Raw genomic sequence first — 227286 nt, forward strand, 5'->3', positions numbered from 1 at the left:
TGTACCGGCCGAACGCGCTGTGGTCCGACGGCGCGGAACACCGCAGACTGCGCGGCGCGATCACCGACAGCCTGGCCCGGGTCGATCCCGCCACCCTGCGCGGCTACGTCGAGGCGAGCGCGGACACGCTCATCGACCGCATCGCCCCGGCCGGGCAGGCCGATCTGCTCGGCGAATACGCCCAGGTGCTTCCCCTGCTGGTCTTCAACCGCCTGTTCGGCTGCCCGGACGACTACGGTGAGCGGCTGGTGCGCGGGATGTCCGGGATCTTCGACGGAGTGGACGCCGAGAAGGCGAACGAACTCCTCGCGACGACGCTGCTCGACCTCGTCACGCTGAAGCGCCGGCGACCCGGGCCGGATGTGACGTCCTGGCTCATGGACCACGCCGCAGGGCTCACCGACGAGGAGATGGTGCACACCCTCGTCCTGCTGATGGGCGCGGGCACCGAGCCGCAGCAGAACCTGATCGCCAACAGCCTGCGACTGCTGCTGTCCGACGACCGGTTCGCGGGCAGCCTCTCGGGCGGCAGCCTGCCGGTGGAGGACGCCCTCGACGAGGTGCTGTGGACCGACCCGCCCATGGCCAACTACGCCGTGCACTACCCGGTCCACGACGTCGTCTACGAAGGGCTGGTGCTGCGCGCGGGGCATCCGCTGGTGGTCAGTCTCGCCGCGGCGAACACCGACCCGTCGCTGACGGTGGATCAGCGTGCGGGAAACCGCGCCCACTTGGCGTGGAGCGCGGGCCCGCACAACTGCCCGGCGCAGAGTCCGGCCCGGCTGATCGCGGCGGTGGCCGTGGAGAAGCTGCTCGACCGGCTTCCCGACGTCGAACTCGCCGTACCGGCCGGGGAATTGGCCTGGCGGCCGGGCCCCTTCCACCGTGCGCTGGCCGCACTGCCCGTGACGTTCCCGGCGGCCACCGTCACTCCGTCGGCCGCCGGTGACGAGCCGCCGACGGAGCGCACCCCGCCGACGCCGCCCCCACCCGCGGTGTCCGAGGCCGGCCCCGAGCGGCGCGGATGGGCCGCTCGGCTGCTGGCGTGGTGGCGCGGCGAGTGATCAGGACAGGCGCACCGGAAGGGAGCGGTGGCCGTTTGAGATGAAGGAGTCGACCGGCTCCGACTCGTCCTGGGACACCGCGAGTCGGAGGCCGGGGAAGCGGTCGAAGAGTGCCCGCAGCGCGATGCGGGCCTCGAGCCGCCCCAGCGGGGCGCCCAGGCAGAAGTGCACGCCGTGGCCGAAGGCCAGGTGCTCCTTGTCGACGCGGGTGACGTCGAAGCGGTCGGCGTCCTCGCCGTACTTCCCGGGGTGACGCCCGGCGGCCGCGTACGCGGCGAGGATGGCCTCGCCCTTGCCGATCACCATCCCGTCCGGGCCGCCGAACTCGCTCATCACGAGGTCCTCGACGGCGTACCGCAGCGGCAGGCTGGCGACGGGTGCCTCCACGCGCAGCGCCTCCTCGACCACGTCGTCCCAGGAGACGCGGCCGGAGCGGACGTGGGCGAGCTGGTCCGGATGCGTGAGCAGGAGGTGGCTGGCGTTGTCGATCAGGTTGACCGTGGTCTCGTGGCCGGCGCTGACCATCAGCACCAGGGTGTCGAGCAGCTCCTGCTCGCTCAGCCCGGAGTCGCCGTCGTCGCGCGCCGCGATGAGCGCCGAGGCCAGGTCGTCGCCCGGCGACCGTCGCTTGAGTGCCACGAGTTCGCCCAGCGCCGCGTAGAACCGTGCGTAGATGTCGGTGACTTCCTCCGGGGTGGCGGAGGTGTGGAAGACGCCGTCCACGACGGCCCGTAGCTCCGCCCCCTGCTCCTCGGGCAGGCCGAAGAGTTCGCTGATCACCTGAATCGGCAGCGGATAGCAGAACTCCTCGCGCAGATCGACGACTTGGCCGTGCCGTCCGGCCTGCTCCATACGGTCCAACAGCGCCGCGGCGATCTCCTCGATACGCGGCCGGAGCGCCGCGGTGCGGCGTGCGGTGAAAGCCTTGGAGACGAGAGCACGCAGCCGTTTGTGCTCGCCTCCGTAGGCGGTGAACATGTTCTGCACCGCGACCCAGGTGAACAGCGGCCATTCCGGGGCGATCTCGCCGTTGATCCACCGAGTCCAGTGCCGGCGCGGGTCCTTGGACACGCGTGGGTCGGTGAGCAGGCGCTTGAGGAGGTCGGGACTGCTGACGGCCCAGGCCTGGACGCCGTCGGGCAGTTCGACGAGGGTCACCGGTCCACGCTCGCGGATGCGGGCGGCCTCGCCGTGGATGTCGCGGCCGGTCGGGTCGATCACTAAGGGGCGGGGGTGTCCCATGGAAGTCTCCCTGGAGCTCGCACATCGATACGACCGGTAAAGCTACTTGGACGTAGCGTGTCCGGGCGAGAGCGGTGGGCGCACGCTGCGCACGGGGACAACTTCTTTGCGCCCGGGGGCAATTCGGCGGTGCGCTTGCGCCCTACGGTCGGGGTGTCGGATCGGAGAGCCGGTGAGTGGGATGACAGTCCGCAGGTCCCCGTGGTGGATGCAACCGGGAAGTGTCGAGGTGCGGATCGTGCCCGCGGGTGGGTGGTGGGACGCCGTACGCGTGCCGATCGCCCTCGGAGCCGACGCACTCCGGCACCTCGGCGACGAGACGGGAGCAGTGATCAGGGACGGCTTCAGCGGGCGCCTGTACTGGCTGGTTCCTCCCGGCTCCGCAGCCGACTGGGACCTCCCGCAGGTGCGCGTCCTCGGCCGGGGCTCCCACGTGGCGATCCCCCCGTTACACCGCGTCATGAGCCCCGGTCTGTGCTGGCAGATCCCTCCGACGCGGGACCGCGAGTGGACGAACACGCCCCGCCTGCACTCCGCCCTCCGCACGGCCCTCCTCGCCGAGAAGTCCCCCACCCTCCGAACACCCGCCCCGGCCGATCCTGAGCCCGGTCGGGGTGGGGCCCCCGGGTGACACCGCCGGGTGGTGCGGGGGCTGTCGTACGACAGCAGCGTCAACGGCAGTTCGGCGAGCCAGGACCGTGCGCATGCCGTGGCCGCGGGCGTCCCCACCCGCATGGCCGGCATCGCCCGGCAGGCCGGGGTGGACCGCACGTTCCTCTACCGCCACCGCGTCCTGCTCGCCCTGCTCCGTTCCGCTGAACTCGAGCCCGCCGCGCAGGATCCCGCGGGCGCCACGCCCGTCAGCCGGGCCTCACCCCAGGCACCGACGCGCAGGCACGCCCCCCCGGCCCGTCGCCCGCCTCCGGCAGTTGGAGAAGCGTCTGTCCAAGGCACTGGGGGAGTGGGTATGGCTCGAGTCGGGCCTCGTTGCCCTGCCGATGTCGAGGAATTCCAGCGGACGATCACGCGACTGGAACAGCAGACCGTTGACCTGACGGCGTCCCTGGAGGAGCGGGATGCCGAACTGGAGGCTGCCCGGGAAGCCAACCGGAAGTTGACCAGGGCCTTGAACCCGCGCGAGTGGCCGGGCCCTCAGCCGGGTGCCACTTCCGAGATCAGCGCCCGGACGCGGGTCTCGATCGCGTCGCGGATGGGGCGTACGGCCTCAACACCCTGCCCGGCCGGGTCGTCGAGATGCCAGTCGAGGTACCGCTTGCCGCGGAAGACGGGGCAGGTGTCGCCGCACCCCATGGTGATCACGACGTCGGATGCCTGGACGGCCTCCACCGTGAGGATCTTCGGGGTCTCGGCGGAAATGTCGATGCCGACCTCGCTCATCGCTTCGACCACGGCCGGGTTGACGGTGTCCGCGGGAGCCGAGCCGGCGGAGCGGACCTCAATGCGGTCGCCCGCGAAGTGCGTGAGGAAGGCGGCGGCCATCTGGGAGCGGCCGGCGTTGTGGACGCAGACGAACAGCACCGACGGACGCGGCGTGGCGGAAGAGCTCATGTGCAGGGGCTTTCTTGGGAGAACGGATCGGTCAGGAGACGGCGGGTTCCGGCTCGCCGTGCGGGACGACGACCTCATCCCGGACGGGAGCAGGGCGGCCGTAGACCACAACGACGGCCCCCAACCCGAGCACGGCTCCCAGCAACTGGGCAGCGATGAACGGGGCCACGGAGGCAGGGGCGATGCCGGCGAAGGTGTCGGTGAACGCCCGGCCGATGGTCACCGCCGGGTTCGCGAAGGACGTGGAGGAGGTGAACCAGTACGCGGCCCCGATGTAGGAGGCCACCGCAGCCGGGGCGAGCGCGGCGCGGCCGATCCGGTTGAGGCCGAAGATCAGCAGGATCAGCCCGGCCGTCGCGACGACCTCGCCCAGCAGCAGGTGACCGGCGGACCGGTCGTGGGCGGAGAACTTGACCAGCGGCTTGGCGAACATCGCGTCGGCCAGGATCGCCCCGCCGATGGCGCCGATGATCTGGGCGGGCGCGTACGCGGCGACGTCCCGCAGGGCCGGCCCATCCGGATCGCGGCGGCTGGTGAACCAGGCGGCGAGCGTGACGACCGGGTTGAAGTGCGCACCGGAGACCGGCCCGAAGAGCAGGATGAGCACGCCCAGGCCGAAGACCGTGGCGAGGGAGTTGGCGAGCAGCTGTACACCGACGTCGTTCGACAGCTCGGTGGCCTGGATGCCGGAGCCGACCACCACCGCCACCAGAAGCCCGGTCCCAACGGCTTCGGCGGCGACCCGGCGGGCGAGAGAGGCGCTCACGCGCCGGCTCCGGCGGGCTGCGCGGTGGACAGGAACGCGGCGAGCTTGTGCAGGACGCCGGGCAGCACCCAGTAGTAGACCCAGGTCCCGCGCCGCTCGCAGTCGATGAGCCCGGCCTGCCGCAGCAGCTTGAGGTGGTGGGAGATGGTGGGCTGGGACAGGTCGAAGGCCGGGGTCAGCTCGCACACGCAGACCTCGCCGCCCTCACCGCGCGCGGCGATCAACGACATCAGGCGCAGCCGGACCGGGTCGCCCAGGGCCTTGAAGACCTTCGCCAGGTCGGCCGCCTGGTCCTCGTCCAGCGGCGCCGCGGACAGGCCCGGGCAGCAGGCGGCGTCCTGGCCGATCACCTCAAGCTCTTGTTTCGACATGCCTCTATGTTGACGTTTTTCGATTCAAGGCGCAAGGTTGCATCAATGAACGTCAATACAGGCCGTTCCGGGCCAGTGCAGTAGCCCGTCACCTGGGAGTGAGTCATGAGCAAGCAGTCCACTGACCTGCGAGAGACCGTCCGTCGGCGGTACGCGGCGGCGGCCGTGAAGGTCACCGAGGGCGCCACAGCCTGTTGCGGGCCCGAGCCGGTCGAGGTCGACGAGAACTTCGGCTCCACGCTCTACGCTGCGGACGAGCGCGACGCGCTGCCCGCCGAGGCAGTCGCCGCCTCCCTCGGCTGCGGGAACCCCACAGCCGTCGCCGAACTGCGTGACGGCGAGCGTGTTCTCGACCTCGGCTCCGGGGGAGGTATCGACGTCCTGTTGTCGGGCCGCCGCGTCGGCCCTACCGGCAAGGCGTACGGGTTGGACATGACCGACGAGATGCTCGAACTCGCCCTGTCCAACGCAGAGAAGGCGGGCGCCACGAACGTCGAGTTCCTCAAGGGAACCATCGAGGCCGTCCCTCTGCCCGCGAACACCATCGACGTCGTGATCTCCAACTGTGTGATCAACCTGTCCACGGACAAGCCCGCCGTGTTTGCCGAGATGTTCCGGGTGCTGAAGCCCGGCGGCCGGATCGGCGTCTCCGACGTCGTCGCCGACGACACTCTTACCCCCGCCCAACGGGGCGAGCGCGGCGACCATGTCGGCTGCATAGCGGGCGCGCTGTCCTTCGCCGAGTACCGAGAGGGCCTTCAGGCCGCGGGGTTCGCCGACGTCGAGATCACCCCGACGCACACCGTCGCCGACGGAATGCACTCCGCCATCGTTCGCGCCGTCAAGCCGGTGGCCACTGACACCCTTCCCGGGGTGACGGAGTCGGCCGATGCCTGCTGTGGTGTGAAGGCCTGCTGTACCCCGGCCGAGGCGTCCGCCGATCCTGCCCTGACCGTCACCGAGGCCAAGAGCGCCTCCGGGTGCGGCTGTCAGGACTGACACGCGAGTGGCTGCCGGACCGCCCACGTCGGTGTCCGGCAGTCGGCCGGCTGGAGGCTATCGGGGCAGGCTCTGGGTGATGCGCCACAGACGGCGCGGGAGGTCGCCCTCTTCGAAGGCGTGCACCTCCTCCAGTGTCCAGCCGTCGGCGAGGGCGTCGACCAGGGCGCGGTCGAAGAAGTGCACCGCGAAGCCACCGTGTTCGAAGATGTCGTCCCCGTGTGCGGTGCCCGCGCCGTAGTGGGCGTCGCCGGTGTGGCGGACGGTGTAGACGAAGACACCGCCGGGCCGCAGCACGCGGCGTACCTCGCCGACCAGTGCGTGGATCTCCTTCGTGGACAGGGCCATGCACAGCAGCATGTGCGCGAAGACCGCGTCGACGGAGGCGTCCGGCAGTCGCAGCGGGTCCCGCACGTCGTGCACGACGGTGGTCACGTGTTCCGCCATCCCCAGCTGCCGGGCCGCGTCGCGCAGCTGTTCCAGGCCCGTGACGGAGAAGTCGGTGGCCTGGACGGTGAAGCCCTCGCGGGAGAAGTGCAGCGTGTCCTGGCCGTGCCCGGCGCCGAGCTCGAGTACATCCCGGGCGCCGGCGGCGCGGAAGACCGCGGCGGCATGGACGGCCGGGGCAGACGGCTCAGCTCCGTACATGCCGGGGTGGGCGGTGTAGGTGTCCTGCCAGTGCTCCCGCTGGGCATCGGCCAGGTCCTGCCCATCGTCCGTCACAGACGTCGTCCTCTCGTGCTGGTGAAGCGAAGCGTAGGCCGAAAGCCCGGCCTCACCATAGTTCATGATTTCCTGAATTCAGAGTTCTGTGTACTGTCGTGCGTGTGCTGACAGTTGCCTCCGACATCGACGTGCTGGCCCGCTTCGGCCGCGCCCTCGCCGACCCGATCCGCTGCCGAATCCTGCTCGCCCTGCGCCAGGCCCCCGCCTATCCGGCAGACCTCGCCGACGCCCTCGGCGTCTCCCGCACCCGCCTGTCCAACCACCTGGCATGTCTGCGGGACTGCGGACTGGTCGTCACGGTGCCCGACGGCCGCCGCACCCGCTACGAACTCGCCGACGAACGCCTCGGCCACGCCCTCGACGACCTGCGCACCGCCGTGGTGGCCGTGGAGACCGACCGCACGTGCGCCGACGCCGACGACAAGGGGTGCTGCTGATGGCCGCGATATCCCTCGGGCCCTCACCGGCCCGCCGTGACGTCCTCGCCAAGCGCATACGGCTGTTGGTGGCGGCCACGATCACCTACAACGTCATCGAGGCGGTCGTCGCCATCACCGCCGGCACCCTCGCCTCCTCCACCGCTCTGATCGGCTTCGGCCTGGACTCCGTCATCGAGGTCTCCTCCGCCGCCGCGGTCGCCTGGCAGTTCTCCGCAGCCGACCACGCCGTACGGGAAGCGCGCGAGCAGCGCACCCTGCGGATCATCGCGATCTCGTTCTTCGCCCTCGCCGCCTACGTCACCGTCGATGCCGTCCGCGCCCTGACGGGCACCGGCGAAGCCGAACGGTCCGTCCCCGGCATCGTGCTCGCCGCCCTGTCGCTGGCGGTCATGCCCTTCCTGTCCGCTGCCCAGCGCAAGGCCGGCCGCGAACTCGGCTCCGCATCCGCCGTCGCCGACTCCAAGCAGACCCTGCTGTGCACGTACCTGTCCGCCGTACTCCTGGCCGGCCTGGTCCTCAACGCCACCCTCGGCTGGTCCTGGGCCGACCCGATCGCAGCCCTCGTCATCGCCGCCATCGCCGTCAATGAAGGCCGCGACGCCTGGCAGGGCAAGGGCTGCTGCGCACCGTCCACAGCCGCGGTTGCACCGAAGGCCGGCGCCGAGGCCGATGCATGCGGCTGCCGACCGGGCTGCGACTGCTGCTGAGCGAACCGGGGAGCCGGACTTGCAACCGGTACCCAGGTACAGGTTCACCGTCGAAGACGTCCCCGCCCGTGCCGGGTGTGACACGACGACGGCAGTGGTCACCATGACAACCTGGGTACCGCGGTCCTGCACGCTGCCCACCACCGAGCAGCCGCTGCGGGTCGCGGAATTCGATGCGCTGTTCGCCGAACGGCCCACCGGTGCCTCCCGGCCCGAGAGGCTGCGGCTGGAGCTGATGCTCACCGGCGGCGAGGGCCTGGAGGCACGGGTGCGCGACCTGGTGGCCCGCGAGAGCGGATGCTGCTCGTTCTTCACCTTCAACGACCGCCCCGGCCCGCAGCACATCGAGCTGGACGTCGAGGTCGACGGCGCGCACGAGGCCGTGCTGGACGCCCTCCACAAGCGAGCCACCGCCATCGCAGTCCGGGACGCGCCGTGAACGGCAGCGGCCTGCGCAGCGGGGCAGGTCGCGGGACGCGGCCGGAGTGAACATCCAGAGCCTGCGCTACCACGAGCGACGCGGCCTGCTCGCCGAACCCGACCGCAGCCCCGGCGGCCACCGCCTGTACGGCGAGGACGCGGTCACCGTACTGCGGGAGATCAAGGCCGCCCAACGGCTGGGCTTCACGCTGGAAGAGGTCGCCGAGCTGCTCGAGGCCGGCCGCCACCGCCACGGCCGCCCCGTGCCGGGGCTCCAGGAGCGCGCCGCGGCCAAGCTCGCCGAGGTCGACGCGGAGATCGCCGACCTGACCACGATCCGCGCCGCCCTGCTCACCGCCGTCGACGCCGGATGTGACGACCTGACCGCGTGCGCGTCGATGCCCGGCTGCCCCATCCCCTTCACCGACCTCGCCGAGGAGAACCGCCATGCCGGCCCCTGCTGCTGACCACGGCCCCGGCCGCGCGCGAGAAGCTGACGGTCCGGCAGGGCATCTCCCGGCTCGGCGGCGCATCCGATACGAGTACGAGGGCACGACCCTGCGCGAGCATTACGGGCTCCCGGTCCCGGCGAACCAGTTCCACACCTGACCCGATCACCACTCCCGCCGCTCACCGAAGCGCCGCTCACCGAAGCGGCGGGAGTGACGGAATGCCGAACACCCCCACCTCCGGCATTGGCCAGAAAGCCAAAGCACCCGGCACTGTCTTGGCCACCACGCCCACCCCTCCCCACCTCGCCCTTCCGCATCATCAAGGGCCGGAACGGGAGCTGTGAGAGGAGTGGCGCGTGGACACTGTGCAGACGAGACCGCCGAGAGCCGCGGGTGACGTCAGGACTGCGAGCAGGCTGACGAGGCGGCGGGACGTCGCCGATCTGGTGGCCGAGGCCCATGGCGGTGAGCTGCGGCGGACGATGGGGCTCACCCAGCTCACGCTGCTCAGCGTGGGCGCCACCCTCGGCACCGGCATCTTCGTCGTCCTCGGCCAGGCGGTGCCCGAGGCGGGCCCCGCCGTCGTGGTCTCCTTCGTGCTCGCCGGGATCACCGCGCTGTTCTCCGCCTTGTCCTACGCCGAGCTGGCGGGCATGATCCCTGGCGCCGGATCCTCGTACAGCTATGCCTACGCCACGCTCGGCGAGCTCGTCGCGTGGGTCTGCGGCTGGTGTCTGGTGCTGGAGTACGGCGTCTCGGTCGCCGCCGTCGCGGTCGGCTGGGGCCAATACGTGAACGAGCTGCTGGAGCTCACCGTCGGCTGGACGCTGCCCGAGTCGCTGGCCGCCCCGCCCGGCGCCGGCGGTGTGCTGAACGTTCCGGCCGCCGCGATCGTCGTCCTGGCCATGGTGGTGCTGCTGCGCGGGGCCCGCGAGAGCGCCGTCGTCAACACGATCATGGTGGCGGTGAAGGTGGCCGCCCTGGTGCTGTTCTGCGCCGTCGCCTTCACGGCGTTCCGCGCCGGGAACTTCCAGCCGCTGTTCCCGCTCGGTATGGCGGGGGTGAGCGCGGGCGCCGCCTCGCTGTTCTTCTCGTACATCGGCTTCGACGCCGCGTCGACGGCCGGTGAGGAGGCGAAGAACCCGCAGCGTGACCTGCCGCGCGCCATCCTGCTCTCCCTCGGGCTGATCACCGCGCTGTACTGCCTGGTGGCGATCGCGGCGGTCGGCGCCATGCCGTGGCAGAAGTTCGCCGGTACCGAGGCCACGCTCAGCGAGGTACTGGTGCGCTCGGTCGGCGGCGGCAACCTGTGGCCGATCCTGCTGTCCGTCGGCGCGGTCGTCGCCACCACGAGTGTCGTGCTCGCCGTGCAATACGGGCAGACCCGCATCCTGTTCTCGATGGCGCGCGACGGGCTCGTGCCGCCCCTGTTCGCCGCGGTCCACCCGAGGAGCGGGGTGCCCCGCGCCAACACGGTCATCGTGTCCGCGTTCGTCATGGTGCTCGCCGCGCTCGTGCCGTTGGGCGCGCTCGCCGACGCCACCAGCATCGGCACCCTGTTCGCGTTCGCGCTGGTCAACTGCGCCGTGCTGATCCTGCGCCGACGCAGCCCCGAGGCACCGCGCAGCTTCCGGGTACCGCTCGCGCCGGTGACGTGCGTGCTGGGCGTGCTGTGCTGCGGCTATGTGATGTGGGGGCTCGGCACCGACACCTGGATCGCGTTCGGCCTGTGGATGGCGGTCGGGTTCGCGATCTACGCGCTCTACGGCATCAAGCACTCCCGGCTGAACCGGCCCGCCTCGCAGGGCTCGCAGGACTCGCACGAGGGGACCGTCGTATGACGTCGCTGAACCCGACCGGCGACCTGGTGGATCTGGCCCGGGCCCTGGTGGACACGCCGTCCGAGAGCGGAGACGAGGCCGCTCTCGCGGATGCCGTGGAGTCCGCCCTGCGCGGCTGCGCGCACCTGACGGTCGAACGCATCGGCAACTCCGTCGTGGCCCGCACTGACGCGGGCCGAGCCGAGCGGGTGGTCATCGGCGGCCACCTGGACACGGTCCCGGCCGCCGGGAACCTGCCGTCCCGGCTGGACGGAGAGCTGCTCCACGGCCTCGGGGCGTGCGACATGAAGGGCGGCGTAGCAGTCGCCCTGCGCCTCGCGGCCACCCTCACCGCACCGGTACGCGACGTCACGTACGTCTTCTACGAGTGCGAGGAGGTCTCCGGCGACCGCAACGGCCTGCACCGCATCGCCACCGAACGCCCCGACCTGCTCAAGGCGGACCTTGCCATCCTCATGGAACCGTCCGACGCCGGCGTCGAGGCGGGCTGCCAGGGCGTGCTGAACGCGGACATCACGGTGCGCGGCGAGCGCGCGCACACCGCCCGCTCCTGGAGGGGAGTCAACGCCGCGCACCGGGCGGCCGCCGTGCTCCGGCGCCTCGACGACCACACCGCCGAGCGGATCGTCATCGACGGCCTGGAGTACCGCGAAGGGCTCAACGCGGTCGCCGTCCGCGCGGGCATCGCCGAGAACGTCGTCCCCGACACCTGTGTGATCACGGTCAACCTCCGCTTCGCGCCCAGCCGTTCGGCCGAGCAGGCCGAGGCGTATCTGCGCGGGCTCTTCCCCGAGTACGAGGTCGAGGTCACCGAGGTCGTGGCGGGAGCCCTGCCGGGGCTCGGACAGGGCGGCCCGGTCGCCTCGCTCGTCGAGGCCCTGGGTGCGACCCCTCGCCCCAAGCTGGGCTGGACCGACGTCGCCCGCTTCGCCGCGCTCGGCACACCCGCGCTCAACTACGGCCCCGGCGACCCGACCCTCGCGCACACCGCCGGGGAGTACGTGCCGGTAGCGCAGTTGCGGGAGTGCGAGGCCCGGCTCTCGGCCTGGCTGAGCGGCTGAACCCCACGGATGCGCATGGCGCCGGCGGGTGGACCGCACGTGCCACCGGCCGTCGCATTCCATGACGCCGACCGGTGAGCCTCGCCCACGGACTTCCGCAGGCGGAGTTCACCGGTCGGCGCCCCGCAAGCCCCCGAGCGTCCGCAGCTGCAGCCACAGCACCAGCCGCTCGTCCGGGTCGTCCAGATCGATGCCGAGGTGCTGCTGCGCCTGCCGGAGGCGGTACCGACAGGTGTTGGGGTGCACGGCGAGCAGCTTCGCCGCCCGCGCCATGTCGCATCCGGCGTCCAGCCAGCACACCAGAGTTCTGGCGTAGTCGGTGCCCTGCTCGGCGTCGTACGCCAGCACCTCCCGCCAGGCACCTGCCATCAACTCCCGCTGCTCGCCCATGAGTTCACGCAACCGGAGCAGGGTGACACGGGGGCGTACGTCGGCCACGGCGGCGACGTCCTCGTCCGGCCCGAGCACCCGCAGGACGAGGTCGGCGTCGTCCCGTGAGCCGCGTACGGCCGCCAGGTCCGTGACCACGTCACCGAGCCCCGCCCGCACCGGCACCCGCAGTGCCTGACCCGCCCGCCGCACGATGTCCTCGACGAGCCGCTTGTGCCGCTCCCCACCGCGCTCGCCGGCCACCGGCAGCAGCGCGTACACCCTCCCGTCCACCAGCACGCACGCGTGCCGCCCGTAGCGCGCCTCGCACTGGAGCCGTACGAGGTCCAGCAGCCGCAGCGCGGTCTGTTCCCCGTCCGGCGCGGACACCGAACCGTCGAGGGCGAAGGCCGCGACACGGACCGGGGCGTCCGCGGCGAGGCCGAGGCGGTGCGCGGCGCCGGCGGGATCGGCGGTGCCGTCCAGGAGACGGCGCAGCAGGTCGCTCGTCAGATGCCGGGACAGTTCCTCGCCGGCCCGGGCCCGCAGCAGGAGCAGGGCGGCCGTGGACGCGCCCTGGGTGAGCGCCTCCTCGGCATCGGGGCCGAGGTGCCCGTCGTCGACGGCCCACAGCGACCCCAGCGTCTCGCCGCCCGCGCGGATCGCGACAGCAAGGCGTGGCAGCTCGTCGCCGTCGAGCGCGGCGAGCCGTACGGGGCCGGGGGCGGCGAACAGGACGCGGTACTGCTCGGTGTTCTCGGGGCTGCTCGGCACCTGGCGGCCCAGGATGCCCTGCCGCCGGGCCTCGTCGACGGCCTGCCCGGGGACGGTGGAGTAGGCCAGGATCCGCTGGCGGGCGTCCTCGACGACGACCGCACCGCCGACGGCCGCGGCCACCGCGTTGGCGAGCGCGAACAGATCCCCGAAGGCGGCCCCGCCGCCCGCCGGGCCGGGCCGGGAACCGATCGCGGACGCCAGCAGCAGATGGACGTGATGCCAGGCGGCCTCCTCGTCGACGGCGAGCAGCGCGAGGCCGTGGGCCTTCGCCGCCGCCACCGCGTCGGGCCGCCCGTCCCTGTCCCGTACGACGACCCCGGCCATCCCGGCCGCCGCGGCATCGCCGACCAGCGCCACGGCCTCGCCTGCTCGCGCCCCGACCGCCAGCAGCAGGGCGCCGGGCGCGCTGCGCGGAAACGGTGCCCCGGCGTCGTACAGAAGGACCTCCGAGACGGGCGCGGTGAGGCCGGCCGGGGCGGTGAGCACGCGGAACATGGGCTCGCCGAGGGTGTCGAGAAGCTCCTCGAGGGTGCAGGCGTCCATGGGCGGGGCGAGTCTCTCCGGTGGGGGATGGTCCTGGTCACGTTGAGGGATGGGCATGGTCACATGGGGACGATTGGCGTTTTTTATCGGACGGTGACCGCTGAGGGCCTTGGCCGATCGCAACAGGGATGGGGACTCTCATTGTGCCCGACGACAATGGCCGACAGGTCGTGGCCTTGGAGACTCGGGGCATGACACCTGTGACGAGCTCCGCCGCCGGGTCCGGTGCGGTGGACGGTACGCCGAATGTGGGCGCCCTGGCCCGAGACGCGGCCCGTAGCGCCGGGGACGCGGCCCGTACCGCCGGGGTCACGGTCCGTACCGTGCACGACGTGGACGGGATCCGTGCCGTGGCCGACTTCTTCGCCGATGTGTGGCAGACACCGCGCGCCACCCCGCCCTACCCCTCGGAGGTGCTGCACAGCCTGGTGCACGCCGGTGGCGCGGTGCACGCGGCGTACGCCGCGGGGCCGTCGGGCGAGCGGCTCGCCGGCGCGGCGGTGGCGGTGTTCGGGCCGCCCGCCGAGCGGGACGTGTACTCGTTCGTGGCCGCCGCGACCGCGTCCGGCCGGGGCGTCGGCTTCGCGGTCAAGCAGGCCCAGCGGCTGTGGGCGCTGGAGCGGGGCGCCACCACCATGCGCTGGACCTTCGACCCGCTGGTCAGCCGCAACGCCCGCTTCAACCTGGTCAAGCTGGGCGCCGTCGGCAGCGAGTACCTGGTCGACTTCTACGGCCCGATGAGCGACGGCGTGAACGACGGCGACGAGAGCGACCGGCTCACCGTCGAGTGGGACCTGGCGACCGGGATGACGCGGAAGGACGACCCCGCCGAGGCCCGCTCGGCCGCCGACGTCGTGCGCCGGGCACCGGACGGCGGCCCGCTCGCCCTGCGCGACGCGGACAGGCTGTGGTGCCGTGTGCCCGACGACATCGTCGCGCTGCGCGCCGCCGACCCGGCGCTCGCGCTCGACTGGCGGCACGCCGTGCGCGAGGTCTTCACCGAGGCGTACGCCGAAGGCCTGCGCGCGACGGCCATGTCCCGCGACGGCTGGTACCTGCTGACCCGCCGCCCGTCCTCCGACCTCTCCGAACCCGCTTCCCAATCCGCTGCCAAGGAGCAGGAATGAAGCTCGAACGCGTTGAACTGCTCCACGTCGCCATCCCGCTCGTCTCCCCGTTCCGTACCTCCTTCGGGACGATGACCGGCAAGGACACCTTCCTGCTGCACGTGGTGACCGACGAGGCCGAGGGCTGGTCCGAGTTCGCCGCCGACCCGCAGCCGCTGTACTGCTCGGAGTTCGTCGCCGGCGCCGAGATCGTCATCCGGGACTTCCTGCTGCCGCGCGTCGCGGCCCTGCCCGAGCCGACGACCGCGGTCGTCGCCCCCGCCATGGCCGCCGTCAAGGGCCACGAACTCGCCAAGGCCGCCCTGGAAACCGCCCTTCTGGACGCGGAACTGCGCGCGTACGGGATGTCGTTCGCGACCTTCCTCGGCTCGGTCCACGAACGGGTGCCCGCCGGGGTCTCCGTCGGCATCAAGAACTCCGTGCCCGAACTGCTCGACGACGTCGAGCGGTACCTCGCCGAGGGCTACCTCCGCATCAAGCTGAAGATCGAGCCGGGCTGGGACGTCGAGCCGGTGCGCGCCGTACGCGAACGCTTCGGCGACGCACTCCCGCTCCAGGTCGACGCCAACACCGCCTACACGCTCGCCGACGCCGAACAGCTGCGCAGGCTCGACGACTTCGGGCTGCTGCTGATCGAGGAACCGCTGGAGGAGAACAACCTCCACGCCCATGCCCAGCTCCAGAAGCGCCTGGCCACACCGGTCTGCCTCGACGAGTCGATCCACTCCGCGCGCGACGCGGCGTCCGCGATCGCGATGGACGCCTGCCGGGTCGTCAACGTCAAACCGGCTCGCGTCGGCGGCTACCCGGAAGCCCGTCGCATCCACGACGTGGCCGCCGCCCACGGCGTACCCGTGTGGTGCGGCGGAATGCTGGAGACGGGCATCGGCCGCGCCCCCAACCTGGCGCTCGCCGCCCTCCCCGGCTTCACCCTCCCCGGCGACACCTCCGCCTCCAGCCGCTACTTCGCCGAGGACATCACCGAACCGTTCGTCCTCCAGGACGGCCACCTGCCCGTACCGACCGCCCCCGGCATCGGCGTAGACCCCCTGCCGGACGTGCTCGCCCGGTTCACGACGGCGACTCGGGTGTTGTACGCGGGACGGAAGTGATCAGGCGGCGCTTCATGCGTGAGCGATGAGTTCGGGCGGCGGATCGGGTCTGCCCTGGTATGACTCGAATCATCGCTGACATCTCGGTCTCTCTCGACGGCTTCGTCACCGGGCCCGACCCCAGCCCGGACAACGGTCTGGGCACCGGCGGCGAGGCCCTGCACACGTGGGCGTTCTCCGACGACCCCGACGACCGCCGGGTCCTGCGCGAGGCAACCGCCCGCTCGGGCGCCGTCGTCCTCGGCCGCCACCTCTTCGACGTGGTGGACGGGCCGAAAGGCTGGGACGACACGTCCGGCTACGGCGCCGGCGAGGTCGGCAAGCCCGCGTTCGTCGTCGTGACGAGCTCGCCGCCGGAGTCGGTGCGGACAACCGACCTCGACTGGACGTTCGTCACCACCGGTCTGCCCGACGCAGTCACCGCCGCGCGCGAGCGAGCCGAGGCGGCGTCGTCGGACAGCGGCAAGGACCTCGACGTCATCGTCATGGGCGGTGGCGCCACGGTCGGCTCGGCGTTGGAGGCCGGGTTGGTCGACGCGCTGACGCTGCACCTCGCGCCCGTCGTGCTGGGCGCCGGGACACCACTGTTCACCGGCGGAGCGCCGCGCACGCTGGTGCAGCGGAGCGTGATCTCGACATCGACCGTGACGCACCTGACCTACGACGTCTGCCGGTGATCCCGATGACCACTGTCAACGCCGATGAGATCGCTCTGGGCATCGAGTCGTTCGGTGACGACGACGCGCCACTCGTCCTGCTCGCGGGCGGGACGACGATGCTCTCCTGGCCCGACGCGCTGTGCGAGCGCCTCGCCGCCGGCGGGCGCCGTGTGGTGCGCTACGACCTGCGAGACAGCGGGGAGTCGACGACGAGGGATCCGGAGGCGCCCGCCTACACCCTGCGCGACCTCGCCGCCGACGCGGCGGCCCTTGCTGACGCGCTCGGCGGCAGGCCTGCGCACCTCGCGGGGATCGGCGTCGGCGGGATGGTCGCCCAGGTGGCCGTGCTCGACCATCCGGGCGCGTTCTCGGAGCTCACCCTGGTCGGCACCCGCGCGGTTGCCCCTGGCCCGCCCGACGATGACCTCCCCGACCACGACCAGGCGACGATGAGCCGGCTGTTCGCGCGTCCGATGCCCGATTGGACCGACCGCGGGGCGGTTGCGGAGTTCGCCGCCGCCGGCGCGGAGATCCTCGGCGACGACCCCGTCGCCGCGCGAGCAATCGCTGCGCGCATCTGGGACCGCACGCCCGGCACCGCACCACCGGTCCAGATGGCCAACCAGATGGGCATGGTGTTCGCGAGGCTCGACTGCAAACCCCGCTGGCGCGAGCGCCTGCCCGAGATCAAGATCCCCACGCTCGTCGTCCACGGCCGCCGCAACCGGTTCTTCCCCGTCGGCAACGGCGAGGCGATCGCGCGCGAGATCCCCGGCGCACGGCTGCTCGTCCTCGAGGAGGCCGCCACTGCGATCCCCGATGCGGCGGTTGGCGAGGTCACAGCGGCGATGCTCAGTCTCGGTCAGAGGACGGCGGGCGCCGCGGGCCCGGCCTCCACACAGCAGCGGACGTCGGAAGCCCGATCCCGCCGCGCGCCCGCGATCGGCACGATTCCAACCCGACGTGGTCCAGGATGCTGCTAGCGATCGGGTGGTGCGGGGGTGGATGTGGAGGCGTGCGGGCTGACCGAGGCCGCGGCCCCGCGAGTTGCACGGCGAAGCCGCCGACGCCGCGCCCGCAGTGGCGGGATCGTCAGCCGGGCCACCTCCGCTTCACGAGAACCCCGTCGAGACGGCTCGCCGGCACCGCTGACCAGTAGGAATCAGGATCGCGGGGCCCCTTTGCCCGGCGTGACCCCGAGCGGCTAGGGTCCCACCACGAGTGATCACATAGTCGTCGAAGCGTGCCGCCCCACAGTGGGCCCGCGTCGACACGGGGGGAAGTTGTGAGTACAGAGCCCGATTCCGTGGCACCCATATCCGCGCCGAACACCGGCCTGGATCCCCGGACCAGCTACCGCCTGGACGTGCCCGCGCCCGACGCAGGCCCTAACTCCCGCACCGGCCCTGACGCCCGCACCTCCCAACCGGCGGACGAGACGCACCAGATGCCCGCCCCGGACGGCCCCACCGACGTCCGCGACCGGAATCCCGCGCCCGGGACGAACCCTGACCCCGGCTTCCACCACAACGGCATCCAGACCATGTCGGCCGGCGCCGGCCCGGCAGGCGCCACCGGCCCGAGCACCACCCCCGCTACCCAGGCGGGCGGCGCCGACGACAACGGTTACGGCGTGAGCAACGCCGAACTCGGCAAGATGGCAGACGAGTTGGACCTGGCCGCACAGATCCTCGAGAAGGCGGACAAGGGCCTGGCGGAATCCGACACCACAGCGCGTATCCACGACATGCTCACCAGCGGACGCATGCTCAAATCGACAACGGGCGACTGGGACGACGAAATCACCCGCCTCGCCAAGCAATGCCGCTCACTGGCCGACAAGATGCGCCAGACGCACACGAATTACACGACTCAGGAACAGCGTACGGGGCGGGATTTCCAGGCGATCCTCGCTTCGCTCGAGGGGGATGCGTAATGGCAACGCTCACTGACCGGCCGGAGGGCCAGGACCACGAGCATGCCGATGCGGTCGAGCGGCAGGACATCACGGTCGGGGAACTGGAAGACGTACGTCCGCAGGCCTGGTCGCGGGCGGCCGGCGAGTGGGCCGACCTGGCCGCGGCGGCCACCGAGGCCCGGGACCACGTCCAGAACGTCCTGCTCAAGCTGCCCTTCGTCTGGGCGGGCCCGGCCGCCATGATGGCGCGCGTCCAACTGTCCGCACTGCACGAAGAACTGACCATCGCGCACCGCGAGTCGAAGGCTGCCGCAACCACTCTCGAAGCGGCGAGGAGCGGGTTCGAGCTCGCCCGCACCTGGCTCGCCGAGGCCCAGGAGATGGCCCGGGCGAAGGACCTGACCCTGCACGACAGCGGGGGCGTCACCATCCCCGCGCGGGACTACCCGCCCAACGACCCGGACAGCGCGGGGGCGGCCCGGCAGGATCAGGAGAACGCGGACAGCCTCCTCACGCGCGTGACCGCCGCCCTCAGCTATGCCGCCGACGTCAACGAGCACACCGGCTACGAACTCGAACGCATCAAGAAGGCGGCGGAGTACACCGTCCTGGACGACCGGACCGAGGCCGCCGTCAAGGCCGACACCCAGGGCGCCAAGGATCTGAACCGCGTCTTCTCCGGTGGGGGCGGAGTGCTGCTCCCGCCGCCCGCGCCCGACAAGGGTTCCGGCGATTACAACACCCGCGAGGCCACCGACGAGGACCGTGCCATCAAGAACAAGATGGGCTTCTTCGCCATGGGTTCCCCCGCGGTGCTCGGCGGCCCTCAGTCGGCCAAGCACATGCTGCACTACCTCTCCAACACCGGGGAACCGCTGGACATCGACGTGGACGCGTTGATGACCGATCTCCCGGACATGAATCGCAACGTAGAAGCCCAGATGGCGGAGAACGCCCCCAACTGGGAGGCGCAGGCCCTCGCCGAATACGAGCGCACCGGGAAGCCCGTGAAGTTGGTCCAGCAGACCGGCTGGCAGGGCTGGACCGCGGAGAAGGACCCCGACTGGTATCACGCGGTCGGCTCCTTCCACTACAACACGGTCGCCCAGGTCGAGGTCGTCCCGGGCCCGGACGGCGAGCCCAAGACCACGATCCGCTACCAGACCCACGTGTACGACCGCTACAACTGGGACGCGAACAAGGCGACTCCGGTACCCGCGATGGGCAACGTGTCGGACGCCCAAATGGCCAGGCTCCACCAGTCGGGTCAGGCCAAGGAGTACGACATGGGCGGGCAGAGCGAAGTGCGCACATGGAACGGCTGAGTACGCGTACGGACCCCACGAGGCCGCGCCGGCGCAGGTGGCTGGTGTGGTTCCTGGCCTTGTGCGTCGTGTGGACGCTCGGCGTGATCGCCTGGGCGGCCGTCGCCCTGCTCACGCCGGCCGGTGACGGTCCGGAGGAGGCAGTGGAGCGCAAGGCGGGGATGCACCACGATCAGCATCAACCCGCGGGGCGCTACTACATACCGACGTACGCCAAGGTGGAGAAGGACGGCACCGCGGTGCTCCGCTACGAGGTGGGCAACAGCCAGGACTCCAGCGTCAAGGACTTCCTTCGTACGTACGACGTCACCGCCGAGCCGAAGCGCACCAGCCCGTCCGAGGTGACGTACTCCGACCGCTTCGGCGACGTACGGCGCACGTTCACCGTCACCTACAACCCGTCGCCTGAGCCCGGTGGGTACGACTACGCGCGGATCACCGTCAGAGCCAGGGGCACTGACTCAAGCTGAAGGGCGGAAGCAGGCCAGGAGATCCGGAGCCGCCGGCCCCGAACTCTCGGCCTCGCGGCGAGGCCGACCGTGTGCCCCGCCACGACCAGCGCTGGTACGTCCTCCTCGGCACCGCCGCAGCAGCAGCGCTGGGCATCTGGCTGCGAACCTGATCGCCCGGACCCTAGCCGTACCAGGAGTCCGTGGTCACGTGGCTTTCGTCCGTGCCGTTCATGAAGAGGAACGTGGTGAGCTTGATCTTGTTCGTGCCCTCAACGGTGATCCCGAAGCAACCGCGGGTGAAGCCGGGATTGAGCGTCGACTTCAGGCACTCGAAGCCGTACGAACGAGACCAGCCGTCTCGGTACTGTATTCCGTCGGCTTCGCCACGGATCTCAGCCGCCTTCGTCCCGATGTTCCTCACGACCAGCACACCCTGGGCATCGTCGTTCGCGTTGCGCACGATGCAGGTCTTGAACTCGATGTTGAAGGACAGCCGGTGCGGCTTGTACGGCGAGCATGTCCAGTTCGAGTCGGTGTCCACCACCTGCCAGTAGGGGGCCGCCTCTGCGGGCGCGGCGGTGGCGAGGGATGTGCCCATCACCGCCGCACGGGTGGACTTTCTGGCTGCGGTACGAACTCAAGGGCGGGCACAGGGCGGCCGATGGCGGTGGGATGGAAACACGTTCCCCCATCGCTGCACGCCGTCCTGTGTACCGCCGCCTGCTCGTGGCGGCCGCCGGGCTGTTCGCTGTCCTGTGGGCGGTGTCGCCCGGGCCCTCATCCCTGACGGCCGAGGCCTTCTCCCCGCGCCCGGCCGGGGCTGCGGACGAGGAGGGCCTGCGGGCGCTGTTCGGGTCGGAGAACCGTGTGATCCGTACGCGCGAGCGCTTGGTCGCGGTGACGTTCAACGCGGCCTGGAACGACGCGGGTCTGGACCGCATCCTCGATGAGCTCGCCCGCCGGCACACGCCTGCCACGTTCTTCCTGACCGGCGACTTCGCCGACCGGTACCCCAACGTGGTCAAGAGGCTTGCGGGGGAGGGGCACGGGCTGGGCAACCACTCCTACAGCCACCCCTACTTCAAGGACCTGACCGCCTCGGGGAGGACCCGGGAGGTCCGGACAGCGGACCGGGCCCTGCGGGCGGCCGGGGCAGGCGATGCCATGACTCCGTTCTTCCGGTTTCCCTACAGCGAGACTCACCCGGACCACATCGGCGAGGTCAACGCGCTCGGATACGCGGACATCGAATTCACCACCGACACCAATGGATGGATGGGCGCCGAGGGCGGCATGACCGTGGACCGCGCGGTGCGCCGGGCGTTGGACGCCCTGCGCCCGGGAGCGATCCTGCAGATGCACCTCGGCGCGTCCGAAGGCCGCAGCGAGGTGATCGACGCCCAGGCCCTGCCACGGATCCTCGACGCGATCACCTCACGCGGTTACCGCGTCATCGACCTGCGCACCCTCCTCACACATAAGGCGATCGCTCATTCGCCGAAGGCCTGGGGGCCGATGGTGGTGGCTCCTGCGCTGTAGCGGTTCGTGGTCCGGCTCCAGTCGAGGTTGCCGGGCATGGACGAAGTGCCGGGCGAAGTAGTCCGAGAAGCCCCGCTTGTACAGGAAGCCGGCCATGGTGGTGTCCGGCTCAGTGCGCGCGGCCTCCCGCATCTGTGGCACGTACCGGTCGACATTTTGCACATACCGGCTCCGGACATCCCGGCTCACGCGGGGCGGCCGTTGCGGCAGCCCGCCCAACCCGAGCGCTCGATCACCGACCCGGCTGGCAACGTCGACGCCTTCGGATACCGAGGGGCAGCCTCATGGGACGGAATTGCCGTGCCCGCCACACGATGCAGGCAAGCGCGCCGAGTGGAGAGCGTGCCTCGACGTCGACAAGGCTCTCTGCGAAGGGAGAACTCCGCCGGCGCGGGCGGGGTGGTCGCGCCCCTCGCCCCGTACTCCTCGCGAACATGCGACCCTTCATGGTCGGTCACTTCTCGTTAGGGCGCGCCGCTGCCGGAATCAGTCCCGCGGCATCCGCAGCGCGTTCGTCCAGAGCCGGGTCACGGTCTGGACCAGCGTGTCGAAGGGCACCGATTCGCCCAGGGTGAAGGTCACGTACGCAAGCCGGCTGACCATCGCGTTCAGGGCTCGGGCGGTGATCTCCGGGTCGAGGTCCGGGTCCGCGAGGCCCGACTGCTGGAGGCGGGCGACGGCGGCGGCGCTGCGGTCGATGAACACACGCGACCGTTCCAGCCGTACTCGCACGAACTGCGGGTCGACGGCGGCGGCCTGTTCCATGGCGGCCATCAGGCCGGCGTTGCGGCGATAGGACTCCAGGTAGGCGCGGTTGGCGTCCTCGACTCCTCGCCACGGGTCCTTGCGCTGTCCGTCGCTGTCGCCGTCGTCACTGCCGTCGCCGCCCTCGTCACCGCCGTCGCTGACTCCCGCGTGCAGCATCTCGTCCTGCAGTCGCGCGAGGACGGCGCCGAACACGTCCTCCTTGGACGCGAAGTGCGTGTAGAAGCTGCCGGTGGCCACTCCGGCTTCGGCTGCGATGTCGACGATGCGGGCGTCCAGATAGCCGTCCCGCTCGAAGATCCGCCGGGCCGCGGCCACCAGGGCGTCACGGGTGCGCATGCCGCGCCGGGTACGCGTTCCGGCCGGCTGTCGCCGCGCGGGCGGTTCGGGTTCAGGGGCTGGGGTGAGCATGTGTGCAGCCTAGCCCAGTATTGAATCCGAATCCGGATTCAAGTACGTTCCAGGGCATGGACATCACCACCGCTGCCACGCCCTGGAATCTGCTTGTCCGCCGCGACGACCTGTCTACCGCCGAGCTGGACGACGTCCCCGTCCCGCAGCTCCGGGACGGCGAGGCGCTGCTGCGCGTCGACCGCGTCGGCCTGACCGCCAACAACGTCACCTACGCCGCGCTCGGAGACTCGTTCCGCTACTGGGAGTTCTTCCCCGCGTCCCGGGCCGGCTGGGGCATCGTCCCGCTCTGGGGCTTCGCCGACGTCGTCGCCTCCCGGGTCGAGGGCATCGAGACCGGCAGCCGCTACTACGGCTACTACCCGTCCGCGAGCCACCTGCTGGTCCGCCCCGACCGGGTCGACGAGCGGGGCTTCCGCGAGGCCAGCCCTCATCGCGTGCCGCTGCCCCGCCCCTACAACGCCTACGCCCTCACCACCGGCGACCTCGCCTACGAGGCCGGCCGGGAGGACCTGCACGTTCTGTACCGCCCGCTGTTCTGGACCTCGTTCATGCTGGCCGACTGGCTCGTCGACAACGCCTGGCTGGGCGCGAAGACCGTCGTCCTGTCGTCTGCCTCGAGCAAGACCGCCTACGGCGCCGCCCACCTGCTCCAGGGGCAGGGCTGCGAGGTGGTCGGCCTCACCTCGCCGCGCAACCTGGCCTTCACCGAGGGCCTCGGCTGCTACGACCGGGTGCTGACCTACGAGGACGTCTCCCGCCTCCCTCGCACCCAGACGCTGTACGCCGACTTCGCGGGCGACGAGCAGTTGTCCGCCCGGCTGAGCGCCCACCTGGGCGACTCGCTGGTGCACGAGGTCGTCGTCGGCATCACCAACCAGGCACCCGCGCCCGCCGGCACCCTTGCGGAGACGGGGCCGGGCATGTTCTTCGCCCCCGACCAGATGCGCAAGCGCATCGGCGACTGGGGGCGGGAAGGGCTGGACCAGCGTTTCGCCGAGGCGTGGAAGGAGTTCCTGCCCGTGGCCGAGGGGTGGGTCGACATCGTGCACAGCAACGGCCCGCAGAGCCTCGAGCGGGTCTGGCACGAAGTCCAGTCGGGTCGGACCTCGCCGCGCACCGGCCACATCATCACCCCGTAGCCGTAGCCGTAGCCGTAGCCGTAGCCGTAGCCGTAGCCGTAGCCGTAGCCGTAGCCGTAGCCGTAGCCGTAGCCGTAGCCGTCCCGCTCGGCGTGCGCCCCGTCGCGCCCGGCTGCCTTCCGCCACCCCCCGAAAGGTCCCCATGCCGGTCATCCACCTCGTACGGCACGGCCAGGCGTCGTTCGGTTCACCGACGTACGACGTGCTCTCGGAACTCGGGCGGCAGCAAGCGGCCGTCGTGGGTGCCGAGTTGGCACGGCGCGGGCTGCGTGATCCGCTCGTCGTCTGCGGCACGCTGCACCGCCAGTACGACACGGCCGAGCTGCTGATGAAGGCGGCCGGACTCGGCGGTGCCCCCGCCAGAGACCCGCGCTGGAACGAGTACGACCACCTCCGCCTCCTCGATCGCCATGGCCCGCCCGCGCCCGGAGTGCTCGCGGATTCCCGTCGTACGCAGCAGCTGCTGGACCGGGCGCTGGAGGAGTGGATGAACGACCCGGACGACGACGGCTGGGCGGCCTTCTCGCAGGGAGCCTTCGCGGCTCTGGGCGACCTGGTCGCCTCCCTCGGTCCCGGCCGCGACGCCGTGGTGGCCACGTCCGGGGGAGTGGTGGCCGCGCTGTGCGGAAGGCTGCTCGGCGCGTCGGCCGCGGGGACGGTCGGCCTCAACCGGGTCGCGGTCAACGCCGCCGTCACCACGCTGGTGGCGGGCGGATCCGGGATCAGCCTGCTGGCCTTCAACGACCACGCCCACTTCGCCGGAGAGCGCCGGGACCTGCTCACCTACCGCTGACCCGCAGGGCCCGCTCGCGACGTGTGATACACGTCACTACCCATGACATACCTACCGGTCGGTACCCTCGCTGGGGAGCCGTGAACGACAGGAGACGAGATGTCTGCGACCAACCGCCAGATTCGTCTGGCCGCCCGCCCCGTCGGCGAAGTCAAACCCGAGGACTGGGAGCACCGTTCCGTACCCGTCGAGGAACCGGGACCGGGCCTCTTCGCGGGCCGGACGCGCGTCATCTCCCTCGACCCGGCCATGCGCGGCTGGCTGGACGACCGCCCCTCCTACCTCCCGCCCGTCGGCATCGGCGAAGTGATGCGCGCGGGGTCGGTCATCGAGGTCACCGCCTCGAACCACCCCGACTACCGGCCGGGCGATCATGTGGTCGGCACGTTCGGCGTCCAGGAATACGTGGTCTCCGACGGCAAGGGAGCGATGAAGATCGACACCTCCCTCGCACCGCCCTCCACGTATCTCGGCGCACTGGGCATGCCCGGCATGACCGCCTACTTCGGCCTCCTCGACGTCGGGGCGCTGAAGGACGGCGAGACCGTCGTGGTGTCCGGCGCGGCCGGCGCGGTCGGCACCATGGTGGGGCAGATCGCGAAGGCCAAGGGCTGCCGGGTCGTGGGCATCGCCGGTGGTCCGGAGAAGTGCGCGCTGCTCACCGGCGAACTGGGCTTCGACGCGGCGATCGACTACCGCGCCGAGGATGTGCGCAAGGCGCTGCGCCGGGAGGCTCCCGACGGCATCGACGTCTACTTCGACAACGTCGGAGGGGAGATCCTCGACGCCGCCCTGACCCGGCTGGCGATGCACGCGCGCGTGGTGGTGTGCGGCGCGATCAGCCAGTACAACAACGCCACCCCGGTCAAGGGCCCCTCCAACTACCTGACGCTGCTGGTGCGTCGGGCCCGGATGGAGGGCTTCGTCGTCTTCGACTACGCCAAGCAGTACGCCAAGGCCGCGCAGGAGATCTCCGCCTGGATCGGGGACGGCCGCATCAAGGTCAAGGAACACGTGGTGAGGGGCACCGTGGACGACTTCCCCGAGACGCTGCAGATGCTCTTCCGCGGCGAGAACGTCGGCAAGCTCGTGCTGGAGCTGTCATGACCGCCGCCGAGGCCCTCCGGGGAGGGCGGACGGACGGCGCCGCGCTGGCGGGCAAGGTGGCGATCGTCACCGGCGGTGCCAGTGGACTCGGCCGGGCCATGGCACTCGCGCTGGCGGAGGCCGGGGCACGGGTGGTCGTGGCGGATCTCGACGCGCGGGCCGGCCGCGAGGTGGCGGACCAGATCGACGGCGCCTTCCGCGCCTGCGACGTGTCCGACCTCGAGGCCAACCACGCTCTGGTCGACTTCGCCCAGGAGCAGTACGGCGGGGTCGACATCGCGCTGCTCAACGCGGGCGTGGCGACCGGATGCGGCGTCGGCGACGACTTCGATCCGGCGCGTTACCGCCGGGCGATGGGCGCCAACCTCGACGGCGTCGTCTACGGCACCCACGCTGTGCTGCCCGCGCTGCGGGCCCGCGGCGGAGGGGCGATCGTGGCGACCGCCTCCCTCGCGGGACTGGCGGCCGTACCGCTCGACCCCCTGTACGCGGCCAACAAGCACGCGGTCGTCGGACTCGCACGCTCCCTCGGACCGGCTCTCGCGCCGGACAACGTGCGCTTCAACGCGATCTGCCCGGGGTTCGCCGAATCGCGGATCATCGACCCGCTGCGCGACATGCTCTCCGAGCAGGGCCTGCCCGTCATCCCGGCCGAGGTCGTGGCGGACACGGTGCTGCGGATCGTCACCGGCGACGGTGCGGGGGAGTGCTGGTTCGTCCAGGCGGGCCGCGAACCGGAACCGTTCCGCTTCCGCACCGTCCCCGGCCCGGGGAAGCCCGCCGCCGTCTGAGGGCATGAAGGCCGGCGCAGCAGGCGGCAGACACTCCCTGAGGGTGAACGACGACCTCCGATCATGACGAGCGGTTACGGGACACCGCTCAGGGAGTGCTGCTGGGGATCACGCAGTTCCTCGGCTGTTCCCGGCCGGTGGGCCAGCCCAGGCCGACGAACTTCAGCTTGCCGTGGCCTTCCCGGCCCGGATCCAGCTCGACGACCGCGGCCGGCTTGTCGTACGGATTGCCGCCGCTCGTCAGGCAGATGAGGCCGCTCGTGCCCTGCACCCGGTGCCGGGACTGGAGCAGCGACCACTGGCGGCCGACATCCTCACGGCCGGGCACCGCCGCGGCGCTGCCCTGCTGGGCCTGGTGCAGTGCCTTGCCGATGGTGACGAGGCCGTCGTACACGAGCATCGTGCGGGAGTCCTCCAGGTTCGGGACGGAGCCGAGCCGCACCCCCTCGCTGCGCGTGGTCTCGATCCGCTTCTCCAAGGCGGCCAGGGCCGCCTCGGGCTCGGTGAGGTACTGGGGGAGCTCCTCCTTGGTGGGCTCGCGGTCGTGCTCCGCGTCCCACTTCTCGTTCCAGCGGGCCAACTCGGTACTCCAGGCGTCCGGATGCGCGGGGGCGGCGTACTGCACCGTCACCTTCGCGTGGCCGTCCTCACCGCGCAGCTGTTCCCAGTCCTTGGCCGTCATGGCCTGGCGCAGAGAGGCGGCGTCGGAACCGCTGACGATGGTGTAGTGCCGGTCCTTGCAGCCCACCTGAGCGAGCTTGAGCGCGAAGATCCGCAGATGCAGCGTGCGCCCGGCGAAGTAGACGGTGTCGGCCTCGGAGTCGCAGATGTTGTTGGCGATCTGAGTGAACTGGTTGCCGGTCGAGCCCGGCTCGTCTATCGCCGGGGACTCGAAGGACATCGCGGCGGGACCGGGCGGACCCTTCTCCTCGATCCCGCTGAACGCCTTCGCCAGCGACTCGTTGTAGGCGTCGGAGCGCTTGTCGTAGACCAGCACCGTCTTGAGGTTCTGGCGGCCCCGCTCGCCGTTGAAGTTGGCCAGCGCCTGGGCGGCGTCGTGGTTGGTGGGGAGGATCCGGGCCAGGCCGGGGAACCGCAGCTTCGCCATCCCGTCGGCACTGTCCTTGTTGGCGATCCTGTCCCCGCTGATCCGGGATGCGAGCACAGGGACCTGGTGGTCCGTCAGACGCTCGACGGCGTCCTCCGTGGCGTCGAGGCTGAGGTTGAAGCCCGTGACGGCACGCAGCCGCTCCTCGGGCGAGTCGGCCATCCGCAGCAGGGTGTCCACGATGTGCTCCTGCTGCCCGTAGTTCCGTCCGGGGTTCGCCAGCACCAGCCGGATCTTCGGCGGTTCCCCCTCGCCCTCGTTGGCCTGCCGCTGCCCCAGGTAGGCGCCCTGGAGGTCGCTGCGCATCTGCCGACGCAGTTCCGCACGCTCCGACTGGAGCGGCAGCATCAGCGCCACCGTGACGTACGGCTGGCCCTCGATCCTCTTGTTCTCGCGTGCGATGGCCCGTGCCACGTCGCGGATCTCCGGTGTGCCGAAGTCGTAGCCTTCGCCGTCGACGCCGACGCACTCGCCGTCGATCCGCTCGATCCCGTCGGCGCAGGTGTCAGGTTTGCGGAAGGCGGACCAGGCGAACACGGCGCACGCGGTGACCGACCCCGCGATCAGCAGCGCATAGAGGATCTTCCTCCACCGTGGCATTCCCCTCCATCGGGGTACGACCCTCCACCTCGGCATCCCCGTCACCTCCTTCGCCCGAGCCGGCCGGTACAGGTACAGCGCAGCAACGGCTGCTCGTTCTTCGCCAAGCCGCTCCACTCCGTGGCCGTCCTGCGGAGCTGTCTCGCGCCGTCGAACTCCATGATCGAAAGCAGTCTCAGCAACGTGGCCAGCGTGTCCGCCATCTCGCTTCCGGTCGGCCTGGTCCGCTCCTCGCACAGCCACACCGCGTGCAGCAACTGATCGACGGTGCGGCGCAGCGCGGGTCCGTCCACCGCCACCAGGCCCTGGGCGCGCCCCCGCCGGGCGTCCGCTCCGCCCGGATACGGCGCCTGGGCGATCTCGAGCAGCTCAGCGCACCACTCCTGGGGGCGGCCGGGCAGTGTGGCGGCCAGATGGCCGACCACATCGTCCACACCGCCGGACACCAGGTGGTGGTTCATCCGGTGCGCCGTGACCGAACGGAACGCCCCGCCGTTCTGCGCCTGTTCGCCCGCCTGCGCGCGTGCCGTGTAGTGGTCCCGCAGCAAGTGGTGGTCGGCGTGCCAGGCGCTGCCGCCGGAGCTCAGTCCGTACAGCCGGTGCACCAGCAGCTGGCGCAGCCCGAAGTCCCCTATGAAGTGCCGCTCGCAACCGGGCCATCCGGTGTCGGTGAGCAGCTCCGCGACATCATGAGCCGTCAACTCGTGGACCCGGCCGGCCTGATGGTGGCGCAGCAGGACGTCCGCGCACTCCTCGTCGTGCGCCACCGACAGATGAGTGAGCAGGTCGAGCCACTGGTCACGGTGCTCGGCCGGCAGTCGCACCGGCAGCTGATCCAGGATCAGCTCCTGCAACAGCACATCGGCCACCGACCGCTCGTGGTCGCCGTTGCCGGCCAGTCGTAACGGGGCGTCCAGTATGTCCCGGTCATTGGCGTCCTCCGGCATCCGGAAGGCAGCCGTGGCGGCGGCCAGCCGGATCACGGTGTGCGGTCGTCCGCCGCTCAGCCGTGCCACGGCGGCATCGATACGGCGGCGGTTCATGCCGCCCTCCGGTTCCGTGCGCTGCTGTCTGCGCGAGGTCTCCTCGCCGAGCTGGTCACCGGTGAGTAGAGGCATACGCAGCAGGAGCACCCCGTCGGCCAGTGGTGCCAGGTTCGCTCCTCTGCCCGTGCGCCGGGACCACTCGGGAGGGCCACCGTCGGCAGGGTGGAACTCCACGGGGGCCGCGACCTGCTGCCCCGGCCCGCCGTCGTACAGGAAGGCACCGCCGTCGTCCCGGCGTGCCGTGCCCACGATCACCACGCGGTCCCGCTGCCCGCCCCGGCGATCGGTGAGCACCGCGCGCAGCAGCTGCTCACCCAGCGGCGACTCGGCGTGGTCCAGCAACAGCCCCGGACGACCGACCCGGCTCAGCCAGCCGACCGCCGAGGCGTACGCCGCCTCCAGGTCCTCGCGCAGCGCCCGGAAGAGGAAGCTTTCTGCAAGCTCCCGCCCCTCACCGCCGGCCTTGAAGTCGGCGGCCAGGTTGCGCAGGCCGTGGCCGGGCTGACCGCCCGCCGCGGGATAGGCGCCGTAGATCCGCTCCAGTTCCGCCATGCCCCGGGGCCCCAAGCGCGCAAAGAGTGCGTCCAGCAACGCGTTGGCCACGGCCGCCGGGTACGGGCCGAGCAGCTGCCCACCCAGGGCCGTCAGCAGGTTCTGGATGACTCCGCCGAGCACGCCCCGCCAGAAGTCACCTGCCCCCAGGCCGCGCAAGCGCTGCCTCTGGGGCAGCCTCTCGTACCGCTGGATCTCCGTCGCGACCGCGGTGGGGCTGCCGTCCGCGGCGCCGGTCGCGATCATCGCGAGGCCTGTGAAGAGACGGGGGAAGGTGAACGAGCCACCCGGACCCTGCCAGGTGCACAGCCGTTGGGCGGCCTCGACCAGGGCCTCGGTCGCGGCCGAGCGGGCGTCCGGCTCGGGGGCCGCCCGGTTCGCGTACAGCTGCGAGGCGCAGTCGAGATAGATCACCGGCACCTTGGTGGCGAAACGATCATGCACCGCACGCAGCAGCCGCCTCTTGCCCATGCCCGGGCCGCCGGTCAGCAGGACCACGGGAAGGTCGGGGCCGTACAGCAGCTTCCGGTCGCCGGCCGACAGCGACGGCCCGAGCAGACACGCGAAGAAGCCCTCGTCATCGAGGAGTTCTGCAAACCCGAGGTCTTCACACATGGATCCCCCCCACGGAGCGCACTCCCGCCTGGGAGCGGACGACCGGTAACCGATGTGCCCGAAAACGACCAGTGGAAAACGAACTCCTCCGATAGGTCAACGGTGCGTAGCCGAAAGGGAGTTGACGGAGTGGCCGGACCGGCCGGTGCCGGTCCGGAACAGACTCGCACCTGTGACGCGGGACCGGTCCCGTGCCGCTCGAAGCAGTTGAACCGCCGGAGGGCGTCGGCTCGGCTCTTACCTGGGCCGGCGACATGGCTGAGGGTGTCCCTGGAGGCGTTGGACAAGTGGGTCGGCCGTCCCTCGGGTGGAGGGACGGCCGACGGCGGGCTCAGCGCGTTGTGCTCAGTGGTGCTCTACGGGTAGTTCGTCACGATGCCGCTGCCGTGGTCGGCGCGCCAGATCCACATGTGGTCGCCGATGACGTTGTCGCTGTTGACGACCAGGCTGGTGGTCGCCTTGCCGACGGCCGCGCCGCCGACGCGGAAGTGCACGTCCCGGTCAGTCCAGCTTGAGGAGCCCGGCGTCGACGACGGCGCGGCCGAACGGGCGGGCGAGTTCGGCCAGGCGTTCGCAGTCGCTGTCACCCAGGGCGGCGTAGGCGGGAAGGGCCAGCAGGTCGGTGCGGTCCTCGATGTGCCGGCGCAGGCGTACGCCTTCGGCGCTGAGGGAGTCACCGTCGAGAAGGCCGCGCGTGCGCAGGCGTTCCTCGGTCTCGGCCCACTCTTCCTCGGGCCACGCGCGGCTCGCCTTGAGGAAGTCGACGGGAACCTCACCGGTGGCAGCGTGCAGGATCAGGGATTCCAAGCCTCCGACGCCCTCGCTCAGCAGGCACGCGACGTGGCCGTCCCCTCGGAACTCCCGGAGCAGCGTCTGGGCGTGCCACAGCTGCAGCACCGGTTCCTCCGGCCAAGGCAGGGCGGCATGCGCGGCGAACAGCGGGCGGCCCGGCGCGTGTTCGCAGGCGGCCTCGGCGGCCCTGCGGGTCAGCGCCAGGACCTCGTCCAGGGCGGGGAACTCGTGGATGCCCGCCCGGCGCAGGGCCTCGCCCGCGGCGGCGTACCGCGCTTCCAGCACCTGCTGTGGCGTCGTCGCGTCCCAGGCCCCGGCCACCGCCTGCCGTACGAGACCGGGGTTGAAGTTGTAGAAGGTCGAGATGACCAGCTCGGCGGACGCCCGGCCGAACGCGGCGCTCCGGGAGGTGAAGTACCCGGCGCGTCCGCTCAGTCCGAGGTCCGCGTACCGTCGCTTGGCCTCGGGGACGAAGTAGATCATCCCGTGCAGGGGCTCCAGGCGGCGCCAGGCCGCGCGCGCTGACTTCATGGGGTCACCTCTCCGGGGACTCGACGAATGAGGGGGCTTCGCTGCGATTCAGTGCGCGCCGTGCGTGCGCAGATGGTCGAGCAGAAGGCGGCTCAGCGTTTCGGGCGCCTCCTCCGGGACCCAGTGGCTGACTCCCTGGAGGGTCTCGAACCGGTACGGCCCCTTCACCCATCGCCCGGTCTCCTGTGCCGCCGCCGCGCCGAACGCGCTGTCCTGCGTGCTCCAGACGTACAGCGTGGGTACGTCGACGACGCCGATCGGGCGGTCGGGGCGGCCGGCCCGGTACCAGTTCAGTGCGGCGGTGAGAGCGCCCGGCTGGGACAGGTGCCGCACGTAGGCCTCGGCGCTGTCGTGCGGGATCTTCCCGGCGTAGAAGGTGCGCAGCTGCTGGGCATCGTGGGCGAGCATGCGATCTTCGGTCGCGGGTGCTTCGCGCCAGTCGATCATGTAGCGCGAGCGCTCACGCTGATCCTCATCGGTGCGCAGAGCGGTGGCCAGCGCACCGGGGTGCGGGGTGGAGACAACCGTCAGGGTGCGTACGCGGCCGGGGTGGGCGTCAGCGGTCCACCAGGCCACCGCGCCGCCCCAGTCGTGGCCGACCAGGTCGAACGTCGCCCAGCCCAGTTCCTCGGTGATCGCGACCACGTCGTCGACGAGAAGGTTCATGCGATAGTCCTCGGGCCGCTGGGGGCGGGCGCCGGGGGAGTAACCACGCTGGTCCGGTGCCACCACCCGGTAGCCGTGGGTGGCCAGTGCCGCGATCTGCCGCTTCCACACCAGCCCCGTCTGCGGGAAGCCGTGCAGCAGCAGCACCGGGCGGCCCCCGGGAGGACCCGCCACGATCGCGTCGAACACGCCCGCATCAGTGGAGATGCTCAGCTCGGTCACGACCCACCCCTTCATACCGACTGGTCGGTAGCCTTCAGGTGGAGGGGGCGGCTGTCAAGCCCTGAGGTGTGAGATGAGCTTGATTGAACATGACGTCGAATTCAACTATAACGAAGCCCGGCACTCGAAGCTCCCGGAAGAACCAGACCGAACAGAAAGCAGTGAGGTGACATGAGGGAAGCAGTCATCGTCTCGACGGCACGGACCCCGATCGGAAAGGCCTACCGCGGCGCGTTCAACGACACCCAGGCACAGGAACTAGCCGCCCACGCCCTCTCGCACGCGGTGCAGCGCGCCGGACTCGAGGGAGGGGAGGTCGAGGACGTCGTCTTCGGCTGCGCCGTCCAGCAGGGGTCGTCCGGTTTCAACGTCGCGCGTCAGGCCGCTCTGCGCGCCGGACTTCCGGACGCCGTGTCGGGGATGACGATCGACCGGCAGTGCTCGTCGGGCCTGATGGCCATCGCGACGGCCGCCAAGCAGATCGTCACGGACGGCATGCAGGTCACCGTCGGCGGCGGCGTCGAGTCGATCTCCCTGGTGCAGAACGACCACATGAACACCCACCGCATGACGGACCCCTGGCTGGTCGAGCACAAGCCGAGCATCTACCTGCCGATGCTGCAGACGGCGGAGATCGTCGCCGAACGCTACCGCGTGAGCCGGGAACGCCAGGACGAGTTCGCGCTGCTGTCGCAGCAGCGCACCGCGGCGGCGCAGGAGGCCGGCCGGTTCGACCGGGAGATCGTCGCGCTGAGCAGCGTCAAGAAGGTGCTCGACAAGCAGTCCGGGGAGGTGCGGGACGAGGAGGTCACCCTGACCCGGGACGAGGGCAACCGCGCCTCGACCACGCTCGAAGGCCTGACCGGGCTGGCGCCGGTGCTGCCGGACGGCCAGGTGAGCGCGCACTCCAGCGTGACGGCCGGGAACTCCTCGCAGTTGTCGGACGGGGCCTCGGCCTCGGTCTTGATGGAGGCGAAGGAGGCCGAGCGCCGCGGACTGGAACCGCTGGGCGTCTACCGGGGGATGACCGTCGCCGGCTGCGCGCCGGACGAGATGGGCATCGGCCCGGTGTTCGCCATTCCGAAGCTGCTGAAGCAGCACAACCTCACGATCGACGACATCGGCCTGTGGGAACTCAACGAGGCGTTCGCCTCCCAGGCGCTGTACTGCCGCGATGAACTGCACATCGACCCGGAGCGGTTCAACGTCAACGGCGGCGCGATCTCGGTCGGTCATCCCTACGGCATGACGGGCGCCCGCCTGGTGGGGCATGCCCTCATCGAGGGCAAGCGCCGAGGGGTCCGGTACGTGGTGATCTCGATGTGCGTCGGCGGCGGGATGGGCGCGGCCGGACTGTTCGAGGTCGTCTGATGGGGAAGGGCCGAACCGCGGTCCTGGTGGACTTCGGCGGGGTCCTCACCTCCAGCGTGTTGCAGGCCTTCAGGGACTTCGGCGCCTCGCTCGGTGGCGACCCGGGCCTGCCGCTGGAACTCCTCGCCCGGGACCAGCCCTCACGCACCCTCCTGGCCGACCACGAATGCGGCCGCATCGACGCCGAAGCCTTCGAGCGGGGGTTCGCCGAGCGCCTGCGCGCCCACGGCGCCGACGTACCGGCCGAGGGGCTCACGGCCAGGATGCAAGCGGGAATGTCCATCGACCAGGACATGCTCGCGCTGCTCGGTGAGCTCCGAGCTGCCGGCTTTCCCGTGGCGCTGGTGTCGAATTCGTTCGGTACCGGCACCTACGACGGCGTCGACCTCGCCGCCGTGGCCGACGTCGTCGTCATCTCCTCCTACGTCGGGATCCGCAAGCCCTCCCGGCGGATCTACGCGATCGCATGTGAACGCCTCGGCGTCGACCCTGAGGAGGCGGTCATGATCGACGATCTGCAGCAGAACCTCGACGGAGCGGCACGGATCGGAATCGCCGGCGTACTCCACACCAGCGCCGCCGACACCCGCCGCCAACTCGCCGAACGCTTCCGTATCACCACATGACCGAGCGACCGGGACCCCCCTTCGGGGTTTGTGACTATGGCGTCGGATTCAAGTAAAGTCCCCGGGATGGACACCAGCGCGCCCGAGGAGACCGACAGCGAGCAGGCACCACCCGTGGCGCCCTTCTCGCAGCTCCGTGAGCCGCCCACGACGCAGCGCGGAGCGCGGACGCGGGCCGCTTTGGTGAAGGCCGCGCGGAAGGTGTTCGAACGGGACGGCTATCTCGACGCCCGCCTGACCGACATCACCAAAGAGGCCCGCTGCGCGGCCGGATCGTTCTACACCTACTTCTCCAACAAGGAAGAGGTGCTTGCGGCCGTCCTCCTGGAAGCGCAGGAGGACATGCTGCACCCCGGCATGACCCGGGTGCAGGACACCGACGACCCCCATGCGGTACTCGAGGCGAGCAACCGCGCATACCTCGCGGCATACCGGCGGAACGCGAAGCTGATGGCGCTGCTCGAGCAGGTGGCCCAAGTGGAGCCGGAGTTCCGTGAGTTCCGAAGGCTGCGCGGGGAGGCGTTCATCCGCCGCAATGCCCGTGGCATCGCCGAACTGCAGGCGCGCGGTGTCGCGGACCGTGAGGTCGATCCGATGATGGCGTCCCGTGCGCTGTCGGGCATGGTCAGCGTCATGGCGTACAACGCCTTCGTGCTCAGTGAAGGGCAAGAAGAAGGTACGGCGGTGGACTTCGAGGAGCTTGTGTCCACGGTCACCCGGCTCTGGGCGAACGCCCTGAGGTTTCCCGGCCACCGCTGATCCGTCCGCCTGACAGCCGCTCATCCCTCGGGGGATCGGGCGGCTTTCTTCGTGTGGCCCCGCGCGAGCAGGTATTGAACCTGACGTCGGATTCAACTATACAGGTGGGGCGCATCGCACACCTTCGACGGAGAGGGCCCGCCGTGAACGTCGCAGAAAGAGTCGCCATCGTCACCGGGGGAGGTGGCGGCATCGGCAGCGCGCTGGTCGCACGACTCGCCCGCGAGGGTGCCCGGGTCGTCGTCGCCGACCTCGACGCGGAGGCCGCGCGGGCGGTGTCGGAGGGAGTCAATGCCGACCATCCGGGCAGCACGGTCAGCGCCGGCGCAGACTTGTCGGACACCACCCGGATCCAGGAGCTGATCGCCCTGGCCGAGAGCACGTACGGCCCGGTCGATCTCTACTTCGCCAACGCGGGCATCGCCGGGGCACCCGGCCTCGACGCCACCGAACAGGACTGGGACCTCTCGATCGACGTGAACCTGCGCGCCCACATCCGTGCGGCCAGGCTGCTGGTGCCGCGCTGGCTCGAGCGCGGTGAGGGCTACTTCGTCAGCACCGCCTCGGCGGCCGGGCTGCTCACCCAGATCGGTTCCGCCACCTACGCCGTCACCAAGCACGCGGCCGTCGCCTTCGCCGAGTGGCTGAGTGTCACCTACGGCGATCGCGGGGTCCGGGTCAGCTGTCTGTGCCCGATGGGCGTGAACACCAGGATGCTGTCCTCCGGGGAGGACTCCGGCGACGCGCTCGGCCGAGCGGCGACGCGGGCCGTAACGTCAGCTGGTGACGTCCTGGAGCCGGCTGACGTCGCCGACGCCGTCCTCGCCGCGCTCGAGGACGAGCGCTTCCTGATCCTGCCGCACGAGGACGTTCTCGAGATGTACCGGCAGAAGGGCTCGGACTACGACCGGTGGCTGCGCGGTATGCGCCGCTACCAGAGCTCCCTGCTGGCGCAGCCATGACCGGTGCGCCGTGAAGGCTCTTCCGCGCCCGCCCTGCTTCCCCTTCCTGACTTTCCCTTCTTCCATCAGGAGTTCGCATGTCCTTGTTTGAGATATCGGACCGCGCCAAGAAGTACCAGGCCGACCTGCTCGAGTTCATGGATACGCACATCTACCCCGCCGAGGCGGTGTACCACGAGCAGATGCGCGCCTCGGGTGACCCGCACTTCCACCCTCCGATCATCGAGGAACTCAAGGCGGAGGCGCGCAAGCGCGGACTGTGGAACCTCTTCCATCCGCACCCGGAGTGGGGTCCGGGGCTGACGAACCTCGAATACGCGCCGCTGGCCGAGATCATGGGGCGCAGCCACATCGCCTCCGAGGCGTGCAACTGCAACGCTCCCGACACCGGCAACATGGAGGTGCTCACGCTGTTCGGCAGCGACGAGCACAAGGAGAAGTACCTCAAGCCCCTCCTCGACGGAACGATGGCCTCGGCCTTCGCCATGACCGAGCCGCGTGTCGCCAGCTCCGACGCCACCAACATCGAGCTGCGGATGGAGCGCGACGGCGACGAGTACGTGCTGAACGGCCGCAAGTGGTTCGCGTCCAACGCCCTGCACCGCAACTGCAAGGTGCTCATCGTCATGGGCAAGACGGACCCCACCGCCGCCCCGCACCGGCAGCAGTCGATGATGGTCGTCCCGATCGACGCCCCCGGGATCACGGTGCTGCGTGGTCTGCCGGTGTTCGGCTACCAGGACCGGGAGGGCCACGCCGAGATCGACTTCCATGACGTACGGGTGCCGGCCAAGGACGTCCTCAAGGGCGAGGGCGAGGGCTTCGCGATCAGCCAGGCCCGGCTCGGGCCCGGTCGTATCCACCACTGCATGCGGGCGATCGGCGCGGCCGAGCGGGCGCTGGAGCTGATGTGCCGGCGCGCGCAGTCACGGGTGACCTTCGGCAGCCCCATCGCCGAACGCTCCAACATCCAGGACTGGATCGCGGAAGCGCGGATCGACATCGAGATGATCCGCCTGCTCACGCTGAAGGCCGCGTATCTGATGGACACGGTCGGGAACAAGGAAGCGCGCACCGAGATCGCCGCCATCAAGGTGGCAGCCCCGAACATCGCGCTCAAGATCGTCGACCGCGCGATCCAGGTGCACGGGGGAGCGGGAGTGACCGACGACTTCCCGTTGGCGTTTATGTACGCCGGTCTGCGGACGCTGCGGCTGGCGGACGGTCCCGACGAGGTCCACAAGCGGGCCATCGCCAGACAGGAACTGCGGCAGTACCGCGACACGGCCACGACGGCGGTGAACTGAGATGGCAGGACTCGATCTCACCGGTCGCACCGCCGTCGTCACCGGCGCCTCGCGCGGTATCGGGCTGGCGATCGCGCAGGCCATCGCCGCCGCGGGCGGAAACGTCGTGCTCACCTCCCGCTCCCAGGAGGCGGCAGACGCCGCCGCGGCCCAGGTCGGGGGCACCGCGATCGGCGTCGGCGCGCACGCGGTCGACGAAGATGCGGCCCGGCGCTGTGTGGAGCTGACGCTGGAGCGCTTCGGAAGCCTGGACATCCTCGTCAACAACGCGGGGACCAACCCGGCCTTCGGGTCGGTCATCGACCAGGACCACGGCCGGTTCGCCAAGACCTTCGACGTCAACCTGTGGGCTCCCGTCCTGTGGACGGGTCTGGCCACCCGCGCCTGGATGGGCGAGCACGGCGGTGCCGTCGTCAACACCGCGTCGGTCGGCGGCATGGCCTTCGAGGCGAACATCGGTTTGTACAACGCGTCCAAGGCCGCACTGATCCACCTCACGAAGCAACTGGCCCTGGAGCTCTCGCCGAAGGTCCGCGTCAACGCGGTGGCACCGGGAGTGGTGCGCACCAAGCTGGCCGAGGCGCTGTGGAAGGAGCACGAGGAGGCCGTGTCCGCCTCGACGGCGCTCGGGCGCATCGGGGAGCCGGCCGACATCGCCTCGGCGGTCGCCTTCCTCGTCTCCGACGCCGCGAGCTGGATCACCGGCGAGACCATGGTGATCGACGGCGGGCAACTGCTCGGTGACGCACTCCCGTTCAGGCAAGGAGCCACCATCGGGATCTGAGGCGGGGGAGCGGGCGTCCGGTGTGCAGAAGCGCCGGACGCTCCCTCGTCGGGCGTCCCGCCGAGCCACGCGTCCGGGGTTTCAACCCGGCGGTGTCGAAAGGTGGATCAGGATGCCGCACACCTCGTCCACGATCTCCCGCGCCTCCGTCTCGTCCCCGCAGTCGCCCAGTTCGCGTGCCGCCCCTCCGATCACGGTGGTCAGCACGCTCACCCGCACGCGGCCGGCGCGCCGCCGCTCGTCCACCTTCAACAGCCGGGCGTTGCGCCGTACCCACGCGCGGTCCCACTGGCGGCGCAGCCTGTCGAAGCCCGCGGGGCCGTCGTCCTCCGCGAGGAGCTTGGCGAGCCGCCGGTTGTCCCAGGCGCCGCCCAGGTATGCCCTGGCTCCCGCCACGAAGAGGGCGATGGGGTCGTCCACGCCACGACCGCGCTCGGCGGCCAGCGTGGCCGCGGTCCTGCGCTCCTGCTCCTCCCGGAACTCCTCCCAGAGGGCCAGATAGAGCCCCCGCTTTCCGCCGTAGTGCTGGAACAGGCTGCCCACCGGGATGCCGGAGCGTGCCGCGATCTCACTGAGACCGGCGTCGGTGTAACCGCGCTCGGTGAACACCGACAGCGCGGCGTCCAGCAGCGCGCGCCGCACTGTCCGGTCCTGGCCGCCGTCGCCCTCCGACAGGCCCATGTGCCCCTGTTCCTCCGGCAGTTGACGTCCCGCCTCGGTCCCAGTGGATTCAACGATGCCGCTCACCGGCCGTCCTCACTTTCCCCGGCCCCGTCGCGGATGGCGAGGGCGACCAGCAGTTCCAGGAGGTCGGCGATCCGGCGCGGATTGCGGCCGGTGCGTTCCTCGATCCGGCGCAACCGGTAGTGCGCCGTGTTGTGGTGGATGCGCAGCCGGTCGGCGGCCAGCCGCAGATTGAGATCCGCCTCCGCGAAGGCCCGAATGGTGGCGGCCAGCGTGTCGCCGCGTCTTCGGTCCTCCTCCAGCAGCGCCCGCACCCGGCAGTCCACCAGCTGGCGGGCGAGGTCGTCGGCGCGCAGCGCCAGGTAGTCGAACGGGGACAGCCGCGGCAGCGCCGCCACCCCGCCCCCGCTCGGCACCAGGTCGAGGGCGGCCCGCGCCTCCGCATAGGCGCGCGGCAGCTCGGAAGCGCCCTGTGCGACGGTGCTGATGCCCATGGAGAGCATCGTCCCCGCCCGCGCGAGCCGCCGCTGCACGGCCTCGAAGTGGGCGCAGATGTCCTCCGCGTTCATGCCGGCCCGGACCACGGGCACGGTCACCACCTCTCCGTGGCGTACGACGACCAGGGTGCGGCCGGCCCAGGGCCCGGCGACGCTGATCGACGCGCTGGTGGCGTACCCGTGCTCGGCCGAGGTGAGGTCCCCGCTGCCGGTGTTGTCGACGCACACCGCCACGACCGCCATCATCGGCGAGCGCGGTCCGATGCCGTACGCCTGCGCCGCCGCGAACAGCGGACCGCGCGTCGGAGCCACGCCCGCCAGGAGCTGGTCCAGCAGATCCCGGCGCTCGCGGTCCGCGTCCGCCACCACGTGCTGCTGGTACTCGACGTAGGCCTGCGCGGCATGGGTGCTGGCGAAGTCGACGTACCGCATCAGCGGGGTGACCAGGGACAGCGCGGCCTGCTGGGCCTCGGCCGCCGTGCCCGCGCAGTCCAGCAGCGCGTCCCACAGCACCTGCCGGCCGACCCGGAAGGCGCTGATCCAGTCCTCCAGGGCGAACCCCGCCCGGGCTCTGCGCATCGCCGCCGCTCGGCTGAACACCAGGTCCTCGGGGGCGATGGCCCGGTCGCCGGCGAGTGCCGCCAACTGCATCCGGTAGTGCTCGAGCACCTGCTCCCGTACGTCGTCGAAGAACCGCTCGTCCTGCAGGGCGTACGACGGGATCTCCGTGCGCATCACCTCGACGGCGGTCTCCGCCACCTCCTCGATCCGCTCGTGGACGGTGTGCAGGATCCGCCGCCGCTCCCGGCGGAGCGGTTCGGAGAGTTCGGGGGCGCCCGGAGCGGGACCACGAGGCATGGCGCCGATCGTCGCCGCCCGACTCGTGCTCCGTCAACAGCCCCGGGGTGAGACATCCGCGGCGACCTGTGCGCGGCGCACAGTCCGGCGACCGGGAAGTTGGGTGCTCACACCCAATGTGCGCCCCGAACACCCCCACCTACTGTGACGCTCGCCCACCCCCCAGCACGTCGGAAAGGGCGTCACTCATGCTCGCGGTCGACGGTATCAGCGTGCGTTTCGGCGGGATCACGGCCTTGGACGGTGTCGCGTTCACCGTCGAGCAGGGCACCGCCGTAGGGCTCATCGGACCGAACGGAGCCGGCAAGACCACCTTGTTCAACTGCCTCACCAGGCGCTGCACCCCCGATGCGGGAACCGTGCGGTTCGAGGGTGAGGACCTGCTCGCCCTTCCGCCGCACACCGTGGCCGGGCGCGGCATCGCCCGCACCTTCCAGAACCTCGGCCTGTTCCCGCGGCTCACGGTCCGGGAGAACGTCATGGTCGGCGCCCACAGCCGGGGGCGCACCGGACACCTCGCCGCGGCGCTCCGGCTGCCCCGCGTCCGGCGGGAGGAGAGGGAACTACGTGACCGGGCAGATGACCTGCTACGGCGACTCGGCCTGGCGGACGTCGCCGACCACTCCGCCTCCGGGCTGCCGTTCGGCACGCTCAAACGCGTCGAACTGGCCCGGGCGCTCGCGGTACGGCCGCGGCTGCTGCTGCTCGACGAACCCGTCAACGGGCTCAGCCACGGCGAGGTCGGCCACTTCGCGGAGCTGGTCCGGTCGGTGCGCCAGGACTTCGACCTCACCCTCGTGGTCGTCGAACACCACATGGGGTTCGTGATGGGCCTGTGCGACAAGGTGGTCTGCCTCGACTTCGGCCGCAAGATCGCCGAGGGCTCGCCCGAGGACATCCAGCGCGACGCGGCGGTCATCGAGGCGTACCTGGGGGTGGCCGCATGAGCGAGCCCACCACCGAAGCCACCGAAGCCACCGAAGCCACCGAAGCCACCGAAGCCACCGAAGCCCCGGAGGCTGCGGAGGCCGTGGAGCCCGCGGAGCAGCCGGACTTCCTGAAGGTCACCGATCTGCACGCCGGATACGGCCAGGCCCGCGTGCTCCAGGGCCTCGACTTCTCCGTCGCCCGCGGCGAGGTGTGCGCGATCCTCGGGCCCAACGGCGCGGGCAAGACCACGACGCTGCGGGCACTGTGCGGCATGGTCCGCGGCCGGGGCTCGATCACCCTGAACGGCACGCAGCTGCTGGGCCGCTCGCCCGAGCAGGCCGCCCGGCTCGGGGTGGCGCACGTGCCCGAGGGCCGGGGCACCTTCAACGAGCTGAACGTCGAGGAGAACCTGCGCATCGGCGCCCACCTGCGCACGCGGCGCCGGGCCGAGCGCGCGGCCGTGGCGGCCGACCTGGAGCGGATCTACGGCTACTTCCCCAAGCTGCGCCAGCGCTCCCGCCAGGCCGCGGGCAGCCTCAGCGGCGGGGAACAGCAGATGCTCGCCATCGGCAGGGCGCTGATGCTGCGGCCCTCGCTGCTGCTCCTGGACGAGCCGTCCCTGGGCCTCGCCCCGCTCGTCACCCGCGAACTGTTCGAGATCGTCCGTGCCGTCAACGAGGAGGAACGCACCACCGTGGTCGTCGTCGAGCAGAACGCCCAGCTCGCGCTGGACATCGCGCACCGGGCGCACGTACTGGAGGCCGGCCGCCTGGTGCTGTCCGGACCGGCCGCACAGATCCGCGAGGACGGGCAGGTCGCCGAGGTGTACCTCGGTGTCTCCGTCAGCGCCCGGAAGGGCGGGTGAGCGCCGTGACCGAACTTCTCCAGCAAGTGGTGGAAGGACTGGGCTCCGGCGCGGTGTACGCCAGCCTGGCGCTGGCCCTCGTGCTGATCTACCGGTTCACGGGGATCGTCAACTTCGCGCAGGGCGAGCTGGCCATGCTCTCCACCTACGTGGCCTGGCAGCTGGTGGCGTCCGGGATGCCGTTCTGGCTGGCGCTGCCGGTCACCCTCGCGGTGTCCTTCGCCGGCGGCATGCTCGTCGAGCGGATCGTCATCCGCCCCGTGCAGGGCGCACCCGAGCTGACCATCGTCATCGTCACGGTCGGCCTGTTCATCTTCGTCAACGCGCTGGCCGGCCTGATCTGGTCGTTCACCGTGAAGGACTTCCCGCAGCCGTTCCCCGACGGCGGGCTCGACCTGGCCGGGGTGCGCGTGGACTGGTCGACGCTCGGGATCATCGGCGTGGTGGCCGCCGTGATGGGCCTGCTGTATGTGCTGTTCCAGCACACCTCCATCGGCCTGGTGATGCGGGCGGTCGCCTGCAACCCGGCCTCCGCCCGGCTGTCGGGCATCCGGGTGAGCCGGGTGCTGATGCTCGGCTGGGGGCTGGCCGCGACGGTCGGCGCGCTGTCCGGTGTGCTCGTCGCCCCGCTGCTGTTCCTGGAGCCCAACATGATGGGCGGCGTCCTGATCTACGCCTTCGCCGCGGCCACGCTCGGAGGCTTCGACAGCCCGGTCGGCGCGGTCGTCGGCGGCCTGTTCGTGGGCCTCGCCGAGACGCTGACCGGGGCGTACGTCGACTTCGTCGGCGCCGATCTGAAGGTGGGCGTCCCCCTGGTGATCATCCTGGCGGTGCTGCTGGTACGGCCCCAGGGCCTGTTCGGGCGAGCGGCGGTGGAACGCGCATGAGCACGATCATCGCCACCCTCGGCACGGACCGGGCCCGGCGCCTGCGGGCCGCCCTCACCGTCCTGCTCGCGGCGGCACTCGCCGTCGGAGCACCGTTCTACTTCGCCCCCTTCCAGGTCTTCCAGCTGACCATGGTGCTCCTGTACGCCGTGGCCCTGGCCGGACTGAACCTCCTGGTCGGCTTCGGCGGGCAGATCTCGCTCGGGCACGGCGCGTTCTTCGCGGCCGGTGCCTACACCGCGGCCGTCATGCTCGACCGGTACGACACCGGCCACCTGGCCACCCTGCCGGTCGCGGCCGCCGGATGCTTCCTGCTGGGCCTCGGGTTCGGAGTGCCAGCGCTGCGGCTGCGCGGTCTGTATCTGGCCCTGGTCACCCTCGCCTTCGCGGTGTTCCTGCCCCCTCTGCTCAAGCGGCTCGAACCGGTGACCGGCGGCTCCATGGGCCTGACCGTGGACAAGCTCCAGCCACCCGCCTGGAGCGGGCTGGCCGAGGACCAGTGGCTGTACCTCGTCGTCCTCGCCGTCACCGCGGTCGCCCTGCTGCTCGCCCGCAACCTGCTGCGCTCCCGGGTCGGCCGGGCCCTGCTCGCCGTGCGGGACAACGAGAGCGCCGCCGAGGTCATGGGCGTACAGCTGTCGCTGCACAAGACCCTCGCCTTCGCCTGGAGCGCGATGTTCGCGGGCGTCGCCGGGTGTCTGTACACCTGGGTGATCGGCTTCGTCTCGCCGGACTCCTTCAGCTTCGTTCTGTCCATCACGCTGCTGGCCGGCCTGGTGGTCGGCGGGCTCGGCTCGCTGTACGGGCCCCTGCTGGGGGCGGCGTTCGTGATGTACGTGCCGAGCGTCTCCCAGGACGTCAGCGAGGCGGCACCCGGAGTGGTCTTCGGCCTGCTGATCATCACGGTGATGTTCGTGGCCCCGACGGGACTGGCCGGTCTGCCGGGCCGGGTCCGGGCCGTTGCCGCCCGTCGTCTGCCCCGCCCCGCGGCCACCCCGGACCGCACGCCCGAGGCCGGCTCCGCGCCTGACGTGGAGCCGGAGTCCCCGGCCGAATCCGGGCCCGATGCACGGCCCGAGTCCCCGGCCGCATCCGAATCCTCCGCGACGGACAACCCCGCGGACCCCGCAGTTGCCGATGCCGAACCCGTGGGCGCACCGCCCCGCACGGAAAAGGAATGACTCACATGCGCAAGACCACCGCTGTGCGGGCGGCCGCGGCCGCTGCCGCCGCCCTGCTCACCGCGACCGCCTGCAGCAGCCAGCGCGGGCAGGACTCCCAGGACACCGCCGCCGATGGCGCCTGCAAGGGCCAGCAGACCACCGGCATCACCGACAAGACCATCAAGCTGGGCGGCATCTACCCGCTGTCGGGACCCGCCTCCGCCTACGGCACCATCAGCAAGGGCGTGACCGCCTACTTCGACCACGTCAACGACAACGGCGGCATAGACGGCCGCAAGGTCGAGTTCGTCGTCCGTGACGACGGCTACCAGCCGCCCAAGGCGGTCGAGGAGGCCCGCAGACTGGTCGAGCGGGAGAAGGTCTTCGCCGTCTTCCAGAGCCTGGGCACCCCGTCCACGGCAGCCGTCTGGGACTACCTCAACCAGCGCAAGGTGCCGCAGCCCTTCGTCGCCACGGGCGCCTCCGTCTGGGGCACGGACGACAAGCACCCGTGGACCATCGGCTGGCAGCCCAACTACGTCTCCGAGGCGCGGGTGTACGCCAAGTACCTCAAGGACGAGAAGCCGAAGGCCAAGGTCGCGGTCCTGTTCCAGAACGACGACTTCGGCAAGGACCTGCTCGGCGGGTTCAAGGAGGCCGTCGCCGACAGCGGTATCAAGGTCGTCGCCGAGGAGAGCTACGAGGTCACCGACCCCTCCGTCTCGGCGCAGATGACGAGCCTCGCCCGCTCGAAGGCGGACGTGCTGCTCAACATCACCACGCCCAAGTTCGGCAGCCAGGCCCTCGCCGCCGACGCGAAGAACACCAAGTGGAACCCGCTGCACATCGTCAACAACGTGTCCTCGTCCGCCGCCGTACTCAAGCCCGTCGGGTTCAAGAACGTCCAGGGCGTGGTCTCGGCGACGTACTTCAAGGACCCCGCCGACCCGCAGTGGGCCGACGACCCGGAGATGAAGACGTACACGGACGCGCTCCACAAGTACGCGCCCGACTCCGACCCGGCCAACCAGTTCAACGCCTACGGCTGGGCCGCCGCCTCCAGCCTGCACAAGGCGCTCGACGCGATGAAGTGCCCGACCAGGGAGGGCCTGCGGGACGCGGTGCGCGACCTGAACGACGTCAAGGTGGACATGCTGCTGCCCGGGGTCACCCTCTCCACCGGGGCCGACGACGCCTTCCCGATCGAGACGATGCAGCTGATGCGGTTCAAGGGCGAGCGGTGGCAGGTGTTCGGCAAGCCGGTGGACACCCGAAAGGAGTTCGGCCCGGTGGCCAAGTGAGCCGGCGGGGGCGGTCCCGGTCGATGCCCGACCCGTGGGGACCGCCCCCGCCCTGTCAGCACACGTGCCTTCGTACTCAGACGGCGTTCAACCCTCCGTCCACCACCAGGCTCTGCCCGGTGATGTAGGAGGCGCGGTCGGAGAGCAGGAAGGTGACGGCGTCGGCCACCTCCCAGGCGGTGCCCTGGCGGCCGAGCGGTATGCGGGTGAACGAGGTGGAACGCGACGCCCGCCGGGCCGAGGCCTCGCGGCCCATCGGGGTGTCGATCAGGCCCGGGACGACCAGGTTGGCGCGGATCCCGCGCGGCCCGCCCTCCTTGGCGACATGCCGGGTGAGACCGAACAGGCCCGCCTTGGAACTGTCGTAGGCGGGCGAGTCGGTCGCCGCGCGCAGCCCGGCCACCGAACCGACGAAGACGATCGATCCTCCGTCGGCGATCACGGGCAACGCGTACTTGGCGGCGAGGAAGGGGGCGCCCAGATTGAGCGAGAGCACGCGTTCCCACTGCTGCGGTGAGGTCTCCGCCAGGCCCGCGCCGAGGCCGATGCCGACGTTGACCACGAGCGCGTCGAGCGAGCCCAGTTCACGGAGGGCTTCGGCGACCATGGCCGAGGACTGGCCGGGAGCCGTGGCGTCACCGACCACGGGCAGGCCACGGGCGCCCTCCTCACCGACCAGGGCGGCGGTGGCCGCGGCGGCGGAGGGGGAGACGTCGGCGCAGGCCACGGAGGCTCCCTCGCGGGCGGCGAGCACGGCCACCGCCCGCCCGTTGCCCACCGGGGCCTTCGGATCGTCGCTGGGGCGGGTGCCCGCTCCGATGACCAGGACGTTGCGGCCGGTCAGCAGGCCGGCCGGGTGGGTCGCGGGGTGCCGGAGCTCAGGCATCGCCGTCCGCCCCCTCCGCCGCGTCCGCGCCGGACCCGGTGGGCGCGGGAAGGGTTTCCGACGCGAAGTCGGGCTCGAGCCGGGTACCGGCGGAGTTCAGGAAGAACGCGACCATGTGGTACTGACCGACGAGCATGGTGATCTCGATCAGCTGTGCCTCGTCGTGGTCGGCGGCGAGTGCGGACCAGGTGGCCGCGGAAAGCCGTGCGTCTCGGTGGAGTTCGTCGGCGGCGCGCAGCAGACGGGCGTCGGCCGGCGTCCAGCCCTGTGCGTCCGGGCCCGCGCCGACCCGCCGGATCTCCTCGTCGGTGACCCCGGCAGCCCGGGCCAGCGGTACATGCCGTCCCCATTCGTAAGCGGCCCGGGTGTTGTACGCGGTGCGCAGGATGAGCAGTTCCCGGGTCCGGTGCGGGAGACGGCCGTCGCGCAGCAGATGGCTGCCGAACGGCAGGAAGTGCCGGAAGAGGGCGGGGTGGCGTACCAAGGTGGTGAAGATGTTGGCGAGGTGGCCGTCGGCGTCCCGGGGAATCAGGGCGAGCAGTTCCCGGGTGGACGGATCCCCGCCGTCCTCGGGCAGCGGCGCGAGGCGCGGGCCGGTGGCCGGGGCTGCGTGGTGGGGGCGGTGATGGAGCTCGTCGGTCATGGCGGTCTCCGCACGGTTCGTCGGGATGGGGCGGTGGCGCGAGTCGTCGGGGTGGGGCGGCGGCGCGAGGGCGGCTCTGCAAACGGCCGATCGGCGCCTGGTCGCGTGCGCGTCGATGCGGGCGCCTTTTGCCGCCGTGCCACTGTGCTTTCGGCGGCCGCGGCTTGTCGACGGCTCCCCGGCCAAGGCGGCAGGGCCGCATATTGTTCACTCGCACAACGGCCGGTGCCGGAAGGGTGGGGTCAGGCCCATGCGCGGAGAGCCGGGCGCGGCGGCGCCCCTCGAACGGGTCATCGCCGCGATGGCCGCGCAGCAGAGCCATGTGGGCGGGCGGTTGCACGCGGATCTGGCCGAGCACATCCCGTCCTACCGCGCCGTCCCGCGCGAACTCCTGGACCAGATCTGGCATCGGCACTTCCAGCGGGCTCTCACGGTGCTGCGCGAGGGAACGGTGCCCGCTCCGGAGGACTTCGACGAAGCCGACGTGGCCCGGGACCGGGCCGCGCGAGGCGTGCCGCTCAGCGACGGGCTCCGGGCCTTTCGCCGGGCGTTGAGCGCGATACGGGATCTGTTCCTCGCCGAGGCGAGCGAACGCGGTCTGGACCGCGGCCTCGTCATCGACCGCACCACGTGCCTGTGGGAGCTCGCGGACGTCGCGAGCGTGCGGATCGCCGCCGTACACCGGCAGGCGGAGGTCGCCTCGGCCCTGTCCGACGCCCGCCGCCGCGCCGACTTCCTGCGGGGACTGCTCTACGGGACGCTGAGCGCCGCGCAGATCCACAGCGGTGCGGCGATCTACGGACTCGACCTTTCGCGGCCGTACCGGGCCATCAGAGCCGTGCCCCACGGCAACGTCGGTCCGGACGTCCTGGAACGCTCGCTGGCATCCCACGGCCGGGGGAGCGGTCGAGGCGCGCTGCTCACCGTGCTGGACGAGGCCGTCGCCGGGGTCGTCGAGGCGAAGCCGGAGACCGGCGACCTGGAGGTGACGGCGGGGCTCGGCCCGCCGACGGACCTCGCCGCGGCGCACCACTCCTTCCGTGCCGCCGGCAGGCTGCTGGACGCCGCCCGCGCCTACGGTCTGCGCGGCGTGTACGACCTGGGCGACCTGTCCTGGCGGGTGGCCGTCGTCGCCGAACCCGAACTCGCCGAGTTGCTGCTCGACCGCTGTCTGCGCCCCCTGGAGGCGGAGGGCGAGTTCGGAGCACTCATCGAGGACTCGGTGCGGGGATACCTGGAGAAGGGACGGCACATCCGCGAGGTCGCCCGCAGCGCGCACGTCCACGTCAACACCGTCCGCTACCGGCTGCGCCGTTTCGAGGAGCTGACCGGCATGAGCCTGGACGCTCCGGACACCCTGGTGGAGCTCAGCTGGGCCTTGGCGGCACGCGAGCTGAGGACACCTCACCGAGGCCCGGCAGCACCTGCTCCATGAGCGGGCACGGTGCCTGCCGTGACGAGCGTGTCCGCCACCCGCGTCACGTCGCGGGCGAGGCCGCGGTCTCACGGGTTCAATAGGCTTACAAGGCATCAGCAGGTGAGCGCGTGGTGCGGAACGTCCAGCCACCGGCCTGGAACGTCGGCGACCGGGGACAAGGTGGTGTCCAGCGGTGGAGAAGCGGATGACGGAGCTCAGCGACCACGACGATCCGTTCGCCCTGCATCTCGCCGCCTTGGCGGTGCTCGACGACCGGGGAACCGTGGTCGGATGGAACCGGCGGGCCCAGGAACTGCTCGGCCATCCGGACACAGCCGTGATCGGTCGCCCGGCGTTCGAGGTCCTCGTCGATCCCAGCGATCTGCCGGCGGTCAGGGATGCCGCGGCGAGTTGCAGGAGCGCCGGCGGCTGGTTCGGGGTGCTCAACGTGCGGCACCGCGACGGGCGGCTGGTGGAGCTGGGGCTCAGGGCCCATGCGCTCTCGCGTGACGGCCACATCCGTGAGTGGTTTCTCGCGGGTGCACCCGTGGTCGACGTCCTGGAGTGGCAAAGGGACCGCGCCGTGCTCGAGGGGTTGTACCGCCGGTGCCCGATCGGTCTGGTCGTCCACGGCCCCGATCTGAGGCTTCTGCGGGTCAACCGGGCCATCGAACGCTTCAGCGGCGTCCCGGCGGCACAGTTCCGGGGGCTGCCCACCGGCTGTTTCCTCGTCCCCGACGACGCCCGCAGGGCCGTGGACCGGGTGCGCCAGGTGATGGAGACCGGAAGGCCGGCGGTCTACTCCGAACAGTTCGTCCGCCTGGAGTGGGATCCGGCACGGGAGCGGGTCGCGATGGTCTCGTCCTTCCCCATGGAGGATGCCTCGGGCCGCATCCTTGGTGTGGCCGAGATGATCGAGGACATCACCGAGCGCCATCGGGCCCAGCGCCGGCTCGCGCTCCTCGACCAGGCCGGCAGCCGTATCGGCACCACCCTCGACGTGGCGGAGACCGCCCGGGAGCTGGCCGAGGTGATGGTGCCCCACCTCGCCGACCATGCGTCGGTGGACCTGCTGCAGTCGGTGACGCGCGGTGAGGAGCTGGCGCAGGCGCTGGCAGAGCCGGTGGTACGCGTGGGCGTCTACGGCGTCGGCGCCCAGCAGACCGGCCCGCCCCATCCGCACGGCGTACCGGTGGAGTTCGGGCCTGACACACCCCAGGCCAGATGCCTGGCCGAGGGCGAGCCCGTCCTGGAACCGGTTCTGCCACCCGAGTGGTTCTCGACGCACGGCCGCCAGGGAGCCCACGCTCCGGAGCTCAGCGCCCACTCATTGATCGTCGTCCCTGTTTCCGCGCGGGGCCTGGTGCTGGGCGTGATGACCCTGTGGCGTTCGCGCCGCCCCGATCCCTTCGAGGCGGACGATCTCACCCTGGCCCAGGAACTCGCCTCGCGCGCCGCCGTCGCCATCGACAACGCCCGGCGCTTCACCCAGCAGCAGCAGACCGCGTTCGCCCTGCAGAGCAGCCTGCTGCCCCGGACGGTTCCGGACCAGTCGGCCGTCGAGGTGGCCCTGCGCTATCTGCCGGCCAGCGCGGCCCCGGGCCTGGGCGGGGACTGGTTCGATGTCATTCCCCTGTCCGGGGCCCGGGTCGCCCTCGTCGTCGGCGACGTGGTGGGACGCGGCATCCACGCGGCCGCCACGATGGGCCGGCTGCGGACCGCCGTACACACACTCGCCAGTCTCGATCTGGAACCGGACGAGGTCCTCTCCCGCCTGGACGATCTGGTCCTGCTGCTGGCGGCCGAACAGGAAGCGGCCGGCGAACGGCCGGTGGGGGAGCAGGTCGTCGGCGCCACCTGTCTGTACGCCGTGTACGACCCGGTCTCCGGGCGGTGCTCCGTGGCCCGCGCCGGCCACCCGCCGCCGGTGGTCACCGCCCCGGACGGACAGGTGGCCGCGCTGGACCTGCCCGCCGGCCCACCGCTCGGCCTGGGCGGCCTGCCGTTCGAGGCCCGCGACGTCGAACTGGCCGAGGGAAGCCTGCTGTGCCTGTACACCAACGGACTCATCGGCGAACGCCACATCGACGCCGATGTCGGCCTGACCAAGCTGTGCGCGGCGCTCACCCGCCCCGCGGACGCGCTGGAACGCACCTGCCAGGCGGTGGTCGACTCGCTCGTGCCCGCGCGCCCCGGCGACGACGTCGCGTTGCTGATCGCCCGCACCCGCATGCTGCCACCGGACGATGTCGCTTCCTGGAGTCTGCCGCTGGAGCCCGCCAGCGCCGCCCGCGCCCGCGCACTGACCTCGGCCAAGCTGAGCGAATGGGGCCTGGAACACCTGGCGTTCACGACCGAGTTGATCGCCAGCGAACTGGTCACCAACGTCTACCGCTACGCCGGCGGCCCCGCCACGCTGCGGCTGATCCGGGAACGGCATCTGGTCTGCGAGGTCAGCGACACCAGCCACACCTCACCCCATCTGCGCCACGCCCGCACCACCGACGAGGGCGGGCGCGGCCTGTTCCTGGTGGCCCAGATGGCCGAACGCTGGGGCGCCCGCTACACCCGCGAGGGCAAGACCGTCTGGACCGAGCAGTCACTGGCCGGCACGTTCACCTGACCGCCCCAGGCCCTGCTACTCCTGGTCGGCAACCGCCATCTCGCCCAGCAGCGACCAGTCGTGCTGCGGAACGGTCGCGTTGACGATGCGCGGCGTCTCGACCAGATGGGGCGGCAGCGTCTGCTGCGCGGCCTTGAAATGCGCGGACTGCACGTGCGCGGCCCCGGCCTCGTCGTCGCGGAAGGCCTCGACCAGGACGTACTCCGTCGGGTCCGCCACACTGCGCGACCAGTCGAACCACAGGCAGCCGGGTTCGGCGCGCGTGGCCCGGGTGAAGTCAGCCGTGATCTCGGGCCAGCGGTCGGCGTGCTCGGGACGGACTCGGAACTTGGCGGTGATGAAGATCATCGGGATTCCTTTGATGAAGGTCATTACGACTGGAGTACCAACTGACCGTCCGCGTAAGGAAGGACCTTGGCGCGCGGCAGATGGACCAGGACCTCCTCGCACGCCGGGACTCCCTCCTCCCGAGGCGTCTTGGTCCTCAAGAGCTGCCCGGCCACCTCCACCTCGAGCACGCGGTGCGCGCCATGATCCGTGACGCCCCGCAGCCTGCCGGGGAAGGTGTTGGGACCGGGATCCGTGACGATCTTGACATACTCGGGCCGGACGCCCACCTGGACTTCGCTCGTGCCGTGCGGGATGTCCCAGGCGGCGGACAGCGTCCGGCCACCCAGCGCGAGGGATCCGTCGCCGTGGCCCACGACCAGGAAGTTCATCGCCGGTGAGCCGATGAAGTAGCCGACGTAGCTGGACGAGGGAGCTTCGAAGAGCTGCTCCGGCGTGCCCTGCTGCACGGCACGGCCGTCCTTCATCACCAGCACTTCCTGCGCGAAGCTCATCGCCTCGTACTGATCGTGCGTCACATAGATCACGGTAGGCCTGAACTGCTCGGTGATCTCCCGGACCTTGCGCCGCAGCAGGTGCTTCAGCTGCGGGTCGATGACGGTGAGCGGCTCGTCCATCAGTACGGCCGCGACGTCGTCCCGGACCAGGCCGCGGCCGAGGGAGATCAGCTGCTTGTCGTCGGCGGTGAGCCCGCGGGCGGGCTGCCTCAGCCGGCCGTGCAGGTCCAGTGCCTCGGCGACCTGCCGGACCTTGGCGTCGATCCTCGCCCGGTCCCAGCCTCGGCACTGCAGCGGGAAGGCGAGGTTGTCGTAGACCGTCATCGACCTGTAGATGACGGGGAACTGGAAGACCTGGGCGATGTTGCGGGCCTTCGTGGGCAGGGCGGTGACGTCGGCCCCGTCGAACAGCACCCGCCCCTGGGACGGCCTGACCAGACCGGACAAGATGTTCAGCAGCGTCGTCTTGCCGCAGCCCGAGGGGCCGACCAGCGCGTACGTCCTGCCGGACTCGAAGGTCAGGTTCAGCGGCTTGAGAGCCCACCGCTCCTCTTCGACCCCCGGCGCGTAGGCGTGCCCGACGTCGACGATGTCCAACTGCGCCATGTCAACGCCCTTCCACTGAAGCGAGATCGTACGAGGGTGTCCGCACGAGCGTTCCGTGCTCGTCGAAGGCGAACAGCCGGTCTGGACGGAGCCGTAGTTCGACCAGGTCGCCGAGGGCGAGGTCGTGGATGCCCTCGATCTGTACGACGAAGGGGCTCTCGCCGACGACCACGTGGACGAAGGTCTCGGAACCGGAGATCTCCACGAAGGTGACCTCGCCCTCGACTCCGCCGGAGGCCAGGCCGACGTCCGTGGCGCGCAGTCCGAACTGGTAGGCCCCGTCGGGCAGATCGGCCAGGTGCGCGGAGACATGTGTGGCCTGGAAGCCGGCCACCGTCACCTGCCCGCCCTCGATCCGGCCCGCGAAGATGTTCATGGGCGGGTCGTTGATGATGGACGCCACCGTGGTGGTCGCCGGGCGTTCGAAGACCTCCTGCGGGGTGCCGGTCTGGAGGATCCGCCCCTCGTGCATGACCAGCACGACATCCCCGAGCATCATCGCCTCGGCGGGTTCGGTGGTCGTGTAGATGACGATCGTGTCCCCCCGGTCCGAGAAGAGGGTCTTGAATTCGTCGCGCAGTTGTTCCCGCAACTTGTAGTCCAGGTTCGCCAGCGGCTCGTCGAGCAGCAGCACGCCGGTACCGCGCGCCAGAGCGCGGGCCATCGCGACGCGCTGCTGCTGGCCGCCGGAGAGCTGGGACGGCTTGCGCCTCTCGAAGTCCGCGAGCCCGACACGCGCCAGGCTCTGCCGGACCCGTTGCTCGATCTCCTCCCGCGACAGCCCGGCCCGCTTCAGCGGAAAGGCCACATTGCGGAACACGTCGAGATGCGGGTAGTTGATGAACTGCTGGTAGACCATGGCGGTGTCGCGCCGCCAGACCGGTGTCTTCAGGAAGTCCGCGCCCGCCCTCGTCAGGGAGCCGGAATCCACCTTCTGCAAGCCGGCCAGGACCCGCAGCAGCGTCGTCTTTCCGGCCATGGTCCGGCCGATGACGGTGTGGAGCCGCCCCGGTCGGAAGGTGGCGGTCACGTTCTTGAGGTGGTCGACGCCGTCGACGCTCAGGCACAGATCAGTGGCGGTCAGGTTCATCGGACGGCTCCCGACAGGTTCCCCTTGGACAGATAGCGCTCCACCCAGATGGCGAGCAGGACCAGCGGTGTCACACCGAAGAGCGCGGCGGCGGACAGCGTCCACCACGGCGGAATGGAGGAGTTGAGGGCGACGACCGCCTGGGGCAGGGTCTGGACCTCGGTGAAGGTCAGCCGGAAGGCGAAGAAGAAGTCGTTCCAGCCGAACACGGCGCAGAACATCGCCGCCACAGTCAGCCCGGGCAGGGAGTTCGGCAGGATCGCCCGGACGAAGGTCTGGAACGGGCCGCAGCCGTCCAGCATCGCCATCTCGTCGATCTCCCGCGGGATGCCGTTGAAGAAGTCCACCATCACCCAGACCGCGATGGGCAGCAGCAGGGCGACCGTCACGATGACCAGGCCGGGGATGCTGTCCAGGAGGCCGCCCCACTGCAGCAGGTAGAAGAAGGGGATCACCAGCACGACCGGCGGCATGATCCGTTGGGAGACGAAGAAGAAGACGATGTCGCTGTTCTTGATGAAGCCCAGCCTGAAGCGGTAGCGGGACAGTGCGTAGGCGGCCAGAGATCCCAGGGCCAGGCTGATGGCGGATGCGGCGATGGTGACGATCGCGCTGTTGACGAAGGGACGGATCACATCGACACCGCCGGCTCCGCCGAAGATGTTGCGCCAGCCGGTGAGGGTGGGCTCGTACTGCGCCCAGGGGAGGTAAGTGGGACCGCCCTGGACCGCGTTGGCGTTCTTGAAGCTGGTCGTCATCGCCCAGAAGAACGGTCCCGCGACGAAGCAGGCCCACAGTGCGATCACGGTGTACTTGAACACGGGATAAAGGCGTGACCTCATGAGGCCCCCTTCAGCTTGAAGGCCCTGGTGAGCAGGGCGGCGACGACCGTGAGCGTCACGCTCATCAGCACCAGGTAGAGCAGGGACATCGCGCCGCTGTATCCGGTCTGCTGGTCCCTGAGCCCCTGGATGTAGAGGTAGTAGCCCGGGGTTTCCGTGGAGGAGCCCGGCCCGCCGGAGGTCAGTACATAGACGCTGTCGGAGAGCTTGGACGCCTCGATCAGCCGGATGACGACCGCCGCGACCGAGACCGGCGCCATCAGCGGGAAGGTCACCTTCCAGAAGGTGCGCCAGATGCCCGCGCCGTCGATCGCGGCGGCCATGAACGGCTCCTTCGGCAGGCTCAGCAGACCAGCGAGCAGCAACAGGAACATGAAGGGCGTCCACTGCCAGACCTCGACCGTCATCAGCGCGATCAGCGCAGGCCCGGACTCGGTGAGCCAGGGGATCCGGGTCAGGCCCAGCACGTCCAGCAGATCGTTCGCCGGCCCCAGCGACTCATGGAAGATCGTCTGCCAGATGGCGGCCATCACCACGGGCGTGGTCATCATGGGGACGAGGAACAGCACCCGCCAGAATCTGCGGCCGCGTACCTCGCGCCAGACCAGCAGGGCCATGCCGAACCCGATGACGTACTGGATCAGGACCGTGCCGCCCGCCAGCAGGACCAGCCGGGTGATGGACGCCCAGAAGCGTCTGTCGTGCAGCACGGCGGTGTAGTTGGCCCCTCCGATGAAGTCCATGGAGGGGTTGCTGACGTTCCAGCCCGAGAAGCTGACGCGGATGGTGAACAGAAGCGGGAAAATGATGATCAGAAAGAGAGTGAGCAGTCCCGGCAGAAGGAACATGCTCTTGTGCCGGCGCAGGCCGTCCATGGTTCTCCTTGCGGAAGGGGGCGGGCGCCCCCGGGTGGCCGGCCGGTCCGGTCCGGCCACCCGAGGCGTCCTGCGGTCGGATCAGGAGTTGTCCTCGAGCGCGACCACGTCGCGATAGGCGCGCTGGACCTTGTCCTTGCCTATCTGGCCGGTGATCTTGGACCACTCCCGGGCCACGCCGTCCAGCGCCCGCTGCGGCGACTCCTGACCGGCCACGGCCGACGCGACGCCGTTGGCCAACGCGGACATGTACTGGTTGACACCGGGAACGCGCAGGTCGAAGACGCGGTTGCGGCTCTTCTCCATGCCGGAGAGCGTCAGCACGTACGACTCGGCGACCTCCTTGTCCCAGCCCTGCTCCTGCCAGAACATCGGGTCGAAGTGGGCGTAGCGGTACGGGTTGACCCCGAACCGGCCGATGGTCAGGTCGAGGGCGGTGTTGGCCTCGTTGCTGAAGAAGCACAGGTAGTCGAAGGCCATCTGCTGGTGGCTGGAAGCCTTGGCCACCGCCGAGGTCCATCCCCACGTGAAGTAGGGCGCCTGGTTGGCCTTCTTGTCCCACGACTTCGTGGTGCGGTTGTAGACCTCCGAGGAACCCGGCAGCGGCGCCGCCTGAACCTGGTTGCGGATCCTGCTGTCCGGCTGCTGGGCCTGGATGAAAGCGTCGTCCCACGAGTACGACATCAGTGTCTGCCCGCCTCCGAAGGAGAAGATCTCGTCTCCCAGGCCGAAGTTGGCGCCGCCCGGTGCCCAGGTGGACTTGGCCTTCACCATGTCGTCCAGGGCGCGGACGAAGCCGGGCGTGTTGATCAGCGGCTCCATGGTCTCGACGTCGAAGAAGACACCGCCCTTGACGTCCGGGTTCTTCACGTACGGCGCGGCCCGGCTGATGAACGCGGAGAACGTCAGGTCGTCGCGCTTGGTCACCTCGGCACTGCCGTAGTTGCGCTTGCCGTCACCGTCGAGGTCCTTGCCGCTGAAGAACTCGGCTGTCTGCTGGTATTCGGCCCAGGTCTTGGGGACTTGCAGGTCCTTGCCCGTGGCCTGCTGGTAGGCCGCCTTCCACTTCGGGTCCTTCAGCACATCGGTGCGGACCTTGAGGTAGTGCCGGTCACCGTCCACCGGGTACTGCACGACCTCCCCGTTCCAGGTCGCCACGTCCATGTAGGCCTGGGTGACGTCCTTCATGCCGGGCGTGTCGAGGTACTCCTGCGGTACCGGTGCCAGATACGGGGCCATGTCGCCGATCCACAGGGACGGGTAGAACATGACGTCGTACGCCGGCTGGCCCGCCTGAAGGGGCGTCAGGATTTTCTGGTGCAGCTCGCCGAAGGGGACGTTGACGACCTCGACCTTCCCGCCGGTGATGTCCTCGAACTGCTTGGCGTGCAGCTGGGTCGGCTCGCCGATGACGGGAACGGCGTGGCTGATGATCTTGAGTGTCTGGCCGGAGTAGTCCTTGCGGCTGATCGATTCGTAGCTGCAGGGCCCGGGGACGTCCTTGACCTTCGTGGCGGGGTAGTCCTTGCCGTACTTCTGGTAGCTGATCACCGAGCCGGGCTGGAAGAGCCCGGCCTTCTCCTTGGGCTTCTGCTGCGCCTGGTTCTGGGCGGTGCACGCGGTGGCGGTCAGGGCCGCGACGGCCGCGACGGCGACCAGGGCCCGGTACGGTCTGCTGCGCATGGGGCTTCTCCTGCGGTGTCAGGGGACCAAGATCGCTCGGCCGCGTACGGCCCCGGCGTCCAGGTCGTCGAGGGCCTGCTGGAAGGAGGCGAGGGGGTAGCGCTGGGTGTGCAGGGTGACCTTGTCCTGGGCCGCCAGGACCATCAGCTCGGAGAGGTCGTTGTAGGAGCCCACGAGGTTCCCGATGAAGTTGATCTCCGTGGAGATGACGTCGATCGTCGGCACGTGGAGGTGGCCGCCGTAGCCGATGACGTAGTAGTTGCCGTTGCGGCGCAGGCAGGCCACGCCCGTCTCGACGGCACCTCCCTCACCGACGAAGTCCAGGACGGCCTCCGCCCCGTGCCCCGAGGTGAGGTCCCGTACGCGGTCGGCTTCGGTTCCGTCGGCGACGAGCGTGTGGTCGGCGCCCAGCTCCTTGGCCAGCGCCAGGGCATCCGTGCTGCGGTCGATGACGATCATCTCGGCCGGCGACAGGGCCCGCAGCACCTGAATTCCGATGTGTCCGAGGCCGCCGGCGCCGATGACCACGGCCCGGTCGCCCGGCCGCAGCACGCGGGCCGCCTTGGCGACGGCGTGGTACGCCGTCAGCCCGGCGTCGGCCAGGGCCGCCACCGAGGCCGGCTCCAGGGACGGGGCGAGGGGCACCACCGAGCGGGCGCTGGTCTTGAGGTACTCGGCGTAACCCCCGTCGGCGTCGATGCCGGGGAAGGCCGAGTTCATGCAGTGCACGTCGTCCCCGGCCCGGCAGGCGCGGCACAGACCGCACGTCGACAGCGGGTGCAGGATGACCGGGTCACCGACCTGGACATGAGTGACGGACCGGCCGACCTCCGCGACCCAGCCGGCGTTCTCGTGGCCGATCGTGTACGGCAGGCTGACCCCGCTCTTGTCCTTCCACTGTCCTTCGAGGATGTGCAGATCGGTCCGGCACACTCCGGCGCCCCCGATCTTCACGATCACATCGAGCGGGCCGGTGATCTGCGGATCGGGCACGTCCACGAGCACGGGCGGCTCGTCGTACTCGATGACCTGCACGGCTTTCATGGCGGCTCCCTGCGAGTCGGCGGGTGGGTGGTGCGCCGATTACACAGGCCGCCGTTCGCAGGCCGATGTCTCAGAAATCGTCCGTGGATGTCTCAATGTGATACACGCCGTAGGCGCCACGCCGTCGGGCTGGTCCAATCACTGCATTGAGGGAACATGACGAGCGCAGTACGGGAGTGTTAATGCCCCGCCACCAGCCAGGAAGCTCGCTGAGAGCCGCCAGAGAGCTCTACCTCGAAGTCACCAAGGACCCCAGCGCCCGGCCGCTCGTGGTGGCCTCGTGGCAGCGCTCGTTGGAGCACAAGGTGAAGTCGGGCAGCCTCGACGCTCCGTACCTCGACAACCCCAATCTCGACAGCCCACTCGCCAGGGCGGCGCTGCCGATCCTGGACCGGCTGCACGAGCAGCTCGCCGACGACCCGGTGTCCATGATGATCACGGACCGCAACGGGGTGGTGCTCTCCCGGAAGGTCTCCCACGAGGGGCTGACGACGAACCTCAACCGCGTGCGGCTGGCCCCGGGCCATGTGTTCGCCGAGCGCTACGTGGGCACCAACGGCATCGGGACCGCGCTGGCCAGCGGCCGACCGGTCATGATCGCCGGAATGGAGCACTACGTCGAGGCGTTGCGCGACTTCCACTGCGCGGCCGTACCGATCCTGCATCCCACCCGGCGCACGCTGCTGGGGGCCTTCAACCTCACCACCATCCGTCAGGGCTCCGACGGCATGCTGATGGCCTTCGCCCGCTCGGTCGCGGCCCAGATCGAGGGTGAGATCGAGGCGATCACCTCCCGGCGCGAGCGGGCCCTGTTCCATGACTACATGGAGGCGTGCTCCTCGGTGCGTCCGGGCCCTGTGCTGGCCCTGAACCGCGATGTCGTCATGATGAACGAGCAGCTCAGCATGGCGGTGACCGGGCCGGATCACTACGCGCTGCTCGATCACGCCCGCGAGATCGCCGACAGCCCCCGCACGGAGGGGACGCGCAGCCTCGCCCTTCCCTCCGGACGGGTCGCCGAACTCAGGATCAGTCGCTGTCGGCGCGAGGACAGCGACGCGGGCGCCGTCTTCAGAGTCCGGCTGATCGGACGCCCGCAGCCGGGACCCGCGGTTTCCGCCGTGCCCGCCCGGTCCGGTCTGGCCCTGGTGGGCTCGTCCCCGAACTGGCTGCGCGCGGTCGCCGACAGCCAGGCGGCGTTCGTCGCGGGGACGTCGCTGCACCTCCTGGGCGAGGCCGGTGTCGGCAAGAGGACGCTGGTCGAGGCCCTGCACCGGGCCCACGGCGCCGGACGCCGACTGGAGATGACGCAGCCGCCGCTGTCCGATGCGCCGGCCGTCACCGAGGGCTGGCTGCACGACATCGGAGAGCTGCTCGCCGTGCCGTCCAACGTTCTTGTCGTGCGCGACGTCCACCTGCTGGGCGACGGGCTGCGGCAGCGGCTGAGGAACCTGCTGACGGACCTGGACGGCACCGGCACCGGGCAACTGGTCCTGACCGGCCAGCCCTCGATGGTCAGCACCGATGACCAGCTCTGCGGTGCCCTGGTGGAGGTGCCGCCCCTGCGCCATCGCCCCGGGGACATCGAGCACCTGGCGCGGTTCTTCCTGCGCAAGTACCGGCCGAGCGGTGAAAGCGGGTTCGCCCCGGACGCCCTGACCATGCTGCAGCGATGCCCCTGGCCGGAGAACGTCCGGCAGCTCGAGTCGGTGATGCGCGGGCTGGCGCGGCGGCCCTCCGGCCCGATGATCCATGCCGAAGACCTCCCGCCGGAATGCCGGGTGTCCTCGCACAAGGTCCTGACCACCATCGAGGCGCTGGAACGCGACGCCATCCTGCGCGGATTGATGGACCACAACTTCAACGTCCAGCGCACCGCGCAGGACCTCGGTATCTCCCGGGCCACGATGTACCGCAAGATGCGCCGTTACGGCATCGTCCCGTCGACCCTGACCTGACGGGCTGTCTTTGGGGCGTCGGGCGGCCCTGAGGTGCGGCGCTCTCGATGTCGCCGTCGGGGGCGTGCAGACCGCGTGGAGATGACGGCACCTGGGCCACGGGGCGGGCTACGGCTGCGGCAGCGAAGCCGCCCGCGTAGCCCGCCCGCGCAGCCGTCGTCATTCGGCTGCGGCGAGCAGCCGTGCTTCGCTCTCCTCGTACAGCCGCCGGCTCTCAAGGCTTTCGGCGGTGCGGTGCCGGCGGTCCAGGCGGCTGCCCAGCCAGCCCATCAGGTAGCCGAACGGGACGGAGACCAGTCCGGTGGACTGCATCGGGAACAGGGCGAAGTCGGCGTCGGGGAAGAGGGCGGACGGCGTGCCCGAAACGGCCTCGGAGAGGACCAGCAGCACCAGTGCGCAGGCCGCGCCGCCGTAAAGGGTCGCGAGCAGGCCGGTGCGCGTGAATCCCCGCCAGAACAGGGAGTAGGTGAGCGCGGGTGCCACCGCCGATGCCCCGATGCAGATGGCCAGCGTGGTGAGCACGCCGACATTCCAGTTCTGGACGAGGGTGGCGAGGCCGATGGCGACGGTTCCCACGACCACGCTCGTCCACACCGCCACCGTCATCTCCGTACGCGGCTCCGCCTGCCCCCGCCGTGCCACATGGGCGAACAGGTCGTGGGCGAGCGACGACGCCGCGGCCAGGGTCATTCCCGCGACCGACGACAGCAGGGTGATGAAGACCATGCCCGCCACGGCCGAGTAGAGAATCGTCGTGCCCGTGGATCCGGACGCCCCGCCGAGTGCCTGCGACAGCATGAGCACCGACGTCCTGCCGTGCGGGTCGGCCGCGACGATGGACTGCGAGCCGACCAGAGCCGCCGCGCCCGTACCCATGATGATCACGAGCAGGCAGAACGTGGTGACCGTGCCGACCGCCCACGACATGGAGCGGCGCACGGCCGGCACGTCCTGCGCGGAGAAGAGACGCATCGTGATGTGGGGCAGGCAGGCGACGCCGAGGACCACGGTGAGCTGGAACCCGATGAAGTCCAGCCGCTCACCGGCCGAGGCGCCCAGCTGAAGGCCCTGCTGGAGGAAGGCGGGGCCGGCGCCGCTGCCCTGCTGGGCGGCCCTGAGCATGTCGCCGAAGCTCCAGTCGAAGCGGTTCAGCACCAGGACGGCGACGACAGCGCTGGTGGCGAGCAGGAACACGATCTTGACCATCTGAACGAGCGCGGTGCCTCGCATACCGCCGAGCGCCGCGTAGATGATCATCAGGCTGCCGACCATGACGATGCTGCCCGTCCTGGCGCCCGCCACGTGCGGGAGGTCCAGGATGAAGGTGAGCAGCGACCCGGCCCCGGACAGCTGGACGATCAGAAAGGGCACGGTCGCCGAGAGCGTCACCACGCAGGCCGCCACCCGTACGGCCCGTCCGGGCATGTTGCGGGCCAGAACGTCACCCATGGTGAACTGCCCGGCGTTGCGCAGCGGTTCGGCCAGCAGGAACATCAGCAGCACCAGCGACAAGGCGGTGCTGACGGCGAGGACATAGCCGTCGTATCCGGTGAGCGCGACGATGCCGGTCGTGCTCAGCACGGTGGCCGCGGAGATGTAGTCGCCCGCGATGGCCAGGCCGTTCTTGAACGGGGTGAGCGAGCGGTAGCCGGTGTAGAAGTTCGTCAGGTCGTCGCGGTCCGGCCCCGCCATCACGCACATGAGCAGCGTGAGGGTGACCAGAACGGTGAACAGGAGAAGGACGCCGGCCTGCGTCCCGGCGCTGAAGTCGTTCATCTCGCCACCCCGGCGTTTCTGCCGGCGCTGACCGCCTGCTCCCTGACGGCGCGGGCCAGCGGATCCACAGAGCGTCGTGCGCTGCGTCCGTACCAGAAGACCGCGAGGAAGGTGACGACGAGTTGGAGGACCCCGAGCGCCATGCCCAGGCTCAGCTCGCCGGCGATCTTGGACCCCATCATGTCCGGGGCGCCGCAGGACAGCACGACGTACACCACGAAGGAGCCGAGCGCGGTGAGCGTGGAGACTCGGCGGAGCAGGCGGTATGCCGAGCGGAGGGCGGCGAGGTCGGCGCTGTGCCGAGGAGCCTCCTGCGCGTACGGCTCGTCCCAAGTGGCCTGCCCGTACGGGTCGTAGCGAGGGACGTCGTAGCGCGGGACGTCGTGGCGAGGGGCGCCGTACCCGTACGACTGGGGATCGGTGTGCGGCCGGTGCCATCCCGGGGACGCTGATGGCGGATACCGGTTCTCGTCGGGGTATGTCATCGCCTTGCCTTCCACTGCAGCTCGGATCCGTGGAGGTGAACGGGGAGAAATGGCTCAGCGGCGCACCATACCGACTGGTTGGGATGCCTGTAAGTAGGCGGCGGATCACGTTTCGGGGTCGATGAGGATGCGGCGGTGATCGCTTCGTGAGGGTGAAGGCGGACGACCATCCGGTCGTGGCCCGCGTGGCGTGCGTTCGACGCCGGTGCGTGTGGTGTGCCCTGAGAGCTTGGGACGGCTCACCCGTGAAGGAGACACACGGCATGTTCGGACAGTCGCAGGCGTTCAGTGGCTTCGCGGTCGACGACCTCGACAAGGCCCGCCGGTTCTACGGTGAGACCCTCGGTCTCCAGGTGGAGGAGCAGGGGCAGGGGGACATGCGGATGCTGACCCTCACCCTCGGCAGCGGTGCGCGTGTGTTCGTCTACCCGAAGGAGACGCACACCCCCGCGACGTTCACGATCCTCAACTTCCCCGTGGACGACATCGAGGCCGCCGTCGGCGAACTGGAGCGGCGCGGCGTGGACCTTGAGCGCTATCCCGGATTCGACCACGACGAGAAGGGCATCGTCCGGGTCGGCAACGGCGGCCCTGCGGCGATCGCGTGGTTCACCGACCCCGCCGGGAACGTGCTCGCCGTGCTCCAGGAGAGCTGACGGGCGGCGCCAGAGGGCGCCCTGGGCGGCGGGCACGCGTGCCGTGGGTGAGGGCGCGTGCCCACCGGGGGAGTGCCGCGGGGCCTGTGAGCGATCCGCGGCACCGTCCCGACCGGGGCATCGGGTTCAGGAGAGGTCGAACCGATCGAGGTTCATCACCTTGTTCCACGCGGCCACGAAGTCACGTACGAACTTCTCTCCCGCGTCCTGGGACGCGTAGACTTCCGAGACGGCTCGGAGCTGGGAGTGCGAACCGAAGATGAGGTCGACCGCGGTGGCGCTCCACTTGAGCTCGCCCGTGGCACGATCCCGGCCTTCGAAGACGTTCTCGTCCGAAGTCGACGCCTTCCACTCCGTGCCCATGTCGAGCAGGTTGACGAAGAAGTCGGTGGTCAATGTCTCCGGCCGGTGCGTGAAGACCCCGTGGGCGGATCCCTTGAAGCCGGTGTTCAGCACTCGCATGCCGCCGATCAGCACCGTCATCTCGGGAGCGGTCAGCGTCAACAGGTTGGCGCGGTCCAGCAGGAGGGTCTCCGGCGACAGCTTCTCTCCCGCCCGCAGGTAGTTGCGGAAGCCGTCGGCCCTGGGTTCGAGCACGGCGAACGACTCCACGTCGGTCTGCTCCTGCGACGCGTCCGTGCGCCCCGGCGCGAACGGGACCGTGATGTCGTACCCGGCGTTCTTCGCGGCTTGCTCGACGGCCGCGCATCCGCCCAGGACGATCAGGTCGGCGAGCGAGACCTGCGTTCCGCCGGCATGGGAGAGGTTGAAGTCCTGCTGGATCTGCTCCAGCTTCTGCAACGCCTCGGCCACCTCGGGCAGGTGGTTGACCTCCCAGTCCCTTTGCGGCGCGAGCCGGATCCGTGCCCCGTTGGCCCCGCCGCGCTTGTCGGTGCCGCGGAAGCTCGCCGCCGACGCCCAGGCGGTGGTGACCAGCTGGGAGACGGACAGTCCCGAGGCGACGATCCGGCTCTTGAGGGCGGCGATGTCCGCGTCCCCGACGAGTTCGTGATCGGCCTCGGGGACGGGGTCCTGCCACAGCTGCGGCTCGGGCACCCACGGGCCGAGGTAGCGCGTGACGGGTCCCATGTCGCGGTGCAACAGCTTGTACCACGCCTTGGCGAACGCTTCCGCGAGCCGGTCCGGGTTCTCGTGGAAGCTCTTCGTGATCGGGCCGTAGACCGGATCCAGCTTCAGCGCGAGATCCGTCGTGAGCATCATGGGAGCGTGCCGCTTCGACGGATCATGGGCATCGGGCACCGTGTCCTTGGCCGACGGATCCGTGGGCGTCCACTGTTTGGCGCCGGCGGGGCTCGTCGTCAGCTCCCAGTCGTACCGGTACAGGTTGTCCAGGTACCCGTTGTCCCACCTGGTCGGTTCGGTGGTCCATGCGCCCTCGAGCCCACTGGTGAGCGTGTCGGCGCCCTTGCCGCTGCCGTAGGTGTTCCGCCAGCCGATGCCCTGCTGCTCGATGGGGGCGGCCTCGGGTTCCGGACCGATGTACGCGGGATCGACGGCGCCGTGGCACTTGCCGAATGTGTGGCCGCCGACGATGAGCGCGACCGTCTCCTCGTCGTTCATCGCCATGCGCCCGAATGTCTCGCGAATGTCCCGCGCGGCGGCCATCGGGTCCGGGTTGCCGTTGGGCCCCTCCGGATTGACGTAGATCAGTCCCATCTGCACGGCGCCGAAGGGAGTGGCGAGTTCCCTGTCGCCGCTGTAGCGCTCATCTCCGAGCCAGGTGTCCTCCGGCCCCCAGAAGATTTCCTCGGGTTCCCAGATGTCCTCTCGCCCGAAGCCGAACCCGAACGTCTTGAACCCCATTGATTCCATGGCACAGTTGCCGGCGAAGACCAGAAGGTCGGCCCAGGAGATTTTCTGGCCGTACTTCTGCTTGACCGGCCACAGCAAACGGCGCGCCTTGTCCAGGCTCGCGTTGTCCGGCCAGCTGTTGAGGGGGGCGAAGCGCTGAGCGCCGCTGCCGCCACCGCCGCGGCCGTCGGCGACCCGGTACGTGCCCGCGGCGTGCCAGCTCATCCGGATGAACAGCGGCCCGTAGTGGCCGTAGTCGGCAGGCCACCAGTCCTGCGACGCCGTCATCACCTCGAAGACGTCCCGCTTCAGCGCGTCGAGGTCGAGGGTCGCGAACTCTCTCGCGTAGTCGAAGTCCTCGTCCATCGGATTCGAGCGGGACGAGTGCTGGTGGAGAATCTGAAGGTCCAGCTGATTCGGCCACCAGTCCCGGTTTGTCTTGGGCCGAGTCGACGTGGGGGTCGGAGAGGCGATTGCTGGGTTTTCGCTTTCGCTGCCGGACACGTACGTCCTTCTTTCTGTCTCGGTGTTTCCACGCAGAATGCCGATGTTGGTGATGTGTCGGCGTCCGTATGGTCGCGCACCGCACACCGCACCGCTACGAAACACGCAGAGCGCCCCCGCATAACAAAGGCGCGAGAGGGAGGACGCTTTTCTGTTCCCGTGTTCCTCTGTCGACTTCCGCCACAAGCCGAAACCGCGGCCCGGGTATTCGATCGTCCACCGGCCTGCCCGCGGCGGCTCTTCGCCGACAGCCCGGCTCACTTCCGTGCTGGAGGCCGGGACGGGTCCCGGCCCACCATCGCTCTGTACGGGCGTGCGGCCTGGCTCTCGCACGCGTCCGGCGTGACGGTGTACAGCCTGGGCACGGACGGTGAGCATGGCCGGTGCACCGCCGATCCGCACGGGGACGGCGGGGTGAGCGTCACCTGGACGGAGGACGGCTACCCGACGGGCACCTTCGCCGTCTCCCTGGACCAGGAGCCCCGCCTGCTGTGGCAGCATGCCGGCTTCTGGAAGGCCGGCGGATCCGGCCACGCCGTCCTGGGCTTCCGAGAGGAGCCGGACGAGGACTACTCGCTGGCCGGTGTCGCCGTGACCGACGGGCGTGACCTGTGGGTGAAGGAGGTGCCGGACGGTGCCGTCTGGGCGATCGCGTCGGGCGGCGCACCCTTGGCCAAACTCGACGACGGCCGTTCGTCGTCCACGGCCGTACCGGACGAACGGTCAGGGCCGAGGCGGGAGTTGTCCCCGATCGCGTCAACTCCTACGCCGCGCTGGTCCACATCGACGCCGGAACAGAGGTCCACCACGCCGAACGCTGACTTGGGCTGCCTGACGGCGGACGCCGTCCGATCCAGGCCAGTGATTCCCGCACGCCCGACCGTAGTTGGGACACTTGGTGCGATGGCGAGGCGGGGAAGGAACCGCCCGGCAAGGCGAGAGGGACCTCATGACGCAGACGCCGTCGGAACTGGACCGGGTACTCGCCCTGGTGGCGCAGCGGCGGGCCGAGTTCGAGGAGAAGCGGTACATACCGCGCGATGTCGTCGCCGCGTTCAAGAAGGCGGGCATCTATCGCGCGAGCACCCCGAAGCAATTCGGCGGCGAGGCGCTGCCCCCGGCGGAATTCCTCCGTGTCATCGAGCGGATATCGGTCGTCGACGGCTCGGCCGGTTGGGTAGCCAGCTTCGCCTCATCCCTCATCTATCTCGCGGCGTTGCCACTCGCCACACAGGCCGAGCTCTACGCCGCCGGACCCGACGTGGTCTTCGCGGGCGGCCTGTTCCCCGTCCAGCCGGCCGAACGCCTGGACGGCGGCTACCGCGTCTCGGGGAGGTGGAGGTTCGCCAGCGGCTGCAAGGGCGCCGACGTCCTCGGCGTCGGCATCAAGGCGGGCGAGGACCGGGCCGGCCGGCCCCTCACGGCCGTACTGCGGCCCGACCAGGTGGAGATCGCCGAGAACTGGGACGTCATCGGTCTGCGCGGCACCGGCAGCCATGACCTGGTGGTCAACGGGGCGGTCGTACCGCAGGAGTGGACGTTCGTGCGGGGTGGCGCGCCCACCGTGGACGAGCCGCTCTACCGGTACCCGAGCGTCCCGTACGCCGCCCAGGTCCTGGCCGTCGTCGGCCTCGGAATCGCTCGAGCCGCCCTCGACCACGTCATCGCCCAGGGCGGCCGCTCCGGCTACACCGGCGCCCCCAAGCCCGCCGAACGCGCCACCTACCGCATCGCCCTCGGCCAGACCGAGGCCCAACTCCGGTCCGTCCGCGCCTTCTTCTACGAGATCACCGAAGAGGTCTGGTCGACGGTCGAACGGGGAGGCTCCGCGACCGCCGAACAGGCGAGTCTGCTCAGGCTCGCCTCCGCGCACGTCGCCAGGACCTCCTTCGAGGTGGTGCGGGTCGCGTACCAACTCGCGGGCATCCCCGCCATCGAGGACGGCGACCCCATGCAGCGCTACCTGCGGGACGCCTCGGTGGTGCCGCAGCACGCCTTCCTCCAGGAGAGCGTGTACGACGGCGCCGGTGCGGTCCTGACGGGCGTGCAGCCCTTCCCCGGCTACCCCTGAACCGACCGGAACCCCACGCCTACGGCCGTGCTGCCCAGCACGGCTCCGGTGCTCGGCTCGACCGGGCAGGGGCGTGCGCCGTGCATCAGTGAGCCCTGTGTGCGCCTCCATAGGGGTGGGTGAAAATGCGCCATGTCTCGGTCGGGTGGCCGAGACGTCGAGCACTGAGCACCAACTCGTCGAGAAAGCAGGTCCGCCCGTGCTGTTGCGTCTGCCCGAGTCCGTGTCCGAAGCGCAGGAATGCATACGTGAGGGAGCGGTGCCCGTCGGCGGGGCGACGCTCGTGTGGGCCGGCTGGCAACGGGACGGGTTCCCCGAGCAGGCGATGTCACTGCGCAACGTGCCGGAAGCCAACGTGATCGGGCACGGGACGCTGGGCGCGGCCGTGGTGCTGAACCGGATCGACGGCCGCGTGCCCGAGGTCCTCCAGCAGGCCGCCGCCAACGTGGGCACCGGCGCGGTACGCCGTACCGCCACCGTCGGCGGCAACATCGTCGGCAGCACACTGCGCTGCCTGCTGCCCGCCGCCCTGGTGCTGGGCGCCCGCGCGACGGTGCTGCAGTACGACAGGGCCGTGGAGACCGACCTCGCCGAACTCCTCGCCAAGCAGCACCTGTTGCTCAGCCTGCACTGGCGTGACCCGGTCGCCAGCAGCTACCGCAAGCTGGCCGCGGAAGCGGGCGGCGCGCCGCCCCTCGTCGTCGCGGCCGCCCTTCACTCCGACACCGACGGAACCGACCGCCTGCACGTCGCCGTGCGTGACGGCTATGACGTGCTCAACGACAGCGTCCCCTGCGACACAGGCACCGACGAGGCGATCGACACGCTGCGCGGTTCGACCGTCGGCACACTGCACGCCACGGCCTGGGAGATCGTCCGGCAACACGTCGGCGAACTGCTGGCCCGCCCACGCGGTCGTTGAGCCGACTCCAGTGCCGTAGCCGCAGCTTCGGCCGGTACCTGTGGCGAGCGTCTTTTGCACCGCGAGGGACAGTTCTCTGCCTGAGACAGGCACTCCTCCTCTTCATCGGCGCTGGGTCGGCTGGTTGTGCTGGCGTCTGAGACGGCAAGTCGGGAGTCGCCGTCGATGGTGTCGCCCAGCGCCGTGATTCACAGGGGTCGGATTTCCTCCACGGCTGGCCCGACGTGTGGATAGGGCGGTTGGTTGTAGATCCGGCCTAGGCCGTCGGCGCCGACGAAGCCGTACTCCAGGCGCCGTGCCTGGGGCTTGATTCAGGTCGCCAACAACATGGCGTAGTGCTGGACGGTGGCTGTGACGTCGGGCGGAGTCCTGGCGGCTCTGGCGTCAAGCTGGGCAGCGACTTGGACCCTGTTGGAGTAGGCCCCGCGCCCGGGTGGGGCGTGGGTGGCGGGTTCATCGAGGAGGCCACCGGCTCACACCCCGCCCTCCGGTCACATCCCGTCCCACTGGCCAAGGGCCGTGTGGCGCTGACTGAAGTGCTTGTGCTGGACTGCGTGTTCTGATCCAGCAACGTCGTGCGTACAGCGGCCAGGGTGGAGGTCTGCCCTACATCCAGTACGCGCCAGGTGCGGCCGGCGGCCGCGGGGTCGGCCCCGGTGATGACGCTGACGGTGTTCCGCGTAACGCCACCGGGGCGCTCAGCGGCGTGATGAGTTTTGCATTTCGAGGTGGAGTCGTTGGCGTACGAGGCGACCGTGCGCGCATGAGGCCCAGCGGCGGCCTTGATTCAGGAGGCAGCTCTGGGATCGATCCACAACGCCTCGGAGACGGCGCACACTTCGCCCTCGGCCGTGGCGAGTGCCACGCCCATCATGTGTTTGCGGCCGGATTCCGACAGCAGCCACGCGTACGAGATGTACGGCTCACCCGTGGCGACCGGCCGCAGAATCGTGCCCGTGAGGGACGCGGTGACCGCGCCCGGGCGCTGGGTGCCGAGGAAGCGGCCCGCCCAGTGCCCCGGGCAGTCCAAAGCGCCCCAGACCAGCCGGGGTGGGAGCAGACCGTCCGGGTCGGCGAAAGCGCGGGACGGGAACCAGGCGGAGGCCACGAGGCCGGCATCCGGCACCGGGGCGCAGTACACACGCAGACCGCGATCGGGAGTGCGCAGTCCGCAGCCGAAGCAGTCGACCACACCCGACGGCGGCGCCGCCCGGAACCGCTCGGCCGCGGCGGCCGCCTCGTCCCAGGTGGGAGCGGCCGGCGGGTCGAGCGGCAACTCGGCGGGGCGCGCCGCGGCGAGGGGCTGCTCAGCCTCGCCCAACTCCACGCCCCCGCCCGCCGTTTCGGCGATCCGCACGGGGGCCCCGACGGGCACCGGCCCACGGAAGTCCACCCGTACCGTCTGCGCCCCGGCCCTCTCCGCCAGCACGCCGGCGACGTAGCCGCCGAAAGCCACCCCTGGGTAGCCGGAGTACAGCTCCGGCACCACGATCGCGTCACTCGTCGTCATGATCCCCACTTCACCACACCCCACGCGACAAGCCCGTCCACGCAAGAGGAGGGATAGGGTGACCCGCATGGAAAACAAACGTTCGACAGGGTCGACGGGCTTCAGGTAGCCCGCCAGGAGATACCTGGCGGTTGCCGCGAACGGAGTCCCGTGACACGCACCGCCCACCACCTTCGCCCTTCACACAGCCGGAGCGTCCACAGCTGCTCCCCGGGAAAGCCCTGGCGTTCCGTGGTTCTCTACGACCTCAGGTACAGCGCACGCAGCTTCACCGACGCGGCACGAGAGTCCAGAAGGCCCCAACCTCGCCTGGTCCGCCGCACGGTGGACGTCTACTCGTTCGCTCGGCACCAGTGGGACCGCTCCGTCGCCGAGTGGTCCGCGGTGGAGGAACGCCGCGCGCGACAGCGGCTACGAACCCAAGCAGGGATTCTTCTGAGGGTGGTGAACACCAACACCGGCGAACTCGCACTCGATGCCGCGGACACCGTGGACGTACCGCCGGCACGTCATCGGCGCAACTCACTCTGGCTGGCGTAGCCGCCACCGGGGAACTGCCCGAGCTCGGCGGCTACGGCCGATGAGATCGTCGGCCTGCCCCTGCGACCACCGGCCCGAGTCCCGTTCCGAGACGGGCGTTGAGCCTCACCCAGGCGACTGACGGACGTCCGCAGATCACCGTGGAGGCACCCGACGATGTTCCCGTACTGCCGGAACGGGTCGAGACCGCGGCATTGCGGATCGTGGACGAGGCCCTCACCAATGTGGTCAAGCACGCCAGGGCCACGCACTGTCGGATCTGTGTGTCGGTCGGCGAGGTGCTGAAACTCGAGGTCCTCGACGACGGCAGCGCCCTGCCCAGGGCACAGGTGCGTGAGGGCAGCGTAGGGCTGGTGTCCATGCGCCGCCGCGCCGAGGAACTCGGTGGCAGCTTCCGGATCGTCCGTGACGGGAGGGGGCACGCCGTGGTTGTCGAACTGCCCCTGGACCCGTGAAGCCGGACATCGTGCGCACGGGTCAGTCGTTCGCGCGGGCGCTGTCGTCCGGGTCGTCCACCGGGCCCTGACTCGCCAGACCGGCGTCGCGGGCGCGGGCGACGGTTGCTGCGCGGTTGGCGGTGCCGAGTTTGTTCATGATGGTCGACACATGGTTGCGGACGGTCTTCTCGGCGAGGAAGAGGCGTCGGGCGATGGCATGGTTGCTGTGTCCTTCGGCGACGAACCCGAGGATTTCCCGCTCCCGATCGGTCAGGTCGGGGAAGACCCGCGCCGCGTGCCGGCTCTGCGGCTGGGTGAAGAAGGCGCTGATGCGGCGGGCCACGGCTTCGCCGTAGACGGCGCTGCCGGAGGCCACGGCCAGCACCGCGCGCACGATCTCGGTACGGTCGGCGCCCTTGAGGAGATAGCCGCGGGCGCCCGCTCGCAGTGCTCCGACCAGGGCCTCGTCGTCCTCGTGCATCGTCAGTACGAGTACGGCCGTACGGCCATGATCGGCCTGGAGTTGTCTGATGGCCGCGGTGCCGTCGAGGTTCGGCATGGCGAGGTCGGTGAGCACCACGTCGGGCTCGGTCCGTGCCACCACGGCGAGCAGTTCGCTGCCGTCGTTCGCCTCGCCGACGATCTCGATGCCGTCGGCGCTCTCCAGAGCGGCACGCAGGCCGAAGCGGAACATGGGATGGTCGTCGGCGAAGACCACGCGCACGGGCTTGTCCGTACTCATCGGTGGGGCTCCAGAGGCAGGGTGGCGGAGACGAGGGTGCCGCAGGCCGCGGGGGTGATCACGAGAGAGCCGCCCATGGCCCGGGCGCGGCGGTGCATCGAGGCCAGCCCCACGCCGGGGGACGCGTCGGGTGGGATGCCTTGTCCGTCGTCGGCCACGGCGATGCGGAGCGCGTGCGCGTCCGCGGTCAGGACGATGCCGGCGTTGCGGGCGCCGGAATGCCGGGCGACATTCGTGAGAGCCTCGCCGATGATGCGGTAGGCCGCGCCCTCCACCTCGGGCGACAGCAGGGGCAGCCCGCGAGCACGAACCTCGACCGTCACCGCGGGCGCCAGAGAACGGGCATGCCGCACCACAGCCTCCACCAGCCCGAAACGGTCCAGGGCCGCCGGGCGCAAGCCGTCGATGATGCGCCGGATCTCCGCGACAGCGCCGGCCACCGCCTCGCGGGTCCGGTCCACCAACTGGGCCGCGGAGTCTGCCTCGCCTCTCGCCAGTCCGTCCGCCGCGGCCTGCAGACCCAGGCCGATGCCGGCCAGCGACGGGCCCAGTCCGTCGTGCAGATCCCTGCGCAGACGATCGCGTTCGGTGCGGGTGGCCTCGACGACCCGGTCGCGTTCGCGGGCGACGTCGTCGGTCAACTGCCGCGCACGGACGACCACGCCGACCTGGTGGGCCAGCGCCGTCAGCAGGCGTCTGTCATCGCTGCCGAAGCGCTCACCGGGTGTCCGCTCCGCAACCGTCATGCTGCCCAAGGTCCGCCCGGCGACCCGCAGTTGGACCGTGGAGCCGGGCGCCGCCGCGGCGCCCACGGCCGCGAGCACGTTGCCCTCGGCCCCGATGACCGAGACGCCCGGGGCACGGAGTGCTTGCCGGACGGCCTCGAGCGCGACGGGGAGGAGATCGTGGTCGTCGGCGTCGGCCACTCGGTCTCCGAGACCGGCCAACGCCCGGAGCGGATCGCGCCGCCCACCGTAGATCCACCAGTCCACGGCCCGCTGCAGACGCTCCCGCGCGGGCGTGAGCCCGATCGCCACCACGCCGGCCGCCAGGACTCCGGGCAGCGGGCCACGACTCCACACCGCCCCCACGCCAACGGTGGCCAGCAGATAGACGGCGATGACGACCACCGTGAGCGCTCCGTAGACGAGTCCTCGGCGCATGACGGCTTCGATGCCCAGCATCCGGTAACGCAGGATGCCGACGGCCACCGCGACCGGTACCAAGCCGATGAGACATGCTCGCACCACGGGCCCGGCGAAGAACTGGCATATCAGCAGGAGTCCCAGGACGCACGTCATCCACGCGAGCTGCTGTCGTTCAGGCGGCTCGGAACGGACGAGCCGGGCCAGTGTGTGTCCGACGAGGACCAGGGAACACAGCCCGATCACCACCAGACAGACCCCGTTCACCATGCCGGTCACAAACGGCGTCAAAGAGACCGGTGGCGTCCCCGCGGGCACGATGTCGTCGTACGCCTCGGCGTCGAAGGGAGCGGCCAGCGTCAGTACGGCGATGGCGGTCGCCGCCGTGGCGACGGGCCAGCGGAGCCATTTCCGTTCCAGTCGGCCCAGTGGGTACAGGGCCATGACGATCGTGGGCAGGGAGAACACCACGAGGTAGTGCGCCCCGCTGGCCACTGCGACGGCCGCCGCAGCGCCGGGCCAGTCCGCGCCGGCGACGAAAACCCCGTAGCCGCCGTACGCGGCCAGCCCGATCTGCCAGCTGCCCACCGTGCCGAGGGCGAGGAACAGCCACCCGAGCGCATTGCGTGGGCGCAACGACGCCACGGCAGCACCGGTGACGGACCAGGTCAACACCGCAACACCCAGGCCGATTTCGCCGGCGTTGCCCCCCTCCGGCTCAGGCAGGCCGTCGGGCAACGTCATCACCCAGATGGCGAACGCGACCGCCACCGTGCCGGACAGCACCACCGACCACACGATCCCGCGCACGGCCACGCCCCCATCTTCCTGCCGTCACCGCCCAACAGCCAGCCGTTCCACGCGGGTTGTCCCCTCCTTGCGCCGATCCGGCTGATACGCGGCGCCGTCACTCACCGAGGAACCACTCGACGACGCTGTCGAACCATCCGCCGTCATCGGTGTCCGTGCCGGTGTTATCCGCGTCGGTGTCGACCGCGCCCGAGGCCACCTGTTGAGACATCTCGTGCCGTTCCACCGCCGCCGCGTGACGGTTCGCCAGATCCAACCGCTCGACCAAATCACCGGCCGTCGGCCCCCATACGCGGCGCGCGACTCCTGCTCCGCCACGGATCGCCGCCCTGATCAGAAACGACATGTCGCCCCCTTGCCCCTCGCTGTCGTTGCAGCAGGGACACTGCGCCGCCCGGGCGCGGCAGCGCATGGGGCAGGAGTCCCGCTCCCGTCGGGCTTCGTGCCCGGACGTCCGCCCATGTCCCGAAGGCGGAGCGCCCGTCAGGCCGGGACACGGGCCCCGTGTCCCCGGGCTCCTGGGCAGCCGACAGTGGGTCCGCCTCGGCCGGGGGGTCGAGGCGCCGAACACAGCACTGACAGCGGAGTTCGGCTGCGACAGGAGGAGGAAGATGTGTTGAACAACCGAGGTACGCGGAGGATCGCGACGGCCGCCGTCGCCACGGCTGCCGCAGCAGCGATCTGGGCGCCGACGCCGGCATCGGCCGCCGTGAGCGACCCGGTGCTGCACGCGAGCACGGAGAGCGAGTACACCGCGGCATGCTCCTACACCGCGAACGTGCAATGGGACAGGGCGACTTCCCGCCTCATCGGCAACGCCACCGTGCAGAACCACCTGTGGTACGTGGCCTGCCGCAAGACGCTGGTCGTGAGGTTCGTGGACGACGAAGGCCTCACGGCGGCCAGCACCGACCTCGTGCTCGAAACGGCCTGCGGCACGTGGGACCCCACCTGCCCGAGCAGGATCGACAAGCCGATCAATCAGATCGTGCCGGTCAGCCGGTACGCACGGCCGTACATCGACCACATCGACGCGGTCGTCGTCGACCGACCGCAGTAACGGGCGGCAACCGAAGAATCACCGACCAAGGGCGGCGCGAAGCACACACCCGCTTCGCGCCGTTGTGGCCCGAGGCGGGGGTGCGAGATCGGAAAAGCTGCGCCAGGCTGAGCGGACACCGGCTTCTCGCCTACAGTCGGCTGCATGACGCAGGCACCGGCCCAGGACCGCGGCGCGCGGTCGCGTGATGCGATTCTCGACACCGCCGGCGGACTGATGTCGCGGTACGGCTTTGCCGCCACGTCCATCTCCATGATCTCGGCCGAGTGCGGACTGCCGCCCAGCTCGATCTACTGGCACTTCGGCAGCAAGGACGGAATCTACGTCGCGGTGCTGGAGCGCGCCAGGACTGTGCTGCTCGCGGCCCTGCCCCCGGCCGAGGTGGCGGGCGCCGGCGTCGCACAGCGGCTGGACGCCTTCCTCGCGCAGGTCGAGGACGCCTTCCAGCGCCATCCGCACGGGCTGAAGCTGCTGCTGGGGCTGGGCATGGTGCAGCAGGACGCCAGCGCGGCGGCGGTGGCCGAGGTGCACCACTACCGCGACGCGCTGGTGGCCTGGGCGCAGGATGCGCTGAGCGCCGTCTTCGGGCTGGACGACCGGCCGGAAGTCGCGGAGGAACTGGCCCGCTTCACACTCAGAATGGCGAGCGGCACCGCCGTGGCCCGCTGGTTCGAACCGGGCGCCGTCCTGGAGACCGGCCCCTTGCGCGTCGCCCTTCTGGCGCTTGCGGATCACCACAAGGTCCTGGGACGCGAAGCCTCCGGCGAGGGCGCCCTGTCACGTGGCGTCACGGACGGGGAATGACGGCCGCAGGTGTGCCGGTGTCATCGCACGGCTCCCCGAGAAGCGGGGGAGGGGAGCCAGAACGCGCAGTGGTGGTCGGTCGCGAACCCGGCTGTGGGTGCGACCCGGTCGGGCGCCAGCACCTGAATGCGGTCCCGTTCCGCCGTGTAGCGAGGCCAGGCGGGGACACCGGGCATGTTCGGGTCACCAGTGGCGGCGAACCGGGCCCAGTAGGCCGTCATCGTGGCGGACAGCCGGCGTTGGGCGGGCGTCAGGCGCAGGGAGTCCAGGGGAAAGAGATAGGCCAGTTCCGAGGCGTGGAACGCGCCCTGTGGTGTGTGCGGTGCCGGGATGAACGGTGGTGCCTGCGGGTCGTGGAACTCGTATGCGTAGACGGGCACCCGGGTGCCGTACAGGCCGCTGTCGGCCCGTGCGGGGCAGGCGAACCGCTGGTCGGTGTTGACGGCGGAGTAGGCCAGGTTGGGGGACGGGTACGCCGCGGCCGGATACGTCGCCAGGACCGCCGCAGCGCGGTCGCCGTGCTGGAGCGCGATCAGGGCGGCGTACGACGCGGCGGTGAGGGGGCCGCCGCCGAGCAGGTCCATGTACAGGGCGGTGAAGTACCGGTACTCGTCATGGGTGTTGCCGGCCAGGGTCGGAACGGCGTTCACTCGTCCCTCGGACCACGCCTGGTGCGGAGCACGCGGGAGGATGCGTGGCCCGGTGTTCGGGCCCCACAAGGAGGCCGGCCCGGTCCCGGTGCCGCGCAGGAGCTCGGGGGTGGGCAGGGCCCGCAGACAGGTCGCCGCGGTCGCGGGGTCCGCGCAGCCCACCGAGGCCGCGAAGCCGGCTCCCCTCTGCTCGGCCGCGCCGAGCGTGAGCGGTGTCAGACCGCCGTCCGAGGCGCAGCTCCCGCTCTGCTGGATCGCCCGCTGGAACAGGCCCTTCGCGGTCGGGGAGGCGATATGGGCGCAGGTGTCCACCGACCCGGCGGACTGGCCGGCGAGGGTCACCCGGTCGCGGTCGCCGCCGAAGGCGCCGATGTTGTGACGGACCCAGCGCAGCGCGGCCTGCTGATCCATCAGGCCGTAGTCGCCGGAGGCGCGGTCCTGGCTCTCCGACGACAGGGCGGGGTGGGCGAGGAACCCCAGTGCTCCGAGGCGGTAGTTCACGGTCACCACGACCACGCCGCGCGCGGCCAGCGCCGAGCCGTCGTAGTCGCTGCCCGCGCCGTAGGCGTTGCCGCCGCCGTGCAGCCACACCAGCACCGGCAGGGGCCGGCCGCCGGTGCGGGCCGGCGTCCACACATTGAGGTACAGGCAGTCCTCCGTTGTGCTGCCGGTGCGGTTGGACTCACCGGGCAGGACGGGGCCGCCGTCGGGCAGCAGCGTCAGCGGCAGCTGGGGGCACGGGTCGGCCGGCTCGGTGGCGTCGCGTACGCCGGACCAGCGCTCGGCCGGCCGTGGGGGCCGCCAGCGCAGCCCGCCCGTCGGCGGGGCGGCGAAGGGGATGCCCTGGAAGCCCCGGCCGCCGTCGCGGTGGGCCGCGCCGCGCACCCAGCCGTGGTCGGTGCGCACGACGAGGGGTTCGTGAGTGACGTCGGCCCGGGCCGTGGGCGGGGGAGTGGTGAGGGAGGACAGCAGTAGGGCCACGAGCACGGTCATGGTTCGGGCCAGGGTGTTGCGCAGGCTCGGCGATCTCCTCGCATCTCCTGATGCCGGTGCGCGTCGCGTCTCCTCATGCGGTGCGAGCGGCGTGGTCACGGCGTCTGCTCGTAGGCGCCGATGTCGCAGGCCGCGCCCTGGGGGCGGGCGACACCGCGCTGATCGGTGGCCGGACAGTCGACCGCCGCGTCCAGGGCGGGGCTTCCCGGCAGCAGCGCGGCGGTGTCCGTGGGGCCGCCGTTGTCGGCGAGGGGGCCGATCAGCGGTGGACGGCTGGGCAGGTCGCCCGAGGCGGTGAGTCGGCAACTTCCGTCACCGTCGATGTTGTGGCCTTCCGAGGCGATGGCGGCGAAGGCCCTCTTGCAGTCGCCGGCCTTGCCGTCGACGGTGTTGCCGGCGACGACGGAGTTGCGCAACGTCAGCCGCCCCAGCGGCAGATCCACGACGTCGGGGATCGGGGAGGGCAGGCTGTCGAGGTAGGCGGGGGCGATGTTGATTCCGCCTCCGCCGTCGCTGGAACTGTTGCCGGTGATGGTCGAGTTGAGGATCTCCACGGTTCCCAGTCCGCGGATGTCGATCCCGCCGCCGTAACCGGCGAGGCTGCCGGGGCGGTCGCCCGGGTTCGTCACATGGTTGTCGGCGACCGTCGAGTTGGTGATGCTGCCGGTGTCGTCGAACCTGATGCCTCCGGCCTCTCCCGCCACGTTCCCGCTGACGGTGCTCTCGATCAGATCCAGGTGCGAGTCGGGGACGTTGAAGATGCCACCGCCGTAGCCCGCGGAGTTCCCGGTCACGGCGACTCGTCTCAGCGTCATGCGGTGTCCGTTGGCGATGCCGCCGCCACCGGTGTCGGTGATGGGTAGTTCGCGCTGCTTGGTGACGCCGCCGGTGATCGTCAGGTTCGACAGGTCCGTGTCCGCCCGCATGCGGAAGACGCGGTCCAGACGGTCGGCGTCGACGACGGTGGTGCGTGCGCCCGAGCCACGGATCGTGGTGGGCGCGTCGACGTTCAGGTCGCCCGTGGTCGGGTCGGGGTGGTCTCCGATGATCAGGCGGGGATCGGGTGGAATGGTCAGCCTGTAGTGGCCCGGAGGCAGTGTGATGGTGCTGCCCGGGCGGGAGTTGGCGGCCATCACCGCGGCGCGCAGGGTGCAGACGCCCGACGCGGTGCGGCACAGGCCGTCCGACGGATCGGCATCGACCGCGTCGGCCGTGGTGTCCACGATGAACTCGGTCGGTCCGGTGACGGGGGGTGCCGCGGCCCTGGCGGTGGGGGTGGCGAGTGCTGCCGCCGTGGCGAGGACGAGGGGCAGGGCCGCCGGGCTGGTTCGGAAGTGCATCAGGTGAACTCCTCTCGGTGAGGAAGGGGAGGACTCGGCAGATGCGAGACCGGGGGAAGGGCTCGGCTGATGCGAGAAGCGGGGAAGGGCTCGGCTGATACGAGAAGGGGAGAAGAACTCGGGCTGATACGAGGACTTCCTGGTGGTGCGAGATGCGGCTCGTGGAAGAACGCGGCCGTGCGCCCGGTGGTGTGGCGCCGGAGCGGCGAAGCGGGCCTGAGCAGAGGACGGCGGAGTGCCAACGGCGCCTGCACGACGGGGTTGCCGCCACAGGCGTCCGTGAACCGTCCGCGCTCTGTAGGGAGCGTTCCATTCAAGGAATTCCATGTCCACCGAGCGGCAGGGGAATGACCGGATAGAGACGGCACTCGCCTGGGGCCGAAGCCGCAGTCGGCGCAGCCCCGCAGCGTCACCGCGACGGGGCGCGAGCGTCCGGGCGAAAAACTCGCCGCACACCTCTTGACCGCTCATACCTACTGGTCAGTACGCTCACGCCACCCTCAACGACACCCCGGTGTCCTCCCCATGCCGCCGCGGCGAACCGCCCCCTCGGCACGCCCCCGCACGCCCGCAGGCAGAGCTCCCGTGACCCGGGACATGGCCCACGCGGCCCCTCAGAACACGCCATCGAGCGCTGTCCCGAACCCCACCTTGAGAGTCCTTCGTGAAGAGACCCCGCATGACCGCCGCCGTCGCCGTGGCCGGCGCCCTTCTCGCCGTGCAGGCCTCAGTCCCCGCCCAGGCGGCGTCGAACTCCACCTTCAGCTCGGCCGGCAACCCCATCCTGTTCGTGCACGGCTACACCGGCGACGCGAGCAACTGGAACACCATGGCCAACCGATTCAGAGCCGACGGCTGGCCGTCCACGCACCTCGACCAGTGGTCCTACGACTGGCGACAGTCGAACACCACGACAGCCCAGCAACTGTCGACCGAGGTCGACCGACTGCTCGCGGCCACCGGCGCCACCAAGGTCGACATCGTCAGCCACTCCATGGGAGGGCTCTCCTCGCGCTATTACCTGAAAAACCTCGGAGGGACCTCCAAGGTCGACGCCTGGGTGTCACTGGGCGGCCCGAACCACGGGACCGACAGCGCCAACAGCTGCTTCGACACCTCCTGCACCGAGATGCGCATCGGCTCCAGCTTCCTGACTGCCCTCAACTCCGGTGACGAGACGCCTGGTTCACCGCGTTATGCGACCTGGTGGTCACCCTGTGACGCGGTGATCAACCCGGACAGTTCCGTCCCCCTGTCCGGCGCGACGAACACCAAGACCGCCTGTCTCAGTCACACCGACCTGTTCCTCGACGCGACGGTCTACGCCCAGACCCGGGACACGATCAATCCCTGACTTCAACGCCGACGGCTTCGCTGCCCTCTACGCCAGGTACAAGGCCCGGGGCAGCGTGCCGCACCATTGCCGCTGTCACAGTGTCACAAACGTGTTCGCAGACGGCTCCCTCTTGGTGCGCGCGGGCGCAGACGTCGCTCCCGTGAGGCATGATCACCGGGACATTCCGATCACGGGGGGCTTCTCATGGCTTACACAGCTCGTTCACGCCGTACCACCGCCGTACTCGCCGCTGTCTCGCTGGGCGTCCTGGCACTGAGCGCATGCAACGGCGACGCCGACAAGGACGCGACTGCCACGCCCAGCGCGGCAGCGAGCTCGTCCGCCGCGGGTGCGGACACGGGCACCGACGCGCCCTCGACGGCCGGCTCCGACGACGGTGGCGGCGACAGTGGGAACTCCTCCGACAGCCAGGGCAGCACCCCGTCGTCGCAGCCCGCGTCCGACGACGGTCAGGACGGAGGTGTGGGCATGTGCGAGACGACCGACCTGAGCTACAACGTCACCGTCGCGTCCAAGCCCGTCAACCATGTCCTGCTGAAGGCGACCAACAAGGGCAGCGACCCCTGCCTGCTGCCGGCGAACGAGCTGGTGATCACCATTCCGGGGCTCGACGGCGCCTCCGAGCACATGGGACCCGCCGGCAAGGACTGGATTCTCAAGGCCGGCGAGAGCGCCTACGCCGGGATCATGTTCTCGCGCGCCGACACCGCGGGGGGCAAGAGCGCCGACAAGGTGGAGATTGCGCTCACCTCTTCCGAGAGCCCCGCGACGGTGCCGATCGACGGCGGCCCCGTCACGGTCAACGACGGCCAGGTCACCAGCTTCTTCGGCACTGCCGAGGACGCACTCACGTACTGATCGCGCCGCGCTGCGCACCCACGTCGACCGAGCCAGGGGCATCTGCCGGGCAGCGGCCGAGCGCTGCGTCCCGAACAAGCACAGACGGATTCCGATGCCCTTGGCTAGGGTGAGGGACAGGCTGGCCGGCAATCTTCAAGAGGGCCTGCTGCAGGGGAAACAGGAAGGAAGCGGCTGATTCATGGCTGTCGGCCGGTCGGCGCCCGCGGTGCTGCCCCCGTCACTACGCGCGTGGCTCGGGGTGATCGCGGCCCTCGCCGCGCTGGTGGTCGTCGTGCTCGGTGTCCTGTACGCCGGCCACAGCGAGCCCGGCAGGGTGGACAGGTGGATCGTCCAGCCGACGGCGGACAGTGTGGGGCCGCCGTGGCGGCGCGTCGCTCTGGCCGTCGACTTCTTGGGGGAACCCGTGGGAGCGGCGACGCTGATCCTGGCCACCGTGCTGGGCTGCCTGCTGCTTCGACGTCCTCGGGCGGCGGTGCTCATCGTTGCCGGCGCCGTCTTGGCCGTGGGTACGACGACACTGCTCAAGTCCCTGGTGGGACGGACCATCCACGGCTACGGCAACCTGTCCTATCCGAGCGGCCACACCGCCTTCCTCACCGCGCTCGCCCTCATGGTGGCGCTGCTCGCGACCGGCCGGCTCGGCCTCGGCAGGACGGCCGGCACGTCACTCGTGCTCGCCGCGGCGCTGGTGGCCGGCGCCGCCATGGGCTGGGCCCAGGTCGCCCTGAGCGCGCACTACCCGACCGACGTCCTCGGCGGCTGGTGCACCGCGCTGGCGGTGACACCGGCGACGGCGTGGCTGGTCGACCGCACGGCCGACCGGCTGGTCGACCGGATGGCCGGCGCCGGTCGACCGGAGCGCCGCTGACGTCACGTCACGCCAAGCGGCGGAACACAGGCTTCACCGGTCGTCCGCCCAGCCAGGGAGTGGGGTCGGCGGCATCCAGTGCCTTCCGGTACACCGCACACGCCTGGGCCACCACGTCGACGGTGTGCTCGATGTCGGCGTCGCTGAGCGCGCTGCTCACCACGAACGACGGGGCCAGCACGCCGCCCGCGAGGAGCCGGCGCAGGAACAGGGTGCGGTACTGCTGCGACGGCTGCCCCTTCTCGTCGAGGGTGGCGAAGACCAGGTTGCTGGCCCGGCCCCGGACGACGACGTGGTCGCCGACGCCCATGCTCGCCGCGGCGTCGCGGACACCGGCGGCCAACCGCTCGCCGAGGGTGTGCAGCCGCGCGGTGACGCCCTCCTCGACGTAGGTGGTCTGCACGGCCATCGCGGCGGCCAGGGAGTGCGTTTCCGCCCCGTGCGTCGTGGACAGCAGGAACACCCGGTCGCCGGAGTGACGCAGCCCGCCCCGCTCCATCAGCTCGCGGCGCCCGGCCAGCGCGGAGACGGCGAACCCGTTGCCCAGCGCCTTGCCGAACGTGGAGAGGTCGGGGACGACGCCGTACAGGCCCTGGGCGCCCGCCTCGGACCAGCGGAAGCCGGTGATCATCTCGTCGAAGACCAGCACGCAGCCGTGCCGGTCGGCCAGCTCGCGCAGGCCGGCGAGGTACCCGGGCGGCGGCTCGGTGTGGGTGGCGGGTTCGAGGATGAGGCAGGCGATCTCGTCCTGGTGGCGGGTGAGCAGCTCCTCCGTGGCGTCCAGATCCCCGTAGGGGAACGACACGGTGAGCTCGTTGGTCGCCGCCGGAATGCCCGCGGACATCGGCGTCGTACCGATGAACCAGTCGTCGACGGAGAAGAACGGATGGTCGGCGCAGATGGCCACCCGCGGGCGCCCGGTGGCGGCGCGGGCGAGGCGCACCGCGGCGGTGGTGGCGTCGGAGCCGTTCTTCGCGAACTTCACCATCTCCGCGGTCGGCACCGTGGCCAGAAAGCGTTCCGCGGCCTCCAGCTCCACGATGGACGGCCGGACGAAGTTGCTGCCGCGCTCGAGTTCGCGCCGCACCGCCTCGGTCACGCGCGGGTGGGCGTGGCCGAGGCTGACCGACCGCAGGCCGGAGCCGTACTCGATGTAGCGGTTGCCGTCGACGTCCCACACGTGGGCACCGCGGCCGTGGCTGATGACCGGGGCCAGGTCCTCGGGGTACTGGTCGTCGCCCTTGGCGTAGGTGTGCGCGCCCCCGGGGATCAGGGCGTGCAGCCGCTCGTTCGCCGTCCGCGACCGGGGCAGGGTGAACTCCTCGGTCTCCGCTGTGATTTCGGTGTCCACGCCGACCTCAGTTCTCTCTTTGCTTCAGGACCTCGGTGAGGCTCGGTGCCTCCCGGTCCCGCTGGGACATCGATGTGACCGGCAGCGGCCAGGGGATGGCGAGCTCCGGGTCGTCGAAGGCGATCGTCACGTCCTCGGACGGATCGTGCGGGCGGTCGATCCGGTACGAGGTGTCGGCGGTTTCGGTCAGCGCCTGGAAGCCGTGTGCGCACCCCGCCGGGATGTACAGGGTCGTCTGCGTCTCGCCGGACAGCTCGAAGAAGGCCCGGCCCAGGTAGGTCGGCGAGTCCGGCCGCAGGTCCACGACGACGTCGAAGATCTTCCCGTACGAGCACCGCACCAGCTTGGCCTCGCCGGCGCCGGAGCGCAGGTGCAGGCCGCGCAGCACGCCCCGGACCGAGCGGGACAGGCTGTCCTGGACGAAGGCGTGCGGGTCGAGGCCCACCGAGCGGACCACGTCGGCGTCGAAGGTGCGGCAGAAGAAGCCGCGTTCGTCGGCGTACGGCGTCGGCTCGAACAGGTACGCGCCGGCGATCTCCGGGACTTCGGTCGCTTTCATGAAGCCTTCCGCAGGGGGTGAGTGTGGTCGGTCGCTGGGAACAAGGCCGCGGTCAAGGCCGTGAACTGCTGCTTCAGTTGCCGTGCGGCGACCTGGTTCCGCTCGGTGAGGGTCTGCCGCAGCTCCGCCGAGTGCTTCTCCAGGTCCCGGAACTGTTCGAGCAGCCGGTCGGCGTCGACCTCGCGTGCCGGATGGCAGTACGCGCCGAGGCCCATCCGGTCCATGAGCGCGTCGCTCTTCGTCGCATAGGTGACGGCGAGCGTCGGCGTCCCCGTCTTCAACGCGCAGATCAGATTGTGGTAGCGGATCGCCACCACGGTGTCGGCAGCCGCCATCTCGTTCATCAGGTCGGCCAGCGAGGCCGTCTCGGCAGCGGTGACCAGCGGCGAGTCCACCGCGTCGAGGATCGCGGCGACCACCGGCGCGTCGCACTCGTCGCCGGTGAGCAGCCGGACCGGCCTGCCCTCCTCGACCAGCGCGCGGACGAACCGGATCGTCCCGTCGAGGTAGCGCCCGTATATCTCGTCGGCCCGGGCGCGGTCGTCGTTGCCGCCGTGGAAGTCCATGACGCCGACGCAGACCGGGCCCGGCGAGCCCGAAGGCGCGCTCGTCGGCGGCGTCGGCAGGGCGAACGCGAGGTCCGGGTAGGCCTCGTCGCGCCCGGTGTCCACGCCCATCGCCCGCATCGCGTCGCGGGACAGGTCGTCCCGGTACGACCGGTACGCGGCCAGCCGCGCCGACCAGCGCACCAGGGCCCGGGTCGGCCGGTTGCCGATCGGGGCCGCGCCGACACCGACCAGCGCGACCCGGGTACGCGTCAGCCGGCCGGACGCGCAGAGCAGGAACAGGGAGTACGGAAAGCCCCACGGCCGCAGCGGCAGCGTGGCCTCCAGGACGCCCATGCCCGGCACGATCACCACGTCGTGCCGGCGCACCCAGGCGGCGGTGCGGAAGGCGTCGACGAGTTTGCCCAGGCCCTTCCCCGCGACCGCGCCCGCACGCGACGCGGTCCGGTACTCCCCGCGGTACCAGTGCAGCCGCGTCGCGGGGATCCCGTACCGGGCCGCGACGACCTCGGGTCCGCCGCACAGCGCGTCCACGACCGCCTCCGGGTGCTCGGCGCGCAGGTACCCGAGCACGGCCTCCAGCGACCCGTCGTTGCCGAGGTTGCCGGAGCCGAGCAGGCCGAACACCCCGACGCGTGGCGCGGTCTTCATGCCCGCCGCCCCTCACGGCCGGCGACGAGCGCGTCGACCGAGACGGAGAGCTTGGCCGGGTCGACGGGGGCGCGGTCCTCGACCCGCTCACCGGCGCCCGGGCGGGCCCGGCTGGTCATCCACGCGGCCAAGTGGCGGTAGCACGCGCGGCGTTCGGCCGAGGACAGCGGCGCCCGCCGGATCGCCGAGACGAAGCCCCACACGTACTCGGCCAGCAGCCGCGGCGTCGGATGCAGCGGACCCGCCCGGCGCGGGTCCAGGTTGACGCACCGGGAGCGCTTGGACGGGTTCGCCCGCTCGGCGCGGGTGGGGTGGTCGCGGCGGAAGTACAGCAGCTCCGGCACCTGGTGGAAGGGCCCGTGCAGGCCGATCTCGGCGACGAACGTGCGGTCCGCGTGGTGGTAGCTGTCGTGCGGCTTCACCCGGCGCAGTACGTCGGCCCGCATCACCCCGTAGAAGTCGTCGCCGCCCGGTTCGAACAGCATGCTCCGGAAGCGTTCGGGCGCGTACGGCGAGGCGGTGGCGAGCGTGTACTCGTACGGGACCTTCACCTTCCCGTCTTCGTCGATGACTGCCTGGTCGGCGTGCGCGAGGATCACCTCGGGCCGCTCGTCCAGCGCCTCCACGCAGCGCCGCAGCAGGTCGCGGGCGTACAGGTCGTCGTGCGAGGCCCACTTGAACAGCTCGCCGCGGCACTCGGTGAACACGTAGTTGTGGTTCGGTGCGGCGCCGATGTTCCGGGTCAGCCGGATGTACCGGATGCGGGAGTCCTGCGCGGCGTACTTGCGGCAGATGCCCTCGGTCCCGTCGGTCGAGGCGTTGTCCGAGATGACCAGCTCGAAGTCCTCGTAGGTCTGGCCGAGCAGGGCGTCGAGCGACTCGGCCAGGTACTCCTCGCCGTTGTACACGGGCAGGCCGATGCTCAGCCGGGGGTGCGCAGTCATGGCGTCCTCACTTCGCGAAGGGTGTTCCGGTGGTGCTCACGCAGGGCGGACCGCAGCTGCAGCCACCACAGAGCCGAGCCGCAGAGGGTCGCCGCGGCGACGCCCCAGGCCGAGCCGACCGTGCCGGCCACGGCCGCTCCGCCGAGTCCGCCGCCGACGTAGCAGGCGGAGGCGAACAGTTGGGCCCGCAGGCTGCGCCGGGCCGCGCCGAGCGCGCGCAGCCCGGCCGCCGCGCCGGTGCCGAGGCCGGCGCCCGCGACGCCGAGCGTGACCGGGACGATGAGCTCGGAGGCGGAGCTCCACACGCCGCCGAGCACGAGTTCGCCGAGCCGGTCCGGCACCAGCAGCAGCGCGCCGCCCCAGAGCAGCGCGGCGACGGCCTGCCCGCCGCCCAGCAGGAGGCAGAACGCGCCGAGGCGGTGCGGGGCCCGCCGCAGCACGCGCGCCGCCTCCGCGACGGTGACCAGCGACAGGCCCATCAGCACGGCCATGAAAGGGCCGAGCAGCAGCTCGGCGCCCCGGACCACGCCCACCGCGCCGACCCCGACGATCACGCCGAGCCCGTACGCCCGCAGCTGGCTCGCGCCGCTGTTGCTGACGTTCTCGACCAGGTACCGGGTACCGAGGTCACGGTGCGCGCGAAGCCACTCGCGCGCTCCGGCCGGCCGGGGCCGGATGCCGGACTGGAAGCAGCCGTACACCGCGGCCACCGCGGCGGATCCGCCCCAGGCGAGCACGAAGGCGGACACGCTGCCCACGCGGGCCGCCACCACCATGGCGGGGACGAGCGCGACGCCCCACACGAGGTCGTTGACGAACGCCTTCCGCCCGGCGCCGGCGGCGAAGAACGAGAACCGCCACGCGTCCTGCAGCAGCAGCCCGGGCAGGACGACGCCGAGGCAGGCGAAGGCGGGCCCCACACGGCCGCTCACGCCGAGGCCGACCACCAGACACGCCGCGCCGAGGGCGGCGCCGACGTTGAGCGCGGCACCCGACGACCGGGCCACTGCCCCGCGCCAGGACGCGTCCGGCACACCGCTGAAGCGCACCACGAGCGGGTCGGTGGCCAGGCCCCGGGAGACGTTGAGCACCACGCCGTAGGTCACCCAGGCGAGGCTGAACACGCCGAAGGCGGTCACGCCCAGCGAGCGGGCCACGTAGATGCCCACCGCGAAGTTGGACATGCTGGAGGCCGCCTGGTCGGCCAGTCCCCAGGACAGCCGGCCGGCGAGGGCCCGCCGGGTGGACCCGGCCGGTGCCGTCGTCTTCTCCCCCCGGGCGGTCATCAGCATCATGCCTTGATCAGCCCGGCGCCGTGCAGGGCGTCGGCCGCGGCGGCGACGGTGCCGAACGGCAGCCCGGAGCGCTCGGCGACGTCCAGCAGACTGTGCTCGCCGTCGGAGAGGTTGAGCACCCAGAGCATGGCCATCTGCGCCTGCTTGGTGTCGCTGCGCCCGCCGAGCGCGTCGTACAACCCACGCCTCCCCAACTGCGGTTCGCCGTAAGGGCTGAGGTTGACGTACTGGCGGTTGCGGTCGAGCACGGCGAACGCCTCGCGGCAGACGGCGAGCGTGTCCGCCATCGCCTCGGGCGAGACGAAGTCCAGGTTGTCCGCCGAGGTGTGGTACTCGGGATAGCCCGCGTACGGGGTCCGGGTGAGCGAGCCCACGCCCAGGTTGAAACCGGGCGAGCAGAACTGCCGCTCGTCGTAGCCGTACGGCGTGAACTCGGCGACACGGTGCGGGCGTTCGGACGCGGTCAGCACATGCTGCATCACCCGGTCGATCTCCGCGTCGCCGCGCCTGCTCTGCTTGTACGTCAGCTGCCCCGGGTCCCCGGCGCAGGCCAGCACGACGCCGTGCTTGACCCGCTCCACCCGCTCGGCGTTCCGGGCCAGCCAGGTGATCGCCCCGATGGTGCCGGGCGCGAAGAGGAACCGGTAGGTGTAGTACGGCGTCCGCTCCGCGAGCGCCCGGGCCAGGAACGTCGCCACCGCGATGCCCGCCAGGTTGTCGTTGGCCAGCGACGGGTGGCAGACGTGGCAGGAGACGATCACCTCGTCGGGGACCTGCCCGGGGACGACGTGCTCCGCGTAGGTGAGGTGGCCGTCGGCGAGGGTGGAGTCGATGCGGACCTCGTAGTCGCCGTCCGGCATCGCGTCCAGGGTCTCCTGGGCCAGGCAGAACCCCCATTCCGGCTTGTAGTAACTGGTGCGGTACGGCACCCAGTTCGGGTGCTCGGGCAAGGTGTGCAGATGTCCGCGCAGTTCGGCCAGCGGCAGGGTCGCCGACACCGGCACGCTGTAGCCGAGCACGTGCAGGCTGGAAGCGGCGAAGTCGACGACCCGGTTCCCGGCGGCGTCGGCGATGTACGCGTCGCGGATGTTCCACTCCTGCGGCACCGTCCAGTCGAGCACCTGCGTGCCGGTCGGCACCTCGTGCCTCTGGAGCGGGATGTACTGCCCGACGATGTCCAAGGTGGCGCGCACACCGTCGCCGGTGATGCTCCGGCACAGCGGGTACATCCGCTCCACCAGCGCGTACATCTCCTCGCCGATCTCGGTCACGGGCGCCACCGCAGGGTGTCGTCGACGGCGCCGGACTCGGACGCCGCGCGCAGCACGGCGAGGCGGGTGAAGCGCTGCTCGAAGCCCTCCCGGGTCAGCCCGTGTGCGCGGTAGGCGTCGGCGAGTTGGAGCGCGCCACGCTTCACCGTCCACTCGCAGTCGAAGCCGGGGATCGCGCCCCGGAACCGGGAGAAGTCCACCCGGTAGGAGCGCGGGTCGGCCCCGTTCTCCCCGGTGATCCTCACCTTGGAGCCGGGCACCGCCTCGGCGACCTGGTCGGCGATCTCGGCGACCGTGACGTTGTTGGTCTCGCTGCCGATGTTGAACGCCTGGTCGTGCACCGCTTCCCGCGGCGCGGTCAGCGCGGCCGTGAAGGCCCGTGCGATGTCGGCGGCGTGCACCAGTGGCCGCCAGGGCGTGCCGTCGGACATCACCAGCACCTCGCCGGACAGCAGCGCGTGGCCCACCAGGTTGTTCAGCACGATGTCGGCGCGCAGCCGGGGCGAGTAGCCGAAGGCGGTGGCGTTGCGCATGTACACCGGGGTGAAGTCGCCGTCGGCCAGCTCGTGCAGGTCGTCCTCGACCCGCACCTTGGACTCCGCGTACGGCGTCACCGGGCGCAGCGGGGCGTCCTCGCCCACCAGGTCGTCGCCGCCGGCGGCGCCGTAGACCGAGCAGGTGGACGCGTACAGGAAGCGCCGCACTCCGGCGTCGCGGGCCAGCCGGGCCAGCCGTACGGACGCGTGGTGGTTGATGTCGTAGGTGAGCTCCGGCGCCAGCGATCCCAGCGGGTCGTTGGACAGCGCGGCCAGGTGGATCACGGCGTCCACCCCGGCCACGTGCTCGGCCGTGACGTCGCGCAGGTCCACCCGGTGCCCCTGCGGGTCGGCGGGTGTCGGGCCGAGGACGCAGTCGGCGAACAGGCCGGAGTCGAGGCCGACGACTTCGTGTCCGGCGGCCTTGAGGACCGGGGCCATGACGGTGCCCAGGTAGCCCTGGTGTCCGGTCAGTAGTACGCGCATGGTTCAACCCCCCAGGTTGAGCGTGAGTTTGGTGACGGCGAACGCCTCGGCGTATCGCTCGTGGCATTCGATGCCGCGGATCCGTGCCAGCCCGAGGAAGGCTTCGCGGTCGTACCAGGGCCGGTGCCGCTGCGAGGGGTAGTGCTCCTGCAGCAGCCGTACCTTTTCTTCGGCGATCTCCGACGACAGCGGCTGGTACGCGGCCATACGGCCGAGGTCGCCGTCCCACTTGACGATCTCGTAGCCGAGGACCAGGTGGTCGCGGAACGCGGTGGGTATCAGCTGCGCCAGGCCGCGGTGGTCCTGGTGGGCGTCGTCGGTGCGCGGGGCCAGGATCAGGTCCGGGTCGGTCTGCGCGCGCAGTTCCTCGACCGCGGCCTTGGCCTCGTCCCAGTGCACGGGCATCCGGCCGTCCGGCAGCTTGTGCACGGTCAGCCGCAGGTCGGCGCCCGGGCAGAAGGCGGCGAGCGCGGCCTGCTCCTCCTGCTCCCGCTCGGTGCCGCCGCCGGAGAGCACCAGCGCGTCGACACGGAGACCGGGCCGTGCATGGCACAGCGTCAGCAGTGTGCCGCCGGCGCCGATGGCGATGTCGTCGCAGTGCGCGCCCACCGCGACGATCCGGTCCGGGCGCCGCCCGGCCCCGAGGCGGATCACGCGCTCACCGCCGCGCTGTCCTGCTCCCACACGGCCCACGGGCGGTCGCCCCGGGCGTAGGCCTCGTCGAGCGCGGCCCGCTCCTTCACCGTGTCGGTCGGCTTCCAGAAACCGCGGTGCTGGTGCGCCACCAGGCGGCCGCGCTTGGCCAGTTGGGCGCATCCGTCGGCGACCAGGTCCCCGTTCTCCGGTATGTGGTCGAAGACCTCCTGGCGGAGCACGAAGTAGCCGCCGTTCTCCCACAGCGGCATGTCGCTCACCGCGGTGATGCCCCCGACCAGGCCGTCCTCGCCCAGGTCCACGCAGTGGAACGACGACTGCGGCGGCACCACCATCATCGACGCCCCGGCGTCACGCCGGGCGAAGTTCTCGATCATCTCGGGCAACGGAGCGTCGGTGAGGACGTCGGCGTAGTTGGCGAGGAACATCTCGTCGCCGTCCAGGTGGTGCCGCACCCGGCGCAGCCGCTCCCCGATCGGTGACTCGATGCCGGTCTGCGCGAACGTGATCGTCCAGTCCGCGATGTCGGTGGACAGCAGCTCTGTCTGCCCCTTGCGCAGCACGAAGTCGTTGGACGTCGTCTCCTCGTAGTTGAGGAAGAAGTCCTTGATGTGGTGCGCCCCGTACCCGAGGCACAGGATGAACTCCTTGTGCCCGAAGTGCGCGTAGTAGCGCATGACGTGCCAGATCAGCGGGCGCGGGCCGACCATCGCCATCGGCTTGGGCACGTCGTCCGCGGCGCCGCTCCGCATCCGCATCCCGTAACCGCCGCAGAACAGTACGACCTTCATCGCTTGACCTCGACAATGCTCAGTTCCGGGATGGGGAAGACCAGGCGGCCGCCCCATTCGTGCACGAAGGAGAGCTGTTCGGTCAGCTCGGCCCGCAGGTTCCACGGGAGGACGAGGACGTAGTCCGGCTTGTCGGTGGCGATCTGCTCGGGCGGCAGGATCGGGATGCGGGTGCCAGGGGTGAACCTGCCGTGCTTGTAGGGGTTGCGGTCGACCGTGTACGCGAGCAGGTCGGGGCGGATACCGCAGTGGTTGAGCAGGGTGTTGCCCTTGCCCGGGGCGCCGTAGCCGACGACCGTCTCACCGCGCTCGGCCGCCTCGATGAGGAACTTGAGCAGGTCCCGGCGCACCTTGGCGACCCGCGCGGAGAACTCGGTGTACCCGGACAGCTCCTGCAGCCCGGCGGCCTTCTCCCGGGCCAGTACGTCGGCCACCCGCCGGCTCGGCTCGCCGGCCACCTCGGACGGCCGGGCCCACAGCCGGATGGAGCCGCCGTGCGTGGGCAGCAACTCGACGTCCACGAGTGTGAGTCCGCCGCTCGCGAGGGCCCGGATCGCGGAGGCGACCGTGTAGTACTGGAAGTGCTCGTGGTAGATCGTGTCGTACTGGTTCTCCTCGATCAGCGTCAGCAGATGCTGCACCTCGATGGAGACCCAGCCGTCGTCGGCGACCAGGGCGCGCAGCCCCTGGGTGAACCCGATCACGTCGGGGATGTGCGCGTACACGTTGTTGGCCACGACCAGGTTCGCCGGGCCGTGCTCCTTGCGTACGGCCGAGCCGGTCTCCGGGCTCAGGAACTCCGTGAGCGTGGGCACACCCGCCTCGCGCGCCGCCGCGCCGACGTTCACCGACGGCTCGATGCCCAGGCAGCGGATGCCCCGCTCCACCACGTGCCTGAGCAGGTATCCGTCGTTGCTCGCGACCTCGACCACGAAGGCGTCGGAGCCGTCGGAGCCTTCGGTGTCGAGTCCCACCCGCTGTACTGCGTCGGCGACGAACCGGCGCGCGTGCTCCACCCAGGACGTCGAGTACGAGGAGAAGTACGCGTACTCCTTGAACGTCTCCTCCGGCGTGATCAGCGGCGGGATCTGCGCCAGCCAGCAGTCGGTGCAGACCCGCAGGTGCAGCGGGTACGCGGGCTCCGGCTGATCCAGTTGGTCCGCGGCGAGAAAGCTCTCGCACGGCGGCGTCGCCCCCAGGTCGACGACGCTCGCCAGCGTCGCCGAACCGCAGAGTCGGCATCGTGTCATCTAGTGCCCCCCATTGATTCCGTCCCCCATTGATTGCGCCCGCCCCGCGATCGCGGCGCGGTACTCCTCCTCCAGGCGCTCGAGCCCGACGTCCGGGCTGAAGCACTTCTCGTAACGGAGCCGGGCCGCCTGGCCCATCTCCCGGTTGCGGTCCGGCCCGGCCGCGATCCGGCGTATGCAGGACGCGAGCGAGGCGGGCTCGCCCGGCCGGTGCAGCAGCCCCGTCACCCCGTCCTCGACGAGTTCGACGAAGGCGCCGTGACCGGCGGCGACAGCCGGCACCCCGGCCGCCATCGCCTCCGCGACCACGAGGCCGAACGTCTCCTGGGCCACCGAGGGAGCCACCACGGCGACCGACCGCGCGACGGCCTGCCGGACCTGGGCCGGGTCGAGCAGACCGGCGTACCGCACGTCGTCCCGGCCCGCCGCCCAGGCGGTCACCTCCCGCTCCAGCGGCCCCGCGCCGGCGAGCACGAGCGGCACGCCGACACCGCCGTCCGCCGCGACCTCGTCCCATGCGGCCATGAGCAGCCGCACCCCCTTGGCCTCCGCGAGCCGGCCGAGAAAGAGCAGCTGCTCTCCGTCGCCCACCCGGCAGGCGCCGGGGTCGGGTACGAAGTTGTGCTTCACCGTCAGCAACTCGGCCGGCATGCCGGACCGCACCAGGACGTCGCGCTGCGCCGCGGAGATGCAGAAGAACCGCTCCACGCCCGACCACCACCGCCGCCGGTTGACCGACAGGCTCACCGCGAGCGGCACCGTCGCAAGGCGCGAGCCCCGGTAGCAGCCGTGCCGGACGGCGGGCAGCGGCGCCGCCGAACCGACGCACTCGGTGCACAGCCGGCCGTCCCGTTGCAGCGTGCCCGGCGGGCAGACCTGGGTGTAGTTGTGCAGCGTGGCGACTGCGGGCACGCCGGCGTCGGCACAGGCGGCGAGGACCGCGGGCGACAGGAGCGGGAAGACGTTGTGGATGTGCACCACGTCCGGCCGCTCGGCGCGGAGCTTGGCGGTGAGCTCCGTGCGGACCGCCGGGTTCCACGGCACGAGCAGCGGCACCGCGACCTTGCCGAGCAGGGACCGGCCGGCGATGTCGTCGCTGCGCCGCTCGAACACCTCGACCCGGTGGCCGGCCGCGCGCAGCAGCGCCACCTCCTCGTCGACGACCCGGTTCTCGCCGCTCGGCTGCGCCGAGGAGTAGCGGTTGTGCACCACGATGACGTGCATGGTCAGCTCACCTCCCGATCCCGGGCCCAGCGCGGGATACCTGGTCGTGGGACTGGGGGTGTCGAGAGCGGTGTGGCCGCGGCGGGTGCCGCCAGCAGCGAGGCGGCCAGGGCCAGATGCAGCAGATACGGCGAGGCGTCGCCGAGCCCGGCCTCGGTGTACGACGAGAGCGCGACGTAGCTGATCAGGAAGATCGCGCAAGCCCTCGGCAGCGACGGCGGCCGCAGCAGCGCGACGCCGCCGAGCACGAGGATGACGGCCGCCACGATGGTGACACCGATCAGACCCTGCTCGTTGTAGACGGCCAGCCAGCTGTTGTCGATCGGCAGCCCGCCGAACGACTTGTCGCCCAGGCCCACGCCGAAGAACTGCTCCGCGCTCGTCCGGGGCGCGGCCAGCAGGGCGTCCCAGACCTTGGCCCGACCGGTGAGGCTGGTGAAGTACTCCTTGGTCTGGCCGCGCAGGAACCACGCCTGGAGCGCGGAGGCGAACCCCACCGCGGCCACCGTGACCACCAGCACCGACCACGCGAAGAACCGGCGGGCGGCGGGGCTGGTCAGCAGCAGCGAGCCGATCGCCAGCGCCAGCCCGACGAGCAGACCGACGGTCGCCGTCCGGGTGTGGGTGAGCGCGAGCAGGACGAGTGACGGGACGATGACCACCGCCGCACTGGCCTTGTCGACCTGGCGGCCCAGGAGAAGCAGCACGGTCAGCCCGATGATCACCGCGGTGTACTGCCCGATCTGCGGCGGGGTGAGCGGCCACAGCGCGCCGACGAGGCGTCCGCCGTAGAGCTCGGGCATGGCCGCGCCCGGTGAGATGGCCAGGCCTGCGGCCACCGACACGAGCACCGCGAAGTACATACGGATGTGGTAGCGGACGAACGTCAGGCTGCCGTCCCACCAGCGGCTGACCAGCCACAGTGTGCCGACGAAGAGGGTCAGCCGGGCGCAGCGGAACAGCGCGCCGAACCCGGACTCCAGGTGCACGCTGGAGATCACGCTCGGCACCAGCAGCAGGGTGAGCAGGAACACGAAGGCGCTGGGCCTGATGCGCAGCCGTGTATTGAGCGCGAGCGCCAGCGCGAACGCGACGGCCAGCGAGCCCATGGTGACCAGCTGGATGAGGGAGCGGGGCAGCGGGACGATGGTCTTCGCCCCGGCGGAGCCGAGCGTGTTGAGGCCCAGCAGCAGCCAGACGATCCCGACGGCCTTCGGTGTGGTGGCGGGGTCACGGTCCATCTCAACCACCGGCCCGTTTCGCGAAGGTGCTGCCCGCGTCCTGCCGGTACGGCGGACCCTGCCACTCGGCCGAGTCGAGCACCTGGCTCGGGTCCTGGACGACGAACTGCCACGAGCCGCGGTAGACGTTGTCGTGCCAGCGGTTGTGCTGCTTGCGGGTGATCGCCTCGGCCACCCGCTTGCCCTTGTACGGTGACCAGTCCGGATAGGTGCCGTAGTTGGAGAGCACCGCCATGCGGTCGCACTTCTCCGTGCACTTGACGACGGACTTGTCCAGGACGAAGCGGTTGTCGTGGATGTCCACCCGCTGGGTCTTCCACCGGCAGTCGGCGTACAGCGGTGCGCGGGCGATCGCGGGTTTCGCGCAGCGGTCCTTGTCCTTCACCAGCAGCGTGCAGTCACCGGAGGAGGTGTTGGCCGGGCTGTTGCAGAACCGGTCGGCGTTCTCCCACAGGGTGATCCCGTTCCAGTTGTTCTCCAGTACGTTCCGGTAGACGTCGATCTTGTCCGTGCGGGCTTCGACGCGCGGCTCGCCGCCGGCCTCGGACAGGTAGACGGTCCCGAACGGGAAGTCGTCGCCGCGCCCGGCGGACCTGCGGCCCTCGACCCAGTTGTTCCGCCGGATCGTGTTGTTCCGGATGACCGCGTTGTAGCTGATCTCGTAGATCAGCGCGGCGCCGTCGTTCTCCTCGATCAGGTTGTGCTCGATGCGGAAGTCGTTGTTGTTGGTGTCCGCCCACAATCCGGCTCCGCGGTTGTCGTGCACCCAATTGCCGCGGATCTCGGCGCCGTTGACGGCCCAGAACTTGATGCCTCCGGTGCAGCCGCAGCCGGGCTTGCGCCGCTCCCAGTCGCCGGTGTTGTTGCCGACGACCTCGTTGCCCTCGACCACCAGGTCGCGGATGGTGTTGCCGGTCTTGTACGCGTTCATTCCGTACTGGCCGTTGTCGCGCAGGCAGTTGGCGCGGACCTGCTGGCGGGCACCGGCCATCAGCCCGGCGCCGTCGTTGTCCTGGATCGTGCTGTGCTCGATCACCCAACCGTCGGCCATGTCGTGGTTGACCACGCCCTCGTCGGTCGGTGCCACGAAGCGCTGCACGGTCAGGTAGCGGATGGTGACGTCGTCGGCGGTGCCGCTGAACGCGTACGCGTTCTTCTTCCGGCCGTCGAGAACCGCGCCCGGCGCGCCCAGGTAGCGGTTCCCCTTCTTGGGCATGACCTGGGCGTAGCGGTCCGGCTCGAGCCGGTGCGTGCCCGGTCGCAGCCAGAACGTGGTGCCCGGCGGGTTGCTCTTCGTCTTCTCGGCCAGGTCACCGACCACATCGGGGTCAACCGTCACCGCATCCGTCGGCGCCTTCGCGGGCCCGGCCTCGGGCTTGGCGCACACCCGGGCCACGGCAGACGCGGCCCCGGACCCGGACGGCGAAGCGGCCGGTTTCGCCGGTGTGTCCGGCGAGCTCGTACAGCCGGCCGCCGCCAGCAGGGCCAGCGCCAGCGGTGCCGCGGGCAGCGCCCGACGCCACTTGATCCCCACGGGTCCCCTCCCCCCTAACCGCGGAACGTCAGCACAGTGGTGAACCCCTGCACGCCGTCAGCGAAACCGGTGCCGACCAGCGTGGTAGCGGGTTCCTTGCGCCCGAATCCTGCGGAGTACCAGCCCAGCGGCGGCTCGGTCTCACCGCGATGCGCCCGCCAGGACAGCTGCCCGGGCAGGGCGAGCACCGCGGAACGGTCCTCGCCGTCCCGGGTCCAGGTGAGCTGTGCCCGGTTCCCCACCAGGTCCGCGGTGATCGCGGGGCCGAGGTGGAACGCCAGCCGCACGGCCCGGCGCGGGCCGCGCACCTCGTCGACCACCCGCAACTCCTGCTTCGCGGCCGTCAGTTCCACCCGGCGGCGGTGCACGGAGGGCTGGTAACCGTCGTGCTCGGCACACCAGCGGGCCACAGCCTCGCCGGAGGTGTCCACGGCCAGGACGCGGCTCTCGGCGTGCCGGGTCCACAGGAACGGGCCGCCGGAGACGGACTGGTCGCCGCCGTCCAGCTCCAGGGTGTTGTGGCCGAGGGTCGACCGGAAGTACTGCCGCCACTCGGGCTGCCCGTGGTAGCAGTACGTCCCCGGGTCGGCTAGCACGTCGACCCCGTCGTGCCGGACCTCCACGGACAGCGCGTCCGCGTGACCGTGCGCGGCGATGGACAGGAAGCCGTGCGGCCCGCCGTCGCAGCGGCACCAGATCTCTCCGGTCTCCCCGGCCCTCCCCGGACTGCGCAGGATGGTCATGCCCGCATCGGCGAAATGGGCCGGACGGCTCGCCGGGCGGGACACGGCCGGTCCGGTTCCGTTTTTCGCGTACGGCCGTACGAGCGCGGCCAGCAGAGGCGTGCGTACGTCGGTGCCGGTCACCGTCGGCCACCAGTCGAGCCGGCCGAACACCGCGTCGCCGGTGGCCAGCAGCGAGGCCCAGCGGTCGGTGCCCGCGCCGTCCACGATCAGACCGTGACCGTCGTCCGCGTCGCCCTGGCGCGGCGGCCGCAGCCGGTTGTCCACGACGGCCGCGAGCGCGTCGGTCATCCGCAGCAGCACCAGCCGGACGGTCGCGGGGACCGGTACGTCGGCGGCATCGGCCTCGGCCACCGCGGCCAGTCCGAGTTCCAGCACCAGGCCGTGGTACTCGCTGGCCAGCTCGCGGTTCAGGCCGGAAAGGAAGGTGTTGCTGCGCAGATGCCGATCCAGCGAGCGCAGCGCGTCGGCCCGCCAGCGCGCCGAGGAGGGGAACCAACCGAACGCGCAGGCCGCCGCCAACTGCCCGGCGGCCTCGGCGATGACGTGGTTGTTCGCCGAAGACCCCCGGCTGGGGAAAGCTGCCAGCCAGCGCTGGTGGTGCCAGATCTGGTTCAGCGCCACCGGGTTGTTCTCGAACAGCTCGGCCGCGCCCGGCCAGCCGTCGAGCAGCCGGCGGATCCACACCCACGACAGCAGCCGGATCCCCAGCTCGATGCCGCTGATCCAGTGCACCCCGCGCAGGGGCGGGTTGGCCGCCCACCACGACCGCAGATGGTCGGCCACGCGCTCGGCGTACCGCTCGTCCCCGGTGATCGCGTAGGCGGCGGCGAGCTGGGTGAGGTACTGGTGCCGGGACGGCTCCCAGATCTGCTTGATGTCCCCGACCACGTCCTCGCTGCGGTACGGCACGTCGAAGGCGTAGCCCTCCGGCGCCCGGCGCCCGGTCTTCGGGTCGCGCCACCAGTCCGGGTCGACGAGGTCGTCGCGGGCCACCCCGAAGTACTCGGCGTGCCCGTCCATCAGCAGGTCCGCCTCGGCGATGAGGCGCTTCGCGGCGTCCGGCGGCACCGCGGCGATCGTTCCGGCGGGCAGCACGGCGGTGAACCGGGCGCCGGTCACGCTCGGGCCGTCGGGCTGCGCCGACCGCCACCGCCGCCTGCGCACCGCGTCGCTCACCCGGCCCGCGACCTCCTGCGGTCCCATCCGGGACAGCCGCCGCAGGTACCAGCCCGCACTCATCGTCATCGCGCCCGCTCCAACGTCACCGGCGCGCCGCCCGCCAGGCCGGCCTGCACGGCGAGGGTCGCCGCCGTGGTGGCGACCAGCGACTCCAGCGGCACCGGCATCGGCCCGCCCGTCCGCACGGCCTTGACGAACGCGGCCAGTTCGGCGTTCTGGCCCTTGTCCCGGGCCTTGGGCAGCCGCGAACTGACCCACTTCTTACGGCCGGCTGTGCTGTTTTCGAAATACACCGAGGCACGGACGAAGTCGTCGAGCCGCAGCGCCTTGCCGTCCGCGACCAGGTCCAGCGTCTCCTTGGGGAGGCCGGCCGGGCCGGTGGTGACGTAGCTGATGGTGGCGGTGGACCCGTCCGGGTAGCGCAGTACGACCTGCAGGTCCTCGTTGCCGGACGGGGCGACCGCGTAGAGGGAGACCGGGTCGGCATCGAGCAGCCAGCTCGCCGTGTCGATGAAGTGCCCGCCCTCGCCGGCGAACCGCGAGCCCTCGCTGCCCTGTTGGAGGTACCAGCTGCCGTGCTGCAGCCGGCCTGCGTTCACCAGGTAGCGGAGGTTCGCCGGACCGGTCCGGGCGCCGAAACGCTGCTTGGCCTCCCGCAGCATCGGCGCGAACCGGCGGTTGAAGCCCACCTGCAGCCGGTCGTTGCCGGACTCCTCCACCGCCGCGAGCACGCTCGACAGCTCGTCCTCGGTGAGGGCCAGGGGCTTCTCCACGAAGACCGTCTTGCCAGCCAGCAGTGCCTTGCGGGTCAGGTCGGCGTGGGAACTGTGCCGGGTGACCACGAACACCGCGTCGATGGACTTGTCGCCGAGCACGGCGTCGAGGTCGGTGGTCGCCTCGGCGAAGCCGAACTTCCGCTGCGCGTTGGCCGCGGAGAGCGCCGTCGTGGTGACGACGGTCGACAGCTCGACGCCGTCGCGCTGTGCCAGGTGCGGCAGCAGCATCGACGTCGCGTAGTTCCCCGCGCCGACGAACGCGAGGCGCACTGGCGTCCTGGCGGCTCGGGCCGGAGCCCGCTTGACGTTCACCGCGGGTACGGCCACCGCCGGGGCGGCCGTTTCCTCCGCTTCCCCCGCCTGCTGGGGGTACCGGAACAACACAGCCACGGCCTTCAACTCGCCGTCCTTCAGGCGCTGGTACGTCTCGACCGCGTCGTCGAAGTCGGCGACGTGGGAGATCAGGGGCTCCACGTCGACACTGCCCCGGGCGACGAGGTCGAGGAAGCACGCCAGGTTGCGGCGCTCGGTCCAGCGGACGTAGCCGATCGGGTAGTCGCGTCCTTCGAGCTCGTACTCCGGGTCGTAGCGACCGGGGCCGTACGAGCGGGAGAACCGGACGTCGAGTTCCTTCTCGTAGTACGCGTTCCACGGCAGGTTCAGGCTGCACTTGCCGATGTCGACGACCCGGCCGCGGTCCCGGCTGAGCTTGGCGGCCAGCTCGACGGGCTGGTTGCTGCCGCCGCCGGCGGCCAGGTACACCTGGTCCACGCCGTGACCGCCGGTGAGTTCGGCGACGGCGGTCTCCACGGCCGCGGACGCGGGATCGCCGCAGGCCGCCGCGCCCAGGCGCTCGGCCAGCTCGCAGCGCACCGGGTCGGGGTCGGCGCCGACGACGCGGACTCCCGAGGCTGTGAGGAGCTGAACCACCAGCTGCCCGATCAGCCCGAGGCCGATGACCAGTGCCACTTCGCCGAGCTGCGGCTCGCCCTGGCGGACGCCCTGCAGCGCGATCGACCCGACGGTGCCGAACGCCGCGTGCCGCGGCGCGAGGCCGTCCGGCACCGGGGTGTAGAGGTTCTTCGGCACCCAGTTCAGCTCGGCGTGAAGGGCGTGCTCGTTGCCGGCGCAGGCCACGAGGTCGCCCACCTTCACATCGTCGATCCCGGCGCCGACCTGCTCGACCACCCCGCACAGCGAGTAGCCCAGCGGCGTGTAGGAATCCAGCTTGCCCATCACCTTGCGGTAGGTGGCGGGCACCCCGTTGGTGGCCACGCTCTGCATGACCTTGGCCACCTGGTCCGGGCGGGAGCGGGCCTTGCCCAGCATCGACATGCCGGCCTCGGACACCTTCATCAGCTCGGTCCCGGTGGAGATCAGCGAGAAGGCGCTGCGGACCAGCACACCGCCCGGCTTGCACCCCGGCACCGGCACGTCGAGCACCGCCAGCTCGCCGCTCTTGTAGTTCTGTACAACCTGCTTCACTCAAACTCCCCTGATTCCTGAGCCGTTTGCCGAGTGCTCTGGCCGGACCCAGAGGTCGCGTCGCGATACCAGTACTCGAGGGTCAGCACATGCCACAGATGCTTGGAGAAGTCCCGCTGCCCGGCGGCGTCCTCGGCGACCATGCGCGCTAGTGCGTCACGGCGCAGGAGCCCGGAACGAACGAGCTCGCCGTCGTTGACCACCTCGCGCACCAGCGGGGCCAGATCCCGGCTCATCCAGGCCCGCAGCGGGGCGCTGAACAGGCCCTTGGGCCGGTACACGATCTCCCGGGGCAGGACCGAGGTGGCCGCCTCCTTGAGGACGGCCTTGCCCTGCCGCCCGACGATCTTGCGATCCCCGGGGACCGCGAACGCCGCCTTCACCACCTCGACGTCCACGTACGGCACCCGCACCTCGGTCGACGCGGCCATGCTGGAGCGGTCCGTGTACGTGAGGTTCAGGCCCGGCAGGAACATCCGGGCGTCGGTCAGGCACATGCGGTTGACGAAGTCGTCGAGGTCGTTGTCCTGGTAGACGTCCGCGTGCTCGGTGAGCACGTCGTCGACCGTCCCGGCCAGGTCCGGGTCGAGCAGGGCGAGCAGCTCCTCCTGGTCGTACATGGTGTAGCTGCGCCGGAACGCGGTCTCCTCCGGCAGATCGGCGAAAGAGAGGAACCGCTTCGCGAAGCGCACCGACCGGTACCCCCGGCGCGCCGTGGCCACCGGCAGCCGGTCCACGGCTGCGGACACCCCGCGCCGCAGGGGCCGGGGCACGCGCTGGTAGCGCAGCGCGATCAGGTTGGCCAGGTGCTTGCGGTACCCGGCGAACAGCTCGTCGGCGCCCATCCCCGAGAGCATCACCTTGACCCCGGCCTCCCGGGCAGCCGTACAGATCAGGAACGTGTTGATCGCGGCGGGGTCGCCGATCGGCTCGTCCAGGTGGTACGTCATCTGCGGCAGCAGGTCGAGCACGTTCGGAGCGATCTCGATCTCGTGCAGGTCGACGCCGAACCGCCCGGCCACCTGCCGGGCATAGCGCAGGTCGTCCGGCATCGCCTCGAACTTGGCGTCCTCGGCGCGGAACCCGATCGTGTAAGCGGAGATCCCGGGCTGGTGACGGGCCGCCAGCGCGGTCAGGTAGCTGGAGTCGAGGCCGCCGGAGAGGAAGGTCGCCACGGGTACGTCGGAAAGCAGGTGGCGCCGCGTCGACTCCTCGACGATGGCGGCCAGGTCCGGCCGCTCGCCGGCCCGGGCCCGCTCGCGGCCCTCGGCGGCGACGTCCTTGAGGTTCCAGAACCGGCCGCGTTCCACCCGGCCGTCGGGCCGGCATCTCAGCCAGCTTCCCGGCGGCAGCTTCTCCGCCTCGCGGAACGCGCACCGTGAGTCCGGCACCCAGTAATAGAGGAGCGAGGCCACCAGTGCCGCGTGGTCCACCTCCAGCGCTCCGCCCGTGCCCGTCGCGGCGGCAAGAGCCTTGAGCTCGGAGGCGAACACCAGGCCCTCGCCGCGCCGGAGCAGGAACAGCGGCTTGATGCCCAACTGGTCCCGGACCAGTACCAGTTCACCGGTCCGCTCGTCGAAGACGCCGAACGCGAACATGCCGCGCAGCCGGGGCAGGCAGTCGGTGCCCCAGCGCCGCCAGGCCTCGAGGAGCACCTCGGTGTCGGAGGTCCCGCGGAAGCGCACCCCGGCGGCTGCCAGCTCGGCGCGCAGCTCGGGCGCGTTGTACAGCTCGCCGTTGTACGTCAGGGCGAGGCCGTCCTTGACCATCGGCTGGGCGCCGGTCTCGGACAGGTCGATGATGGACAGCCGGCGGTGCCCGAGGTGCACTTCGCCGTCACCGACGGAGTGGCCGTACCGGCCCGCCCCGTCCGGACCGCGGTGGGCGAGGGTCTCGGTGAGCCGGTCGGTCACGATCTTGCCGTCCGGCCAGCGGTAAGTACCTGCGATGCCACACATGTCCTACCGCGCCTCCTGGTCGTTGTCCGCGCCCCGTGCGGCCCACATCGGCTGCCGCTCCGTCCGCAGCCGTCCCGTCCCGTTCTGCAGGGCCGTCCGCTCGCTACGGCCGCGCAGCGCGGTGTGCAGCCCGTCCCACAGCGTGCCGTCGGTCCGGTCCCGCGGATCGGGGTCGATCAGCACCACACCGATCACCGCGATGCGCTGGTCCGCGAGCTGCCGCGCCACGGTGTGCAGCCATGCGGCGCTGCCGTGCCCGGCCCGCACGACGAGCACGGTCTGCGTGCCGAGGTACTGGAGGTCGGTCCACGCCGTGCCGGGCGCCACCGAGCCGACGCCGATGCGGCGCTCCTGAGGCGACACGTCCGCGGCACGCTCGCCGCCGACCACGGTCGGGTCCCCGGGCCTCGGGCGGCGACCCGCGAGCTGCGGGCCGGGCAGACCGTCGATGACGGTCACCGCCCCCTCCGCCGCCATCGCCCTGGCAAGGTCGAGGGCGAGCACGCTCGTGCTACGGGCACAGCCGAGTTCCAGCAGCGACACCGGTTCCGTGGAGCCGCGCACGGTGCGGGCAAGGTGCGCGGTGAGCCGTTCGCGTGTGACCCGGGTCCGCCGGCGCTGCCAGGGCCTGCCCGACCGGCGGGGCAGCTCCGCGATGACGGAGGCGCCGAGGTTCGCCGCGATGTCCCGGCGCAGCACGGGGCGGTCCGCGACCACCACGCCGACCGCGGCTAGGGCGAGCCCGAGGACGAGGCCGAGGACGAGCCCGATCGCGGCGTCGGTGGCGGCGGCCTTGGGCAGGGAGTGCTTCACCGGGCGCGGGGCGTCCACGATCTCCGTGCCGGCGATGACCTGGGGCGTGCCGACCCGCGCCTCCTCGGCGCGCTGGTTGAAGTCGGCGATCCGCGAGGTGAGTTCGGCCCGGCGGGCGAAGAGCGACTCGATGCTCGCCGACTCCTTCGGGTCGGTCTCCGTCTCCGGCGACCGGTTGCCGATGTCCTTGTTGACCTGGGCGAGTTCGTCCTTCATACGGTCACGCTGGTCGAGCAGGGCCTTGGCCTCGGCGTTCGCGGTCGCCCGCATCCTGCGCACGTGGTCCGCGACGAACGCGTCGGCCAGCGCCTTGGCCCGGGCCAGCGCTTCCGCGTCGCTGTCGCCTGTCACAGTGATCTGCAGCAGGTTGTTGGTGACGCCGAGGCCCCGGTAGTCCCGCATGAAGTCTTCGGGGTCTTCCGATGAGTTGAGTGCCCGCAGGGCCTTTTCGGCGATCCGTGTGGTCCCCAGCACCTCGACGTCGGTGCGGATCAGCGTTCCGGTGTCGTTCGGCTGGTCCTCCTTGTGCGCGACCAGCACCTTGGTGACCGCGGTCGGCGGCGGTGGCATCAGGACCGCCACGGCCGCGCCGACCAGCAGTCCGAGGAGCGCCATGGCGCCCCAGAGGCGGCGGCGTCTGCGGACCGCGACCACCAGCGCCTGCAGGTCGAGGAGCGGGGCGGTGGCCGACGACTCCGATGTCTTTCCCGTCGTCATGCTGAACCTCCCGTCGCGTGGCCGCGCACCGCGAGCGCCAAAGTGGCCTCGTCGGAAGGACGGCCGGCCGTCCCCGTCGGACGGGTCCGTACCAGTCCGGCGACGACGATGCCGACGACCTCGTGCCGGCCGTCCGCGCACGCCTCGGCGATGCCGGTGAGCTCCTCCGCGGTCCAGCTCCCCGCGCTGAGGACGACCAGGGCGCCGGACTCGGTGTCGCGGTCCGGCACGATCGGCCGGTCCACCGAGACCTGCACCACCCGCAGCTGCGGGTCGCTCTTGGCCTCGGCGGCGAGCTGTTCGGCGGCCCGGCGGGCGATCTCGTCGCCGTCCGGTACGACCGCCAACAGCGGTCGCTGAGAGGGCAGTTGGGCCCGGATTCGGGCGCACACCCGCCGGTAGCGGATCCGTCGGCCGGCCTCGTCGCCGGATGCCTGCGGGGCCGGGAGGTCCCACCGGGTGTCGATGTCGAGGAGCCGGCGCGTCCGGGCCCACGCGCCGCGGTCCTCCGGCCGGTGCGCGCCGCGCCGTTCGTCGGGCACGTCGACGGTGCCGAGGAGCGCCGAGCCCAGCGCCGCGGCGATCTCCGGTTCGGTGCGCAGCCGGCGATTCGCCCGTGCGGCGACGAGATGGCCGATGACCGTGAGCAGGAAGAACAGCAGCGCCCCGGCTACGACGAGCTGGATCCTGGTCGGCGGCGCCTCGCCGGTCGGGCGGGCCGCGGGCCCCATGACGACCATGCCGGCCACGGAGTTCGCCGGGTCGGCCTGCTCCAGCTTCGTCATGGCCTCCTCGAGCGACGTGCGCAGCTTCTCGAGGGCGGTGCGGGCCTGCACGCTCTCCACGGTCTGTCCCGGATCGGCCGCGTCGGCCAGTTCGCTGATGCGGCGGTTGGTCTCCTCGACCTTCTTCCGCAGCGCCTCGGGCCCCGTGGCCGCTGCGGAGTCGGTGGTGCCGCCGCCCGCGATGCGCGCCGCGAACCTGACGAACTCGTCGGCCACCTGGTCGGAGAGCCGCTGCGCGCGCGCCGGGGTGTCGGCCGTACCCGAGATCTTGATGATGTTCCCGTCGGCGGCCTTGGCGGTCACTTGGTCCCGCAGCTCTGCGCCGCTGACGCCCGGCCAGTCGAGCGCGGCCGCGGCGCGGTCGACCACCGCCGAACTGGTCGCGATGTCCACCTGAGTGAGCAGTTCGCGCTCTTCCCACTGCCCGGGCAGCAGGACCGAGGCCGACGTGGTGTACCGCGGCGGGAACACCACCGAGGTGCCATAGCCGACGAGTGCGCCCACGACGGCGAGGACGGCGAGAAGCCGCCAACGCCGGCGGAAAATCCGCCCGATGGTGACCAGGCGTATGGTGTCCTCGCTCAACTGCGCTGCCTCTTCCCTGTGCGGACCGATTCGTCCGCCGACGCCGGAGTGTGGTCCCGGCACGCGGCGGCGTAGGCGGCGAGCAGCGACGCCTGCGAGTTCCGCCAGGAGAGCGGCCCGCTGATCCGCTCCTGGCCGATCTCGCCCATCCGGGCCCGCTTCTCCGGATCGTCGAGGAGCAGCGCGATGAGCTTGGCGAATTCGGCCTCGTCGTTGGCGGGCGCGTAGACGGCGGCGTCACCGGCGGAGACCCGCGCCTCCTTCAGGTCGAACGAGACGATCGGCCGGCCCATCGCCATGTACTCCAGGACCTTGTTCATGGTCGACACGTCGTTGAGCGGATTGCGCGGGTCGGGGGAGAGGCACACGTCCGCGGCGGACAGATAGCGCACCAGGTCGGCGTCCGGAATGCGCCCGGTGAACTGCACCTGCTCGGAGAGCCCGAGCCGCCGGGACAGCTCCACCATCGCGTCGAACGCGTCGCCGGCGCCGACGAACACCGCATGCCAGTCGGTCCGCCCGAACTCGTCGCGCAGCTTCGCGAGGGCGCGCAAGGCGTAGTCGACACCGTCCTGCGGGCCCATGACGCCGAGGTAGCACAGCAGATGAGGCTTGCCGCGCTTCAACTCCGGCTCGGGCGGCACCGGTTGGAACCGGTCGACCTGGGGCGCGCTGCGCACCACGAACACGTCCTCCGGCCGCCGGCCACCGCGGCGGATCGCGACATCGCGGTAGCTCTCGTTGGTGGCGAGCACGACGTCCGCGGCCCGGTAGGTCCGCCGTTCCAGCGCGCACACGGCGCGGTAGAGCATGTCCTTGCCGCGGTCGAACCGGGAGAGGTACAGCTCGGGCACCAGGTCGTGCTGGTCGAAGACGAACCGCGCCCCGTGCCGCTTCAGCCACAGTGCCGGCAGGAACAGCAGGTCGGGCGGGTTGCAGGCGTGGACCACGTCCACGGGGCCGACCTTGCGGGCCAGCCGGGCCGTGTGCCACAGCGCCGATCCGTACTCCCGCAGGTAGCCCGCCGGCCCTCCGGTGGCCGCGCGCAACGGGTAGCGGTGGATCCGCACCCCGTCGATGACCGCCTCCGGTTCCCGGTCCCGCTTCTCCCCCCGGGGACAGATGACGTGCACCTCCCAGCCCGCGTCGCGCAGCGTCGTGCACTCCTGCCACACCCGCCGGTCGAACGGCACCGACAGGTTCTCCACCAGGATCAGCGCGCGCCGGCCCGACCCGTCGCCACTGGTTGTGTCATCGAACGATGTGTTACCAAGCAAGGCCCATGTACCCCGGTTCGGTCCGGCGCGCCTCGGCGTCGGGAAGGCGGATGAGATCGACGATCACCGGGCCGTCCCCATGGGGCAGCGCCGACAGCACGGCCGGGTCCCTGGTCCCGACCAGGCACACCTCGGCGTGTTCGAGCACCTCGTCGACGGAGTCCGCGAGCAGTTGTGCGAGGTGCGGCAGCCGGGACTCGATGTACTCGCGGTTCGCGCCGAGCAGCCGGGAGAGGCTCACATTGGCGTCGTAGATCTTGAGGTCGTAGCCCTTGCCGAAGAGCCGCTCCGCCAGCTCGACGAGCGGGCTCTCGCGCAGGTCGTCGGTGCCGGGTTTGAAGGACAGCCCGAACATTCCCACCCGGCGCTTTCCGGCCCGCTCGACCAGGTCCACCGCGCGCTGCAGATGGTCGGAGTTGGAGGGCAGCACGTGGGAGAGGATGGGCACCGAGACGTCGGCCCGCTGCGCCGCGTGGACCAGGCTGCGCAGGTCCTTGGGCAGGCAGGAGCCGCCGAAGGCGAAGCCGGGCCGCAGGTAGGCGGGGCTGATGTTCAGCTTGCGGTCGGCCAGGAACACGTCGATCACCTGGTGCGAGTCCACCCCGAGGGCCTGGCACACCGCGCCCAGCTCGTTCGCGAAGCCGATCTTGAGGCCGTGGAACGCGTTGTCCGCGTACTTGATCGCCTCGGCGGTCGGGACCGGCACCCGGAACACCTCGCCGGGCAGGCCGTCGTACAGCGCCAACACCGCGTCGCCGCTTGCCTGGTCGAGTTCGCCGACGACGGTCTTGGGCGGGTCGAAGAAGTCCTTCACGCTCGTGCCCTCGCGCAGGAACTCGGGGTTGACCGCGACCCCGACGTCCACCCCGGCCGTGCCGCCGACGTACTTCTCCAGGATCGGCACCAGCAGGTTCAGGCAGGTGCCCGGGAGCATGGTGCTGCGGAACACGACGGTGTGCCGTCCGCCCCGCTCGGCGAGCGCGGCACCGATCTCTTCGGTGACCCGCTCCAAGTAGGTGGTGCACAGGCTGCCGTTGGGCTCCGACGGCGTGCCCACGCAGACCAGCGATATCTCGCTGTCCATGATCGCCTCGCGGACGTCGACGGTGGCGCGGAGCGCTCCGGTCCGTACGACCTCGGCTATGAGCTCGCCGATCCGCTCCTCGACCACCGGGGCCTTGCCGTCGTTGACCAGGTCGACCTTCACCTGGTTCACGTCGACGCCGATGACCTCGTGCCCCATGCTGGCCAGGCACGCGGCCGACACGCAGCCCACGTAGCCGAGTCCGAAAACGCTGACTCTCATAACGCGTTCCTCCCCCCAAGCAGACCCCTGTGGCCTGCGGTCCCCCCGGACAGGCCCTTGCGGCCTGCGGTTCCCCCGGACAGGCCCTTGCGGCCTGCGGTTCCCCCGGACAGGCCCTTGCGGCCTGTGTTCCGCGCGTCGGCCGGACGCCGGCCCCCGCGCATCAGTACGCCCCTTGCCCGTGGAGCACCGCACGCAACGTCTTCCACAAGATCACTGTGTCCAGGGCCAGCGACCAGTCCTCCACGTATCGCAGGTCGAGGCGGACCGCCTCCTCCCACGGCAGATCGCTGCGTCCGCTGATCTGCCACAGTCCGGTGAGCCCGGGCTTGACCAGCAGCCGCCGCCGGATGTCCGGGTCGTACTTGGCGCACTCCTCCGGTAGCGGAGGCCGCGGGCCGACGAGCGACATCGATCCGGTGAGCACGTTGAACAGCTGCGGGAGCTCGTCGAGCGAGTACCGGCGCAGCACCGCTCCGACCCGGGTCACCCGCGGATCCCGGCGGACCTTGAACAGCAGCCCGGCACCCTCGTTGCGGTCGGCGAGCTCCGCTCGGGCGCCGTGAGCGCCGGTGACCATGGTGCGGAACTTGAGAATGGTGAACTCGCGGCCGTCCTTGCCGACCCTGCGCTGGCGGTAGAACACCCCACCCCGGCTGTCCAGCGCCACGAGCAGCCCGACGAGCACCATCAGCGGCGCGAACACCACCAGCAGAAACGTTGCGCCTACCCGGTCCACGACCCCCTTGATCGCCCGGCGGCCCCCGGTGAAGGTCGGCATGCTGACCCTCAGCAGCGGTATCCCGAGCACCGCGTCGACGTGCAGCCGCGGGCCGGCCACCTCCATCAGCACGGGCGCCACGACCATCTCGGCATCGCTGCCTTCGAGGTTCCAGGCCAGCCGCTGCAGCCGGTCCGGTGACCAGTGCGGGTCCGGTGTGACGGCGACGACGCGGTAGCCGTCGTGGCGGACGTGCTTGGCGACGTCCGCGAGCTGACCGACGACCGGCACTCCGTCGAGTTGGTCACCGTCGAGCCCGCGACCGTCCGGCGTGCACACCGCCTCCACACGCCAGCCGATGTGCGGGAACTTGCGGGTCCGGGTGATCAGATCGCGCACGGTGGCCGGGCTCCCGGCAGCGAGCACCGGTCTCAGGCACCGTCCTTCCTTCCGCTGTTTGTGCAGCCAGAGACGGAGCACATACCGCGCGGTCATGGTGACGAGCGCGATCGCGGGGATCGCGACGAAGATCCAGAGCTTGATGTTGCGCGAGGTGAGGGCTATCCCGCCGAGCGCCAGCACGACGGTGGCCGCGAACAGCGAGCGTCCGAGCCGGCGGAATTCCTCGGCGCCCTGGCCGAGCACGGCCGGAGCCCACGCCCGGCCCACCGCAAGCGCCCCCAGCACCAGCAGCTCGGTGCCGAAAGCGAGAATTCCCCACTTCTCATGCCAGTTGGCCGCGTCACGGGCCCCGAAGAACTCGCCGATCGCCGCCACCACGAAGGCGGTGGCCACGGTATCGCTGGTCATCACGGTACGGCGGTACCGCTGCTCCCAGTCGTTCACGGGCTGGCTGATTGCCCCGTTCGCCAGACGCCCGCGCGCCGACGAAAAAGGGTCGACTAATCCCCCCTGCCGCACAGAACCCCCCACGGTCCCCAGTGGTACGACGTGTCGCCCAACACCGTTTGTCGCCCGGGAGGCACCCCCGCCCCCCGTGCCGTGCTGTTCCTCCCCTCGGGAGGCCCCCGCCCCCCCCCGCGCATGACTTCCCCGCTGTCTCAGCGCTACTTGAACAACTCACCCTGGCGGCAGCGGACTCGCACGCCCTGCCAGATTCTCGAGATGCGCGGGAGCCCGTCGAATCCTCGGGCGCTCCCCGTACCCAAGGCGGCCCTTGAGGGCTCCAAAATATTGCGTTCGCTTCGTGTCCCAACAGCTGAAGCACGGTCAATCTAGACCATCGCGGCCCAGTGTGTAGAGGGGATGTGTGTAATTTGTGTTCAAGCTTTGAGGTCGGGTCCACCGGTCGCTGACCGCCCAGGGGCGCCTTCGCGCCACCCGCACTCCAGCAGCTCGCCCGCCCACTGGGCGCGGCCTCTACGCGGTGGCGATCGGCGAGCCGCAGCGGCCCTTCCACGGCGCCAGTGACGAGCATGCCCTGGTCGTTCACGTTCGTTTGACGCTCCGTCGGCCGGCCGGGCACCCCTCGTACCCTGTTCCCCGTGCCAGCCACCCGCCTTCACCGCGTCGCCGTCCTCGTGCTCGAGGGTGCGAAGCCGCTCGATGTCGGCATTCCCGCGCAGGTGTTCACGACCCGGGCGAGCATGCCGTACGAGGTGCGGGTGTGCGGTGCGGAAACCGGTCTCGTGACCGGTGGCGACGGCCTGTCGTACCACGTCGCCCACGGCCTCGACGCGCTTGCGTGGGCCGACATCGTCTTCATCCCCGGTTACCGGTCTCCGGACCGCGACGATCCACCGCGGGCCGTCGTCGACGCGCTGCTCGCCGCCCACGCTCGGGGCGCGCGGCTCGCGGCCATCTCCACGGGCGCCTTCGCGCTCGCCGCCACGGGTCTGCTCGACGGCAGGCGCGCCACGACGCACTGGCATTACTCGCGGGCGCTCAAGGCGAAGCATCCACTCGTCCGAGTCGACGAGAACGTCCTGTTCGTCGACGAGGGCAGCGTGCTGACGTCGGCCGGCGCCGCTTCCGGCATCGACCTGTGTCTGCACGTTCTGCGCGGAGACCTCGGGGTGGCCGCGTCGAATCACGCGGCCCGGCGGCTGGTCGCGGCCCCCTACCGCAGCGGCGGTCAGGCCCAGTATGTGCCGCGCAGCGTGCCCGAGCCGCTCGGCGAGCGGTTCGCCACCACCCGCGAGTGGGCCCTGCACCGGCTCGGCGAGCCTCTCACTCTGGATGTGCTCGCCCGGCACGCGGCGGTCTCGCCGCGCACCTTCTCGAGGCGCTTCGTCGAGGACACCGGGTACACGCCGATGCAGTGGGTCATGCGCGCCCGCATCGACATGGCCCGTGAGCTGCTGGAGCGCTCGGAGCGGAGCGTCGAACAGATCGCCGCCGACGTCGGTCTGGGCACCGGCACGAATCTGCGGCTGCACTTCCACCGCATCCTCGGTACGACCCCGAGCGAGTACCGGCGCACGTTCGCCCAGGGCGAGTAGCCGGCCGCCTGGCGAGATCCTTTCGAACCGTGGCGCTCACGCCGCGGTCATGGGCGAAGGCCGTACGCGAGGCTGGTGGCGAACCGAAGGGAGACCTCTCATGACCCGTATCGCCGTCAACGGATTCGGCCGCATCGGACGCAATGTGCTGCGCGCGCTGCTCGAACGCACCAGCGACCTCGAGGTCGTCGCCGTCAACGACCTCACGGAGCCCGCCACCCTGGCGCGGCTGCTCGCCTACGACTCGACGGCCGGCCGGCTCGGTCGCCCGGTGACGGTCGACGGGGACGCCCTCGTCGTCGACGGACGCCGCATCAGGGTCCTGGCCGAGCGCGAGCCGGGGCAGCTGCCGTGGGCCGAACTCGGCGTGGACATCGTGCTGGAGGCGACCGGCCGCTTCACCTCGGCCAAGGCCGCCCGGGCCCACCTCGACGCGGGCGCGAAGAAGGTGCTCGTCAGCGCCCCGTCGGACGGCGCCGACGTCACGCTCGCGTTCGGCGTCAACACCGACGCCTACGACCCGGTCACGCACGCGATCGTCTCGAACGCCTCGTGCACGACCAACGCGCTCGCGCCGCTGGCCGCGGTACTGGACGAACTCGCCGGCATCGAGCACGGCTTCATGACGACGGTGCACGCCTACACCCAGGAGCAGAACCTGCAGGACGGTCCGCACCGCGACGCCCGCCGAGCCCGTGCCGCTGCCGTCAACATCGTGCCGACCACTACGGGCGCCGCCAAGGCGATCGGCCTCGTGCTGCCGAACCTCGACGGAAAACTGTCGGGCGACTCGATCCGCGTGCCGGTCCCGGTGGGCTCGATCGTCGAACTCAACACGACCGTCGCACGCGACGTGACCCGCGACGACGTGCTGGCGGCGTACCGCGCCGCTGCCCAGGGGCCGCTCGCCGGCATCCTCGAGTACTCGGACGACCCGCTCGTGTCGTCCGACATCACGGGCAATGCGGCCTCCTCCATCTTCGACTCGGCCCTCACCCGCGTCGACGGACGTCACGTCAAGGTGGTCGCCTGGTACGACAACGAGTGGGGCTTCTCGAACCGCGTGATCGACACGCTCGAACTCCTCGCCACCGGTTGACCGGACGCAGCTGCCACGCCCCTGGTGGCCCCGACGGACGTCGCGGCAGGTACCGATGGCGGCTTCCTCCGTAACTCGGGCTGTCAGCGGGGCAGCCACCCATGCCCTGACGGCGGTGGGGGAGCACGCCGAAAGGCGGTCGGTCTGAGGGGACCGGCGCCCGAAACTCACGGACGCCGGGCACCGCCACGCGGCCATCGAGGACGCCGGAACGGATCGTGGGCCGGTCCTCTGTCCCCGTACGGCCCCTCCGGACTCATTGACAGGTCTGGACCAAGGCGCGACGCTGAGAGCGCTCTCAGAAGCTGCCCGAATCGGCCATCGTCGAACGGAGACAGAGCATGTTACGGAGACTCAGATGTCGAGCCCGAGCCGCAGGGCTGGCCCTCGCCGCGGTCCTCACCGGCTCCCTGCTCGTGACCGGAGCGGAGACGCCGGCCCACGCCGCCGTCCCGGCGACGATCCCCCTGAAGATCACCAACAACTCGGCCCGCGGCGAGCAGGTGTACATCTACAACCTCGGCACCGAACTGTCGACCGGGCGGCAGGGCTGGGCCGACGCAGGCGGGGCGTTCCACCCCTGGCCGGCGGGCGGGAACCCGCCGACCCCTGCGCCCGACGCCGCGATCCCGGGCCCGGCAGCAGGGCAGTCGGCAACCATCCGCATGCCCAAGCTCTCCGGCCGCGTGTACTTCTCCTACGGCCAGAAACTGGTGTTCAAGCTCACCACCGGCGGCCTCGTCCAGCCCGCCGTGCAGAATCCGACCGACCCCAACCGGAACATCCTGTTCAACTGGTCGGAGTACACCCTGAACGACTCGGGCCTGTGGATCAACAGCACACAGGTCGACATGTTCTCCGCGCCCTACGCGGTCGGGGTGCAGCGAGCGGACGGCAGCACCGCGAGCACCGGCCGGCTCAAGCCCGGCGGATACAACGGCTTCTTCAACGCCCTCAGGGGCCAACCCGGAGGCTGGGCCAACCTGATCCAGACGCGCCCTGACGGCACAGTGCTGCGCGCCCTGTCACCGCTGTACGGATTGGAGAGCGGCGCACTGCCGGCCACGGTCATGGACGACTACATCAACCGTGTCTGGCAGAAGTACGCCACGTCGACCCTGACGGTCACGCCGTTCGCCGACCAGCCGGGCACCAAGTACTACGGCCGGGTCTCCGGCGGCGTCATGCGCTTCACCAACGGTGCCGGTGCCGTCGTCACCAGCTTCGAAAAGCCGGACGCTTCCTCCGTCTTCGGCTGCCACAGGAGGCTCGACGCACCGAACGACCTCGTACGCGGCCCGATCTCGCGCACGTTGTGCGCCGGGTTCAACCGCTCGACGCTGCTCGTCAACTCCCAGCAGCCCGACTCCAATGCCGACGCCTTCTACAAGGACGCCGTCACCAACCATTACGCCCGCAAGATCCACGCTCAGATGTCCGACGGGAAGGCGTACGCGTTCGCCTTCGACGACGTGGGCCATCACGAGTCACTCCTGCACGACGGCAACCCGCGCCAGGCCTACCTGACACTCGACCCGTTCAGCTGATTGGTCAGCGCGTCATCGGGGGAGTCATGGTGCAGGGCCGCGACTCCGACGGCCCACGACTGTGACTCCTCCTTCGCACGCCGCTTGGCAGCGGCCCAACTGCCGACCGGCATCCCGGCATCCGCCCGAACACCCTGTCCCACGGCCGGCCAGGCGCTAGAGTCCAGATGTGCGTTGATCTTCCGGGCGGCGGCAATGTGCAACCGCAGACGGTGCAGGGCGCCCCCCTCAACAGGGGCCGCCCCAGCAGGCATACCCGTCACCACTCCAACGGAGATCCACACAATGACTGCTCAGCAGGCCCTCACCTATGACGCGTTCGTAGAACTCGCCGCCGCTGACCCAGCCGTCGTGGGCCTCGTCCTCAAAGGCTCCCGAGCTCACGACGGCATGATCACCCGGCACTCCGATCATGACCTGTACGTGATCCTCGCCGATGACACGACACCGGGTCTCACCCGGTTCGCGGGCCACCGTACCCCTGAACTCGACCTCGTCATCGTCTCTCTCACCCAGTTCCGTGCGGCCGGGATGCCCGGTTCCGAGCGCTACGCCCTCGCCCGTGCCCAGATCGTGCTCGACCGGCTCGACGGAGGCATCGCCCGGATCCTTGCCGACAAGGCCCGTCTGGGTGCCGATGAGGCGTTCCACGACTGCGGCGGCTGGCTCGACGCCTACGCCAACTCCCACTACCGCTCCGTCAAGAACCACCGGGACGGCCAGGCTCTCGCCGCTCGCCTCGACGCCGCCGACAGCATTCGGTTTCTGCTGGAGCTGCTCTTCGCTCTCGACCGTCGCCCCCGCCCCTACAACAAGTACCTGCAGTGGGAGCTCGCCCGACACCCACTGCCCGGGTGGGACACCGACATGCTGCTCCGTGCCGTGGACCGCATCCTGGCAACAGGCGACGTCTCCGTGCAACGGCACCTCTTCACCCTGGTCGAGGCGGCGGCACGGCGAGCCGGACACGGCGAGGCACTGGACGCATGGGGCGAGGACCTCGACCTCATGCGACCGCATTAGCGCACGGGGTCAGAGGGGCTGGAGCCGGGTGCGCAGGAGGCAGAACTCGTTGCCTTCGGGGTCGGCCAGGACGTGCCAGCTCTCGGTGCCGGTCTGGCCGACGTCGGCGGGCCTGGCGCCGAGAGCGAGCAGCCGCTCCAACTCGGCGTCCTGGTCGCGGTCGGTGGCGTTGACGTCGATGTGCAGTCGGAGCTTCCCGGCCCGCGGGTCGCTGCTGGGGCTGAGGACGAGGGTGGGCTGCGGGCCGCCGAAACCGGCGTCGGGCGGCCCGATCTCGATGCTCCCGTCGTCCTCCCGGCCGAGTTCGACGTAGCCGAGGACCTCGCTCCAGAAGGCGGCGAGCCGTTCGGGGTCGGCGCAGTCGATGACCAGCTCACTGATGCGGCATGCCATGCCCGTCAGCGTACGTGGACCACCGGCGAGCCGGCCGTCGGCCGCGCCCAGGAGAGCCACGCGCCGGCCTGGACAGCGGTACCGGCCTTCCCGACGACTGACGCAGCGGGGTCCGTCCGGCTGTCCCGAGCCGCACGGACCCCGCTGGTTTCCCACGCCCGCCGTCAGCCGCTCCGCTGCAGTCTGCGCAACGACGCGACGAGCTGGTCCACCTCCTCCGACGTGTTGTAGAGCGCGAGCGAGGCGCGGGCCGCCGACTCCAACCCGTAGTGGGCGAGGGCCGGTTGGGCGCAGTGGTGGCCGGCCCGGACGGCGATACCGTCGCGGTCGAGCCAGTCGGCGACGGTGGCCGGGTCCTGCCCCGCGAGCGTGAAGGTGAGCACCCCGATACGGTCGGGTGCCGAGCCGATCAGCTCCAGCCCGGGGACCATGGCAAGGGCCTGCTGCGCATACGACATGAGCGCTTCCTCGTATGTGGCGACGGCCTCCCGGTCGAGGGACGTCAGCCAGTTCAGAGCCGCGAGCAGGCCGATGACTCCGGAGATGTGCCCGGTACCGGCCTCCATCCTGTGCGGGACGGCCGCGAACGTCGTCTCCGCGAAGCCGACGGACTCGATCATGTTGCCGCCGCCCTGCCACGGTGCCATCTCCGCGAGCAGTTCCGGCTTCGCGTACAGGGCACCGATCCCGGTAGGCGCGAAGAGCTTGTGGCCGGAGAAGGCGTAGAAGTCCGCGTCCAAGTCCTGTACGTCCACGGGGAAATGAGCGACGGCCTGGGCGCCGTCGACCAGCACTTTGGCGCCGTAGCGGTGGGCGAGTGCCGTCATCTCCCTGACGGGCGGGACCGTGCCGAGGACGTTCGAGGCGTGGCTGACCGCGACGAGCTGGGTGCGCGAGGACAGCAGGTCCGCGTACGCGTCCTGGTCGATCTCCCCGTCCGGCGTGAGCGGGACCGGCACGAGCCGGGCCCGGGTCTCCTTGGCGATCATCTGCCAGGGCACGATGTCCGAGTGGTGCTCGAGGACCGGCACGAGGATGTCGTCCCCGGGCCCCAGGTTGGCCCGGCCCCAGCTCTGCGCGACGAGGTTGACGGCCTCGGTGGTGCCGCGCACGAAGACGATGCCGTCCGGGCCCGGGGCTCCGAGGAAGTCGGCGACGGCCGCCCGGCCCGCCTCGTACGCCTCGGTCGCCTCCCGCGCCATGGTGTGGGCGCCGCGGTGGATGTTGGAGTTGGCGGCGCCGTAGTAGGCGGCGAGCGCTTCGATGACCTGACGCGGCTTCTGGGTGGTGGCCGCGTTGTCGAGCCAGATGAGGGGCCGGCCGTTGACGGTCCGGTGCAGGACCGGGAAGTCGTGCCGCACCGACTCGGCGGTGAAGACGCCGGTTCGGCGCGGAGTCGCCGCACCCGTGAGAGCCGTACCCGACTCGGCGACAGCCCTCGGTTCCGCTGCTGTCGGCGTCGGCCACGCCGTGACCTCAGGCGTAGTCATGGTACTTGGACACCTCGACGTTCTGGAGTACGGCGATGGCGTCGTCCACCAGCACGGCCGTGTTGAAGTACGCCGTCATCAGGTAGGACGTGATGCCCTTCTGGTCCATGCCCATGTTCCGCATGGACAGGCCCGGTTCGACCTCGTCCGGCACGGCCGCGGGGCGCAGGCCCACCACGCCCTGCTCGGCCTCGCCGGTCCGGACCAGCAGGATCTCGGTGGTCCCGGCGGCATCGCCCGAGCCGCCCGGGCAGGGCACCTTGTCGGAGGGCAGCAGCGGCACGCCCCGCCAGGTCAGCAGCGGGCTGCCGAACCGGCTGTCCGTCACCGGGGGCACCCCCCGCCGCGTACACTCCCGGCCGAACGCGGCGATCGCCCGCGGGTGCGCGATGAAGTAGGCGGGCTGCTTCCACACCCTCGCGAGGAGTTCGTCCAGGTCGTCGGGGGTGGGAGCACCGGTGCGCGCCTGCACGCGCTGGCCGGCCGGGACGTTGTGGAAGAGACCGAAGTCGGGGTGGTTGAGCATCAGGTTCTCCTGCCGCTCGCGCAGGGCCTGGATGGTCAGGTTGGCCTGTGTGCGCGTCTGGTCCATCGGCCCGTTGTAAAGGTCGGCGACACGGGAGTGCACCATCATCCGCGTCTGGGCGAGCGTCATGTGGTACTCGCGCGGCGCGTCCTCGTAGTCGACGTAGGTGCTCGGCAGGTCGACCTCCCCCACATGACCGCCGCTCAGGTCGATGGGCGCCTCGCTGCCGGGTGCGGGCATGTCGCCCGCCGCGTACGAGTCCACCGCCCTGCGCAGCGCCTCGTCGCGCTCGGTGAGACCGGCGAGGGCGGATCGCTCGGCGCGCAGGGCGACGCCGGGAGTGACGGCCTTGACCGTGTACGGCAGAGGCTCCTCCTTGGTCCATGCCTCCAGGTCGAAGTACTGCCCGTCGCCGATGACCTGGATCAGTGCCTCGTCGCCGTACCGCCCGGCGGTCCGCTTCTCGGCGCGGCCCCGGATGATCACCCACAGGTGCTCGGCGGTGTCGCCCTCCTGGACGAGCACCTGGCCGGCCTCGAAGCTCACCTCGGTGAAGGAGTCGGCCAGGTGGCCGAGGAGTGCGTCGTCGGTCTCGCGCAGGTATGGGATCTCGCGTAAGTCGCCCGGAACGACGCGCGGACTTCCCTCGTCGGTGTGAGTGCTGATGCGGTCGTCGCCCAGGACGTAGGTGCGGCGCCGGTTGACGCGGTAGACACCCGCTTCGACGTCGACCCAAGGAAGGGCGCGCAGGAGATAGCGCGGGGTGATACCGCGCATCTGCGGGGTCGTCTTCGTGGTCGTCGCGAGTTGCCGGGCGGCCTCGGGGCTGAGGCTGATGCGGTCGGTCGACACAGGGGCCTCCTCAGGCGGATTGCTCCGGGAGCGGACTTCTGTACGAGCGACGCCGATCGTGCAGCCGGCATCAGACCCTCACAAGATGTGCAGGACACCGTTCGGCGGAGCCCGGGCCGAAAACGCTCCACGGGAGGCGGGGCGGGCACGGCGCACCGCGCACGTCGGCGGGCCGGTGGCACCAAGGGCGAGGGGCGACGGGAGGATGTTCCGGACGCGGGGCCGACGAGTGGTCCGGCGCTCCGTGAATTGCCTGCGGACGACTTGATCTGGCCCCGTATCGCTGCTTTTGATCCCCTAAAGGTGTGCTTATATGACCCCACTTCGGGGCGTACTTGTATGAACCCGCAATCACTCGCTCGCGGCTTGGGAGGGAGGGCGCACCTCGCCCGTGCCCAGGATGATCACGGCCCGGGGCTGCATGGGTTCCTCGCCGCGCCGGGCGAGCAGGACGACCTCTTCGACCGGCGCCGACAGAGTGCCCAGCCGTGCGGCGCACTCGGCGGCCAGGCGCTTGGGGTCCTGGGTGCGGCCGAGGGACAGATGCGGGGTGAACCGGCCGTGGCGCTCGCGGCAGAGCGGGAAGCGGCGTTGCAGCTCCCGGTGGAGGCGAGCCCATGGCGCGGGGTCCGCCGCGGCCGGATCGAGCCACACCGTCGCAGAGTGCCGGTGCCGGAAGTACCGCACACCGGCCAGGCGCGCCGTGAACGCCGTGCTCTCCGTGGTCGCGGCGCAGAGCAGCGGCATGGCCCGCGCGAAATCCTCCTCCGGCACGAAACCGAAGAGCAGATTCACATGCGGCGGCCACCGCCGAACCTGCGGATCGTGCTCCCGGCGGATGTCCTGAATGGCAGGCCAGAGCTCTTGCGGAGGCAACCACGCCACCGCCGTCCGGGCCGTCGGCGCCACCTCGAGCGCATCCACGGGCTCGGCCCCGCCGAAGACCGTGCTTCCGTCCACATGACCATGGTCCCAAATCGGGCGGCGGAGCTCGAACGCCTGCTGAAGCTCGGGGCGCGTCGGGTCGTGGACCCGCGCCGTGCGCCCGAGGGCGTGCCGGGTACTCCGTGGGGGCGTAACGTCCCCATAGGGGCGAGGGTCCTGTTCGTCCTGCGGCGTGCACCGTGCCGGGAGGGAGCACATGCCGGCCGTGGCCGTCCGGGAGCCGCCCCGCCACGCTGGAGGTGCCTCGTGACCAGCACCGGTGATCGGGCTGCCGCCACCGCCGAGCTGGACGCCGCGTTCGGGGAGACGGTACGCCGGACCGGCGCGGCCATCGGCGCTCTGTACCTGCTCACACCGGATGAGCAGGTACTGCGCCTGGACGTGCTGTGCGGCGCCCCGGCCGAGTTCGCCGCCCCGTGGGCGAGGGTTCCGGTGACCGCCCCCGCCCCGGTCGCCGACGCCGTCCGCGAGGAGCGCACGGTGTGGGTGGGCAGCCAGGAGGAGATGGCCCACTCCTATCCGCGCACCGCGATGGCGCTCCCGTACCCGTTGGCGCTGCTCGCCGCTCCTGTCACCGGCGTCCGGCGGTGGGGCGCCCTGCTCCTGATGTGGCCGGCCACCCGTCCGCCGCACATGACCCGGCGGGAACAGGGCCACATCGCTGCCGGCTGCCGGCGGCTGGCCCGGCTGCTCGAAGAAGCCGAGCAGCTCGGCACCTCCCCGGCCCCCGGGGACAAGCCCCGCGTCCTTCCCGTCCCCACCGGCCGCCCGCCCGCCTACCCGGCGCTGGCGGTCGCCGACTTCGTCGAGCGTCTGCCCGGCGGCAGCTGCGCACTGGACCTGGAAGGACGCCTCACCTACCTCAGCTCCGGGGCCTGCGATCTACTGGGCCGGGACGCCGACCAGCTGCTGGGCACGCTGCCCTGGCAGTCCCTGCGCTGGCTCGACGATCCCACCTACGAGGACCGCTACCGTGCCGCGGTGATCAGCCGCGAGCCGGTCTCCTTCACCGCGTGCCGCCCGCCGGACCAGTGGCTGGACTTCCACCTCTACCCGGACTCCAGCGGCATCAGCGTCCGCATCGTTCCCAGCGGCGCGCAGGCCCTGCCCTCCCCGGCGCCCCGACGGACCACGCGCACCACGACACCCGCCCGCGCGGGACAGCTCTACCAGCTCATGCACCTGGCCGCCGGGCTCACCGAGGTCGTCGGCGTCCAGGACGTCATCGATCTGGTCGCCGACCAGATCATGCCCGCCTTCGGCGCCCAGGGTCTGGTCCTGTCCACCGCCGACGCCGGCCGGCTGCGGATCATCGGGCACCGCGGGTACGCCGCCCACACCATCGAGCGCCTCGACGGCCTGCCCCTCGACACCGGGTTCACCCCGGCCGGGCGCGCCCTCAGCAGCGGCATCCCCGCGTTCTTCCGCGACCCGGAGGAGATGAGGCGGATCTATCCCGAGGCCCCGCAGGTCAGCGGCAAGCAGGCCTGGGCCTTCCTCCCACTGATCATTTCCGGTCGTCCCGTCGGCATCTGCGTTCTGAGCTACCAGCAGCCCCACCGCTTCCCGGCCGAGGAACGCGCTGTGATGACCTCGCTCGCCGGGCTCATCGCCCAGGCCCTCGACCGCGCGCGCCTGTACGACACCAAACACGAGCTCGCCCACGGCCTCCAGCAGGCACTGCTGCCCCACACCCTGCCCACGGTCACCGGCCTGCGGGTCGCCGCCCGCTATCTGCCCGCCACCTGGGGCATGGACATCGGCGGCGACTTCTACGACCTGATCCGGCTCGGCGACACCGCCGCCGCGGCCGTCATCGGCGATGTCCAGGGCCACAACGTCGAGGCCGCCGCGCTCATGGGGCAGCTCCGCAGCGCCGTGCACGCACACGCGACCCTCGGCACGCCCCCCGACGAGATCCTCTCCAGGACCAACCGCCTCCTCATCGACCTCGGCGCCGACCTGTTCACCAGCTGCCTCTACGCCCACCTCGACCTCGTCCACCGACGCGTGTGCCTGGCCGGCGCCGGCCATCCGCCGCCCCTCCTGCGCCTCCCCGGCCGCGACCCCCGGCCCCTCGAGGTCACGCCCGGCCCACTCCTCGGCATCGACCCCGACGCCGCCTTCCCCGTCACCGAGATACCGCTCACCGAAGGGCTGCTGCTCGCGTTCTACACCGACGGCCTCGTCGAACGGCCCGGAGTCGACCTGGACGACTCCATAGCCGACCTCGCACACCGGCTCGCCCGCGCGGACGACCACGACCTGGACTCGGTCGTCGACGACCTACTGAGCCACGCCGGCTCCGCGGTGGCGCGCAGGGACGACGTCGCGCTGCTCTTGCTGAGCGTCGGAGCTACCGGCTGATCGGGTCTGCCGCGTGTGCCGCGTACGCCGCCGGAACACGCCGCCCGGCTCCGCTGCCGTCAAGGGTTGGGAATCGCCGCAGGGCGGCACCGCGCCGTCTGTCGTGACCGGCGCGGTGCCGCCCTGCGGGAAATGGTGGGGTTACTTGATGTAGACGAGGCCGTCGGTGGTGATGGTGGGTCGGCCGCTGGTGCCCACCACGACGATCTTGACGGTGTGCTTGGCGTTGGCGGCCCAGGTCCTGGTCCAGATGGCCTGCCGGTAGAGGGTGGTGGACGACTTCAGGTCGACGGTCGAGACCTTGACGCCGTCGACGTAGACGTACGCCTGGCCGGAGCTCGAGGCGCGGGAGACCACCCAGGCCGCGGAGCGACCGGTGAAGGTCCAGGTGAGCGCGGCGCCCTTGGAACCGCTGGAGTAGGACTTGCCCCCGAGGTAGCTGGTGGAGGAACGGCTCGTCCAGCTGCCGGACTTGACCGCGGAGGTCTCCTGAAGGATCACCGGTGTGTAGGAGGGGGAGGAGGCGCGGTAGTTGCCGGCGAAGTCGTAGGCCCGCATCGACCAGGTGGTCGCCGTGCCGGACTTGGCGGTGCGGCTGGAGCTGGTGGTCGTCGGGCCGAACGTGGCGGTGGTGGGAGCCAGCAGCTTCACGGAGCTCAGCGCGGCGTTGTCGGTGGCCTTCCAGCCGAGGGTGACCGGGACGGCGGTGGTGTTGACGGTGCCGGTGCGCAGGGAGAGCTTCGGGGCGGTGGTGAAGGTCGGCGCGGTCGTCTCCGCGACGGCGTTCAGCGCTGAGGTGGTCACGGTCTTGCCGGACTGGTGCACGGCCCGCACCGCGACGGTGTGGCTGCCCAGGGCCAGGGTGGTGTTCGCGGAGGTGGCGGTGCCGGAGGTCGTGGCGACCGTCTTGCCGTCGACCAGCAGCTGGAAGCTCTTGATGAGCGAGGACGGTGTGGTGGCCGTCCAGTGCACGGTGACGGCGCCCTTGGTGTAGTACGTCGAGCCCGACAGGCCCGCGCCCGCCACCGAGGTGACCTTCAGGCCCTGCACCGGGCCGGCCGCCAGCGTGCGGATGGTCGGCAGTTGGGCGTACAGGGAGTTGCCGGGGCACTGGGTGTTGTAGCCGTCGCGGTGACCGGAGATCCGGTTGAAGGTGTACTTGGTTCCCGCGGTGAAGCCGGTGGCGAAGTAGTTCTTCTGGGTCGCGCCCGCGGTGAGCTGGACGGTTCCGGCCGGGTCGGCGCCGTACTGGCCGAGCTTCCACGCGGCCACGCGGGCGACCGAGGTCAGCGCGGCGTTGGACGCGCCGGTGGAGGTGTACTCACCGAGCACCGCGATGCCCGCGGACTCCCGGTTCCAGCCGTAGGTGTGCGCACCCAGCACCGGCAGGTCGATGCCGCCCTTGCGGCCCTCGAAGACGGTGCCGCACTTGTCGACCAGGAAGTTGTAGCCGATGTCGTTCCAGCCGTTGACCTGCGTGTGGTACGCGTAGATGCCGCGCACGATCGACGCCGAGTCGGCGCAGGAGTAGTCGTTGCTGCCGTCGGTGTGGTGGACGAAGACGGCCTTGACGTCGGCGTTGTACTCCGACGGGTCCGGGCTCATCGACTCGTCCGCTCCCCAGTCGGCGCGCGAGGTGACCGGCGGCTGGGGCACGGTGGACGGCGGCGCGGACGGCGTGGTGGCCGTCGGGCTGGGCGTGGTCGACGGGGACGTGGAAGCCGAGCCGGTCGGCGTCGGCGACGCGGAGGTCGGAGTGTCCGTCGGCGTGGCGGTGGTGCCGTCCGTCGGTGTCGCGGAGTCGGCGGGCGCGCTGGTCGTGGCGCCGGGCGTCTCCTCGGCGACGAACGCGGCGGGCTCCGCACCGGTACCGCCGGCCTTGGCCTCGGCGTCGGTCACCACACCCGGGTCGACCAGATTGACCTCGAGCCCCTTGGGCAGCGCACCGGTCGTGCCGTCCTTGCGGGCGACCTGTACCTGAACGCCGTCGGAGGGGCCGACCCACAGCGGCTCGGACGCGCCGCGCACGCCGGGCTCGGGCTTCTCCAGCGGGTCGACGTTCACTTCCAGGTCCTGCCAGGCGCTCCACTCACCGCTCTCCCGGCCGCGGGTACGCACCTGCACCGTGCCGTCGAGCCGCTTGGCGGCGCCCGTCCAGGAGACGCCGAGCAGCGAGAACTGCTCGGTGCCCGTCCGCGGCAGCTCCCGCCGGTCGCTCCGAGTGCCTTTCAGCGCCAGGTCGAAGACCTTCACCGGCCGCTTGGCCCGGCCCACCGCGCCCGGATCGGCGGACGGACTCGCCACGGCGTACGTCACCACGCCCCCGCCCCCCAGGACCACCGCACCCAGTGTCAACCACGCCCGCCGCTTCAGACTCAACGGTCTGTATGCGCGCGACCCACGACGACTCACGTCGAACCCCACCCCAGTAGAAGGCCTCAGAAAAAGCTCACAGGAGCCACACCGGTCACAGTGCGGCCCAACGTGTCCAGCGCCGCGCCGCCGACGAACATCACTGCGAAGAGAGCGCTTGTGATCGATGTCACCACGGCATGGTGAGTGTCACCGCAAGGGGGTGGTCTCCAGCAGTTCGCGGGCCAACTGCCGTGCCGGCTGCGCCGTCTGTTCGGCGATGCGTCGGAAGGTCTCCTGGGCGGGGCGGGCCGGCCAGTCCGGGGGAAGGTGCCGGGCGGGCAGCCGGGGGTCCGTGCGGATGGTCGAGAGCCATTCGCTGACGAGCAGCAGCCGGGTGCCGATGGGGTCGTCCCCGGATCCGGCGTTCAGGTGGGCGGTCCAGCGCTTGTCGAAGGTGACGTAGCGGGCGGCGACGCTCTCCAGGTCCCAGGTGTCGCGGATCATCAGCTCGATGTCGGTGGCCTCGTCCGCCCGGGCGTGGAAGGTCTTGACATGGGCGCCGAGGCCGAGCTCCGAGACGATCCCGGCGACGTCGACGTTCCCCGGGGCGATCCACAACCCGCTGTACAGGGCGCCGAACCCGGACCAGGTGAGCCGGGAGCGCAGGTCGTGCCGCTGGCGTTTCCAGGAGTCGGGCAGGGAGAAGCCGAGCAGGGTCCAGGAGCCGTCCCAGTCGTCGTTGACCGCGCCCTGCTGCCAGATGCGGGTGCGGCCGTCCTCAAGGACGCGCAGGGCCTGCGGGGTCAGTCCGAAGAACATCTTGCGACCCTCGCGCCGGCGCCGCAGCAGGCCGCGGTTGACCATGCGGGTGAGGGTGGAGCGTACGGCCTGTTCCCCGACCCCGACGCGGCCGAGCACGTCGATGATGCTGCCCGAGTAGACGCAGAGGTCGCCTTCGTCCAGGACGTGGTTGCCGAAGAAGGCGAGCATGAGCGACTGGGGGCGCGGCTGCGGGCCCTCCGGGGTGTCCCGGGTGTCCGGGATGTCGTCGTCCTCCACGGTGCAGAGCGTACGACCGCCCACCGACAGCGCGGCGGGCGGTCGTACGGCGTCACTGTCGGTCGGCGGGGTGGGCAAGGTCGTACGGACGCGGGTACGGGGTCGGGCGGTAGGACACGTAGCGGGCGGGCGTGGTCGGATCGGCCGCCGTGGCACGGGAGTTGAGGGCGTGCGGGGCGGTGCCGGCCCACTTGCCCGTGTGGAGGCGGTCCTCCAGGGCGTGCAGGGCGGCGAGCTGTTCGGCCGGGCTGAAGGTGCAGTGACCGGCATGGTCGACGTACGCCTGACGGAGCAGGGCCGAGGAGCCCGCGGCGGTGACCGCCCGCTTCAGCGCGCTCTCCGCCTGAACGGGGACGAGGGCGTCGCCGGTGGTGTGGACGGACAGCTGCGGCTTGGCCGGCCTGCCCGTGAAGGAGCTCGTGCTGCTCATCCAGGCCACGGCGGCCGGGTCGGCGCTGATGCGCGGGGCGCGGTTGAGTGCGGCGAGGTCGGCGCGCAGGGACAGGCCGGCCTTCCGGTACAGCTCGGTGACCTCCTTGCGGACGGAGGACCGGCCGAGCAGCTTCGCGTAGTCGACGCCGGTGTTCCACGACATGTTGCCGCCCGCCCGGGCCTCGGCCTCCTGCCGCCAGCTGAAGGCGGGGAACTTCACCAGGCCCTTGACGGCCGTGTACTGGTTGGCCTGCTGCGCGTCCCAGTCGGTGGCGGCGGGCCGCGGCTGCGCCGGATCGTTCCAGCCCGGGATGTTGTGCAGGGCGGCGGCCAGGGCGATCCGGGCGCGTCCGGCGGGCGTCGACTGCGCCGAGTCCACCGCGACCGTCAGGGTGTTCGCCGCGTCGGCGGCGGTCTGCTGGTCCGGGAGGTCCACCAGTGGAACGTCGGCGTGGGGCGCGAGAAGAGTCTTGAGGGCGAAGACCGGGTCGAGGGTGCTGTTCCAGTTGGCGACTCCGCCGTGCACCAGGCCGCACATCGCCAGCGAGCCGTCGATCCGCGCCGGGTGGCGCTCGGCGATGGCGGTGGTGACCAGCCCGCCGTACGACTGGCCCCAGGCGATGGTCCGTCGTGCCGTGCCGAAGCGGTCGGTGAAGGCGGACAGGGTGGCGAGTTGGTCGGGGACGGCGTCCGTCACGGCCCAGCCCGTGGTGGCGTACGAAGAGCCGATCAGCGCGTAACCCAGGTCGAGGAGCCGGGACTTGGTGGTGTCGTCGGGAGCGTTCTGGGCGGGGTTGGGTGCGCCGGACGGTTGGTAGCCGTGGCTGAAGAGGAGGACGGTGCCGTTCCAGGAGGCGGGGACATCCATCACGTACGTGGCGCCGGAGGCGAGTCGGCCCTCGACGTGGCTGGGCGTCGTGGCTGACGCCGTCGCGGTGGGCAGGGTGGTGACGGCGAGCAGGAGGGCTGCCACGAAGGCGGTGCGGGTGGCGCTCGTCATGCGGTGATCTCCTCCGTGTGGGGGGTGGTGGGGAGTTCGGCCGCGGTGTCCGAGAGGGACGTACGACTCGTCTCGTGTACGAACCAGACGGTCAGGCCGGTGATGAGCGAGCCGCCGCACAGCAGCAGGGCGACGGGGGTGCTGTCGCCACTGCCGGCGACCAGGCTTCCGGCGATCATGGGGGAGAAGCCGGCGCCCACGAGGGTGGCGCCCTGGTAGCCGAGGGAGGCGCCGGTGTAGCGGACCCGGGTGCCGAACATCTCGCTGAACAGGGCGCCCAGCGGGCCGTACATCAGGGACTGGGCGATGCCGTGGCCGAGGACGACGGCGAGGACCAGTGCGCCCGGCGACTTCGAGTCGACCAGCGCGAGCACCGGGAAGGCGGTAGCGGCCGACAGGACGGCTCCGGTGAGGACGACCGGGCGGCGGCCGATCCGGTCGGAGAGCGCGGAGGCGCAGGGCAGCACGACCAGGGCGACGGCGGCGGACACCGTGAGCGCGGTGAGCACCTGCGGGCGGGGGTAGCCGATGCCGGTGGCGTACGCGATGAGGTAACTGGTCAGCAGCGACTGGGCGGTGAAGGCGCCGATGCCGACACAGCAGGCCAGCAGCACGGGACGCGGGCGCCGCAGGACGTCGAGGATCGGCAGCCGCGCCTCGGTACGGTCGTTCTTCACCTCGGCGAAGAGCGGGCTCTCCACCACCTTGAGGCGCACGAAGAGCCCGACGCCGAGCAGGACCACGCTCAGCAGGAACGGCACGCGCCAGCCCCACGCCGCGAACTGGTCCTTGGGGAGGGTCGAGACGAGGGCGACGACGGCGGCGGAAATCAGGGAGCCGAGCGGGGCTCCCATCTGCGTGAAGCTGGACCACAGGCCGCGGCGCCGCTCCCCGGCGTGCTCGACGACCATCAGGGTGGCGCCGCCCCATTCACCGCCGATGGCGATGCCCTGGACGACCCGCAGGGCGATCAGCAGGACCGGCGCCCACACGCCGATCGTGTCGTACGTCGGCAGCAGACCGATGAGGAAACTGGCGCCGCCCATCAGGCCCATGGTGAGCAGCAGCATGTTCTTGCGGCCGAGCCGGTCGCCGAAGTGCCCGAAGACGACGCCGCCGAGCGGCCGGGCGACATAGCCGGCGGCGAAGGTGCCGAACGCGGCGATGGTGCCCACGGCGGGGTCGGCGCCGGGGAAGAACAACTCGCCGAAGACGAGGGCGGCGACGGTGCCGTAGACGAGGAAGTCGTAGAACTCCACGGCGGTACCGAGCAGCCCGGAGAGGGCGACGCGGCGCAGCTGCCGGGTGCGTTCGGGGCTGGTGGACGGTGACGGTGATGCGACGGGGGACGGGGGCATCGCGGTCTCCCTTGACCGGGGGAAGGACACCGTGAAGGTAGGCTCTGTGCTTACTGCCGTCAAGAAAGTGCACAACATTGATGGCTGCATAGGATCACCGCCATGATCCGCAGCAGACTGGGCGAGCTGATCGCCGCCGGTTCCACCGATCACCTCGACGCGCGTGACAGGGCACTCCTGGAACGCCGTGCCCGCCTCAAGTCCGTTGGTGACAGGCCCTCTCCGCTGGACACCCGCGGCTGGTGGTATGCGGTGCCCGGTGCGACGTACGAAGGGCTCTTCGAGGCGCTGGGTCTGCACGACCGGTTCCCGGTCACGCTGGACGAGGGCGCCGAGGTCGAGGACCTGCCGTTCCGCGAGGATGCGCTCCCCACCTTCGTCACTCCCGAACTGGACGGCTGGCGGCTGGTCTTCGGCAACCTGCCCGACCTGGTGGGCCTCGACTGGGACGAGTGGATGGGTGCGGTGGAACGGCTGAGCGCTCACTGCGGCCAGGCGCAGATGTTCCTCGATGACTCGGCCGGGGGATCCGATGTCTGGGTGGTCGCCGAGAAGGGCCGCATCCGTCGGCTTTGCGCGGCTGAGAGCGGCGCGGAGCCGATCGGCGACCCGCTGCCCTGGGAAGAACTCGACGCCGACGACGAGAGCATGACGGGCGTGGCCGACGCCTGCGGGCGGCTGTCCGTCGATCCCGGTGCCGTGGGCAACGCCACGCGCATGCGCGGCCACGGCTGGCTCGCGCTCCACCGGCCGGGTGTCGGCCACGAGAACCTGGACGCTCTGGTGAGGCTCTGATCCGGCACGGCGATCCGGCGGTCGACCTCGCCCATACCGGCCTCTGCTGCCGGAGTGGGGGTGCCTCGAAACGGTCGCGTGGTGCAGGGCGGAGACGCCGGCCCAGGTCATTGAACGTTGCACATCCTGCCCGCCGTATCAGCTTCGGCCGTGTTCCGGCGCGACGGCAGAGGCGGGCCGGGAATCGGCGCCCCGGCGCGCTGGTTGTCGTACGGCATGACGACGAATGAGCCGGACGCCGATGTGCTGCACTACACCGCCTTCTCGTCCCACCCGGACGGCGGCAATCCGGCGGGCGTGGTGCTGGACGCCTCCGGGCTCGACGATGCCGCGATGCTGGCGATCGCCGCCCGGCTGGGATACAGCGAGTCCGCGTTCCTGACCGGCCCGCCCGAGGAATTGGGCGGGGAACCCGGGCGGACCTTCACGATTCGGTACTTCAGCCCTCGGGCGGAGGTGCCCTTCTGCGGCCATGCCACCATCGCCACCGCCGTGGCCTTGGCCGAGCGGATCGGTCCGGGGGACCTGGTCTTCGCCACGCGTGCGGGCACCGTGCCGGTGACCGTCACCGGCGACGCCGACGGCACGCTCCGCGCGACCCTGACGAGCGTGGAGCCCCGGATCGAAGAGGTCGCCCCGGAGGAACTGACCGAGGCGCTGGCGGCGTTGGGCTGGCCGTCGGACGACCTCGACCCGCGGCTGCCGCCCCGCATCGCCTTCGCCGGCGCCCGGCATCTGGTGCTGGGCGCCGGAAGCCGGGAACGGCTCGCGGACCTGTCGTACGACTTCGAGCGGCTCGCCACCCTGATGCGGAAGCTGGACCTGACGACCGTTCAGCTGGTGTGGCGCGCCGCGGACACCGTCTTCCACGTCCGCGACCCCTTCCCGGTCGGCGGTGTCGTGGAGGACCCGGCCACCGGCGCCGCAGCCGCCGCCTTCGGCGCCTACGCGCGTGAACTGGCCCTGGTGCCCCCGGAGTCGGTCCTCACCCTGCATCAGGGCGAGGACATGGGCAGGCCGGGCGTGCTGACCGTGACCCTGCACGCCGGTGACCCGAAGGTCCGGGTCAGCGGCACGGGTACGCGCATGCCCCGCTGACGGGCCCCTCGGCTCACAGGCCGTCGCGCACCATCGCGGCGACGATCTGGACGTGGCGGTCGGCCGCGGTGTTCGAGAACTCGTTCTCGTAGTTGAGCCCGTAGGGCCAGAAGTGACCGCCGCCCGTGGATATCTTGGCGCTCGCACCGTCGAACTGCCTGACGAGCGCCGTGGCCTGCCCGCCCGCCCAGGTGCCGCTCCCGCCGAGCCTCGACCAGCCCGCGCTCGTGCCCACGCCGATGGTGTGGGCGATCTCGTGCAGCGCGGTCCGCTCGGTCATGTAGCTGCGGTTGCTGCCGAAGCGGATGGTTCCGTTGATGTTGCCGTCGGCGGTGGGCGCACCCGGCTCGTAGCGGACGGTGATGGTCTTGCCCAGGTCGCTGAGGTTGTTGTACCGGGCCAGGGCGGCGTTCATGGCCCTCGTGATGAGGTCGTAGGCGCTCTGCTGGTCCTGGGTGGGGTTGGCCGCCCGCTCCAGGCTCCAGGTGATGCTTGCCGCCGCCACCCGTTCCTGGGATGCCGATGCGGTGGTCTGCGGGTCGGCCGCCTGCGCGATGCCGGGTGCGGCCAGCAGGGCGGCCGCCAGCGCGGCCACGACCGCCTTGTTGCGCCAGGGTGTGCTCATGGGAGGGCTCCTCGTGTGGGGGTGAGCGAGGGGCAAGGCGTGCGGAAAGCGCTTTCTCGAGTGGCCCGGAATGCTAATGACATGTTTTGAACATGTCAACGCAATCTCCGGCGCCGCCGCGACCCCATGCGATGATCGCCCCATGGCACGGGACGCACAGGACACTTCCGGCAAGGGATACCTCCTGGACAATCGGCAGGCCGAGGCGGGGCTGCGGTTCACCGCCCTGTCGGTGCTCTTCGACCCGTCGACCTTCCGCCACTTCGAGACGGTCGGTGTGGGCGAGGGGTGGCGATGCTGGGAGGCCGGCGCCGGTGGGCCCACCGTGCCGGCGTGGCTGGCCGCGCGCGTCGGCCCGACCGGGCATGTCGTGGCCACCGACATCAACACCTCCTGGACGCGGGAGGCCGCAGGCTTCGATGTGCTGCGCCACGACGTGGCGGCCGAGGTGCCCCCGGCCGGGGGACCCTTCGACCTGATCCACGCCCGGCTCGTGCTGGTCCATGTCGCCGGGCGCGACCAGGCCCTGCGGTCCATGGTCGAGGCGCTGCGTCCCGGCGGGTGGCTGGTGCTGGAGGACGCCGACCCGGCCTTGCAGCCCCTGATCTGCCCCGACGAGTACGGCCCCGAGCAGGAGCTGGCCAACAGGCTGCGCCGCGGCTTCCGCGAGCTGCTGCGGCAGCGTGGCGCGGATCTGGCGTACGGCCGCAAGCTGCCGCGGCTGCTGCGCGAGGCGGGACTGGTCGACGTCGAGGCCGATGCCTACTTCCCGATCACCTCACCCGCGTGCACCGTGCTGGAGGAGGCCACCGTCCACCAGGTCCGCGACCAGCTCGTGGGCGCCGGGTTGGCCACCGACGAGGAGATCGACCGGCATCTGGCGAACATCGCCGCGGGCGGTCTCGACCTGGCCACCTCGCCGATGATCTCCGCGTGGGGGCGCCGCCCGGTGGACTGAGGCCCGGAAACTCCACGATCAGGAGCAGGTCCCGGGCTGGGAAGGACCTGACGTGCTCAGGCGGACTCCGAGCTCCCGAGCGCCCCCAGAATGCGCTCGGCCGCCAGGGTGGGCGTCAACTCGCCGGCCCTGACCTGCTGTTCCAGGAGCGGGGCGACGGCCTTGACGGCAGGGTCGGCGTGCAGGCGGCCGAGGAGTTCGTCGCGGACCATGCTCCACGTCCAGTCGACCTGCTGGTCGCGGCGCTTGGTGGTGAGGCGGCCGGTGGAGTCAAGGAGAGTGCGGTGCTGTTCGAGGCGTTCCCACACGGTGTCCAGGCCGGTCGACTCGCGGGCGCTGCAACTCAGCACGGGTGGCGTCCAGTACGCGTCCTTGCCGTGCATCAGCCGTAGCGCGCCCGCCAGTTCGCGGGAGGCCGCGCGGGCGTCGCGCTCGTGCGGGCCGTCCGCCTTGTTGACGGCGATGACGTCGGCCAGTTCCAGGACGCCCTTCTTGATGCCCTGGAGTTGGTCGCCGGTGCGGGCCAGGGTGAGGAGGAGGAAGGAGTCGACCATGTTCGCGACCGTGGTCTCCGACTGGCCGACGCCGACCGTCTCCACCAGGATCACGTCGTAGCCCGCCGCCTCCATGACGATCATGGATTCCCTGGTGGCCTTGGCGACCCCGCCCAGCGTGCCGGCGCTGGGGGAGGGGCGTACGAAGGCCGCCGGGTCCACGGCCAGGCGCTCCATGCGGGTCTTGTCGCCCAGGATCGATCCACCCGTCCGGGTGGAGGACGGGTCCACGGCGAGCACGGCGACCCGGTGACCGAGCGAGGTCAGCATGGTGCCGAACGCGTCGATGAACGTGGACTTGCCCACGCCGGGTACGCCGCTGATGCCGATCCGCCGGGCCCGGCCGCTGTGCGGCAGCAGCTCCGTCAGCAACTGCTGTGCCAGCACCCGGTGTTGCGGGCGGGTGGACTCGACGAGGGTGATGGCGCGGGCCACCAGGGCCCGCTTCCCGTCGAGTACGCCCTTCACATACGCGTCGACATCGATCACAGGTCGTGCCCGAGGTCGCCCGCCAGTCGCCGCACCAGGTCGTACGCCGCGTCCGGGATCACCGTGCCGGGCGGGAAGACGGCCGCGGCGCCCATCTCCAGGAGCGTGGGCACGTCCTGGGGCGGGATCACGCCGCCGACCACGATCATGATGTCCTCGCGGCCCTCCTCGGCCAACGCCTCCTTGAGCGCCGGTACGAGGGTGAGGTGACCGGCCGCCAGCGACGAGACGCCGACGATGTGCACGTCCGCCTCGACGGCCTGGCGGGCCACCTCGGCCGGGGTCTGGAACAGCGGGCCGACGTCCACGTCGAAGCCGAGGTCGGCGAAGGCGGTGGCGATCACCTTCTGCCCGCGGTCGTGGCCGTCCTGGCCCATCTTGGCGACCAGGATGCGCGGACGGCGGCCCTCGGCCTCCTCGAAGGCGTCCACGAGGGTGCGGGTGCGGTCCACGTTCGGGGACTCTCCTGCTTCGTTGCGGTACACGCCGGAGATCGTACGGATCTGGCTCGCGTGCCGGCCGTACACCTTCTCCAGGGCGTCGGAGATCTCCCCGACGGTCGCCTTCGCGCGGGCCGCGTTCACCGCCAGCTCCAGCAGGTTGCCGTCGCCGCCGGCGGCCCGGGTCAGCGCGTCCAGCGCGTCCTGGCAGGCCCCCTCGTCCCGCTCCGCGCGCAGCCGCCGCAGCTTCTCGATCTGCTGGGCGCGGACGGAGGAGTTGTCGACCTTGAGCACCTCGATCTGCTCGTCGGACTCCACGCGGTACTTGTTGACGCCGATGACCGGCTGGCGTCCGGAGTCGATGCGGGCCTGGGTGCGCGCCGCGGCCTCCTCGATGCGCAGCTTGGGGATGCCGGCGTCGATCGCCTTCGCCATGCCGCCCGCCGCCTCCACCTCCTGGATGTGCTGCCAGGCCCGGCGCGCGAGGTCGTACGTCAGCTTCTCCACGTAGGCGCTGCCGCCCCACGGGTCGATGACCCGGGTGGTGCCGGACTCCTGCTGGATCAGCAGCTGCGTGTTACGGGCGATGCGTGCCGAGAAGTCGGTCGGCAGCGCGAGCGCCTCGTCGAGGGCGTTGGTGTGCAGCGACTGGGTGTGGCCCTGGGTGGCCGCCATCGCCTCGACGCAGGTGCGCGTGACGTTGTTGAACACGTCCTGCGCGGTCAGCGACCAGCCGGAGGTCTGCGAATGGGTCCGCAGCGAAAGGGACTTGGAGTTCTTCGGGTCGAACTGCTTCACCAGCTTCGCCCACAGCAGGCGCGCCGCCCGCAGCTTGGCGATCTCCATGAAGAAGTTCATGCCGATCGCCCAGAAGAAGGACAGCCGGGGCGCGAACGCGTCCACGTCCAGGCCCGCTTCACGGCCCGCCCGGATGTACTCCACGCCGTCCGCGAGCGTGTAGGCCAGCTCCAGGTCGGCCGTCGCGCCCGCCTCCTGGATGTGGTAGCCGGAGATGGAGATGGAGTTGTAGCGGGGCATCCGCTGCGAGGTGAAGGCGAAGATGTCGGAGATGATCCGCATCGACGGCTTCGGCGGATAGATGTACGTGTTGCGGACCATGAACTCCTTGAGGATGTCGTTCTGGATGGTCCCGGCCAGCTTCTCGGGCGGTACGCCCTGTTCCTCGGCGGCGACGATGTACAGCGCGAGCACCGGCAGCACGGCGCCGTTCATCGTCATCGACACGGTCATCTTGTCCAGCGGGATGCCGTCGAAGAGCTGCCGCATGTCGTAGATCGAGTCGATCGCCACGCCCGCCATGCCGACGTCACCGGTCACCCGCGGGTGGTCGCTGTCGTAGCCGCGGTGCGTGGGCAGGTCGAAGGCGACCGAGAGGCCCTTCTGGCCGGCGGCGAGGTTGCGCCGGTAGAAGGCGTTCGACTCCTCGGCCGTGGAGAAGCCCGCGTACTGACGGATCGTCCACGGCTGGTTGACGTACATCGTGGAGTACGGGCCCCGCAGATACGGGGCGGCACCCGGGTAGGTGCCCAGGAAGTCCAGGCCCTCCAGGTCCTGCCCGGTGTACAGCGGCTTGACCGGGATGCCCTCCGGGGTCTCCCACAGCAGGTCGTCCCCACCGGCCGCCCGCTTGACGGCCGTACGCCACTCGTCGGCGCCGCCGTCGGCAGCGGGCGTCCCCAGCTCGATCCCGGAGAAGTCGGGGATGGAGGGGCCAGAAGGGGCGGTCATCAGGACACTCCCATGCGGTCAAGGGTGGCGGACAGGACGGCGACGGCGTCACAGCCCGCGAAGACGTACGCGTCGACACCGGCGTACTCGCCGGGACGGCCCGCCAGGAACACGTGCGAGGCACCGGCGGCCTTCAGCTCGGCGGCCACGGTCGCCGCCTGCTCCTCGTACAGGGCGTCACTGGAGCACAGGCAGACCTCCGTGGCACCGCTGTCCTCGAACGTGCCCTCGGTGACGGGCTCGATGCCACCCGCCTGGAAGAGGTTCGAGGCGAAGGTGAGGCGTGCGGTGTGGGCGGCCGCCGGTCCCAGGGCGGCCAGGAAGATCCGCGGGCGGGAGCCCGTCGCGGCGAGGTGCGCGTCGGAGCGGGCGCGCAGCTCCTCGTACGCCTCGTCGCGGCGCACACGCGGCAGCCCGCCGGACGGGGGCTCGGGCGCGGGCTGCCGCTCCACGGGCTTCTCCGCCAGGTGCGGGAACTCGCTGACCCCGGTGACGGGTTCGCGCCGCTTGGCCAGCTTGGTGCAGCGGGCCTTCCAGGTGTCGGCGAGGTCCTGCCCGAGCTGCCCCGAGCGAAGGGCGCTCGCGAGGCCGCCGCCGCGCTCGATCCGCTGGAAGAACTCCCAGCCGGCCTGTGCGAGTTCGTCGGTGAGACGCTCCACGTACCAGGAGCCGCCCGCGGGGTCGATGACCCGGGCCAGATGCGACTCCTCGATGAGGATCGTGGAGGTGTTGCGGGCGATCCGCCGGGCGAACCCGTCCGGCAGACCGAGGGCGTGGTCGAAGGGCAGCACGGTGACCGACTCTGCGCCACCCGCCCCGGCGGCCAGCGTGGCGATGGTCGTGCGCAGCATGTTCACCCACGGGTCGCGGCGCGTCATCATCACCGGCGAGGTCACGGCGTGCTGGAGCTGCGCCCCCGCCTGTGCGGCACCGCAGACCTCGGCGACTCGGGCCCACAGCCTGCGCGCGGCCCGCAGCTTGGCGATCGTCAGGAACTGGTCGGCGGTCGCCGCGTACCGGAACTCCAGCTGCCCACAGGCCTGTTCGACGCTCAGCCCCGCCTGGGTGAGCTCCCGCAGATACGCGACTCCGGTCGCCAGCGAGCAGCCCAGCTCCTGTGCGGCCGAGCCACCGGCCTCGTGGTACGGCAGCGCGTCCACGGTCAGCGCCCGCAGTCCCGGGTACTCCTCGGCGCACAGCCGCGCGAGACCGGCCACCGCCGGGAAGCCGTACGACTGCCCGGTCCGGGCCTCGTGGCCGAGCGGATCGGCGCCCAGGTTGCCGCGCGCCGCGTCCTTGGCGACGCCGCGCTCCTCGTACAGCCGCAGCAACTCGCGTGCGGCGGGCTCGACATCGCGGCCGGCGTCGAGGACGACGGGCGCCAGGTCGAGGTAGACGCCCTCCAGGGTCGGGCCGAGCGACGACACCGGGATGCCGCCCTCGCCGACGGCCAGCCACAGCGAGGTGACGCCGTTCTCCAGGTCCCCCAGGACCGCGGCGCCGTCGGCCGTGGTGTGCCGTTGGCGTACGTCCCAGCCGCCGACCGTGTTCCCCTCGGCGCGGCTGCCGCGTACGAAGGGGGCGAATCCGGGCAGGCCGGGGTCGGGCGCGGCATCGTGCGCTGTGTACAGAGGCCGGGTGCGCAGCCCGTCCTCCAGCGCGGTGGACAGGGCTTCCTCGGCCTGGGCTCCCTCGACGTCCTTGCCCGACTTGCGCAGCACGCCCGCAACAAGGCGCTGCCACTGCTCGTGGGACACGTCAGGGAACTCGGCGGCCAGCTCAAGCCCGTCGTCAGGCAGGACCGTCATGCTCGGATGCTAGGCCAGAGGCGCAAAGGAGCAGCAGGGGGGACGGCTGTGACCTTGCCCTCTCCGTGGCTGTGACCTCGGCCTCTTTGTGTTCCGAAACCCTGAATTGCGCTGTGCGGCGCGGTGTTCCGGGCGGTCGCCACCCGTCAGGATCCGGCCAGAGGTCCGGCGAGTTCGCCCAGGAGCCGGGCCGCCGGTGCCGGGTCGGTCAGCCACTTCAGATGGCTGCCCTCGAGAGTGCGCACGTCGTACGGGTTGTCCGGGGTCAGCGTGTCGCCCTCGCGGATCAGCCGGTCCTGGAGGGCGAGCGGCAGGCTCATGTCGTCGGTCAGACGCACATAGGTCTTCGGGACGCGGCCCCAGGTCGCGGCCTGCGCCCGGTCGGCGGAGGAACCGACGTCCAGGTTCTCGTCGGGCTGGAAGGTGCTGAGGAAGGCCAGGAGCTCGTCGTCGGTGCCGTCGGCGAGGAGGGCCGCCTTGAAGGCCGCGAGGGCGTCCGGATCGGAGGTGCGGAAGTTGACGCGGAGCAGGCCCAGTTCGGCCGGGTTCCCGGCCATTGCCCGGGCCAGGGAGGCGGCGTCGACCGTGGCCATCTCCGGCTCGGCGTAGTAGTCGCCGACGTCGAGGTCGACCGGGCACCAAGATGCGACGTAGACGATGCGGTCGATGAGGTCCGGGCGTGCGTTGGCCGCGGCGGTGGCGGTGATGCCGCCGCGACTGTGCGAGACGAGGATCACGGGGCCGTTCCGCCTGGCCCGCTCCAGGATCCCGATCAGGTGCGCGGCGTTGTCGGCGAGCGTGACGCCCTTGATCGCGCCGGGCGCGGTGGCGAGCCCTTCGGGGTCCTGGGGCGCCTGATAGGCGCGCGGGTAGGTGGCGCCGAATCCGTGGCCGGGCAGGTCCACCGCGACCGAACGGTGCCCGAAGAGGCCGAGTTCGGCCTGGAGCGGTGCGAAGGAGAAGGAGTTCGCGAAGGAGCCGTGGACCAGGACGAACGTCGGATGCATGTGCCCCCTCTCAGGACCAGCCGAAACGACGGTCCACGACCGCCGCGAACTCCTCCAGGGTCAGCACCTCGTCCCCGTTCTGGTCGGCGGCGTCGAACAGTGCCGAGGAGGCGTCGTCGTCGCCCACGCCCCAGAACGGCAGATCTCCCGACGCGGCCAGAGACGGGCCCTTCGTCCGCAGGGCGGTGATCACCTCTATGCGGGTCAGTGTCCCGTTGTGGTCGAGGTCGAGCGCCTCGAACAGTTTGCGGGCCTTGTCACTCATCGTGTCACCTTCGTTCCTGTCGGCAGGCGAACCCGCCCACCCCCGTTACCGGACAAGAACGCCTCCGAGCCCCCTCAGGTTCCCTCGCCGCCCGGATCACCCGAATCATCCGCATCGGGCGAAGCGGCATCAGCGGCGGCTGACCTTCGAGACCGGCCGGAGAGCTGCGGGCGACGGTCTGGATCAGCGCTCCGGAGACGCCGAAAGCGGCGCCGACCAGCAGGCCCGTCACCTCTGTGCGACTGACGACGTGCGCTGCCTTGACGCCCTGAGCCGACAGGACGCCAAGGAGACGCATCGCGTGGGCCGTTCAGCTCTACGAGCAGGTGGAGCCGTTCAGCGTGAAGGCCGCGGGGTTCGGATTCGTGCTGCCCTTGGTGGCCGTGAAACCCAGGGTGACGGAGCCCGCCGGGGCGATCGTCGCGGTGTACGAGGCAGCGGCGACCGAGACGTCCGAGCCGCTCTGGGTCGCGGTGCCGCCCCACAGGTTGCTGATGCGCTGGCTGTCGGGGAAGGTCCAGCGCAGCGTCCAGCCGTTGATGGCCGAGCTGCCGGTGTTGCTGATGACGATCTCGCCCTGGAAGCCGCCGGGCCACTCGTTCGTCACGCGGTAGGCCACACCGCAGGTCGCCGGTGTACCGCCGGAGGCCGTCGTGACCGTCACCGTGCCGGAGCGCTGCGAGCGGTTGCCGGCGGCGTCACGGGCGTAGACGGCGAAGGTGTACGAGGTGGCCGGGGCGAGGCCGGTGACGGTGGCGGACGTACCGGCCGTGGAGGTGACGGCGCTTTCGGTGCCGCCGCTGACCCGCACCACGTCATAGCCGGTGACGCCGGTCCCGTCACTGGCGGCGCCCCAGGCCAGCTTCGCCGACGACGAGGTCACCTCCGCGGCGGTCGGTGTCCCGGGCGCGGTCGGGGGAGTGGTGTCGCCCCCGCCCGAGGCGTAGACCGTGGCCTCCTTCGAGGTGGCGGCGATGCCGTTGGCGCCGTTGAAGACCCGCTGGCCCCAGGAGCTGAGCCGCGCGGGGTCGAAGTCGATCGCCAGGTCGAGGATCGGGTCGGTGTTGCCGCTCCAGGACCAGGCCAGGTAGCCGAGCTCGAGCTGCTGCGCGGCGGCCATCATGGTGTCCTCGTCCGGGTCGCCGTACTGGTCGGGCGGGCCTCCGAACTCGCCGATGAGAATGGGCAGTTTCGCGCCCACGAAGGCGTTCAGGTAGTCGGTGATCTCCTGGGCGGTGTCGTAGACGCTGTACATGTGGATCGAGAAGATCAGGTTGCCGGTCGGGTCGGCGTTGTGGACGGACTGGGCGTTGGCGCGCATGACGCCCTGCCAGTCCTGACCCCAGTTGGGCGCGTCCACCATGATCGTGTGCGTGAATCCGGCGCCCCGCAGCTTCTTCACGGCCGCGATCGTGGGATCGGTCCAGCCGGCGGGGTTGGTGTTGCCCCAGGGCTCGTTGCCGATGTTGATGATGACGTAGTTCTCCTGGCCGGTGAGCACGTCCTTCAGGCCGATCCAGTAGTCGGCCGCGTGGTCGAGGGTCCCGGCCGCGGCCTCCTCCCCGTAGCCGGTGGTGTCGTGCACCTCCAGCACGCAGATGAGCCGGTTGGCCTTGCACCGGTCGATGACGGCCGCCACGTCCTCGGCACTGTTCTTCGTCCAGCGGTGGCCGTCGGAGAGGACGACGCGGACGGTGTTGGCGCCGAGCGCCTTGACGTCGGCCAGCGACTGCGTCTCGCCCGGGTACCAGGTGTGGGCGTGGTTGACGCCACGCATCACGAAGTGGTTGCCGTTCGCCTCCAGCAGCCGGCCGTTCTGGATGTGGAGGCCGGTGGCCGCCGCCTGGGCGGGCGTCGCGAAGGAGAGCAAGGGGACGAGCAGGCCCAGGAGGGCGGCCACGACGGCGGCCAGTCGTGGGGCGGTGCGGGTGTGCGATCTCATGGCGGCTCCGCAGGGTGGGATGGATGGGTGACGGTGCGTCAGGGCGAGGCGGTGCGTGCCGTGCAGGTGACAGTCGCCGACGGGGCGCCGGCCGTTGCCGGGTCACTGGCGATGAAGCCGAAGGCGGCGCTCGCGCCGGGAACGAGGGTGCCGTTCCAGGCGGCGTGGGAGACGGTGGCCGTGCCGTCCGACGCCGTGGCGAGGATGCCGTTCCAGACCTGGGTGAGGCGGGCGCCGGCCGCCCGTGCGACCGTCGCGGTCCAGCCCGAGACGGGGGAAGCGGACGTGTTGGTCACCGTCACCTCGCCCTGGTACCCCCCTTGCCAGGCGGACACGGCACGGAAGGATGCGGTGCAGGCTGGCGGGTCGCCCGGATCACCGGGATCGCCGGGATCACCAGGATCACCGGGGTCTCCGGGATTCCCCGGGTCCGCGTCGAGCAGCGCGGTCAGGGCGGGATACCAGCGGGCGGCGATCTTCTCGTCGCCGGAGGCGCTGGGATGCACGCCGTCATAGGTGTCGGTGGCCGTGTCGAAGCCCGTCCACATGGGTGAGGATGCCGACGAAGTCGATGTCCGTGTGTCCGGTGGCCTGCAGCCGGTTCCACAACAGCGCACGCCGGCAGCCGGGCGAGCCGGTGATCGAATCGCCCAGCGGCATGATGCGCACGGCGTCCGCCGCCGCTGTCGCGGCTGCGGCGGGCGGGGCGAGGGTCACCCCGACGGGCAGGAGCAGGGTCGTCAGCAGGGCGAGAAGCGGAATGATCCGCAAGGGTAAGAGGCGGGTGCTGCGCATGGTGGTCCCTTCCCTGGATGAGGTGGGAGCGCTCCCATGCGACATCAAGCCATCCTTGTCATTGACGCGTCAAGGTGTCGGCGGGGATGCGTCGGCCTTGGCTAGGTGCTCGGCCCTCCGGCTCGGCGTCGGTACTCGGCGTCCCGCTCAGCGTCGGTACTCGGCGTCCCGCTCAGCGTCGGTACTCGGCGTCCCGCTCGGCGTAGGGACTCGGCGTCCCGCCCGGCCGGCCAGGGCGCGGTAGGAACTCGGTCGTTTCGCTCGGCGCCGGAACTCGGGCGTCCTCCTCGCCGTAGGGGCTCGTCCCCTCGGCGTGATGATGAGGGGGAATCCTTCTGGGCACAGGTGGCACTTGGCTTGGGATGCGAGGGATTCGAGGGGCAGTGCTGGGTGCCCGGCGCCGTGGCAGGGCGGCGGGAGAGACGGTACGGCGGGCATGGGAGGAGCCGGGCCGTGAGCGGGATCTGGCGGTGCAGGCGGTCAAGGCGGCTCTGGCGGCGTGTGTGGCGTGGGCCGTGGCGGGCTGGTGGCTCGAGGCGCCGATGGCGTTCGTCGCGCCCTGGGTGGCCGTCGTGCTGGTGGAGTCGACGGTGTACCGGTCGATCGCGCACGGGCTGCAGCAGCTGGCGGCCATCGCCACCGGGACGGTGGTGGCGACAGGCGTCGTGCTGATGGTGGATTCTCCGTTGGGGGCGATGGGCCTGGTGCTGCCCGCGGCGGTGCTCCTCGGGAACTGGCGGCGCCTGGGCAGCCAAGGGATCTACGCGGCCACGGGCGCCTTGTTCGTCCTGACCGGCGGCCCGGTCACGGTCGCTGGGTCGGCGGCCCGGATCGCGGAGGCGGTCTTCGGCGCGGTGGTGGGCATCGCGGTCAATGCGCTGATCCGGCCTCCGGTGTATCTGCGCAGCACCCGCGCCGCGCTGGAGGACGCGGCCTGCGAGGCGCGGGAGATCCTGGACGCGGTGGCCGACCGGCTGGCTGCGGACGAGTGGGATGCCCATGCGGCCGGTTCCCTGCACGAGCGTGCGCTGCGCCTCTGCCGTCTGGTGGACCAGGCGCGCGCCGCGGTCGGCTGGAGCCGGGAGAGCCTGTGGGCAAACCCCCGCCGCGGTCGCGTGATATCGCCGCCGGGGCAGGACTACGACGACGCGATCACCGTCCTCGACTACGTGGCCGTCCACACCACGGGCGTGACCCGGCTGGTGCTGGAGGCCTGTGACGGCGACGGGAAGAAACCCCAGCCGGGCACGCACGTCACCAAGCCGTACGCGGAGTTCCTCCGCTGCAGCGCCCGCGCCATACGGCTCTACACCCGGAGCCGGTTCGCCCCGAGCGGGCAGGACGAGCAGGCGGACCAGGAACTGCGCGAGGTCGTCGAAGACCTGGTGCGCAACCTGGACGACCTGCGGCAACGGCTGCACGGCGCGATGCCCGCCGATCCCGATGTGCTGGCGACCTACGGCACGTTGCTCACCCAGGCGCGCCGGCTGGCCGACCAGCTGGTCAGCCACTGACCGTGCGATGCATGGGGGGGGCGCCCGCCGGCGTTGACCCCTGCGGCGAGCGGTGCGCGTGTATGACGTGCCAGAACGGGCCGGAACGGGTGCTCGCAGGGCGGCCCGTGTCCGTCGATGCAGGGCTCGCAGCCATGGACGGACAGTGATACGCCGCGCCGGGTGGCGTGTCTTCTGCTCGGCTCGCGGCGTGCCCGCTAGGGGCGCGGATCGGTCCGCTGCCAGCCCCGGCGGGCGCCCCGGCCGCGCGGTCCCGCGGCGGCGGCACAGCGAGGGCACACCCGCCGGACGGCGTCGGCCGCACCGCCTGAGTCGGGCAGGATGTCGGCCCGTTCGACGGCGTGGAACCGGGCCAGCTGCGATCGGTGCAGGGCCAGGCCGCACGCGGTCTGGTTCATGCCGGGTTCCCAGGCGTGCACTTCTCCGGCAGGCAGCCATCGCCCGTCGTCCTCGTCCCACCAGCGGTTGGAGGCGGCCACCGCATAGCGCCGTTTTCCTGCCGCGATTCCCCAGGCGCCCTTCTGGATCGAGGTCGTACGACGGGAGGACGCGCAGGGCAGGGGCTGCGGGTCCCGCCCGCCCCGCGGATACCGCACGGCGGTCGGCAAGCAGCCCCCTCTCCGCGCCCGCTCAGCTCTCCGTGCCCGTTCAGCCCTCGTCGGAGCCCTGAGCCTTGCTGACCTCCTGGGCCAGTTCCTCCTTGGTCATCGAGGACCGGCCCTCGACGCCGAGTTCGCGCGCCTTCTCGTACAGCTCGGCTCGGGTCTCGCCTTCCGTCCCCTGCTGCGCCGCGTCAGTGCCGCCCCCGGCGGCCTTGAGCGGCTGGCCCGCCAGCTTCCGGGACCGCCGGGTGGCGAACTGCATGCCCAGTTCCCGCAGCCGCTCGGAGCCGACCGCTTCGCTCAGGGCGGGCAGGATCTCGTTCTCCTCCTCCTCGATGTGGTGCACCACGGCGCCGACCCACTCCTCCAGAGCCCGGTCGAACTCCTCGCTCTCCCAGTCCATCTCCAGCAGATGCTTGCCGAGGCTCTCCGCCTGGTGGTGCTCCTCGGCGGCGTGCTCGGCCTCGTCCTTCTCGCCGGCCTCGCGGGCCACCGCCGGGTAGACCCGGTCCTCCTCGGCCTCGCTGTGCGCCTCCAGCATGGCCACGGCCAGTGGCAGTGCCAGGGGCCGGGAGCTCCTGTCCGTCTTCATCATGTCGAACAGGCGCTGCAGCTCTCGGTGGTCGGTGGTGACCATGGTGATGAGGTCGTCAGCCATGGCGGGCCCCTCTTCTCGTCTTTCGCCTGAGTATTCGGCCCCCCTGTTCATCCACCGGGTTTCCGGGGCGGACCGGCTGATGCATGGAGAGGCGGCGGAAGATTCCGCCTTTTCGAGGGAGGCCACGACCCGGGCTCGACCGTTTCCCGGCGCCTGCTCCAGGGAACCCGGCGAAGCCCCGACCCGATGGGAGGGACGGACATGACCGGCCACAGTGAGCGCCGCGGGGACCGCTACGACCGCGCGCGCAGCCAGGACGAGCCCGGGTCGCACTCGGGCGCGGAGAGCCAGGCACAGGAGCGATCCGTACCGGGTACGGCCGGCGCGAAGGAGGGCTACCAGCCGGAGCGCGGCACGACGGCGGGCAAGCCCCTGGAGGGTGTCGAGCGAGAGAAGCGCGCCCCGCAGGAGCCGGACGACGAAGGCGGCGGGGAGTCCGCCGGCCGCTAGGCCTGTCCGGCGGATCATGCCGGCGTCGCGGGGCCTGGCACGCCCATCTGCGGCGTTGTCGTCGGTTGCCGACGCCCCGCGTCGGCGCCCTCCTCCGCCTTGCAGCTGGACGCACCAGGCCCCGCTCACCAGCGTTGATGAGGTGCCGTTCCGTGCAGCCGGCCTGATCCGCCGGACAGGCCCTGGCGCCGACACGATCGACCCCGGTACTCCAGCATTTCCCGGCGGCCACATGCCCTCCCGTACCTGCTTGCGGGCGCCGGTGCAACCGACCACGTGGCGGTGAGTCCCGCACTGCCACGTGGTCACGCTGTCCCAACGCGGAGCGGTCGGCTTTCCCGTACGGCGTGTGGAGCGGTCGGCTTTCCCGTACGGCGTGTGGAGCGGTCGGCTTTCCCGTACGGCGCGTGGCAGGTTGCGCGGTCGACCGCGGCCAGCACCGCCGCACCGGTCAACGCGCGCACGGCCAGTGAACCGGCGCGGTTGAAGACGGCCGTCGCACGGAGCCGACGGCGGCGCGCTCCTCATCACGCGGTGCTTTCCTGACGGGGGCCGGGCGGGGGAGGCGTGCGCTGTCCCCGGCGCCGAGCTTTTGGGGCGAACCCCCCTATTTCTGGGCTGAAGTGTGTGTCTAGGCCTCATCGCGACGTTTCGAATCGCTGCGCCCTGCCGATGTGACATCCCCCATTGCGCAGCCGCGCAGATCCCGTGAGTCTCTCGTGGAACTGGCGTCCGAATAACTGTTATGCGAGGCCCATCGAGCGATCTCCCATGTATCGGACAGCACCGTTCGGCGTCGAGGACAGGGAAGCTTGGGATGAGTACAGAGCGCGCGAGGGAGTCGGCGGCACTGGTGACCGCCGCCCGAGGAGGCGACCCGGAGGCTCAGGACGCCCTGGTCAGTACGTACCTCCCGCTCGTCTACAACATCGTGGGACGGGCGCTGAACGGCTCGGTCGATGTCGACGACGTGGTGCAGGAGACCATGCTCCGTGCCCTGGACGGGCTCGCGGGTCTGCGCACACCCGAAAGCTTCCGCTCCTGGCTCGTGGCGATCGCGATGAACCAGGTCCGGGCGCACTGGCAGGACCGGCAGTCGGCCCCGGGCGCCGTGGAGGAGACCGCGGATTTCGCCGACCCGGGCGCCGACTTCGTGGATCTGACCATGATGCAGCTCCAGTTGTCCGGCCAGCGCCAGGAGACCGCACGCGCCACCCGCTGGCTGGAGCCGGACGACCGGGGGCTGTTGTCGCTGTGGTGGCTGGAGTGCGCGGGTGAGCTGACCCGGACGGAGGTCGCCGCGGCCCTGGAGCTGTCGCCGCAGCACACGGCGGTCCGGGTGCAGCGGATGAAGGCGCAGCTGGAGGCGGCCCGGGTCGTCGTGCGGGCGCTCGACTCGCGGCCGTTGTGCGAGGAACTGCGGGGCCTGCTGGCCTCCTGGGACGGCCGGCCCTCGGCGCTGTGGCGCAAGCGGATAGCCCGGCATGCCCGCGGGTGCGTGCGCTGCTCGGGGCTGTGGAGCGGATTGATGCCCGCGGAGGGGCTGCTGGCCGGCCTGGCACTGGTCGCGGCGACGCCCGCGCTGCTTGACAGGGTGCTGTCCGCCTCCGGTGGGATGGCCGCGGTCGGGTCGGCGTCCAGGCTGGAGGCGTCCGGAGGCCATGGAGGGTCGGGTTCGCGGGCCGGGCAGCGTGCCGGGCGCGGCCGTTCGGCCTCCCGCACCGAGGCCCGTCGACGTCGCCGCAACCGGCGCCGGGCCGTCGGCGGCGCCGTCGTGGCTGCCTGCGTCGCGGGTGGCGGACTCTGGTACTTCGACACGGATTCCGGGACGGGGACCGGCACCGAAGAGGCGACCGCCGCGCGGACCGCCGGAGCCCCGGCGGTGGACCTCGCGGAACCCAGCCCCGTGGAGACCTCCCCGTCGCCGTCCAGATCTGCGTCGCCGTCCGCGTCGCCGTCCAAGAAGGCGAGCCCTTCCAAGAGCCCGCGCCCCGCCACGAAGAGCCCGACTCCCCGGCAGTCCCCTCGTCCGGCCCGGACCGCGTCCAGTACCCCGCAGTCGCAGCCGGCACCGACGGACACCGTCGGGCAGGTGGTCGCGCTGGTGAACAAGGAGCGGGCGGACGCCGGCTGCGGGCCGCTCACGGAGGACCCACTGCTGAACAAGGCCGCGCAGGGCCACTCCGAGGACATGGCCGCCCGCAACTTCTTCGACCACACCAACCCGGACGGAGAGGACCCCGGGCAGCGCATCACCGAGGCGGGCTACCGCTGGTCCACCTACGGGGAGAACATCGCCCAGGGCCAGCAGACCCCGGAGGCCGTGATGGAGTCCTGGATGAACAGCTCCGGCCACCGGGCCAACATCCTCAACTGCTCGTTCAAGGACATCGGCGTCGGTATCCACAACGGCCCCGGCGGCCCCTGGTGGACGCAGAACTTCGGCGCCAAGCTGTGAGCCGTGCACCGGCTCGCACCCGTCACAGCATGACGTGCTTGACCTGCGTGTAGTCGAGCAGTCCGGTGAGGGAGAGGTCGCTGCCGTAGCCCGAGTGCCGCACGCCGCCGTGCGGCATCTCCGACACCGTCGTGCCGTGGGTGTTGACCCAGACGATGCCGGTCCGCAGCGCACGGCTCGCGCGCATGGCGCGGTCGTGGTCGCGGGTCCAGACGCTCGCGGCGAGCCCCTGCGGTACGCCGTTGGCCATCAGCACGGCTTCGGACTCGTCGGCGAACGGCTGGACGGTGACGACCGGACCGAACACCTCGCCCTGCACGATCTCGTCCTCCTGCCGCGCCCCGGCGACCACCGTGGCCTGATGGAAGTAGCCGGGACGGTCCAACACCGCGCCACCCGTGACGACCTCGGCATGCTCCGGAAGCCGCTCCAACGCCCCCCGTACGGCGGCGAGTTGGGCGGCGTTCGCGAGTGGCCCGAAGTCGGCGTGCTCCTCGTCCGGCGCCCCGGGCCGGCGCCGGGCGGCACGCTCGGCGAAGAGGGCGAGGAAGGTGTCGTGGATCCGCCGGTCGACCAGGATCCTGGTCGCGGCCGTGCAGTCCTGCCCGGCGTTGTAGAAGGCCAGTGACGACAACTGCTCGACCGCGTCGTCGAGATCGGCGTCCGCGTGGACCAGCACCGGTGCGTTGCCGCCGAGTTCGAGATGAAGGCGCTTGAGGTCCGCGGCTGCCGCGGCGGCGATCTCCTGCCCCGCACGGACACTGCCGGTGACGGCCACCAGCCGGACCTGCGGGTGGGCGACGAGGGAGCGTCCGGTGTCACGGTCGCCGCACACCACGTTCAGCACACCGGGCGGCAGGTGCTCGGCGGCCAGCCGGGCGAGGAGCACCGCCGAAGACGGCGTGGTCTCGGACGGCTTCAGAACGACGGTGTTGCCCGCGGCGAGCGCGGGCGCGATCTTCCATACGGCCATCATCAGCGGGTAGTTCCACGGGACGATCTGGGCGCAGACGCCTACCGGCTCGCGCCGCAGGACGGAGGTGCGACCCGGCGTGTACTCCGCCGCGGCTGCGCCCGGCAGGTTCCGGGCTGCTCCGGCGAAGTACCGCAACACGTCCACGACCGCGGGCAGTTCGTCGCCCAGGAACAGGGCTCGGGGCTTGCCCGTGTCGGTCACCTCGGCGCTCGCCACCGCGTCGGCCTGCCGTTCCAGCGCGTCCGCGATGCGCAGCAGCGCGCTCTGCCGCTGGGCCGGAGTCGTGACCGACCAGATGAGGAAGGCGTCCTCGGCGGCCCGGCAGGCCGCGTCCACGTCCTCGGGGCCGGAGAGCGGGGCCGTGCCGTGGGGTAGTCCGGTGGCGGGGTCGATCAGCCGCAGGGTGGCGCCGGAGGCGGCCGGTACCTCCTTGCCGCCGATGTGATTGAGGCGGTCGGTGTCAGCCACGGCGCAGTGCCTCCTCGGCGGCGGCCCGGCCGGTGCGCACGGCGCCCTCCATGTAGCCGGCGACCCACTGGTCGGAGCCGCAGACGTAGAACGGCGGCTCGTGGGTGCCGTGCAGTGGCCCGACCGCCATGACCTCGCCCGGCGGCCACTGGGTGACGTAGCCCCGGGTCCACGGGTCGGTGCCCCACAGCCGCAGGTGGCAGGCGCTCGGCCGCAGGGCTTCGTCGCCGAACATGCCGGCGATCTCGGCGAGCAGTTCGGGGGTGCGCCGCTGGGGCGGGGTGCCGAGCAGGACGCCGTACCGCTCGGGCGGTACCAGTGCCGACAGGACGCCCTCGCCCTGCGGCCAGGTGCTGCCCAGCACTCCCTCGGCTTCGGACAGGCCGTTCAGCGCGGCGTCCCGCCAGAAGGGGCGGTCGTAGACGGCGGCGAACTTCGCGGCCACCGCCTGGCGTTGCCGGTGCAGGGAGGCCAGCCGGGCCTCGCTCACGCCGCTGACGGCGACGTCCCGCAGCGGTCCGACGGGCAGGGCGCTCACCACGGCCGTCGCGGTGAGGACCTCGCCGGCGGCCAGGCGTACCGCGCAGCGGCCGGGGCGTATGTCCACGGCGGCCACGGGTGAGCCGAGCCGGACGCGGGGGCCCAGCCCTCGGCCCATGACCTCGGCGACCGTCGCGGACCCTTCCGCCGACCGCAGTCCCTCCCAGTCGTCGTAGTCGTAGTCGCCCGTCCCCGAGCCGGGGACTGCCGCGCTCTTGCGCAGCGCGGCCAGCAGCGAGATCCGCTCGTAGGAGCCGCCGGCCAGGGCGAGTTGGCCGATGTCCCACAGGCGTGTCACGGCAGGCGAGGCGTGCCGGGAGCGCAGCCAGTCGGCCACGGAGAGGCGGTCAAGGGCGATGGCGTCCGGATGCGACCAGGGGGCGTCGGGGTCGACGGTGGCGGCCAGGGCGCTGAACTCGGCGCTCAGGCGCTCGTGCACGGCCGCGTCGCCGGGGCCGAACCAGTGCGGTGGATCACCGGCCGAGCGGCCTTCCGGTGTGGCGCGGGTGATGCGGCCGGGTTCGGCGACATAGCTGGGGACCAGCTCCAGGCCGAGTTCCTTGGCGAGTTGAAGATAGGCGGTGTGCCCGTGGCCGACGACTTCGCCGCCCAGCTGGACAGTGCGGCCGTCGGGAGTGCGGGCCTGTTCGACCCGCCCGCCGACCCGGTCCCGGGCCTCCAGGACGAGGACATCGGTGCCGGCGGCGGCCAGGTCGCGGGCGGCGGCGAGCCCGGCCAGGCCGGCGCCGAGCACGATCACGTCGTGATGCATCAGCTTCGCTTTCGTCTGCAAGAAGGGTTCTCAGGCCAGCACCAGGCAGTGCTCCGGCCGCCAGCCGAACTCCACCGTCTCGCCGCCGCTCCAGCGGTCCTCCATGCGCGCGCGGGCCGTGTTCTGCTCCAGCACCGACAGGGTGACGCCCGGGGCCAGTTCGATCAGGTAGGTCGTGGTGGGGCCGCTGTAGACGGTTTCGCGGATGACGCCGCTGAGCATCTGCATGCCGGGTTCGAAGTCCGACAGCCAGATCTTCTCGGGGCGCACGGACACGCTGACGGCGGTGCCGTCCGCGATGCCGGAACGGGGGCCGACGGGCAGTGCGGGACCCTTCTCCAGCGTCACCTCACCGCCCCGGTAGGTGCCGGTCATCAGGTTGGACGTGCCCATGAAGGAGGCGACGAAGCGGCCGGCGGGGTGCTCGTAGATGTCCTCTGGGGTGCCGCACTGCTCGATGCGGCCCTCGTTCATGACGGCGATCCGGTCGGACATGGTCAGCGCCTCGTCCTGGTCGTGGGTGACGAAGACGAAGGTGATGCCGACCTCGCGCTGGATCTGCTTGAGCTCCACCTGCATCTGCCGGCGCAGTTTCAGATCGAGGGCGGCCAGCGGCTCGTCGAGGAGCAGCACGGCCGGACGGTTGACCAGCGCGCGAGCGAGGGCGACGCGCTGGCGCTGGCCGCCGGAGAGGGTACGGGGCCTCCGGTCGGCGAGCCCGGCCAGCTGGACCAGCTCCAGCATCTCGCCGACGCGCCGCCGAATCTCGGTCCTGGCGACACCCTTGCGCTTGAGGCCGAAGGCCACGTTGTCGGCGACGCTGAGGTGATCGAAGAGGGCGTAACTCTGAAAGACCGTGTTGACGTTGCGCTTGTTCGGCGGCAGCGCGGTCACGTCCTCACCGGCCAGCAGCACGGAACCCTCGGTGGGATCGCTGAAACCGCCGATCATGCGCAGGGTGGTGGTCTTGCCGCAGCCGGAGGGGCCCAGCAGGGAGAAGAAGTGTCCGGCCTCGATGTCGAGGTCGAGACGGTGCACGGCGTAGGAGTCGGCGAACTGCTTGGAGACGCCGTCGAGCCGGACGGCGGGGGTCGTGTCCATGAACGTCACTTCCCGGAGAGGAGGTCGAGGCCGCCGCGGCGGCCGAAGAGGCGCGGGATGAACAGGGCGAGGGCGATCAGGGCGATGGATCCCGCGAGCATGAGCGTGCCGACCGCGTTGATGGTGGGCTGCACACCGAACCGGATCGCCGAGTAGATCCGCACGGACAGCGGCTGGGGGTCGACGCCGGTGGTGAAGTAGGCGAGGACGAAGTCGTCGAAGACCAGCGCGAAGATCAGTACGGCGGAGGCGAGCACTGCGGGCAGCAGGGCCCGCAGGGTCACCAGCCGGACCGCCTGCCGACGGGTGGCGCCGAGGTCCATGGCCGCCTCCTCGACCTCCGGGTTCAGCGCGGCGACCCGCGAGCGGAGGATGACCGTGACGTAGGAGATCGAGAAGGTGATTTCGGCGAGCATCACTGTGCCGGTGGACAGGGCCACACCCAGGCCCTTGAACAGCAGCATCGAGGCCACGCCCGTGACGATCTCCGGGGTGATCAGCGGCACCAGCATGATCAGACCGGCCAGTGAGCCGAGCCGGGTGCGGCAGCGGACCAGGCCGAGCGCGAGCGCCACCCCGAGGACGACCGAACCGGCCATCGCCACCAGGGAGATGCGCAGGCTGGTGCCCAGGGAGGCGATCAGGACGTCGTCGTGGACGAAGGCGCGGTACCAGCGCAGGCTGAACCCGTCGAACACGGTCAGCGACTTCTGGGAGTTGAAGGAGAACAGGGCCACCACGGCGATCGGCAGGTAGAGCAGGGCGAAGAACAGTCCGGTGATCGCGACGAGGATGCGGGGCTTGCGGTGGGTGCGGCCGCGCCGTGTGCGGGTTCTGTCGGTCGGACGGGTCCGGGCGGTGGGGGAGGGCAGTCGCAGCAAGGTCATCGTCGGGCCTCCGCCTCGTCTTTGCGGGTACGCCGCAGATAGCCGAGCATCCCGATCAGCAGGACCAGCATCAGCAGCATGGTGAGCGCGGATCCCAGCGGCCAGTTCTGGCCCTGGAAGAACTTGTCCTGGATCAGGTTGCCGATCATGATCTGGTCCGGCCCTCCCATGAGCTGTGCGCTGACGAAGTCGCCCATGGCGGGCAGGAAGACCAGGACGAGCCCGGCCGCCGCGCCCTGCCGGGTGGCGGGCAGGGTGACGTGGAAGAAGGTGCGGACCGGGCCGCCGTACAGGTCGCGGCCGGCCTCGATGAGGGAGACGTCCAGCCGTTCCAGGGCCGCGTACACCGGGATGATCATGAAGACGACGAAGCCGTAGACGAGTCCGGCGACCACGCCGAAGCCGCTGTTGAGGATCTTCGTGCCCGCGTCGGCCAGACCGACCCCGCGCAGGGCGCGGAGCACGGGCCCGTCGTCGGAGAGGACCACCGACCAGCCGTACATACGCACCAGGTAGTTGGCGAAGAACGGCACCACGATCGCGGCGATCAGCGCGTGCTTGTACCGTCCGCCGTACAGAGCGATGGTGTACGCCACCGGGTAGGCGATCAGCAGGCAGATCGCGCAGGTCAGCAGGGCGTAGCCGAGCGAGCGGGCCAGGACCTCGGTGTAGGCGGGGTCGGCGAGGGCACGGATGCCGGACAGGTCGAAGCCGAAGCGCGGGTTGCCGAGTGCGTCGATGGTGCCGACCGCGAGGACGGCGACGAGCCCCAGCGAGGCGATCAGGAAGCCGGTCATCCACAGGGTGCCGGGCAGCATGAACCAGAGCCACATCCGGTTGCCGGTGGTGTCCCGGCGGCGGGTGCGCGAGGAGGAGCGGAGCAGTGCCATGTCTCAGCCCGCCTTCACATGGGTCCAGGCGGTGTCGCGGGCGTCCTCCGCCGTGCGGTCGCCGTTGCGGAAGAACAGGCCGGCCTTGAGGTCGTCCTGGGTGACCAGGCACTCGGGGAAGGGCGCGACCAGGTCGGCGTAGACCTTCTCGGAGCCCGCGACCGGCATCGGGTAGCCGATGTACTCGATGTTCTTCTTCACGTTCTCCGGCCGCAGCATGTAGTCGATGAACAGCATGGCCGTGCCCGGGTGGGGGGCGTTCCAGGGGATGGCGTAGCAGTCGGAGTTGATCGGCGTGCCCTCCTCGGGCGCCTGGAAGCCGAACACCGAGGGGTCCTCGGCCTGGTTGAGCATGGCGGCCATGTCGCCGCTCCAGGCCTGCTGGATCAGCGCGTTGCCGTTGAGGAGGTTGTTGTAGCTGTCGCTGGAGAAGCCGCGCAGCCGCGGCCGCAGGGTGCCCAGCAGGGACGTGATCCGGTCGAGGTCGCCGCTGTCGCCGGTGCTGACGTCGAGGCCGAGCGCGAGGGCGCCCATGCCGAGGACCTCGTCGCGGTCGTCCAGCAGGAAGACCTTGCCTGCGGCCCGGTCGCTCCACAAGTCCCGCCAGGAGTCGTTGAGTTCACCGATCCGGTCGCGCCGCCAGCCGATGCCGGTCTTGTACGCGGTGAAAGGGATCGTGTGCGCGGAGCCCGGGTCGTACCAGGGGTCGGCGAAGTACGTGTACGAGTCGAAAACGGCGGGGGAGTTGATGAGCTGGGCGTGGTCGATACGGCGCAGGCGGCCGCCGCGGACCAGGCGCTGGGCCCATTTGGCCGTGGGGAAGATGATGTCGTAACGGTTTCCGGCGTTGAGTTTGGCGACCATGCCTTCCATCGAGTCGAAGTTCGCCTGGACGACCTTGACGCCGTACTCCTTCTCGAAGCCCTTGAACACGGACGGGTCGACGAAGTCGGCCCAGTTGAAGTAGACGAGATCGCCGTCGACGCGCGCCTTGACCGGCGCGAGCTGCTCGGCGTCGGGCGTTTTCGCGGGCAGGAACCCGCAGCCGCCGGCCGCGGCGCCCAGCAGACCGCAGGCGCCTGCCCGCAGAACGGCGCGTCGGGACGGCGGTGATACCTCGGGGGACATGGAGCGTCCTCTCCGTCGAGGAACGGCACAACTCCAGGGCGGGACCGGCTGGTCGGCTCACTTCAGGCCCTGATTCCGCAGTGATGACCGGTCTGGGGAGGGTGCGTGCGCGCGTCAGTGGGCGCGGCGTAAGGCCGACGGGATGCGTACGGCGGTGTGCGGGGGCGGCGTATGAGGTGTGCCGGAGGGCGTCACCGGGGTTCGCCCTCCAGGTCCTGCCTGACCCGGCGGGCGAACCAGCCGACGGCGGTCTCCCGCTGTGACAGCGGCCCCGGCTCGAAACCGGGCGTTCGCAGGCCGGCTTGCACGCGCTCCACCAGCTCGGCGTCCTCGTCGTTGGTGACCCAGCCGATGTGGATGTTCAGCCGCCGGGCCAGCCGGGTGCGGATGCCCTCCCCGTGCCGGCTGTAGAAGCCGCCGGGGATCGCCGCCCGGTCCTGGGCGGTCGGCAGGGCGGTCCACGCGAGCACGTGGTCAGGGTAGAAGTCGATGAGCGTGTTGGGATAGATCACGGCGTACCGCCACACGCGCCGGTCGGCCTCGGTCAGCCCCGGCATGGGGGTCGCCAGCCGCTGGTAGAGCCGCTCGGCCCAGTTCGAGGAGGGCTTGTCGCGCAGAGGGGACTCGAACAGGACGTAGTTCTCCTGCACGTCCACCGTGTACGCCTGGTAGTCCAGCAGCCGCATGAGCGCCGGGTGGGCCACCGGGACGTGGTAGCCCTCCAGATAGTTGTCGACGATCACCTTCCAGTTGGCGTTCTGCTCCTCGCCGCCGGCCGGGTCGTGGATGCGGTGCCTGCCGACGGGCACGAGACCGGGGTCGGCGTAGCGGCCGACGGCCTCCGCGAGCCCGGCGCAGCTCTCGGCGAGCGGGGGGGCCTCGAGGTCGAGGTTGACGAAGACGAAGCCGAGGAAGGACTCCACGTTGACCGGGTGCAGTCCCAGCCGGGGCTTGTCCAGGCAGGGAATACGGCGGGCCTCGGGAGCGCCGACTAGCCGGCCGTCCAGTTTGTACGTCCAGCCGTGGTACGGGCAGCGGATCGCCTTGCCCGACGGCTCCGGGGTGGTGACCAGGCGGGTGCCGCGATGCCGGCAGACATTGAGGTGGGCGGCGAGGCCGCCGTCCTCGGTGCGGACGACCAGGACCTCGCGGCCGGCGGAGGTGGCGGCCAGCCGTGCGCCGGGGCCGGGGAGGTCGGACTCGTGGCAGACGAGCTGCCAGGACCTGGCGAAGATGCGGTCGGTCTCGGCCGCGGCGATGGCCGGATCGGTGTAGTAGCGGGCAGGCAGCGCGTCCCCGGGGTGTTCGAGGGGTGACTTGGGTGGGGGAGCGGGGACGGTGTCTGCGCGGGTGCGCGAGGGGTGCATGGGTCCTCCTCCGCGCCGCGGCGGCGGCGATGGGCGGTGAGGCTGTGGCCGGAAACGGGCGGCAGCGTGGCGTCGGCATGGCATGCGGTATCGCACGCGGAATGGCATGCGATATGACGCCGGACCTGCCGGAATCCGGCTGACTGATTGGTTAGTCAGAGTGGGCCCACGGCGGAATCAAGTCAAGACTTGTGGGCTGACTAATTAGTTGGTTAGTGTCGTGGCAGGCGGATGGCCCGGGCCCGCAGACGGCCGCCCAGGCGCCTTCCACCACCTCGCGGACGATCGTCCGCGCCGCATCGGGCGTCCGGATCCGGACCCCCTGTCCCGGGCCCTGCACGGCTCCCCGCCGGGCACCCCGCACCGCTCCCCGCCCTCTCCGCACGGCTTCGGAGCATCCCCGTCCCCGCCATCGCCGCGCCGTCCCGTCCACGGATGAGCCGGGAACGCCGCGACCCCGGAGGCACGCATGAGCGCCCGCCGAAGTCTCGTATGGCTCGGCCTCACACCGGAGCCCGAACAGGAGCTGCCCACCGCGGTGGCCGCCCTGCGGTCCCCGGCGGACGGCCGCCCGCCGTCGGCCCTCGTCGCCGCCGAGCGGCACCGCATCGAGCGGCTCGTGCTGCGCGGCACACAGCGCGGCTGGCTGCGCTACCTGCGCGAAGTCACCGACCTCGTCTGCGCGGCGGCGGGATCGCGGGCCGCCGACCCGGGGGCGGCGCTGCTGGCCGGCGAGGTCGTCCTCGATCACCACCGGATGCTGATCGGCCTGCCCGGGGCGGGCTACGACCGCACCGCCGCCCAACGGCGGGATCTGGAGCGGGCCTTGGCGCGCCTGAGGTCGTGCTGCGGACCCGCACCCGTTGGCCAGTCCGAGCCCAGGAGCACCGTATGACCGGCGTGTTCTCCCTCCTTCCCGAAGGACGGGCCGGCCTCCTTGTCCCGTCGCTGTCCGATGCCGGATCGTCCGGCGGAGGCGAGGACATCGCCACGTACCTCACCGCGGGCGGTTATGCGCCGCTGGTCGCGCCCGACCGGTTGCTCGACCGCATCGCCGCTGTGGGGCTGCGGGGCCGGGGCGGGGCCGGCTTCCCGGCCGCGGTCAAGCTCCGTGCCGTCCGCGACACACCGGGCCCACGCGTCGTCGTCGCCAACGGCGAGGAGGGCGAGCCGGGTTCCGTGAAGGACCGCTGGCTGCTGCGGCACCGCCCGCACATGGTCCTGGACGGTCTCCGGCTGGCCGCGGCCATGACCGGCGCCGCGCGTGGCTGCGTGTACCTCTCCGACGGCCCCGCCGAACGGGCCGTGCGACGCGCGCTCGCCGAATGTTCCGCCGGGCTGCGCATCGACGTCGTACGGACGGAGCACACCTACGTCGCGGGCGAGGAGACCGCCGTCGTACGGCGCATCGACGGTGGCCCGGCCCTGCCGACGGCGAAACCCCCGCGTCCGTTCGAGCGCGGTGTCGGCGGCGCGCCCACCCTGGTCGCCAATGTGGAGACGCTGGCCCGCGTCGCCGTGATGTACTCGCGCCCCGAAGAGGCGGACGCCGTCGCGGGGACCCACCTGGTGACCCTCTCAGGTGCCGATGCCGGCGGTGCCGCGCTCGTGGAGGTGGCCGCCGGTACGCATCTGAAGGTCCTCGCCGACGTGTGCGGGCACGGCAGAGCCGAAGCGGTCCTGCTGGGCGGCATGTTCGGCGGGCTGTACGGCCAGGGCTGGACCGACCTGCCGCTCGACCACTCCGGCCTCACCGCGGCCGGGACAGCCCTCGGCTGCGGAGCGCTGCACTTCCTGGGCCCGCAGGACTGCCCGGTCGCCGTGGCCGTCGAGGCCGCCGCCTACCTCGGGGCTCAGAGCGCCCGGCAGTGCGGGGTGTGCCTGTCCGGCACCGGGGCGATGACCAAAGCCCTCCTGGCCGTCGCACGCGGGGCGGCGACCCACGACACGGCCGACAAGCTGCACCGCTGGTCGCGGCAACTGCCCGGCCGTGGGGCCTGCGGCCTGCTGGATGCCGCCGCCCGCGTCGTCGCCGCCCTCCTCACTCACTTCCCCGACGCGATCGACGCCCACCGTCGCTCCACCTGCCCCGCCTGCGCGGGCACGGCACCCGAGGACGGGCGCCGATTCAGGGTGCCGGTGCCCTGAGCCGCATCCAGGCCCCGCCACGCACCGTGACCCCGCCGCACCGAAAGGACCGCACCATGAAACTCCTGCTGGACTCCACCCGCTGCCAGGGCTACGGCCTCTGCCGGGAACCCGCACCCGAGCTGATCGACCTCGACGAGTGGGGCTACGCGCAGATGCGCGCCACCGAAGTGCCGGACGGCGACGAGGACGCCGCCGAAGCCGCCGTCGCCGCCTGCCCCGACTCCGCCCTGCGGCTGGTGAAGTGACATGGGACGTGACCTGTCGGCCCTGTTCGACCCCGTCTCCGTCGCCGTCGTCGGAGCCAGCGACGACCCGGCCAAGTACGGCCATGCCATCGCCGCCCAGGCCGTCCGCGGGAACGGCCGCCGCCCCGTCCACCTGGTCAACCGGCGCGGCGGCACGGTGCTCGGACGCAGCGCCGCCCGCAGCCTGAGCGCGATCGGCGCACCCGTCGACCTGGCGGTGATCTCCGTGCCCGCCGCCGGCTTCGAGGACGCCGTCGACGAAGCGCTGCGCTGCGGGGCCCGGGCGATCGTCGCGATCACCGCCGGGTTCGCCGAGACCGGCGACGAGGGACGGAGAAGGCAGCAGGCCGTCGCCGAACGCGTACGCGCAGCCGGTGCCGTGATGGTCGGGCCCAACTGCCTGGGGATCGCCGACAACACCACCGGCCTCTTCATCGCCTCCGACACCTTCACTCCGGGCGGGGTCGCGCTGCTCAGCCAGAGCGGCAATCTCGCCCTCGAACTCCAGCTCCGCTTCCGCCCGCACGGACTCGGCTTCTCCCGGTTCGTCTCGCTCGGCAACCAGGCCGACGTCACCCTCGTCGACCTCCTCGCCGACTGCGCCCGGCACGAGGGAACCCAGGCCGTCGCGGTCTACGCGGAGGACTTCGGCGACGGACGCGCCTTCGCCGAGGCGGCCGCCGACGCCGGCAAGCCCGTGGTGCTGCTCACCGCCGGCCGCGGCGACGCCTCCGCGCGCAGCGCACAGTCGCACACCGGGGCGCTGACCACCTCGGCCGACGTGGTGACAGCGGCCTGCCGCGACGCCGGTGTGCACCTGGTCGCCACGCCCCGCGAACTCACCGTCGTGCTGGCCGCGTTGAAAGCCGGTCGCCGGGCGGCCGGCCGCAGGGTCGCCGTGCTCACGGACGGCGGAGGGCACGGCGTCATCGCCGCAGACTCCGTCGAGGCGGCCGGCCTGACTGTGCCCGAACTCCCGGAGCCGACGCGGCAGCAGCTGGGGGAGGCCCTGTGGGAGCAGTCGGCCGTCGCCAACCCGGTCGACCTCGCCGGCATGGGTGAGCAGGACCCCGGCTCGTACGCGGAGACCGTCGCGGCACTGCTGGCGGCCGAGGAGGTCGACGCCGTCCTGATGACCGGCTACTTCGGCGGTTACGCCGCGGCCGAGGGCGGGCTCGGTGGCGGCGGTACGGCGCTGGCGGAGGGGGAGAAGGAGGCGGCGCGCCTGATCGCCGCCCGGCATCACGCCACCGTCAAACCCCTCGTGGTGCAGTCGATGTATCCCGAGTCGCCCAGCTGCCGCACGCTGGCCGCAGCCGGCGTACCGGTCTTCGCCGCCACCGAGGACGCGGCCCGCGCCCTCGCCGCGACGGCCTGCGGCGGACCGCGCGCCGGGGTCACGCCACTTCCCCGGCCGGCATCCCCGCTGTGCGAGACCGGCTACCTGGAGATCCGCAGGGCCCTCGAAGAGGCCGGACTCGCCTTCCCCGCCGCCCGCGAGATCCACGACGAGTCCGAACTGCTCGCCGCAGCAGAGGAGTTCGCCGGGCCGTACGTCCTGAAGGCCCTCCATCTTCTGCACAAGTCCGACGCGGGCGGTGTGGCCCTGGGCCTGGCCGGACCGGCCGAACTGCTCGCCGCCTTCCGTGAGATGCAGGCTCGGCTCGGCGCCTCCTCCTACTCCGTGGAGGCCATGGCGGACCTGACCGACGGCATCGAGCTGATCGTCGGCGTCAACCAGGACCCGCGTTTCGGTCCGGTCGCCATGGTGGGCTTCGGCGGCGTGTTGGCGGAGGCCCTGCACGACGTCGCCTTCACCCTCGCCCCCGTGACCGCCGCACGGGCGGCAAGTCTCCTGCGCGGACTGCGTACCGCCGTCCTGCTCGACGGGGTGCGCGGCCGCCCGCCCGTCGACATCGCCGCGGCCGCGCAGGCCATCGAGACGATCACCGCGTTCGCCGCAGCTCACCCCGAGATCGCCGAGCTGGAGGTCAACCCCCTTCTCGTACGTCCGCACGGCGTGCTCGCCCTCGACTCCCGCGCCGTGCTCGCCTGACTCACCGGAAAGAGGCCCCATGGACATGCGCTACACCCCCGAGCAGGCCGACCTGAAGCGTCGCGCCGCCGACTACGCACGGCTGCTCATGCGGTACGAGGACCAGTCCGAGCAGGCCGGCGGCCCGCTGCCGCAGCAGCTCGTCACCGAACTGACCCGCGCCGCCATGGACGCCGGCGTCTACGCCATCAACATGCCCGCCGAGTGGGGCGGCGCCGGCCTCGGCCTCCTCGACCAGGTCATCGTCGAGGAGGAGTTCGGCAAGGTCACCAACTGCCTGTGGGACATCCCCTGGCGACCCGCCAACGTCCTCGCGTACGGCGACGAGCGGCAGCGTGAGAAGTACCTGCTGCCGGTGATCCGCGGGGAGAGGTTCGACGCGTTCGCCGTCACCGAGCCCGGCGCCGGATCCGACCCGTCCTCCGGCACGTCCACGGCCGCCCGCGCAGACGGAGGCTGGCTGCTCAACGGGGAGAAGTGGTTCGTCACCTGCGGCGACATCGCCGACTTCCTGCTGGTGCAGGCGGACGCCGGCCCCGAGAAGCTGCCCACGCTGTTCTTCGTGGACAAGGCCGCACCCGGCGTCGATATGACCCGGCTGCCGCACTTCATGCACTCCGCGGTCAACGGGCACCCCGAGTTCACCTTCACCGACGTCTTCGTGCCCGACGAGGACGTGCTCGGCGGCGTCGGCAACGGCTATGAGCTGACCAAGGAATGGTTCACCGACGAACGCCTGATGATCGCCGCACGCACGGTCGGCGCGGCCGAGCGGGCACTGCAACTCGCCCGCGACTGGGCCGTGGAGCGCGAGCAGTTCGGGGCGCCGATCGCCTCCTACCAGCTGATCCAGGGCATGCTCGCCGACTGCGCCGTGGACATCGCCGTCAACCGGGCCTACACCCACCAGGTCGCCTGGGAGGCCGACCAGCCGGGCACCGACCGCAAGACGCTGCACGCCAAGGCCTCCACCTCCAAGCTCGCCGCCAGCGAGGCCGCCGGCCGGGTCGCCGACCGCTGTCTGCAGATCTTCGGCGGCCGCGGCTACGACCGCACCTACCCCGTCGAGCGCATGTACCGCGAGCTGCGCGTGGACCGGATCTGGGAGGGCACCTCCGAGATCCAGCGGCTGATCATCGCGGGCGAACTCATCAAGCGCGGCACCCGCGCCCTGGCCCTGCCCACCCACTGAACACCGACCCTTCGTCAGCGAGGACTTCCATGGACTTCCGCCTCACCCCGCGCCAGGTACAGCTCAAGGCCGACGCGCGCGCCCTCACCGACTTCATCGCCGGCTACGAGCTCCAGTGCGAGGAGAACAACGGCCTGCCCGCCGACGCGCACGCCAAGATCCGCGACGCGGTGCTGGACGCCGGACTCCAGGCCGTCAACATGCCGGCCGAATGGGGCGGCGCCGGACTCACCATCGCCGAACAGGTCACCGTGCAGGAGGAGTTGGGCCGGCTCACCGGCGCCCTGTGGGACATGGTGTGGCGGCCCGCCAACGCGCTCCGGTTCTGCACCCCCCAGCAGCGCGAGCGCTTCCTCATCCCGGTGATCAAGGGCGAACGCCGCGACTGCTACGCCGTCACCGAACCCGGCGCGGGCTCGGACCCCCAGAACCTCGCCACCACCGCCACCAGGAACGACCGGGGCTGGGTGCTCAACGGCGAGAAGTGGTTCGTGACCGTCGGCGACCACGCCGACTTCATGATCGTGCTCGCCGCGGCCGGCCCGGAGCGCGCCCCCACCCTCTTCCTCGTCGACAAGGACACCCCCGGCATCGAGATGACCCGGGTACCGCGCTTCATGCACACCTTCGTCTACGAGCACCCCGAGTTCACCTTCACCGATGTACAGGTGCCCGAGGACGCCGTGCTCGGCGACATCGGCGAGGGATACGACATCACCCGCTCCTGGTTCACCGAGGAACGCCTCATGATCGCCGCCCGTACGACCGGCGCGGCCGAGCGGGCACTGGAGCTGGCCCGTGACTGGGCCGTGGAGCGTGAGCAGTTCGGGGCGCCGATCGCGTCGTACCAGCTGATCCAGGGCATGCTGGCCGACTGCGCCGTGGACATCGCCGTCAACCGCGCCTACACCCACCAGGTCGCCTGGGAGATCGACCAGGCCTCGCCCGAGGACCGCAAGAGGCTGCACGCCAAGGCGGCCATCGCCAAGCTCTCGGCCAGCGAGGCCTCGGGGCGGGTGGTCGACCGGTGCCTTCAGATCCACGGCGGCCGAGGCTACGACCGTGCGTACGCCGTCGAGCGGCTCTACCGCGAGCTGCGCGTGGACCGGATCTGGGAGGGCACCTCCGAGATCCAGCGGCTGATCATCGCGGGCGAGCTCATCAAGCGCGGCTCGGCGGTCCTGGACCTGCCCGGGGCATGACGCACAACCGCGGATCGGAAAGGGAGACGGATGACCGACATCGAGCGGGTGGGGATCGTCGGCTGCGGTCTGATGGGCGCCGGCATCGCCGAGGTCTGTGCCCGGGCCGACGTGCCGGTCACGGTCGTCGAACGAGACGCACAGGCGGCCCGGGCCGGCCGCCGGCGGATCACCCGCTCGCTCGACCGGGCCGCCGCGCACGGCAGGCTCGACGCCGAGCGGCGCGAGTCCGCCGCGGCCCTGATCACCGTGGCCGACCAGATCGAGGCCCTGCACGACAGCGATCTGGTGATCGAGGCGGTGGCCGAGGACGAGGCCCTCAAGCTCGACGTCTTCACCCGCCTCGATTCCGTTGTCGCGGGGGAGCGGGCCGTCCTCGCGACCAACACCTCCTCCATCCCGGTCATCAGGCTCGCCGCCGCGACCGGCCGTCCCGATCGCGTCGTCGGCGTGCACTTCTTCAACCCCGTACCGGTGCTGCGGCTCGTCGAACTCGTGCCGTCGCTGCTCACCTCACCCACCACGGCGGCCCGGGCCGAGGGGTTCGTGACCGGCGTCCTCGGCAAGGAGGTGGTCCGCACCCGGGACAGGGCAGGGTTCGTCGTCAACGCGCTGCTCGTGCCCTATCTCCTGGCCGCCGTCCGCATGGTGGAGTCGGGCAGCGCCACCGTCGAGGACGTCGACCGCGGCATGGTCCTCGGCTGCGCGCACCCGCTCGGCCCGCTGGCCCTGACGGACCTCATCGGCCTGGACACCACGCGGGCCATCGCCGAGTCGCTGTACGCCGAGTTCCGCGAGCCCCAGTACTCGCCGCCCCCGCTGCTGTCGAGGATGGTGGAGGCCGGTCTGCTGGGGCGGAAGTCCGGGCGGGGCTTCCACGTGTACGACGGACAGCCGCATGACGAGGCACCGGTACCGGTGAGGCGGCCGTGAGGGAAGATGGTCATGGCGTACGACCACGAACGAGGGGAGCCGCAGGGTGTCCACCAAGGTGCGCACGGCAGACACGCGCGAGCGCATCCTGACCGCGGCGTGCGAGGTCATCGCCGACATCGGCTTCGAGAAGATCCGGATGCGCATGGTGGCGGAGCGGGCCGGAGTGTCGACAGCGCTGCTGCACTACCACTTCGACACGCGCGAGAAGCTGTTCACCGAGGCGATGACCCACTCCTTCGCCAACACGGCCGTCGACGTCGAACGTGACGCGGAGACGGCACCGGCGGCGGTCATCCTGGCCCGCATCCTGCGCAACCTGCTGCCGACCGATCCCCAACTCCACCAGGACTGGCGGTTGTGGCAGGAGCTGTGGGTGCGTGCGCTGCGCGACGAGGCCACCCGGGTCTTCGCCGTGGACCTGTACGGGCAACTGCACGCCTGGGTGGCCGACGCGATACGGCGCGGCATCGCGTCCGGCGAGTTCACACCGGCCGACGTGGACGACCTCAGCACGCTCGTGCTGTCCCTGAGCGACGGCTACGGCATCCGCCTCATGCTGCGCGACCCGGCGGTCACCCTCGACACGGCGCTGACCGCCATCTGGCGCCACGTCTCCACCGCACTCGGCCTGCCGGCCACCCTGCCCGAGTCCGGCTAGCACAGGACGTCGCACGGGATTGACGGATTGACCTCCGCCTCCATGGGGCAAGGACCCCAGGAATGTCATGAGCACGACTCCCTTCCCCCACGAGGAGGTCGATCATGCACGTCCGTACGCTGAGCGGCGGCATAGCCACCGCCCTGGCCGTGTCCTTGTCCCTGGTGGGCAGCCCGGTCGTGGCCGCTTCCACCGACGCCGTGGACCATCCCCTCGCCGCCCGTGTGCTCACCTACGACGCGAGCGGCTCCGCGGAGTTCAGGAGCGCGGTGGACCGGGGCGCGGCGATCTGGAACGAGAGTGTGGACGCTGTCGAGCTGCAGCCGGTCGCCACCGGGCAACGCGCGAACATCCGGGTCCTGGCGGACAACGGCTGGCCGCGCGCACTGCCCACCACGCTGGGCAACGGAACCGTCTACATCGGACGCCAGGCCGTCGACCAGGGTTACAACACGGTTCGTATCTCCGCCCACGAACTCGGACACATCCTCGGCCTGCCCGATCGCAAGCCCGGACCCTGCTCCAGCCTGATGTCCGGCTCCAGCGCGGGCACCGCGTGCACGAACCCGTATCCGGGCGCGGCGGAAAAGGCGGAGGTGGAGGAGAACTTCGCCGGTGCGCTCGCCGGACGGGCCCCCGTACCGGCTCTTACCGGCGTCATCGTGGACTGAGTGGACTGAGGCGTGTCACGTCACGCGCCTGACTCCCCGTCAGCCTGCGCCAGTGGTTGCTCCGCCCAGATCGTCTTGCTGTTGCGGCCGTACCGCGTGCCCCAGCGCTCGGAGAGCTGGGCCACCAGGAACAGGCCGCGTCCGCCCTCGTCGGTGCTGCGGGCCTGGCGCAGGTGCGGGGAGGTGCTGCTGGTGTCGGAGACCTCGCAGATGAGGTGGCCGTCGCGGATCAGCCGCAGCAGCACCGGGCCGCCGGCGTACCGGTAGGCGTTAGTGACCAGTTCGCTCACGATCAGTTCGGTGGTGAAGGCCAGCTCGTCCAGCCCCCACTCGGTCAGCCGCTCGCTCACCAGGGCCCGGGCCCGGCCCGCCGCCGTGGGCTCGGCCGGCAGCTCCCAGGAGGCCACCTTCTGCGCCGCCAGCACCCGGGTCCGGCCCAGCAGCAGCGTGACGTCGTCGGCGGACCGGTCGGGCAGCAACGCGTCCTCCACCGCCTTGCACATGTCCTCCGGCGAGCGGCCCGGACCGGCCAGCGCGGTGCGCAGCAGGGCCAGACCCTGGTCGACGTCGCGGTGGTCGGCCAGGAGCAGACCGTCGCTGTACAGGGCGAGCAGGCTGCCCTCGTCCAGTTCCAGCTCGGCCGTCTCGAACGGCAGCCCGCCGAGGCCCAGCGGTGGTCCGGCGGGGAGGTCGACCGGGCGCACCCGGCCGTCCGGCCCCAGCACGGTCGGCGGCGGGTGCCCCGCGCGCGCCATCGCGCACGTCCGGGACACCGGATCGTAGATCGCGTACAGGCAGGTCGCGCCCACGATCTGCGGGGCGTTCCCATCGGTCTGCCGCTGCTCGGTGGCCAACTGGTCCACCAGGTCGTCGAGCCGGGCGAGGACCTCGTCCGGGGCCAGGTCGAGGTGGGCCAGGGTGCGCACGGCGGCGCGCAGCCGGCCCATGGTCGCCGAGGCGTGCATGCCGTGGCCGACCACGTCACCGACGACGAGCGCGACCCGCAGCCCCGACAGCGGGATCACGTCGAACCAGTCGCCGCCGACCCCGGTGGAGGCCTGCGCGGGCAGATAGCGGTGGGCCGTCTCGACCGCCGGGTGCTCGGGCACCTCACTCGGCAGCAGGCTGCGCTGGAGGGCCTCGGCGGCCTGGTGCTGCTGGGTGTAGCGGCGGGCGTTGTCGATGCAGACCGCGGCCCTGGCGGCGAAGTCCTCCGCAAGGGTGATGTCGTCCTGCTCGAACGGCTCCGGCCGCTGCGAGCGCCACAGGCACACCAGGCCGAGGACCACTCCGCGCGCGGCCAGCGGCACCACCATCAGCGAGTGGACGCCCATCGCGAGCGCCTTCCTGGCCCGGTCCGGCTCGGTGGAGAACCATCCGCGGGTGTCCTCCAGGTGGGGATCGAGGACCGGACGCCGTTCGGCCAGACAACGTGCCGGCGCCGTGTCCTCGGGGAAGGAGAACAGATGGCCGACGGGATGCATCACCTGCTCGGCGTCGGCCAGGATGCTGTGCACCGCCATCCTGCGCAGTGGGCCCGTCGAGTCGGGGGCCGGCTCCTCCCCGCGGGGCACGGGCTCGAGCAGATCCACCGAGACGGCGTCGGCGAACGCGGGAACCGCCACCTCGGCCAGTTCACGCGCCGTCCTGGCCACGTCCAGGGTGCTCCCGATCCTGGTGCCGGCCTCGTTGAGCAGCGCGAGGCGCTGACGGGCCCGGTGGCGGTCGGTGACATCCTCGACGATCTCGGTGACGCCGAGTACCCGGCCGGACGGATCCTGCATGCGGAAGGCGGAGACGGAGACGATCAACTCCTGCTGGGGATTCCCCAGGATTCGGCACGTCTGCTCGGCGAAGATCAGCGGCTCGCCCGTCTCCAGAACCCACCGGAGCCGTTCCTCGATCAGCTCCGCGTCCGGGCCGAGCAGGAAGTCGGTGGTCCGGCGCCCGCGGTACCCGTCGGCCGGCAGCCCGCCGAACCGGGCGATCGCCCGGTTCACCCGCAGGATGCGCAGGTCCGGGCCGAGCAGCGCGACCCCCACCGGGGACCGGCGGAAGAAGCCGTCCAGCATGGCCCGGTCGATCTCCCACTGGACGATGTCCTCGGCGAGCGAGCCGACGAGGAGCCACTCGACGCTGGAGTCCAGTCGTTGCACCCTGCGCGCCCTGAACCCCACGTACACGCGGCGGCCGGTGCGGTGGCGGACCGGCAGCAGCCCGAACCAGCCGCGCTCGCGCAGGCACTCGGCGGTCGCCTCGGCGATCAGGGGCTCGTCCCCGCGGTCGACCAGGACCTCGCGCACCAGCCGGCCCAGCACCTCCTCGGCCGGGTGTCCGAGGAGTGCGGTGGCCTGTTCGCTCCAGGCGACGATGCGCCCCCGTCCGTCCAGCACGGCGGACGCCGACTGGTGGACCGAGAACGGATCCTCCGGGCTCTCGCTGAGCGTCGTCGGGGATGTGTTGTGCATCGCCCACCCATCTCGCACCGTTCACGGGGCCGGTGGCGCGGCGCCCGGGGCGCTCCTGCCGTTCCGGATGTCTGGCTTTGCAGCGGCTCACCCCCAGTATCGGCTCTGCGGGCACGGCGTGCCTCGTTGTCGCGGCGGGGGCGGGCGCGTACGCCGACGGACGGACGGCCAGGTCACCGGGGCAGCGCGCGGGCGAGGAGGACCGCCACGTCGTCGTCCGCCACGTCGGGCATGACGTGGGCCAGGAGGTCGTCGCAGATGTCCTCCAGGGGGTGCCCGGGATGCCGCAGCGCCTGTGCCAGACGGCGCATGCCCTGGTCGAGGTCGGTGCCACGGGTCTCGATCAGACCGTCGGTGTAGGTCACCAGGAGGCTGTGGGGAGGAAGGACCAGCTGCTGCACCTCGCAGTCCTGCCCGCCCACGCCCAGCGGCGGGCCCGCGGGTCCCTCCAGGAAGGCGACCGCGCCCCGTTCGTCGGCGACCACGGGCGGCGGGTGGCCCGCCCGGGCGATCAGACAGCGGCCGGTGACCGGGTCGTGAACGGCGTACAGGCAGGTGGCCATCTCGTTGTCGCCCAGGTCCGCGACGGCGGCGTCCAGGAAACGCAGCACCTGGTCGGGCGGGGTGTCCCGGCGTGCCAGAGTCCGTACGGCGGTGCGCAGCTGTCCCATGACCGCCGCCGCGTGGATGCCGTGCCCCATCACGTCGCCGATGACCAGGGCGGTCCGCTCGCCCGACAGGGCGATGGCGTCGAACCAGTCTCCGCCGACCTCGTTGTCGCCGGCCGGCAGATAACGGCCGGTGAGTTCCAGTCCGCAGACGGCGGGCAGCCGGGGGTTCATCAGGCTGCGCTGGAGGGTGAGCGCCGCGTCGCGTTCCCGGCTGTACATGCGCGCGTTGTCGATGTTCAGCGCGGCCCGGGCGACCAGCTCGTCGATCAGCAGCGTGTCCTGGTCGTCGAACGGCTCCCGGTCGCGGGTCCGGGTGACCGCCACCGCGCCGAGCACGGTGCCCCGGGCCACCAGCGGGATCAGGCGCGCCGAGCCCACGCGGGCCCGCAGATAGTCGCGCAGCCGGTCGGCGCCCGGGATGCTGATGAGCGGGCCGATGTCGCTCAGGTACAGGTTGATGGGCCGCCCGGCGGTCATGATCTGCTCGTACACCGAGCCGGGCGGGACCTGCAGGGTCATGCCGACCGCGAGGAGATCGGCCGGCGCCGCCGGATCGGTGAAGGCGGCCGCGGCACGGCGGACCACGCCGTGCGCCGAGGCGGCGGTCTCGTCCGGGGCCACCGCCTCCTCCAGCAGCTGCACGTCGGCGGAGTCGGCCAGCCGGGGCACCAGGACGCGGACCACCTCCTGCGCCGTCTGCGTCAGATCCAGCGTGGAGCCCATCTGCGTCCCCGCCTCAGCCAGCAGCGCCAGGCGCTCCCGGGCCCGCTCCGCCTCCAGATGTGCCCGCTGCCCCTCCGTGACGTCGATCAGCGAGGCGATCACTCCCACCCGTCGGCCGGCAGCGCCGATCAGTGGGGCGTAGGAGCAGGACCACGTCCGCCGCCGTGCCGGGTCCGTCGTGCCGGAAGAGGTGTGGCGGAAGTCCACCACCGCCTCACCCCGCTCCAGGACCTGCCGCATCACCGACTCCAGCGCGCCCGCCCCGGGGGCGACCTCGGTCACGCTCCGGCCGACGTGCTCGGCGACCGGCACCCCGTCCATCCGGGCCAGCGCCTCGTTGACCCTGAGGAAGCGCAGGTCGGGCCCGAGCATGGCCAGACCGATCGGGGACTGGGTGAAAAGCCCCTCCAGCGCGGCCAGCGCATCCCGCATCCGCTCCACGGCGGAGGTCTCGGCCGCGATGGCCAGCAGGCCGGTACGACCCCGCGCATCCGCGATCGGACAGTGCCACATCTCCATGTCGACCAGGGACCCGTCGCGATGCCGTACCGGCAGCCGCGCGACCACCGCCGCCCCCGCCCGCACCCTCTCCCTCAGCCGGTCGGCCAGCTCCTGGTTCCCCTCGGGCACGAGGATTCGCTTGGCGTCCTGGCCCAGCACCTGTTCCGGCGTGTGACCGAGCAGATCCTGCGCGGCGAGCGACCACTGCACCAGGCGCCCCTCGGCGTCGACCACCCACAGAGCGAGTGGGAGCAGATCCTGGAAAACGCCCGCATGCCCCACCGCGGACACACCCGGGCCCGGCGTTTCACCGATCGCATCACGGGCACGTGCACCGCGGTGACTCGCGCTGGTCATGAGGGCACCTCGCTCACACACCCTTGACCACAGGAAGCTCAAGGACAGCCTAGGCCGCAAGTGGCCCGGCTCACATGGCGTAAGCGTGGTGCCGCCGACACCATGGGTGCTCTCCGTCACCGGCAGGCTGAAGGGATCAAGAATGTTCCGCAAGGTGCTGGTCGCCAATCGCGGTGAGATCGCGATTCGTGCGTTCCGCGCAGGCTACGAACTGGGCGCACGCACGGTCGCCGTCTTCCCGCACGAGGACCGCAACTCCCTGCACCGGCTGAAGGCCGACGAGGCCTACGAGATCGGCCAGCCCGGACATCCGGTGCGGGCCTATCTCTCCGTGGAGGAGATCGTCCGTGCCGCTCAGCGGGCCGGGGCGGACGCCGTCTACCCGGGTTACGGCTTCCTGTCCGAGAACCCCGATCTGGCCAGGGCGTGCGAAGAGGCGGGCATCACGTTCGTCGGGCCGAGCGCGGAGATCCTGGAGCTGACGGGCAACAAGGCGCGCGCTGTGGCGGCGGCCCGCGCGGCCGGCGTACCCGTCCTCGGTTCCTCGGCGCCGTCCACCAATGTCGACGCCCTCGTCAGCGCCGCCGAGGACATCGGCTTCCCCGTGTTCGTCAAGGCGGTCGCGGGCGGCGGCGGACGCGGCATGCGCCGCGTCGAGGACCCCGCCCAGCTGCGCGAGTCCATCGAGGCGGCCTCACGCGAGGCGGCGTCCGCGTTCGGCGACCCCACGGTCTTCCTGGAGAAGGCCGTCGTCGAGCCCCGCCACATCGAGGTGCAGATCCTCGCCGACGGGCAGGGCAACGTCATCCACCTCTTCGAGCGGGACTGTTCGGTGCAGCGCCGCCACCAGAAGGTGATCGAGCTCGCGCCCGCCCCGAACCTCGACCCGGACCTGCGCGACCGGATCTGCGCCGACGCCGTGCGCTTCGCCCGCCAGATCGGCTACCGCAACGCCGGCACCGTGGAGTTCCTGCTCGACCGCGACGGCAACCACGTCTTCATCGAGATGAACCCGCGCATCCAGGTCGAGCACACGGTCACCGAGGAGGTCACCGACGTCGACCTGGTCCAGTCCCAGCTGCGCATCGCCGCCGGTGAGACCCTGGCCGACCTGGGCCTGTCGCAGGAGACGATCACCCTGCGCGGCGCCGCCCTGCAGTGCCGTATCACCACCGAGGACCCCGCCAACGGCTTCCGCCCGGACACCGGCCGCATCAGCGCCTACCGCTCGCCCGGCGGCTCCGGCATCCGTCTCGACGGCGGCACCACCCACGCCGGTACGGAGATCAGCGCGCACTTCGACTCGATGCTGGTGAAGCTGACCTGCCGGGGCCGGGACTTCAACGCCGCCGTGGGCCGGGCCCGGCGTGCCGTGGCCGAGTTCCGCATCCGCGGCGTGGCCACCAACATCCCCTTCCTGCAGGCGGTCCTTGACGACGCCGACTTCCAGGCCGGCCGGGTCACCACGTCGTTCATCGAGAAGCGCCCGCACCTGCTCACCGCCCGCCACTCCGCCGACCGCGGCACGAAGCTGCTGACCTACCTGGCCGACGTCACGGTCAACAAGCCGCACGGCGAGCGGCCCGACCTGCTCGACCCGCTGACCAAGCTGCCCGCCCTGCCGGCCGGTGAGCCCCCGGCCGGATCCCGGCAGAAGCTCGCCGAACTCGGCCCCGAGGGTTTCGCGAGCTGGCTGCGCGCCTCCCCGACCATCGGCGTCACCGACACCACCTTCCGCGACGCCCACCAGTCGCTGCTCGCCACCCGGGTGCGCACCAAGGACATGCTCGCCGTCGCCCCGGTGGTGGCGCGCACCCTGCCCCAGCTGCTGTCCCTGGAGTGCTGGGGCGGTGCCACCTACGACGTCGCCCTGCGCTTCCTCGCCGAGGACCCCTGGGAGCGCCTGGCCGCCCTGCGCGAGGCCGCCCCGAACATCTGCCTCCAGATGCTGCTGCGCGGCCGCAACACCGTCGGCTACACGCCGTACCCCACCGAGGTGACCGACGCCTTCGTGCAGGAGGCGGCGGCCACCGGCATCGACATCTTCCGCATCTTCGACGCCCTCAACGACGTCGACCAGATGCGGCCCGCCATCGAGGCCGTACGGGAGACCGGAACAGCTGTCGCGGAGGTGGCCCTGTGCTACACCTCCGACCTGTCCGACCCGGCCGAGAAGCTCTACACGCTGGACTACTACCTGCGCCTGGCCGAACAGATCGTGGACGCGGGCGCCCACGTCCTGGCCGTCAAGGACATGGCGGGCCTGCTGCGCGCCCCGGCCGCGGCGAAGCTGGTGTCGGCCCTGCGCCGGGAGTTCGACCTGCCGGTCCACATCCACACCCACGACACCGCCGGCGGCCAGCTCGCCACCTACCTCGCCGCCATCCAGGCCGGCGCGGACGCGGTGGACGGAGCGGTGGCGTCCATGGCCGGTACGACCTCTCAGCCGTCGCTGTCGGCGCTCGTGGCCGCCACCGACCACTCCGACCGGCCCACCGGCCTGGACCTCCAGGCCGTCGGCGACCTGGAGCCGTACTGGGAGAGCGTCCGCAAGGTCTACGCCCCCTTCGAGGCGGGCCTGGCCTCGCCGACCGGCCGCGTCTACCACCACGAGATCCCCGGCGGCCAGCTCTCCAACCTGCGCACCCAGGCGATCGCGCTCGGCCTCGGCGACCGCTTCGAGGAGATCGAGGCGATGTACGCCGCCGCCGACCGGATGCTCGGCCGCCTGGTGAAGGTCACCCCGTCCTCGAAGGTGGTCGGCGACCTGGCCCTGCATCTCGTGGGTGCAGGCGTGTCCCCGGCGGACTTCGAGGCGGAGCCGGACCGGTTCGACATCCCCGACTCCGTCATCGGCTTCCTCCGCGGCGAGCTGGGCACCCCGCCCGGCGGCTGGCCCGAGCCGTTCCGCAGCAAGGCGCTGCAGGGCCGGGCCGAGGCCAAGCCGGTGCAGGAGCTGACCGCCGACGACCGCGAGGGCCTGGCGAAGGACCGGAGGGCGACGCTCAACCGGCTGCTGTTCCCGGGACCGACGCGCGAGTTCGAGACGCACCGCGACTCCTACGGCGACACCAGCGTGCTGGACAGCAAGGACTTCTTCTACGGGCTGCGCCCGGGCAAGGAGTACGCCGTCGACCTGGAGCGCGGTGTGCGGCTGCTGATCGAGCTGCAGGCCATCGGCGACGCGGACGAGCGCGGCATGCGCACCGTGCTGTCGTCCCTGAACGGACAGCTGCGGCCCATCCAGGTCCGCGACCGGGCGGCCGCCTCGGACGTGCCCGTCACGGAGAAGGCCGACCGGGGCAACCCCGGCCATGTCGCGGCGCCGTTCGCCGGCGTGGTGACCCTCACGGTCGCCGAGGGCGACGAGGTGGAGGCCGGTGCCACCGTCGCCACGATCGAGGCGATGAAGATGGAGGCCTCGATCACCGCCGCGAAGTCCGGCCGGGTGGCCAGGCTGGCCATCAACCGCATCCAGCAGGTCGAGGGCGGCGACCTGCTCGTGGAACTCGCCTGAGCGGGGCCGAGAGCGCCGTCACGCCCCGCGCAGAGGGGAGCATCTGCGCGGGGCGTCGGTGGGGCGGAGCGGTGGTGGGGAGCGCGTAGCCGATGGGCTCGCACCCTGAGCAACAGTGAGGGCCACCGAGCCGGCCGATCAGAGACGCGAGATCCGGTCTGGGCGACACTGACCCCATGCCCCGGACGCTCGCAGACCCCCACGCCGTCCCCGCAGAGCTCCGCCCCTACCTCGCGGAGCTCGTCCACCGCACCCACACCGTCTGCGGATCCCACCTGGTGAGCGTCATCGCGGTCGGCTCCGTCGCGCTCGGCGACTACCGGCACGGGCGCAGCGACACCGACGTGACGGTGGTCGTGGACGCGTCCCTCCCCGGGCGAGCGCTGCCCGACCTGGCCGCCGCCCTGGCGCACCCCGCCCTGCCCTGCCCGGCGGCGGGACTGGAACTGGTGGTCTACGACGAGGACTTCGCAGCCCGGCCGTCCGGCGAGGCCGGCTACCTGCTGGACCTCAACACCGGACCGCTGCTGCCCGAGCGGGTCAGCCTCGACCCCGCGCAGTCCCCGGCGTTCTGGTACGTCATCGACCGTTCCGTCGCCCATCAGGCCGGGCGCGTGCTGTACGGCAGGCCGGCACGGGAGACGATCGCCGAACCCGCCCGCGCCAGTGTGCTCACCGCGATCCGCGCCTCGGTCCGTGAGCACAGCGCCGGCGAGGGGCATCTCGCGGACAACCGGGTCCTCAACGGCTGCCGCTCCGTGGCGTACTGCCGGACCGGCCGCTGGGCGGCCAAGCGCCGGGCGGCGGAGGCGGTCGCGGTGCACGAGGTGCGCTTCCGGCCCCTCCTGGAGGCGGCACTGCACAGCTACGAACGCCCCGCGCGGGTCTCCGCCGAACTGCCCGCGGCCGACGTGCAGGCGTTCCTGAGCTGGGTCGCCGAGCGCGTCGACGAAGCGGTCGGTCTGTCGGACAGTATCTGAACAACCGTCATACGGGCCTGCGATGCTGTGAGTTCCAGCACCGACCCAGGAGGCGCCCATGTCCGAGCCGTCCGTCCTCGCCGCGCTGGTGTCCGGGTTGCGGGGCGGGTCGATCGAAGTCGTCGACCTCACCTCGCCGTTGTCGTCGTCGACACCGGTGATCCAGCTGCCGCCCGAGTTCGGGCAGACCGCCGTCTTCGAACTGGAGGAGATCAGCCGGTACGACGACCGCGGCCCCGCCTGGTACTGGAACAACTTCCGCAGCGGCGAACACACCGGCACCCACTTCGACGCCCCGAACCACTGGGTCACCGGCAAGGACCTCACCGACGTGGCCTCGGTGCCGGCCCGCAGACTGATCGCGCCCGCGTCCGTGCTGGACTTCACCGCCGAGGTCGCCGAGAACCCCGACTTCCTCGTGGAGATCGACCACGTGAAGGCATGGGAGGCCGACAACGGACCCTTGCCCGACGGGGGTTGGCTGCTGCTGCGCACCGGCTGGGACGCACGCGCCGAAACGCAGGAGGCGTTCCTCAACGCCGACGAGAACGGCCCGCACACGCCAGGCCTGTCGCCGGAGTGTGCCCGCTGGGTCGCCGAGGAGTCGCCGGTGATCGGCCTCGGCGTCGAGACGGTCGGCACGGACGCCGGACGCGCCTTCTCGTTCGACCCGGCCTTCCCGTGCCACGCCTACCTGATGGGCAGCGACAAATACGGCCTGACCCAGTTGCGCAACCTCGCCGCCCTCCCGCCGACCGGATCCGTCGTCATAGCGGGACCGCTCCCCATCGTCACCGGCTCCGGCGCTCCCGCGCGCGTGCTCGCACTGGTGGAGCGGTCATGAAGGTCGCGGAAGCGGTCGGCCGTGCGCTGTGCGCGGCCGGGGTGGGCCAGGTCTTCGGGGTGGTCGGGTCGGGCAACTTCCACGTCACGAACGCCATGGTCGCGGCGGGCGCGCGGTTCGTCGCCGCACGCCACGAGGGCGGCGCGGCGACGATGGCCGACGCGCACGCCCGGACCAGCGGCACGGTGGCGGTGGTGAGCGTGCACCAGGGTCCCGGGCTGACGAACGCGATGACCGGGATCACGGAGGCGGCCAAGAGCCGTACCCCGCTCGTCGTGCTCGCGGCCGAGGTGACCGAGCCCAGGTCCAACTTCCACGTCGACCAAGAGGCGTTGGCCCGCGCGGTGGGCGCGGTCGCGGTCCGGGTCACGTCGGCGCAGAGCGCGGTCGAGGAGGCGTGCGCGGCGGTACGGCTGGCGATGCAGGAGCGGCGTACCGTCCTGCTCAACCTGCCCCTGCGGGTGCAGGCCCTGGACGTGCCCGACGGAGCTCTGGCGCACGCCGCGCCCCCGCCGGAACGGGCCGCCGTCGCGCCGGACGCGGACGGCGTCACGGCCCTGGCGGACCTGCTGGGCCGGTCCCGGCGGCCGGTCTTCGTGGCCGGCCGGGGAGCGCGGGGACCCGGCAGCCGGCAGGCGCTGGAAGAACTCGCCGAGCGCTACGGCGCGCTGCTGGCGACCTCGGCCGTCGCCCGCGGGCTCTTCCACGGCAACCCCTGGTCCCTGGACATCTCCGGCGGCTTCGCCTCCCCCCTTGCCTCCGAGCTGATCCGGGGCGCGGACCTGATCGTCGGCTGGGGCTGCGCCCTCAACATGTGGACGATGCGGCACGGCAGTCTCATCGGCGCCGACGCCACCGTCGTACAGGTCGACGACGAGCCGTCGGCACTCGGCGCGCACCGGCCGGTGCACCTCGGCGTCCTCGGCGACGTCCGGCTCACCGCGCGCCAGGTCTTCGAGGAGGGCGCCGATCCACGGCAGGGCTACCGCAACCCGGAGACCGCCGAGGCCCTCACGGCACGCGTACGCCTGCGCGACGTGCCGTACGAGGACACCGGCACACGGGAGCGGATCGACCCGCGGACGCTGAGCATCGCGCTCGACGACATCCTCCCCGCGGAGCGCGTGCTCGGCGTGGACTCGGGCAACTTCATGGGCTACCCGAGCGCTTACATGTCGGTCCCGGACGAGATGGGCTTCTGCTTCACGCAGGCCTTCCAGTCGATAGGGCTGGGGCTGGCGACCACGATCGGGGCGGCGCTGGCCCAGCCGGACCGGCTGCCCGTGGCCGCGCTCGGGGACGGCGGCGCGTTGATGAGCGCCGTCGAGCTGGACACCGTGCGCCGGCTCGGTCTGCCGATGGTGGTGGTCGTGTACGACGACGAGGCGTACGGCGCCGAAGTGCACCACTTCGGTCCCGCCGGGCACCCGCTGGGCACTGTCCGGTTCCCGCCGACGGACATCGCCGCCGTGGGGCGGGGCTACGGCTTCGAGGCGGTGACCGTACGGACGCGGGCCGACCTGAAGGCCGTCGAGGACTGGGTCGCCGGGCCGCGATCCGCGCCGTTGCTCATCGACGCCAAGGTGGTCGCCGACCGCGGGTCCTGGTGGCTGGAGGAGGCGTTCCGCGGCCACTGAGCGCGGGAAGCACCGACCCGCCTGTCGGCACCGCATTGCCGGCAGACGGGTCGGTGACGGCTGGGCGGGATCAGACCGCCGGAGCCGGGTACGTGGGGTACTCCACCCCGGAGACGTGCTGGACGACACGGATGACCTGGCAGGAGTAGCCGAACTCGTTGTCGTACCAGAGGTAGAGGATCGCGTTGTCGCCCTCCACCTTCAGCGCGCCCGCGTCGACGATCGAGGCGTGCCGCGAGCCGATGAAGTCGCTGGAGACCGCGTCGGGGGCCGTGATGAAGTCGATCTGGCGGCGCAGCGGCGAGGTCAGCGACACGTCGCGCAGGTAGTCGAGGACCTCCTCGCGGGACGTCTCACGCGCGAGCTGCAGGTTGAGGATCGCGATGGAGACGTCCGGCACCGGGACGCGGATCGAGCTGCCGGAGATCTTCGCCTTGAGGTCGGGCAGCGCCTTGGCGACGGCCGAGGCGGCGCCGGTCTCGGTGATGACCATGTTCAGCGGCGCACTGCGGCCGCGGCGCTCGGACTTGTGGTAGTTGTCCAGCAGGTTCTGGTCGTTGGTGAACGAGTGGACCGTCTCCACATGCCCGCGCAGGACGCCGTACTCGTCGTCCATCGCCTTCAGCGGCGGCACGATGGCGTTCGTGGTGCAGGAGGCGCAGGACAGGATCTGCTCGTCCGGCTTGACGGTGTCGTGGTTGACGCCGTGGACGATGTTCGGGACGTCGCCCTTGCCCGGAGCGGTCAGGACGACCTTGTCGACGCCGGGGCGCAGGTGCTTGGACAGGCCCTCGCGGTCGCGCCACTTGCCGGTGTTGTCGATGAGGATGGCGTTCTTGATGCCGTACGCCGTGTAGTCGACCTCGGACGGGTCGTTCGCGTAGATCACCTTGATCGCGTTGCCGTTGGCGAAGATCGTGCTGTTCGCCTCGTCGACGGTGATCGTGCCCTGGAACTGACCGTGGATGGAGTCACGGCGCAGCAGCGAGGCGCGCTTGACGATGTCCTGCTCGCCGCCGCCGCGGACGACGATGGCGCGCAGCCGCAGGCCGTTGCCGGAGCCGGACTTCTCGATGAGGAGGCGGGCCACGAGGCGGCCGATGCGGCCGAAGCCGTAGAGGACGACGTCACGGCCCTCGCCGCGCTCGATCTTGTTGGCGCCGGTCGCACCGGCGACGGCCTCGGCGGTGAACGCCTCCACGGACAGACCGCGGTCGTCGGCCTTGTACGTCGCGGCCAGCATGCCGATGTCGATCTGCGACGGACCGAGGTCGAGCTCGGTGAGCGCCTGCAGGAACGGCAGCGTCTCGGTGACCGAGAGCTCCTCGCCGGCGATCTGCCGGGCGAACCGGTGGGTCTTCAGGATGCTGACCACCGACTTGTTCACCAGGGAGCGGCTGTGGAGGAGGACGGTGACGTCCCGCTCCCGGTGCAGCTTCCCGATGAGCGGGATCATCGACTCCGCGATCTCCTCGCGGTTCTTCCAGTTGGTGAACGAGTCGTCGTTGACAGTCACGGGCCTATCTTTCGAGCTAGGTGGCGCTCATATGCTAACCATGCGGTGCGACGGGCGTTCACAGGGGGGTCACACGAGGGCCGAGATGACCGTTATTGAGGGTGTTTGCGTGAAGTGCGGATCGAGGGAGTGAGCGGTGGAGCTGGAGCTGCGCCATCTGCGCGTGCTGTGTGCGATCGCCGACGCGGGCAGCGTGGGCCGGGCCGCGGCGGACCTCGGGTACTCGCAGCCCGCCGTGAGCACCCAACTCCGGCGCATCGAAGGGCACTTCGGCGAGCCGCTGTTCGAGCGCGGGCCGGCCGGGGTGCGGCCGACTCCGTACGGCGTCGAGGTCGTCGCCCAGGCCCGTGACGTCCTGGCCCGTGCCGCCGCGATCGGACGCCGCCCGGCCCCCGGCTCGGCGCCGGCGCGGCGGACCCTGCGCGTGGCTGCGACGAACTCGCCGATGCTCGTGGGCCTGATGTCGGGCCTCCGCGCCCGGCTCCCGGAGGTCTCGCTCGCGGTGAGCAGCGTGTACGCCTCCTCGCGGATCGTCGAACTGCTGGAGGAGGGCACGGTGGACGCGGCCATCGCCGCGGACTACCCGGGCAGGGAGCTGGAGCACTCGGACGCGGTGGATCACCGGGGGATCGTCACCGAGCCGAACTTCGTCGCCCTGTCGTCCCGCCACCCGCTCGCGCACCGCGCTCAGGTCGCCCTCGCGGACCTGGCCGACGACGCCTGGTTCCTCACGCCGGACGACGGGGCCGGCTGGCCCGGCGTCTTCTATGCGGCCTGTGCGGCAGCCGGCTTCACACCCTCGGCCGTGCACGAATTCCTGGGCGACCGGCTGGAGTTGCAGGGAATGATCGCCGACGGGCTCGGCGTGGCCGTCGTCCAGGCGACGACGCGGCCGATCCCTCAGGTCGTCGTCAAACCGCTGATCGGTACGCCGCTGTGGTGCCGTTATGTGCTGGCCTGGCGGCGCGACACGGTGGCCGAGGAGGCGGCCGACGTGCTGCTGCAGTCCGCCACCGCCGCCTACCGCCAACTCGCCGCTCGATCACCGCACTTGAAGACCTGGGCGGCACGCACATGGAGCGTGCCCAAGGTGTAGGCCTCGGCCGGGAGTTATGGCCCCAAGGCGCAATGTGCTATGTCACACACCATTGTTGAGGGCGCCCGGCGTTGAGACAGTGCCTCACACGCCTCAGCACCCCAACCGAGGCGCATCCATCCGTGGAGGACACCAGATGCGCTACCGCTCCGTGCTGCCCGGACGCGTGGCCGCCGCGCTCGCCGTATGCGTCGCCGTCTCCGGACTGCTGTCGACGCCCGCGCTCGCGAGACCATCGGCCGAGTCCGGCCCGACCACCACGGCGTCCGCCAAGACGCCGCCCCCACCCCCGACCGGCCCGGCCACCGGTACCCGTGCCGTCGTACAGGACCGGCCGCGCACCCCGGCCACGCTGCCGCCCCTCACCCCGACGCGCCCGCCCACCCGCACGCACGCGCAAGCCGCCTCGAAGGCGGCCCCGTGCAGTCCGGCCGACTTCGGCAGCAGAACCGGCGCCGCCCTCGTGGCCTTCGTCAAGGCCTCGACGACGGACTGCGTCAACAGCCTGTTCGCGGTCACCGGCACCGACGCCCGCGCTGTCTTCCGCGAGGCCCAAATGGTCACCATCGCCCAGGCGTTCACACGTACGGCACAGCGCTACGCCGGCGACAACTCGTCCCGCGTGTGGCAGCTCGTCCTCTTCCTGCGCGCCGGCTACTACGTGCAGTTCAACCACCCGGACGACGTGGGCCCGTACGGCACCTCGCTGTCCCGGAACACCACACGCGGACTGGACACCTTCTTCGCCCGCCCGCACTCCAGGGACGTCACCGCGGCCAACGGCGACGTGCTGAGCGAGGTCGTCATCCTCACCGACAGCGCCGACCAGCAGGCCCGGTATCTGACGGTCTACCGGCGGATACTGACCGGATACAACAGCTCCTACGACCCCATCCGCAGCATGCTGGCGGCCGTCAACGCCGTCTACACCCCGCTGTGGCGCGGCAATTGGAACCCGGTCTACGTCAGGGCCGTCACCGCCGACCCGTCCATCGCCCGGACCCTCCACAGGTTCGCGCTCGACCACCTGGACCTCCTGGCCACGGACCGGGCCTACCTGGCGTCCAACGCCGGGATGAACCTGGCCCGTTACGTCGAACACCCCGCACTGCGGACCACCGTCCGGCCCCTGACCAAGCAACTGCTGGAGGCCTCCCGCATCACCGGTCCCACGGCCGGCCTGTGGGTGGCGGTGGCGACGCAGGCCGAGTACTACGACGGAGCCAACTGCTCCTACTACGGCGTCTGCGACCTGTCCGGTCAGCTGACGAAGGCCGCCCTGCCCATCACCCACCCCTGCGACGCGACGCACAGCATCCGCGCCCAGGCGCTCACCCCGGCCGACCTCGACGCCGCCTGCGCCAGCGTGCTCGGCCAGGACTCCTACTTCCACGACCTCGTGAAGGACGACGGCCCCATACCCGGCCAGTACCTGTCGACCATCGACCTGGTCGTCTTCGCGAGCGCCGCCGACTACCGCACCTACGCGGGGGCGATCTACGGCATCAGCACCGACAACGGCGGCATGACGCTCATCGGAGACCCGGCCGACCCCGCCAACAAGCCGTTCGCGGTCATGTACCAGAAGGGCCAGGACACCGGACACGCCGCCAGGATCTGGAACCTCAACCACGAGTACACCCACTACCTCGACGCCCGCCACAACATGAAGGGCGACTTCGCCCAGCAGATATCGGTGCCGGACGTGTGGTGGATCGAGGGCGTGGCCGAGTACGTCTCCTACGGCTACCGCCGCATCACGTACGACCAGGCGGTCACGGAGGCGGGCAAGCACACCTACAAGCTGAGCACCCTCTTCCAGAACACGTACGCCAACAGCGACGTGACCCGCACCTACCCGTGGGGCTACCTCGCCGTCCGCTACATGATCGAGAAGCACCCGGCCGACGTCGACCGCATGCTCGCCCGCTTCCGCGTCGGCGACTACGCGGGCGGCTACGCCGTGTACGCCACCGACATCGGCACCCGCTACGACGCCGACTTCGACCAGTGGCTGACGGAGTGCGCGGCCGGTGCCTGCGCGGTCGGTGCGTCCGTCGGCGGAGAGCGGAGCCGTCGGCCGTAGTCCGAGGCCTTCGGAGCTTCACAGCTGAAGCGCGTTGTGGGTGTTGCGTGTGGAAGCACCCCAGGGATCTTCCGGAACGCACGCGAGCCGTGCACAGTCGGGATCCGCCCCGCAGGGGCGCATGCCACTTCACCGGGAGGTCAGTCGATGGGAGATCAGCTCCGCCCGGAGCGGCCGGACACCACATCCGCCCCTTCGGGCGGCATCGGCCGCCGCAGATTCCTGGGGTACGTGGTGGCCGCCTCGACGCTCACCGTGGCCGCCCCGCTCGGCGAGACGCTCCTTGCGCCCACCGAGGCGGCCGCCGCCGTGCCCTCGGTGCCCGGGCCCGCCGAGATCTACGACCTCAACGACATGCTCACCCACGCCGCGCTGCCCACGGCGAACCTGATCACCATCCGCCTCGACCCGGACGGCACGGCCTCCTTCGCCCTGCCGAGGGCCGAGGTCGGCCAGGGCATCACCACCTCCAGCGCCATGCTCATCGCCGAGGAACTTGACCTGCCGCTGGACAGGATCCGCGTCACTCTCGCCGACGCCCGGCCCGAGCTGCTGTTCAACCAGCTCACCGGCGGCTCGAACACCACCATCTCCACCTTCACCCCGATCCGTGTCGCGGCCGCCGTGGCCCGCGGCCGCCTGCTGAAGGCCGCCGCGCTCGAACTGGGGGAGGCCCTCGACACCCTGACCGCCAAGGCAGGGGTCATCACCTCGTCCGTGACCGGCAAGAGCCTCACCTACGGCGAACTCGCCGAGAAGGCCGCCTCGGTGGCCACCGGCCAGGTCTCCGTCACCCTCAAGGAGCCCGCCGACTTCAAGGTCATCGGCACCGCACGGCGGCGCATCGACGCGCTGGAAGCGGTCACCGGCCGCAAGAAGTTCGCCATGGACGTGCACGTGCCGGACGCGCTGCCGACGATGGTGTGCCGCCCGCCGACGATCAACGGCACCGTCCGCTCGGTGGAGAACCTGGACGAGGTACGGGCCATGCCCGGCATCACCGACGTCGTCCGCATCTCCACCGGGGTCGCGGTGCGCGGCCGCACCTTCGGCCAGTGCATCGACGCCGTACGCGCGCTCAAGGCCACCTGGGGACCCGGAACGGCGGAGGACGCCTCCGACGACACCATCCGCGCCGAACTCCGCAAAGCCGAACTCCCCCTGCCCGCCCTCGACTTGCTGACCAAGTCCGTCGACGCCCGCTTCACCTTCCACTTCGCCAGCAACAGCGCCCTGGAGACCAACTGCGCCATCGCCGACGTACGCGAGGACTCGGCCGAGATCTGGGCGAGCCTGAAGTCGCCGATCACCGCCCAGGAGGAGATCGCGGCAAAGCTCGGCCTCCCGGTCACCGCGGTCAAGGTCCATGTCACCGAGGGCGGCGGCTCCTTCGGGCGGAAACTCTTCTACGACGCCGCAGCCGAGGCCGCGGAGATCTCGAAGGCGATGGGCAAGCCGGTGAAGTTGATGTGGCATCGCACCGACGACTTCCGCCAGGGCCGCACCCACCCCATGTCGACGTCCCGGGTGCGCGCCACCTACGCCCTCGGTCAGGTGCTCACCTACGACCAGCGCCACACCTCCGTGGCCACCGACTTCGGCCACGGTGTCGGCGAGATCATCACGGCCGAGGCCGCCCGTCTGCCCGTCGGCGACCTCACCTTCTCCGAGACGATCTTCACCCTCACCCAGCAGACCCCGTACGACTTCGGCGTCGTCACCCAGCTCCTCAGCGAGACCGACAAGCGCTTCAACACCGGCTCCATGCGCAACATCTACTCGCCCAACGTGCGGTGCGCGCAGGAACTGGTGGTGGACGAGCTGGCCAAGCGCATGGGCAAGGACCCCTACCGGTTCCGCCGCGCCTTCCTGAAGGACGAGCGGGCGCGGGCCGTCCTCGACAAGGTCGCCGAGGTGGGGGAGTGGGGCCGCGGCATGCCCGCCGGCACGGCGCAGGGCATCGCGATCCACCCCGAGTACCACGCGTACGTCGCCGTCCTCGCCGAGATCGACTGCCGCCCGGAGACCACCGGGCGCGAGATCCCCGACGCGTACACGGGCCCGCGCGTGACCAAGGTCGTCTGTGCCGTGGACGTAGGCCTGGCGGTCAACCCCCGCGGCCTTCAGGCCCAGATGATGGGCGGCATCATGGACGGCATCGCGATCACCCTCAGCTCCGGGCTGCACCTGGCGGGCGGGCACTTCCTGGAAGGCAGTTGGGACAACTACTTCTACACCCGCCAGTGGAACACCCCACCGGAGCTCGAGATCGTCGTCATGCCGCCGACCACCGACACCCCCGGCGGCGCGGGCGAGCTGGCGGTCGCGGGCGCGATGGCGGCCGTGGCCTGCGCCTACGGGCGCGCGACCGGCACCATGCCGACGACGTTCCCCCTCAACCACGGCGAACCGCTCGGCTTCGAGCCGCTGCCCACCAGTCCGCCCATCCCCGCGTCCCCCACCGACGGCCTCAGCCGCGCCTTCTAGGAGCCCCTGTGCCCGAACACACCTTCATCCTCAACGGCAAGTCCGTGACCGTGGACATCGAGGACGACGTACGGCTGCTGTGGGTGCTCCGGGACGTCCTGGGCGTCACCGGACCGAAGTACGGCTGCGGCCTCGGCGTGTGCCAGGCGTGCACGAGCCACATCAACGGCAAGGCGTTCAACCCCTGTTCGGTCCCTGTGAAGGACCTGCGCCCCACGGACGAGATCACCACCATCGAGGGCCTGCCCGCCACGGTCGGCAAGGAGCTCCATCCGATGCAGGAGGCCTGGCTGGAGTACGACGTCGCCCAGTGCGGCTACTGCCAGCCCGGCCAGATCATGACCGCCGTCGCCAAGGTCCGCCGGGCCCGCGAGGAGGGCCGCGACATCACCGAGGCCGACCTCGACGAGATCCGCAACGTCTGCCGCTGCGGGACGTACCACCGCATCCGCGAGGCGATCGTGGCGGGCGCGAAGAAGTACTGAACACGCCCCGTGGCCGCGCGGGGTGATCCGCGCGGCCAGGCGATCGTGTGCGTCAGCAGGTGGGCCGCTGGGGGTGAGCCGGGTCGAGGGCGTTGAGGACCAGGCGCGTGGCCAGGTCGTTGTAGCTGATGTCGACGTGGTCGGTGAGCTCGGCGGGGCACAGGTTCTGGAGCTTGATGTTGGTGACGTTCGGGGCGGCGTCGAGATAGGCCGAGGTGTACGGCGTGACGACCTCGTCGTACCGGGTGGTGATCACCGTGTAGGCGATGTCCGGGTCGGTCTCGGCGCCCGCGTTGAGGGCCTGGAGGAAGTCCGAGCCGACGAGCTGCTGGCTACACGCCTCGCAGTTCACGCCGAGGAGTTCGTCGCCGCCGGGGATCGTCAGGGCGAGGAGGCCGAGGCCCGAGAACGTCGTGCCGTGGTTGGACGGGGTGAGGGCGACCAGCTTGTCCACCTCGTCCGCGCCGCCGAGGTGCTTGATGTAGTAGCGCGGCATCAGGCCGCCCTGCGAGTGCCCGACCAGGTCGACCTTCGCGGCGCCGGTGGCCGCCCGCACCCGGTCGACGAAGTCCGCCAGCTGCCGGGCCGAGGCGACCATGTCGTCGGTGCCGAGCACGGGGCCGGAACTGCCGCCGTGGTTGAGGGCGAAGACGCAGTACCCGGCGTCCTTGAGCAGCGGAGCAAGCGCCGCCCAGTTGTCGTAGCGGTTCTCCATCGTTCCGTGCACGAGCACGACGGGATGCGGATGCGCGGCGCCGGGGCGACAGGTGAAGTCGTTGGCGCCGGAGGGCACGGCCGTCGGGTGGGCGAGGGAGTACGTGAGCGCGGACGCGAAGTCGTCCTGGGGCGGGCCGACCGGATCTGCCGCCGCCACCGGCGCGGCATCGCTCGTGTCCGGCGTCGCCTGGGACTGGGCCACGCCGACCATGCCGATACAGACGGCCGCGGTGAGCCCGGCCAGGGACGAGGTCAGAAGGCGTCGGCGCCGGGTGTGCCGGAGTCTGCGGGTGCGCATGAGGGGATCTCCTCTGCCTGGCTGTCGTGGGGTGCGGCAGCGGATCCGTGCGGCCTGGTCACAAGGGGTTCGGTCAGGAGGATGTGAAGCCCTGTCACAGGGGAGAGACACGGAAGCTACTGGCGCGTAACGTCGGATCCACACTCGCGTCGCCCGCGGGAGCCGACCAGAACAGCAGCAGGGGAGAGGGGAAAAGTGTCATGGGCGTGACACCTTTCGAGGAGGGGGAGTCACCGCGATGGCCTCACAGGCCGAGGCGTTCACGCGTCAGCCCTGGCACGAGCTGCCCCCGGTGCTCGCCGAGCTGATCCGCTCCCGGACCGAGAGCATCGTCAGCGACATGACCCACGCGATCCGCGACGAGGTCTCCGCCTACCGCCGCCCGTTCCACACCGCGGTCGGCCGCGACCTGACCGAGTCGATACGCCGGGCCGTGCGGCAGTTCGCGGAGCTGATCGAGCACCCCGACAGCGCACAGGACCACCACATCCGGCACTTCCGGCACCTGGGCCGTGTCGAGTTCCTCAACGGCCGCACGACGGACGGTCTGCAGGCCGCCTTCCGGGTCGGCGCGCGCGTGGGCAGCCGGCGGTACGCCGAGATCGTGCAGGAGGCCGACCTGCCGCCCGAGCTCGTCCTGACGCTGCACGAGGCGGTGCTGATCCACATCGACGTCCTGTCGAACGAGGCGGTCAAGGGCTTCCTCGCGGCCCAACTGCGCTCGGAGGGCGAGGTGAAGCGTGCCCGCCGCGCTCTGGTGGAGCGGCTGCTGGAGCAGCCGAGAGGGCGGGAGGCCGCACCACTGGGACCGCTCGCCGAACGGGCCCGCTGGGCGCTGCCGGATGCGGTCGCGTGTGTGGTCGTGCGGTCGGCGGGGCGTTTCGCCGTGCCCGGCGCGGACGGTGACCTGCTGTCCCTCAGCCGGGGGAGCGACCTCGTCCTGATCGTGCCCGAGCCGGGGACGAGCGGGCTGCTCGACCGGGTGCGGGACGCCGCCCGGGGCCGCGTCGCCGTCGTGGGCCCGGCCGTACCCGCGCACGAGGCGTGGCTGTCCCTGCAGTGCGCCCGCCTCGCCCTGGACCGGCGTGCGGAGCTGCCGACGGAGCCGGGCGACGGGGCTTTCCTGCAGGTCGACGACGAGCTGGCGGAGCTGCATCTGCTCCGGGGCGCCCCCATCGGGCAGTTGCTCGGCCGGCGTGTGCTGGGCGTCTTCGCGGACCTGCCCCGGGGAAGGGCCGCGCGGCTCGCCGAGACCCTGGACGCCCTGCTGATGTCCTGGGGACGTACGGCGCCCGAGGTGGCCCAGGCACTGGGCATCCATCCGCAGACGGCCCGCAAGCGACTGCGCCAGCTGGAGGCGCTGTTCGGCGACCGGCTCGGCGACCCGCGCTTCCGCTTCGAGGCCCTGCTGGCGCTGCGCACGCACGCCCTGCGTCCCAACGAGGGCTGATCTGCGGGGGAGTCACCAGCCGCGGGCGATCTCCATCAGGTGGTCACGGACCAGGGCGACATGAGGATTGCCGGAAGACCCCGGGCGCTGGGCCAGGAAACCGGTGTTGATGGGCGGATCGGCCGGGTCGTGCAGCAGGACCAGAGCGCCCGAGGTCAGCTCGGCGGTACACAGATAGCGGGGGAGCACGCTGAACCCCGTCCCGCCCGCCACCGCGGCCTTCACCGCGTTCAGGTCGGGCATCGTGACGGCCGGGTGGCACACCAGACGCTTGCCGAAGACATGCCGCCAGTAACGGCGCACGATCGGCACGTCCTCGGCGTAGGCCACCAGCGGCACGCCGTGCAGTGCGGCGGGGCCGTCGGCCGCGATCCGCGCCGGTCCGCCGATGCGCTCCGCCCAGGCCGGGGCGGTGACCAGGACGAACTCCTCGTCCATCAGCGGCACCGAGGCCAGGGCGCGACCGCGCGGCCGGTAGGTCGAGATCACCAGGTCGTAGCGGCCCGCGCGCAGCTCCTCCAGAAGCGGCTCGGTCAGGCCCGGAGTGACACGCAGCCGTACGCCCTTGTCGACCAGGGGCGCGAGAGCGGGCATGACACGGTGGGTGAGCAGCTCGACAGGACCGGCGAGATGCACCGGCTCCGCCGGGTGGACATCCGCCGAGCCGCCCGGTCCCGTGACCGTGGCGAGGGCGTCCAGCGGCTCGACGATCCGGGAGGCGAGCTCGTCCGCGTACGGGGCGGGCGCGACACCGCGCGCCAGACGCTGGAACAGCTCCCGGTCCAGCTGCCGCTCCAGCGTGCGGATCTGTGTGGTGACCGTCGGCTGCGACAGTCCCAGCAGACGGGCGGCGGCGGTGAAGGAGCCGGTGCGGTACACGGCGAGGAACGTGCGCAGCAGATTCAGATCCACCTGCGCCGCACCGCCGAGCCGCGCCGCCTCAGGCCGGTCTCCCTCCCCGTCTCCATTGGAATCCCTATGTCTCATATGCACGAGCCTATTGGATTCCAATGGCAGGGCGCACGTACGGTCGGGACATCGACGTACTGACGATCTGCACGCACAGCGTCAGGACGCCCGGGAACCCCAGGAAAACCCGTCTCTTGAAAGAGCACCCCATGTCGAAGATCCTTTTCGTGATGACCGGCGCCGACCACTGGACGCTGGCCGACGGCACCAAGCACCCCACCGGCTTCTGGGCAGAAGAGGCCGCCGCCCCTTACGAGGCGTTCAAGGCCGCCGGTCACGAGATCGTCGTGGCCACGCCGGGCGGTGTCGTGCCGCCCGTCGACCAGGGCAGCCTCGCCGCCGAGGCGAACGGCGGTCAGGAGAACGCCGACCGGATCGCCGCCGTACTCGCCGCGATGACGGAGCTGCGGGAGCCGGTCCGGCTGGAGGACGTGAACCTCGACGACTACGCGGCCGTGTTCTACCCCGGCGGACACGGCCCGATGGAGGACCTGGCGGTCGACGGCGACTCCGGCAGGCTGCTGACCCTCGCCCTGGAGTCCGGCAAGCCGCTGGGCGTCGTCTGCCACGCCCCGGCCGCACTGCTCGCCGCCACGAAGGCCGACGGCAGCAACTCCTTCGCCGGCTACCGGGTGGCCGCGTTCACCAACGCCGAGGAGACCCAGGCCGGCTTCGCCGACAAGGCCAAGTGGCTGCTCCAGGACCGGCTCACCGAGGCCGGCGTACAGGTCCAGGTGGGTGAGCCGTGGGTGCCCAACGTGGTCGTCGACCGCAACCTGGTCACCGGCCAGAACCCGTCCTCCTCCGCCCCGCTCGCCGCCGAGCTGCTGAAGAAGCTGGGCTGAACCATGGCCACCGACCGGCTCGACGAGGTCCTCGACGCCGCGTACGACTGCCTGACCCGGTATGGCGTGCGGCGCACCACGATGGACGACATCGCCCTGCGCATGGGCGTGTCCCGGTCGGCCGTCTACCAGTACGTCCGCAGCAAGGACGACGCCTTCCGGCAGCTCGCCGCCCGCCTGCACACCCAGGCGCTGCGGCGGGCCCGGGAGGCGGCCGATGCCGAGGACGTCCCGTACGCGACACGTATACGAGGCGTCCTCGCCGCCAAGCTCGACCTGGTCCGCCGGCTCACCGGGGACTCCCCGCACACCGCCGAACTCCTCGACGAAAAGGCCCGGTTGTTCGGCGACATCTGCGGCACCTTCACCGCCGAACTACGACACCTGCTGACGACCCTGTTCGCCCGGGCCGGAGCTCCCGCCACGCTCGAACCCGCCGATGCCGCCGATGTCTGCCTCGCCCTGGTCACCGGCCTCGAACCGGTGCCGGACGGCGAGCGACTGCTCGGGCCCGCCACGGACGCGCTGCTGACCGGCCTGCTGGGCGCCCCCGCCGCGTCCGGCCGCTAGGTCTGCGTCTTCCCCGGCGGGGTGAGCGGTGCGACCATGCCGGAATGATCACACCTCCGGACCCCCTCGACGGCAGATCCCCGGGCCGCAAGCTCCAGGTGGAGACCCACGGCCTCGACGTGATCGCCGGCACCGAACGCAAAGGCACGCCCCGCACCCTGTTCTGGCCCTGGTTCGGAGCCAACGTGTCCGTGCTGGGCCTGAGTTACGGCGCCTTCGTCCTCGGCTTCGGGATCTCCTTCTGGCAGGCGCTGGCCGCCGGAGTCGTCGGCATCGTCTTCTCGTTCCTGCTGTGCGGGTTCGTCGCCGTGGCCGGCAAACGCGGCTCGGCGCCGACCATGGTGCTCGGTCGCGCGGCGTACGGCGTGCGCGGCAACCGCCTGCCGTCGGTGATCTCCTGGATCCTCACCGTCGGCTGGGAGACCGTGCTCTGCGCCCTCGCCACCATGGCCACCGCGACCGTGTTCGGGCGGCTCGGCTGGGGCGGCGGCACCGAGACCAAGGCGGTCGCCCTCGTCCTGGTCGGGGCGCTGACGGTCGTCGTCGGTGTCATGGGCTTCGACCTGATCATGCGGCTGCAGACCGTGATCACCGTGGTCACGGGCGTGCTCACCGTCGTCTACGTCGCCCTCGTCGCCGACCACATCCACTGGTCCACCGTCAGCGCCGTACCGGCGGGCTCCGCCCAGGAGTTCATCGGCGCGCTCGTCTTCATGATGACCGGCTTCGGCCTCGGCTGGGTCAACGCGGCCGCCGACTACTCCCGCTATCTGCCGCGCACCGCCTCCAGCCGGGGCGTGATCGGCTGGACCGCCTTCGGCGCGTCTCTGGCGCCGCTGCTCCTGCTGGCCTTCGGCCTCCTGCTGGCCGGCTCCTCCCGCGAACTCAACGCGGCCGTCGCCGCCGACCCCATCGGCGCGCTCACCACGATCCTGCCCACCTGGTTCCTGGTGCCCTTCGCTGTGGTCGCCGTCCTCGGCCTGGTCGGCGGCGCCGTCCTCGACATCTACTCGTCCGGCCTGGCCCTGCTGTCGGCGGGCCTGCGCGTGCCGCGCCCCGTGGCCGCGCTGGTCGACGGTGTGCTGATGATCGCGGGCTCGGTCTACATCGTGTTCGTCGCCGACGACTTCCTCGGCCCGTTCATGGGCTTCCTCACCACGCTCGGCGTGCCCATCGCCGCCTGGTGCGGAATCATGCTCGCCGACCTGGCCCTGCGCCGCCGCGACTACGACGAACCCGACCTCTACCGCCCGGCCGGCCGCTACGGCGACGTACCGCTCACCCCGCTGCTCCTGACCCTCACCGCCACCGCCCTCGGCTGGGGCCTGGTCACCAACTCGACGGCGAACTGGCTGGACTGGCAGGGCTATCTGCTCGGCCCCCTCGGGCTCGGCGGCAGGTCCGGCGACTGGGCGTACGCCAACCTCGGCGTCCTCGCGGCCCTCGCAATCGGCTTCCTCGGCACGCCGGTGCTGCGGCGCGGACACGTCCGTGCACAGGAGGCACAGGCACCGACTCCGAAGGCGGACGAAGGGGCGACGGTATGACCACCGGGTTGCTCGCCGTCATCGACATGCAGCGCGTCTTCGCCGACCCCGGCAGCCCCTGGGCCACCCCTCGATTCGCCGCAGCGGCGGCGGGCGTACGGCGTCTGCTGCCGGCCTTCGGGGACCGGGTCACGTTCACCCGCTTCGTGGCACCCGGCACACCGGAAGGCGTCTGGCGGGCGTACTACGAGCGGTGGCCCTTCGCCCTGCAATCCCCGGACGCCGAACTCTGGCAACTGACCGACGAGTTCGCCTCCTGTGCCCGGCACGTGCTGGACGCCACCACCTTCGGCAAATGGACCCCGGAACTGGCCCGACGCGCCACGGTGGAGGGCCGCCTCGTCCTGGCCGGCGTCAGCACCGACTGCTGCGTCCTGTCGACGGCCCTGGCGGCCGCCGACGCGGGCGTCGAGGTGCTGGTCGCCGCCGACGCCTGCGCGGGAGCGGACGACGACTCGCACACCAAGGCGTTGCAAGTGCTGGGCCTGTACCGGCCGTTGATCCGGGTGGCGACGGTTGCCGAGCTGCTGGAGGAGGCGGCGTGAGGCGCCCCCGCACGGCCGGTCACGGCTGCGAGGTCTCGGATTCGAGTGACGTCCGGGTCGCCCTGCCGTAGACGCCGGACTCGTCCGCGAGGACGAAGCGGGCGAGCTGGTAGCCCCGCACGGCGTTCTCGACCTCGCGGTCGTAGTCGCCGTCGGCGTCGCCGCTGTAGAAGCCGATCTGCCGGAGGCGGAGCTGGAGTTCGGTGACCTCGGGTCCCTTGTCGCCGAAGCCGAGGACCGGGGGCTCGCCCTCCGGGACGCTCGGCCCGGCGCTGGGGGAGGCGCTGCCGGTGGCGCCGGGGCTGGACGGGGCCCCGGTCGGTGTCGCGGAGCGGGTCGGGCCGGCCGAACCGTCCGTCGGGGTCGTACTCGGCGACGACGTCGGGCTCGGGGATGCCGTAGCGGACGACGTGCTCCGGGGTTGCTCCCCAGGGGAGTTGCCGTCCCCGGCCGAACCGTCGGGCACGGGAGCCCGTACGTCGTCGGGCAGGGCACCCTCCCGCGAGGGGCTGTCGTACGAGAAGAGCCCGCCGACGAAAGCCCCTGTCAGCAGGATCGCCAGGGCGGCCCCCGCACCGGTGATCAGAAGGGCGCGGCGCCCGCGTCGCGAGCCCGCCCGAGCGCCCGTGTCCTGCGGAAGCCGTTCGTCCTCGTCGGGTCGAGGTACCTCGGTGAGGCCGGGCTCGGTGTCACGCGTCGCCGTCGAGGAGACGACCGGCGTGGGCGTGTCATCGGGTTCCCCGGTTCCCTCCGAGTCCCCACCGAGTTCCACGAACGGCCGTATACGCAGCGGATCGAAGTCCTCCGCGGCCGCCGCCTCCGCCGTGCGCGTCTCGCGACGGGCGTCGGACGCGAGACGGCCGCAGGAGCAGGCCGGTGTGCCGTCCGATGCCCGGGGCGTGCCGCACTCGGGGCAGGCAGGGCCGTTCGGTTCGCTCACGTGGGTCCCTCTCCGTAAAGATGTTCGGAATTAAAACAGAAGTCCTCCACGCAATCTCCATGCGCCGGTGAGTTGACGGAACGGGCCCCTCCGGACCGTCGAGAATCAGCCGCCTCGTGTCACGCGGACCGGCGGGGCGTCCCCGCGGTGGGCCGGTCGAGGTGGGTGGTGAACCAGTCGCGGGCCAGTTCGGCGACCGTGGTGAGGGTGCCGGGCTCCTCGAAGAGGTGGGTGGCGCCGGGGACGACCGCGATCCGGTGCTCGCAGTGCATCCGGTCGGCGGCGAGGCGGTTGAGGCTGAGCACCTGGGTGTCGCGGCTGCCGACGATCAGCAGGGTCGGCGCCCGCAGGCGGGTCAGCGCCGCCGGGGTGGCCAGGTCGGGGCGGCCGCCGCGGGAGACGACCGAGCGGACGTCGGAACCGGACAGCGCGGCGGCCTCCAGCGCGGCGGCGGCCCCGGTACTGGCCCCGAAGTAGGCCACGGGCAGGCCGGTTTCACCGCGCAGCCACACGGACGCGGCGTGCAGGCGCCGCGCCAGCAGCAGGATGTCGAAGACGTTGTGCCGGTCGTGTGCCTCGTCGTCGGTGAGGAGGTCGAGCAGCAGAGTGGCCAGGCCCGCGCGGTTGAGGGCGGTGGCGACGTACTGGTTGCGCGGGCTGTGCCGGCTGCTCCCGCTGCCGTGCGCGAACGCCACGGCCGCCGACGCCCCGTCCGGCACGACCAGGCGGGCGCCGACCCGTGCCCCGGCGGCCGGGATCAGTACCTCGCGGTCCGACGGCGATGCGGGTCCCGTTTGCTCGGCGGCGGGCGCGGCGGGGGAGCGGGGCATGGACCGGGCGGCCTCCGCGAGCAGTGACGTGACCTCGGCGTCCGGGACCTGGGCGAAGTCCCGGTACCAGGCGCCCACCGAGCCGAGGATCCGGTGCGTCTGCGGGCAGACGACGTCGTCGGCGACCTGCCGCAGCCGGGCCACGCTGTGGGTCGCCCCGACGGGCACGGCGAGCACGATCCGGGCCGCGCCCTGACCTCGTACGACCCGGCAGGCGGCCTCGGCCGTGGCGCCGGTCGCGAGCCCGTCGTCCACGACGACGGCCGTACGTCCGGCGACCGGCAGCGCGGCCCGGCCCTGCCGGTGACTGCGCACACGCCGTTCCAGCTCGCCCCGCTCGGCCGCCTCCACGGCCTCCCGCTCGCCGGGATCCAGCCCGGCCGCGTCGATCACGTCCCGGTTGAGGACACGGATCCCGTGCTCGCCGATCGCCCCGAATGCCCACTCCGGCTGGTCGGGTACGCCCAGCTTCCGCACCACCAGCACATCCAGCGGGGCACCGAGCCGCCGGGCCACTTCGGCCGCCACGGGCACCCCGCCCCGCGGCAGCCCCAGCACCACCACGTCCTGACCGCGCAGCTCCGCAAGCTTCTCGGCCAGCAGCCGCCCGGCCGCCCTGCGGTCGTCGTAACGCATACGCGCCTCCCGCGCCCACGAGGACGGGAGCCTTCCCTTCCTCTTCAGGCTACGACGGTTCGCCCGCGGCCTCGGCGGTTGGCGGCCGATCCCCTGGTCAGCCATAGGAATGCTCGCGTCCGGATCGGGTACGCGAGCAGGACCGCCTGACCGCCGCTACCAGGGGATCTGCCATGGAAACACCCGCGAACGACAACACCACCACACCGGCCCGGCGGGCGCTGGACGCGCTGGCCGACAACACCGAGGACAGGGCGGCGATGGACACGCTCGCGAGCAGCGAGGTCCTCGTCCCCGTGCCCGACGACGCCAGCGAGGAGGACGCCACCGACCCGGGCGCCGTGGCGCTGCCGGTCATCGAGCGGGCGGGCGGCGAGCCGGTCGTCCCGGTCTTCACCTCCGAGCCCGCGATGGCCGAGCTGCTGCCCTTCGTCTCCCGCTATCGGCTGGTACCGCTGGGTGCCCTCGCTTCGCAGTGGCCGGCCGACGACCTGGCGCTCACCATAGACGCCGGCTCGCCGCACCCCCTGACGCTGACCTCGGAGGGTGTGAGGACCCTGCTGGCGCGGCCGTAGCGCCGTACGACGAGGCCCAGGGGATGAGCGGCACCGCGTCCGCTCATCCCCTTCGTGCGCTTACAGCGCCTCCCGCGGGCGGGGATCTGCCCGGCCGGTGAAGGTCGGCCGGAACTGCTCCCTGTCGCAGGGTGGTTCGGCCGTATGGAGAGGGAAGATCCCACCGGGAGGGCCGACGCGAAGGGTTTGGGGGGTCGTCTTGAGGGTCGTCCTGCTCGGCACCGCCGCCTCAGGCGGGTTCCCGCGATGGAACTGCGCCTGCGCGCGGTGCGCCGCCGCCCGTGACGGCAAGGTGCCCGCCCGCACCCCGGAGTGCGCGGCCGTCACCGGCAACTCCCGGGACTGGTGGCTGCTGAACACCTCGCCCGAGATCCGTGCCCAGCTCACCGCGGCCTCCGCCCTGTGGCCGGGCCCCCAGGACACCCCGGTCCGGGGGCTGCTGCTCACGGACGCCGAGGCCGATCACGTGGCCGGCCTGGCCGTGCTGCGGGCAGGGACGGGGCTCAAGACGTATGCGGCCCCGCCGGTGCTCGCCGCCCTGGCCCCGGCGCGGGCGGCCCTCGACCGGCACGCCCCGTGGGCGTGGGCGGACAGCCTGACGGAGGGCGGCTTCGTGCTGTCCGGCGGCCTGGTCGTCACGGCGCACCCCGTCGCCGGTGAGGCGCCGGAGTACGTGCCGGGCCGGGCGAAGGACCGCCGCTGGGTGACGGCGTACCGGATCGAGGACCTGGCCACCGGAGGCGTCCTCGTGTACGCACCCCGCGTGAGCAGCTGGACCCCGACGCTGGACGACCTCGTGGCGGAGGCGGACTGCGTCGTCCTGGACGGCACGCACTTCGCGGCGGACGAGGCGGGGCAGGCCGGGCGCCATCTGCCCGTCTCGGGCCCGGGCGGCAGCCTCACCGCCCTGGCCCGCCATCCACGGGCCCGGCGGATCTACACCCACCTGGCCGACACGAACCCCCTGGTCGACCCCACCTCGACGGCTCACGCACAAGTGTCCGCGGCGGGCGTCGACATCCTCCCGGACGGTTCCGAGTTCGTGCTCTAGCCGCCCGGCGTCAGTCGCCCAGCATCCGCGCCAGCACGGCACGCTGCAGCGGCATCACCTCGGCGTGCAGATCACGGCCCCTGCGGGTCAGGGCGACGAACACGCCGCGCCGGTCCTCGGCGCACACGGAACGCTCCACCAGACCCTCCTTCTCCAGGCGGCCGATGAGCCGGGACAGCGCGCTCTGGCTGAGATGGACCCGGCCGACGAGGTTCTGAACCCGGCACTGGGCGCCCTCATCGGGCGACTCGGCAGCGAGGATGTCGAGGACCTCGAAGTCGCTCGCGCCCAGCCCGTGCGGGTGCAGCACGCGGTCGATCTCGTTCATCGTGCGCGCGTGCACCGACAGAATGTCCCGCCACCGTTGCTCGAGCCCTGCGTCGGCCGTCTTCACTGCCATACCGGCACGGTAGCACCGATCCGGCCACTTATTGACTGTGCAACTAGTGCATGCGCAAGGATGCAAGGGGTGTATGCGCAAGGGTGCGACCAGTGCATGCGCAGGGAACGCGGCCGACGGCCGGGGCTCAGGCGGCCGGATCCTGCAGGATCCCGACGAGGTTGCCGTCCGTGTCCTTCACGGAGGCGATCAGCCTGCCGCCGCCGACGTCCTTCACGTCCTGCAGCGTCTCGGCACCCGCGTCCACGAGGGCCGCGAGGGTCGACCTGATGTCGGCCACGTGCCAGTAGGGGACCGGGCCGGTCATGCCCTTGGCGTGCCCGTTGGGGTCCAGGCCGACGTCCTGCCCGGCGTCCTTGAAGCCGACGTAGTAGGGCTCGTCCGCATACGGCTCGGTCCCCAGCAGGGCGCTGAACAGGGCCTTCGCCCGGTCGAGGTCCTTCACGGGGTAGATGATCGTGTTGAGTCCGGCGGTCATGACGTCCTCCTGGTGACGTGTGCTCCGACGTGTTTCGCCGGTGGCTTCACGCTAGGGCGGGGGAGCGGCCCCGGACTTCTCGATTCCTGACCGATCCCATGCCGAGGGCGCACCGACGGCTGCTCAACCGTGCGGTGCGCCCTCGCGGCGCGTGTGCGCCGTGCGCCGTTACGTCGACTCCCGCTTCACCAGCTCCGTCGGCAGGATCACCGCCGCCGGGTCCTCACCGCCGATCTGCGCGAGCAGCAACCGCACCATCTCCGCGCTGATGCGGTCGTAGGGCTGGCGGATCGTCGTGAGGGCGGGGGTGGCCTCCGTCGCCGCGATCGAGTCGTCGAAGCCGCCCACCGAGACGTCCTCGGGCACCCGGCGGCCCGCCCGGTGCAGCGCGGTCAGGGCGCCCTGCGCCATCAGGTCGGAGGCCACGAACAGGGCGTCCATGTCGGGGGCCTGCGCCAGCAGCCGTTCGGCCCCCGCTTCACCACTGGCCCGGCTGTAGTCGCCGGAGACGATCAGCCGCTCGTCGATCTCGATGCCCGCGTTCGTGAGCACCTCCTTGTAGCCGGCGAGGCGATCGACACCGCCGGGGGTGTCCAGGGGGCCGCTCACCATGCCGATCCGGCGGCGGCCCAGCGACACCAGGTGGCGCACCATGTCACGGGCACCGTCCCGGTCGTCCGCGGCCACGTAACTCACCTTGGAACCGAGCCCCATGGGCTTGCCGCACTGGACAAGGGGCACCCCCGCCTCACGCAGCTCCTCCGCCACCGGGTCACCGGAATGGCTGGACACCAGCAGCACCCCGTCGACGTGCCCCGCCGTGATGTACCGCGTTATCCGCCGCCGTTCGTCACGTGTGCCCGCCAGCATCAGCAGCAGCGGGATGTCGTGCGCCGCCAGCGCCTGCGTGCAGCCGCTCAGCAGGACGTTGAAGTTGGGGTCCTCGAAGAACCTCTCCTGCGGCTCGGTCAGCAGGAAGCCGACCGAGTCCGAACGCCCCGTGATCAGCGAGCGGGCATGCCGGTTGACGACGTAACCCGTCTTGCGGATCGCCGCGTTGACCGCCTCCTGGGCGGCCGGGCTGACGTAGTGCCCGCCGTTGAGCACGCGCGAGACCGTGCCCCGTGAGACTCCGGCCTCGCGCGCCACGTCGTGGATCGTCGGCGGTCTGCGTCGGCCCCCCGTGTTGCTCATGGTCATGACTTTACGGCCCCGGAGAGCAGATCCAGGCTCCAGAAGCGCTGGATGACCAGGAAGAGCGCGACCAGCGGGAAGATCGCGAGGAAGGCGCCGGTGATCACCAGCGTGTACAAGGCGGGCGTGTTGGCGCCCTGTTCGAGGAGCGTGTACAGACCCAGCGTGATCGGGAACTTCTCGTCGTCGCTGAGCATGATGTACGGCAGCAGGAAGTTGTTCCAGATCGCCACGAACTGGAACAGGAACACCGTCACCATGCCGGGGATCATCATCGGCAGCGCGATCCGGGTGAAGATCCGCCACTCGCTCGCGCCGTCCATGCGCCCGGCCTCGACCACGTCACCGGGGACGGCGGCCGCGGCGTAGATCCGGGCGAGATAGACGCCGTACGGCGAGAGGATCTGCGGCAGCAGCACGGACAGGTACGAGTCCGTGAGGTCGGCCTTCGCCAGCAGCAGGTACTGCGGGATGGCGAGGATGACCGGCGGCATCAGCACGCCCGCGAGGAGGACGTTGAAGATCGTCTCGCGGCCGCGGAAGCGGTAGGTCGCCAGCGCGTAGCCGCTGAACGCCGACACGCAGGTCGACAGCAGCGCGCCGAGACCGGCGTACAGGGCGGAGTTGCCCATCCATTCCCAGTACACGCCGTCCCGATAGGCGCTCAGGTCCGAGAAGTTGTCCGCGAAGCCCGTGCCGGGCAGGAAGGTGAACGTGGAGAACAGCTCACTGCCGGACTTCGTCGCCGCGATCACCACCCACGCCACCGGCAGCAGGCAGTAGACCGCGCCGAGCAGCAGCGTGACCGTCGGGACCAGCGCGATCCGGCGGCGCAGCGGTGGCCGGTCCTGCACCGCGCCGGGCGCCGATCCGGCCGCCGTTCCGGTCTTGCTGACAGCAAGAGAACTCATCGAGCTGCCTCCTGCCTGTTACGACGGTTCGCGGCCCGCAGGAAGCCGAAGGACAGCAGCAGCGTGGCCAGGGCGATGATCGTGGCCTGGGCAGCCGCCGCGTAGATGTCGCCCTTGCCGAAGGCGTCCTGGTACACCTTCATCAGCGGACTCCAGGTCGTGGACACGGAGTTGGTGAGCGGCTTGAGGGTGGTCGGCTCGTTGAACACCTGGAGCGTGGCGATGATCGAGAAGAAGAACGTCAGCACCAGCGAGGGCGCCACCATCGGGATCTTGATCTTCAGCGCGATCTGCAGCGGCGTGGCACCGTCCAGCTTGGCCGCCTCGTACACCTCGGCCGGGATGGCCTGGAGCGAGGTGTAGATGACGATCATGTTGAAGCCGGTGCCGCCCCACACCGCGATGTTCGACAGGGCGAGGTAGAGCGGACCGCCGTCGAGGAGGTCCGGCTGCGGCAGGCCCAGCTTCTCCAGCACGTAGTAGAAGGGGCTGACGTCCGGCAGGTACAGGAAGCCCCACAGCAGCGCGGCCACGACGCCGGGGATGGCGTACGGCAGGAAGATCGCGAGCCGGGTGAAGGGCGCCAGCCGCACCTTCTCGGAGTCGAGCATGAGCGCGAACAGCAGGGCGAGCCCGAGCATCACCGGGAGCACGATGCAGCCGTAGCCGAGCACGCGCAGCGCGCCGCTGACCAGCTCGTTGTCGGTGAGGGCGTCCGTGTAGTTCTCCAGGCCGGCCCAGACCTCACTGCGGGCGCCGGCGCCCAGACCGAGCCCGGAGACCTTCACCTTGCGGAAGCTGAGCCAGATCGCGTAGCCGATGGGCAGGGCGAAGAACAGCGCGAAGAGGATCGTTGCGGGGAGGAGGAAAAGACAGGGGGCGCTTCGCGCTCGTTTGAGGGTGGTGGTGGGAGACGGGTGGGCGTACGGGGCCCCCTTCACCCCGTACGCCTTCCGGCTTGCGCTGGTCACTCGGAGACCTCGAAGCCCTGCTTCTTGAGGTCGGCGACCGTGTCGTCCTGCATGGTCTTGAGGGCGGCGGTGAAGTCCGACTTGTTCTTGGCGGCCTTGCCGAAGGCGTCCTTGAAGGTCGTGTAGGCGACGTTCACGTTCGGGCCCCAGGCGGACGGAGCCGTGGACTCGGCGATCTCGGCGGCCTTCGTGTAGAAGTCGGCCTGGTTGGAGAAGTAGTCCGGCGGCGTGCTGAAGGCGCCGCTGAGCTGGGCCGCGGTGGAGGCCGGGTAGATGCCGCTCTCCTTGGCCAGCGCGTTGAGGGCGTCACCGTCGGTGTTCAGCCACGCGGCGAACTTCGCGGCGGCCGCCTTGTGCTTGGAGTCCGTGGTGACGGCGGTGGAGGAACCGCCCCAGCTGCCGGTGACGTTCTCCGACTGCGACCACTGGGGGAGCGGGGCCATGGCCCACTTGCCCTCGGTGTCGGGCGCGGCCGTGGTCAGCGTCCCCGGGGCCCACACGGCGCTGACCCAGGCGATCTGCTTGCCGGTGTTGAGCGCCTTGTTCCAGGCCGGGGTGTACATCGGCTGGTTGTCGATGGCGCCCTCCTTGACGAGGTCGCCCCAGAACTTGGCGACCTTCTCGGAGGCGGTGTCGTCGATGCCGACCTTCCACTTGTCGCCCTCGGTGGTCCACCACTTGGCGCCGGCCTGCTGGGCCAGGCCCGCGAAGAGGCCGGAGTCGTTGGCGGAGAACGTGGTCAGGTCCTTGTCCGGGGCCTTCTTCTTCAGCGCGCGGGCCGTCTCGGCGAACTGCTCCCAGGTGGTCGGGACGCTCAGGCCGTACTTCTTGAAGAGGTCCTCGCGGTAGTAGAACATCATCGGCCCGATGTCCTGCGGCACCGCGTAGACCGCGTCCGTGCCCAGCGTGGTCTGCTGCCACACGCCCTCGGCGAACTTGCCCTTCGCGTCGCCGACCTCGCTCGCTATGTCCGCGACCGCGTCATTGCTGACCAGCGTCGGCAGCGCCTGGTACTCGGCCTGGACCAGGTCGGGGGCCTTGCCGGCCTTGTGCGCGGTGAGGATCTTGGTGACCAGCGTGTCGCCGGACGCCTGCTTCTTCACCGTGACCGTGATCCGGTCCTTCTTGCCCGGGCCCTTGTTCCAGAGGTCGACGACCTTGTCCATGCCGGGCGTCCAGGTCCAGTACGTCAGCGAGACCGGACCGGACTCGCTCTCGTCTGCCTTCTCGGAGCCGCACGCGGCGAGGGCGGTGGCGCCGAGGGCCACGGCGATGGTGGATGCCACGAGGCGGGTGCGCTTCGTGATGGGCATGGATCTCTCCCCTGACCTGGGCCTCCGCCTGCTGCGAAGACCTGCCATGCTTCTGTGAGCGTTCACAGTAGAGAAACATCCCGGACACTTGTCAATGGTTGTTGCTGTGCGGTTATGTTGGGCTCGCACCGCCGATCGAGTGTGTGCACGTTCCCAAATGATCGACTCAACGGGAGAGATCCATGCCGGAGACCACCCCCAGGGGCCTCACCAGGCTCGCCTTCGGTGGGGACTACAACCCCGAGCAGTGGCCGGAGAGCGTCTGGCAGGAGGACGTCCGGCTGATGCGGGAGGCCGGCGTCACGATGGTGAGCGTCGGGATCTTCTCCTGGGCGCTGCTGGAGCCCTCACCAGGGGTCCACGACTTCGGCTGGATGGACCGTCTCCTCGGTCTGCTGCACGAGAACGGCATCCGCGTGGACCTCGGCACCCCCACCGTCTGCCCGCCGGTGTGGTTCTACCGGGAGCACCCCGAGGCACTGCCGGTGACGGCGGAGGGCGTGCGCCACGAGTTCGGCTCCCGCGCCGCGATCTGTCACAGCAACGCCGACTACCGCGCGGCCGCCGCGTCCATCACCACCAAGCTCGCCGAGCGCTACGGCGACCACCCGGCGCTCGCGATGTGGCACGTGCACAACGAGTACGGCGTCCCCGTCTCGGCCTGCTACTGCGACTCCTGCGCCGCCCACTTCCGCCGCTGGCTGGAGTCGACGTACGAGACGGTCGACGCAGTCAACGAGGCCTGGGGCACCGCCTTCTGGGGCCAGCGCTACACCGACTTCGCGCAGATCAACCCGCCGCGCACGACACCGACGGCCGTCAACCCGGCCCAGGCCCTCGACTACAAGCGGTTCGCCGACGCCACCATGCGCGAGAACTTCTGTATGGAGCGGGACATCCTGCACCGCCTGTCGCCGGGCGTCCCGGTCACCACCAACTTCATGACGGCCCTCAGCCAGTGCGACTCCGTCGACTACTGGGCCTGGGGCCGCGAGGTCGACATCGTCACCAACGACCACTACCTGATCACCGACGGCCGCCGCACCCACGTCAACCTCGCGATGGCCGCCGACCTGACCCGCTCGGTGGCCGGGGGAGCGCCCTGGATCCTCCTGGAGCACTCCACCTCGGGCGTCAACTGGCAGCCCCGCAACCCCGCCAAGGCCCCCGGCCAGATGGCCCGCAACTCCCTCGGCCACGTGGCGCGCGGCTCCGAGGGCGCCATGTTCTTCCAGTGGCGGCAGTCCCGGCGCGGCGCCGAGAAGTTCCACTCGGCGATGCTCCCGCACGGCGGCACGGACACGCGCGTGTGGCGTGAGGTGGTCGAACTCGGCGCAGCGCTGGACTCGTTGAGCGCTGTGCGGGGCACGCGCGCGCAGGCCGACGTGGCGATGGTGTGGGACTGGCACTCGTGGTGGGCGCAGAACCTCGACTGGCGCCCCAGTGAGGACCACGACGCGCGCGAGCGTGCCGACGCCTTCTACGAGGTCCTCTACGACCGCCACCTCACGGTCGACTTCGCCCACCCGGAAGCCGACTTGTCGGCTTATCCCCTTGTCGTCGTACCGGCCCTGTACCTGATGACGGAGGCGGCCGGCCGCAACCTGCGCCGTTACGTCGAGAACGGCGGCACCCTCGTCGTGTCGTACTTCTCCGGCATCGTCGACGAGCACGACGCCGTGCACGAGGGCGCCTACCCCGGACCGCTGCGCGACGTCCTCGGCCTGACGGTCGAGGAGTTCTCCCCGCTGCTCCAGGACCAGCTGGTGCGCATCACCGGCCCGGACGGCTCCGAGCTCAGCGGCGACGTGTGGACCGAGTTCGTCGTCCCGCGCGGCGCCGAGACGGTCTGGACGTACGCCGACGGCCTGACCGCCGGCCACCCCGCTGTCACCCGGCACCGCCTCGGCGAGGGCACCGCCTGGTACGTGTCCACCCGCCTGGGCGCCGAGGGCCTCGACGCGCTGCTCGGCTGGGCGATCGAGGACGCGCAGGTCGCGCCGCGTGTCGATCTGCCCCGGGACGTGGAGGTCGTGCGCCGCGCCGGCGAGTCGGGCGGCTATCTGTTCGCCATCAACCACACCGCGTCGGACGCCAAGGTGCCGCTGGACGGGCCCGGCACCGAGCTGCTGACCGGTGAACGCGCCGCGGGCCGCCTCGAGGTCCCCGCGGGAGCCGTCCGGGTCGTACGACTCGACGGCTGAGCCGACTCCCCTCCGCCCGCGCGTGCCGCGAGCCGCGGGCGGAGGGGCTCCTCACCACTGTGGTGAGGCCCCCTCACGTGTTGTTGAGGGACACCCCCATCCCCATACGTCGAAGGGACGACGGACGACGATGTTCCATCCCAGACGCACCCTCCGAGTCCTGCTGGTGCCGCTCGCCGCAGGGCTCGCCCTCACCGCCCTGCCCGCGCAGACCGCCACGGCGGCCGGCACGCTCAGCAACGGCGGTTTCGAGTCCGACGGCACCGGCACCGCCACGCCGTCCGGCTGGTCCACGTACTCGGCGGCCGGCCAGAACTCCGCCTCCTTCACCGAGGCCGGCGGCCACAGCGGGAGCTATCGCCTGACCCACTGGTCGTCGTCCGCCTACAAGGTGGAGACCTACCAGTACCTGTCCGGGCTGACCAACGGGAACTACAAGCTCACCGCCTGGGTCCGCTCCGGCGGTGGCCAGAACTCGGCGTACATAGCGCTGAAGAACTGTGGCGGCGCGGAGCAGCGCACGGATCTTCCGGTCTCCGCGAGCGGGTGGATCCGTATCGTCGTGCCGGTCAATGTGACCAACAACCAGTGCACCATCAGCATCAACAGTGACGCGAACGCGGGCAACTGGATCAATGTTGACGACCTGACCTTCGCGTCCGGTACCGGCGGCACGTCGATCCACGGTGCCGACATCTCGTCCCTCGCCAAGAGCGAGGCCAAGGGCGGCGTCTACAAGACCAGCTCCGGCAGCACCGGCGACGCGATCACCATCCTGAAGAACGCCGGCATGAACTACGCGCGCCTGAAGGTCTGGGCCAACCCGGTCGACGGCTACAACAACAAGACGCGTGTCCTGGCCATGGCCAAGCGCATCAAGGCGGCCGGCATGAAGCTGCTGGTCGACTTCCACTACTCGGACACCTGGGCCGACCCGGGCGCCCAGGGCAAGCCGGCCGCCTGGGCGGGGCACTCCTACAGTCAACTCAAGACCGACGTGTACAACCACACGTACGACGTGTTGAACGCATTGAAGGCTCAAGGCACCACCGCCGACATGGTCCAGGTGGGCAATGAGATCAACGGCGGCATGCTGTGGTCCGAGGGTTCCACGGACAACTGGTCGCAGCTCGCCGGTCTGCTCAACTCGGGCTACGACGCGGTCAAGGCGGTCAACTCGTCCACCACGGTCGCGCTGCACCTCGCCAAGGGCGGCGACCTGTCCGGCACCCGCTGGTGGTTCGACAGCGCCGTCGCGAACGGCGTGAAGTTCGACGCGATCGGCCTGTCGTACTACGGCTACTGGCACGGCTCCCTCTACGACTTCCAGACAACCCTCGACGACGCGGCCTCCCGCTACGGCAAGCCGGTCTTCGTCGCCGAGACGGCCTACCCGTTCCGGCTGGACAGCGACGACTCGCTCACCAACCAGATCGACACCACCGGTGAGCTGGTCTCCGGCTACCCGGCGAACACGGCCGGGCAGCGCCGCTGGATGAACGACGTGACGAGCATCGTGGAGGCCGTTCCGAACGGCCGTGGCCTCGGCGTCTTCTACTGGGAGGCGACCTGGACCGCCGTCTCCGGCAACGGCTGGGACCCGACCGACGCCTCCTCCGGCAACGGCTGGGAGAACCAGGCCCTGTTCGGCTACGACGACACGGCCCTGTCGTCGATGGCGTGGTTCAGCCACCGCTGAGTTCCGCGACAAGGGGCCCGGCCGCACCCGTGCGGCCGGGCCCCGGCGCGTCAGCGGCGAACACCCTTGTGCCGTATGGCCGTTCGGTACCGGACAACGGTCCCGGAGTCCCGGACACGGCCGCTCCGACTGCGGGACAGTGGAAGGACGCGTGACGACGCGGCCCGACGGAGGGAGGGACAGGATGCTGAGGACTCCCGCCGGCGCAAGGCGCCTGGACATCCTGGAATGGCTGAAGGACCCGGCCGCGCACTTCCCGAAGCGACGCCAGGGCGCCCCGGTCGAGGACGGCGTCAGCGCGGACGCCGTGGCCGCGAAGCTCGGCGTGCCGCGCAAGGTCGCCGAGACCCACCTCGGTCTCCTGGTGGCCATCGGCGTGCTGCGCACCAAGCGGATCGGGCGGCGCACCTACTACCGGCGCGACGAGGTGCGGATCGCCGAGATCGCGCGCATGTTCGAGAAGGGCTGGTAGTGGCGTTGCCCGGGCCGTGTGCCGCAGGCGCCGGACGGGCCCGGGTTCCCGTTCCGCCCGACCGGGCCGCACGACTACTCGGGCACACCCGGCTGCGCGTGGTCCGCGGAACGGGCGGCCGACGACCCTCGCCGGCGGCGCCGTCGCTTCGGGGCCGTGCGGGTCGGCTCGTCGAAGTCCTCGAACAGCTCGCACAGCAGCCGGCCCACCAGTGCACCGCCGTAGACCACGAACCCCACACCGACGAGCCAGGACTCCACCACCAGGACGGTCCCGACCGGGCCGTAGCTGATCGCGTTGGTGACGAGCAGCGGGGTGAAAACCAAGTACGAGAACAAGCGCAACCCGACCAGCCCCGCCATGGTGACGATCGCGCCGGGCAGCAGATCACGCCAGCGCACCTCGCCGCTGAGCAGGAAGTGCGGCCCCCACCAGAAGAACAGCATGCCGACCGCCATGCTCAGCAAGATCCGGGGCGTGCCCTCCAGGACCGTACGCGTCTGCACCTGCGCGTACACATACCCCATGAGCATGATCAGCCAGACGGTCTGCCGCCACACCCGGTGCCAGGGCCCCGCGGGCAGCCGCCAGATCCGCTCGTAGCCGTTCTGGACGCTGGCGGCGAAGGACACACCGAACACGGCGAGCAGCGCCACGCTCAGCGCGCTGGTGGTGCTGACCACCTTGCGAGGCGGAGTGAAGACCTGCGAGAGGGCGCGGGCCGACCTGCCGGACAGGTCCATGCCGTCCACCAGCCACAGGGCGAACCCGCCCTGCGCCAGGGGATCCACGGCCGCCACCACGATCAGCAGCGGAGCGAGTGTGACCAGGGCGAGCGCGGCGAAGCCCATGGCGCGGTGCAACAACTCCAGCTCCGTGCCACGCCGGTAGAGCTCCGCGAGCCCCAGCCGGTGCCATGCCGTGTGTGGCCAGGAGTGCCGGACCTTCAACGCGACCGCCGTGGTTCACGGGCCCCTCTACGGGGGCGGCGGTCGGCGCGCCACCGGGGTGGACGGGACATACGACCACCCTCTCTCCGCCTGTTGTGCGCGTCTGACCGAGTGGCCAGGGGACGTTCTCCGTAAACCGTGGCACATACCCCGCGGACCGTGGCGGATGACACGGCCCGGTCCGGGTACCCGGGCGCGCGTCGTCGTGCCGCCCGCACCAGGACGCATGCCTGCCAGGACCCATTCTTGCGACACCGAAAGTGAGGCCCCATGGACCGTCCCACCGAGCTCGTCCCGCGCCAGTACGTGGCGATCGGCGGCCGTGGCCCGGAGGACGTGGTCGCCGATGCCCGGGGCCGGGTGCTGACCGGCGTCGAGGACGGCCGCATCCTGCGCGTCGACGGCCTCTCCGAGCCGTCGGCGCCCCGCGTCGAGGTGCTCGCCGAGACCGGTGGCCGCCCGCTCGGCCTCGAACTCCACCCGGACGGAGATCTGCTGGTGTGCGACGCCGAGCTCGGGTTGCTGCGCGTCGGCCTCGACGACGGCGTCGTACAGGTCCTGGCGGACTCGGTGGCGGGGGAGCGGCTGCGGTTCTGCAGCAATGTGGTCGCCCTGTCCGACGGAAGCGTCTGCTTCACCGTCTCCAGCCGCCGCTACCCCCTCGACCAGTGGATCGGCGACATCGTCGAGCACACCGCAACGGGCCGCCTGCTGCGCCTCACCCCCGGCAGCAAGACCCCCGAGGTGCTGCTGGAGGGGCTTCGGTTCGCCAACGGGCTCGCTGCGAGCGCCGACGAATCCTTCCTGGTCGTCGCCGAGACCGGGGCCCATCGGCTCACCCGCTACTGGCTCACCGGACCCCGCGCCGGACACAGCGAGCCCTTCGCCGAGAACCTGCCGGGCATGCCGGACAACCTCTGGCGCGGTACTCCGGACGGCCCGATCTGGGTCGCGCTGGCCGGCCCCCGCGTACCCCCGCTGGACCTGCTCCACCGCGCCGCCCCGGCCGTACGCCGTACCGCGGCCCGCGCCGCCGTGCGCGCCCCCTTCCGCCCCACGGGCACGATCGGCGTGCTCGCGGTCGACGACACCGGTCGGGTCGTCCACCACCTGGCCCGCCGCCGCTCGGGCTTCCGCATGGTCACCAGCGCGTGCGAAACCGGCGGCCGGCTGATCCTGGGCAGCATCTGGGAGCGGGGCATCGCCGTCTGCGAGGCGCCGGTCCCGAAATGAGCCCGGCGTACGCTGTTGACCGGCCGCGATCACCACGCGAGGAGCAGTGACGAGGGCCAGGCAGGAGACGTACGCCCATGACAGCCCCGGAGACCGAGACCCTCCGCGCGCCCGCCCCCGTCCCACGGCGGCACGCCTGGCGGACCCAGGCGCCGATCGTCGCGGTGGTCGCACTCGGCGGAGCGGTCGGGGCCACGGCACGCTACGCGTGGTCCCTGTGGTGGCCCACCCAACCCGGCGGTTTCCCCTGGGCGACCTTCTGGACCAATGTCGTCGGGTGCGCCGTGATCGGCGTGTTCATGGTGGTCATCACCGACGTGTGGGCCGCCCACCGCCTCGTCCGCCCGTTCTTCGGAACCGGTGTGCTCGGCGGCTTCACCACCTTCTCGACGTACGCCGTCGACATCCAGAAGCTGGTGGACAGCGGCCATCCGCGTACCGGTCTGGCCTACCTCGCCGTGACGCTCGTCGCGGCGCTGACGGCGGTGTGGCTCGCGGTGGTGACCACCCGCCGTCTCCTGAAGTGGAGGCAGCCATGACGAGGCTGACCGGACGCGCCCTGCGCGTGACCGTCTTCGTCGGCGAGAACGACACCTGGCACCACAAGCCCCTCTATGCGGAGATCGTGCACCGCGCCCACGCGGCCGGACTCGCGGGCGCCAGCGTCTTCCGCGGCATCGAGGGCTTCGGCGCCTCCTCCCTGATCCACACCTCCCGGCTGCTGTCACTGAGCGAGGACCTGCCGGTGGCGATCGTGATCGTCGACACCGAGGAACGCGTACGGGGATTCCTGCCGCAGCTCGACGAACTCGTCACCGAAGGACTGGTGACGCTCGACGACTGCGAGGTCATCAGGTACGTCGGCCGCGACGACCGTCCGGGCACATCGGACACGAAGGGTAAGAAGTCGTCGTGAACTGGCTCCTGGTGATCGCGGGTGCCATGGTCGGTGCCCCCCTTCGCTACCTCACCGACCGCGCGGTGCAGTCCCGGCACGACTCGGTGTTCCCCTGGGGCACCTTCGCGGTCAACGTCACCGGCTGCCTGATCCTCGGCCTGCTCACCGGCGCGGCGGCCGCGGGCGCCGCCGGTTCCCACCTCCAGCTGCTGCTGGGCACCGGCCTGTGCGGGGCGCTGACCACGTACTCGACCTTCTCGTACGAGACCCTGCGGCTGACCGAGACGGGGGCGGGACTCTACGCCGTCGCCAACATCGTGGGGAGCGTGACCGCGGGCCTCGGCGCGGCCTTCCTCGGCGTCTCGATCGCCCAGTCGGTGTGGTCGTAGCCGACCCGGCCACGCGTCGTACACCACCGGTCCACACCCGGACCTGGTAGGACAGTGCGCGCCACTGTCCCGCCAACCCCCGGAACTGGATCCCATGAGTGCCATCAGCGTCGGTCAGGCCGTCGTCCTCGGAGCCGTCGAGGGGGTGACCGAGTTCCTGCCCGTCTCCTCGACCGGCCATCTGAAGATCGCCGAGGGGCTCATGGGCATCCCCGTCGACGACGACGCGGTCGTCGGGTTCTCGGCCGTCATCCAGGTCGGCGCGATCGCCGCCGTGCTCGTGTACTTCTTCAAGGACATCGTGCGGATCGTCTCCGCGTGGCTGCGCGGACTGCGCGACAAGGAGGAGCGCTACCACCACGACTACAAGTTCGCCTGGTGGGTGATCTACGCGACGATCCCGATCATCGCCGTGGGCCTGGCCGCCAAGCCGCTCATCAAGGGGCCGCTCGCCTCGCTCTGGGTCGTCGCGGGTTCGCTGATCGTCGGCAGTGGCGTGATGTGGGCGGCCGATCAGATGGGGCGGCACAAGCGGGGGGAGGACGACACCTCCTTCAAGGACGCGATGCTCGTCGGCAGCTCCCAGATTCTCGCCCTGCTCTTCCCGGGCTTCTCGCGCTCCGGCGCCACGATGTCCACGGCCCTGATGCTCGACCTGGACCGGGTCGCCGCCACCCGCCTGTCCTTCTTCCTCGGCATCCCGGCCCTGACCGGCGCCGGCATCTACGAGCTGAAGGACGCCCTCGGGACGACCGGCACGGGAGCGCTGCCGCTGGCCGTCGGTACCGCCGTCTCCTTCGTCGTGGCGTACGCCTCCATCGCCTGGCTGCTCAAGTTCGTCGCCAAGCACTCCTTCAACGCCTTCGTGATCTATCGGATCGTCGTCGGAGTGGCGCTGTTCGGGCTGCTGGGTGCGGGCGTGATCAACAGTTGACGTGCTGATCAACAGTTCCACCTGTGCTCAACCGTTGACCCGGTCCGGGTGTGAAGTCGGCTTTCAGGCGTCACACCCGGTGAATCTTTCCTTTCAGCTCCCTTGACACCACCCACGGCTCACCCGGAGTATCTCTCCCGTGAACCTGTCAGACAGCCGGACAGCCGGACAGCCCCCGCGACGCGTCAGCGCCATGGAAGCCGTCCTGGCACATCTCCGTAGCGCCATCGAGCGGGGCGAGTACGCCATCGGCGACAAGCTGCCCTCCGAGGCGGAGCTCTGCCGCACCCTGGAGATCAGCCGCCCCGTGCTGCGCGAGGCCCTCCGGGCCCTGCAGACCATGGGCCTGACGGTCTCCAAGACCGGCAAGGGCACCTTCGTGGTCGCCAACGCCGTCGAGGACCCCACCTTCGGCGACTACGCGGCCAGCGACCTGCTCGAAGTGCGCCGCCACGTCGAGATCCCGGTCGCCGGATACGCGGCCCTGCGCCGCACCCCGGAGAACCTCGACCACCTGGCTCACCTGCTCGACCGGATGGAGCGGGAGACGGACACCACCGCGTGGGTCGCGATGGACACCCTCTTCCACCTGGCCGTGGCCGAGGCCGCCCAGAACCCGGTGTTCCGCCGGGTCATCGAGGAGATCCGTGACGCACTGGCGCGTCAGTCGGCCTTCCTCAACGAACTGGGCGGGCGCCGCGAGCAGTCCAACCGTGAGCACCGGGCGATCGTCGAGGCGCTGATCGACGGTTCCGAACTCGACGCGACCGACGCGATGGCCCATCACCTCGACCGCGTCGAGACGACCCTCACCGACATCGTGCGCCCCGCGCGCACGGACAGCCCCACGGAAGGCGGACCCGAGGCGTGAGCGAACAGCACCTCAAAGAAGAGACGCGCCCCTCGTCCGGTCACGTAGACGCCGGAGACCTCGGCTACAGCAAGTCGCTGAAGTCCCGGCACGTCAACATGATCGCCATCGGCGGTGCCATCGGCACCGGCCTGTTCCTCGGTGCCGGAGGCCGTCTCGCCGACGCCGGCCCGTCCCTGTTCATCGCCTACGCGGTCTGCGGCGTCTTCGCCTTCCTCGTCGTCCGCGCCCTCGGCGAACTCGTCCTGTACCGCCCGTCCTCCGGCGCCTTCGTGTCGTACGCCCGAGAGTTCATGGGCGAGAAGGGCGCGTACACCGCCGGCTGGATGTACTTCCTCAACTGGGCCACCACCGGCATCGCCGACATCACCGCGGTGGCCACGTACACCCACTACTGGGGCATGTTCTCCGACATCCCGCAGTGGGTGATCGCGCTCATAGCCCTGGCCGTGGTCCTCACCGTGAACCTGATCTCGGTGAAGATCTTCGGCGAACTGGAGTTCTGGTTCGCGATCGTCAAGGTCGGCGCGCTCGTCGTCTTCATGTGCATCGGCATCTTCCTGCTGGTCACCCAGCAGCCGGTGGACGGCCACACCCCCGGCCCGTCCCTCATCACCGACAACGGCGGCGTTTTCCCCAACGGCCTGCTGCCGATGCTGCTGATCGTCCAGGGCGTCGTCTTCGCCTACGCCTCCGTCGAGCTGGTCGGCGTCGCGGCCGGTGAGACCGAGAACCCCGAGAAGATCATGCCCAAGGCGATCAACTCGATCATGTGGCGCGTCGGCCTGTTCTACGTCGGCTCCGTCGTCCTGCTCTCGATGCTGCTGCCCTGGTCGTCGTACAAGGCGGGCGAGAGCCCCTTCGTCACCGTGCTGTCCAACATCGGCGTCCCGGCGGCCGGCGGCATCATGAACCTGGTCGTGCTGACCGCGGCCATGTCCTCGCTCAACTCCGGCCTGTACTCCACCGGCCGCATCCTGCGCTCCATGGCGATGTCCGGCTCCGCCCCGAAGTTCACCGGCGTGATGAGCCGCAGCCAGGTCCCGTACGGCGGCATCCTGCTGACCAGCGGTATCTGTGTCCTCGGCGTCGGTCTCAACTTCGTCGTCCCGGCGGAGGCGTTCGAGATCGTGCTGAACTTCGCGGCCATCGGCATCCTCGCCACCTGGGGCATGATCATGCTCTGTCACCTGCTCTTCTGGCAGAAGACCCAGAAGGGCGAGCTCACCCGCCCCGGCTACCGACTGCCGGGCTCCCCCTGGACCGAACTCGTGACGCTGGCCTTCCTCGCCTCCGTCCTGGTCCTCATGTACGCCGACGGAGGCGCCGGCCGCACCACCGTGCTGTGCCTGCCGCTGATCGTCGCAGCGCTGGTCGCGGGCTGGTACGGCATCCGAAGCCGTGCCAAGCGCGCCTCCGTCAAGGCCGACGCGTGAGATCCGCGCCGGTCGACGAACCCTCATCGACCCACCACAACCAGGCAGTGATGTACAGCAGTTCCATAGCGGACGCACCCCTTGTCCGCGAACCCCTCCACGCCCCCGTCGCCCACCTCATACGCGGCGGAATGATCGAAGGCATCCACTACGGCTCCGTCGTCGTCCTCGGCGCCGACGGCGAGGTCCAGTTCCAGCTCGGTGACATCGAGGCCGCCTTCTACCCGCGCTCCGCACTCAAGCCCGTCCAGGCCGTCGCCATGGCACGGGCCGGGCTCCCGCTCGACGGTGAGCTGCTCTCGCTCACCGCGGCGAGTCACTCCGGCGAGGAACGCCACCTCGCCGGAACCCGGCGCATCCTCGAACTCGCCGGGCTCACCGAGGACCATCTGCGCAACGTGCCGGACATGCCGTTCGACCCGGTCGTCCGGGACGCCTGGGTACGGGAGGGCCGACTGCCCTCCCGGCTCGCCCAGAACTGTTCCGGCAAGCATGCGGCCATGCTGTACACCTGCCGGCTCAACGGGTGGTCCCTGGACGACTGTCTCGACCCCGCGCATCCGCTGCAGCAGGCGATCGCCGAGATCGTCGAGGACCTCACCGGGCAGCGGATCGCGCGGGTGACCGTCGACGGGTGCGGGGCTCCTCTCTTCTCGGTGTCCCTGCACGGCCTCGCCCGTGCGGCCGCTCGCATCACCACCGCAGCGCCGGGCACGCCCGAGGCTCGGGTTGCCGACGCCATGCGTGAGCACGCCGAGATGGCGTCCGGCGCCGGGCGGGATGTGGCGGCGTTGATGCGGGCCGTGCCGGGGCTGCTTGCCAAGGACGGGTTCGAGGGCGTTCAGGTCGCTGCCCTGCCGGACGGGCGGGCCGCTGCCGTGAAGATTGCCGACGGGGCAAATCGGGCGCGGGTGCCGGTGGCTGCGGCGGCGCTTGCTTGGGCCGGGGTTGATCCGGAACTGCTCACCGAGTTTCAGGGAGAGGCGCTTCTCGGGGGCGGTCGGGAGGTCGGGTGCGTGCGGCCCGTTCGCTCGCTTGAGCCGGTCGTGGTTCCGGCTTGCGCCTAAGGATATGCCGGATTTCTTGTTCGGCGACTGCGGGCCGAATGTGGCTGGTCGCGCAGTTCCCCGCGCCCCTGAAGGGGCGCTCACCCTCACCTCATCAGAAAGAGAACCGTCACTCTCATGACCGCCGTCACCCGTAGCGAGCATGATCTGCTGGGCGACCGGGACGTCCCCGCCGACGCCTACTGGGGTGTCCACACCCTGCGCGCCACGGAGAACTTCCCCATCACCGGCACCCCCATCTCCGCCTACCCGCACCTCATCGACGCCCTCGCCGCCGTCAAGGAAGCCGCCGCCCTCGCCAACGAGGAGCTCGGGCTGCTGGACCCGAAGAAGGCCGCCGCGATCGTCGCCGCATGCCGGGAGATCCGCTCCGGCAAGCTGCACGAGCAGTTCGTGGTCGACGTCATCCAGGGCGGCGCCGGCACCTCGACCAACATGAACGCCAACGAGGTCGTCGCCAACCGGGCGTTGGAGTTGCTGGGCCACGCCAAGGGCGAGTACCAGTTCCTGCACCCCAACGAGGACGTCAACCTGGGGCAGTCGACGAACGACGTCTACCCGACCGCCGTGAAGATCGCGACGGTGTTCGCGGTGCGCGGGTTGCTCAAGGCGATGGCTGTACTGCAGGACGCCTTCGCCCGCAAAGCCGTCGAGTTCCGTGACGTGCTCAAGATGGGCCGTACACAGTTGCAGGACGCCGTGCCGATGACGCTCGGTCAAGAGTTCTCGGCGTATGCGGTCATGATTGACGAGGACCGGTCCCGTCTTGCCGAGGCCGTCGAGTTGATCCATGAGATCAACCTGGGCGCCACGGCCATCGGCACCGGCCTCAACGCACCCGCCGGGTACGCCGAGGCGGCCCGCCGCCACCTCTCCGAGATCACCGGGCTGCCGCTGGTCACCGCCGCCAACCTGGTGGAGGCGACCCAGGACTGCGGGGCGTTCGTGCAGATGTCCGGTGTGCTCAAGCGCATCGCCGTCAAGCTCTCCAAGAGCTGCAACGACCTGCGGCTGCTGTCCTCCGGTCCGCGCGCGGGCCTTGGGGAGATCAATTTGCCGCCGGTGCAGGCCGGTTCGTCGATCATGCCCGGCAAGGTCAACCCGGTGATCCCCGAGGTCGTCAACCAGGTCGCCTTCGAGGTGATCGGCAACGACGTCGCCATCACCATGGCCGCCGAGGCCGGACAGCTCCAGCTCAACGCCTTCGAGCCGATCATCCTGCACTCCCTGTCGGAGTCCATCACACATCTGCAGAGCGCCTGCGTGACGCTCGCCGAGCGCTGCGTGGACGGCATCACCGCCAACACCGAGGCGCTGCGCCGGACCGTGGAGAACTCCATCGGCCTGGTCACCGCCCTCAACCCGCACATCGGCTACACGGCGGCCACCGACATCGCCAAGGAAGCCCTCGTCAGCGGGCGGGGCGTAGCCGAACTCGTCCTGGAGAAGGGCCTGTTGCCCGCCGAGACCCTCGCCGACCTGCTGCGGCCGGAGGTCGTCGCGGGCAGTGGCCAGGCTCTGGCCTGACCAGGCACGATCATCCGGATGCGCACCGGGACCGGCAGGGAGGCACAATGGTGATCATGGCAGCGTCGACGTCGTCACTGACCTTCCAGCCGATCCTGGAGCGCATCGCGGAGGAGATCGGGCGGACCCCCGGCCGCGGCCGGCCCGCCGACTACATCCCGGCACTCGCGGCCCGCGACCCACGCCGCTTCGGCATGGCCGTCGCGGAACTCGACGGCACGGTGTACGGCGTGGGGGACTGGCGCGAGCCGTTCTCCACGCAGTCCATCACCAAGGTCTTCACCCTCGCGCTCGACCTGGCCCGCGAGGGCGACGAACTCTGGGAGCACGTGGGCCGCGAGCCCTCCGGCAACCCCTTCAACTCCCTGGTGCAGCTGGAGTACGAGAACGGCATCCCGCGCAACCCGTTCATCAACGCGGGCGCGCTCGTCGTCACCGACCGCCTGCATACCCGTACCGGCGACGCGGCGGGGGAGCTGCTGGCCTTCCTTCGTGCCGAGAGCGGAAACCCTGGCCTGGACTTCGACAAGGACGTCGCCGCCTCCGAGTCAACGCACGGTGACCGCAACGCCGCCCTGGCCCACTTCATGGCGTCGTACGGCAACATCGACAACCCCGTGCCGGTCCTGCTCGACCAGTACTTCCGCCAGTGCTCCCTCAAGGCGTCCTGCGCCGACCTCGCCCTGGCCACCACCTTCCTGGCCCGCCACGGCGTCCGCGCCGACGGCACCCGCCTCCTCACCCGCAGCCAGGCCAAGCAGGTCAACGCGGTGATGCTGACCTGCGGCACCTACGACGCGGCAGGCGACTTCGCGTACCGGGTGGGCCTGCCCGGCAAGAGCGGCGTGGGCGGCGGCATCATCGCGGTGGTACCGGGCCGGTGCACACTGTGCGTGTGGAGTCCGGGACTGGACGAGCGGGGCAACTCGGTGGCGGGAGTGGCGGCCCTGGACCGTTTCACGACGCTCACCGGGCTGTCGGTCTTCTGAGGGGCTCCCCTCCGTAATGCAGTTGAGGGGATCTTGGGTCGTCGGTGAAGATCCTCTGCATGTTCTCCCGCAAGAATTGCCGACCGAAGAACCCCGAGCTGCTCAAGGCCTGGGAAGCCCTCGACGAGGGGGACATCCCCGGAGCCCTGCGCCAGTTGCGGCACGGCGTCGACGACGTGCCGCTGGGCGAGGTCGCTGTCGTGGTCGCCCGGGCCGCAGGGTCCGCCGGCTTCGACGATCTGCACGCGGCCGCGACCGCCTTGGCCGCCCGCCCCGAAAAGGCCCAGGCGCTCTACGACTTCGGGTACGCGTGCGTCGAGCGCGGCGTGCCCTACCTGGCGATACCCGCCCTGCGCGAGGCACTGAACCAGGCACCGGGTTCGGCGGCGGTCCTGCGTGAGCTGGTCTCGGCGTACGAGCGCGAAGGTCGGCACCGCGAAGCGGTGGACGTCCTGACCGCCCGCGAGAGCGGACTCGCCGACTGGCCGGATCGCTATCTTCTGGTCTTCAACGCCCTCATGGCCGGTGATCTCGCTCTGGCCCGAAACCAGCACACACTGCTGTCCGATCCGGACGACGCGATGTGGCTGCCCGCACAGGCCCGCCAGCGCCGCATGCTGGAGCGGGCCGCGAGCGCGAAGGCGGTCAGCTCGCTCGACCTCACCGATCTGCGGGGATGGCAGTACGTCATCGGCGGCACCGTGCTCGGCACGCTGTCCCCGTACGGCTTCGACGCGGGCATGGCCGGGCGGTACGCGTGGCTGCAGGACTCCCACGACCAGTGCCTGCGGGGCCTGTTGCGGCTGAAGGCGGTGCTCGGCGCCGCGGGGATGTCTCCCGCGTCGGTGTCCCTGCTGCCCGACCGAAGCAGCAGGATCCTCGGTCTCGCCGCGGCCGAGGTGCTCCAGTTGCCGACGCAGCCGTTCGCGCCCGACCGGCCGGACACGGTCGTCGTCGCGTACGACCTGAACGAGGTGGCCGGGGCGGACCGGGGCCCGGACATCCTCGGCGGGCTCTTCGAGCGGGCACCGGGACAGGTGCTGCACGAGCACGCGAGCAACTGGACCGACCCGCCGGTCGTCACCGCCGACAGCGTCACCCTGCTGCATGAGTCGGCGACAGCACCCTGGGAGGGGCAGCTGAGGGTGGACGACGATGGGAACGTGGAGCGGAGCGCCCCCGACGACCGACCGGAGGAGGAGATCGCCGCGCAGATCCTGGCGGCCGATCCGTCGGCCGACGAAGGCGACGGCGAGACGCCGGCCGACCCGGTCGAAAGGCTCACCGAATTCGTCACCGCCGTCCGCGGCTCCTGGCTGCGCGGCGACCGGGCGGGCCTCACGTCATCGGGCCCGGTGTCCAGCTCCCGGTTCCTCTGAGCCCTGACCGGGAGGGATCACACGGCGGTCACACGCAGGCCGCCGCCCCGAAGGTCCCGCGTCGCTTTCCGGCCACCCGGCGTTGACACCCTGACCGAGTGTTGGCCATGGCTTTCCCCGTCGATCTCCGCCGCTGTCAGATACTCGGTCTGGCCGGCACCGCCATCCTCGCCCTGGGCGGTGAGACGGCCGGTGCGCTGCCGGTCCGGGAACTCCTGGCACCGTCCTCGGTCCACGCGGCCCTGGGCCTGGTCGGCGTGTACTTCGGCGTCGTCCTGCTGATAGCGGCGTGGCTGCTGCTCGGCCGGCTCGTGCGCAGCGCCGACCCGCCCACCCCGCGCGCCCTGCTGCTGGTGCTTGCCGTGTGGGCCACCCCCCTGCTGATCGCGCCGCCGCTGTTCAGCCGGGACGTGTACAGCTACCTCGCCCAAGGGGCCATGGTCGACGCCCACATCGACGTGTACGCGTACGGGCCCGCGCACCTCGGCGGCCCGCTCGCGGACGAGGTCGCCCCGCTGTGGCGGCACACAGCGGCACCGTACGGCCCCGTGTTCCTCGGCGTAGCCTCCGCGCTGTCCGGCCTGACCCGCGGCGAACTCCCCGCCGGGCTCCTCGGTATGCGCCTGATAGCACTGCTCGGGGTGGCGCTGATGGCGGCCGCGCTGCCGCGCCTGGCCCGGCACAGTGGCGCCGACCCGGCCGCCGCGTTGTGGCTGGGCGCCCTCAATCCGCTCGTGCTGCTGCACCTGGTCGCGGGTGCCCACAACGACGCCATCATGCTCGGCCTGCTCGGCGCCGGACTGGTCGCGGCCCTCGGCCGGTGGCCCATCGTCGGCGCCGTACTCGTCACGCTCGCCGCCCTGGTCAAGGCGCCCGCCGCGCTGGGTCTCGCCGCGGTCGTGCTGCTGCAGATGCGGGCCGGCCACCACCCGGCCAAGGCCGTGCTGACCACAGTGGCCGCGTCCGCCGGCACCACGGTCGCCGCAACGGCCGTCGCCGGTACGGGATACGGCTGGATAGGCGCCCTGGACACCCCGGTCTCCCCGCAGAACTGGGCGCTCACCAGCCTGCTCGGCCGGGCCACCGCCTCACTGCTGGAGAAGATCGGCAGCGATCTGGCACCGCTGGCCGTTCCGGTGTGGCACGTCTTCGGCCTCGTCCTCACGGCGGTCCTCGTGATCCTCATATGGTGGCGCTGGCGCCCGCGCCCGGTGTACGCCCTCGGTCTGAGCCTGGCGGCCGTGGCCGCCTTCGGACCGGCGATCCGCCCCTGGTACGCCCTGTGGGGCCTGTTCCTCATCGCCGCCGCCGCGCCCAGCACCTCGGTACGGCACCGGGTGGCGGCCCTGACCGGGGTGCTCGCACTGGCCGTCCTGCCCAGCGGCGGCCCCGCGGACGTCGGCCAGTTGGTGCTGGCCGTGTCCGGGGGCGCGCTCGCCGTGGTCGTCCTGTGGCAGGCGCATCTGGCGGCGCAGGCCCCGGCGTTGGAGCGCACGGCATGAGACTTCCGCGCACCGACCGCGCCCGGCTCGCCCTGGTCCTGGTACTCGCCACCGCGGTGACCGTCTTCACCGCGACCGTGCCGCTGCTGCGCGACTGGTTCGACCTGCGCGTCTACTACGGCACCGTCGACAGCTGGATCCACCACGGCGGCCGCATCTACGACTACCGGGTGCCCGGTACGACGTACGGCTTCACCTACCCGCCGTTCGCCGCCGTCGTCATGCTGCCCATGGCCCTGGTCGATCTGCACGTCGCGATCGCCGTGGCGCTGCTGCTCGACCTGGCGGCACTGGCCTTCGCGCTGCGCGTCCTGGCCGGGCCGGCCTGGCGGCGTTACGGCTGGTACGGCTGCGCGCTCGCCGCCTGCGCGCTGGCGGTGTTCGAACCGCTCAGGGACACCGTCAGCTTCGGCCAGGTGAACGTCCTGCTGCTGGCGCTGGTGCTCCTCGACTGCTGGTTGCTGGCCACGGGGCGGGAGCGCCGGGCGGGCGTGGGCATCGGCCTCGCGGCGGCCGTCAAGCTGACGCCCGCCGCGTTCATCGGCCTGCTGCTGGTGGCCCGGCGCTGGCGAACCGCCGCCGTGGCGACGGCCGTTGCCGCGGCAGCGACGGCACTGGCCGCCTGGGTGGCCCCCGACGCCTCCCGCTTCTACTGGACCCACGCCATGTGGGACACCACCCGGGTGGGCCGCCTCGACTATGTCTCCAACCAGTCGCTGCAAGGCATCCTGGCCAGGCTGGGCGTGGCGGACCGCGCGGTCTGGTCGGTGGTGGTCCTGCTGGTCCTGGGCGTCTGGGTGGCGCGTACCCGGCGGGCGGTCGCGGCGGGGGAGTGGACGGCGGCCTTCGCGCTCACCGGGCTGACCGCCTGTCTGGTCAGCCCGATCACCTGGGTCCACCACCTGGTGTGGCTGCTGCCGTCCTTCGCCGTCCTGATCCGCGCCGGTCACGCACGCATCGCGGGCGCCCTGTACGCGGTGCTGTGCACCAGCGTGGTGTGGCTGTGGTTCGACGACGCGTCCGGCGTGGACGGCTTCCTCGGCAGCAACGCGTACACCTGGATCACCCTCGGCCTGCTGCTCCGCCTGCCGGTCGGTCAGGCCTCCTCCGACCGCTCGACGACCTTGCCGCGCAAGACCAGTGAGGTGGCACCGGCCCCCATGCCGGCGGCGCCCGCGATCGCCCAGGCCTCGGCCCAGCCCACCTCGGCCGGCCCGCCCTCCGGTGCCACCTCCGCCGCCACCGGCGATTTCACGGGCTCCGGCCTCGGCTTGACCCGCAAGGCGTCGAGCGACCCCACCGGTTCGACCCGCCCGGCCGCGCCGAACCCCCAGTCGAGCAGCTCGCCGGCCTCCTCGTAGACGGCCGACCCGCCCGCCCGGGGGTTCAGCACCGTGACGACCAGGGTGCGATCGCCCCGGCGGGCGGCGGCGACGAGCGTGTTGCCCGCCTTGCTGGTGTAGCCGTTCTTGATGCCGATCAGCCCCGGATACGGCTCCACGCCGTCCGCGCCGGTCAGCAGCCGGTTGGTGTTCCGGATCTCGTACGACCAGCCGTTCCGGCCCGGGAACCAGGCCTCGGCCGTGCCGCAGTACCGCGCGAAGTCCGCGTTGCGCAGCCCCGCCCGGCCGAACACCGCCAGGTCGTACGCCGACGACACCTGGCCGGGGGTGTCGTAACCGTCCGGCGACACCACCTTCGTGTCGAGGGCGCCCAGCGAGCGGGCCTTGTCCTGCATACGGGCGGCCGTGACGCGCCAGCCCCCGTTCAGCGCGGCCAGCACCCGCACGGCGTCGTTGCCGGAGCTGAGGAACACCCCGCGCCACAGATCGGCAACGCGGTACGTATGGCCCTCGGCGACCCCCACCAGACTGCTCCCGGGCCCGATCCCCGCCAGTTCCTCCTCCCGCACCCGGTGCCGGATGCCGACGGGCAGCGTCGGCAGCACGGTGAGGGCGAACAGTGTCTTCAAGGTGCTGGCGGGCGGCAGCTTCCGGTGCGCGTCGTGCGCGGCGAGCACCTCTCCGGTTCCCGCGTCGGCGACCAGCCACGAGAGTGCGGAGACCTGCGGCAGTCGGGGCGTCCCGCCGGTCGGCCGCACATGGGTGCCGGGCCGGTACAGCAGCGCCGGCCGCGGAGTCTTCGCCCGAGATCCGCCCGTCGCATCGGGGTCGTGCCCGCTGCGGGCGAACGCGGCGGCGGGCGCGAGCGCCAGCAGCCCGGCCGCGCAGAGCGCGCAGGCGGCCGCAAGAGTCCGAGAGGGAAATCCGATAGTCATACCGTCAACGTAGGAACGCATACGGCGGACACTGCGCTGCCCGGGCCGAGACCGACCGGCGAGCACCCGGATGCCGCACGCGGGGTCGCAACGGGGCCGGTCAAGCCTCGGTCTTCGCGGTCACGCCCCGTCCGTCGGCAGGGTCGGCTGGATCCGCCGCAGGAACGTCGCGTTGTCGGGCGTCTCGCGCATGCGGTCCAGGAGCGTCTCCAGGTTGGACTGGCCGTCCCGGGTCTGCAGGGCCCGGCGCAGGCCGCGTACGGCGGTCAACTCGGCCGGGGGCAGGAGGAGTTCCTCGCGGCGGGTGCCGGACGGGTTGATGTCGACGGCGGGGAAGACGCGGCGGGAGGCGAGGTCCCGGCTCAGGCGCAGCTCCATGTTGCCGGTGCTCTTGAGCTCCTCGAAGAAGAAGTCGTCGGCCCGGGAGCCGGTTTCGACCAGCGCGGTGGCGAGGATGGTGAGCGAGCCGCCCTCCTCGGCCAGACGTGCGGCGCCGAAGAACCGCTTGGGCCCGTGCAGCGCCGCTGCGTCCACGCCGCCGCTGAGGGTACGGCCACCGGACGCGGCCGCGTTGTTGTGTGCCCGGCACAGCCGGGTCAGGGAGTCGAAGAGGATCACGACGTCCTCGCCGGCCTCGACGTGCCGCTTGGCCCGTTCGATGACGAGCTCGGCCAGGGCGATGTGCTGCTTGGGCGCCCGGTCGAAGGTCGAGGCGTACACCTCGCCCCGCACCGAGCGCCGCATGTCGGTGACCTCCTCCGGGCGCTCGTCGAGCAGCACGACCATGAGGCGGCACTCCGGGTGGTTGCCGGCGACGGCCGCCGCGATCTGCTGCAGCAGGACGGTCTTGCCGGTCTTGGGCGGGGCCACGATCAGGCCGCGCTGGCCCTTGCCGACCGGCGCGATCAGATCGGCGACCCGCCCGGTCAGGCCGGACGCCGGGTGTTCCAGACGGATTCGCTCACGCGGGTGAAGCGGCGTCAGCTCGCCGAAGCGGCGGCGGTTCTTGTCGGGGGTGCGCCCGTTGACGCGGGCGACTTCGGTGAGGGCGCGCCGGTCGCCGAGTACGCCCTCGACGAGGTCGCCCTTGCGCAGGCCGTACCGGCGGATCAGCGCGGCGGGAAGCTGGAGGTCGGACGGCGACGGCAGGCAGCTCTCGGCGCGCAGGTGGCCCTTGCCGCTCGCGTCGATGTCGAGGACGCCCGTGACGGTCCGGGCCGGGAGCTGCTGCTGGACAGGAGGGTTTTCGAGTGTGGGGGCGGTCATGGTGATGGGTCCTTTCACGGACGGAAGACATGAGACATGCGGAAGGAAGGGGTGAGCCGCGGACAGCGGGAAGGCGGACAGAGCGCCTTCGGGCGGCGGGAACAACACCTCGGGTAGGGCAGAACCACCGGTCACGAGGTGATGAGGCGAAGCCGGTGCGTCGACCGGCGAACTGAAGGAGAACTGGCACCGGCGCCCACAACAGGGCGTACACAAGTGCTGACAGCACCGTACCACACGCCAACGTGCGTGGGACTTCTTCTATTCCGGGCATCCGCCCGGGGGAGAGGTGTCGATCCGGACCCGTCCCGTTCGTCGGTGGGGTGTAGGAAGCTCATGAGGACCGGGAGGATCCATGAAGTACATGCTGCTCGTCTGCGGCGACGACACCGCCGACGCCTCGGGCATGGCCCCCGTCGAACCCTGGGTGGAGGGGCTCGGCGACCGCGGCGTACGACTGCACGGCCACCGGCTGGCACTGCCAGCCGACGCGGTCACCGTGCGGGTGCGCGGCGGGGAGGTGCTGCGCACCGACGGCCCGTTCGCCGAGACCAAGGAGTACGTCGCCGGATTCGACCTCATCGAGGTCGCCGACCTGGACGAGGCCATCGCCCTCGCCTCGCGCCACCCGGCCGCGCTGGCCGGCAGCGCGGTGGAAGTGCGGCCGGTCTGGGAGTGACCGTGCCCGATGTCGAGAAGGCCGTCGCCGCGGCCTACCGAGAGGAGTGGGGCCAGGTCGTCGCCACCCTGATCCGGGTGACCGGCGACTGGGACCTCGCCGAGGAGTGCGCGCAGGACGCCTTCGCCCAGGCCCTCGACCGTTGGCGGCGCGACGGAGTGCCGCGCCGCCCCGGCGCCTGGCTGACCACGACCGCCCGCAACCGTGCCCTGGACGTACTGCGCCGGGAGGCGGTGGGGGCGGCGAAACTCCGGGAGGTGGCGGTGTCGGCCCGTGACGAGCCGTCGTACGAACTCGAGGACGACGGTGACGACAGCGGCGTCCAGGACGACCGGCTGCGGCTGATCTTCACCTGCTGTCATCCCGCGCTGCCCATCGAGGCCAGGGTCGCGCTGACGTTGCGGACGCTCGCGGGACTGACCACACCGGAGATCGCCCGCGCCTTCCTCGTCCCGGAGGCGACCATGGCGCAGCGCCTGGTGCGTGCCAAGCGGAAGATCCGCAACGCCGGAATCCCGTACCGGGTTCCGCCCGCGCACCTGCTGCCCGAGCGCACGACGGGCGTGCTCGGCGTCATCTACCTGCTGTTCAACGAGGGGTACGCGGCCACCGCCGGCGCCGATCTCGTCCGCACGAACCTGTGTGCCGAGGCGATCCGGCTGGCCCGCGTCCTGGCCCGCCTCATGCCTGACGAGCCCGAGGTGCTCGGCCTGCTCGCGCTCCTGCTGCTGCACGACGCCCGCCGGCACACGCGCGTGGACGCCGCGGGCGATCTGGTGACCCTGGAGGACCAGGACCGCGCGGCCTGGGACCGGGCGGAGGCCGAAGAGGGCGCCGCCCTGCTGGAAACCGGGCTGCGGCGCGGCCGCCCCGGGCCGTACCAGATCCAGGCCGCCATCGCTGCCTGCCACACCACCGCACCCACCGCCGGGGAGACGGACTGGGCCGACATCGCCGCCCTGTACGGCGAGTTGGCCCGCCTCGTGCCCTCCGCCGTCGTCCGCCTCAACCGCGCCGTGGCCGTCGGCATGGCCCAGGGCATGGAGCAGGGCCTCGCCCTGGTCGCGGAGCTGGAGGACGAGGGCGAGCCGGCCGGGTACCACCTGCTGCCGGCCACCCGCGCCGATCTGCTGCGCCGCAGTGGCCGTACGGAGGAGGCGGCCGAGGCGTACCGGCGGGCGCTGGAGCTGGTGGAGAACGATGCGGAACGGAGGTTCCTCGAGAAGCGGCTCGCGGAGTGCCGAGCCGGCGGCTGACCGGTCGGCCGGGCGCGGCCGTCACACCGACCGGGCCTCCGCCTCCTTCAGGATCTGGTCGAACTGCGCCCCCATGGCCTCGGCGAGAGCCTGGGCGCCCGACAGTGGACGGACCATGACCATGAACTCGTCGATCAGGCCGTCCTCGTTCACCCGCAGGAAGTCGCATCCGGTGATTTCCCGGTCGCCCACGCGCGCGGCGAAGACGAGCGCGTGATCGCGGCCACCCGGGTCGTTGATCTCACGCACATAGCGGAAGTCCTCGAAGACCCGCACGACACCGCGCAGGATCGCTGCCGTGATCGCCTTGCCGGGGTACGGCTTGAACACGACCGGGCTGGTGAAGACGACGTCCTCCGCCAGCAGGGCCTCCATGGCGTCGACGTCGCCTGCCTCGACCGCCTCGCGGAACGCGCGCATCGGATCACCTCGTAGTCAATTAGTTGAGTAGGTGCCGATGAGAATAATCACCTGCTGTTAACGTGTCCACATGTCCCTCAAGTACGCCGTCCTCGCCGCCCTCCTGGAGGGCGAGGCCTCGGGCTACGAGCTGTCCAAGGCCTTCGACGTCTCGTTCGCCAACTTCTGGCCCGCGACCCCTCAGCAGCTCTACCGGGAGCTGGAGCGCCTCGCGCAGGACGGCCTCGTCGAGGCCCGGTTCGTGCAGCAGGAACGGCGGCCGAACAAGCGGATGTTCACGCTCACCGAGGCCGGACGGGAGGACCTGCGCGCCTTCGCCGCCGAGCCGCCCCGGCGGCCGACCGCCATCCGCGACGAACTCCTGATCAAGCTGCAGGCCATGGAGGACCCCGAGGCCGCCCGCAGCCTGATCGAGGAGCGCATGACGTGGGCGCGCGGCAAACTCGACCGCTACGAACGCGTCCGCGGCCGCCTCCTCGGCGGGCGGACCGAGGAGGAGTACCTGCGTGAGTCCGACCGCATCGGGCCGTACCTGACGCTGCTGGCCGGAATCTCCTTCGAGGAGGAGAACCTGCGCTGGTGCGAGCGCGTTCTCGCCGTCCTCAAGCAGCGTGTCGCTGCGGGGTGACGCGGATGTTCAGCCCCGAAGGCCCCACTTTGCGCGAACTCGCCGTCCAGGCACTGTCGTCGGTCGAGCGCGGATACGACCTGCTCGCCCCGAAGTTCGACCACACGCCGTTCCGTACGCCGGACTCGGTGCTCTCCACCGTGACGGCGGCGCTCGCCCGGACGGGCTCGTACGACGACGGCCTCGACCTGTGCTGCGGGACGGGCGCGGGTGCCGACGTGCTGGCCAAGATCTGCCGGCGCAGCGTCACCGGCGTCGACTTCAGCGCAGGCATGCTCGACGTGGCCCGGCGGCGGGTGCGGGTGGGGCAGCCGCGTGTCGCCTGGGTCCGCGCGGACGCCCGTGCGCTTCCCTTCGCCCCCGCCTTCGACCTCGTGGTGAGCTTCGGGGCGTTCGGTCACTTCCTGCCCCGCGAGCTGCCGGGGCTGTTCGCGCAGGTCCACTCCGTCCTGCGGCCCGGCGGATGCTTCGCCTTCCCGGTCGTGGCCCCGCCGCGTCCCACGTCCCTCGCCTACTGGATGCTGCTCGGCTTCGACGCGGTGATGCGGGTGCGCAATGCCGTGTGGCGGCCGCCGTTCGTCATGTACTACCGGGCCTTCCGGCTCGGTGAGGTGCGGAGCGAACTGGCACGCGCCGGCTTCCAGGTGGAGCTGCAGGCTCTCCCTGAGTTCGGGCTGCGGCGTGACGGAAGCCCGCGCGTGCGGATGGTGGTGGCGCGACGCCGCCTGGATTGAGGGAGTTGGTCCGCCGCCGGCCGGCTCCGGCATCTCACCCGCCGCCGACCGCCGCACGGCGACCTGTGTCCCCGAGGCAGTGCGGTCTGGTCGGCGGTCGGCAGGCTGCTGGCGCTGGTCCGGCAGTCGCGGGTCGTACGCGCTCAGCCCGTCGCGGGCAGCGTGAACTCGTAGACCAAGGCGTCTTGTTGGGCGTCCACGACGAGGTCCGTGACCTCCAGCGGGCGGGCGTACTGGTCGTGCACGCGCCGCGTGACCCGCACCGAGGGCGCACCCGGGAGCCGGGTGATGGCGTCCCGGTGGTGCAGGGTGAGGCCCGCCTTGCGCATCCAGTCGTAGGCGCGCCGCAGTTGGGCCGACCCGCGGCCGTCGGCGCGGTCGCGATAGCGGCCCAGTTCCGCCACCTCGGCGAGCGCCACCGCAGAGAAGGAGGTCACGGCCGTGCGCCGGCCGCGTCCGTCGGCGCCCGCGGACTCGTAGCGGTGCACCAGGGTCGGCCGGTGCGGGGCGAGCCCCAGGGCCTCGGCGTGCTCCGGCGGAGGTGTCTCCCAGGTGACCGTGGCCCGGTCCGCGGCGCCCGGACTCGCGGCCAGGGCACCGACCGGGAAGGTGAGGGACGCCGGGGTCTCCACCGGCAGCCCGGGCAGCGTGGCATGACTGCCCCGCCGGTCGGTGGCGACGAGACCGCTGCGGCGCAGCACCTCGAGCGCCTGCCGTACGGTCTCCCTGCTGACCCCGAAGTGCTCCGCCAACTGCCGTTCCCCCGGCAGCCGTTCGCCGGGCGGAACGGTTCCGTCGCGCAGCTCGCCGAGCAGCTTCGTGGCGATCCTCCAGTACAGCGGCTGTTCCTCGGCGAGCGGGCGGTCGTGCGGGGTGGTGCGGGCCATGCCGCGCCTCCTGTTGGTGACGTGTCGTAGCCGTGCGGGCTCCTTGCGTCACCAGATCCAAGCATTGGTCTAAACCAACAGGGAAGAGCGGCCTGCCACTTCGGCCGAAACGGCCCGCCTCGACCGGCCCTCACAGAGCGCTGTACAGGGCTTCCACCAGTGCCATTTTCCGCGGGTCATCGGCGATATGAGGGCCCATCCGGTTCATCACATAGCCCAGCGACACTCCCGCTTCCGGGTCGGCCAGACCGCAGGAGCCGCCGTAGCCGTCGTGTCCGAAAGCCCGCGGGTTGGGCCCGTACGAGCCGTTCGGGCCGCTGAGCCAGAGGCCGAGGCCGATCTCCGTCTCCCTACCGAGTCCGGCGCCGAGCACCAGATCGAGGCAGCGGCCCTGTCCCTCGCGCACCCGCTCGGCCGCCTCGGGGGAGAGGACGCGCCGGCCCTCCTGTGTCCCTCGGCCCGCGAAGATCCCGTACAGCGCGGCGACCGCCCGCGCCGTGCCGTGACCGTTCGCGGCGGGGATCTCGGCGGCCCGCCACTCGGGCGAGTTGGCCTCCGCGGCACCCAGGGCGGGGTTGGCCAGCGCGGCCAGCGCCGCGGGTGCCAACTGGCTGAAGACAGCGGCCTGTTCGCTGGTCGTCGCCACCGGCGGCTGCACCAGCTCGGCCACGCGTCCGGAGTCCTTCTCCGGCAGTCCGATCGCGAAGTCGATCCCCAGCGGGCCGGTCACCTCCCGCTCCAGGAACGCCCCCGGCAGCAGCCCCGACACGCGCCGCACGACCTCCCCGACCAGGAAGCCGTACGTGAACGCGTGATACCCGGACCCCGACCCCGGCGCCCACCACGGCTCCATCGCCGCGAGTCGCTGCGTCGTCAACTCCCAGTCGCAGAGCTGCTGGAGCGAGTGCGGCTCCCGCAGTCCGGACAGGCCGGCGCGATGCGACAACAGATGCCGGACGAGGATCTGCTCCTTGCCCGCGGCGGCGAACTCCGGCCAGTACGCGGCTACGGGCGCGTCGAAGTCGAGCAGTCCCCGGTCGGCGAGGATGTGCGCGCACAGCGCCGTCGGCCCCTTCGACGTCGACCACACGTTGACCAGCGTGTCGCGCTCCCAGGGGCGGCTGCGCGCCGCGTCGGCCCATCCGGCCCACAGATCGACCACCGTCCGGCCGTCGATGCTGACGGCGACCGCGGCGCCCAGCTCCCCGCGCTCCCGGAAGTTCGTCTCGAACGCCGTCCGCACCGCCGCGAACCGCGGATCGCAGTGCCCGTGCGCCTGCGTCTCGTGCTCCGTCATGGGCCGTCCTTCGTCGTCCGCCGGAAACCCGGGCCGCGACACTGCGACCCGGGCCCATCGAACGTACCGACTGGTCGGACTGGGCGGAAGGTGGCGGACAGGCCGAACTCAGACGAAGAACCGCGTGCCTTCCGGCTCCCGGTGCCCCGCGGCCGTGTGCCAGTAGTCGCGGGTCTCGACGGCCAGCCCCGTTGCGTCGAAGCGCACGAAGACGCAGCCGGCGAGTGTGGACGGCGCCCCGTCCTCCTCGGCGAGGACCCGGAACTCGGCGACGGCGACACCGTCCTGGCCGATGACCGGCGGCGAGAACCGGACGTCGGTCACCCGCTCGCCGGCGAACGACCAGCGCAGATACCCGGCCAGCTCGGCGCGCCCCCTATGCGGCTCGCGGAACGGCATCGAGCGGTGCACGCAGTCCTGGGCGTACAGCTCCAGCAACGCCTCCACGTCATGCTCCGCCCAGGCCCGTTCCCAGACCCGGACGAACCGCTCCGCGGCCTCACGCGTCTCCATACGGGCCCTCTCAGGCGTGCGAGCGCAGCCAGTCCAGCTTGGCCGCCTCGTGGAAGGGACCGCCGCCCTCGTGGTCGTTGAAGTCGTACACCTCGATCGCCTTCTCGTCGTGGGCCCACGCGTTGAACGCCGCGAAGACGGTGGAGGGCGGGCAGGTCAGGTCCTCCAGGGCCGCCGAGAACAAGGCGGGTGCCCGGCCGCGGGCCGCGAAATGGACGGCGTCGAAGTAGGACAAGGTGCGCAGCACGTCCTGGGTGCGGCCCCGATGGGTCTTGAGGTAGAGGCCGATCTCGCGGTACGGGTGGCGGTCCGTGATCGTCGCCGCGCGCGGATAGTCGCACAGGAACGGCACGTCCGGTGCGATCGCCGTCAGGTCCGGAACCAGGCCACCCACGGCGATCGTGATGCCGCCGCCCTGGCTCGAACCGAGCGCGACCGTGCGCGAGGCGTCGGTCAGGGGATGCGAGCGGGCGGCCTCCACGGCGCGGACCGCGTCCGTGAAGACCCGGCGGTAGTAGTAGTTCTCGGGCGCGTCGATGCCACGGGTCATGAAACCCGGGTAGGCCGGCGCGGCCCCCACCGGGTCGGGCGTCCCGCCACCGGCGCCCCACGAGCTGCCCTGGCCGCGCGTGTCCATCATGAAGTGCGCCCGTCCCGTGGACGCCCACAGCAGATTCTCGTGCGGCAGGCCGCGCCCACCGCCGTAGCCGATGAACTCCACGATCAGCGGCAGCGGCTCCGTGGCCCCGGCGGGCAGCCGCAGCCAGCCCTTCACCGGGTGACCGCCGAACCCGGCGAACGTCACGTCGTAGACCTCCACCGTGGACAGCCCCGAGTCGACCGGTTCGAAGCGGGCGTCCAGATCGTGCTCGCGGGCCTCCCCGAGGGTCTTGGACCAGAACGCGTCGAAGTCCTCGGGCTCCACGGACTCGCTGCGGTACTCGCGCAGTTCGTCGAGCGGAAGGTCGAACAGGGCCATCTGGAACCGCCTTTGCGAAGAGTGAGTGCGGATGATCACACCGTACGCGGGCGATCGGAGGACTCGCCAGGCCGTCCGAGGTCACGAGCGGCTCGGCAGCCTCTCTTGACACCCGCGTAGGGTGGAGTCAAAGTCGTATATATACGTCGTAAACGTACGGCGTCGGGACGTAGTCAGGAGTCTCCGTGCCATGACGCCCAGCAAGCCGTCGCCGGTGAAGCCTCCCGGCAACGGGACCGGGTCTCCTGGCCCGCCGTCGACGATCCTCGTCACCGGGGGTGCGGGGTTCCTGGGCAGCCACGTCTGCGTCGAACTGCTCGATCACGGCTACGAGGTGATCGTCGTCGACGACTACTCCAACAGCACTCCGCAGGTCCTGCCGCGCGTGGAACGCATCGCCGGGCGCTTCGTGGGGGCCGTCTACGAGTTGGACATCCGTGACCGCCGGGCCCTGTCGGCCGTGTTCGACCGGCACGCGGTGGACGCCGTCGTGCACTGCGCCGGGCTGAAGGCGGTGGGCCCGTCGACCCGGATGCCCGTCGAGTACTACGACACGAACGTCGGAGGCCTGACCGCTCTGCTGCAGTCCATGCACGACCACGGCGTCCACCAGCTCGTCTACTCGTCCACCTGCTCGATCTACGGCGACGCCGGCCACGGGCTGCT

At 71.1% G+C, this 227286-nt stretch carries 199 protein-coding genes and 3 pseudogenes (2 of these 202 cut by a window edge); 101 read left to right on the forward strand and 101 right to left on the reverse strand.

Going from position 1 to position 227286, the window contains the following annotated elements; genetic code table 11:
• Positions 1–1064 carry the 3' portion of a cytochrome P450 gene (locus ACZ7L6_RS08085; RefSeq protein WP_471921146.1) on the forward strand. Its footprint begins 295 nt before the window's first position, so 1064 of the gene's 1359 nt are visible here — the last part of the coding sequence; its start codon lies beyond the left edge, outside the window; its stop codon occupies positions 1062–1064.
• Here the strand turns inward: ACZ7L6_RS08085 and ACZ7L6_RS08090 are convergent, their stop codons facing one another.
• Positions 1065–2306: a cytochrome P450 family protein gene (locus ACZ7L6_RS08090; RefSeq protein ID WP_471921147.1), complete on the reverse strand. Its 1242-nt coding sequence runs from the start codon at positions 2304–2306 to the stop codon at positions 1065–1067.
• 208 nt (positions 2307–2514) lie between these two features.
• Here ACZ7L6_RS08090 and ACZ7L6_RS08095 point away from each other — a divergent pair, with 208 nt between their 5' ends.
• Positions 2515–2937, forward strand: a complete 423-nt coding sequence (locus ACZ7L6_RS08095) for a hypothetical protein (RefSeq protein WP_471921148.1) — start codon at positions 2515–2517, stop codon at positions 2935–2937.
• A 521-nt stretch (positions 2938–3458) separates the two neighbouring features.
• On the opposite strand, the gene ACZ7L6_RS08100 is transcribed toward ACZ7L6_RS08095, so the two are convergent.
• From ACZ7L6_RS08100 to ACZ7L6_RS08110, 3 genes are read right to left on the reverse strand one after another with little or no spacing between them, the layout of a single operon-like run.
• Positions 3459–3875 carry an arsenate reductase ArsC gene (locus ACZ7L6_RS08100; RefSeq protein WP_471921149.1) on the reverse strand — a complete coding sequence of 139 codons (417 nt, stop codon included), beginning with the start codon at positions 3873–3875 and terminating at the stop codon, positions 3459–3461.
• 31 nt (positions 3876–3906) lie between these two features.
• Positions 3907–4641, reverse strand: coding sequence for an aquaporin (locus tag ACZ7L6_RS08105; RefSeq protein WP_471921150.1), 735 nt, complete (start codon positions 4639–4641; stop codon positions 3907–3909).
• Positions 4638–5012: an ArsR/SmtB family transcription factor gene (locus ACZ7L6_RS08110; protein ID WP_471921151.1), complete on the reverse strand. Its 375-nt coding sequence runs from the start codon at positions 5010–5012 to the stop codon at positions 4638–4640. Before ACZ7L6_RS08110 ends, ACZ7L6_RS08105 begins: the two co-directional genes overlap by 4 nt.
• A 105-nt stretch (positions 5013–5117) precedes the next feature.
• Here ACZ7L6_RS08110 and arsM point away from each other — a divergent pair, with 105 nt between their 5' ends.
• The gene (gene arsM / locus ACZ7L6_RS08115) at positions 5118–6011 is read left to right on the forward strand and encodes an arsenite methyltransferase (RefSeq protein WP_471921152.1); all 894 of its coding nucleotides are present in this window, start codon (positions 5118–5120) and stop codon (positions 6009–6011) included.
• A 57-nt stretch (positions 6012–6068) separates the two neighbouring features.
• On the opposite strand, the gene ACZ7L6_RS08120 is transcribed toward arsM, so the two are convergent.
• Positions 6069–6734: a class I SAM-dependent methyltransferase gene (locus ACZ7L6_RS08120; RefSeq protein ID WP_471921153.1), complete on the reverse strand. Its 666-nt coding sequence runs from the start codon at positions 6732–6734 to the stop codon at positions 6069–6071.
• A 104-nt stretch (positions 6735–6838) separates the two neighbouring features.
• Here ACZ7L6_RS08120 and ACZ7L6_RS08125 point away from each other — a divergent pair, with 104 nt between their 5' ends.
• The 6 genes from ACZ7L6_RS08125 to dapE all read left to right on the forward strand — a co-directional run bounded on the left by ACZ7L6_RS08125 (position 6839) and on the right by dapE (position 11658).
• The gene (locus ACZ7L6_RS08125) at positions 6839–7174 is read left to right on the forward strand and encodes an ArsR/SmtB family transcription factor (RefSeq protein WP_471921154.1); all 336 of its coding nucleotides are present in this window, start codon (positions 6839–6841) and stop codon (positions 7172–7174) included.
• Positions 7174–7884 (forward strand): cation efflux transmembrane domain-containing protein, encoded by a 711-nt coding sequence (locus ACZ7L6_RS08130; protein ID WP_471921155.1) that lies wholly within the window; start codon positions 7174–7176, stop codon positions 7882–7884. Before ACZ7L6_RS08125 ends, ACZ7L6_RS08130 begins: the two co-directional genes overlap by 1 nt.
• Before the next feature lie 103 nt (positions 7885–7987).
• On the forward strand, positions 7988–8323 hold the full coding sequence (locus ACZ7L6_RS08135) for a hypothetical protein (protein WP_471921156.1): 336 nt from the start codon (positions 7988–7990) through the stop codon (positions 8321–8323).
• A gap of 46 nt (positions 8324–8369) precedes the next feature.
• Entirely contained in the window at positions 8370–8771 is a 402-nt protein-coding gene (locus ACZ7L6_RS08140; protein WP_471921157.1) for a MerR family DNA-binding protein, read from the forward strand.
• Positions 8772–9112: 341 nt separating this feature from the next.
• Positions 9113–10597: an amino acid permease gene (locus ACZ7L6_RS08145; RefSeq protein WP_471921158.1), complete on the forward strand. Its 1485-nt coding sequence runs from the start codon at positions 9113–9115 to the stop codon at positions 10595–10597.
• Positions 10594–11658: a succinyl-diaminopimelate desuccinylase gene (gene dapE / locus ACZ7L6_RS08150; RefSeq protein WP_471921159.1), complete on the forward strand. Its 1065-nt coding sequence runs from the start codon at positions 10594–10596 to the stop codon at positions 11656–11658. Before ACZ7L6_RS08145 ends, dapE begins: the two co-directional genes overlap by 4 nt.
• A 108-nt stretch (positions 11659–11766) precedes the next feature.
• On the opposite strand, the gene ACZ7L6_RS08155 is transcribed toward dapE, so the two are convergent.
• Positions 11767–13404: a PucR family transcriptional regulator gene (locus ACZ7L6_RS08155; RefSeq protein ID WP_471921160.1), complete on the reverse strand. Its 1638-nt coding sequence runs from the start codon at positions 13402–13404 to the stop codon at positions 11767–11769.
• A 134-nt stretch (positions 13405–13538) separates the two neighbouring features.
• On the opposite strand from ACZ7L6_RS08155, the gene ACZ7L6_RS08160 reads away from it, so the two are divergent.
• The 7 genes from ACZ7L6_RS08160 (at position 13539) to ACZ7L6_RS08190 (ending at position 19958) form a co-directional block, all read left to right on the forward strand.
• Positions 13539–14474, forward strand: a complete 936-nt coding sequence (locus tag ACZ7L6_RS08160) for a chorismate synthase (protein WP_471921161.1) — start codon at positions 13539–13541, stop codon at positions 14472–14474.
• Positions 14471–15586, forward strand: coding sequence for an o-succinylbenzoate synthase (menC, locus tag ACZ7L6_RS08165; RefSeq protein WP_471921162.1), 1116 nt, complete (start codon positions 14471–14473; stop codon positions 15584–15586). The genes ACZ7L6_RS08160 and menC overlap by 4 nt, the downstream gene beginning before the upstream one ends.
• A 59-nt stretch (positions 15587–15645) precedes the next feature.
• Positions 15646–16263, forward strand: a complete 618-nt coding sequence (locus ACZ7L6_RS08170; RefSeq protein ID WP_471921163.1) for a dihydrofolate reductase family protein — start codon at positions 15646–15648, stop codon at positions 16261–16263.
• A gap of 5 nt (positions 16264–16268) precedes the next feature.
• On the forward strand, positions 16269–17228 hold the full coding sequence (locus ACZ7L6_RS08175) for an alpha/beta fold hydrolase (protein WP_471921164.1): 960 nt from the start codon (positions 16269–16271) through the stop codon (positions 17226–17228).
• Positions 17229–17551: 323 nt separating this feature from the next.
• Complete coding sequence (locus ACZ7L6_RS08180) at positions 17552–18181, forward strand: hypothetical protein (RefSeq protein WP_471921165.1); 630 nt, start codon at positions 17552–17554, stop codon at positions 18179–18181.
• The gene (locus tag ACZ7L6_RS08185; protein ID WP_471921166.1) at positions 18181–19488 is read left to right on the forward strand and encodes a hypothetical protein; all 1308 of its coding nucleotides are present in this window, start codon (positions 18181–18183) and stop codon (positions 19486–19488) included. The genes ACZ7L6_RS08180 and ACZ7L6_RS08185 overlap by 1 nt, the downstream gene beginning before the upstream one ends.
• Positions 19476–19958, forward strand: coding sequence for a hypothetical protein (locus tag ACZ7L6_RS08190; RefSeq protein ID WP_471921167.1), 483 nt, complete (start codon positions 19476–19478; stop codon positions 19956–19958). Before ACZ7L6_RS08185 ends, ACZ7L6_RS08190 begins: the two co-directional genes overlap by 13 nt.
• Before the next feature lie 163 nt (positions 19959–20121).
• Here ACZ7L6_RS08190 and ACZ7L6_RS08195 read toward each other — a convergent pair whose 3' ends face one another.
• Positions 20122–20541 carry a hypothetical protein gene (locus tag ACZ7L6_RS08195; protein WP_471921168.1) on the reverse strand — a complete coding sequence of 140 codons (420 nt, stop codon included), beginning with the start codon at positions 20539–20541 and terminating at the stop codon, positions 20122–20124.
• A 71-nt stretch (positions 20542–20612) separates the two neighbouring features.
• Between ACZ7L6_RS08195 and ACZ7L6_RS08200 the strand changes: the two genes are divergently transcribed.
• Positions 20613–21479, forward strand: a complete 867-nt coding sequence (locus ACZ7L6_RS08200) for a polysaccharide deacetylase family protein (protein WP_471921169.1) — start codon at positions 20613–20615, stop codon at positions 21477–21479.
• Between the two features lie 486 nt (positions 21480–21965).
• Here the strand turns inward: ACZ7L6_RS08200 and ACZ7L6_RS08205 are convergent, their stop codons facing one another.
• Positions 21966–22583, reverse strand: coding sequence for a TetR/AcrR family transcriptional regulator (locus tag ACZ7L6_RS08205; protein WP_471921170.1), 618 nt, complete (start codon positions 22581–22583; stop codon positions 21966–21968).
• 128 nt (positions 22584–22711) lie between these two features.
• Here ACZ7L6_RS08205 and ACZ7L6_RS08210 point away from each other — a divergent pair, with 128 nt between their 5' ends.
• From ACZ7L6_RS08210 to ACZ7L6_RS08225, 4 genes are all read left to right on the forward strand, one after another.
• Entirely contained in the window at positions 22712–23797 is a 1086-nt protein-coding gene (locus ACZ7L6_RS08210; RefSeq protein WP_471921171.1) for a DUF2855 family protein, read from the forward strand.
• Between the two features lie 142 nt (positions 23798–23939).
• On the forward strand, positions 23940–24590 hold the full coding sequence (locus ACZ7L6_RS08215) for a histidine phosphatase family protein (protein WP_471921172.1): 651 nt from the start codon (positions 23940–23942) through the stop codon (positions 24588–24590).
• 99 nt (positions 24591–24689) lie between these two features.
• Positions 24690–25697, forward strand: coding sequence for an NADP-dependent oxidoreductase (locus tag ACZ7L6_RS08220; RefSeq protein WP_471921173.1), 1008 nt, complete (start codon positions 24690–24692; stop codon positions 25695–25697).
• Complete coding sequence (locus ACZ7L6_RS08225; RefSeq protein WP_471921174.1) at positions 25694–26488, forward strand: SDR family NAD(P)-dependent oxidoreductase; 795 nt, start codon at positions 25694–25696, stop codon at positions 26486–26488. The genes ACZ7L6_RS08220 and ACZ7L6_RS08225 overlap by 4 nt, the downstream gene beginning before the upstream one ends.
• An 88-nt stretch (positions 26489–26576) precedes the next feature.
• Here ACZ7L6_RS08225 and ACZ7L6_RS08230 read toward each other — a convergent pair whose 3' ends face one another.
• The 5 genes from ACZ7L6_RS08230 to ACZ7L6_RS08250 all read right to left on the reverse strand — a co-directional run bounded on the left by ACZ7L6_RS08230 (position 26577) and on the right by ACZ7L6_RS08250 (position 32620).
• Positions 26577–28196, reverse strand: a complete 1620-nt coding sequence (locus ACZ7L6_RS08230; RefSeq protein WP_471921175.1) for a type 1 periplasmic-binding domain-containing protein — start codon at positions 28194–28196, stop codon at positions 26577–26579.
• 41 nt (positions 28197–28237) lie between these two features.
• Positions 28238–30409: a hypothetical protein gene (locus ACZ7L6_RS08235; RefSeq protein WP_471921176.1), complete on the reverse strand. Its 2172-nt coding sequence runs from the start codon at positions 30407–30409 to the stop codon at positions 28238–28240.
• A 356-nt stretch (positions 30410–30765) separates the two neighbouring features.
• Positions 30766–30903 carry a hypothetical protein gene (locus ACZ7L6_RS08240; protein WP_471921839.1) on the reverse strand — a complete coding sequence of 46 codons (138 nt, stop codon included), beginning with the start codon at positions 30901–30903 and terminating at the stop codon, positions 30766–30768.
• Positions 30904–30910: 7 nt separating this feature from the next.
• Positions 30911–31732 carry an SCO6745 family protein gene (locus ACZ7L6_RS08245; protein ID WP_471921177.1) on the reverse strand — a complete coding sequence of 274 codons (822 nt, stop codon included), beginning with the start codon at positions 31730–31732 and terminating at the stop codon, positions 30911–30913.
• 48 nt (positions 31733–31780) lie between these two features.
• Entirely contained in the window at positions 31781–32620 is an 840-nt protein-coding gene (locus ACZ7L6_RS08250) for an alpha/beta fold hydrolase (protein ID WP_471921178.1), read from the reverse strand.
• Between the two features lie 171 nt (positions 32621–32791).
• On the opposite strand from ACZ7L6_RS08250, the gene ACZ7L6_RS08255 reads away from it, so the two are divergent.
• The 6 genes from ACZ7L6_RS08255 (at position 32792) to ACZ7L6_RS08280 (ending at position 38429) form a co-directional block, all read left to right on the forward strand.
• Positions 32792–33991, forward strand: coding sequence for an acetyl-CoA C-acyltransferase (locus ACZ7L6_RS08255; protein ID WP_471921179.1), 1200 nt, complete (start codon positions 32792–32794; stop codon positions 33989–33991).
• Positions 33991–34617 (forward strand): HAD family hydrolase, encoded by a 627-nt coding sequence (locus tag ACZ7L6_RS08260; RefSeq protein ID WP_471921180.1) that lies wholly within the window; start codon positions 33991–33993, stop codon positions 34615–34617. The genes ACZ7L6_RS08255 and ACZ7L6_RS08260 overlap by 1 nt, the downstream gene beginning before the upstream one ends.
• Before the next feature lie 66 nt (positions 34618–34683).
• The gene (locus ACZ7L6_RS08265) at positions 34684–35376 is read left to right on the forward strand and encodes a TetR/AcrR family transcriptional regulator (protein ID WP_471921181.1); all 693 of its coding nucleotides are present in this window, start codon (positions 34684–34686) and stop codon (positions 35374–35376) included.
• A 143-nt stretch (positions 35377–35519) separates the two neighbouring features.
• Positions 35520–36338, forward strand: coding sequence for an SDR family oxidoreductase (locus ACZ7L6_RS08270; protein WP_471921182.1), 819 nt, complete (start codon positions 35520–35522; stop codon positions 36336–36338).
• A 77-nt stretch (positions 36339–36415) separates the two neighbouring features.
• Positions 36416–37645: an acyl-CoA dehydrogenase family protein gene (locus tag ACZ7L6_RS08275; protein ID WP_471921183.1), complete on the forward strand. Its 1230-nt coding sequence runs from the start codon at positions 36416–36418 to the stop codon at positions 37643–37645.
• Position 37646: 1 nt separating this feature from the next.
• Positions 37647–38429, forward strand: a complete 783-nt coding sequence (locus ACZ7L6_RS08280; RefSeq protein WP_471921184.1) for an SDR family oxidoreductase — start codon at positions 37647–37649, stop codon at positions 38427–38429.
• An 81-nt stretch (positions 38430–38510) separates the two neighbouring features.
• Here the strand turns inward: ACZ7L6_RS08280 and ACZ7L6_RS08285 are convergent, their stop codons facing one another.
• Both ACZ7L6_RS08285 and ACZ7L6_RS08290 read right to left on the reverse strand, forming a co-directional pair.
• The gene (locus ACZ7L6_RS08285; RefSeq protein ID WP_471921185.1) at positions 38511–39176 is read right to left on the reverse strand and encodes a TetR/AcrR family transcriptional regulator; all 666 of its coding nucleotides are present in this window, start codon (positions 39174–39176) and stop codon (positions 38511–38513) included.
• Positions 39173–40468 (reverse strand): PucR family transcriptional regulator, encoded by a 1296-nt coding sequence (locus ACZ7L6_RS08290; RefSeq protein ID WP_471921186.1) that lies wholly within the window; start codon positions 40466–40468, stop codon positions 39173–39175. The genes ACZ7L6_RS08285 and ACZ7L6_RS08290 overlap by 4 nt, the downstream gene beginning before the upstream one ends.
• Before the next feature lie 188 nt (positions 40469–40656).
• Here ACZ7L6_RS08290 and ACZ7L6_RS08295 point away from each other — a divergent pair, with 188 nt between their 5' ends.
• From ACZ7L6_RS08295 to ACZ7L6_RS08315, 5 genes are read left to right on the forward strand one after another with little or no spacing between them, the layout of a single operon-like run.
• Entirely contained in the window at positions 40657–41415 is a 759-nt protein-coding gene (locus tag ACZ7L6_RS08295; RefSeq protein ID WP_471921187.1) for an ABC transporter ATP-binding protein, read from the forward strand.
• The gene (locus ACZ7L6_RS08300; RefSeq protein WP_471921188.1) at positions 41412–42263 is read left to right on the forward strand and encodes an ABC transporter ATP-binding protein; all 852 of its coding nucleotides are present in this window, start codon (positions 41412–41414) and stop codon (positions 42261–42263) included. Before ACZ7L6_RS08295 ends, ACZ7L6_RS08300 begins: the two co-directional genes overlap by 4 nt.
• A gap of 5 nt (positions 42264–42268) precedes the next feature.
• Positions 42269–43150 carry a branched-chain amino acid ABC transporter permease gene (locus ACZ7L6_RS08305; protein WP_471921189.1) on the forward strand — a complete coding sequence of 294 codons (882 nt, stop codon included), beginning with the start codon at positions 42269–42271 and terminating at the stop codon, positions 43148–43150.
• Complete coding sequence (locus ACZ7L6_RS08310) at positions 43147–44331, forward strand: branched-chain amino acid ABC transporter permease (RefSeq protein WP_471921190.1); 1185 nt, start codon at positions 43147–43149, stop codon at positions 44329–44331. The genes ACZ7L6_RS08305 and ACZ7L6_RS08310 overlap by 4 nt, the downstream gene beginning before the upstream one ends.
• A 5-nt stretch (positions 44332–44336) precedes the next feature.
• The gene (locus tag ACZ7L6_RS08315) at positions 44337–45614 is read left to right on the forward strand and encodes an ABC transporter substrate-binding protein (protein WP_471921191.1); all 1278 of its coding nucleotides are present in this window, start codon (positions 44337–44339) and stop codon (positions 45612–45614) included.
• A 76-nt stretch (positions 45615–45690) separates the two neighbouring features.
• Here the strand turns inward: ACZ7L6_RS08315 and ACZ7L6_RS08320 are convergent, their stop codons facing one another.
• The gene (locus ACZ7L6_RS08320; RefSeq protein WP_471921192.1) at positions 45691–46500 is read right to left on the reverse strand and encodes an SDR family NAD(P)-dependent oxidoreductase; all 810 of its coding nucleotides are present in this window, start codon (positions 46498–46500) and stop codon (positions 45691–45693) included.
• Positions 46493–47143, reverse strand: a complete 651-nt coding sequence (locus ACZ7L6_RS08325) for a carboxymuconolactone decarboxylase family protein (RefSeq protein ID WP_471921193.1) — start codon at positions 47141–47143, stop codon at positions 46493–46495. The genes ACZ7L6_RS08320 and ACZ7L6_RS08325 overlap by 8 nt, the downstream gene beginning before the upstream one ends.
• Positions 47144–47393: 250 nt before the next feature.
• Here ACZ7L6_RS08325 and ACZ7L6_RS08330 point away from each other — a divergent pair, with 250 nt between their 5' ends.
• Positions 47394–48578, forward strand: a complete 1185-nt coding sequence (locus tag ACZ7L6_RS08330; RefSeq protein WP_471921194.1) for a PucR family transcriptional regulator — start codon at positions 47394–47396, stop codon at positions 48576–48578.
• 187 nt (positions 48579–48765) lie between these two features.
• On the forward strand, positions 48766–51183 hold the full coding sequence (locus ACZ7L6_RS08335; RefSeq protein WP_471921195.1) for a SpoIIE family protein phosphatase: 2418 nt from the start codon (positions 48766–48768) through the stop codon (positions 51181–51183).
• A gap of 15 nt (positions 51184–51198) precedes the next feature.
• Here ACZ7L6_RS08335 and ACZ7L6_RS08340 read toward each other — a convergent pair whose 3' ends face one another.
• The 7 genes from ACZ7L6_RS08340 to ACZ7L6_RS08370 all read right to left on the reverse strand — a co-directional run bounded on the left by ACZ7L6_RS08340 (position 51199) and on the right by ACZ7L6_RS08370 (position 58168).
• Positions 51199–51531, reverse strand: a complete 333-nt coding sequence (locus tag ACZ7L6_RS08340) for a putative quinol monooxygenase (protein WP_471921196.1) — start codon at positions 51529–51531, stop codon at positions 51199–51201.
• 23 nt (positions 51532–51554) lie between these two features.
• Positions 51555–52634: an ABC transporter ATP-binding protein gene (locus tag ACZ7L6_RS08345; protein WP_471921197.1), complete on the reverse strand. Its 1080-nt coding sequence runs from the start codon at positions 52632–52634 to the stop codon at positions 51555–51557.
• A gap of 1 nt (position 52635) precedes the next feature.
• On the reverse strand, positions 52636–53724 hold the full coding sequence (locus ACZ7L6_RS08350) for an ABC transporter ATP-binding protein (protein ID WP_471921198.1): 1089 nt from the start codon (positions 53722–53724) through the stop codon (positions 52636–52638).
• Complete coding sequence (locus tag ACZ7L6_RS08355; RefSeq protein ID WP_471921199.1) at positions 53721–54566, reverse strand: carbohydrate ABC transporter permease; 846 nt, start codon at positions 54564–54566, stop codon at positions 53721–53723. Before ACZ7L6_RS08355 ends, ACZ7L6_RS08350 begins: the two co-directional genes overlap by 4 nt.
• Positions 54563–55441 carry a carbohydrate ABC transporter permease gene (locus tag ACZ7L6_RS08360; RefSeq protein ID WP_471921200.1) on the reverse strand — a complete coding sequence of 293 codons (879 nt, stop codon included), beginning with the start codon at positions 55439–55441 and terminating at the stop codon, positions 54563–54565. Before ACZ7L6_RS08360 ends, ACZ7L6_RS08355 begins: the two co-directional genes overlap by 4 nt.
• Positions 55442–55522: 81 nt before the next feature.
• Positions 55523–57124 carry an ABC transporter substrate-binding protein gene (locus ACZ7L6_RS08365; RefSeq protein ID WP_471921201.1) on the reverse strand — a complete coding sequence of 534 codons (1602 nt, stop codon included), beginning with the start codon at positions 57122–57124 and terminating at the stop codon, positions 55523–55525.
• An 18-nt stretch (positions 57125–57142) separates the two neighbouring features.
• Positions 57143–58168 (reverse strand): NAD(P)-dependent alcohol dehydrogenase, encoded by a 1026-nt coding sequence (locus ACZ7L6_RS08370; RefSeq protein WP_471921202.1) that lies wholly within the window; start codon positions 58166–58168, stop codon positions 57143–57145.
• A gap of 182 nt (positions 58169–58350) precedes the next feature.
• On the opposite strand from ACZ7L6_RS08370, the gene ACZ7L6_RS08375 reads away from it, so the two are divergent.
• A complete protein-coding gene (locus tag ACZ7L6_RS08375; protein ID WP_471921203.1) occupies positions 58351–60126 on the forward strand; it encodes a sigma-54-dependent Fis family transcriptional regulator in 1776 nt (591 codons plus the stop codon).
• Positions 60127–60285: 159 nt separating this feature from the next.
• Here the strand turns inward: ACZ7L6_RS08375 and ACZ7L6_RS08380 are convergent, their stop codons facing one another.
• Together ACZ7L6_RS08380 and ACZ7L6_RS08385 are read right to left on the reverse strand one after the other, a co-directional pair.
• Positions 60286–61902 carry a sodium/solute symporter gene (locus tag ACZ7L6_RS08380; protein ID WP_471921204.1) on the reverse strand — a complete coding sequence of 539 codons (1617 nt, stop codon included), beginning with the start codon at positions 61900–61902 and terminating at the stop codon, positions 60286–60288.
• Positions 61899–62387, reverse strand: coding sequence for a DUF485 domain-containing protein (locus ACZ7L6_RS08385; RefSeq protein ID WP_471921205.1), 489 nt, complete (start codon positions 62385–62387; stop codon positions 61899–61901). The genes ACZ7L6_RS08380 and ACZ7L6_RS08385 overlap by 4 nt, the downstream gene beginning before the upstream one ends.
• A 263-nt stretch (positions 62388–62650) precedes the next feature.
• Between ACZ7L6_RS08385 and ACZ7L6_RS08390 the strand changes: the two genes are divergently transcribed.
• A complete protein-coding gene (locus ACZ7L6_RS08390) occupies positions 62651–63043 on the forward strand; it encodes a VOC family protein (RefSeq protein WP_471921206.1) in 393 nt (130 codons plus the stop codon).
• A 126-nt stretch (positions 63044–63169) separates the two neighbouring features.
• Here the strand turns inward: ACZ7L6_RS08390 and katG are convergent, their stop codons facing one another.
• Positions 63170–65359: a catalase/peroxidase HPI gene (katG, locus tag ACZ7L6_RS08395; RefSeq protein ID WP_471921207.1), complete on the reverse strand. Its 2190-nt coding sequence runs from the start codon at positions 65357–65359 to the stop codon at positions 63170–63172.
• A gap of 569 nt (positions 65360–65928) precedes the next feature.
• Positions 65929–66165: a hypothetical protein gene (locus ACZ7L6_RS08400; RefSeq protein ID WP_471921208.1), complete on the reverse strand. Its 237-nt coding sequence runs from the start codon at positions 66163–66165 to the stop codon at positions 65929–65931.
• A gap of 143 nt (positions 66166–66308) precedes the next feature.
• Here ACZ7L6_RS08400 and ACZ7L6_RS08405 point away from each other — a divergent pair, with 143 nt between their 5' ends.
• Both ACZ7L6_RS08405 and ACZ7L6_RS08410 read left to right on the forward strand, forming a co-directional pair.
• Positions 66309–67430 (forward strand): acyl-CoA dehydrogenase family protein, encoded by a 1122-nt coding sequence (locus ACZ7L6_RS08405; protein ID WP_471921209.1) that lies wholly within the window; start codon positions 66309–66311, stop codon positions 67428–67430.
• A 199-nt stretch (positions 67431–67629) separates the two neighbouring features.
• Positions 67630–68352, forward strand: coding sequence for an FAD binding domain-containing protein (locus tag ACZ7L6_RS08410; RefSeq protein ID WP_471921210.1), 723 nt, complete (start codon positions 67630–67632; stop codon positions 68350–68352).
• A gap of 787 nt (positions 68353–69139) precedes the next feature.
• On the opposite strand, the gene ACZ7L6_RS08415 is transcribed toward ACZ7L6_RS08410, so the two are convergent.
• A complete protein-coding gene (locus ACZ7L6_RS08415; protein ID WP_471921211.1) occupies positions 69140–69862 on the reverse strand; it encodes a hypothetical protein in 723 nt (240 codons plus the stop codon).
• 231 nt (positions 69863–70093) lie between these two features.
• On the opposite strand from ACZ7L6_RS08415, the gene ACZ7L6_RS08420 reads away from it, so the two are divergent.
• A complete protein-coding gene (locus ACZ7L6_RS08420; RefSeq protein ID WP_471921212.1) occupies positions 70094–70402 on the forward strand; it encodes a hypothetical protein in 309 nt (102 codons plus the stop codon).
• A 98-nt stretch (positions 70403–70500) separates the two neighbouring features.
• Entirely contained in the window at positions 70501–70857 is a 357-nt protein-coding gene (locus tag ACZ7L6_RS08425) for a sensor histidine kinase (RefSeq protein ID WP_471921213.1), read from the forward strand.
• A 22-nt stretch (positions 70858–70879) separates the two neighbouring features.
• On the opposite strand, the gene ACZ7L6_RS08430 is transcribed toward ACZ7L6_RS08425, so the two are convergent.
• From ACZ7L6_RS08430 to ACZ7L6_RS08440, 3 genes are all read right to left on the reverse strand, one after another.
• Entirely contained in the window at positions 70880–71581 is a 702-nt protein-coding gene (locus ACZ7L6_RS08430; RefSeq protein ID WP_471921214.1) for a response regulator, read from the reverse strand.
• Complete coding sequence (locus tag ACZ7L6_RS08435; RefSeq protein ID WP_471921215.1) at positions 71578–73542, reverse strand: sensor histidine kinase; 1965 nt, start codon at positions 73540–73542, stop codon at positions 71578–71580. The genes ACZ7L6_RS08430 and ACZ7L6_RS08435 overlap by 4 nt, the downstream gene beginning before the upstream one ends.
• Positions 73543–73633: 91 nt before the next feature.
• Positions 73634–73882 (reverse strand): hypothetical protein, encoded by a 249-nt coding sequence (locus ACZ7L6_RS08440; protein ID WP_471921216.1) that lies wholly within the window; start codon positions 73880–73882, stop codon positions 73634–73636.
• A 267-nt stretch (positions 73883–74149) separates the two neighbouring features.
• On the opposite strand from ACZ7L6_RS08440, the gene ACZ7L6_RS08445 reads away from it, so the two are divergent.
• Both ACZ7L6_RS08445 and ACZ7L6_RS08450 read left to right on the forward strand, forming a co-directional pair.
• Positions 74150–74596: a hypothetical protein gene (locus tag ACZ7L6_RS08445; protein WP_471921217.1), complete on the forward strand. Its 447-nt coding sequence runs from the start codon at positions 74150–74152 to the stop codon at positions 74594–74596.
• A 144-nt stretch (positions 74597–74740) separates the two neighbouring features.
• Positions 74741–75400, forward strand: a complete 660-nt coding sequence (locus tag ACZ7L6_RS08450) for a TetR/AcrR family transcriptional regulator (protein ID WP_471921218.1) — start codon at positions 74741–74743, stop codon at positions 75398–75400.
• A gap of 20 nt (positions 75401–75420) precedes the next feature.
• Here ACZ7L6_RS08450 and ACZ7L6_RS08455 read toward each other — a convergent pair whose 3' ends face one another.
• Both ACZ7L6_RS08455 and ACZ7L6_RS08460 read right to left on the reverse strand, forming a co-directional pair.
• Complete coding sequence (locus ACZ7L6_RS08455) at positions 75421–77043, reverse strand: carboxylesterase/lipase family protein (RefSeq protein ID WP_471921219.1); 1623 nt, start codon at positions 77041–77043, stop codon at positions 75421–75423.
• Between the two features lie 95 nt (positions 77044–77138).
• A complete protein-coding gene (locus ACZ7L6_RS08460) occupies positions 77139–78383 on the reverse strand; it encodes a choice-of-anchor Q domain-containing protein (RefSeq protein WP_471921220.1) in 1245 nt (414 codons plus the stop codon).
• Positions 78384–79062: 679 nt separating this feature from the next.
• Between ACZ7L6_RS08460 and ACZ7L6_RS08465 the strand changes: the two genes are divergently transcribed.
• From ACZ7L6_RS08465 to ACZ7L6_RS08475, 3 genes are all read left to right on the forward strand, one after another.
• Positions 79063–79737 carry an esterase/lipase family protein gene (locus ACZ7L6_RS08465; protein ID WP_471921221.1) on the forward strand — a complete coding sequence of 225 codons (675 nt, stop codon included), beginning with the start codon at positions 79063–79065 and terminating at the stop codon, positions 79735–79737.
• Positions 79738–79923: 186 nt separating this feature from the next.
• On the forward strand, positions 79924–80598 hold the full coding sequence (locus ACZ7L6_RS08470) for a DUF4232 domain-containing protein (protein WP_471921222.1): 675 nt from the start codon (positions 79924–79926) through the stop codon (positions 80596–80598).
• Between the two features lie 181 nt (positions 80599–80779).
• Positions 80780–81469 (forward strand): phosphatase PAP2 family protein, encoded by a 690-nt coding sequence (locus tag ACZ7L6_RS08475; RefSeq protein WP_471921223.1) that lies wholly within the window; start codon positions 80780–80782, stop codon positions 81467–81469.
• 7 nt (positions 81470–81476) lie between these two features.
• Here the strand turns inward: ACZ7L6_RS08475 and ACZ7L6_RS08480 are convergent, their stop codons facing one another.
• From ACZ7L6_RS08480 to ACZ7L6_RS08580, 21 genes are all read right to left on the reverse strand, one after another.
• Entirely contained in the window at positions 81477–82820 is a 1344-nt protein-coding gene (locus ACZ7L6_RS08480) for a glutamate-1-semialdehyde 2,1-aminomutase (protein ID WP_471921224.1), read from the reverse strand.
• A 7-nt stretch (positions 82821–82827) separates the two neighbouring features.
• Complete coding sequence (gene rfbC / locus ACZ7L6_RS08485; protein WP_471921225.1) at positions 82828–83379, reverse strand: dTDP-4-dehydrorhamnose 3,5-epimerase; 552 nt, start codon at positions 83377–83379, stop codon at positions 82828–82830.
• Complete coding sequence (locus ACZ7L6_RS08490) at positions 83376–84596, reverse strand: polysaccharide pyruvyl transferase family protein (protein WP_471921226.1); 1221 nt, start codon at positions 84594–84596, stop codon at positions 83376–83378. The genes rfbC and ACZ7L6_RS08490 overlap by 4 nt, the downstream gene beginning before the upstream one ends.
• Entirely contained in the window at positions 84593–85540 is a 948-nt protein-coding gene (locus ACZ7L6_RS08495; RefSeq protein WP_471921227.1) for a glycosyltransferase family 2 protein, read from the reverse strand. The genes ACZ7L6_RS08490 and ACZ7L6_RS08495 overlap by 4 nt, the downstream gene beginning before the upstream one ends.
• Positions 85537–86826, reverse strand: a complete 1290-nt coding sequence (locus ACZ7L6_RS08500; protein WP_471921799.1) for a hypothetical protein — start codon at positions 86824–86826, stop codon at positions 85537–85539. The genes ACZ7L6_RS08495 and ACZ7L6_RS08500 overlap by 4 nt, the downstream gene beginning before the upstream one ends.
• Before the next feature lie 5 nt (positions 86827–86831).
• Complete coding sequence (locus tag ACZ7L6_RS08505; RefSeq protein ID WP_471921228.1) at positions 86832–88115, reverse strand: DUF4910 domain-containing protein; 1284 nt, start codon at positions 88113–88115, stop codon at positions 86832–86834.
• Positions 88103–89128, reverse strand: a complete 1026-nt coding sequence (locus ACZ7L6_RS08510) for an NAD-dependent epimerase/dehydratase family protein (RefSeq protein ID WP_471921229.1) — start codon at positions 89126–89128, stop codon at positions 88103–88105. Before ACZ7L6_RS08510 ends, ACZ7L6_RS08505 begins: the two co-directional genes overlap by 13 nt.
• Positions 89129–89131: 3 nt before the next feature.
• Positions 89132–89782, reverse strand: coding sequence for a PIG-L deacetylase family protein (locus tag ACZ7L6_RS08515; RefSeq protein WP_471921230.1), 651 nt, complete (start codon positions 89780–89782; stop codon positions 89132–89134).
• A complete protein-coding gene (locus ACZ7L6_RS08520; RefSeq protein ID WP_471921231.1) occupies positions 89779–90573 on the reverse strand; it encodes a glycosyltransferase family protein in 795 nt (264 codons plus the stop codon). Before ACZ7L6_RS08520 ends, ACZ7L6_RS08515 begins: the two co-directional genes overlap by 4 nt.
• Positions 90570–91823: a class I SAM-dependent methyltransferase gene (locus ACZ7L6_RS08525; RefSeq protein WP_471921232.1), complete on the reverse strand. Its 1254-nt coding sequence runs from the start codon at positions 91821–91823 to the stop codon at positions 90570–90572. Before ACZ7L6_RS08525 ends, ACZ7L6_RS08520 begins: the two co-directional genes overlap by 4 nt.
• Positions 91824–93047: a glycosyltransferase gene (locus ACZ7L6_RS08530; RefSeq protein WP_471921233.1), complete on the reverse strand. Its 1224-nt coding sequence runs from the start codon at positions 93045–93047 to the stop codon at positions 91824–91826.
• 2 nt (positions 93048–93049) lie between these two features.
• Positions 93050–94288, reverse strand: a complete 1239-nt coding sequence (locus tag ACZ7L6_RS08535) for an O-antigen ligase family protein (RefSeq protein WP_471921234.1) — start codon at positions 94286–94288, stop codon at positions 93050–93052.
• Position 94289: 1 nt separating this feature from the next.
• The gene (locus ACZ7L6_RS08540; protein ID WP_471921235.1) at positions 94290–95822 is read right to left on the reverse strand and encodes a right-handed parallel beta-helix repeat-containing protein; all 1533 of its coding nucleotides are present in this window, start codon (positions 95820–95822) and stop codon (positions 94290–94292) included.
• Positions 95823–95836: 14 nt separating this feature from the next.
• Positions 95837–97813, reverse strand: a complete 1977-nt coding sequence (locus tag ACZ7L6_RS08545; protein WP_471921236.1) for an alginate lyase family protein — start codon at positions 97811–97813, stop codon at positions 95837–95839.
• Positions 97810–100008: a bi-domain-containing oxidoreductase gene (locus ACZ7L6_RS08550; protein WP_471921237.1), complete on the reverse strand. Its 2199-nt coding sequence runs from the start codon at positions 100006–100008 to the stop codon at positions 97810–97812. The genes ACZ7L6_RS08545 and ACZ7L6_RS08550 overlap by 4 nt, the downstream gene beginning before the upstream one ends.
• Entirely contained in the window at positions 100005–101966 is a 1962-nt protein-coding gene (asnB, locus tag ACZ7L6_RS08555; RefSeq protein ID WP_471921238.1) for an asparagine synthase (glutamine-hydrolyzing), read from the reverse strand. Before asnB ends, ACZ7L6_RS08550 begins: the two co-directional genes overlap by 4 nt.
• 3 nt (positions 101967–101969) lie before the next feature.
• A complete protein-coding gene (locus ACZ7L6_RS08560) occupies positions 101970–103496 on the reverse strand; it encodes a Wzz/FepE/Etk N-terminal domain-containing protein (RefSeq protein WP_471921239.1) in 1527 nt (508 codons plus the stop codon).
• Positions 103493–104866, reverse strand: coding sequence for a Wzz/FepE/Etk N-terminal domain-containing protein (locus tag ACZ7L6_RS08565; RefSeq protein ID WP_471921240.1), 1374 nt, complete (start codon positions 104864–104866; stop codon positions 103493–103495). The genes ACZ7L6_RS08560 and ACZ7L6_RS08565 overlap by 4 nt, the downstream gene beginning before the upstream one ends.
• Positions 104863–106143, reverse strand: coding sequence for a glycosyltransferase family 4 protein (locus ACZ7L6_RS08570; protein ID WP_471921241.1), 1281 nt, complete (start codon positions 106141–106143; stop codon positions 104863–104865). The genes ACZ7L6_RS08565 and ACZ7L6_RS08570 overlap by 4 nt, the downstream gene beginning before the upstream one ends.
• The gene (locus tag ACZ7L6_RS08575; protein WP_471921242.1) at positions 106133–107449 is read right to left on the reverse strand and encodes a nucleotide sugar dehydrogenase; all 1317 of its coding nucleotides are present in this window, start codon (positions 107447–107449) and stop codon (positions 106133–106135) included. Before ACZ7L6_RS08575 ends, ACZ7L6_RS08570 begins: the two co-directional genes overlap by 11 nt.
• Positions 107450–107612: 163 nt before the next feature.
• Complete coding sequence (locus ACZ7L6_RS08580; RefSeq protein WP_471921243.1) at positions 107613–109091, reverse strand: sugar transferase; 1479 nt, start codon at positions 109089–109091, stop codon at positions 107613–107615.
• Between the two features lie 584 nt (positions 109092–109675).
• Here ACZ7L6_RS08580 and ACZ7L6_RS08585 point away from each other — a divergent pair.
• The 4 genes from ACZ7L6_RS08585 to ACZ7L6_RS08600 all read left to right on the forward strand — a co-directional run bounded on the left by ACZ7L6_RS08585 (position 109676) and on the right by ACZ7L6_RS08600 (position 114301).
• Positions 109676–110632, forward strand: coding sequence for a GlxA family transcriptional regulator (locus tag ACZ7L6_RS08585; protein WP_471921244.1), 957 nt, complete (start codon positions 109676–109678; stop codon positions 110630–110632).
• A gap of 100 nt (positions 110633–110732) precedes the next feature.
• The gene (gene gap / locus ACZ7L6_RS08590) at positions 110733–111731 is read left to right on the forward strand and encodes a type I glyceraldehyde-3-phosphate dehydrogenase (protein ID WP_471921245.1); all 999 of its coding nucleotides are present in this window, start codon (positions 110733–110735) and stop codon (positions 111729–111731) included.
• A 341-nt stretch (positions 111732–112072) separates the two neighbouring features.
• Positions 112073–113278 carry a glycoside hydrolase family 64 protein gene (locus tag ACZ7L6_RS08595; RefSeq protein WP_471921246.1) on the forward strand — a complete coding sequence of 402 codons (1206 nt, stop codon included), beginning with the start codon at positions 112073–112075 and terminating at the stop codon, positions 113276–113278.
• 285 nt (positions 113279–113563) lie between these two features.
• A complete protein-coding gene (locus ACZ7L6_RS08600) occupies positions 113564–114301 on the forward strand; it encodes a hypothetical protein (RefSeq protein ID WP_471921247.1) in 738 nt (245 codons plus the stop codon).
• Positions 114302–114310: 9 nt separating this feature from the next.
• Here the strand turns inward: ACZ7L6_RS08600 and ACZ7L6_RS08605 are convergent, their stop codons facing one another.
• The 4 genes from ACZ7L6_RS08605 to ACZ7L6_RS08620 form a co-directional block, all read right to left on the reverse strand.
• Complete coding sequence (locus ACZ7L6_RS08605) at positions 114311–114694, reverse strand: VOC family protein (RefSeq protein WP_471921248.1); 384 nt, start codon at positions 114692–114694, stop codon at positions 114311–114313.
• A 164-nt stretch (positions 114695–114858) separates the two neighbouring features.
• Entirely contained in the window at positions 114859–116184 is a 1326-nt protein-coding gene (locus tag ACZ7L6_RS08610; protein WP_471921249.1) for a SufS family cysteine desulfurase, read from the reverse strand.
• Complete coding sequence (locus ACZ7L6_RS08615) at positions 116171–117562, reverse strand: family 2B encapsulin nanocompartment shell protein (protein WP_471921250.1); 1392 nt, start codon at positions 117560–117562, stop codon at positions 116171–116173. Before ACZ7L6_RS08615 ends, ACZ7L6_RS08610 begins: the two co-directional genes overlap by 14 nt.
• Positions 117563–117913: 351 nt before the next feature.
• Complete coding sequence (locus ACZ7L6_RS08620) at positions 117914–118522, reverse strand: 2'-5' RNA ligase family protein (protein ID WP_471921251.1); 609 nt, start codon at positions 118520–118522, stop codon at positions 117914–117916.
• Positions 118523–118753: 231 nt separating this feature from the next.
• On the opposite strand from ACZ7L6_RS08620, the gene ACZ7L6_RS08625 reads away from it, so the two are divergent.
• Positions 118754–120874, forward strand: coding sequence for a SpoIIE family protein phosphatase (locus ACZ7L6_RS08625; RefSeq protein WP_471921252.1), 2121 nt, complete (start codon positions 118754–118756; stop codon positions 120872–120874).
• A 141-nt stretch (positions 120875–121015) separates the two neighbouring features.
• Here ACZ7L6_RS08625 and ACZ7L6_RS08630 read toward each other — a convergent pair whose 3' ends face one another.
• The 4 genes from ACZ7L6_RS08630 to ACZ7L6_RS08645 all read right to left on the reverse strand — a co-directional run bounded on the left by ACZ7L6_RS08630 (position 121016) and on the right by ACZ7L6_RS08645 (position 127078).
• A complete protein-coding gene (locus tag ACZ7L6_RS08630) occupies positions 121016–123247 on the reverse strand; it encodes a peptidoglycan recognition protein family protein (RefSeq protein WP_471921801.1) in 2232 nt (743 codons plus the stop codon).
• A 189-nt stretch (positions 123248–123436) separates the two neighbouring features.
• Entirely contained in the window at positions 123437–124288 is an 852-nt protein-coding gene (locus ACZ7L6_RS08635; RefSeq protein WP_471921803.1) for a PaaX family transcriptional regulator, read from the reverse strand.
• Positions 124289–124340: 52 nt separating this feature from the next.
• The gene (locus ACZ7L6_RS08640; RefSeq protein ID WP_471921253.1) at positions 124341–125720 is read right to left on the reverse strand and encodes an alpha/beta hydrolase family protein; all 1380 of its coding nucleotides are present in this window, start codon (positions 125718–125720) and stop codon (positions 124341–124343) included.
• A complete protein-coding gene (locus tag ACZ7L6_RS08645; RefSeq protein WP_471921254.1) occupies positions 125717–127078 on the reverse strand; it encodes an MFS transporter in 1362 nt (453 codons plus the stop codon). The genes ACZ7L6_RS08640 and ACZ7L6_RS08645 overlap by 4 nt, the downstream gene beginning before the upstream one ends.
• A 102-nt stretch (positions 127079–127180) precedes the next feature.
• Between ACZ7L6_RS08645 and ACZ7L6_RS08650 the strand changes: the two genes are divergently transcribed.
• Positions 127181–127873, forward strand: coding sequence for a hypothetical protein (locus tag ACZ7L6_RS08650; protein WP_471921255.1), 693 nt, complete (start codon positions 127181–127183; stop codon positions 127871–127873).
• A gap of 216 nt (positions 127874–128089) precedes the next feature.
• Complete coding sequence (locus tag ACZ7L6_RS08655) at positions 128090–128971, forward strand: PhzF family phenazine biosynthesis protein (protein WP_471921256.1); 882 nt, start codon at positions 128090–128092, stop codon at positions 128969–128971.
• 13 nt (positions 128972–128984) lie between these two features.
• Here ACZ7L6_RS08655 and ACZ7L6_RS08660 read toward each other — a convergent pair whose 3' ends face one another.
• On the reverse strand, positions 128985–129596 hold the full coding sequence (locus ACZ7L6_RS08660; protein WP_471921257.1) for a hypothetical protein: 612 nt from the start codon (positions 129594–129596) through the stop codon (positions 128985–128987).
• A gap of 142 nt (positions 129597–129738) precedes the next feature.
• Here ACZ7L6_RS08660 and ACZ7L6_RS08665 point away from each other — a divergent pair, with 142 nt between their 5' ends.
• The gene (locus ACZ7L6_RS08665) at positions 129739–130554 is read left to right on the forward strand and encodes a methyltransferase domain-containing protein (RefSeq protein ID WP_471921258.1); all 816 of its coding nucleotides are present in this window, start codon (positions 129739–129741) and stop codon (positions 130552–130554) included.
• Positions 130555–130610: 56 nt separating this feature from the next.
• On the opposite strand, the gene meaB is transcribed toward ACZ7L6_RS08665, so the two are convergent.
• From meaB to ACZ7L6_RS08700, 7 genes and pseudogenes are all read right to left on the reverse strand, one after another.
• Positions 130611–131597, reverse strand: a complete 987-nt coding sequence (meaB, locus tag ACZ7L6_RS08670; RefSeq protein WP_471921259.1) for a methylmalonyl Co-A mutase-associated GTPase MeaB — start codon at positions 131595–131597, stop codon at positions 130611–130613.
• Positions 131594–133786 (reverse strand): methylmalonyl-CoA mutase, encoded by a 2193-nt coding sequence (gene scpA / locus ACZ7L6_RS08675; RefSeq protein WP_471921260.1) that lies wholly within the window; start codon positions 133784–133786, stop codon positions 131594–131596. The genes meaB and scpA overlap by 4 nt, the downstream gene beginning before the upstream one ends.
• A complete protein-coding gene (locus ACZ7L6_RS08680) occupies positions 133786–135594 on the reverse strand; it encodes a methylmalonyl-CoA mutase family protein (protein ID WP_471921261.1) in 1809 nt (602 codons plus the stop codon). The genes scpA and ACZ7L6_RS08680 overlap by 1 nt, the downstream gene beginning before the upstream one ends.
• Before the next feature lie 146 nt (positions 135595–135740).
• A complete protein-coding gene (locus ACZ7L6_RS08685) occupies positions 135741–136601 on the reverse strand; it encodes an alpha/beta fold hydrolase (RefSeq protein WP_471921262.1) in 861 nt (286 codons plus the stop codon).
• A 10-nt stretch (positions 136602–136611) separates the two neighbouring features.
• On the reverse strand, positions 136612–136866 hold the full coding sequence (locus ACZ7L6_RS08690) for an EF-hand domain-containing protein (RefSeq protein ID WP_433036094.1): 255 nt from the start codon (positions 136864–136866) through the stop codon (positions 136612–136614).
• Positions 136867–137182: 316 nt separating this feature from the next.
• Entirely contained in the window at positions 137183–138808 is a 1626-nt protein-coding gene (locus ACZ7L6_RS08695; protein ID WP_471921263.1) for a cellulase family glycosylhydrolase, read from the reverse strand.
• 38 nt (positions 138809–138846) lie between these two features.
• Positions 138847–139603: pseudogene (locus tag ACZ7L6_RS08700) on the reverse strand (cellulose binding domain-containing protein).
• 362 nt (positions 139604–139965) lie between these two features.
• On the opposite strand from ACZ7L6_RS08700, the gene ACZ7L6_RS08705 reads away from it, so the two are divergent.
• Positions 139966–141117 carry an FUSC family protein gene (locus ACZ7L6_RS08705; RefSeq protein ID WP_471921264.1) on the forward strand — a complete coding sequence of 384 codons (1152 nt, stop codon included), beginning with the start codon at positions 139966–139968 and terminating at the stop codon, positions 141115–141117.
• A gap of 197 nt (positions 141118–141314) precedes the next feature.
• On the opposite strand, the gene ACZ7L6_RS08710 is transcribed toward ACZ7L6_RS08705, so the two are convergent.
• Together ACZ7L6_RS08710 and ACZ7L6_RS08715 are read right to left on the reverse strand one after the other, a co-directional pair.
• Positions 141315–141596 carry a hypothetical protein gene (locus ACZ7L6_RS08710; RefSeq protein WP_471921805.1) on the reverse strand — a complete coding sequence of 94 codons (282 nt, stop codon included), beginning with the start codon at positions 141594–141596 and terminating at the stop codon, positions 141315–141317.
• Positions 141597–141765: 169 nt separating this feature from the next.
• Positions 141766–142377, reverse strand: a complete 612-nt coding sequence (locus ACZ7L6_RS08715; RefSeq protein WP_471921265.1) for a hemerythrin domain-containing protein — start codon at positions 142375–142377, stop codon at positions 141766–141768.
• A 201-nt stretch (positions 142378–142578) separates the two neighbouring features.
• Here ACZ7L6_RS08715 and ACZ7L6_RS08720 point away from each other — a divergent pair, with 201 nt between their 5' ends.
• Positions 142579–142827 (forward strand): hypothetical protein, encoded by a 249-nt coding sequence (locus ACZ7L6_RS08720; RefSeq protein WP_471921266.1) that lies wholly within the window; start codon positions 142579–142581, stop codon positions 142825–142827.
• Between the two features lie 817 nt (positions 142828–143644).
• Positions 143645–145285 (forward strand): sigma-70 family RNA polymerase sigma factor, encoded by a 1641-nt coding sequence (locus ACZ7L6_RS08725; RefSeq protein ID WP_471921267.1) that lies wholly within the window; start codon positions 143645–143647, stop codon positions 145283–145285.
• A 22-nt stretch (positions 145286–145307) separates the two neighbouring features.
• Here the strand turns inward: ACZ7L6_RS08725 and ACZ7L6_RS08730 are convergent, their stop codons facing one another.
• The 7 genes from ACZ7L6_RS08730 to ACZ7L6_RS08760 all read right to left on the reverse strand — a co-directional run bounded on the left by ACZ7L6_RS08730 (position 145308) and on the right by ACZ7L6_RS08760 (position 153414).
• On the reverse strand, positions 145308–146729 hold the full coding sequence (locus tag ACZ7L6_RS08730) for an aminobutyraldehyde dehydrogenase (RefSeq protein ID WP_471921268.1): 1422 nt from the start codon (positions 146727–146729) through the stop codon (positions 145308–145310).
• Positions 146722–148062: a flavin monoamine oxidase family protein gene (locus tag ACZ7L6_RS08735; RefSeq protein WP_471921271.1), complete on the reverse strand. Its 1341-nt coding sequence runs from the start codon at positions 148060–148062 to the stop codon at positions 146722–146724. The genes ACZ7L6_RS08730 and ACZ7L6_RS08735 overlap by 8 nt, the downstream gene beginning before the upstream one ends.
• A 9-nt stretch (positions 148063–148071) precedes the next feature.
• The gene (locus ACZ7L6_RS08740; RefSeq protein ID WP_471921273.1) at positions 148072–149142 is read right to left on the reverse strand and encodes an ABC transporter ATP-binding protein; all 1071 of its coding nucleotides are present in this window, start codon (positions 149140–149142) and stop codon (positions 148072–148074) included.
• A gap of 5 nt (positions 149143–149147) precedes the next feature.
• Positions 149148–150029, reverse strand: coding sequence for an ABC transporter permease (locus ACZ7L6_RS08745; protein WP_471921275.1), 882 nt, complete (start codon positions 150027–150029; stop codon positions 149148–149150).
• Positions 150026–150919, reverse strand: a complete 894-nt coding sequence (locus tag ACZ7L6_RS08750; RefSeq protein ID WP_471921277.1) for an ABC transporter permease — start codon at positions 150917–150919, stop codon at positions 150026–150028. The genes ACZ7L6_RS08745 and ACZ7L6_RS08750 overlap by 4 nt, the downstream gene beginning before the upstream one ends.
• 3 nt (positions 150920–150922) lie before the next feature.
• Positions 150923–152047, reverse strand: coding sequence for a polyamine ABC transporter substrate-binding protein (locus ACZ7L6_RS08755; protein WP_471921279.1), 1125 nt, complete (start codon positions 152045–152047; stop codon positions 150923–150925).
• 191 nt (positions 152048–152238) lie between these two features.
• A complete protein-coding gene (locus tag ACZ7L6_RS08760; RefSeq protein ID WP_471921281.1) occupies positions 152239–153414 on the reverse strand; it encodes an aromatic ring-hydroxylating oxygenase subunit alpha in 1176 nt (391 codons plus the stop codon).
• A gap of 469 nt (positions 153415–153883) precedes the next feature.
• On the opposite strand from ACZ7L6_RS08760, the gene ACZ7L6_RS08765 reads away from it, so the two are divergent.
• The 9 genes from ACZ7L6_RS08765 to ACZ7L6_RS08805 all read left to right on the forward strand — a co-directional run bounded on the left by ACZ7L6_RS08765 (position 153884) and on the right by ACZ7L6_RS08805 (position 162525).
• Positions 153884–154309, forward strand: coding sequence for a hypothetical protein (locus tag ACZ7L6_RS08765; protein WP_471921283.1), 426 nt, complete (start codon positions 153884–153886; stop codon positions 154307–154309).
• Positions 154306–155562 (forward strand): NADH-ubiquinone oxidoreductase-F iron-sulfur binding region domain-containing protein, encoded by a 1257-nt coding sequence (locus tag ACZ7L6_RS08770; RefSeq protein WP_471921285.1) that lies wholly within the window; start codon positions 154306–154308, stop codon positions 155560–155562. The genes ACZ7L6_RS08765 and ACZ7L6_RS08770 overlap by 4 nt, the downstream gene beginning before the upstream one ends.
• Before the next feature lie 56 nt (positions 155563–155618).
• Complete coding sequence (locus ACZ7L6_RS08775) at positions 155619–155810, forward strand: ferredoxin (protein WP_471921287.1); 192 nt, start codon at positions 155619–155621, stop codon at positions 155808–155810.
• A 1-nt stretch (position 155811) separates the two neighbouring features.
• The gene (locus tag ACZ7L6_RS08780) at positions 155812–157866 is read left to right on the forward strand and encodes an acetate--CoA ligase family protein (RefSeq protein WP_471921289.1); all 2055 of its coding nucleotides are present in this window, start codon (positions 155812–155814) and stop codon (positions 157864–157866) included.
• Positions 157867–157885: 19 nt separating this feature from the next.
• Positions 157886–159058: an acyl-CoA dehydrogenase family protein gene (locus ACZ7L6_RS08785; RefSeq protein ID WP_471921291.1), complete on the forward strand. Its 1173-nt coding sequence runs from the start codon at positions 157886–157888 to the stop codon at positions 159056–159058.
• A gap of 29 nt (positions 159059–159087) precedes the next feature.
• The gene (locus ACZ7L6_RS08790; RefSeq protein WP_471921293.1) at positions 159088–160260 is read left to right on the forward strand and encodes an acyl-CoA dehydrogenase family protein; all 1173 of its coding nucleotides are present in this window, start codon (positions 159088–159090) and stop codon (positions 160258–160260) included.
• 30 nt (positions 160261–160290) lie between these two features.
• Positions 160291–161193 (forward strand): 3-hydroxybutyryl-CoA dehydrogenase, encoded by a 903-nt coding sequence (locus ACZ7L6_RS08795; protein WP_471921295.1) that lies wholly within the window; start codon positions 160291–160293, stop codon positions 161191–161193.
• 46 nt (positions 161194–161239) lie between these two features.
• A complete protein-coding gene (locus ACZ7L6_RS08800; protein WP_471921297.1) occupies positions 161240–161854 on the forward strand; it encodes a TetR/AcrR family transcriptional regulator in 615 nt (204 codons plus the stop codon).
• Positions 161855–161958: 104 nt separating this feature from the next.
• On the forward strand, positions 161959–162525 hold the full coding sequence (locus ACZ7L6_RS08805) for a snapalysin family zinc-dependent metalloprotease (protein WP_471921299.1): 567 nt from the start codon (positions 161959–161961) through the stop codon (positions 162523–162525).
• Between the two features lie 20 nt (positions 162526–162545).
• Here the strand turns inward: ACZ7L6_RS08805 and ACZ7L6_RS08810 are convergent, their stop codons facing one another.
• A complete protein-coding gene (locus ACZ7L6_RS08810) occupies positions 162546–164993 on the reverse strand; it encodes a SpoIIE family protein phosphatase (RefSeq protein ID WP_471921301.1) in 2448 nt (815 codons plus the stop codon).
• 173 nt (positions 164994–165166) lie between these two features.
• Complete coding sequence (locus ACZ7L6_RS08815) at positions 165167–167245, reverse strand: SpoIIE family protein phosphatase (RefSeq protein WP_471921303.1); 2079 nt, start codon at positions 167243–167245, stop codon at positions 165167–165169.
• Positions 167246–167387: 142 nt separating this feature from the next.
• Between ACZ7L6_RS08815 and ACZ7L6_RS08820 the strand changes: the two genes are divergently transcribed.
• The 4 genes from ACZ7L6_RS08820 to ACZ7L6_RS08835 all read left to right on the forward strand — a co-directional run bounded on the left by ACZ7L6_RS08820 (position 167388) and on the right by ACZ7L6_RS08835 (position 174223).
• Positions 167388–170762, forward strand: coding sequence for a pyruvate carboxylase (locus ACZ7L6_RS08820; protein ID WP_471921305.1), 3375 nt, complete (start codon positions 167388–167390; stop codon positions 170760–170762).
• 176 nt (positions 170763–170938) lie between these two features.
• The gene (locus ACZ7L6_RS08825; RefSeq protein ID WP_471921307.1) at positions 170939–171742 is read left to right on the forward strand and encodes an aminoglycoside adenylyltransferase domain-containing protein; all 804 of its coding nucleotides are present in this window, start codon (positions 170939–170941) and stop codon (positions 171740–171742) included.
• 58 nt (positions 171743–171800) lie between these two features.
• On the forward strand, positions 171801–172586 hold the full coding sequence (locus ACZ7L6_RS08830) for a cyclase family protein (protein ID WP_471921309.1): 786 nt from the start codon (positions 171801–171803) through the stop codon (positions 172584–172586).
• Positions 172583–174223, forward strand: a complete 1641-nt coding sequence (locus ACZ7L6_RS08835) for a thiamine pyrophosphate-binding protein (RefSeq protein WP_471921311.1) — start codon at positions 172583–172585, stop codon at positions 174221–174223. Before ACZ7L6_RS08830 ends, ACZ7L6_RS08835 begins: the two co-directional genes overlap by 4 nt.
• 70 nt (positions 174224–174293) lie before the next feature.
• Here the strand turns inward: ACZ7L6_RS08835 and ACZ7L6_RS08840 are convergent, their stop codons facing one another.
• Positions 174294–175739 carry a glyceraldehyde-3-phosphate dehydrogenase gene (locus ACZ7L6_RS08840; RefSeq protein WP_471921313.1) on the reverse strand — a complete coding sequence of 482 codons (1446 nt, stop codon included), beginning with the start codon at positions 175737–175739 and terminating at the stop codon, positions 174294–174296.
• Between the two features lie 136 nt (positions 175740–175875).
• Here ACZ7L6_RS08840 and ACZ7L6_RS08845 point away from each other — a divergent pair, with 136 nt between their 5' ends.
• From ACZ7L6_RS08845 to ACZ7L6_RS08860, 4 genes are all read left to right on the forward strand, one after another.
• Positions 175876–176835: a LysR family transcriptional regulator gene (locus ACZ7L6_RS08845; protein ID WP_471921315.1), complete on the forward strand. Its 960-nt coding sequence runs from the start codon at positions 175876–175878 to the stop codon at positions 176833–176835.
• Positions 176836–176971: 136 nt separating this feature from the next.
• Positions 176972–178921, forward strand: coding sequence for a collagenase (locus ACZ7L6_RS08850; RefSeq protein WP_471921317.1), 1950 nt, complete (start codon positions 176972–176974; stop codon positions 178919–178921).
• Positions 178922–179068: 147 nt separating this feature from the next.
• On the forward strand, positions 179069–181408 hold the full coding sequence (locus ACZ7L6_RS08855) for a molybdopterin cofactor-binding domain-containing protein (protein ID WP_471921319.1): 2340 nt from the start codon (positions 179069–179071) through the stop codon (positions 181406–181408).
• A gap of 8 nt (positions 181409–181416) precedes the next feature.
• A complete protein-coding gene (locus ACZ7L6_RS08860) occupies positions 181417–181893 on the forward strand; it encodes a (2Fe-2S)-binding protein (protein ID WP_471921321.1) in 477 nt (158 codons plus the stop codon).
• Between the two features lie 52 nt (positions 181894–181945).
• Here the strand turns inward: ACZ7L6_RS08860 and ACZ7L6_RS08865 are convergent, their stop codons facing one another.
• Positions 181946–182908 carry an esterase/lipase family protein gene (locus ACZ7L6_RS08865; RefSeq protein ID WP_471921323.1) on the reverse strand — a complete coding sequence of 321 codons (963 nt, stop codon included), beginning with the start codon at positions 182906–182908 and terminating at the stop codon, positions 181946–181948.
• 238 nt (positions 182909–183146) lie between these two features.
• On the opposite strand from ACZ7L6_RS08865, the gene ACZ7L6_RS08870 reads away from it, so the two are divergent.
• Entirely contained in the window at positions 183147–184358 is a 1212-nt protein-coding gene (locus tag ACZ7L6_RS08870) for a PucR-like N-terminal domain-containing protein (RefSeq protein ID WP_471921325.1), read from the forward strand.
• Between the two features lie 12 nt (positions 184359–184370).
• Here the strand turns inward: ACZ7L6_RS08870 and ACZ7L6_RS08875 are convergent, their stop codons facing one another.
• Positions 184371–185345, reverse strand: coding sequence for a LysR family transcriptional regulator (locus tag ACZ7L6_RS08875; protein WP_471921327.1), 975 nt, complete (start codon positions 185343–185345; stop codon positions 184371–184373).
• A gap of 131 nt (positions 185346–185476) precedes the next feature.
• Here ACZ7L6_RS08875 and ACZ7L6_RS08880 point away from each other — a divergent pair, with 131 nt between their 5' ends.
• From ACZ7L6_RS08880 to ACZ7L6_RS08895, 4 genes are read left to right on the forward strand one after another with little or no spacing between them, the layout of a single operon-like run.
• Entirely contained in the window at positions 185477–186172 is a 696-nt protein-coding gene (locus tag ACZ7L6_RS08880) for a type 1 glutamine amidotransferase domain-containing protein (RefSeq protein WP_471921329.1), read from the forward strand.
• Positions 186173–186175: 3 nt separating this feature from the next.
• Entirely contained in the window at positions 186176–186742 is a 567-nt protein-coding gene (locus tag ACZ7L6_RS08885; protein WP_471921332.1) for a TetR/AcrR family transcriptional regulator, read from the forward strand.
• 44 nt (positions 186743–186786) lie between these two features.
• Positions 186787–188289, forward strand: coding sequence for a purine-cytosine permease family protein (locus tag ACZ7L6_RS08890; RefSeq protein ID WP_471921334.1), 1503 nt, complete (start codon positions 186787–186789; stop codon positions 188287–188289).
• Complete coding sequence (locus ACZ7L6_RS08895; RefSeq protein WP_471921336.1) at positions 188286–188834, forward strand: cysteine hydrolase family protein; 549 nt, start codon at positions 188286–188288, stop codon at positions 188832–188834. Before ACZ7L6_RS08890 ends, ACZ7L6_RS08895 begins: the two co-directional genes overlap by 4 nt.
• Before the next feature lie 19 nt (positions 188835–188853).
• Here ACZ7L6_RS08895 and ACZ7L6_RS08900 read toward each other — a convergent pair whose 3' ends face one another.
• Complete coding sequence (locus tag ACZ7L6_RS08900) at positions 188854–189774, reverse strand: peptidoglycan-binding domain-containing protein (protein WP_471921338.1); 921 nt, start codon at positions 189772–189774, stop codon at positions 188854–188856.
• A gap of 119 nt (positions 189775–189893) precedes the next feature.
• A complete protein-coding gene (locus tag ACZ7L6_RS08905) occupies positions 189894–191240 on the reverse strand; it encodes a phosphoribosyltransferase family protein (RefSeq protein WP_471921340.1) in 1347 nt (448 codons plus the stop codon).
• A 173-nt stretch (positions 191241–191413) separates the two neighbouring features.
• Between ACZ7L6_RS08905 and ACZ7L6_RS08910 the strand changes: the two genes are divergently transcribed.
• Both ACZ7L6_RS08910 and pqqB read left to right on the forward strand, forming a co-directional pair.
• Entirely contained in the window at positions 191414–191815 is a 402-nt protein-coding gene (locus ACZ7L6_RS08910) for an SseB family protein (RefSeq protein WP_398824737.1), read from the forward strand.
• Positions 191816–192014: 199 nt separating this feature from the next.
• Positions 192015–192866 (forward strand): pyrroloquinoline quinone biosynthesis protein PqqB, encoded by an 852-nt coding sequence (gene pqqB / locus ACZ7L6_RS08915; protein WP_471921342.1) that lies wholly within the window; start codon positions 192015–192017, stop codon positions 192864–192866.
• A gap of 10 nt (positions 192867–192876) precedes the next feature.
• On the opposite strand, the gene ACZ7L6_RS08920 is transcribed toward pqqB, so the two are convergent.
• From ACZ7L6_RS08920 to ACZ7L6_RS08945, 6 genes are all read right to left on the reverse strand, one after another.
• The gene (locus ACZ7L6_RS08920) at positions 192877–193266 is read right to left on the reverse strand and encodes a MarR family winged helix-turn-helix transcriptional regulator (protein WP_471921344.1); all 390 of its coding nucleotides are present in this window, start codon (positions 193264–193266) and stop codon (positions 192877–192879) included.
• 127 nt (positions 193267–193393) lie between these two features.
• The gene (locus tag ACZ7L6_RS08925) at positions 193394–193744 is read right to left on the reverse strand and encodes a VOC family protein (RefSeq protein WP_471921346.1); all 351 of its coding nucleotides are present in this window, start codon (positions 193742–193744) and stop codon (positions 193394–193396) included.
• A 168-nt stretch (positions 193745–193912) separates the two neighbouring features.
• Positions 193913–194944 (reverse strand): LacI family DNA-binding transcriptional regulator, encoded by a 1032-nt coding sequence (locus ACZ7L6_RS08930; protein WP_471921348.1) that lies wholly within the window; start codon positions 194942–194944, stop codon positions 193913–193915.
• Positions 194941–195849: a carbohydrate ABC transporter permease gene (locus ACZ7L6_RS08935; protein WP_471921350.1), complete on the reverse strand. Its 909-nt coding sequence runs from the start codon at positions 195847–195849 to the stop codon at positions 194941–194943. Before ACZ7L6_RS08935 ends, ACZ7L6_RS08930 begins: the two co-directional genes overlap by 4 nt.
• Positions 195846–196820, reverse strand: coding sequence for a carbohydrate ABC transporter permease (locus ACZ7L6_RS08940; protein ID WP_471921353.1), 975 nt, complete (start codon positions 196818–196820; stop codon positions 195846–195848). The genes ACZ7L6_RS08935 and ACZ7L6_RS08940 overlap by 4 nt, the downstream gene beginning before the upstream one ends.
• Complete coding sequence (locus tag ACZ7L6_RS08945) at positions 196817–198133, reverse strand: ABC transporter substrate-binding protein (RefSeq protein ID WP_471921356.1); 1317 nt, start codon at positions 198131–198133, stop codon at positions 196817–196819. The genes ACZ7L6_RS08940 and ACZ7L6_RS08945 overlap by 4 nt, the downstream gene beginning before the upstream one ends.
• A gap of 182 nt (positions 198134–198315) precedes the next feature.
• Between ACZ7L6_RS08945 and ACZ7L6_RS08950 the strand changes: the two genes are divergently transcribed.
• From ACZ7L6_RS08950 to ACZ7L6_RS08960, 3 genes are all read left to right on the forward strand, one after another.
• Positions 198316–200337, forward strand: coding sequence for a beta-galactosidase (locus ACZ7L6_RS08950; protein ID WP_471921358.1), 2022 nt, complete (start codon positions 198316–198318; stop codon positions 200335–200337).
• Positions 200338–200467: 130 nt separating this feature from the next.
• Entirely contained in the window at positions 200468–202036 is a 1569-nt protein-coding gene (locus ACZ7L6_RS08955) for a glycoside hydrolase family 53 protein (protein WP_471921360.1), read from the forward strand.
• Between the two features lie 184 nt (positions 202037–202220).
• Positions 202221–202508, forward strand: coding sequence for an ArsR/SmtB family transcription factor (locus ACZ7L6_RS08960; RefSeq protein WP_471921362.1), 288 nt, complete (start codon positions 202221–202223; stop codon positions 202506–202508).
• A 74-nt stretch (positions 202509–202582) separates the two neighbouring features.
• Here the strand turns inward: ACZ7L6_RS08960 and ACZ7L6_RS08965 are convergent, their stop codons facing one another.
• The gene (locus ACZ7L6_RS08965) at positions 202583–203359 is read right to left on the reverse strand and encodes a ribonuclease BN (RefSeq protein ID WP_471921807.1); all 777 of its coding nucleotides are present in this window, start codon (positions 203357–203359) and stop codon (positions 202583–202585) included.
• A 369-nt stretch (positions 203360–203728) separates the two neighbouring features.
• Between ACZ7L6_RS08965 and ACZ7L6_RS08970 the strand changes: the two genes are divergently transcribed.
• From ACZ7L6_RS08970 to ACZ7L6_RS09030, 13 genes are all read left to right on the forward strand, one after another.
• The gene (locus tag ACZ7L6_RS08970; RefSeq protein WP_471921364.1) at positions 203729–204691 is read left to right on the forward strand and encodes an SMP-30/gluconolactonase/LRE family protein; all 963 of its coding nucleotides are present in this window, start codon (positions 203729–203731) and stop codon (positions 204689–204691) included.
• Between the two features lie 77 nt (positions 204692–204768).
• Positions 204769–205230, forward strand: a complete 462-nt coding sequence (gene crcB / locus ACZ7L6_RS08975) for a fluoride efflux transporter CrcB (RefSeq protein ID WP_471921366.1) — start codon at positions 204769–204771, stop codon at positions 205228–205230.
• The gene (locus ACZ7L6_RS08980) at positions 205227–205607 is read left to right on the forward strand and encodes a DUF190 domain-containing protein (protein ID WP_471921368.1); all 381 of its coding nucleotides are present in this window, start codon (positions 205227–205229) and stop codon (positions 205605–205607) included. Before crcB (ACZ7L6_RS08975) ends, ACZ7L6_RS08980 begins: the two co-directional genes overlap by 4 nt.
• Positions 205604–205978, forward strand: a complete 375-nt coding sequence (gene crcB / locus ACZ7L6_RS08985) for a fluoride efflux transporter CrcB (RefSeq protein WP_471921370.1) — start codon at positions 205604–205606, stop codon at positions 205976–205978. The genes ACZ7L6_RS08980 and crcB (ACZ7L6_RS08985) overlap by 4 nt, the downstream gene beginning before the upstream one ends.
• 94 nt (positions 205979–206072) lie before the next feature.
• Entirely contained in the window at positions 206073–206912 is an 840-nt protein-coding gene (locus ACZ7L6_RS08990; RefSeq protein WP_471921372.1) for an undecaprenyl-diphosphate phosphatase, read from the forward strand.
• Between the two features lie 193 nt (positions 206913–207105).
• Positions 207106–207783: a FadR/GntR family transcriptional regulator gene (locus ACZ7L6_RS08995; RefSeq protein WP_048586660.1), complete on the forward strand. Its 678-nt coding sequence runs from the start codon at positions 207106–207108 to the stop codon at positions 207781–207783.
• On the forward strand, positions 207780–209219 hold the full coding sequence (locus ACZ7L6_RS09000; protein ID WP_471921374.1) for an amino acid permease: 1440 nt from the start codon (positions 207780–207782) through the stop codon (positions 209217–209219). The genes ACZ7L6_RS08995 and ACZ7L6_RS09000 overlap by 4 nt, the downstream gene beginning before the upstream one ends.
• A gap of 50 nt (positions 209220–209269) precedes the next feature.
• Positions 209270–210286, forward strand: coding sequence for an asparaginase (locus tag ACZ7L6_RS09005; protein ID WP_471921809.1), 1017 nt, complete (start codon positions 209270–209272; stop codon positions 210284–210286).
• Between the two features lie 117 nt (positions 210287–210403).
• Positions 210404–211813, forward strand: a complete 1410-nt coding sequence (aspA, locus tag ACZ7L6_RS09010) for an aspartate ammonia-lyase (protein ID WP_471921376.1) — start codon at positions 210404–210406, stop codon at positions 211811–211813.
• 47 nt (positions 211814–211860) lie between these two features.
• Complete coding sequence (locus tag ACZ7L6_RS09015; protein ID WP_471921378.1) at positions 211861–212802, forward strand: glutaminase; 942 nt, start codon at positions 211861–211863, stop codon at positions 212800–212802.
• A gap of 59 nt (positions 212803–212861) precedes the next feature.
• Positions 212862–214181, forward strand: a complete 1320-nt coding sequence (locus tag ACZ7L6_RS09020; protein WP_471921380.1) for a tetratricopeptide repeat protein — start codon at positions 212862–212864, stop codon at positions 214179–214181.
• 107 nt (positions 214182–214288) lie between these two features.
• Positions 214289–215683, forward strand: coding sequence for a polyprenol phosphomannose-dependent alpha 1,6 mannosyltransferase MptB (mptB, locus tag ACZ7L6_RS09025; RefSeq protein WP_471921382.1), 1395 nt, complete (start codon positions 214289–214291; stop codon positions 215681–215683).
• Complete coding sequence (locus tag ACZ7L6_RS09030) at positions 215680–217044, forward strand: glycosyltransferase 87 family protein (RefSeq protein ID WP_471921384.1); 1365 nt, start codon at positions 215680–215682, stop codon at positions 217042–217044. The genes mptB and ACZ7L6_RS09030 overlap by 4 nt, the downstream gene beginning before the upstream one ends.
• An 83-nt stretch (positions 217045–217127) precedes the next feature.
• On the opposite strand, the pseudogene ACZ7L6_RS09035 reads toward ACZ7L6_RS09030, so the two are convergent.
• Together ACZ7L6_RS09035 and rho are read right to left on the reverse strand one after the other, a co-directional pair.
• Positions 217128–217982: pseudogene (locus tag ACZ7L6_RS09035) on the reverse strand (D-alanyl-D-alanine carboxypeptidase family protein); the annotation flags it as partial.
• A gap of 99 nt (positions 217983–218081) precedes the next feature.
• A pseudogene (rho, locus tag ACZ7L6_RS09040) lies at positions 218082–219327 on the reverse strand (transcription termination factor Rho); the annotation flags it as partial.
• 255 nt (positions 219328–219582) lie between these two features.
• Here rho and ACZ7L6_RS09045 point away from each other — a divergent pair.
• Positions 219583–219906, forward strand: coding sequence for a YciI family protein (locus ACZ7L6_RS09045; RefSeq protein ID WP_471921386.1), 324 nt, complete (start codon positions 219583–219585; stop codon positions 219904–219906).
• Positions 219903–221162, forward strand: coding sequence for an RNA polymerase sigma factor (locus ACZ7L6_RS09050; protein WP_471921388.1), 1260 nt, complete (start codon positions 219903–219905; stop codon positions 221160–221162). Before ACZ7L6_RS09045 ends, ACZ7L6_RS09050 begins: the two co-directional genes overlap by 4 nt.
• 21 nt (positions 221163–221183) lie before the next feature.
• On the opposite strand, the gene ACZ7L6_RS09055 is transcribed toward ACZ7L6_RS09050, so the two are convergent.
• The gene (locus ACZ7L6_RS09055; protein ID WP_471921390.1) at positions 221184–221582 is read right to left on the reverse strand and encodes a nuclear transport factor 2 family protein; all 399 of its coding nucleotides are present in this window, start codon (positions 221580–221582) and stop codon (positions 221184–221186) included.
• Positions 221583–221652: 70 nt separating this feature from the next.
• Here ACZ7L6_RS09055 and ACZ7L6_RS09060 point away from each other — a divergent pair, with 70 nt between their 5' ends.
• Together ACZ7L6_RS09060 and ACZ7L6_RS09065 are read left to right on the forward strand one after the other, a co-directional pair.
• On the forward strand, positions 221653–222210 hold the full coding sequence (locus ACZ7L6_RS09060; RefSeq protein WP_471921392.1) for a PadR family transcriptional regulator: 558 nt from the start codon (positions 221653–221655) through the stop codon (positions 222208–222210).
• A 5-nt stretch (positions 222211–222215) separates the two neighbouring features.
• The gene (locus ACZ7L6_RS09065) at positions 222216–222944 is read left to right on the forward strand and encodes a class I SAM-dependent methyltransferase (protein ID WP_471921394.1); all 729 of its coding nucleotides are present in this window, start codon (positions 222216–222218) and stop codon (positions 222942–222944) included.
• A gap of 143 nt (positions 222945–223087) precedes the next feature.
• Here ACZ7L6_RS09065 and ACZ7L6_RS09070 read toward each other — a convergent pair whose 3' ends face one another.
• The 4 genes from ACZ7L6_RS09070 to ACZ7L6_RS09085 all read right to left on the reverse strand — a co-directional run bounded on the left by ACZ7L6_RS09070 (position 223088) and on the right by ACZ7L6_RS09085 (position 226620).
• Entirely contained in the window at positions 223088–223831 is a 744-nt protein-coding gene (locus ACZ7L6_RS09070) for a GntR family transcriptional regulator (protein ID WP_471921396.1), read from the reverse strand.
• A 130-nt stretch (positions 223832–223961) separates the two neighbouring features.
• Entirely contained in the window at positions 223962–225128 is a 1167-nt protein-coding gene (locus ACZ7L6_RS09075; RefSeq protein WP_471921398.1) for a serine hydrolase domain-containing protein, read from the reverse strand.
• 108 nt (positions 225129–225236) lie between these two features.
• The gene (locus ACZ7L6_RS09080; RefSeq protein ID WP_471921400.1) at positions 225237–225641 is read right to left on the reverse strand and encodes a nuclear transport factor 2 family protein; all 405 of its coding nucleotides are present in this window, start codon (positions 225639–225641) and stop codon (positions 225237–225239) included.
• A gap of 10 nt (positions 225642–225651) precedes the next feature.
• A complete protein-coding gene (locus ACZ7L6_RS09085; protein WP_471921402.1) occupies positions 225652–226620 on the reverse strand; it encodes an acetylxylan esterase in 969 nt (322 codons plus the stop codon).
• 262 nt (positions 226621–226882) lie between these two features.
• Here ACZ7L6_RS09085 and galE point away from each other — a divergent pair, with 262 nt between their 5' ends.
• A protein-coding gene (galE, locus tag ACZ7L6_RS09090; RefSeq protein WP_471921811.1) for a UDP-glucose 4-epimerase GalE crosses the window boundary here: on the forward strand, positions 226883–227286 show its 5' portion. 634 nt of this gene lie beyond the right edge of the window; the window shows 404 of its 1038 coding nt (coding positions 1–404); the start codon lies at positions 226883–226885; its stop codon lies beyond the right edge, outside the window.

It is taken from the genome of Streptomyces sp. NPDC107522 (assembly GCF_055657525.1).

Coding starts and splice junctions, on each gene's coding strand:
- ACZ7L6_RS08090 (WP_471921147.1), bottom strand. CDS start 2,306: ATGGGACACCCCCGCCCCTTAGTGATCGACCCGACCGGCCGCGACATC.
- ACZ7L6_RS08095 (WP_471921148.1), top strand. CDS start 2,515: ATGCAACCGGGAAGTGTCGAGGTGCGGATCGTGCCCGCGGGTGGGTGG.
- ACZ7L6_RS08100 (WP_471921149.1), bottom strand. CDS start 3,875: ATGAGCTCTTCCGCCACGCCGCGTCCGTCGGTGCTGTTCGTCTGCGTC.
- ACZ7L6_RS08110 (WP_471921151.1), bottom strand. CDS start 5,012: ATGTCGAAACAAGAGCTTGAGGTGATCGGCCAGGACGCCGCCTGCTGC.
- arsM (WP_471921152.1), top strand. CDS start 5,118: ATGAGCAAGCAGTCCACTGACCTGCGAGAGACCGTCCGTCGGCGGTAC.
- ACZ7L6_RS08130 (WP_471921155.1), top strand. CDS start 7,174: ATGGCCGCGATATCCCTCGGGCCCTCACCGGCCCGCCGTGACGTCCTC.
- ACZ7L6_RS08135 (WP_471921156.1), top strand. CDS start 7,988: ATGACAACCTGGGTACCGCGGTCCTGCACGCTGCCCACCACCGAGCAG.
- dapE (WP_471921159.1), top strand. CDS start 10,594: ATGACGTCGCTGAACCCGACCGGCGACCTGGTGGATCTGGCCCGGGCC.
- ACZ7L6_RS08155 (WP_471921160.1), bottom strand. CDS start 13,404: ATGCCCATCCCTCAACGTGACCAGGACCATCCCCCACCGGAGAGACTC.
- ACZ7L6_RS08160 (WP_471921161.1), top strand. CDS start 13,539: ATGACACCTGTGACGAGCTCCGCCGCCGGGTCCGGTGCGGTGGACGGT.
- menC (WP_471921162.1), top strand. CDS start 14,471: ATGAAGCTCGAACGCGTTGAACTGCTCCACGTCGCCATCCCGCTCGTC.
- ACZ7L6_RS08170 (WP_471921163.1), top strand. CDS start 15,646: ATGACTCGAATCATCGCTGACATCTCGGTCTCTCTCGACGGCTTCGTC.
- ACZ7L6_RS08175 (WP_471921164.1), top strand. CDS start 16,269: ATGACCACTGTCAACGCCGATGAGATCGCTCTGGGCATCGAGTCGTTC.
- ACZ7L6_RS08185 (WP_471921166.1), top strand. CDS start 18,181: ATGGCAACGCTCACTGACCGGCCGGAGGGCCAGGACCACGAGCATGCC.
- ACZ7L6_RS08190 (WP_471921167.1), top strand. CDS start 19,476: ATGGAACGGCTGAGTACGCGTACGGACCCCACGAGGCCGCGCCGGCGC.
- ACZ7L6_RS08200 (WP_471921169.1), top strand. CDS start 20,613: ATGGAAACACGTTCCCCCATCGCTGCACGCCGTCCTGTGTACCGCCGC.
- ACZ7L6_RS08205 (WP_471921170.1), bottom strand. CDS start 22,583: ATGCGCACCCGTGACGCCCTGGTGGCCGCGGCCCGGCGGATCTTCGAG.
- ACZ7L6_RS08210 (WP_471921171.1), top strand. CDS start 22,712: ATGGACATCACCACCGCTGCCACGCCCTGGAATCTGCTTGTCCGCCGC.
- ACZ7L6_RS08215 (WP_471921172.1), top strand. CDS start 23,940: ATGCCGGTCATCCACCTCGTACGGCACGGCCAGGCGTCGTTCGGTTCA.
- ACZ7L6_RS08220 (WP_471921173.1), top strand. CDS start 24,690: ATGTCTGCGACCAACCGCCAGATTCGTCTGGCCGCCCGCCCCGTCGGC.
- ACZ7L6_RS08225 (WP_471921174.1), top strand. CDS start 25,694: ATGACCGCCGCCGAGGCCCTCCGGGGAGGGCGGACGGACGGCGCCGCG.
- ACZ7L6_RS08230 (WP_471921175.1), bottom strand. CDS start 28,196: ATGCCACGGTGGAGGAAGATCCTCTATGCGCTGCTGATCGCGGGGTCG.
- ACZ7L6_RS08235 (WP_471921176.1), bottom strand. CDS start 30,409: ATGTGTGAAGACCTCGGGTTTGCAGAACTCCTCGATGACGAGGGCTTC.
- ACZ7L6_RS08245 (WP_471921177.1), bottom strand. CDS start 31,732: ATGAAGTCAGCGCGCGCGGCCTGGCGCCGCCTGGAGCCCCTGCACGGG.
- ACZ7L6_RS08255 (WP_471921179.1), top strand. CDS start 32,792: ATGAGGGAAGCAGTCATCGTCTCGACGGCACGGACCCCGATCGGAAAG.
- ACZ7L6_RS08260 (WP_471921180.1), top strand. CDS start 33,991: ATGGGGAAGGGCCGAACCGCGGTCCTGGTGGACTTCGGCGGGGTCCTC.
- ACZ7L6_RS08265 (WP_471921181.1), top strand. CDS start 34,684: ATGGACACCAGCGCGCCCGAGGAGACCGACAGCGAGCAGGCACCACCC.
- ACZ7L6_RS08275 (WP_471921183.1), top strand. CDS start 36,416: ATGTCCTTGTTTGAGATATCGGACCGCGCCAAGAAGTACCAGGCCGAC.
- ACZ7L6_RS08280 (WP_471921184.1), top strand. CDS start 37,647: ATGGCAGGACTCGATCTCACCGGTCGCACCGCCGTCGTCACCGGCGCC.
- ACZ7L6_RS08290 (WP_471921186.1), bottom strand. CDS start 40,468: ATGCCTCGTGGTCCCGCTCCGGGCGCCCCCGAACTCTCCGAACCGCTC.
- ACZ7L6_RS08295 (WP_471921187.1), top strand. CDS start 40,657: ATGCTCGCGGTCGACGGTATCAGCGTGCGTTTCGGCGGGATCACGGCC.
- ACZ7L6_RS08300 (WP_471921188.1), top strand. CDS start 41,412: ATGAGCGAGCCCACCACCGAAGCCACCGAAGCCACCGAAGCCACCGAA.
- ACZ7L6_RS08310 (WP_471921190.1), top strand. CDS start 43,147: ATGAGCACGATCATCGCCACCCTCGGCACGGACCGGGCCCGGCGCCTG.
- ACZ7L6_RS08315 (WP_471921191.1), top strand. CDS start 44,337: ATGCGCAAGACCACCGCTGTGCGGGCGGCCGCGGCCGCTGCCGCCGCC.
- ACZ7L6_RS08320 (WP_471921192.1), bottom strand. CDS start 46,500: ATGCCTGAGCTCCGGCACCCCGCGACCCACCCGGCCGGCCTGCTGACC.
- ACZ7L6_RS08325 (WP_471921193.1), bottom strand. CDS start 47,143: ATGACCGACGAGCTCCATCACCGCCCCCACCACGCAGCCCCGGCCACC.
- ACZ7L6_RS08330 (WP_471921194.1), top strand. CDS start 47,394: ATGCGCGGAGAGCCGGGCGCGGCGGCGCCCCTCGAACGGGTCATCGCC.
- ACZ7L6_RS08335 (WP_471921195.1), top strand. CDS start 48,766: ATGACGGAGCTCAGCGACCACGACGATCCGTTCGCCCTGCATCTCGCC.
- ACZ7L6_RS08340 (WP_471921196.1), bottom strand. CDS start 51,531: ATGATCTTCATCACCGCCAAGTTCCGAGTCCGTCCCGAGCACGCCGAC.
- ACZ7L6_RS08345 (WP_471921197.1), bottom strand. CDS start 52,634: ATGGCGCAGTTGGACATCGTCGACGTCGGGCACGCCTACGCGCCGGGG.
- ACZ7L6_RS08350 (WP_471921198.1), bottom strand. CDS start 53,724: ATGAACCTGACCGCCACTGATCTGTGCCTGAGCGTCGACGGCGTCGAC.
- ACZ7L6_RS08355 (WP_471921199.1), bottom strand. CDS start 54,566: ATGAGGTCACGCCTTTATCCCGTGTTCAAGTACACCGTGATCGCACTG.
- ACZ7L6_RS08360 (WP_471921200.1), bottom strand. CDS start 55,441: ATGGACGGCCTGCGCCGGCACAAGAGCATGTTCCTTCTGCCGGGACTG.
- ACZ7L6_RS08365 (WP_471921201.1), bottom strand. CDS start 57,124: ATGCGCAGCAGACCGTACCGGGCCCTGGTCGCCGTCGCGGCCGTCGCG.
- ACZ7L6_RS08370 (WP_471921202.1), bottom strand. CDS start 58,168: ATGAAAGCCGTGCAGGTCATCGAGTACGACGAGCCGCCCGTGCTCGTG.
- ACZ7L6_RS08375 (WP_471921203.1), top strand. CDS start 58,351: ATGCCCCGCCACCAGCCAGGAAGCTCGCTGAGAGCCGCCAGAGAGCTC.
- ACZ7L6_RS08380 (WP_471921204.1), bottom strand. CDS start 61,902: ATGAACGACTTCAGCGCCGGGACGCAGGCCGGCGTCCTTCTCCTGTTC.
- ACZ7L6_RS08385 (WP_471921205.1), bottom strand. CDS start 62,387: ATGACATACCCCGACGAGAACCGGTATCCGCCATCAGCGTCCCCGGGA.
- ACZ7L6_RS08390 (WP_471921206.1), top strand. CDS start 62,651: ATGTTCGGACAGTCGCAGGCGTTCAGTGGCTTCGCGGTCGACGACCTC.
- ACZ7L6_RS08405 (WP_471921209.1), top strand. CDS start 66,309: ATGACGCAGACGCCGTCGGAACTGGACCGGGTACTCGCCCTGGTGGCG.
- ACZ7L6_RS08415 (WP_471921211.1), bottom strand. CDS start 69,862: ATGACGACGAGTGACGCGATCGTGGTGCCGGAGCTGTACTCCGGCTAC.
- ACZ7L6_RS08430 (WP_471921214.1), bottom strand. CDS start 71,581: ATGAGTACGGACAAGCCCGTGCGCGTGGTCTTCGCCGACGACCATCCC.
- ACZ7L6_RS08440 (WP_471921216.1), bottom strand. CDS start 73,882: ATGTCGTTTCTGATCAGGGCGGCGATCCGTGGCGGAGCAGGAGTCGCG.
- ACZ7L6_RS08450 (WP_471921218.1), top strand. CDS start 74,741: ATGACGCAGGCACCGGCCCAGGACCGCGGCGCGCGGTCGCGTGATGCG.
- ACZ7L6_RS08455 (WP_471921219.1), bottom strand. CDS start 77,043: ATGACCGTGCTCGTGGCCCTACTGCTGTCCTCCCTCACCACTCCCCCG.
- ACZ7L6_RS08460 (WP_471921220.1), bottom strand. CDS start 78,383: ATGCACTTCCGAACCAGCCCGGCGGCCCTGCCCCTCGTCCTCGCCACG.
- ACZ7L6_RS08465 (WP_471921221.1), top strand. CDS start 79,063: ATGACCGCCGCCGTCGCCGTGGCCGGCGCCCTTCTCGCCGTGCAGGCC.
- ACZ7L6_RS08470 (WP_471921222.1), top strand. CDS start 79,924: ATGGCTTACACAGCTCGTTCACGCCGTACCACCGCCGTACTCGCCGCT.
- ACZ7L6_RS08475 (WP_471921223.1), top strand. CDS start 80,780: ATGGCTGTCGGCCGGTCGGCGCCCGCGGTGCTGCCCCCGTCACTACGC.
- rfbC (WP_471921225.1), bottom strand. CDS start 83,379: ATGAAAGCGACCGAAGTCCCGGAGATCGCCGGCGCGTACCTGTTCGAG.
- ACZ7L6_RS08490 (WP_471921226.1), bottom strand. CDS start 84,596: ATGAAGACCGCGCCACGCGTCGGGGTGTTCGGCCTGCTCGGCTCCGGC.
- ACZ7L6_RS08495 (WP_471921227.1), bottom strand. CDS start 85,540: ATGACTGCGCACCCCCGGCTGAGCATCGGCCTGCCCGTGTACAACGGC.
- ACZ7L6_RS08500 (WP_471921799.1), bottom strand. CDS start 86,826: ATGACCGCCCGGGGGGAGAAGACGACGGCACCGGCCGGGTCCACCCGG.
- ACZ7L6_RS08510 (WP_471921229.1), bottom strand. CDS start 89,128: ATGCGCGTACTACTGACCGGACACCAGGGCTACCTGGGCACCGTCATG.
- ACZ7L6_RS08520 (WP_471921231.1), bottom strand. CDS start 90,573: ATGAAGGTCGTACTGTTCTGCGGCGGTTACGGGATGCGGATGCGGAGC.
- ACZ7L6_RS08525 (WP_471921232.1), bottom strand. CDS start 91,823: ATGACACGATGCCGACTCTGCGGTTCGGCGACGCTGGCGAGCGTCGTC.
- ACZ7L6_RS08530 (WP_471921233.1), bottom strand. CDS start 93,047: ATGCACGTCATCGTGGTGCACAACCGCTACTCCTCGGCGCAGCCGAGC.
- ACZ7L6_RS08535 (WP_471921234.1), bottom strand. CDS start 94,288: ATGGACCGTGACCCCGCCACCACACCGAAGGCCGTCGGGATCGTCTGG.
- ACZ7L6_RS08545 (WP_471921236.1), bottom strand. CDS start 97,813: ATGACGATGAGTGCGGGCTGGTACCTGCGGCGGCTGTCCCGGATGGGA.
- asnB (WP_471921238.1), bottom strand. CDS start 101,966: ATGTGTGGCATCGCAGGTACTTACCGCTGGCCGGACGGCAAGATCGTG.
- ACZ7L6_RS08560 (WP_471921239.1), bottom strand. CDS start 103,496: ATGACGACGGGAAAGACATCGGAGTCGTCGGCCACCGCCCCGCTCCTC.
- ACZ7L6_RS08575 (WP_471921242.1), bottom strand. CDS start 107,449: ATGAGAGTCAGCGTTTTCGGACTCGGCTACGTGGGCTGCGTGTCGGCC.
- gap (WP_471921245.1), top strand. CDS start 110,733: ATGACCCGTATCGCCGTCAACGGATTCGGCCGCATCGGACGCAATGTG.
- ACZ7L6_RS08595 (WP_471921246.1), top strand. CDS start 112,073: ATGTTACGGAGACTCAGATGTCGAGCCCGAGCCGCAGGGCTGGCCCTC.
- ACZ7L6_RS08600 (WP_471921247.1), top strand. CDS start 113,564: ATGACTGCTCAGCAGGCCCTCACCTATGACGCGTTCGTAGAACTCGCC.
- ACZ7L6_RS08605 (WP_471921248.1), bottom strand. CDS start 114,694: ATGGCATGCCGCATCAGTGAGCTGGTCATCGACTGCGCCGACCCCGAA.
- ACZ7L6_RS08610 (WP_471921249.1), bottom strand. CDS start 116,184: ATGACTACGCCTGAGGTCACGGCGTGGCCGACGCCGACAGCAGCGGAA.
- ACZ7L6_RS08640 (WP_471921253.1), bottom strand. CDS start 125,720: ATGACGAGCGCCACCCGCACCGCCTTCGTGGCAGCCCTCCTGCTCGCC.
- ACZ7L6_RS08645 (WP_471921254.1), bottom strand. CDS start 127,078: ATGCCCCCGTCCCCCGTCGCATCACCGTCACCGTCCACCAGCCCCGAA.
- ACZ7L6_RS08650 (WP_471921255.1), top strand. CDS start 127,181: ATGATCCGCAGCAGACTGGGCGAGCTGATCGCCGCCGGTTCCACCGAT.
- ACZ7L6_RS08655 (WP_471921256.1), top strand. CDS start 128,090: ATGACGACGAATGAGCCGGACGCCGATGTGCTGCACTACACCGCCTTC.
- ACZ7L6_RS08660 (WP_471921257.1), bottom strand. CDS start 129,596: ATGAGCACACCCTGGCGCAACAAGGCGGTCGTGGCCGCGCTGGCGGCC.
- ACZ7L6_RS08665 (WP_471921258.1), top strand. CDS start 129,739: ATGGCACGGGACGCACAGGACACTTCCGGCAAGGGATACCTCCTGGAC.
- scpA (WP_471921260.1), bottom strand. CDS start 133,786: ATGACCGCCCCTTCTGGCCCCTCCATCCCCGACTTCTCCGGGATCGAG.
- ACZ7L6_RS08680 (WP_471921261.1), bottom strand. CDS start 135,594: ATGACGGTCCTGCCTGACGACGGGCTTGAGCTGGCCGCCGAGTTCCCT.
- ACZ7L6_RS08685 (WP_471921262.1), bottom strand. CDS start 136,601: ATGCATCCGACGTTCGTCCTGGTCCACGGCTCCTTCGCGAACTCCTTC.
- ACZ7L6_RS08690 (WP_433036094.1), bottom strand. CDS start 136,866: ATGAGTGACAAGGCCCGCAAACTGTTCGAGGCGCTCGACCTCGACCAC.
- ACZ7L6_RS08695 (WP_471921263.1), bottom strand. CDS start 138,808: ATGAGATCGCACACCCGCACCGCCCCACGACTGGCCGCCGTCGTGGCC.
- ACZ7L6_RS08705 (WP_471921264.1), top strand. CDS start 139,966: ATGCGAGGGATTCGAGGGGCAGTGCTGGGTGCCCGGCGCCGTGGCAGG.
- ACZ7L6_RS08715 (WP_471921265.1), bottom strand. CDS start 142,377: ATGGCTGACGACCTCATCACCATGGTCACCACCGACCACCGAGAGCTG.
- ACZ7L6_RS08720 (WP_471921266.1), top strand. CDS start 142,579: ATGACCGGCCACAGTGAGCGCCGCGGGGACCGCTACGACCGCGCGCGC.
- ACZ7L6_RS08725 (WP_471921267.1), top strand. CDS start 143,645: ATGAGTACAGAGCGCGCGAGGGAGTCGGCGGCACTGGTGACCGCCGCC.
- ACZ7L6_RS08740 (WP_471921273.1), bottom strand. CDS start 149,142: ATGGACACGACCCCCGCCGTCCGGCTCGACGGCGTCTCCAAGCAGTTC.
- ACZ7L6_RS08745 (WP_471921275.1), bottom strand. CDS start 150,029: ATGACCTTGCTGCGACTGCCCTCCCCCACCGCCCGGACCCGTCCGACC.
- ACZ7L6_RS08750 (WP_471921277.1), bottom strand. CDS start 150,919: ATGGCACTGCTCCGCTCCTCCTCGCGCACCCGCCGCCGGGACACCACC.
- ACZ7L6_RS08755 (WP_471921279.1), bottom strand. CDS start 152,047: ATGTCCCCCGAGGTATCACCGCCGTCCCGACGCGCCGTTCTGCGGGCA.
- ACZ7L6_RS08760 (WP_471921281.1), bottom strand. CDS start 153,414: ATGCACCCCTCGCGCACCCGCGCAGACACCGTCCCCGCTCCCCCACCC.
- ACZ7L6_RS08765 (WP_471921283.1), top strand. CDS start 153,884: ATGAGCGCCCGCCGAAGTCTCGTATGGCTCGGCCTCACACCGGAGCCC.
- ACZ7L6_RS08770 (WP_471921285.1), top strand. CDS start 154,306: ATGACCGGCGTGTTCTCCCTCCTTCCCGAAGGACGGGCCGGCCTCCTT.
- ACZ7L6_RS08775 (WP_471921287.1), top strand. CDS start 155,619: ATGAAACTCCTGCTGGACTCCACCCGCTGCCAGGGCTACGGCCTCTGC.
- ACZ7L6_RS08780 (WP_471921289.1), top strand. CDS start 155,812: ATGGGACGTGACCTGTCGGCCCTGTTCGACCCCGTCTCCGTCGCCGTC.
- ACZ7L6_RS08785 (WP_471921291.1), top strand. CDS start 157,886: ATGGACATGCGCTACACCCCCGAGCAGGCCGACCTGAAGCGTCGCGCC.
- ACZ7L6_RS08790 (WP_471921293.1), top strand. CDS start 159,088: ATGGACTTCCGCCTCACCCCGCGCCAGGTACAGCTCAAGGCCGACGCG.
- ACZ7L6_RS08795 (WP_471921295.1), top strand. CDS start 160,291: ATGACCGACATCGAGCGGGTGGGGATCGTCGGCTGCGGTCTGATGGGC.
- ACZ7L6_RS08805 (WP_471921299.1), top strand. CDS start 161,959: ATGCACGTCCGTACGCTGAGCGGCGGCATAGCCACCGCCCTGGCCGTG.
- ACZ7L6_RS08810 (WP_471921301.1), bottom strand. CDS start 164,993: ATGCACAACACATCCCCGACGACGCTCAGCGAGAGCCCGGAGGATCCG.
- ACZ7L6_RS08815 (WP_471921303.1), bottom strand. CDS start 167,245: ATGACCAGCGCGAGTCACCGCGGTGCACGTGCCCGTGATGCGATCGGT.
- ACZ7L6_RS08820 (WP_471921305.1), top strand. CDS start 167,388: ATGTTCCGCAAGGTGCTGGTCGCCAATCGCGGTGAGATCGCGATTCGT.
- ACZ7L6_RS08825 (WP_471921307.1), top strand. CDS start 170,939: ATGCCCCGGACGCTCGCAGACCCCCACGCCGTCCCCGCAGAGCTCCGC.
- ACZ7L6_RS08830 (WP_471921309.1), top strand. CDS start 171,801: ATGTCCGAGCCGTCCGTCCTCGCCGCGCTGGTGTCCGGGTTGCGGGGC.
- ACZ7L6_RS08835 (WP_471921311.1), top strand. CDS start 172,583: ATGAAGGTCGCGGAAGCGGTCGGCCGTGCGCTGTGCGCGGCCGGGGTG.
- ACZ7L6_RS08850 (WP_471921317.1), top strand. CDS start 176,972: ATGCGCTACCGCTCCGTGCTGCCCGGACGCGTGGCCGCCGCGCTCGCC.
- ACZ7L6_RS08855 (WP_471921319.1), top strand. CDS start 179,069: ATGGGAGATCAGCTCCGCCCGGAGCGGCCGGACACCACATCCGCCCCT.
- ACZ7L6_RS08865 (WP_471921323.1), bottom strand. CDS start 182,908: ATGCGCACCCGCAGACTCCGGCACACCCGGCGCCGACGCCTTCTGACC.
- ACZ7L6_RS08870 (WP_471921325.1), top strand. CDS start 183,147: ATGGCCTCACAGGCCGAGGCGTTCACGCGTCAGCCCTGGCACGAGCTG.
- ACZ7L6_RS08875 (WP_471921327.1), bottom strand. CDS start 185,345: ATGAGACATAGGGATTCCAATGGAGACGGGGAGGGAGACCGGCCTGAG.
- ACZ7L6_RS08880 (WP_471921329.1), top strand. CDS start 185,477: ATGTCGAAGATCCTTTTCGTGATGACCGGCGCCGACCACTGGACGCTG.
- ACZ7L6_RS08885 (WP_471921332.1), top strand. CDS start 186,176: ATGGCCACCGACCGGCTCGACGAGGTCCTCGACGCCGCGTACGACTGC.
- ACZ7L6_RS08890 (WP_471921334.1), top strand. CDS start 186,787: ATGATCACACCTCCGGACCCCCTCGACGGCAGATCCCCGGGCCGCAAG.
- ACZ7L6_RS08895 (WP_471921336.1), top strand. CDS start 188,286: ATGACCACCGGGTTGCTCGCCGTCATCGACATGCAGCGCGTCTTCGCC.
- ACZ7L6_RS08905 (WP_471921340.1), bottom strand. CDS start 191,240: ATGCGTTACGACGACCGCAGGGCGGCCGGGCGGCTGCTGGCCGAGAAG.
- ACZ7L6_RS08910 (WP_398824737.1), top strand. CDS start 191,414: ATGGAAACACCCGCGAACGACAACACCACCACACCGGCCCGGCGGGCG.
- ACZ7L6_RS08920 (WP_471921344.1), bottom strand. CDS start 193,266: ATGGCAGTGAAGACGGCCGACGCAGGGCTCGAGCAACGGTGGCGGGAC.
- ACZ7L6_RS08925 (WP_471921346.1), bottom strand. CDS start 193,744: ATGACCGCCGGACTCAACACGATCATCTACCCCGTGAAGGACCTCGAC.
- ACZ7L6_RS08930 (WP_471921348.1), bottom strand. CDS start 194,944: ATGACCATGAGCAACACGGGGGGCCGACGCAGACCGCCGACGATCCAC.
- ACZ7L6_RS08935 (WP_471921350.1), bottom strand. CDS start 195,849: ATGAGTTCTCTTGCTGTCAGCAAGACCGGAACGGCGGCCGGATCGGCG.
- ACZ7L6_RS08945 (WP_471921356.1), bottom strand. CDS start 198,133: ATGCCCATCACGAAGCGCACCCGCCTCGTGGCATCCACCATCGCCGTG.
- ACZ7L6_RS08950 (WP_471921358.1), top strand. CDS start 198,316: ATGCCGGAGACCACCCCCAGGGGCCTCACCAGGCTCGCCTTCGGTGGG.
- ACZ7L6_RS08955 (WP_471921360.1), top strand. CDS start 200,468: ATGTTCCATCCCAGACGCACCCTCCGAGTCCTGCTGGTGCCGCTCGCC.
- ACZ7L6_RS08960 (WP_471921362.1), top strand. CDS start 202,221: ATGCTGAGGACTCCCGCCGGCGCAAGGCGCCTGGACATCCTGGAATGG.
- ACZ7L6_RS08965 (WP_471921807.1), bottom strand. CDS start 203,359: ATGGGCTTCGCCGCGCTCGCCCTGGTCACACTCGCTCCGCTGCTGATC.
- ACZ7L6_RS08970 (WP_471921364.1), top strand. CDS start 203,729: ATGGACCGTCCCACCGAGCTCGTCCCGCGCCAGTACGTGGCGATCGGC.
- crcB (WP_471921366.1), top strand. CDS start 204,769: ATGACAGCCCCGGAGACCGAGACCCTCCGCGCGCCCGCCCCCGTCCCA.
- ACZ7L6_RS08980 (WP_471921368.1), top strand. CDS start 205,227: ATGACGAGGCTGACCGGACGCGCCCTGCGCGTGACCGTCTTCGTCGGC.
- ACZ7L6_RS08990 (WP_471921372.1), top strand. CDS start 206,073: ATGAGTGCCATCAGCGTCGGTCAGGCCGTCGTCCTCGGAGCCGTCGAG.
- ACZ7L6_RS08995 (WP_048586660.1), top strand. CDS start 207,106: ATGGAAGCCGTCCTGGCACATCTCCGTAGCGCCATCGAGCGGGGCGAG.
- ACZ7L6_RS09005 (WP_471921809.1), top strand. CDS start 209,270: ATGTACAGCAGTTCCATAGCGGACGCACCCCTTGTCCGCGAACCCCTC.
- aspA (WP_471921376.1), top strand. CDS start 210,404: ATGACCGCCGTCACCCGTAGCGAGCATGATCTGCTGGGCGACCGGGAC.
- ACZ7L6_RS09015 (WP_471921378.1), top strand. CDS start 211,861: ATGGTGATCATGGCAGCGTCGACGTCGTCACTGACCTTCCAGCCGATC.
- ACZ7L6_RS09020 (WP_471921380.1), top strand. CDS start 212,862: ATGTTCTCCCGCAAGAATTGCCGACCGAAGAACCCCGAGCTGCTCAAG.
- mptB (WP_471921382.1), top strand. CDS start 214,289: ATGGCTTTCCCCGTCGATCTCCGCCGCTGTCAGATACTCGGTCTGGCC.
- ACZ7L6_RS09030 (WP_471921384.1), top strand. CDS start 215,680: ATGAGACTTCCGCGCACCGACCGCGCCCGGCTCGCCCTGGTCCTGGTA.
- ACZ7L6_RS09045 (WP_471921386.1), top strand. CDS start 219,583: ATGAAGTACATGCTGCTCGTCTGCGGCGACGACACCGCCGACGCCTCG.
- ACZ7L6_RS09055 (WP_471921390.1), bottom strand. CDS start 221,582: ATGCGCGCGTTCCGCGAGGCGGTCGAGGCAGGCGACGTCGACGCCATG.
- ACZ7L6_RS09060 (WP_471921392.1), top strand. CDS start 221,653: ATGTCCCTCAAGTACGCCGTCCTCGCCGCCCTCCTGGAGGGCGAGGCC.
- ACZ7L6_RS09065 (WP_471921394.1), top strand. CDS start 222,216: ATGTTCAGCCCCGAAGGCCCCACTTTGCGCGAACTCGCCGTCCAGGCA.
- ACZ7L6_RS09070 (WP_471921396.1), bottom strand. CDS start 223,831: ATGGCCCGCACCACCCCGCACGACCGCCCGCTCGCCGAGGAACAGCCG.
- ACZ7L6_RS09075 (WP_471921398.1), bottom strand. CDS start 225,128: ATGACGGAGCACGAGACGCAGGCGCACGGGCACTGCGATCCGCGGTTC.
- ACZ7L6_RS09080 (WP_471921400.1), bottom strand. CDS start 225,641: ATGGAGACGCGTGAGGCCGCGGAGCGGTTCGTCCGGGTCTGGGAACGG.
- ACZ7L6_RS09085 (WP_471921402.1), bottom strand. CDS start 226,620: ATGGCCCTGTTCGACCTTCCGCTCGACGAACTGCGCGAGTACCGCAGC.